Consider the following 229,747-nt stretch of genomic DNA (forward strand, 5'->3'; position numbering starts at 1 on the left):
GAACGAGATGATGATGCGCCGTCGCGCCCCCTGGCGGCCAAGCGCGGCGCCAATGCCATGGCTGTCACCTTCAATGGTGATGGCTGCAAGCCGATTGGAAATATTAATGGACATGCTGCAGGAACTCACGAAGGCGGGGGTTTTCGGGATTGTCGAGAAGCGTCGCCGGATCGCCGTCAACAGTGATCTTGCCGCCCTCCATGAAGATCAGCCGTGTGCCGACCTGCCGGGCAAAGGCAATTTCGTGGGTCACGACGATCATCGTCATACCCTCTTCGGCAAGTGACTGCATGACTTTCAGCACTTCCTGCCGCAATTCCGGGTCCAGCGCCGAGGTCGGCTCATCGAACAGCATGAGTTTCGGTTTGACGGCAAGTGCACGGGCAATCGCGACACGCTGCTGCTGTCCGCCGGACAGTTCGGATGGATAATGATCGCCACGCTCCGCCAGTCCCACCTTGGCGAGCAGGGACTCTGCCTGTTGCTGCGCTTCCAGCTTGCTGACGCCACGCACGCGGCGCGGGCCGAACGCCACGTTTTCAAGCGCCGTCATCTGCGGGAATAGGTTGAACTGCTGGAAGACCATGCCCGCTTCCTGCCGGATCAGCCGCACGCGCGAGCGTCCTTCTTTCACGCTGATGCCGTCCACGACGACGTCGCCGCTGTCTATCTCCTCAAGTGCGTTAATGCAGCGCAGCAGCGTCGATTTGCCGGAGCCGGAAGGGCCGATCAGCACGACGACCTGGCCTGCATCGATGCCAAGGTCTACATCTCTGAGGACCGTGATCGGGCCGAATGTTTTGGTTACATTCCTGAATTCGACAATGCTCATAGGATCCGCATCCTTTTTTCCGTGTAGCGAAGAACCATGGTCAGGACGCCGGTCATAAGGAGATAAAGGATAGCCACGGCGGTCCATATCTCCACGGCGCGAAAGTTAGAGGCCATGATCTCCTGCCCCTGACGGGTAAGTTCGCCGACGCCAATGACAATGAACAGCGAGGTGTCCTTGAGGCTGACGATGAACTGGTTGCCGAGCGGGGGGATCATTCGCCGAAAGGCGATCGGGCCGATGACATAAGCGAGCACCTTCCACATCGGAAGGCCAAGCGCCATTCCCGCCTCTTTCAGCCCCTTGTTGACGGACAGCAACGTGCCGCGAACGATTTCGGCGATATAGGCGCCGGCGTTGAAGATGATCGATGCAATCGCCGCTGTCATTGGGTTGACGCGTACATCCGCCAGCATGGGAAGCGCGAAATATATGAACATCACCTGCACGACGATAGGCGTGCCACGGACGATTTCAACGTAAATGAATGCAATGACGTTGAGCAGCCAGTTGCCGTAGGCGCGCATGAACCCGGCAAGCGTGCCGACGAGGATGCCGCCGGCAAGGCCCGCCAGGGCAATAAGAAGGGTTAGGCGCGCGCCGCCCAGCAGGGCGGGCAGGGCCTCGACGACCACCGACCAGTCAAATTCCATCTTCTTTGTCCTTGAAAGCGCGCCGGCAAGACCAGCGCGCGTGAGCCGGGGGATGGATCAGAGCTTCGGTTCTGCGCCGAACCACTTCTTGTAGATGGCCGTGTAGGTGCCATCCTTTTTCAGCTTGGTCAGCGAAGCATTCACCTTGGAGACCAGATCGCTGCCCTTGGGGAACGCCATGCCGTATTGCTGCGCCATCATCTGCTCGCCGACGGCCTTCACCTTTCCGCCGCCGGCGGTGTTGATGTAATAGAGCACGTTCGGCGTATCGTGCATTGCAGCGTCAACGCGGCCAGTCTGAAGCTCCATGTAGGCGTTGTCGACGTTCGGGAACTGACGTAGTTCCGTATCCTTGAAGTTCGACTTGGCATAATCGGCGGCCGAAGTGCCGGTCTTGATCGCCAGCGTCTTGCCCTTAAGGTCGGCCGGGCCGGCTATCTTGCTGTCTGCAGGCACCATCAGGAGAAACCCGCTGTCGTAGTAACCGTCGGAGAAGTCGATGACTTTCTTGCGTTCGTCCTTGATGGTGATGCCGGCAAGTCCAACATCAACCTGCTTGGTCTGGAGTGCGGGAATGATACCGTTAAAGTCCATCGGCTGGAGCGTGTAGGTCACGCCTATGTCCTTGGCGACCGCGTCCCACAGGTCGATATCGAAGCCGACATATTTGTCGCCTTGTTTAAATTCAAACGGGACGAACGCGGTGTCGGTGGCGACAACGAGGTCTTTCGCCTGAACAGCACCGAAGGACATGGTGACTGCAACGGCGCCGATCAGCAGATGACGAATGCGCATTTTCATGAAGACGTTCCCCTTTGTTGATGCGTCCAAAGTTTGCTCTTCGACGCTGAGTGCAAATGTAGAATGCTTTTTTGATCTTGTCGCATTGAAAATTTGCACGGCGGATTCTTCGAGAAATGGGCTAGTGCCTGAAATTTATTCGCTCAGCGTATTTTTCAGGTGCGAAAATGATGAGGGACGCATGGGCAAAAAAGCAATCGGCGCGGGGACTTGGAAAAACAACAACCGATCGATGTCAGGTTGTTTGCAGAAATACGGGGCGGTTTGCCCGAATATGATGCAAGTGAATCTCCAGATGTATTATTGCAACATTCGTTTCAATAATAATGCAATTTTTTACTGTTCACGGCGCAATCTCTGGTCCCGCAAGGGGCTGCTGCTTTTTCAGTTCTGCCGCAAACTCGGCTTCGAGCCCAAAAGGATTGACTGATCCTCTTCCAGTCGATTTGGCTATTTAGGAGCGGGATTTCGATCCACTATCCTCAAACGCAGTGGTGAACGGTGCAACGTTGGAGCCTGTCGATCGGGCGGGCGGAATTACCTGAGAATTGCTGATCGCGAAAACGCGCATCCTACACGAGTTTGCGCTTTCGACTGGTGTCGGTGTCGAGGGTTCTGCGTAACTTCCACGTAATTTTCGGTGGCCATACGTCGCCGCCTTGGCGCGTCTCAATGGTCGACGGGCGACCGTAGCGGCGATGGATCGAAAGGACAGACATGAAAAAGATCATTTCAGGCATATTCGTTTGTTTGACGCTGACGGCTTGCAGCCAGACGGAAAAGGGCGCCGGTATTGGTGCGGCCAGTGGCGCCATCATTGGCGGGCTGGCAAGCGGCACGTGGCAAGGTGCTGCAGTGGGAGCCGCCGCGGGAGGTGCTGGAGGGGCTGTCATTGGGAACATCAGTGAACGAAACGACAGGAACCGCCGCGATCGCTGGGAAAATCGGGACCGACGCGATTACGGTTGCAGATATCGGGATAACTACGGCCGCTGCCGATAAGGGGCTGGTATTGGCGACCGGGGGCTGAAAGCCGGCTGGATACTCAGCAGGTTTCGGTTCCCCGGTGCCGGACATCTGGACCGCCGATTGACTTGGCGGCCAGTCGGTCATGGCAGTCGAGTTTATCCGAAACATACATATAAATTTGCTGTTAGAATTCTTGAGAACAGCTGTCCGGGACTTGCACGATCAGGCCACTATGAAACTTCTGCTTATCGAAGACGATCCGGAAATGACGGATGCCTTGAGGACGGCCCTCTCGCAGCATGGCATCGTGCTGGATGCTGTTGGAGATCTGGCGATGGCGCGGGAAGCAATCGCCATGGCGGATTACGATATTGTCCTTATCGACCGGCAACTGCCGGATGGCGATGGCAGTACCTTCCTCGCCGATTTGCACCGCACGGGTTCAAATACGCGATCGATCATTATCTCCGCTCTGAGGTCGACCGACGAGCGAATTTCCGGCCTCAATGACGGCGCCGATGACTATTTGCCGAAGCCGTTCGAAATTCCCGAGTTGATTGCCAGAATGAGCGCTGTGCTGAGGCGGGTGCCGACAGCTGGCCCATTCGTCCTGTCGGCAGGAAACGTCACCTATGACCGGGTTTCATGCGATGTGCATGTCAACGGCGTCCGACTTGCGCTCACCCGCAGGGAACTGCTCATCATCGAAACTCTTCTGAGGAACCGTGGTCGTACCGTGTTGCGCTCGTCCCTTGAGGGGCAGGTCTATTCCTTTGACGATGAGATCCAGTCGAACTCACTGGAGTCCAACATGTCTCGCCTGCGCCGAAAGCTTGGCGAAGCGGAGGCCGACATTGTTATCAAGAACATTCGTGGCATAGGCTACTACCTTCATGAGCAGAAATAGGATGACCAGCACATCCCTTCGCTGGCGATTTACTTTTGGTTTTATTGTCCTGCAGCTCTGCGCGGTCATAGCCTCGCTCAGCCTGGTTTTCTATCTCCTTTCTGGCCTCAAGCCCGATGTGGCGATCACGTCCATCTGGCTGTCTCAGGAAATCGCAGACTCGGTTCGTCTCGAGCCGAATGGCCGACCTCATCTGGTTCCGACGGCCGAGCTTAAAGAGATTATGGAGGACGCGCCTGACCTGTGGTTCGTGGCAGACCTTGGAAAAGATACTGTCCTTGCACACGGCGCGCCTCCCGGGAAAATTGCCGACAACATGCCATTCCTGCGGACGTTCAGAAGTGTCGAGCTCCATGGTGACCTGAATGATCCGTTGAGTGTCGCCCGCATGGAGCGTTTCGATACAGAGGCCGGTGAGGCCACGATTTTTGCCGGCGGCGTTTCGATGTCCCAATATGGTGTGACCGTGCTGCTGGGGAACCTTGCCATCGGCGTGCCGGCGCTGATCCTCGTCGCCATTTCCCTGATTGGCGTCCCGTTTGTCACACGCTTGGCTTTGCGGTCCTTCAGCGATCTGACCAGGCGTCTCGACAGGATCGATCTCGACACACGTGGCGCCCTGGTGGAAGAGCGGGGCTTGCCCACTGAGGTGCTTCGTCTGGTGCGCGACATCAACAGGGCACTGCGTCGTCTCGACAGCGGCTTCGAGGCGACGGAGCGCTTCTTTGTCAACGCGGCCCATGAACTTCGAACGCCGATTGCTGTCCTGCAGGTAAGAATCGATACGCTTTCACCAGGTGCGGACAAGACACACCTGCAGACGGCCATCAAGCGACTTACAGCGATCGCGAACCAGCTTCTCGACACCGAGAAGTACCGGCAGAAGCCCCAGCAGAATGCACCCGTCGATCTCAACAGCGTTGTGTCGAAGGTGGTTGCCGACCTTGCTCCCCTGGCGATCGCCGAAGGTTACGATATTTCGTTCGATAGCGATGCGGAAAACCTGTTCGTTCCCGGCGATGCCGAAGCTCTGGAGCGTGCATTCGTCAATCTGGTGCGTAATGCAGTCCAGTACGGAGGCGGCAAAGGACAGATATCGGTCAGTATTGAGGCTGACGGCAGCGTGGCTGTCGCCGATCAGGGCTGCGGAATTGCCGGCGATAAGCAATCGCGCATATTCGAGCCGTTCTACCGGATCAGCCCTCACGGCTCAGGTGCGGGCCTGGGGCTCAGCATGGTCAACGAGATCGTCACCCGTCACGGCGGCTACGTTGAGCTTTCGTCCGCTCCAGGCAAGGGCAGCACATTTGCCGTACGCTGGCGCGAGAAGCGCGTTTTCCAGCAGCGGTAGGGCCCGTCGTCTGCGCCAACTGGTCAAGGCATCTTCGTTCGTCGACGTTGGCTGAGCACGGCCGCGATCGCTTGATGTCTGGCGCACAATCTTTGGCACGCCATCCACATTGCAAGCACTCTTTGCTGATCGGTTGATCTTCCAGCGCGTGCCAAACGGATAGGCGCGACGACGGCTCTCCGTAATTTTCAGGTAACTCTCGTGACAGAGAAAGCCCGCAAATTTCAATAGCATGGGCCACGACTAAATGACACGACACATTACCCGCAAGCGTTTGATCCTGGGGGCGGCAACCCTTGTCGGTCTGCTGGGCGTCTGGCTGCTGTTTCTGCGTCCGCCGGCAAAGCTTGAACTGGTGACAGCGCAGGCGCGAACGGGTGACATTGAAGAGGTGGTGCTGGCGACCGGGGTTCTCGAACCGCTCGAGCTGGTGCGTGTCGGCGCTCAGGCCTCGGGTCGCATTGAGCATCTGGCTGTCAAGATCGGTGACATCGTCGAGGCTGGCCAATTGGTGGCCGAGATCGATTCCCAGACCCGGCGCAACACCTTGCGGGACCGCGAGGCCGCTTTGGCCAACATCCGCGCCGTTCACGCCGCGCGCAGCGCCGGTCTGGTGAAAGCCGAGAAGGATTTCGAGCGCGAGCGTGACCTGCTGGCAGGTGGTTCCACGCCGCGCGCCCAGTATGACGCTGCGGTTGCGATGCGAGACACCGCGCGGGCTGAGGTTCAGTCGCTGGACGCTCAGGTCGCCCAAGCGCAGGTCGCGCTGGAGTCTGCGGGTATAGAACTGGACTATACCCGCATCACTGCCCCAATCGCCGGCACGGTGGTCGCGATCGTCACCGACGAGGGCCAAACCGTGAATGCCCTGCAGACCGCGCCGACCATCGTCATGATCGCACGATTGGACACAATGACGGTGCGCGCGGATATCTCCGAGGCTGACGTCGTGCGTGTGCGGCGGGGCCTGCCGGTCTGGTTCAGCATTCTTGGCGATCCGAAGCGTCGTTTCGATGGGGAGTTGCGACAGGTGGAACCGGCCCCGGCCTCCATCGCCAACGAGAGCAACGCCGCGGCGAGCCGGATTGGCTCAACCAACGGTGCGGTCTATTACACCGGGCTGATCGACGTGGCGAATGCGGACGGGGTCCTGCGGCCCTCCATGACGGCGCAGGTGTCCATCGTCTTGAGCCGCGTCAGCGGCGCCGTGCTGGTTCCGCTCAGTGCGGTGGAAGGGGCGCCCCGGGCCGGCGATACGGCGCGTGTGCGCATACTGGACGCGATGGGCGAGGTCCAGATCCGGCAGGTCCAGGTCGGCATCGATAACGGCGCGGACATCCAGATCCTTAGCGGTCTTCAGGCAGGCGAGACCATCGTTCTGGGTGCATCCACGGACGAACGCACGGATGGCCAGGCTCAACTGGCCGCGGCGAAACGGTAGGGCGCGCTATGACGGAACCACTGATCCGCGTACGTGGGGTATCCCGCGCTTTCCCCGCAGGCGACGAGATGGTGCGAGTGCTGAAAGACGTCGACCTCGACATCGAGGCCGGCGAGATGATGGCCATCATCGGTGCTTCTGGCTCCGGCAAGTCGACGCTGATGAACATCCTTGGCTGCCTCGATCGTCCGACGGACGGCAGCTACTGGATCGAAGGACGCGAGACCTCGAAGATGTCCGTTGACGAACTGGCGGCGCTACGCCGTGAGCGTTTTGGTTTCATCTTCCAGCGCTATCATCTGCTTGGCGATCTCAGCGCGGCCAGCAACGTCGAGGTGCCGGCCATTTATGCCGGACGCAGCCGATCCGACCGGCACAAGCGAGCGATCTCCTTGTTGACCCGGCTGGGCCTCGCCGAGCGGACGGGCAATATCCCAGGCAAGCTTTCGGGCGGCCAGCAGCAGCGGGTGTCGATTGCCCGCGCCCTGATGAATGGCGGCGAGATAATTCTGGCCGATGAACCGACCGGAGCGCTGGATACGCACAGCGGCGCCGAAGTCATGAAGATCCTGCGCGAGCTTCACGCCGAAGGGCACACCATCATCCTCGTCACTCACGACAAGAAGATCGCGGAACACGCGGATCGGGTTGTCGAGATCAGCGACGGCGTTATCATTTCCGACGAGCGCAATATATCCAAATCCGCCGCGACGGCCCGCCCCATCCGCGAGCACGCGCCGGGCGCTGGCTGGCGTGGCGCAATTGACCGGATGACCGAAGCCTTTCGCATGGCAGGCGCGGCAATATGGGCGCACAAGATGCGCTCGCTTCTGACCATGCTCGGCATCATCATCGGTATCGCCTCGGTGGCGGCTATCTCGGCACTGGGAGCCGGCTCGCAGCAACAAATCCTGAGCAGTATCAGTTCGCTCGGCACCAACACGATCGAGGTGCGGGCCGGGAAAGGCTTCGGCGATCTGGAAGCGGGCAAGATACGGACGCTGGTTCCCGCCGATGCAGAAGCGCTGGTGAACCAGCCCTATGTCGACAGCGTGACACCAACCGTCACGACGAGCGTAACTGTCAAGCGCGCCGCCGTGGCCGTAAATGCGTCAGTCACCGGAGTTGGCGCCGACTTCTTTCGTGTACGGGGTCTTGAGCTGGCGCATGGACAACTGTTCGACGCCCAGGACGTTACCGCCTACAGCCAGAATGTGGTGATCGACGCAAACGCCGCGCGAGACCTGTTTCCAGACCGGGTTAACCCGGTGGGGCAGGTCGTCCTTCTGGGCACAATGCCGGCGAGGGTTGTGGGTGTGACGAAACGGGAAAACTCCTTCGGCCCGGCGGTTGATACGTTGACGGTTTATGCGCCCTACACAACCGTCATGGGCCGCATGCTGGGTCGTCCGAACGTCGACGGCATAACGGTCCGTATCAGAGACGATGTCGATCCGGGCAATGTCGAGGCCGCAGTTTCGCGCCTTCTCGAGCGTCGGCATGGCGCGAAAGACTTCTTCCTCACCAACTCGGCGACCATTCGCGAGACTATCGAGACCACCACGCAGACCCTGACGCTGCTGATTTCGTCAGTCGCCGTGATCTCGCTGATTGTCGGTGGCATCGGCGTGATGAATATCATGCTGGTATCCGTGACCGAACGCACCAAGGAGATCGGCGTTCGTGTGGCCGTCGGCGCGCGCCGCAGCGACATCCTTTCCCAGTTCCTGATCGAGGCCGTCATGGTCTGCCTTGTCGGCGGCTTCATGGGAGTGATGCTCGCCCTCGGGATCAGCGCTCTTTTCAATTTGCTGAGCCCCGACTTCAAAATGATCTTCTCTTCGGGCTCCATCATGGTGGCCTTCGCCTGCTCAACCCTGATCGGAATCGTCTTCGGCTTCCTTCCGGCCCGCAATGCGGCAAAGTTGGACCCGATCGAGGCCCTGGCGCGCGACTGATGAACTGCAAGCGTCTGCTAGGTTGCATTGTGGTTCGCTTGTCATTATTGAGGCTGGCGTATGTCCCTAGACCGACGGTTGCAAGGCTGCATCGAGCAGCTTACGCCCATTGCCAGCGAGCCAGGACCTGAAAGTGAGAAGGTCGGGGTTAATTTCGCGCATGACTTTCAGATCGACAAGCTCGGCGAGCGGCCCGTCTACCAGGCTCTCTGCCATATGCGCGAGATCAGCGTTTGCAGCCAAAACATCGTCCGGAAACCGTTCATAGGCTATCGAGCGACCGGCTGCTGCGCTGAAGGCAGCCGCAAGCTCGGGGCCGGTCAGTCGATCACTGGCGATTTTAAGTGTTGCGCCGCCGAAGCGTGATTTGTCGGCAAGCACGGCAGCGACAAACCTGCCGATGTCTTCCACGGCGGTGAGCTGAATGGAATGGTCGGGTCGGATCAGGGACACCAGCCGGCCCTCCTCCAGACCGAAGCCAGGTCGCACCAGCATTTCCATGAAAATCATCGGCCGGATGATGGTCGTCGTCATGTCGAGCTGTCGAATATGGGCTTCGATACGAGGCTTGGCGTCGAAACGCGGAACGCCTGTCAGTTCATTCCCCACGCTGGCGCCTGACGAATAAACAAAATGGTTGATGCCGGTTTCGGCAGCGATATCCGCAATCGATATACCATGACGGACTTCGTCTTCGGCAGCCAGGCTGGCTGGAAGTACGCTAAAGACGCCATAGGCGTCTTTCATCGCTGTGCGGATTACTTTGGTCTCTTCAAATGAACCCTGGATAAGCTCCACGCCTGCATCCCGTAACTGTAGCGATGCAGCTTTGGTGGAATCCCGAACGAGTGCGCGAACAGGCCATCCTGCCTTCAGCAAGGCTTTGGCGACAGATCCTCCCTGCCTTCCGGTAGCGCCGAAAACCAGAATGGGATGCTTGCTATTGGTCACTTGAAGCCCTCGCGTTAAACCAGGACCGTCTATATATACGAATGTTGTGCTGCCGGAAGACGGCACATTTTTCAGCATCAGGCACAAGGATGATACCCTTGGAAGAGCAGATCGATGCCGACCCATCGCGCGGATCAGAAAACGACAGACACTTCAGACCCATCCCGTCAAACGGGATCTGCAGCCTGCTGAGTGACAAATGGACTGTGCCGGTTCTTTGGCGTCTTTCTCTCGCGGAAGATCATCGGCTCCGCTTTTCGACATTGAAAAAAGAGGTCGGTGAGATCACCCAGCGCATGCTGACGCTCACGCTGCGTAATCTCGAGCGCGAAGGATTTGTTGTGCGTCACTACTTTCCCGAAGTGCCGCCGCGTGTCGAATATGAGTTGACAGAGATCGGCCACGGAGCTTTGCGTGCCCTTGAGGGATTTAACTTCTGGGTCCACGACAATCTGGATACCATCACAGCGCGCCGGCGCGCTTACGACCAGGCGAAGTTGTAACCCAGTGACCGAAATTGGCTGAGAAGGCGGAAGTGGTCGCGGAGGTTACCCGCTTTCCTCAGTTGACGAAGCGACTTCGGCTGTCGATCCGGAAAACGAGGAGGCGATCAAGCAAGCAATTTCGGCTCTGGCCGTCGGCCGCACTCTTTTCGTCATCGCTCACAACCTGTCCTTGATCATCGCTGCCGATCTAATCATTCTTCTTGATGCTGGCGAGCGACACCCACGAAACCCTTCTGCAAATGTCTTACCGTTGGCTTTGGAACCGCTCGGCCGCCACGCAGAACTGGACAATGGCGGTACCGCGGTAGTCGTTTCAAACAACTGGCGAAGCTTGGTCTGCCCGGCGCAGAAGATCTACGACCCTGTTCTTGCCTTAATATCGATCTCTGCGCCCGAAAATGTGGCGCCGATACGAGTTTAGCGCGGCCCCTCAACTTCCACCGCCCATCTTAACAGATCGAAGCCGTTCTCAGTTCTTTTTGCGCCCATCATGAAAAAACAAATCACTGACGGTTACTTTACTATGGGTTGAATTTGGCGGAAAGTACTCGCTTAAGATATGGAGGCGAACTCATGCATCGACGCAGTTTTGTAGCAGGAGCGACCACGGCGGCGATCCTGATGGGCATCAATCGCTTCGACATTGCCCGTGCAGCGGGATCAGGCGCGAGGGAGGATATCGAGACGTTTTCCAAAGACCCTCAGAAGGTAGCGTCGCTGCGACTTGCTTTTCAGAAGCTTTACGACCGTCCAAAAGATCAGAAAGTTGGATGGTTTAATTATGCAGCCATTCATGGGATCCCGTCTAACGATCCCGATGCCGGAAAATTGCCTGCAACGATTAAGGCCTACTGGTCTCAGTGCCATAACGACGAAAGTCTCTTTTTCATCTGGCACCGCGCTTACCTGGCGGCGATAGAGAGGAATTTGCAAAAACTTTCCGGCGTCCCGACACTCCGGCTTCCCTATTGGGACTGGTATAAAAATCCGTCCCTTCCCGCGATCTTCCGGGAAGAATTTTTAGACGCAGGGAAGAAGGAAAAGAATTCCCTCTACAACAGGAATAGGGATTCAGCTGTCCAAGCCGGGGATGATGTCTGGTTTTCGTCATCGTCAGGAGCGCTCGATGACACCTCTTTTTTCGGCTTTCAGACAGGCTTAGAAGGAAGTGAGCACGGTGACATACATATCGGCGTGGCGGGCGGCGCCATATCGGATATGGGGCGCGTGCCGACCGCAGCCCGGGATCCGATATTCTGGCTACATCACTGCAATATCGATCGACTCTTCACGGCCTGGATTTCTCTCAAACGCAAAGCGCCGGATCAGGCTACATCGTTTGCCGCTGGCAAGTTCGCGTTCCCGATCGATCAGGACGCGGATTACAAGCCAGTCGCGAGCACCCTGGACATGAATTCCACCTCGCCACTCGGCCAAGTCTATGAAAGCTTGGAGGCTCCGTTTTCCCAGAAAGTTGCGCAGGTGACAAAGCGCCCACCGGTTTCCCGCACAATCTCAGCGAATGCCCGCCCGTTTGGCAGAAGCATTCTTGCCCTGAATGCAGCAACCTCGGTGACCGTACCGACGTCGGGAGTAAGCCTTGCGTTTGCATTGCCTAGCGACAGTGATCCGCGTTTGAACAGCGTGTTCAACTCTGTACCGCTGCGCGAAGCCACATCGGTCATTATCGTTCTCGAAGGCGTCCGTCTGGATTCGCCAGCGAATGGCCTTACCGGGTTCGACGTTTTTGTGAACCTGCCGGAAGGCCAACAGGCTGGCGCCGGCGACTACAAGGTCGGTTCCATTGCCCTCTTCAACCTGACTGTTGATCATGGCGATCATCATGGCGGGGCAGGCTCGACGTTCAGGTTCGCTGCAACGAACCAAGCACGGTTGCGCGGGAAATTGACCAGCAACGTCGTTGTAAGCCTTGTTCCCAGATTCACCCCAAGAGCAGATCAAACTTCTGTTGATCCAAGTCTTCAGATTAAGGACTTTCGAGTGGAGGTTTCAAGCGCTCCCTTGCAATAGGTGTAATCACCTTTTGCATGGATAAAAATAGGGGGGATCCAGATTTCGCCGGATTGGCCTGACGTCGTTTCAAGCGGGGTAGATGACCTTGGCGCACTTCATCGCAATACCAAACACATATGTGTCGTCGGTTATATCGACTATGACGACATTTTTTGGAAACGCCACCCTCTGAAAATACAGACGGTGCTAATGAGTACCGGCAAGAGGTTTCGAAACAAGCTCGACATCGCCCGGCAACAAATGGATTCGCTGACATAACAGTATCAGCTGACACTTTCGCAGGAGGTGTTGACGAAGCGGAGACAGCCCATTGGATCAAAGGGCGTCGCATTTTACCAAAAAACCAAACAACTTCGACGTCACTGCTTGCAGCAAAAATGGAACGATTGGCCGCGTGCCGATGAAACGCGCGATTTCATCGGCCGCTTCGCGCAAACTGCGGGGAAATGTGCCTCCGCCATGTCCTACTCCGCCTTGTTCAGGGGCGCGTTCTTTTGTTCCCAATGGCGAATCTGCTGCTGGATAAACCATTGAATTATCTGGCTGAACAGTGGTACGACGAAATTCGGGTCCAGTTTGTTTTCCTCCGCCCAGCGGCACCTTTCCGGTAGCATGGCAGCGACTCGCTCGGGCGCGGGTATGCTTGCGACGTCTGGCTTGAAACGGGCCGCCTCCAGGACATAGCCCATGCGCAGGCCTAGCAGGTCGATAAGCGCACGGTCGATCGTGTCGATCGCCTGGCGGATGTCGCCGAGGTTTTGGCAATCGGTGGGCGTTTCGGCCCGGATGCCGAGGTCTTTCGCTGAAGGCATGAGTTGGTCTCCGTTGTCGAGGTCAGCGTGAAGGTGAGATTGCTTCACCCGTTCGCGCAGGTCTTTCTTGCTCACCCTGCCGATCCCGGTTTCTGGAAACTGCGCGATGAAGATGAACGCCGCAAGCCCCCGCGCTTTCAAATGCAGGATGACGGTGGCGACGAATTCGGCGGCCGAGTTGCCGAAGACGAGATCGGGCGCAAGATGCCAGCTCCGCAGCATCTCAGCAAGGGCATATTGCCAGCGCAGGAGCGCTGGCTGTGTATAGAGCGTCTGGTCGAGGTTGCTTGCCCGTTCGGGATCGAAGGGCATGCAGGCCAGATGGGAAATGCCGTTCCGGCTGAAGCCTCCAAAACAGGTTTCAATAGCATTGCGGAACACTGCGCTCTCGCGATGGAAAGTGAGCCCTATGCCCGCATGCTGGCCGGTGAAAATCCAGGCTGAGGTTTGCAATCGACCTTCGGTCAATGGGCAGACTGCAAGATATAGGTCATGTCTTGGCAGATAGCCCAGAAACAGAGAATGGTAAGCATGGTTTCAACCATCGATCCTAGCCCAGCAAGCGGTATGCTCAGTCTTCTCGGGCCGACCGCTTTCCGCAGACGGAGCGTCTCACTCCCCAGTAACCATTCCCTCGCGTCGTGGGTCGGCGCTGCCAGCCAAACCTTGGGTGGTTATCTCGATAGCGTGCAAACCGGAATTCATCTCACCCGGTTTAACCTCGTAGCCCAGCGCTTTCAGCCCCTCTACCAGATTTTCAGCGCTGGTGTTGGCCTCAACGTCGTAGGTGCCGAACCGGTTGATGAGATGCGGCTGGGCGACGATTGCCTCCACGGGCATTCCCCAATCGATATAAGCGATCAGCGCCTGCGCCACATAGCCAATGATCTGGCTGCCACCAGGCGAACCAATGGCGAGCAGCGGCTTGCCGTCCTTCATCACGATCGTCGGCGCCATGGAGGAGCGCGGCCGTTTGCCGGGCTCGACGCGGTTGGCTATCGGCAGGCCGCCGTCATGGGTCTTGAAGGAAAAGTCCGTCAACTCGTTATTGAGCAGAAAGCCGTTCGTCATGAGACGCGAGCCAAAGCCATTTTCGATCGTCGTCGTCATCGAGACCACGCTGCCTTCCGTGTCAACGATGACAAAATGACTTGTAGAAGGCAACTCCAGTGCGGCATCCCGGCCGAAAAGTAGCGCGTGGTCCCATTCCGGCTCGCCGGCCTTGACGGTGTCGTTTGCCAACGCCTTGTCGCCGTCGAGCAGTTTTGCCCTCTCGCCCAGATAGGACTTGTCCACCAGACCCTTGATCGGTAGCGGCATGAAATCGGGGTCGGCGACGTAACGCTCGCGGTCGGCGAAGGCGAGACGCTGTGCATCGCCGATAATGCGCCAACTGGCAACATTTTCTGGCCCCGGAGTTTTGAGATCAAAATTCTCCGCGATGCCGAGAATCTGGCCAACGGCGATGCCACCCGACGATGGCGCTCCCATGCCGCAAACGTCAAGACCACGATAGATAAAGCAGAGTGGCTCACGTTCGATGACGCGATAATTGGAAAGATCGGCCAGCGACAGCACGCCGGGATTGTCGGCCGCCTCGCGCACAGTCTTGACGATCGCCTCGGCAATTGGCCCCTTGTAAAAGGCATCGGCGCCGCCTTTTGCAAGCGCAGAAAGCGTCTCAGCGTAAGCGGGGTTCTTCAACAAGGCACCGTTCCGGAGGGCGACCCCGGACGTGTCAAAGAAATAGGAGCGGGGTTCCGCATATTTCTTCAACCGATCTCCCTCCGACGCTATCAGGGAGGCAAGACGCGGCGACACTTTGAAGCCCTCGCTCGCCAGCGTTTCCGCCGGCTTCAGCAGGCTTGCCCATTCCGCCTTTCCATAGCGTTTGTGGGCCTCTTCCAGAAGTCGCACAGTTCCTGGCGTGCCAACAGAGCGACCGCCGACCACTGCGTCCATGAATTTTAGCGGCTGACCTCTGTTATCCAGGAAGAGCTTTGGCGTCGCTTCCATCGGCGCTGTCTCCCGGCCGTCCAACGTCGTCAGCTTGCCGGTTTTTGCGTCGTAATAGACGAGGAAGGCGCCGCCTCCGAGACCAGAACTCTGTGGTTCAACGAGGCCGAGCACGGTCTGCACCGCCACCATCGCATCTATGGCGTTGCCGCCCTTAGAAATCACGTCGCGTCCTGCCACAGCCGCCAGCGGATTGGCTGCCGCGACCATAAATCTCCTTGACTCGACACGTTTGGCAGTTGCGACCACCGTGGCTTTCTCGGGTGCCACCGTGTCTGACGCCTGCTGGGCGGAGACGATTGCGGCGGAAAGGATGAAGGCGAGAAAAGCCTCACTGAGAAATCTCAATTCCATTAGCCTTATCCTCCATAACCGCACAATCCGTTGATGTGAGAAGGGCATCCAACCGAGCCAGCAGGCAGATCGAACCCGTAATGGCTCAAGCGCGAATGATTTTGCGAACTCTTGCTTCGCCCGTAGGCCCGTCCACAAGTGACGATAGGACGTTTGACAATCTCTTCTGTTATCTCGCCACTTTTTGTTTCAGGCTGTTCATCTGCCCGCAGATCGTACTGCGCGACTTACCCTCCCACGCGGTTCAGATCGGCGCAGATGCTTCGCCGGGTTTTGCCGATAATGCCGTTTAGCAGACCAGTTCGGAGCGCCGCTCTTTTTTGACACTATGATGGCTGTGTCGCCGCATGTCCATCAAGCGGTCGACCTCGCGTTGGAAAATGGAAATCTGGCGAGAGTGAATCGGCTTTCGTTAAACATTCAGAGCCTCCGCGACTACTGGCGGGTCGCAGGTTCGATTTGCATCAAGAACAAAGCCAATATGCGATAAGGTGGCGGGCTATTAGAGGCCAGTTTGCCTCCTAAAATTTGTTGCACGAAAGCGTTAAGCGGCCTCAGGACTCCAACTGTGAAAATAAGGCCGTTCTAGCTTTAAGAGGGAATCTGGAGGATCCCGACGCGCCTTAAATGGTTCATCTAACTAGCCGCTTGCCCATCAGGATCGATGGTGTTCGATCCAATTCCACGAAGCCGAATTTAGCGTAAAAGCCGACGACCTTTTCGTTGTGCTGGTTCACGCCCAGATGGACGCCTTCCACGCCTGACCTATGCAACGCATCCAGTTGATGTCGCAGTAGCGTCGATCCATGACCGCCATTTTGAACTTCGGGCAGAAGGTTGATATGCAGATGAGCGGGATAGAGGTCCTTCACCTGAGAAGGTGTCCGTGGCGCGCTTTGAATGTAGGAAAGAACATTTTCATCCTCTGGCGTTCGCGCTGAGAAATCGAGAAGCTCTTCCTGCACGTGCGGCCACCATTCGGCCTCAAGCCAGTCTTCATAGGTAGTCGTATCGGCTGCCGCGACACAGTAGCCCATGACGGCTCCGTCCTTCGTCAGCACGAAGGCATTTTTTGCACAGAAGCGAACATAGGGCAGGGCCCATACCAAACCTGGAAGTCTCGGGTCGCTATAGCAATGCGATCCGTCCTGACCCCGATGGGCAGTGCGCAGGCAGATGTCGAGGATCGCCGCCTCATCGGACGGTTGGGCGTTGCGGATGATGACGGACGATGAAAGGGCTGGCATGGTCATAATCGCGCCCCTCAAGCAGCAGCATGTGAGGTATGGAGCGCGTCGTCGAAGCGCTGCCAGGTTTCGGCAAGCTCGATGGTACGTCGTGCACGGCGTGCCTCATCGATCTTGATTGCCACGAGCCCTGCCTCCAAAGCCGCGACGATATTGACGGGCAGCGATGCAGCCTCTGTCAGATGCCTGTAGATATCCGAGGCCATCTGGTCATCGGCGCCATAGTGATCGCTTTCATGCCCTTCGTAACGTCGCTCAACAAGCTTTTCCCCCGTTACGGCGGAATGAACCTCGAAGCGATTGCGGATGAAATCACCCTCGGCCATTCCCTTGCTGCCGATAACGCAGAAGCGGCGAAACTGATCGGGAACGTTGAGGTTGGTATGAAACGACATCGTCGCCCCGCTCTGATATTCGACGATCGCCGTCTGATAGTCGATAATATCACCATCGCTCTCGAAGACGGCGGCGCTCTCGAGCCAACCGCTAGGCTTTTTATAGAACTCCTGCTGCTGAAACGCCGAGAGCCGATCCGGACTGTTTTCCGCAATGAAGGACTTTCGGCCTCCAAAGCTGGCGACGGCCATCGCCCGCTCCCCTACAACGCTGCCATATAGATCGATGTCGTGGCAGCATTTTTCCAGGATGAAGGGGCCTGCGTAGCGCGTATGCCGCCGCCAATCGCGCATGAAAAAGGCGCCGTGGTAAGGTGCGATATGCTCGGATGCCTCAATCGACGTGATCGATCCGATGTGACCTTCAGCCTGTGCCGCACGCAGATCCCGGTATAGGTCGGAATAACGCAGTACGAGGCCCACCATAACGCTGTCACTGCCATATTCAGCGAGCAGCCGTGCCATCCTCATTGTCTGGTCTTCATCTATAACCACTGGCTTTTCCGTGAAAACCCGTACGCCGGCGCGCAATCCGGCGGTGATATGATCCAGATGGAAAAGATTGGGCGAGCCGACCATGAGGAGATCCGGCCGCGTCTGCGTCAACATCGCCTCCATGGTCTCGAAACGTCGCGGCTCCTGCAGACCGGAAGACAGAATGGCCGGCAGTCCTGCAGGCTGGGGATCCATCAGGCCGACGATTTCCAATTCGGGGCAGGCCTTGCGGAAGGAGGCAATGACATTTGCAAGCCGAAAGCCAAGCCCGGCGACTGCGATTTTCATGTTTTAGTCCTGTCGGCGAGAGTTATACAAATCAGGAAGACGTGTCGTCATCCGTTGGCGCGCCTGCGACCCGATCAAAGCGTCTTTCGAAATCGATAGTCTGGCTGCGTCCGCGCATGGATGAGAGACGCCTGAAGTCCGGGCTGCCATGGGCAATAACGGGCAGCATGGCCGCGCCGATGGCGGCGGCCTCCAGTCCCAGGGCGCCGGCACGCAGCCGGGGAATATCCCGGTGGCTGCGGGCGCTGACGGACGGCAAAAGCGGGTAGGCCCGGTCGATCAGGGAATTGGTGAGGACTGCCGGAAAATGCCCTCCGACCACGATGGTCTGCGGGTCCATGATGTTTTCAAGCAGCGAAACCAGCAACCGCAGACGCTTTGAATTAAGATCGAGCCACCGCATGAGAACACTGTCGCGTTGAGTGTAAAGTTTCTCTAATGCGCCAGGCCGCGCAATCTCCCTGCTTTCGCACGACAGCATCGCTGCAAGCTCGTCGATGGAAAAAGGGGTCTGCCCCGCCGCATCTGGATTGGCGAGTTCCGCAGGCCAAGTCAGGAGACCGATTTCTCCAGCATTATTCCAAAATCCCTGAAGCGGCATGCTGTCATTGATGATGCCGGCGCCAAGTCCATGCCCGACAAAGATATGGACGTAATGGGTCAGCCCTGCCGCACTGCCAGCCCTCAGTTCGGCAACCGCTGCGGCGGTCGCGTCATTCTCGATGATGGTGGGGAGATTGCATGCATCTTCGATGGCTTCCGCCACCGGTATGCGGCTCCACGCATTCCAGCCCGGCGGACCGACAGGATGTTCAAATTCCGCCTCCTGCAGTGTCGGCATCGCAATGCCGATGCCCCAGGCGGCACGATCCACCGCAACAGAGCGCAGACGCTGCGTCATGTCGGCGATGGCGCGGATCGTATCGGATGGATCTTCGAGCGATGCCGATGCGGTTTCGCGCCCCAGTTCCTGTCCCGCCAGATCGCAGACGATACCCAAAAGCCCATCGCGATCCACATGAATGCCCAGGCAGCAACCCGCTTCGGCGCGAACCCGCAACTTCTTTTGCGGTGCGCCGCGCGCACCCTCCTGTTGGATTGTTTCCATCACCAGCGAGCGGTCGATCAGGTCCTTGCAGATATTGGACATTGTCTGCGGTTTCAAACCCGTCACATCAACAAGGTCCCGCCGGCTGATGCCGTCGCCAGACCGGATAAGGTCGAAAACGAGGCGACGATTGTAACGGCCCGAATATGTGTGGTTGCTGCCCATCAGGCTCATGGGGGTCTGGTTCCTATTTAATCTATTAAATGGAATTTATCAGGGTGATTTGTACGCGTCAAGCAGTTCAGGATATGTGAAGACTAAGTTATGGTCATAATACTGTTACGAAAGCTCCCTAAATCAGCGAAAAAGGCAGCTTGATTTTTAATCCGGTTAATGGAATTAATTGAGGTGCCTTCTTCTCAGTGACTTCAAAAAGGGAACATAGTCATGCTGAAATGGACCTTGCGGCGGATCATAGCGGGCGCGTTGGCGTCGGCATCAATCATTAGTATTGCGAATGCCGGGGAACTGGTCGTCTACACCGCTCATGGGGAGGCAACATCGGCTCCCATCCTCGATGCTTTCGCCAAGGCGAATCCGGATGTGAGGGTGACCGTCGTGCGCGGCGGAACGGGCGAACTCATCGAGCGCCTTCGCGCCGAAGGCGGCAATTCCTCGGCAGACGTCATGTGGGGCGGACCGACGCAGACCTTCGAAGAAAATGCCACGCTCTTCCAGGCTTACGAGAGCAAGTCCGACGCCGACATGGTGACGACCGATCCCAATCACATCTGGCATCCGTTCACGGTGCTGCTGCAGCCGTTGATCGTCAGCACCAAGCGTGTAGAGGCAGGCTCGATACCCAAGACGCAGAAGGATCTCGTCTCGCATGACTTCGCAAAGGACGGTGGCCTGATTATTCCAGACCCGGCGAAATCCGGTACAGGCTACGTCATCCTTTCTGCCCTTGCCGGCAATTTCGGTTGGGATTTCGTCGGTCAAATGGTCAAGGGTACGCGCATCGCACCCGGCTCCGATGACGCTTTTAACGCGGTGCGCGACGGTGAAGCGGCCGTTGGCTGGATCAACGAGGATCTCGGCGCCAAGTGGAAGGCCCAGGGTCTGTCGATCGATATCGTCTATCCGACCGATGCCGTTACCGGTCAGATCGATGCCCAGGCCATCGTCAAGGGTGCGCAGCACATCGACGATGCAAAGAGCTTCATCGATTTTCTCGGCAGCAAGACTGCGCATGAAATCGTTCGCGACGCCACCGTTCGTCGTTCGGCACGCAAGGATGTAACACCACCAGCCATCCTGCCCGACATGTCCTCTCTGACCATTGTCTCCGCGGTTGATCCGCGCCCCGTCGTCGTCGCTCGCTTCCAGGAGCTTCGCGGGAAATGAAGGTGCTGCGCGACAATTGGCTTATCTTTTCCATCGTCGCGCTCGTGGTCTGCGGCCTGACGATTATCGTCCCGCAAATTCGTCTGATGGCCGCCTCCCTCCTCGAGGAGGGCGGTCGTTTCACCCTGCTGCACAATAGATATGGACTACAATCCGTCCCGGAAATGACCAGCCGCTACGACGTGGCGAAGCACTTTGACGGCCTCGCCATATCGCTGAATTCGACGGAGAGTCTGACTGTCGACGTCCTGGATGACCTAACGCTGCGCCTCTCTTCGCAAGAGCCGATTTCGGTTGGCAAGGACGAGGTCGGGCTGCTTGAACTCGATCTGGGCTCCGCTCGGTTCACGCTCTCGCAGCAAGCGCCCCGCGGGCTCTTCGCCACCACCGCTCCCGCACCTTTAGACATCAAGGCGCAGTCTGCCAACTCCGTCTTGCTGTCTCACGCCGCCAATGCCTACATCACCTTCGAAAACAAGGCGTTGTCGCTCTCTCCAATCCACTACATTGATTTCTTCACGCGCTCGGAAACCCTCTCCGCCACAATAAACAGCCTGCTGATTGCGCTGACGTCCACCGGGCTTGCCGCCTTAATCGGCGTTTCGCTCGCTTATCTTATTGCGCGTTACAGGGTCGCGGGAAGCACGGCTATCGTCTTCCTCGTCACCATGGCCTCTGTGTCGCCGCCATTTCTCGGCGCGTATGCCTGGCGGCTGCTTCTTGGACGCAATGGCGTTGTGACCAACTATCTCGGCCTCGATGTCTCGATTGTCGGCCTACATGGCGTCATCTGGGTTATCACGTGGCTGGTCTTCCCGATCATCTTTCTGCTCAGCCACAGCTCGTTTCAAAGTCTGGATGCCGGCCATATCGAGGCGGCGGAAAGCCTTGGCGCCAAGCCGCCTCGCGTTCGAATGTCGGTGGAAATTCCGCTTGCACTTCCCGGCATCATCACCGGTCTCTATCTTGCAACGATGGCGGCTCTGTCGGATTTCGGTACGCCACGTATCATCGGTCTCGATGTCAACGCCCTGCCGGTTCTGATCTACACCTCTTTCCTCAGCGAGGCGGGCCGCAATCCGGCGCTTGCGGCAACAGGATCGATGGTCCTCATCACTATTTCCAGCCTGTTCCTGATGGCGCAGCAGATTTATCTGGCGCGCCGCGGTTTCGCCGTGGTCTCATCGCGCGTATTGGAACGCAAGCCGCTCTCGCCTCTTGGCCATGCATTGGTGCTTGGCGCCGTTACGATTGCTCTCCTCATGGCATTCACTCCCCACCTGACGGTGCTGGTCTCCAGCTTCATGGAATGGCGTGTCGGCCTGCCCAGAGCAAACTTCACGCTCGCAAACTACACGACCATGTTGCGTACCGGCATGGGACCGGCATGGGTGACCCTGTCGCTCGGCATCGCCGGAACGCTGGCCGCAAGCGCGATTGGTCTGGGGATCGCCTATGTGATTATCCGCAAGCGCTACCGGGTCATCGCCCCTGTTCTCAGCCTGACCGTCATGATGCCTTACGTCATTCCCGGCACGGTGCTCGGTATCGGCCTGATCATGATGTTCAACAAGGCGCCGCTGCAGCTGACCGGCACATGGTTCATCCTCGTCCTTGCTTATCTCATCCGCAACCTGCCCTTCACGGTGAAGGCATCAGAGGCCGCGCTGCGGCGGGTTCATCCCGCACTCGAAGAGGCGGCGATCAGCCTTGGAGCGCGGCCACTCAGGGTGTTCGTCACCATTACCGCACCTCTAGTGCTTGCGGGCGCCGTGACAGGAGCGACGCTGACCTTTCTTCACATCGTCACGGAGCTGTCTTCCACCATCGTTCTCTATCGCCCGCCATGGAAGCCAATGACGGCCGTGATCTTCGAGAACACGTTGGTGGATGCCGATTTCGGTGTCTCTGCGGCGCAGACCATCCTGCTGATGCTGATCATTTATATCCCGCTCTATTTCATTGTGCGCTACGGCCAAATTCGAGGAAAATCCGGTGGTTGAAACCTCATCTTCCAAGACTCCAACCCAGGGCTGCGAGGTCGTCATCGACGCTGTCTCCAAGACCTTCGGCAATCACGCGGTTCTGAAAGACATCAGCTTCACGATCAGGCCCGGTGAATTCTTCACGCTGCTCGGACCATCCGGCTGCGGCAAGACCACGCTGTTGCGCGCCATTGCAGGCTTTCACCCGATCAATGGCGGGAAGATCCTGTTTAACGGACAGAACGTGACCACGCTTCCCGCCTGGGACAGGAATATCGGATTCGTCTTCCAGAACTATGCGCTTTGGCGGAACCAGACCGTGTTCGATAATGTCGCTTACGGGCTGAAGTTGCGCAAATTTTCCAAAGGCGAAATTGCCCAAAGAGTCCAGGCCGCATTGGCACAAGTCGAGCTTCATGGCGTTGAAAAGCGCTTTCCTGCAGAAATGAGCGGTGGCATGCAGCAGCGCATCGCGCTTGCGCGCGCGCTCGTCATAAACCCGCCGCTGCTTCTCATGGATGAGCCCATGTCCAATCTCGATGCGCGCCTCCGCGTGACCCTTCGCCATGAATTGCGCAATCTGCAGAAGCGCCTCGGCCTGACCGCGATCTACGTCACGCATGATCAGGAGGAGGCCTTGGAGATGTCGGACCGGATCGCCGTCATGCAGAATGGCATCGTGCAACAACTCGCAGATCCGGAGACCATCTATTCGAGACCGGCAAACAGCTTCGTCGCGGAATTTGTTGGCAGCGCCAACTTTCTCGAAGGCAGTTTTGACGAGACCGGCTTCGTGATGGCGGACGGGTCCAGGTTTGCCATGACTGGAAAGAGCCACAGCGGCAAAGGCACGCTCGTGGTGCGTCCCGAACAGGTAGTGATCCGCGAATGCGGCAACGCTCTTACCGATGCGACGGTGGAAGACCGCCGCTTCATGGGCAAAGCCTGGACCCAAAACCTTCGGCTTGAGAATGGTTCGACTATTTCGGTGGAAACACGAAGAGCGCTCGATCTCGGGTCACGCGTGGGCGTGGATTTCGAGAGCGTAACCTTTCTACCCGCGGGAGCATGACTTATGGCGGATCTGTCGCTTGACGAACTGATGCAGTTTGCATCTTCCGCCGCCCTTGCTGGCGGCGCTGAATTGAAGACACATTTTGGCGCTCTGTCGCAGACGAGTATTCAGCGAAAGGCGTTGGGAGACTATGCATCCAGAGCTGATCTCGCCGCTGAGGAAGCGATTGCCGCCGTCCTGGCAAAGGCAGGAGATAGCTATGGCTTCGTTGGTGAGGAGACCGGTGTCCGTAAGGGCGATGCGCAGCGCCGCTGGGTCGTGGATCCGCTCGACGGAACGAGCAACTTTATCTGGGGCATCCCCTATTTTGCCGTGAGCATCGCTCTGTGCGACGATGCAGGTGAACTGCTGGGCGTGGTCCTTGACCCATTGCGCGACGAAATGTTCACCGCGGTTCGAGGTGAGGGCGCCCGCCTGAACGGTAAAGAATTGGCTACGTTGGAGGACAAACGGCCGGAAGAGGCTATCGTCTCCCTATCGATGCCGATCCGCGGACAGTTGAAGGCAATCGAGCGCAGCACCTTCTTCCTTGCTCTGGACGACATCACAAACGAGACAGCAGGCGTGCGACGGCTCGGGTCGGCGGCGCTTGATCTCGCCTATGTCGCGGCGGGCAGGCTCGATGGATATTTCGAGGATGGCCTCAGCCATTACGATTACGCCGCCGGCAAGCTTCTCGCAGAGGAAGCGGGAGCTCTCGTCACTTCGCTCACTGGGGGTGTCCCAGTAGAGGGCGGTTCTCTGCTGGCCGGAGCCTCATCCATGCACCAATGGCTGAAGAGCAAGTTTCGACATGGCTGAGACCGCAAATTGAAGAGCTCGCTCGACCCCGGTATCAGAGACAAGACGAGCGTGGCTAACAGTAGGTCAATCTGATAAATCCGGCGACGCCGATGCCGATCTGGCGAGTATTCTTCGCGTCCAGATGAATGCCGTCGAACGAACAGGTCTGCGCGGTAACAGCCGTATCGAAGAAGCCACAGCCGTTTTCATCTGCAACGGCACGATAATGACCAGCAAGCTTTTTGGATTCCTCGATGAGCCGACCGCCCCTCAATGCGCCATTGTCCGGAATGCGGAAATGCGGTGGGCTGACGAGCAGGATTTGCGGGGCGGTGTAGCCATAGTCATAGGGGAAGGTCCTGACGATCTCCACAAGACGCGCCATGCCTCCAGCCGTACCAGCAGCATGGCCGCAAATATCCTGCTTCAGATCGTTCGCTCCGAGCAGGATCACGACAAGATCGAGCGGATAGTGGCTGCCGAGTAGAACAGGCAGGATGCGCGCACCGTTGCGGTCCGCGGCACCGTTTGCATCGTCAAAAGCCGTTGTGCGGCCCGGCAAGCCCTCCGGGATAACCCGCGTATCAGGCAACAGCCTTTCCAGCACGGTCGGCCAACGGTCCTCGTGGGCATGCCGCCCACGACCGGGATCGACGCCCCATGTCAGACTGTCGCCGAAGGCCAGAATGGTCCGCGTCAACCTGCAAGGCTCCAGGATTCGGGTTGTGCAGGGATTGGCGGCATCACGTCATCGGGGATCGGATTGATGAAGGGCGTTTCGGCAAGGCGGGCACGATGGTCAGCCTTGGCGTCGGCGACAAGCGCAGGGTTGGCGATCAGCTCTATCGCCGTCGACGCCATGATCTTCGCCGCATGGGCCATGCCCTTGTGGGCGGCGGGCAGCTTGCCCTGCGCGACGAGTTGCCACGAGTGGCCGGGTGTGCCGATAGCATAGGTCGTGCCGCGCAACTGCACGGTCGGAACGACCCAGCTGACACTGCCGACATCGGTGGATCCGACCAATGTGCCATCACCGGCATAAAGCGGCACGATCTCGTCAGAGAGCGGTTCGTCAAACTTCGGCGGCAGGTGGAAGCGGGCATAGGAGGTCAGGATATCCTCCCGCGTAAACGTCGCCTGAAATGCGCGGGCGGTGTCGCGGTCCTGCGCATCGAAATGCGCAGGTCCAAGCCGTTCGAGCTGCGCATGCATGCACTGTTCCAGCGGTGCATTACCGACGAGATTGGCATCGCCGGTCAGGATTTCCTGGCGCATCGACGTTTCCGTCATCAGCGCCGCACCTTCGGCCACCTTGCGAACGCGCGCTACCAGCGCCAGAAGATCGGGCAGCGTGCGCGACCGAACGAGATAACGCACCGCCGCTTTCGCCTGCACCACGTTCGGCGCATGGCCGCCGGTATCGGTGATCGCATAGTGAATACGGGCCGTCGAGGGCATATGCTCGCGCAGATAGTTGACGCCGACATTCATCAGTTCCACCGCATCGAGCGCGCTGCGGCCGAGGTGCGGCACGGCGGCGGCATGGGCGGCGCGGCCGGTGAAATGGAAGACCATTTCGCTGCACGCAAGCGAGATCGGATTGTTGACGCCGGTAAATGCGGCAGGATGCCAGGAGATTGCGATATCGACGTCATCGAACACGCCCGCACGCACCATGAAGCCCTTGGAAGAGCCGCCTTCTTCGGCCGGGCAGCCATAATAGCGAACACGTCCCTCAATTCCCTCGGCTGCAAGGTAGTCCTTCACGGCCGCAGCCGCCAGCATGGCACCGGAACCGAGAAGATTGTGACCGCAGCCATGGCCATTGCCGCCGGAAACGAGCGGTTTCTCCTCGGCGACACCCGCCTGCTGGCTCAGCCCCGGCAATGCGTCATATTCACCGAGAATGGCGATGACCGGCCCGCCGTTGCCGGCTTCGCCCATGATCGCCGTCGGAATGCCCGCAATGCCGTGGCTTACCCGGAAACCCTCCTGCCTCAGGAGTTGCAGGTGCTCGGCAGAGGAGCGGTACTCCTCGTAATTGGTTTCCGGCATATCCCAGATACGGTCGCTAAGGTCGAAGAAGGCCGGGGATTTTTCATCAACGATGTTCCAGACGGATTGGGAGTTCTGCATCTTGTCGGTCCTGCCAGAGCATTTCCAGCAAAAGCGTGAAACTGCTTTGCCGGAGACGCGTAAAACAACGAATTAGAATTTGCGCTTCAGCGAAAGCGCAAATGCTTTAGTGGGAATTTTCGGCCTGGGGCCGTGGCACAGCCCCTTCGTCCGCCGCAATCCGCGTCAGGATGGAGGGAAGAATGCCGCCTGCCCGCAATGTTGCGATTTCCAGTTCCGTTTCGATCGCCAGCCGGCAATCGAGGCTGAAAGTCGTACCGTCGCCGGCTTCAACCGTGACGAAAAGTGTGCCGCGCGGCCGCAGGGTTTCGGGAGCCGCATCGATACCGATGTGCCGTGGCGCCTCATCCGCAAGGTTGCGCGAGGTGAGGTTCGGCGGCAGGAGGATAGGCAGAATCCCCATGCCGATGAGGTTCGAACGGTGGATACGCTCGAAGCTCGAGGCAAGCACAGCCCGTACGCCCAGCAATGCCACGCCTTTCGCCGCCCAGTCGCGGGAGGAGCCTGTGCCGTACCGTTCACCGGCGAGGATCACCGTTGAAACGCCATCGCGTTCGTATCGGGCTGCCGCTTCCATCAGCGGAACAATATCGCCGGAAGGTGCATGCCGGGTCGTGCCTGCAGGCAGGGCTTCATCGATAAGGTTGCGGAGCGTCGGGTTCGTGAAAAGGCCGCGTAGCATCGCTTCCCAGTTTCCGCGCCGGGAGGCGAAGACATTGAGATCCTGAGGGTCTTCACCACGCTCGGTCAGGTAATGGCCTGCGGCGCCGGAAAGTGGAATCTGACCGGCAGGCGAAATGTGATCCGTCGTGATGTCGTCGCCGAGGATCAGCAGCGGCGTTGCCGCATAATTGCCGAGCCTGCTTTTTTGCGAGAAGGAGACAAATGGTGGACGGCGGACATAGGTCGAAGCCTCATCCCAGGGAAACAGCACTCCGTCCGGGGCCTGTAGCCCGGCCCAGGCCTTGTTGGCCGTAGCTTCCGTAAAGGCGGCGCTGAAATCGCCAGGCTCGGCGGTCTGAACCAGCATGGCATCGATCTCGGCGCTGGATGGCCAGAGATCATGCAGGAAGACGGCGGCGCCATCCGGCCCGTGGCCGATAGGTTCTGCCGTTATGTCCTGCTTCACGCTGCCAGCCAGCGCATAGGCCACCACGAGCGGCGGCGAGGCAAGATAGCCCGCCTCGATCTGCGGATGAATGCGGCCGGGGAAATTGCGATTGCCGGAGAGCACAGCCGCCAGCATCGTGCCCTTCTCGGCGGCAGCTGCCGCGTCCGGTGTCAGAGCGCCCGAATTGCCAATGCAGGTGGTGCAACCAAAGCCGACAATATCGAATCCGGTGGCGGACAGATCGTCCAGCAGGCCGGTGCGCCGGAGGTACCGACCGGCGGCAGGGGAGCCGGGTGCGAGTGATGTTTTCACCCATTGAGGCGGCTTCAGCCCGAAACGGCGGGCCTTGCGGGCAACGAGCCCGGCTGCAACAAGCAGGCGCGGGTCTGTCGTGTTCGTGCAGCTGGTGATCGCCGCGATTGCGATGGCGCCATCCGGCACCTCGCCGTCACGGGCTTCGCCAAGCGCGCGGCCATAGGCCTTTTCGAGTGTGGGTCGCATCTCGGCAGGTGCGATGCGATCCTGCGGGCGGCGCGGACCGGCAAGCGAGGTCTTGATCTGTGACAGGTTGATATCGAGCGTCGATGTATAGCGCGGCGAAACCTCCGGCTCGAACCAGAGGCCTTGGCCGACGGCAAGCGCCTCGACGAGATGCAGGTTTTTACGCATCCGCCCCGTGGCGGCGAGATAATCGATCGTATGGGTATCGATCGGGAAATAACCACTCGAAGCGCCGTATTCCGGCGCCATGTTGGCAACCACGGCGCGGTCGCCAACGGAAAGCGTGGAGACGCCGGGACCGAAGAATTCGACAAACTCGCCGGAAATGCCGTGGCGGCGCAGGGCCTGCGTTACTGCCAGTGCAAGATCGGTGGCGGTTGCGCCTTCCTGAAGCTTGCCGAGGAGTCGCACGCCGACGATATCGGGAATACGCAGCATCACAGGCATGCCGAACATGACGCTTTCGGCCTCTATGCCACCCACGCCCCAACCCAGCACGCCCATACCGTTGACCATCGGCGTGTGGCTGTCGGTGCCGATCAGCGTATCAGGAACGGCCCAGTCAGCAGCACCGATCCGGCAGATCGTGGCCACGGTCGCGAGCTGTTCCATGTTGATGGTGTGCATGATGCCCGTTCCGGGCGGGTGGACACGCAGATTGTCGAAAGCGCCGGTCGCCCATTTCATCAGGCGATAACGTTCGGCATTGCGCTCGATTTCCTTTGCGACATTGATGCGCAGCGCATCCGCCGAGCCATAGGCATCGACGGCAATGGAGTGATCAGTCGAAACGTCGATCTTCAGCCCTGGGTTCAGCCGCGCCGGGTCAATCCCGGCTTCGGCGAGTTCCGAACGCAGTGCTGCCATGTCCACCAGTGCAGGCACGCAGGTCGTGTCGTGCATCAAGAGGCGCGATGGATAAAAGGCGATCTCCGCCGTGCTGGTGCCGGTTTCGAGCCAGCCTCGAAACGCGGCGATCAGTGTCTCTGCCTCTTCCGGCGCATTGCGCAGGGCGTTTTCGATGATGATGCGCATCGCCATCGGAAAGGCTTTCAGCTGATCGCCGAAGATGCGCGGCAGATCGATGAAGCGCAGGTTCTGGCCAGCGACGTCGAGTTTGCCGGAAAGGGTATCGAGCGTGGTCATGCGGCAATGCCCAGCGTTGGCGTCGCAGCCAGAAGCGCCTTGGTATAGGGATGCTGCGGATGGTCCAGAACGGCATCCACACCGCCCTCTTCCACGATCAGACCCTGCTCCATCACGACAATGCGGTCGGCGACGCGCGAAACGGCGCCAAGATCGTGCGAAATGAACATGCAGGCGAAGCCGTGGTTTTCCTGCAGGCTGCGGAAGAGGTCGAGCACCTGTTTTTGAATGGTCATGTCAAGCGCCGACACTGGCTCGTCGGCAACGACGAAGGCCGGATTGCGGATGACGGCGCGGGCAATGGCCACGCGCTGGCGCTGCCCCCCGGAAAGGGCATGGGCGTATCGTCCGCCGAAACCTGACAGGCCTACTTCGTTGAGTATCTCTGCCACACGCTCAGCCTTTTCGGCGCGGCTCATCTTCGGTCCATGCTGGAGCGGCTCGCCGACAATCTCGGCAATCGTCTGGCGCGGATCGAGCGAAGAGTACGGATCCTGGAATACCAGCTGACAGGACAGACGGAAATCGCGGGCGGTAGCCCGGTCTGCGCCGGCCATGGAGCGTCCGCGAAAATGCACGTCACCGCCCGAAAGCGGCAGAAGCCCGATCATGGCGCGACCAAGCGTCGTCTTGCCGGAGCCGGAACCACCGACGACGGCAACGACTTCACCGGGCTTGATGGCAAGCGATACGCCCTTGACCGCGAGTTTCTTTTCGGCGCTCGAGAAGATGTTCCCCGCACCCGCATAGGTCACGGCGACATTCTTCGCCTCGATCAGCGGAGCAGTGTCGGCAACCGGCTTGCGGCCATGGTCACGCTTGGGCAGCGCGTCGATCAGCGTGCGGGTATAGGTTTCCTTCGGCTTATAGAGGACCTCTTCCACCGGGCCGGATTCGATCAGCTTGCCGCGCTGGAGAACAACAACCTTCTTCGCATATTGTGCGACGAGCCCGAGATTGTGGGTAATGAGGAGGACGGCCGTTCCGTAGGTCCGGGTCAGATCGACCATCACCTCCAGCACCTCGCGCTGGGTCAACGTGTCGAGCGCGGTCGTCGGCTCGTCGGCAATCAGCAGACGGGGGCGCAGCAGCATGACCGAGGCGAGCATGATGCGCTGGCGCATACCGCCGGAAAACTGGTGCGGGAAGGCCGCAAGACAGGATTCCGGATCGGGAATTTTCACACGGGCCAGCATTTCGGCGGCGCGTTTGCGCGCCTCCTCGACGCTCAAGGCCTCATGCAGGCGCAGTCCCTCGACAAGCTGCGCGCCGATGGTCATTGCCGGGTTCAGCGAAACCATCGGCTCCTGGAACACCATACCGATCCTGGCGCCGCGCACCTCACGGATTTCGGCATTGTTCATGGCGAGAAGATTGCGGCCTTCGAACAGGATCTCGCCCGAAACGGGACGGATCGCCTTCGGCAGCAACTGCATTGCCGCACGCGCCGCGACCGTCTTGCCGCTGCCGCTTTCCCCGACCAGGGCGACGATCTCGCCCTTGCCGACATCGAAGGAGATATTATCGAGGATGGAGAGGTCGCCGGAGCTGCGGACACAGAGGTCGCGCACGCTGAGCAGCGGACTTGTCGTGGCGTCAGACATCATTTCTGCTCCATTCTAGGATCGAAGCGGTCGCGCAGCGCGTCGCCCAAAAGGTTGATTCCAAGTAGCGTCATCGAGATGCAGACGCCGGGGGCAAGACCGAGCCAGGGTGCTTTCTCGATATAGGGGCGGGCAGAGGCCAGCATATTGCCCCAGGTTGGCGCCGGTGGCGGCACGCCAAGTCCGAGGAAGCTGAGGCCGCTTTCCGCCAGCACCACCCAGCCGAACATGGAGGTTGCCAGCACGACAATGGGCGCCACGCAGTTTGGCAGAACATGCCGGAACATGGTGGCGAATTCGGAATTGCCGATGACCCGCGATGCTTCGACATATTCCCGCTCGCGCGCCGAAAGCACGCTTCCACGTACAATTCTGAGCACGGAGGGCGAATAGGCGATACCGAGCGCCAGGATGATGCCGTATTTGTTCGGCCCGGCGATCACTATCAGGCCGAGCGCCAGAAGCGTGCCGGGGAAGGCGAGCACCGCATCGCTGAAAACCATCAGCACGCGGTCCACGAGGCCGCGGACATAGCCCGCCACGAGGCCGATCACCGTTCCGACGGTCACGGCGAAAACGACGGTCAGCGCCGCGACAATCATGCTCTGGGAAGCACCGGCCATCAGTCGCGAGATCACGTCGCGGCCAAACTCGTCGGTGCCCAGCCAATGCTGGCCCGAAGGCGCCTGAAGACGGGCGGCCAGCTTGATCGCGGCCGGGTCGTGCGGCGTCCAGACCAGCGCAAGCGCGGCCATGACGCCGATGAAGAGGAGCAGCAGCGTACCGATCGCCTGGTTCAGAGGTTGCCGTATCATGAGGCGGCGACCCGCGGATCGAAGAAGGGATAGCAGAGATCTACGATCAGATTGACGAGCACGTAGATCAGGGCTGTAAAGAGCAGACATCCTTGCACCACCGGATAGTCGCGAGCGAAGATCGCTTCGACGAGTAGACGCCCGAGGCCGGGCAGAGTGAAAACTGTTTCGAGAACGGCGATACCGCCGAGCAGACCGCCGAGAACCAGGCCGATCATTGTCCAGGTCGGCGCAAACGCGTTGGGCAGCACATGCCGCAGCAACACCTTGCGTTCCGAAAGACCCTTGGCGCGGGCGTGCATCACGTATTCAAGGCGCAGCACCTCGATTGCACTGGCCCGCATCATACGGGTCAGCACGCCGACTTCGATCAGCATCAGTGTCGTGACAGGCAGCACGATATAGGTAAGCGCCGTCCACGGGTTCTCGGTGAAGGGCACGAAGCCCACCACCGGCAGCCAGCCGAGCTTCAGTCCGAAGACAAGCAGCAGCACCAGACCCAGCCAGAAGCTCGGGACGGACATCAGCAGCGTGGACGCGGCGACGATCGTCACGTCCAGAGTGCTGTTCTGCCGCCATGCGGCAACAAGCCCGGCTGGAAGTGCGATCAGCGTCGCAAGTCCGACGGCAACGAGAACGATCGTCGCGCTTACCTGGAAACGGTCGAGCATCAGGCTCAACACTGGCACACCATTGGAGATCGAGTGCCCGAGATCGCCTTCCAGCACATGACCAAGCCAATATCCGAACTGCACCGGCACCGGCTGGTCCAGCCCGAGTGCGGCGCGAAGGTGCGCAAGCTCGTCAGGCGTCGCCCCGTCGCCGAGGATAAGCTGGGCGGGATCACCGGGGATCATCCGCACCATGAAGAATACGATGACGGCGACCAGCAGCAGGGTGGGAAGCGTCCATAACAGACGCTTCGCGATGTATTTCAGGAGAGCCTGCATCGATCAGTTTCCTGCCGTGAAGGAGACGCCCCACATGCGGGGATAACCGACAGGCCAGGTCTTGTAGCCTTCAACGTTCTTGCGCACGGCACTGACGCGGCTTCCGGCATAGATGACGGTCATGGGCACATCCGCACGGATCATGCCTTCCAGCTTGTCGAAGATCTTCTGCCGTTCCGCAGGATCGCTGATCCGGCTTGACTGGGCGATCAGTTCCCGGCCTTCGGCATTGTCCCAGACCTTGTTCGGCTGCTTGTCCTTGTTGCCGCTCACCATGTCGAAGGAGAGCGAAGGATCAAGCCGGGCGGAATAGGTAAATGACATGGCGCTGTAGTTGCCCTTGCTGTAGCGGTCGAGCAGGGTCGCCCAATCGAGCGTTTCGATGTCGATTGTGATACCTGCTTCCTGCGCCATGGCCTGAACGAGCACGGCTGCGTCGAAGAGCTGCGGATAGAACTTGGTTGTCAGCCACTTGATCGGCTGGCCTTTATAGCCTGCTTCCGCCAGCAGCGCCTTCGCCTTCGCGATATCGCGTGCCGGAACGTCGGCCTGGGTTGCACCGAAATAGGGGCTCGGCTGCGGAATGACGGAGGAGCTCGCCTTCGACTCGCCGCTGGAAAGGGCCTCGGCAAGTTGCGGCAGGTCGAGCGAGAGCCGCAGGGCTTCGCGGATGCGGACATCCTGTAGAAGCGGATCGCGCGTCTGGAAGAGCAGCGCCGTGAGGCCCATGCCAGGAGCCTTGTCGACGACAACCTGATCGGTAGCGGATAGTTCGGCGATATCGGACGTCAGCACGTCGCTCAGCACATCGATGTCGCCGGAATAAAGGGCAGCCTTGGCGGAGGAATCGTCCGGAATGACCATGAAGCGCACGCCGGAGACCTTCGGGGTCTTGTCGCCGACATAACCGACCCGTTCACCTTCACCCGGTGTGTAGTTGGGGTTTGCCGCGAGATCGACATACTGGCCAGTGCGCCACTCACCGAAAGTGAAAGGGCCGGTGCCGATCGGCTTGACCCATTTTCCGTCGGCAGCGAAAGAGGACTTGTGGTAGATGCCGGTGCCGCCGCAATCCGTGCGGGCAAGGGTGGGCAGGAAGAGCGCCGTCGGCTTTTCGAGGGTGAAGACGACCGTCTCGGCATCCGGTGCGCTCACGCCGCTGACGGCGGCCACACCGCCGGCAGAGGTATCCGTCAGACAGCGCCAGGAGGTCTTGGGATCGGTGTAGCGCTGCCAGGAAGCCAGCACGTCAGCCGAAGTCAGCGGTTCGCCGTTGCTGAACTTCACGCCGCTGCGCAGCTTGAAGGTATAGGTCTTGCCATCCGGCGAAACGTCGATCGAGCTGGCGAGCAGCGGTGCCACGGAAGCGTCATCGCGATAGCCGACAAGACCTTCCAGCACATGCAGCAGCACCGCATCGCTGTTGGCGTCGCGGTTGACACCCGGATCGGTAGAGCGCACGTCCGAATTGATGCGAACGCGCAGCACGTCGTCCTTTGTATGCGCGGACGTCATCGTCATTGCCGCCATCACCGCCGTCAGGGCCGCGCTGTATATAAAGTTGCGGTACTCCATCGAATTCTCCCGTTTTGGGTTCCCTTGTTTAATGTTCTGATCAGGCCGCGTCGGTCTGTTGCAGGTCGTTGCGCACGACGGGAGCGATGCTCATGTCGAGGCTGAAATTCGCGAAGTTCGGGTTGAGCGCTGGCAGCAGCGCCACTTCCATCCGTCCAAGCGCCGGAACCATGACGATGGTTGCGACCGTCGCCGACTGGTTGTTGGAGAGCGACTTGCGCGGTGGGCGGCACACCGACCACGGCGTCTCGAATGTATCGAGCAGCGCCGTCTTCACATCCGCCGTCGTCACCCTGCCGAGCGCAGGCTCGATCAGGCCACGCACACGCACGTCGCGGTAAAGCGAATCCGGCATGTTGACGACGCCCTTGTCCTGTAGCTTGGAAAGCGCAACCGGGCTCTGGAAATGGTTGGCATGCACCAGCAGCCCGCCCTGCGGATGAACAAGGAAGGTTTCGTCCGGAGCGCATTCGAAATCGATCGCGACGCCATGCGCATGGCCCACCATCATGTTGTTGGAGGCGGACTTGCGCGTGCCGTAGACGGCCTGCATGGACATGGCGAGGTGATCCTGCTCCAGCACCTTGCGGCGAATGATGGCGAGCGGCACGCCGAGCGAGCGGTAATCCCGATCGGTTTCGAGGTAGTTGCCGCTGATCGAGATGCCGGCGGCGTTGAAGCCGGTGCGTGCCAGCCCGCCCGCTTCGGTGAATGTCAGGATATCAGGCCCATCACTGCGCTTGACCTTCAGCACGACTGCGGTTTCGGCGCATTCGGCCTTCCAGTCCCAGTTCTGCGCATGGATGAACTGTCCGTCGCGCGTAACCTCCGGCATCACGAAGACGCCTGTGCAGCCATCCGACATGAAATCGTCCAGCCCCTTTTCACGCCGGCGGGCAAGCTTCAGGATTTCGGTGCGCGCGTTGATGAGCAGGATGGCCGACAGCTCCGTGCCGACCGCCTTGGCGATACCGCGCATTTCCTCGATATATTGCGGACCGTATTCTTCGATCGCACCGGCGAAGCGGTCGATAATCGTTTCGAGGTCGCTGGCCTTGAGGCCAGAGGCCCGGATCTGGTGCTGGTAATGCTCTATACCCTTGCGGATGCGGTCGCCCGCCTGTTCTCCATATTGTTGACCGCGCTCGAATGGCGTACCCGTAACTTCGATGAGAGGGCAGGTGAGAGAAAGAGTCATGACAGCAGGTCGTCCCCGATAGAGTGAATGTCGGATGCAGGGGCTTGAATGCCCGCACCAAAATTGTATTTTATATAACAAAAACCAAAATTGATGAGAAGGCAAGAGAAAAATGTCCGACGCGAACACGCCTTTGCAGCAGGATCTCCTGCGCCGCATCATCGAGGTGATCCACGAGGATGGCCTTGAGCCCGGCGCGCGGCTACGCCAAAGCCAGCTCGCAGAGCGGCTGAGCGTGTCGCGAACGCCAGTCATCGTCGCGCTCAATCGGCTGCATGAACTGGGTTATGCCGAGCATTTGCCAAACAAGGGCACGGTGCTGACCGGCATTCCGCCGCAGTCGGAGATGGCCGAACATCAGCGCTCCGACGAAGCGCTGATCGTCGCCGTCGCCAAGCTGCGTCGTGAGGGTGGGATTTCGAACCAGTTTACAGAGCTGGAACTGATGCGACTGACCGAGAGCGAACGTGCGCCAGTGCGCCAGGCCCTCATCAAGCTTGAAGAGCTTGGCGTCGTTATGCGCCGCAAGGGATACGGCTGGGAATTCATGGATAGCGCCCGCGATGCGCGCGCCCGCGAGGAGAGCTATAATTTCCGTGTGTTGATCGAGTGCGCCGCAATCATGTCACCGCAGTTTGCCTTGCTGCCTGCCTGGATCGACGCCATGCGCAAGCGCCATGAGGATGTCATGCGAGCAAAATGGACGGAAACCTCCAGTGTGATGCTGTTCGAGATGAATGCAGAGTTTCACCTGGGCATCAGCGCCGCCTCCGGCAATCGCTATCTCAAGGAGGCCATGCACCGGCAGAATCAGCTCCGTCGTCTGTCGAACTACAACTGGAACTACGGTCCCGAGCGCGTCGTGACCACCTGCAGGGAACACCTGGAGATTCTGGGCCGCCTTCAGGAGGGAGAAAACGAGATCGCATCCGCCCTTATGAAGCGGCATCTAAGCGGTGCAAGCAGGGCTATACGAAAGGACTGAATGATTTTTGTACCGCAAAAGTCATTTTCTTATTGTCGAATCTTTGCGCGGCCATGCGCGCGGTGGATGCCGCCGATACGCTGCAACTTCCATCGGCAGAGCCCGGCGGCCTGATACCCGGTTAGGCACATTGCACGGCGGGCTATCGCGAAGGTTCGCCCACCGTAGCCAAGGCATCGGCTGCAGGACACTCGGCTGCCCACGTCAACAGGGCGTCGAGCGCGGGACACAAAGCCTGCCCCCAATCCGTCAGCGCATATTCGACCTTCGGGGGCACCTGATGGTGAACAATGCGGACAACGATGCCGTCTTGCTCCATTTGCCTAAGCTGCTGGATCAGCATCTTCTGCGAGATCGCCGGGATTGCGCGTTCGAGGTCGGAGAAGCGCATGATGCGGCCGCCGAAGAGATGGAACAGGATCACCAGCTTCCACCGCCCCTCTAACAATTTCAGCGCCCGCTCGACGCCTTCTGCCGCCGTCTCGCGGGTATAAGAGTGGGCCTTACTTTTAGGTGAGTACCTTACTTTTTCGTGCGTTCTTGTCATTTGGTGATCGTACGGCCATTTTCCGCCCCATGCAATCCTGGTCCCGGATTTGGACCGGACACGAAAAAGGAACCCGAACAATGGTCGATCTACCGTCACCGATCTCCCTCTATTTCGCGGCAGACACAGGAGACGGCGATGCCGTCGCAAAGTGCTTTACCGAAACCGCCATCGTCAAGGATGAAGGCAATACCTATGCCGGACGGGAGGCGATCCGGCGCTGGAAGGCCGACAGCTCTACCAAGTACACTTACACTGTCGAGCCCTTCGCAATCGCGACCGAAGAAGGCAGGACAGTCGTCACGAGCCACCTGACGGGTAACTTCCCCGGCAGCCCGGTGGATCTCCGCTACTTCTTTTTTCTTGAAGGCGACAAGATCGCAGAACTGGAAATCACGCTATGAGCTTCGATCTTGCGATTGCCGGTCGTCGTGCGCTCGTCACCGCCGGCACGAAAGGCGTCGGCGCTGCCGTGGTCAAGACACTGACAGAAGCCGGGGCGAAGGTGGTGGCCACTGCGCGGACGGTCCCGGACAAATCTCCGGAAGGCCTTCAGTACGTCGCGGCGGACATCACAACCGCTGACGGCTGCGCCGCGGTCGCCAGGGGCGTGCTCGACCGCCTGGGCGGGGTCGACATTATCGTCAACGTTCTCGGCGGCTCGTCCGCACCTCCCGGCGGTTTTGCTGCTCTAGGCGATGACGAATGGCTCAGGGAGCTTAACCTCAACCTCATGCCGGCGGTGCGGCTTGACCGCGCCCTCCTGCCATCGATGATCGAGCAGGGTTGCGGCGTCATCATTCACGTCACGTCGATCCAGCACCAGCTGCCGCTGCCTGAATCTACGACGGCCTATGCCGCCGCGAAGGCTGCGCTTTCGACCTACAGCAAAAGCCTCTCCAAGGAGGTCACGCCCAAAGGTGTCCGCGTCGTTCGTGTCTCGCCAGGCTGGATCGAGACCGAGGCGGCGGTCGCTTTTGCGGAACGCTTGGCGACCGACGCCGGAACCGATTACGAAGGCGGCAAGCAGATCATCATGAAGGCCCTCGGCGGCATTCCGCTCGGGCGGCCCGCCAAGCCTCAGGAGGTCGCCGATCTTATCGCGTTCCTCGTGTCGCCACGCGCTGGTGCGATCACGGGAACCGAATTCACCATCGATGGCGGCACGGTTCCGACCGCTTGAGACGGTTAGGCCGCAGGTGGGTACGCTCGCGCAGCTCGTTAATATTGGCAAATCGCCCAAGGTATCGCCAGCCAGCGGTCAACCCGCGCACAAGCCGCAAATCTTTTTTCCTTGGCTGTGACCAAGTAGGTTCCAAACGACCTATCGGCCCGAAGCCTACCGCTCGGCGAAGTGTTAGATACTTGGAGCCGAGTTGCAGGAGCCGAGCCTGCCCGGCCACCATTAGTTCGTCATATCAAGCAGCTGAAGAACCCGCTGCGCCATATCTGTGCCTCTGTCATCGGCGCGCCAGGCCAATAGCAATGGAACGGAAAATGTCATCGGTAGTGGGATTTTCGTTACTTTGGGGGAGGTTATTCCCACGCCGGACGGCAATATCGAACAATATCCGTGGCCGACAATCAGTTGCACTGCCACCGGTATGCTGTCGATCTCAATCAACTGCACCTTTGACAGCCACGTTGGTCCAAGCAGGTGCTCGAGAAAGCTTTCGGCCGTCTGGCGCAGTCCGGAGGCGCGGGAAGGCAGTACCAGGGGGTGCTTGAGGATCGCCTCGCGCATCTGTGACGGCGAATCTGCATCCGTCATTTCAGGTGCTTCATGCTGCAGGAAACATGAAAGGTGGCTGCGCAAAACCTCACGGCTGCGCAGGCGAGAATTGTTGACTGGCATGTCGACAAGGACAGCATCGTATCGCTGTTGTTCAAGTCCTTCCAGCAGGCTGTCTGCAAGTCCGGGCTGCATCAGCAGCGGTGTGTCGAAACGCCGTGCCCAGTTGGCGGCAATGCGCGCCAGAATAATTGCCGACGGGCTGTCCGTCGTTGCGGGAGGAATGCCGCCGAATGACCAATGCCGCAAATGCCGCTTGAAACGCAGGGCGGATGTGGAGTCCAGCGCAGCCCAAATATCGCGTAATTTGTGGACGTGGGGCGATATGCGAAGCCCCTCGGGCGATGCGCGCGAGCCGCTGCGGGTCCTTTCAAAAAGCCGGACGCCCAGATTGTCCTCCAGCATCGCCATCATTCGCGTCAGCTGTGGTTGTCCGATTTGAAGCCTCAATGCGGATTTACGGATCGAGCCCGATTCGAGAATGTCCACGAAGCGGAAGAGTGCAATCAGCGACACGCTTCTCTGATAAATATCTTTCGTATGGTCATCGCAGCACGCGCCATGGATCGCGAAGATTTCATGGGCGGCCTGCGCTAGATATGGGCCAAGTCTCCCGCCTTCCGCCGTCAGGATGAGGCCTTTTGCGCCCTGCACGAAAAGCTTGACGGAGAGGGCGGTTTCCAGGCGGTTGACGGCATCAGATACAGTTGAAACCGGAATTCCTGTTGTATTGGACGCAAGGTGGATGCCGCCGAGCCGAACCACCTGGTCACATAAAAGAATCGTCGAAACCTTCACCGCCCACGCCTCGTCTTGGCCTTCCCATTTCGGCATCGTCTGTCCGGATTTTGGGATATACCACTAATTTAATTGTGCCTCATAGTCGAAATATGACAGGAGGACGACATGGCGGATTTCGATACGGTTTTGGCGGGGCGAGTCATTCTGACCGACCGCGAGATTTCTCGAGGTTTCGTGGCCATTCGCGACGGGAAAACGGCACTCATCGGAGAAGGCCCCGCGCCGGCTGGAAGAGAAAATCATGATTTCGGCACCGGCATCCTATTGCCTGGCGCCATAGACGCACAGGTACATTCGCTGTCGCAGAAGGGGGCCGAGGGTTTTGCGGCCTCGACCCGTGCGGCGGCGGCGGGCGGCGTCACGACAATCGTGGACATGCCCTATGATGAGGGCAATCTTGTGTGTTCTGCCGAGGCTGTCAGGCGCAAGGTCGCGATGATCGACGCGGAGGCGCGCATCGACGTTGCGCTTTATGGCACTGTCGATCCGCAGGAGGGTTCTGCCCGCATTGCCGAACAGGCGACGGCGGGAGTTTGCGCCTACAAGTTCTCGACCTTCGGCACGGATCCCCAACGCTTTCCGCGTATCCCACCTGCGCTGCTTCGCGCCTGTTTCGCCGAGATTGCAAAGACCGGGCTTGCCGCAGGCGTGCACAATGAGGACGACGCCTATGTCCGCGCCGCGATTTCCGAGGTGGAGGCATCCGGTATAACCGACTGGCGTGCGCACGGCCTGTCGCGTCCCGAACTGGCCGAGACGCTGGCGATGCTGCAGATTTACGAAACCGGCGCCGAGACAGATTGTCCGGCGCATGTCGTCCATTGCTCCGTCAGCCGCGGTTACGAAATCGCCGAGATGTATCGCAGGAACGGCGGGTATTCCTCCATCGAATGCTGCATTCACTACCTTGTTCTGGATGAGGAGAATGATGTCGCGCGGCTTGGCGGCAAGGCCAAGATCAACCCGCCGATACGCGCCCGCAAAGAAGTGGAGGCGATCTGGCGCCATCTGGCGGAAGGGCGGGTGTCGATGGTGTCTACCGATCATGTGAGCTGGAGTGAGGACCGCAAGACCAATCCCGATATGCTGAAAAATGCTTCCGGCGTCCCGGGGCTGGAGGTGATGGTGCCGCTTTTCGTCAAGGGCGCGATCGCACGCGGTGTGCCGCTGGTGTGGGCGGCCCGGCTGATGGCCGAAAATCCGGCCCGGCATTTTCGTCTGGATCACCAGAAAGGCGGGTTGCAGGTCGGGCGCGACGCTGACGTCATGGTGCTCGTCGATCGGCCCATGGTGTATGACGCAGCCACCAGTCCTCACTCCATTGCGGGGTGGTCGCCTTATCACGGCATGGAACTGCCCTGGACGGTCGCAGCCACCTGGCGGCGGGGCGAGATGGTCTTCGACGGTGAAAACGTGCTGGCTGCGCCGGGAACAGGCGTTTTCGTGCGGCCGCCCGAAACACTTGGTCTGCGCGAGGTGCTGTTGTGATGCGCCGCAATCTCGACGCGTCAATAAAGGACATAGAAACGGATCTCGACGCGCTGGCGCAGATTACCGATCCGGAACGTCCCTGGACCCGCCGCGCCTTCTCGCCCCGTTTCGATGAAGGGCGCGACTATCTTCGGCGGCGTTTCCTGAGTGAAGGATTGAATGTCTCGACGGATGCGGGCGGGAACCTGATCGGCCGCCGCGAAGGCACCGAGCCGCAGGCCGGAACGATCATGCTGGGTTCGCATTCCGACACCGTGCCGGACGGCGGGCGTTTTGACGGTGTTGCCGGTGTCGTCGTTGCATTGGAGGTCGCACGCATTCTCTCACGGCGTGGTGTTGCCTTGCGGCACAATCTGGCTGTTGTCGATTTTCTTGCTGAAGAAGTCTCCATTTTCGGGGTTTCCTGCATCGGTTCGCGAGCGATGGCGGGCGTTCTGCCGCAGGACTGGCTGAGGCGTATAAGCGACGGGCGTGATCTGGCGACGGCCATACGCGATGTGGGCGGCAAGCCGGAAAGTCTTGAAGCTCCCTTGGCTGATGACCTGAAGGCCTTTCTGGAACTGCACATCGAACAGGGGCCGGTTCTCGAACGGGAAAAGATTGCGCTTGGGGTGGTGACGACCATTGTCGGCATCAACCGCGTCGAGATCGAGGTGACGGGCCGTCCCGATCATGCCGGCACGACCCCGATGGGGTTGCGCGCGGATGCCCTCGTCGCTGCGGCGCGGATCGTGAGTGAGATCGAGCGGTTCGCGACGGAGCTTTCCGGTGGTCCCGGCCATTTCACCGCAACTGTGGGCGAGTTCGAAATCTCTCCCAACGCCGCCAATGTGGTGCCGGGCCGGGTCCGCATGCTGGTTGATATCCGCGCCGAGCGGGCCGAGGACAAGGAAGCATTCGTATCCTGGCTGACCGGACTTGACGGGGACGGTGAAAACACGATCGAGGCGCGGCTGATTTCCGCCAATCCCGGCGTGCAGATGGATGATGGATTGCAGGAGACGCTGGCAAAGGCCGCCGACGGGCTGGACACGCCCTATCGAAAGATGGTGTCGGGTGCAGGCCATGACGCGGCATTCATGACACGGCTGTGTCCTTCGGCGATGCTCTTCGTCCCTTGCCGCGACGGTCGGTCCCATTGCCCGGAAGAATGGGCCGATGCGGCCGATCTCGCTTTGGCGGCTGAAGTTCTGGCGAACACGATTATAGAATTGGAAAGAAAAAGGGAGGGCTGAAAGTGGCCAGAATTCTGACGGAGAAGGATGTGGAACCCGCGGTGCGGGGAGGCGCGGTCTATGCGGCCGGCGGTGGCGGCTGGGTCCATCATGGACGGATGCTGGGCTATGCCGCGGTGAACGCCGGTGCGCCGGAACTCGTCTCCATTGATGAATTGAATGAAGATGACTGGGTGGCGACTGCTGCCGCCATCGGTGCGCCGGCCTCCACGACGCCCTGGGAAATGCGGGGCGTGGATTATGTCAAGGCCGTGCAGCTTTTGCAGGATGAGCTTGGTGCGAAGGTCGCGGCCCTGATGATCGGGCAGAACGGCAAGTCCTCGACCCTCAACGCATGGCTGCCTTCGGCCATTCTCGGCTGCAAGGTGCTGGACGCGGTGGGTGACATGCGCGCCCATCCGACCGGCGACATGGGCGCGATCGGCATGGCCGGCAAACCGGACCAGTCGATCCAGACGGCCGTTGGCGGAAATCGCGATCAGAACCGCTATATCGAACTCGTAACGCGCGGCGCAACTGGCCGCATTTCTCCCATCCTGCGCACGGCCTCCGACATGTCGGGTGGTTTCATCGCCTCGGCCCGCAATCCGGTTCGCGCCGGCTATGTTGCGAAGAATGCGGCGCTCGGCGGAATTTCCAAGGCGCTGGAGCTTGGTCACGCAATCCTCGCCGCCGAGCCTCGAGGGCATGCCGCAGTCCTCGATGCGATCCTTGCGACCACGGGCGGCAGGATCATGATTGAAGGAGAGATCACGGCCAAGGAGGTCGTTTATACGAATGAGGCTTTCGACGTCGGTACGGTCACCATCGGCAGGGGCGATGCGGCTCTGACCCTGCATGTGATGAACGAATACATGGCGGTCGATGCGGTCGATGGCCGTCGTCTCGCAACTTTTCCGGACGTCATCACCACATTGTCGCAGGAGATCGAACCGCTGTCTGTAGGCGAGCTGAAAGTCGGCATGAAGATCCACCTGCTGCATGTCCCGAAGACCCTCATACCGATCGGCGCGGGCCTGATGGACCCGGCGATCTATGTCCACCCTGAAAAGGTCATGGGTATCAACCTGACCAACTACGCATTGGAGGCCTGAAGATGCCGAGAGAGAATCCCCGCAATCCCGGCTTCCCGATCCCTTCGGGCCCGGACCTTCGCGCGAAGGGCTGGCGGCAGGAAGCCCTGCTGCGCCTTATGGAAAACGTGCTGGCTGTCGGTGAAGACCCGGAAAATCTCGTCGTCTACGCAGCACTCGGGAAGGCGGCGCGCAACAAGGCCGCATATGATGCCATCGTACGCGCATTGACGACCATGGATGAGGATCAGACACTCGTCATCCAGTCGGGAAAGCCGGTCGGCTTGATGAAGACTTCGACCGAGGCCCCGATGGTCATCATGGCCAATTGCAACATGGTCGGCCAATGGGCCAAGGCCGAGAATTTTTATGCTCTCGAACGCAAGGGCCTCATATGCTGGGGCGGCCTGACTGCGGGGGCATGGCAATATATCGGCTCGCAGGGCGTCATTCAGGGCACCTATGAAATCTTCATGCGCATTGCCGAACGCCGCTTCGGCGGCACGCTGAACGGGCGTTTCGTATTGACCGCGGGCCTTGGCGGCATGGGAGGCGCACAGCCGCTTGCCGGCCGTATGGCGGGCGCGGCGATCCTGTGCGTGGAGATCAATCCGGAACGGGCTCGCACCCGCAAGGATATCGGCTATCTGGACGAGATCGCCGATGATCTCGATAGCGCACTGGCACGGATTGAAGAGGCCCGTTCGAAGGGGCAGGCGCTGTCCGTCGGACTTGTCGGCAATGCAGCGGAAATCTATCCCGAAATAGCTGCGCGGGGGATCATCCCGGATATCGTGACCGACCAGACCTCCGCCCATGATCTTGTTTATGGCTATATTCCAATCGGTTACGATCTGGAACGGGTACGCCGCCTGCGCAGCCAGAACCCGGATGAGCTGATCGAGGCCGGCAGGGCGTCGATTGCCAAACAAGTAACAGCCATGCTGGAATTCCAGCGGGCCGGCTCGGAGGTTTTCGACAATGGCAACCTGATCCGCACGCAGGCGCAGGCCGGTGGCGTTGCTGACGCCTTCGACATTCCGGTCTTCACCGAAGCTTATCTGCGCCCGCTGTTCTGCCGGGCGATTGGTCCCTTCCGCTGGATGGCCCTGTCGGGCGAGGCCTCGGACATTGGGCGGATAGACGAGCTGGTGCTGGAGATGTTTCCGGACAACAAGATCGTTACCAACTGGATTTCGCTGGCGCGCAAGTACGTTCCGTTCGAGGGGCTGCCGGCGCGCATCGCCTGGCTCGGCCATGGCGAACGAAGCGCACTCGCACGGCGGGTCAACGCTCTGGTCGCTTCGGGCGAATTGAAGGGGCCGGTTGCCTTCTCTCGCGATCACCTCGATTCAGCGGGCATGGCGCATCCGAACATCATGACGGAGAACATGCTTGACGGTTCGGACGCCATCGCCGACTGGCCGCTTCTCGACGCGATGTTGCTCTGCGCTTCGCGCGCCGACCTCGTCGCGCTTCATTCCGGCGGTGGGGGATATGCGGGTTTCATGACTTCGGCAGGGGTCACGATCGTCGCTGACGGCACCAATGCGGCGGACGACCGGCTTTCGCAATCACTCGACAATGATACCGGGCTCGGCGTCATCCGTTACGCGGATGCGGGCTATGCCGAGGCACAGGATGAAATTGCCAGCAAGGGCATAAATCACGTGCAGATCTGACAGGTCAAAGCGAGGAGACGCCATCAATCGCCATGAAGGGCGGAAAATTACGATCACCAATCAACATCGCCTGCCGGCACCGGCAGGCCAAGAGGGGACAATAATGGAAAAAACATATCAAAATTTGTCAGTGACACCGGCCAGACGGTCATCACCGGAGCGCGCCGTTGCAGCAGCATCGATAGGCAACGCCCTGGAATGGTATGACTTCACCGTCTATGCGCTGTTTGCAATCTACATCGCCCATAATTTCTTTCCCGGCGGCGATCATACCGTCGAACTCGTGAAAGCCTTTCTCGCCTTCGGGCTAGGCTTCGTGATCCGCCCCCTGGGAGCCATCGTGATCGGGGTCTATGGCGACAAGGCTGGTCGAAAGGCCGCACTGTTCCTGACCATCATGATCATGGCGGCGGGCACCCTGCTGATCGCGGTGGCGCCGACCTATGCCGCGATTGGTGTGGGAGCGCCGCTCATGATCCTTGCCGGACGAGTCCTTCAGGGCTTCTCTGCGGGCGGAGAAATCGGCGGAGCAGCCGCCTTTCTTGTCGAACATGCGCCCGCCGACAAAAAAGGCAAATATGCTTCCTGGCTCCAGGCAAGCATGGCGATTTCCAACATCATGGGTGCACTCGTCGCCTTTGCGGTTACCTCGCTTCTGACGGAGCAGGAGATCGGAGACTGGGGCTGGCGGATTCCGTTCTTCATTGGCGTATTGATCGCGCCGGTGGGTCTTTGGTTGCGCAAGACGCTGGACGAAACGCCGGCTTTTCAGGCCGAACAGGCAAGTCTGGAGAACCAGTCCGCCAAAACACCCCTGAAGCTCGTCTTCTCGGACTATTTCGGCCATCTCATCAAAGGCTTCGCTTTCTCGATCCTGTGGGCGGTGTGCGTTTATGTGCTGATCATCTACATGCCGATCTTCGTTCAGCGTGCTTTCGGTTTCAGCCCTTCGGAGGCCTTTACGGCATCGCTGATTGGTAACGTCTTCCTTGCCGTCGGTTGCGTCAGCGCCGGCAGCATTTCGGACAGGATCGGTCGGCGCTTGATGCTCGCCATTGCCGCCGGCGCGATGCTGGTCGCGGTCTATCCCCTGATCTGGTGGCTGCAATCTTCGCCGACGCTGACGACGCTCATCATCGTGCAAAGCCTCTTCTGCATCATGGTCTCGGGATATGTCGGGGTCGCACCCGCAACCCTGTCCGAGGTTTTCCCGACGAATATCCGCACCACGGGCATGTCATTGGCCTATAATGCCGCCGTGACGATCTTCGGAGGATTTGCCCCGGCGACGCTGACCTGGCTTGGCAGCACGGGCATCGGTTATCACGCGCCCGGATTTTACGTCATGGCTGCCGCGTTTATATCGCTGATAGCGGTCCTGATCCTGCCGAAGCCGTATTCCACGAACTAAAGGAGATGGGCCGCTCAAGGCCCAGCTCCCCCAATTGCTCCACCCGTCATGTCTGGAAGTTTCCAGTCGAAGCGAAGCCGTTTCGACGCCGGACAGTGCTGCAAACATGACGGCATAATAATAACCAACTCAAGGGAACATCATGTCTGTTAAAAACGGGACTATTCATCGCCTCTCCATTGTCACAGCTTTTGCGATCGCTGGGCTTGCTGCTTCAAACGTACGGGCGGAACATTGGTCCATCGACGGTCAAAACCTGACCGTGGAACAGGTCGTCGGCCTGGCGCGGGATGACAGCGCCAAGATTACTCTCACCGAAAGCGCGGGCAAACGGATCGCCGAAGGCTTCGATCTGGTGATGGAGGCCGCCCTGCAAGGCAAGGCGGTCTATGGCCTGACGGTTGGCGTTGGCTGGAACAAGGATCGCCCAGTTTTCGCGATGAGGGACGGCAAGCGCGTGCTGGACGACGATCTGCTGAAACTGTCACGCGCTTTCAATTCTACATCCCTGCGCGCGCATGGCGCAGGCGTGGGCGAGCCGATGGCGGTCGAGGCCGTGAGGGCGGGCATGGCGATCCGTCTAAACCAGATTGCAACCGGCCGAACCGGCGTTCAGAGCGCCGTTGCAGAAATGTATCGACAGTTTCTGGAGCAGGGGATCACCCCGGTCGTTCCTTCACGCGGTTCTGTGGGCGAGGCGGATATCACCCTTGCCTCCCATATCGGTCTGGCGATGGTCGGCGAGGGGGAGGTCTTCATGAAAGGCAATCGCATTCCCGCAGCGCGTGCCCTGGCAGAGGCCGGCATCGCTCCGCTCGAACCGGTTGGCAAGGATTTCCTTTCGATCCTCAGCACGAATGCGCTGACCGCTGGACAGGCTGCCCTGCTGGCGCACGATACGGCGGGTTATCTCGAGAAGGAAGCCGTTGTCTTTGGTCTTGCACTTGAAGGTTTTAACGGCAATGTCGCCCCTTTCCTCGCGGCGACGAACGAGCTGCGCCCCTTTGCCGAAAACACATCCGGGGCACTGATGGTTCGCTCTGCCCTTGACGGCAGCTATCTCTGGTCGCCCGCGAAGGATCGGGCACTGCAGGACCCGCTGTCTTATCGCACCATGGCCTATGTGCTTGGTGGAGCCGAAATTGCAACGCAGGATTTGACCAAGGCGCTGGAAATCCAGATCAATCACAGTGATGACAATCCGGGCGTGGTTGCGGGAGCCTCGGACGACAAGGCTTCCGGACAGGTCTCCCAGTATTTTATCGAGGGCGAAGTATCGGGAGCGATCTATCCGAGTGCGGGTTTTGAAATGTTGCCGGTGGCCTCGAGGGTTGAAACACTGAACACGGCGCTGGTGCGTCTGTCACAGGCCATTACGATGCAGACGATCCGCTTCGAGAACCCGGATTTGACGCATCTTTCGCGGTTCCTTGCTGCTGAAACCAATCAAGGACATGCGTTTGGCGCGATCCAGAAACCGCTCGTCGCGCTTCTGGCCGAAAACCAGCAGATCGGCGCGCAGGCTCCCGTCGGCTCGATTGCGATGGCAGGAAATATCGAGGATCTGGACAGCCACGCACCGCTTTCGGTCGCCAATCTCAGCCGAATTCTGGATAATCTGTACTGGATGTCCTCGATCCAGTTGCTGCATGCGGCGCAAGCCGTTGATCTGCGCAAGCCCGGGCAGTTGGGGGCGGGAACAAAGGCGCTGTTTGAAGATTATCGCCGCAATGTGCCCTTTGTGGCGGTGGACCGTATATATAGCAATGATTTCAGTACGGGTTATCGCTTTCTCAAGGCCCGTTGAGCGGTTGTTATATTGGTGTTGACCAGATGAGAGGGCCGATGTCTTCGGTTCCGTTTCGCAAAGCAAAGACTTTATGCTTGCGGCAAGGACCGAAGACCTCGGCACCCTATTCGTCAGGAACGCGGTATGGGATGCGTGCTTCCGGTTTGTCTCGTCGGTATCGGACTATAATCTATCGTGCCACCTCTGCCGAAAACGCGGATTTGATCAGTGTTTTGGTATATTCAGCCGTCGGCCTGTCGAATATCGCGTCCGTTTCTCCCTCCTCGACGATCTTCCCGTTTTTCATGACGATGACGTAATCCGAAATGGCCTTGATCACGGAAAGGTCGTGGCTGATAAAGATGTAGGAAAGGCCATGTGTCTTCTGCAAACCACGCAGCAGGTCGATGACTTGTCCTTGAACGGATCGGTCCAGCGCAGATGTGGGTTCGTCGAGAATGACGACATCCGGCTTGAGGATGATCGCGCGGGCAATTGCGATACGCTGACGTTGTCCGCCTGAAAACTCGTGCGGGTAGCGGTTGCGGGCGGCGGGGTCGAGACCGACTTCTTTCAGTGCTGCGATTGCCCGCTCGTCTCGCTCTGCGCGGCTGAGCTGCGGCTCGTGCACAAAAAGGCCCTCGGTGATGATCTCTCCAACAGTCTGTCTTGGCGAAAGAGATCCATAGGGATCCTGAAATACAAGCTGCAGCTGCCGCCGCAAGGGCCTCATTGCCTTACGATCAAGTCCGGTGATTTCCGTCTTGCCGAAGAAAATCTGGCCTTTTGACGGTGCCAGGCGAAGAAGTGCACGACCGAGCGTCGACTTGCCTGATCCGGATTCACCGACGATGCCGATGGTCTGCCCTTGATGAAGGCTGACATTGACGCCATCCACGGCGCGAAACTCCCGCGACTTCGACAGGAATCCGCCCGGAATCACATAATCAATCGTCACGTTCTGGCCAGCGAGAACGACCGGGGCCCCTTCACCGACAGGCGGCTTGTGTCCGCTGGGCTCGGCATCGAGAAGCATCTTCGTATAGTCCGCCTGCGGGCGCTCGAAGATGTCTTCCGTTGTACCGGCTTCAACGATCTCACCCCGGCGCATGACCGCAACACGATCGGCAAAATGCCTGACCACACCCAGATCGTGCGTGATCAGCACCACGGCCATGCCGAAGCGCCGCTGCAACGACTTCAGAAGATCGAGAATCTGCGCCTGGATTGTCACGTCGAGCGCGGTGGTTGGTTCATCCGCGATCAGAATATCGGGCTCGTTTGCCAGTGCCATGGCGATCATGACGCGCTGGCGCTGCCCGCCGGAAAGCTCATGCGGATAGCTGTCGATGCGCCGCTCCGGCTCCGGAATCCCCACGAGCTTCAGGAGTTCGAGAACGCGTGCCCGCGCTTCCTTCTTGCTGCCGCCCCGGTGGTGGACGATGGGTTCGGCGATCTGCGCGCCGATCCTGTAAAGCGGATCGAGCGAGGTCATGGGCTCCTGAAAAATCATGGTGATTTTCGCGCCACGGATATTGTTCAGCTCGTTGACCGGCAGGTTTATCAGCTCACGTCCACGATATTTGGCTGAACCCTGGATAACGCCGTTGGAGGAGAGCAGTCCCATGATGCCCATCATGGTCTGGCTTTTGCCGGAGCCGGATTCTCCGACAACGGCAAGCGTTTCTCCCTGTCTGACATCGAGATCGATGCCTTTGACGGCGTTCACCGTGCCGTCCGGCGTCGTGAAATCGACCTTGAGATTGCGGACGGTGAGAATGGTTTCAGATGTCGTATTCATGTCAACGATCCTTGGGATCGAGTGCATCACGCAACCCGTCGCCCACAAAATTGAGCGAGAACAGGGTCAGTACGAAGAAGATTGCCGGAAATATCAATAGCCAGGGGGCAGATTGGATATTGTTCGCGCCTTCGGAAATCAGCGCTCCCCAGCTCGTCAGTGGCGCCTGCACGCCAAGCCCGAGGAAAGAGAGGAAGCTTTCCAGAAGAATGACTTTGGGTACGACAACCGTGACGAACACGACGACGGGGCCGATCGTATTCGGAATGATGTGGCGGCGGATGATCTGCCAGTCGGTCAGGCCCAAAGCCTGGGCCGCACCCACGAATTCGCGCCGTTTCAGGGCAAGCGTCTGGCCACGCACGATACGGGCCATATCCAGCCACTCCACCGCACCGATCACCAGGAAGATCAGGATGAAGCTGCGCCCGAAAAAGACCACGAGAACGACGACCAGGAAGACGAAGGGGAGCGAATAGAGGATCTCGACGAAACGCATCATGACATTGTCGACGCGCCCACCGATGTAGCCCGCCGTTGCGCCGTAAAGAACGCCGATGCCGAGCGAAACGAGACTGGCGAGAACGCCGACGGCGATGGAGATCTGACCGCCCAGCATGACGCGAGCCAGCATATCGCGACCGTTGGAATCCGTGCCGAAGAAGAAGTATTCGCGATTGACATCGCCTTCCAGCTTCAGCGTTCGACCATCATCTTCCGTTGCAACGACCTTCGTGTTTTCGAATTCGTTGGCGCGGTCGAAATACCGTGTCGTGCGCGGGTCGATCGGGCCGCTGGAGGTGACGGTTGCCGTGAAGGTCTGGCCTTCGACGGAAAACTCCTTCAGCTCCACGCGGGCGCGGCCCGCCACACCTTCCATGACGCTCTGAAGGTTGTTGACATCCGGCCGCGGCTCAAGGCTTGGCGCGACGGAGACGTAGGATGAAAACACCTGATCATAGGTGTGTGAAAGGAAATGCGGGCCAATAAATGAGAAAAGCGTGATCAGCACGAGCATGATGGAGCCAGCCATGGCGGCTTTGTTTCGTCTGAAACGCATGGCGGCAAGCTGGAACAGGCTTCGGCTTTTCACCGATGGTTGAGGAGCGATATTGCCGGAGATATCAGTCATGTCTGACCCTCGGATCGAGCAGGCCGTAGAGAATATCGACCACGAGATTGAACAGGATGACAAAAATGGCGATGAGAACGACCGTTCCCATGACCAGCGTGTAGTCACGATTGATGGCGCCAAGAACGAAGTAGCGACCGACACCCGGGATAGTGAAGATCGTCTCGATGACCGCCGAACCCGTCAACAGAGCTGCGGCACAAGGCGCGAGATAGGAAACAACCGGCAGCATTGCCGCGCGCATGGCGTGAAACACCACCACGCTGCGGGCTGGAAGGCCATAAGCCCTGGCGGTGCGAATATGGTCCATCCGCAGGGCCTCGATCATTGCGCCGCGTGTCAGGCGCGCAATGACGGCGAGCTGTGGCAAAGCGAGCGCGATCATCGGAAGAATGAGATATCGCAGCGATCCATCACCCCAGCTGCCGGCGGGCAGAAGCCCGAGCAACACGGCGAAGATCAGCGTGAGAACAGGCGCGACAACGAAGTTCGGCACGGTGATGCCGACGGTCGAGATGGACATGATCGAGAAATCGAAGGCGCTATTCTGCCTGAGCGCGGCAAAGGTGCCGGCAAGAACGCCGCCGACCAGCGCCAGCAGAAGAGCATAACAACCAAGCTCTAGCGAATAAGGCAGACCCTTGCCGATCAATTGCGCGACGGTGTTGTCCTTATAGATGTAGCTCGGACCGAAATCGCCGGTGACGGCATTGCCGAGATAGATGAGGTACTGGCGCCACAATGGCTCATCCAGATGATAGGTCCTCATCAGGTTTTCCATGGTCTGCGGCGGCAGGGGGCGTTCGAGGTTGAACGGACCGCCCGGTGCAAAACGCATCAGGAAAAACGAAATCGTGACGACGATAAACAACGTCGGCACGGCGCTCGCCAAACGGCGCAGGATAAACGAGATCATGATTTTTCAGGCTCCCCGCATGGCACGGTGGTGTCAGCCACCGTGCCAGCACTGCTTATTCGGAAACGCTCAGGAAGCGGCTGAGGTGTTCGTTAGCAGCATTGTCTTCCCAACCCTTCACGCGGTTGGAAACTAGCCACAGGTCTGCCTGCGTCAGAAGCGGAGCGACCGGCTGTTCTTTCATGAGGATGGTTTCTGCCTCATGCAGCAGCTTGGAGCGAGCTGCCGCATCCTTTTCGTCATATGACTTCTGCATCAGCGCGTCATATTCGGCATTGTTGAACTTCGAATAGTTGAAGGTCTTGTTGGAGGATATGGAAAGGGCGAGGAAGTTTTCCGCATCCGCATAGTCGGCAACCCACCCGGCACGCGCCACGTTGAATTTGCCGCCTTCCTGGAGATAGCCATAGTGCGAGGCGACGTCGAGGTTCACCAGCGATACCTTCGCGCCAAAGGTGTTCTTCCACATATCCGCGATAGCCGTTGCGACGCGTTCGTGGTTCGGGTTGGTGTTGTAGCGGATTTCGATGGAAAGCGGCTTGCCGCCCTCACCGTAACCGGCTTCCTTCATCAGCTTGAGGGCTTCGTCTTCACGATCAAGCTGCGACAGCGTGGCAAAATCGGCTTTTGCGGGCTCACCGTAGGAGTCCATGCCCGGGGGAACCATGGAATAGGCGGGAACCTGCGAGCCGCTGTAGATTTCCTTGGCAAGGAAATCGCGGTCGACTGCCATGGACAGGGCCTGGCGGACACGGACATCGTCATACGGCGCTTCGCGTGTGTCGAAGGTATAATAATAGGTCGCAAGCGTCGGCGAAACGTGAACCTGTTCGCCATAGGACTTGCGCAGACGGTCGATCTGGTCCGCGGAAAAATTATACGCGAGGTCCATTTCCTTGGCTTCGAAACGACGGACGGATGCGGCCTGATCATCGATCGGGTAGAAAATCACCTTGTCGATCTTGGTGTTCGATGCGTCCCAGAAGCTGGTGTTCTTGACGACCGTCAAGCTGTCATTGGGAACATGCGCTTCGAGCTTGTAAGCACCGTTCGAGACCATGACGCCCGGCTTTACGAAGTCGGTGCCGTTCTTTTCGTAGCTCGCCTTCGAAATTGGCAGAGCCGCCTGGTGAGCGAGAAGCTCAACGAAGAAAGGTGTCGGGCGCTCAAGCGTGATCTCAAGGGTCTTGTCATCCACCGCCTTGACGCCAAGCTGGTCAACCGGCGTTTCGCCCTTGTTGATCTTTTCGGCGTTCTTGATCGGGTAGAGAATATTCGCATATTTTGCCGCGGTCTTTGGGTCTTCCACGCGCTGGTAGGAGAAAACAAAATCTCCAGCCGTTACCGGTGTGCCATCCGACCACTTTGCATCCGCACGCAGTTTGAACGTGTAAACGGTGCCATCCTCAGACAGCGTCCAGCTTTCCGCCGTACCGGGAATGATCTTGCCGGCAGCATCGTAAATGGTGAGACCTTCATAAAGGTCTTTCAGGATAAAAGCTTCGATGTTGATGGAGGTCTGCGCCTGATCGAGCGTCTGCGGTTCTCCGGCATTGCCACGATGCAGAACTGTTTCTGCAAGTGCGGAACTGGCGCCAATCAGAAGCGATGCGGCCAGCAGAGTGGCGCGCGTTGTTGCTATTATAGACATTGTTTTCTCTCCCCGTGAGTATTTTGCGTCCACAAACAAGGCCAAATTGCTTCGAAGTGCAACCACAACAAATTGTGAGTTGATGCAGAAACCACAACTTTCAGTTCGGCTGCGCATCTGCAGCATGCCGCGTTTGGGCCGGCAGTTTCTTGCGGGTCACTTCGGTTGGCGGCCATACGGCGATGAGCCGTCCCTCAGTACCCGTGACGGGCAAGAGTGAGAATTAGCCGTTTTGCGCGGTTAGAAAAGCAGAACAGGCAGCAGTTCGGGCCCTTCCGTGTCAGACGACGAATAGGGAACCGTGGATCCTGATCCCATCGAGGCGACTCAACTGATCCGTTTAAAAATTTTGCCCGCTGCGACGGCTTTACGCCTTCTTTTCGGTCGTTCAGATAGATGGAGCGCCATTTTCAAAGCCGCCAAGCAACGGTTTTCACTGGGGCAGATAGGCATCGGCCCCTTTTGCGATGATGTCTTCTTCACTGAGGGACCGGTGCCAGTGCGAATAGAGCACGACGCGGTCACGGGAAAGCCCGACCTCCTTCCTCAGATGCCGATGAATTGCGCTGAATGCTTTGTGTTCGCATCCACCCCAGAAGAAGATGCCCGCGGGACATTCCGGCCAACGAAGGGAGCGAATGGCGTCCTGAAGCAGCGTCGTTGTCCCTGCGGCCTTGCCGTTGCGATACAACCATTGGATCGAAACGCCACTGGAAGAGGAAAGCGGCAATTTATCGGCGGCGGTGTCGACTTCGATGAAGGCGTGGCCGGTTGCCATCGGCGGCAGATATTCGAGAATTCTGGCAATGCCGGGCAATGCGGTCTCGTCGCCGGCGAGAACGTAGAAGTCTGCCGGTGCCGGGCCATTCGCCGCAGGGCCCAGAATGCCGACGACATCGCCCGCTCGTGCATTCATCGCCCACAGGGTCGCGGGACCGGGATGGGCGTGGAGCGCGAAGTCGATTGTGATCGTCTGTCTGGCCGTGTCGATGAAGCGGATCGTATAGACGCGCGTCGGAACCGCAATATTGTCCTGCCAGACGACATGCCCGCGATGGTCAAGTAGCGGCCAGCGTGGCGCGGCGATGCCGCGTGGCTGGAAAATGAGACGACAGTGGAGCTGGTCTTTCCGGTCGTAACGTTCGAGGTTCTCTCCCTTGAAGACGATCCTGCGAAAGCGGGGCGACAGGTCCTCAATGGTCTGCACCCGCAAAATGCGCAGATCGTCGGGTAAGGCGGGGTCCGCATGATCACCTTCCCATTGAATATCGAGATTTTCACGGGCGGCGATAAAACCGATGGGCCCGACCAGAGCATGTTTCAGCCGGTTCAGCCCGCCGGGATCGGTGGCTTCCGCCGTCAACCGAAAACCGTTTCGGGTCGCCTCGAATGTAGCGTTGCCGTATGGCGAATGGATATGATGAATGCCACCTGCCTTTTCGACGGTCATGTCGTGCGTTGCAATCGATTCAACAATCGGTTCGATATAGTCGTCGATCTTTTCAAACTGGACCGCGGCATGGGCGCGGTATCGGTTGTTGCTGGTCGATGGCATCGGGCGTGGGCTCCGTGTCTCAAATCGCCGCCCACAGCGGTCCCCTTATGGGAAATGCTGCGAAGTCGCGATTGATGGTGTCGAGAATGGCGGTTGGATCGATATCGGCACATCGATCCGGATGCAGCCATCTGGCTGCCTGGGCGATAAACAGCACGTTGAGGGGCAAGTTGGTAATCAACCCGGTCCATATCCCGTAAACACGCTTTGAGCGAACGCTCGGCAGATGTTCGAAACTCGGGCGGCCCTCGATCAGGTGCTGCAATCCCTGTCGACCCTGTTCGGGGTCGATTCCAGGGCCGATGGGCGGACGGCCACCCGAGGCCCAGCCGCCACCGGAGGCGATGTAGACCTCATGCGGTGTTGCAAGAAGATATTCGAGCGACAGCTTCTCAAACCACGGCGCGACCACGCCCGGAAGCGGCTGACCACCGGCCAGCGCCAGCAATTCGCCCCAGTTCTTTCTGCCCGCCGCCCAGCAGCAGTCGTCGAGCGTCGACTGGACCTCCAGATAGGTCGTGACGGGCTTCGCACCTGAAACGCACGTTGCAACGCCCGCCAGTTCCCGCTCGACAAAGGTGATGTAGGCCTCGGCTTTGTTTGAAGCACCCAGAAGTGTTCCCCACATGCGCAGGGACGCTTTCATGGCATCAACCGGGCCGCTTGCCCGCGCCTCATCGGCCGCGTTTGAGGAAGCGTCGCTGAACACCACGGGAATGCCGATCTCCTTCAGCCTCTGCAGCAGGGAATTCTCATCACCCTGCGGCGTCATGAAGGCCGTGGTCACGATCAGGTCGGGAGACAGGGCGATCAGCCCTTCAAGGGAAAGCGTGTCCGGGCTCAGCGTCCCGACCGTGCTGACGGAATGGCCGTTTAGCAGGATCGTCTGCAATTCACCGCTGTCGAGCCGATCGACGGCGGCCCAGCCCACGACCAGCGACGCAGGATCGCCATGCAGGAGCGACATCGTCAGCAGGTCATGCGCCTCCAGCAAAACGATCCTTTTCGGCATGGCGGGAAGATGTACCTCGCGCCCCGCCATATCCCTCACGGTAACGGGCTGCTCGGCTCCAGCGGGCTGAATGCCGGAAAGAATACCGGCTGCCGCAACGGAGATGCAAAAGCCTCGTCTCGTTATGATCACGGCGACATCACCATTTGTATCTGAGGCCGGCGAGCACCGTGCGGCCATTGCCGTACTGGCAATAATATTCGGAACTGCAGGAGGAGTAATAGTCCTTGTCGAGCAGGTTGGTGACGTTCAGTGTCGCCTGCAGCCCCTTGAGTTTCGGGTTCGTTGCTCCAAAATCATAACGAAGTGCGGCGTCAAGCAGGGTATAGCCATCGGCTTTCACCGTATTGGTATCGTTACTATAGCTGGAGCCGACGAAACGCACGCCGCCGCCGATGCTTAAGCCCTCCAGCGCACCGGAATCGACGGTGTAGTTCGCCCAGAGCGAACCGTAGTAGCGTGGTACGGCCTGCGGGCGGTTGCCTATGATCGATGTGATGCCGGATTCGGAAACTTCCGTGTCGAGCAGGGAAACCGCAGCGATCAGTTCGAGATTGCTGGTGAGGTTTCCTCTCGCCTCGAACTCCAGCCCGCGGGAGTGGATTTCTCCTTGTTGTTCATTGAAGCCTGATGAGGCGTTGTAATAGACCACATTCTGTTGGCGAATATCGAAAGCGGAGAGCGTGAAGATGGCGTCCAGCCCTGTAGGCTGGTATTTGACGCCCACCTCATATTGCTGCGCTTCCGTCGGCTTGAATGGACTGCCATTGGCGCCGACGCTGGTGGAGGGTTCAAACGAGGTGGAATAGCTGACATAGGGCGCGATGCCGTTATCGAAAAGATAAAGCAGGCCGGCGCGATAGCTTGTTGCGCTGTCGGATCGCTTTACGGATGTTCCGGCAAGGAGATTGTCAGTGTCCTGACGGGCCCAATCGTGCCGCACCCCGAAAACACCGCGCAGCCCGCCGATCTCGATTTGATCCTGAAGATAGATGCCCGTCTGGCGAAGCGACTGATCATTGTCGATTGCCGTCATGAACGGGCCGACCGGTCGGCCATAGACGGGGTTGGCCACATCAAGCGGCGTCGCGCCGCCCAGCAAATATTCCCAATTGCTGCTTGAGTGCTGAATGTCGAGGCCGGCAAGAAACGTATGGCCGATGGCACCGGTTTCGAACTTGAATTCAGCCTGATTGTCGAAGGAAAAGCCTTCGACGTCCTCGATGGAATGGACAGCCCAGCGGGGAATAATACCCGTCGCGGACATTGGCCCGTTCATCTGGAGCGAACGCATATCGGTATCCACGCCGGAATACCGGAAATTCGAACGGATGGTCACCTGATCATCGAACCTGTGCTCGAACTCGTAACCGGCGCCATACTGGGTGCGCCTGAACGCATCGTAGTTCGGATCCCCGACATTGAGGTCCCGACTGAGGAAACCGGCATAGCCTGCGGGCGCCAGAAACTTCGGATAAAGCGAGTTGAAATAGCCGCCTTCCGGATCGCGCTGATAATAGCCGGAAATAACGAGCGAGGTATCCTCGTCCGGCTGCCACTTGAGGGATGGCGCAATGCCGAGACGCTTTTCATCGACATCGTCATAACGCGTGCCGGCGGAGCGGCCAACAATGCCGATGCCATATTGCCATGTTCCATCCGTGGCGATGGGGCCGGTGGAATAAAGACCGCTTTGCACCCTTCCGTCGGTCCCGACCTCAAGTCTTGCCTCGTTCGACTGCACGCTCGATGGCTTGCGGCTGACCTGATTGACAAGGCCGCCGGGGCTCACCTGGCCATAAAGAAGTGCTGCCGGTCCCTTCAGGACGTCGATGCGCTCAAGGAGAAACGGATCAATGGAGGGTGTTGCAAAGGCCTGACCACGCTGAAGTTTCAAGCCATCCAGATAATTCACATAATTGGTCGCCGTGCCAAATGCGCCGAAGCCGCGCAGAAATACGGAATCGTAACGAGAATTCGAGTCCCGGTCGGATAATACGCCGGCCGTGTAACGCAGCGCCTCACTGACCGTTTGCGGGTTCTGGTCGTCGATCTGCTTGCGCGTTATCACCGTAACGGATTGCGGCGTTTCGGCTAAAGGTGTCCCGGTCTTGGTTGCCGACCGGGTGGACTTGGCAGTAATCCCAGCGGATGTCCCAGCCGCTGCGGCATTGCCCTGCACAACGATTGTTTCCAACTGTGTGCCCTGCTCCTGCGCCAGGGCATGGGTCGCCACCAGAAAGGTTGTGGCTGTCAGAATGTTTTTAAAGGAAAGACCTTGCTTCACGAATTCGCCCCCATGGTCGAAGCTTGGGAAATCTGCTAGAGTGAATAAATCAAACGGGACCGTCCTGTCCAGTTAATATGAAGATGTTGGTCAACTTTTATGTTGGCAATTCTGCTTGACGTCTTCAAACAGGCCGGGCACGGGCAAGTGCGGAGGAAATCTGGTGTCGGAGAGAATAAACGCGACAGCGCGGGTCGGTCGCCCCTTGAAGGCGGAACAGAACGCCGCGGCCGAAAGGATAATCGACGCTGCGACTACGCTTTTTGCGACGCGCGGCTTTGCCGGCACGTCCATGGAGCAGGTCGCTTCGCAGTGCGGGGCAGGCAAGGATACTGTCTATCGCCGCTTTCCCTCGAAAGTCGCCCTGTTCGAGGCCGTGGTGGAACACGCTCACGCCCGAGCGGTGGCGCGGCTGAGAGACTTGCCGATGGCGCATGGCAACGCTCTTCAGCGCCTGCGGGCCCTGATGCGCGAATTGCTGCATATCAACATGGAGCCGGACCTCATCGCGCTGAAGCGCATTACCTTCAGTGAAGCTGTCGTGTTCGAAAAGAAAGCACCTATCCCGCCGCAGCCCGACCCGATCATGAACCGGCTCGTCGATGCCGTGGGGGCAGCGCAGGATGCCGGCGTGATTGCGGCCGGGGATGTGAGCCTGATCGCCAGCCATCTCATCCACTGTCTTGTCGCAATGCCCACCTCGTCCGCGATGATGGGCGGGGCCGAATTTGATACAAGGCAGTCTGTCGATCTATATTTCGACAGGACCTGGAACTGGCTTTACAGAGGAATATCGGCAGATAGCTAACAGCAGGGCCCATTATCTTGTGGAGGGGCTGGAGCCTGGAATCGAGCGGGCTATTGCAAATACTCCAAAGCCTGCGCCCCGTTTCATGAGGGAAGTAAATCTATCTGCAGCTTGTAGGTGCGGCTTTCCCCTGCGCCTAGCTGACCGCCTTCGGGTGGTCGGAGATCGGATCGAGGCTCGATCCCAAGTGCGAATACGCCGGACTGATAGGCGCGCCAGGTCGCAAATTTGGGGAGCGCCACCTGATCATAGGTCAGGGAGAGGGAGAAACCACATCGCTTGTTTTCGAGAACAATTGGCGTGTCGTGCGGAGTGACGCGGCAGTCGATATGATCCACTTTTTCCCCAAAGCTGTCGTGAGGGATTGGCGGAGTCGAATTGATTTCGCAAAGCGCAGGTTCAGGCAAGCCCTTCACGATCAAGGTCTCGTCCAGGAAAGGATATCCGACATTGAGGTGATAGAGGATAGCGTGTTCGGATGGTCGAAAGCTTCGGTTCGTTACCGTGTCTTCAATGAGCAATGTGGATTCGAAAATCGGGACGGTTATTTTGCGGTGCAGTTCTAGAACTTCTCCGAAAACACTTGATTGCCGCACCGTCCCCTCGCAGATGATGGTGCGTGTCCCAACCTCGACGCCAAATCTCTTCAGCCGCGACTTCTCGGACGATATCCGGCCGTGCTGCGGTAACCGCCTGGATTTGAGATTTGGATATCCATAATGCGTCACATCGGAGTCATGAGGCCTGCTGTATTGGTCCAGACCGCATGTCACCATGAAGCCATCGAAATTGCGGAAAAAGCCCAACCCCTCTTCTGAATCCGGGTCATGTGGCGAGAATGGCATCTGGTTGGAAGAGTGCCAGCCTACATTCACCCCCTTGAACGACAGCGATGAGACGTCGAAACCACGATCGACCGCGATCTCGAATCCGATACCGGCGGCATTTCTGGCAATGATAAGACGTTGTCCTCTGCCCGGGCCATCTTCCATTGTTAAAAGCCGTGCGTCGGCAACCGAACGGAGATCTGCGGTTCGGCGGAGCAAATCCATGTCCATCAATTGATCCTCATTTTACGGCTCGGAGCGCTGATACGTGGCCGGCAATGCCAGGGTTTCAAGTTTTGAGATCAAGCAACGAAGCTCCGGTTCCCTTACGGAAGAGGCTGCGTCCGCCGGCGTGAACCAGCTCAGTCTGCGTTCGTCCTTTTCGGGATAATCGCTCTCGAGCCCTTGCACATCGAGCAAGTGAACCTGGACCATCGCAGGGACAAGATTTCCGTCATCCAGCCTCTTAAGATAGGTGTAGTGACCCCATGCCTTTTTCTGGACACGGCCTCTCACTCCGGCCTCCTCCCAGGCCTCGGTGCAGGCAACTTGGTGGGGCTTCTTCTTCCCCATAGGCCATCCCTTTGGGACGACCCAACGGCCGCTGTCTCTGCTCGTTATCAGCAGGACTTCGATCGCTCCGTCTTGCTCAGGCACGCGTCGAAAGCAAATTGCAGCATATTGCGTCCTGACATCGCTCTTGGGCAGCTTCTCGTCTACTGGTGCTGAAACTTCGGTAGTTTTGTGTGCCAAGTCGATAGCCTTTCACACTCTTGTCATGCACGTCCGCTATAGGTTTGGTGGATCAAGAGTGCTGAATATCTCGATTATTCAGCGGCCTGACTGACGAGATGCTTGAAGGTTTTGTCTGATTGTGAGGAGCGTCGCACCGGCTTGCGCGGCGCCCGTTAGTAAAAGGCGATTGAGGGTCAGGCAGCCGCCGAAAGGTTGTTCAGCACCGGCTTTACTCGATTGAGAAACTCCTTGGAGCCGCACACGAAACGAAGTTTCTGCGGTAGTTCCGTATTATCCCAATCGATCGTGTGAGTGACGCCCAGTCCCGCGAGGATTGGCAGTGCCGCCATGACGTCCCATGTGGAGTCGCCGACAGAAACGTAACCATCTGTCTCACCCATCATCACTTCGATCAACGAGAGCGTTGCGGACCCCGTGAAGCGGAAGCTTATGCGCAGGTCATCCGAGATGAACCGGATGACCTCCAGCCTGTCAGCCGTCGAGACCGATGGATGAATGCTGAAGCCTGTCGATGCGCGAGACATGTCGAGCGCGGGCAGGGGACCGAGAGGCTTTCCATTGAGCTGCGGTACGATGGCGTGACCACCGATCAACAGAAGGTCGCGCGCGGGAGCGAAAATAACGCCGAAGGCGGGACGCCGGTTCTCGAAAAGCCCGATTGAGACAGCCCAGTTCTGGGCGCCGCGGACATAGTTGAATGTCCCGTCAATCGGATCGATGACCCAGATGCGACCCGAAGTGCCGGTGATCTCGCCGCCCTCTTCTCCGAAGACTCCATCGTCTGGAAAAGCTTGACGAAGCCTCTCGATAATCAGGGCTTCGACCTGCTTGTCGGCTTCGGTGACCAGGTCAAGGTGTCCCTTCTTCTCGACCGGCAGGGTGGCCAGTTTTTTGAAGTGGTATAGAGCCAGGTTTCCAGCTTCCCGCGCAATGCCCTCGACAATGCGCGCCTGATCCGAAGAGACTGTTGTGTTTACCTTATCCACGCGCCTGATCCCGCAACCGTGCGATCTGTGCGACATCGTCACCGAGAAGCTGATCGAGCTGACCTTCACGGACCCACTGGACAAGTTGAGATTCGACGTCCACGCCATACGTCATCAATTTTTCATGGTGGCCGGCTGGCAGATAGCAGAAGGCCGCGAAGCCCTCTTCATGCAGCTGGCGCGCCTCGCCGCTGGCAAAATGATAGACTTCGATATTCATGGCATCGAGATTGGCCTGACGAGCAAGCGACGCAGGATCGATAAGGCGGGAGTGCATCAGGCCGACGGTCGGAACCTCCGGGATGGCTTTCTTGACGTCCCTCAGCTGCACATAGTCGAAGGAAGAGAACTGCAACAGGTCGGCGGCACCAAGCTCATCGATCAATGCGCGCAGCTTCGGGAAAAACACGTCGTTCTGGTCGTAGATCTTGAGTTCCAGCTGATAGATGATGCCAAGCTCTCGTGCGAGTATCAGCGCATCACGCAGCCGCGGCACCTGCTCACCTGAATACTTGTCACTGAACCAGCTGCCGGCATCAAGCTTCGCCAGCTCAGCATAGGTCATTTTCTGGACGATGCCGTGGCCATTCGTCGTGCGATCAACCGTCTTGTCGTGCATCAGAACGAGCTCGCCATCGCTGGTGATGGAGAGGTCGGTCTCGCAGGTCGTAAGCGGGCCGCCATACTCGAAAGCCTTGCGAAACGCGACCAGCGTATTTTCCGGGGCGCCGGCGCTGTGGCCGCGGTGGCCACCGATGCGCATGTTTTCAATCGTCATTCGAAGCGGATTCATAGTCTTTTCCTTCTGAGTTAACGGAGGCGCGCGTCGATGCGATCGCGCAGATAGTCGCCAAGCAGGCTGATGGAGAGCGTCGTCAGGACAATCACGGCGCCGGGGAATGCGGCGATCCACCATGCGATCGCGAGATAGTTGCGGCCGTCAGCGACCATCAGTCCAAGGCTCGTTTCCGGAGCTTGAATGCCAAGACCGAGAAAACTCAGGCCACTTTCCAGAAGGATGATTTCTGGAAAGTTCACGGTGAACTGAACGATCAGGGGCCCAGCGATATTGGGGAGCATGTGGCGCAGATAGATGCGCATCGGTGGCACGCCGACAATACGAGCGGCTTCTGCATAGCCTTCCTCCTTGGCGCTCAGGACCAGACCGCGCGTCAGTCGCGCATAACGTTCCCAGCTGGCGAAACCGACAAGGAACACGAAGAGAATTGGGCTGGAACCAAGCAGCGCCAGAACGCCGAGAGCAATGACGATGAAAGGAACTGACGCCATGGCGTCGGCGAAGCCCATGATGGTGTTATCCACCCAGCCACCGAAATGGGCCGCCAGCAGGCCGAGCGTGGTCCCCATGATGGCGCAGATGACGGAACCGACGAGCGCGATCATCAGCGTCATCTGTGTCGCGACGAGCAGATTGCTGACCACGTCGCGACCGAGATAGTCGGTTCCAAGAAAGTGCTCGGCCGACAGGAATGGCCTGGCAAACCGCGCGATCGGATCCTGGCTCAGGTAGTCAAAGGGCGAAATCCAGCGTGCCGTTACGCCGACGATGATGACGATCGCAATCCAGAGGCAGCATAGAGTTATGCTTGCCGGCATTTTGCGGAACGGGGCCAGCACGGAGATTGGCGCGGGATTGGAGGAGGTGACCGATGCCATGTCAGTGCTTCCTGATTTTCGGATTGAGAACCGCATAGAGAACATCGACGGTGAGGTTGATGGCCACCATGAACGCGGTGAAGAGGATGATCATGGCCTGTACGACGGGTAGATCGCCGGTGCTCGTTGCATTGACGAACCCACTTCCGAGACCTGGCCACGAGAATACCGGCTCTATGAGTGCGGATCCGCCAAGCAGACCGCCTGCGACGAAGCCGAGTGTCGTCACCATCGGGATTGCTGCATTCGGAAGGGCGTGACGCAAGATGACGTCCCAATTCGGTATGTCATCCGCACGAGCTGCCGCGATATACGGCTGACCGAGCACGTCGATCAGCGTGGAGCGCATGAACCGCGCCACGGCCGCAGCGTTGAACAGCGCGAAGGTCGCTATGGGCAGGATGGCATGGTTCCAGGTTGAGCTGCCGGAACTCGGCAGTACCCGAAGCCACACTGCAAACACGAAAACGAAGACCAGACCGAGCAGGAAGTTTGGAATGCTGTAGCCGAGAACAGCGCCTGCCATCACGCCCTTGTCGACAGCAGATTCACGACGCACAGCCGCAATAATTCCGACGGGAATTCCGATCAGGAGGCTCAGGAAAAAGGCCGAAACCGTCAACAGCAGGGTTTTAGGGATTCGCTCGCTGATAACGTCGAACACCTCTCGGCCATCTGCGAATGATGTCCCGAAGTCGCCATGGAATGCATTGGCGACATAGTAGAGATATTGTTCTGGGATAGAGCGGTCGAGACCCCACTTCTCGTTGAATGCGGCAAGTGCCTCCGGCCCGGCATTATCCGACAACATCGACTGCGCGGGATCACCGCTCAAGCGCAGAATGACGAAAACGATGGTAACCGTGAACACGAGAACGACGATGGCACGTATGACGCGGGCAAAAATGAAGCTGGTCATATGGCCAACTCCTTTTTCACGACGACATCAGCCGCCGGGACGGCTTGACGGTCAATCTCCTCTGCACGATGGCAGGCAGCTTGCTGGTTCCCGACCAGCCGCAAGGCCGGCGTTTCACTGACGCATCGGTCGATCGCGAACGGACAGCGTGCCCGAAACGCGCAACCCTTTGACGCATTGCTGGCATCGAGTTCGCCTTTGATCGGCGGTTCGATATTTCGAACCCTGGGATCCATGGTCGGTACGGAAGCCAGGAGCGCCCGCGTGTAGGGATGCCGCGGATTTTGGTAGACCGTCTTGATGTCGCCTGTCTCGACAATGCGGCCGAGATACATGACGGCGATACGATCGACGAGATGGCGAACGATCCTCAAATCATGGGTGATGAAGACGTAAGCGAGATCCATCTCCTGCCAGAGCTCACGCAGAAGTGCCACCACCTGAGCCTGCACCGAGACATCGAGCGCCGAAACAGCCTCGTCAAAAACGACCAGCTTTGGATCAAGGATCAGCGCGCGTGCGATGACGACGCGCTGGCGCTGGCCGCCTGACATCTGGTGTGGGTAGCGGTTCATCATCGCTCCGGAGAGGCCGACACGTTCCAGCATCGCGGCTGCCCGCCGATAGGCCTCTTCCCGACCACAGACATGATGAACGATCAGGCCTTCGGCGACCTGCTGGCCGATCGTCATTTGCGGATTAAGCGCCGCGAGCGGGTTCTGCTGCACGAGGGAGGTGCGAACACGGAAATTCTTCCAGTCCGCCTTTGTCCGGTCTTTGTGGTTTACGCCGTCAAACCATACATCACCGCTGGTCGGGGGTGTCAGACCGAGGAGCAGTCGGCCAAGTGTCGACTTGCCGCTACCGGATTCGCCAACAACACCGATGCGTTCCCGAGCCGACAGCTCGAAACTGATGTGGTTCGCGGCGAGCTGCTGCGTCGGCCTGGTGAAGAAACCAGTCTTGTGCCTGTAAGCCTTCGTCAGATCGCTTGTTTGAAGCAGGGGCGTCATCATGCGACCACCGGATGATAGCAGGAAGCTTCGTGTGACAGGCCGATGCTGGAGGGAGCGGGGAAACGAGCCACACATTCCTCGGCCACGCGCGGACAGCGCGGATGGAAGTAACAGCCATCAGGCAGGCTCTCGAGAAGAGGAACCGAACCCGGGATTGGGATCGGTGGCTCAAGATCGGCGGGATCGATGCTCGGCATACAGTCGATCAGAGCGCGGGCATATGGATGAGCGGGCCGCGCAAGCAGCTCCGCAATTGGAGCCGTCTCGATGATCTTGCCGCAATACATGACTGCTGCCTTGTCAGCGAGACGCGCGATCACCCCGAGATCGTGGGAAACGATCATCAGGGCCATGCCAGTCTCGGCCTTCAACTCTTCGAGGAGGTGGAGGATCTGCGCCTGCATCGTGACATCGAGCGCAGTCGTCGGTTCGTCAGCGATCAGCAATTGAGGCTTTGCCGCGAGTGCATGTGCGATCATGACACGCTGGTTCATGCCGCCGGAGAATTGATGGGGGTACGCGCGCAGACGGCTTGCGGCGCGATCGATACCGACGCGTTCGAGAAGCCGCATGGCTTCCAGCCGGGCATCGTTGCCTTTCAGCCCCTGATGGCGATAGAGCGCCGATTCAAGGTAGCGGCCTATTGTATGAACCGGGTTCAGGCTGCTGGTTGGGTCCTGGAATATCATTGCGATCGTCGGATCAGCGACCTTGCCGGATTTCGTCGCATCACGTTCGAACTCGATGGAGCCACCGGTGCGGGCGATTCCGCGCGGCAACATGCCCGCGACGGCGTAACAGGTCATGCTCTTTCCGCAACCGGACTCCCCAACAAGACCGAGGGTCTCACCGGCATCCACACTGAAGCTGATCCCATCAATGATTTTGGTATTGCGTGCCGGGACTTCGACGACCAGGTCGCGAACGGTCAAGAGCTTTGGCATTCTTTGATCTCCTTGGGGCGATGCGCACGGATGCGCATCGCCGAGGCAGCGTGTTGTGATCAGCTGAAGCTGAGGTTGTTGCGAAACTCCATCATCTCAAAGCTGATGGGCTTCCACTGGACATTCTTGCGCGCCGCGTAGACGTCGAACGGCTGGTAAAGAATGACGGCCGGGGCTTCTTCCTCGAAAATGTCGCGCATGCGGCTCCAGGCGTCGAAGCGTTCCTTGCCATTCGGCATCTGGGAAACCTTGGTGCAGAGTTCGTTGAACTCGGCCGGAGCCTTCCAGCCCCAACGCTTCTGTACCTGGCCTTTCGGACCAAATTCGCAAACCATCGTTGCCCAGGCGTCCGTCATCCACTGGCCATTCGACCAGTTGCGGATGTAGCTGTCCTGGTCTTTCGGTGCGGCGCCGGGAGCGAATACTTTCGGAACCACCGTGACGCCGATCTGCTTCCACATTTCGATCATCATCATGAGCGCGGGAACGGCGTTGGCGTAGTAATTGCCCATCGTGTGGTAAGTGATGGGGGTGCCGTCGTAGCCACTTTCCTTGACCAGGCGCCGGGCTTCCTCGACGTTGTATTCCATCGCCTTGCGGTTTGGATCGAAAGACTCACCGTAGTTCGGGAAGTTGAAGCCATGGGGGATCGAGGCTTTGCTCTTCCAGAGCGATTCGACCATGATCGGGCGGTTGACCGCTAGCGCGAGGGCGCGGCGGAGCGTCTTCGACTGGAACACCTTCTGGTTCATGTTGAAGGTGAACATGTGGAAATTCTCAACGACCTTTCCGCGTGTTTCCAGGTCGGAATAACCGTTGATGAGTTCCATATCGTCGGGCGTGAGGGTGGTGACGATATCATATTCACCGCTGATCAGACCGGCAACACGGGCGGCTGGTTCGGCGACAAGCTGGTAGGTGATCTTTGAGGCAGTGGGTTTGATACCCCAGTAGTCGTCGTTCGGTTCAAGAACCACGCGGTCGCCCGCGATCATCTCGACGAATTTATACGGGCCTGTTCCGATTGGCTTGCTGCCGAAACCGACAGTGCCAAGGCTCTTATAATAGTCCTTCGGGACGATGCGGCCCATCCAGGAGGTAACATACGTCTCCGTCAGATAGCTCGGCGTTTTCGTGCGCAGAACGACAGTGTATTTGTCCTCGATAACGGGCTCGTCGAAGTCCAGCGAATAGGAGCCACCAAGCGGAATGGTCTTGATTGCTTCAGGACCCCACAGGCGCTCGGACGAGAATGTGTAGGCGACGTCATCAGCGGTCATTTCGACGCCGTTGTGGAACATGACCTTCTGGCGCAGCTTGAAGCGCACGGACCTGTCGTCGATGCGTTCCCAGCTTTCAGCCAGTGACGGCATCAGACCGAGGCCCGTTCCCGGCGCATCGTTTCCGAAAAAATCGCGGGCGATGAGCGTGTCATAGATCTGGTTGACGATGCGCGGTCCGACGTTGCTGATCGCATTGACCGGCTCCAGCGTGGCTGGCAGCCCGTTGACACCGATCCGGAGCTCACGACGCTCCTGGGCAAATGCAAACTTCATGCTGGTGGTCGATGCCAGCGCCGCAACGCTTGCACCGATGATGAATTTTCTGCGGCTGGTCGAAAGCATCTAAGGTCCCCTGCTTGGCAAGATCTACGTGGAAAGGAAGGTTCAGGTCGCGATGACGAACTTTTTGCGCAGCTTCTCTGGCGCCGCGTCGATGATGGTTTTCGAGCCGCTGTCGGTGACAACGATGCCGATATCTTCGATCTTGCCGACAACGGATAGGCTGCTCTTTGTGAGTTTCGAATGATCGGCAACGACAATCGTCCGGCGTGAGACCTCGATCATGACCTTCGCGATGCTTGCGTTGACGGGTTCAACGGTACAGACGAGACCGCGGTCGACGTCGATTGACGCCGCATTCAAGATGAGCTTGTCGACGTTGAACTGCCGGATGAACTGCTCTGCCAGCGGTCCGCGGAAGGAATGGTTCGTGTCGGTGTATTCACCGCCAACAGAGTAAATCTTGTGATCACCCTGGCGCGTCAGCTCGGCAACGATGTCGAGGCCGTTCGAGATGATCGTGAGGTTCTTTCGACCCGCGAGCATTTTCGCGACTTCCAGCGCGGTGGTGCCCGCATCGAGCAGGATCGTGTCTCCATCCGAAATCATTCCGACAACGGTGGCAGCAATTGCAGCCTTTTCAGCTTGCTTCCACACCAGACGCGCGGAGTTCGTCGCATCTTGGGCTACCTGGTTAAGCCCGACCGCGCCGCCGTGAGTTCTGCGAAGAAATCCCGACTCCTCAAGCTCGACCAGATCGCGACGAGCGGTCGCCACAGATATGTCAAAACGCTCAGTCAGGGTTTTGAGGTCAACGAAGTTCTGCTCACGCAGAAGCTCGACGATCTTGGCCTGCCTGCCTTCTGCTTGTGTCGGTATTGGCTGGATCTCGTTCATGTCGTGATGCTTCTCGTTCATTTGTGAGCGTTATCTATCGGCCTTGGATGACACCAATATGACAAAATAGGCCTGAAAAGTAGGTATAATGTATTTTGCAGGGCACCAATTCGATGCTGCAATGCGCTTTGCCAGTGGAATATGAGCGATATCGTTCACGCTTGGGTGGCAAACCAATAGAAGCGGGTGAGCGCTCAAACCAGTTTTATAGGCGCTGTCTCGGTTAGCAGAGCGCAGCCTTCGGCTGCGCGGTGATCGCGACCGTCTGTGTTTCTTCGAAGGAAGCTGCCATAAAGTGCAAGCGAGAGATTTCCGCTCTTAGCGGTAATCACGCTGATCGGCTGTGGTCATATGGTCGAGAGTTTTTCAGCACCGGTTTCCCGGCGCCGGCCAATCGAGCAAGTCCTGCTGTGTGAGCCACCGTTGTTGAGCGCGTGACGGCGCACGGTTTCTCGTGCACTAGAGCGCTGGGCGTGCACTATGACGCAAGATCACCATTTCGACGTTCTGTGCCTTCATCTGTTCCTCAACCACGAGGATCGCAGCGCCCATGATGCCCGCGTCGGGATCCGGGGGCGAGATCACCAGTTCCAGCTCCCTGGTCGCCAGCGGAAGCGAGCGCTTGTAGACGAGTTCGCGTATGCCGGCGAGAAGGTGGTCGTTGGCGATGGCCAGTGTCCCGCCGATTACGATCATCTGTGGGTTCAGGATGCTGACGAGGCTCGTCATGACCTCGCCGAGAATACGGCCGGATTCCCTGACGAGGTGAATGGCAAGCGGTTGGCCAAATTCGACCAGCCGGGTCACATCGCGGGCGGTATGCGCCTCGATGCCCTCTTTCCGCAACTCGCGTGCAATCGCCCAGCCGGCGGCGCGCGCTTCGACGCAGCCGATCTTGCCGCAGCGGCAGAGCGGTGCGGGTTCGCGCGCGAACTGGATATGGCCGATATCGCCCGCCGCGCCCTGGGCGCCGCGATAAAGGCGGCCCTCGGTGATGATGCCGCTGCCGATGCCCGTCCCGACCTTGACGAACACCATCTCGCTCACATTCGTCCGTCGTTGCCGATGGTCGCTCAAGGCCAGAAGGTTTACGTCGTTTTCGGCGTAGACGGGAACACCGAATCTTTCTTCAAGATGTTGCCTGATTTCAAAATTGTCCCAGCCGACCATCACGGAGGGACCGACGACCCGGCCGTTGGCGTAATCGACAGGGGCAGGCAGGCCAATGCCGATGCCCAGCACGTCGCCGGTTGTTTTGCCAATCTTCGATAAAAGCACCTCGAACTGCTCTTCGATCCAGTTGAGAACCACAGCGGGGCCGCGCAGAATATCGAATGTTTCCGAGATTTCCGTCAGGATTCGCGGCTGCAGGTCGGTGACGGCGACGCGGATATGTTGCTCGCCGATATCGGCGGAGAGGACGACGGCGAAGTCGCGGTTCAGATCAAGGGCGCGTGTCGGGCGTCCGCCGCTCGGAAGCGTTTCCTCTGTCTCGCGGATCAACCCCGCATCGATCAGGCTCGCGAGTTTCTGGTGTACAGTCGCCCGCGAAAGGCCGGAAAGTTCGGTCAGGGCGCTGCGCGAACGGGCGCGACCCGAGCCGACAAGCGACAAGAGCGCCGCGCTTGCCTTGATCGCGTTGAGATCGCCTTGCCATTCGCGAGCTGTAGACCCTTGTCCGGAGGTTGTGCTTGCCATTGCCAGTTCCCGTTCCTCAGAGCGTCTCCGAGTGTCTGGCACGCGGCCGAGCGATTTGCGAGGCTGCCTGCCAGGATTTCGCATAAAATCCAGACATATTCCGGAATTTGCAATCTTGCTCATGATATATGTATAAAAAAATACAAAACAATAAACAGATAATGTTGACAGTATGCATAATCACGGTCAGTAATAATCGCGCCAAGACCGATTATGTCCTCCGAACGGGAGGGAGCGCTTGGCAATCTGGGAGGATTTCACATGAAGTTTTTTGTAAAACCCGCTTCTGCGGGCAATTTTGCCATGTCCAGACGTCTCGGTCCTGCAGCGCTCGCTTTTGGTGTGAGCCTGGCCTTTGTTCCCGTGAGCGCACAGGCCGAGGACATCCTCATCGGCGTCATCACCAAAACCGAAGCCAATCCGTTTTTCGCCAAGATCCGCGAAGGCGCGACGTCGAAGGCCAAGGAACTCGGCGGCGTGAAGATCCAGAGTTTTGCCGGCAAGTTCGACGGTGACAATGAAAGTCAGGTTGCCGCCGTGGAAAACCTGATCTCCGCCGGCGCAAAGGGTATTCTGATGGTGGCGAGCGACACCAAGGCTGTGGTGCCGGTGGTCGAGCAGGCCCGCAAGGCCGGTATCCTCGTCATCGCGCTCGATACGCCACTCGAACCCGCCGATGCTGCAGACGCGACCTTTGCCACAGACAACTTCAAGGCTGGGGAACTGATCGGCTCCTGGGCTGCCAAGACGGTCGCCGATGCTTCCAAGGCGAAGGTCGCCTTTATCGATGCGCTTGAAAACCAGCCGACGGTGGATGTTGCCCGCGACCAGGGCTTCATGAAAGGCTTCGGTATCGATCCCAAGGATGTGACGCGTTACCTCGATGAAGACGACGCGCGCATCGTTGGTCACCAGTGGGGGCAGGGATCGGAAGAGGGCGGCCGCACGGGCATGGAAACCCTTCTTCAGAAGGACAGCGATCTGTCTGTGGTCTATACAATCAACGAGCCGACCGCCGCTGGCGCTTATGAAGCGTTGAAGGCAACGGGCAAGCAGGACTCGGTCATAATCACCTCCGTGGACGGCGGCTGCCCCGGCGTCAAAAACGTCAAGGCGGGCGTCATCGGCGCGACCTCGATGCAATATCCATTGAAGATGGCGTCTCTCGGTGTTGAGGCGATCGTCGAATATGTGAAATCCGGCAAGAAGCCTCAGGTAAGCCCCGGCCTGCCGTTCTTCAACACCGGCGTCACGCTCGTCACCGACAAGCCTGTCGCCGGCGTTGAATCGATCACCTCCGACGAGGCTCTGAAGGCCTGCTGGGGTTGAGTGGCTTTGACGCCCCGTCCTCTCTCTGCCTGCGGGGCGTCATTCCCGGCAAGATTTGTGTCCTTCCGGACAACTCCCGGGAGCAAGGCATGGCTTTTCGGCCCGGAAACCAAATGGCCATGTCTTGCAAGCTTTACCGTAACAGAACGCCCGTGTGTCCCCGTGGATGTGAAAAAAGGCGCTAAACCGTGTTGAATCTGTATATCGCGTTTTCCGGCAGGCGATCCGGTATCAGGGCCGGTGCCGCAGACCTGCGAAGGGTGTATCTCCATGAATGAACCCAGCAAACATGCTTCGGCGGGTCCGACAGGCTTTGAGACCGGTCTGACAGGAAGCGAGACATCGCACGCCGTGTTCGAGGATCAGGACACGAACCCGCTTCGCAGGCTGCAACGCTTCCTGCACGGCAATCCGACAGTGGTGCCGTTCATCGTGCTGGCAGCCAGCATCGCGGTCTTTTCCATGGTGGTTGGCTCCCGGTTCTTTCAGCCTTTCAATCTTTCGCTCATCCTCCAGCAGGTCACCATCATAGGCATTATCGGCATCGCCCAGACGCTGGTGATCCTGACGGCGGGCATCGACCTGTCCGTCGGTGCCATCATGGTATTGACTTCGACGCTCATGGGCCGCCTTGCCGTTACGGCCGGGTTGCCACCGGAACTCGCTTTCCTTATCGGCCTTGGCGGCGGGCTGGGTTGCGGCCTCATCAACGGGTTTCTCATCACCTATGTGCGTCTGCCGCCTTTCATCGTCACCCTCGGGAGTTGGAGCGTTTTTGGTGCGCTGAACCTCTGGTATTCCGGCAGCCAGACCATCCGCAGCCAGGAAGTGGCTGAGGTTGCGCCAATCCTGCAATGGATGGGAGCCGCGATGCAGTTCGGCGGCGCGCGTATCACGCTCGGCACCGTGCTGATGCTGGCTCTTGCCGCTCTCGCCTGGTATGTGCTCAACCGCACGGCCTTCGGCCGCCATGTCTATGCAACGGGTGACGACCCGGATGCGGCGGCGCTTGCGGGCATCGATACGCGCCGCGTGCTGCTGGCCGTTTATGCCTGTGCGGGTCTCATCTCCGCCATCGGCGCCTGGGCGTTGATCGGCCGTGTCGGTGCAATCAGCCCGACCTCCGGATCGACCGCCAATCTGGATTCGATCACCGCGGCGGTGATCGGCGGAACGTCGCTGTTCGGTGGGCGTGGCACCATCGTCGGAACCTTGATCGGTGCCCTGATCGTCGGGGTCTTTCGCAACGGCCTCGCGCTCGCCGGTCTCGATGCGCTGTGGCAGGAATTTTCGGTGGGCATTCTGATCGTGGCGGCCGTCGGCGTCGACCAATGGATCCGGAGGGTTTCGACATGACGCGCGAACTTGCGCTCGAAGGGCGCGGCCTGACCAAGCGATACGGCAATGTCGTTGCCCTCAACGGTGCGGATTTCGAATTGCGCCGCGGCGAAATTCTCGCTGTGATAGGTGACAACGGCGCCGGAAAATCCACCCTCATCAAGGCGCTTGCGGGTGCGGTGATACCCGACAGCGGTGAAATCCGGCTGGAAGGCAAGCGCGTTGATTTCAGAACGCCGATGGATGCGCGCTCCGCGGGCATCGAAACGGTGTTTCAGAACCTTGCGCTCTCACCGGCGCTTTCCATCGCCGATAACCTGTTTCTCGGGCGTGAGTTGCGTGTGTCCGGCGTCAACGGATCGGTGTTTCGGCTGCTCGACCTCGCCCGCATGGCGAGCGAAGCGCGGCGACATCTGTCGAACCTCGGTCTGATGACGGTGCAGGACATTCACCAGAGCGTCGAAACGCTGTCCGGCGGGCAGCGGCAGGGTATTGCCGTGGCGCGCGCCTGTGCGTTCGGTGGGCGCGTCGTCATTCTCGATGAGCCGACCGCAGCTCTCGGGGTCAAGGAATCCCGCAAGGTTCTCGACATGATCCTTAGCATTCGCGACAAGGGCCTGTCGATCGTACTTATCAGCCACAACATGCCGCATGTGTTTGAAATCGCCGACCGTATTCACATCCACAGGCTCGGCAGGCGGGCGGCCGTCGTCAGTCCGGGAGACGTCACCATGTCGGATGCCGTTGCGATCATGACCGGCGCCATGGCTGCTGCCGATCTCGATCCACCGGGCCGGCACGCCCAAGCCGCTGCCAGCCCGACAATGTGAAGAATGGCAGTGTTCCACTTCCCCCCAATTGCGAGATCCCATGCCCCTGAATGATGCCCACACCATATTTGCCAGCAGTCGCGAGGGGGCGTGAGAGCATGATCGATACCTATATGATCGGCATGGATTTCGGTTCGGAATCGGCGCGCGGCATTCTCGTCAATGCCCGCACCGGCGCGCAGGAAGGCCACCATGTCCATCCGTATCGCAACGGCATTCTGACGCATTCGCTGCGCGGTCGAAGCCTGCCCGCCAATTTCGTGCTCCAGGTCGCAGACGATTACACGGAAGCCGCCGAGATCATTCTGTCGGCGCTCGGCAAGGGCCGCAATGTTGCGGGAATAGGTATCGATTTCACCGCGTCTTCCCCCATGCCCGCACGCGCCGATGGCACGGCGCTTTCGGTGCTTTATCCGGATGAGCCGCATGCCTATGTGAAGCTCTGGAAACATTCGGCGCAGGCTCATGCGGATGCGATCAATGCCTTGGGCGGTGATTATCTTGGAAACTTCGGCGGAAAGCTCTCCGGTGAATGGATGCTTGCCAAGGCGGCGCAAATGCGCGCTGAAGCACCCGCATTGTGGGCCGAAACCGGGCGTTTCATCGAGGCGGGAGACTGGCTGGTCTGGCAGTTGACCGGCAACGAGGCGCGAAGCCTCGACTTCGCCTCCTACAAGGCGCAATTCTTCCGGGAAACCGGCTATCCGCAAGACGTGGTACCGGGGCTTGCGGACCGTCTTTCAAAACCGCTTCAGGTCGGCAGTCCCGCGGGTTCCCTGACGCCGGAGTGGCGTCGCCGCACCGGAATTACAGGCGATGCCGTCGTTGCGGTTTCGGCTATCGACAGCCATGTCGTGCTGCCTGCGGTCGGTGCCGTCGGTCCCGGTGTTTTTGTCGGCGCGCTCGGGACCTCTGCCGGTTTTCTCATTCTGGACGGCGAGGGACGCGGTCTGCCACAAGGGCTCGAAGGGGCTGCTTTCGGTGCCGCCCTGCCGGATCTGTGGTGTTACGAGGCGGGGCAGGCGGCGTTCGGCGACATGTTGGCCTGGTATGTGAAGACTTTTCCGCGCGATGAAGACCTTTCCCGCAACTTCACCCTGCACAATGAGGCGGCGCAGGCGGTCAGTCCGGGCGAGGGCGGTGTGCTGGCGCTCGACTGGTTTGCGGGAAACCGCATTCCGCTGGCCGACTCCATGCTGTCGGGATTGCTGGTTGGCCTCAGCCTGAAATCGACCTCGGCCGGAATCTACCGGGCGCTGATCGAGGCGCTGTGTTTCGGCACGCGATCCATTCTGGACATGGCTATAGCGGGCGGCGTGCCGATCAGCCGCATCGTGATGACGAGCGGTCTGGCCCGGAGCAATCCGTTTCTGGTGCAGACCATGGCGGATGTGTTCGGACGTACGATCGAGGTTCCTGACGTGGAGAACCCGACGGCGCTCGGCGCGGCAATCCATGCGGCGGTGGCGGCCGGGATCGTCGGCTCTTTTGCCGAAGGCGCTGAAAGGCTCGGTGCGCGCAGCCTTCGCGAATTTGTGCCGAACATGCACCATTTCAAAAAATACGAGACGCTTTATGCCGAATATCGCCGGCTTGCGGCGGACGAGGAGCTCCGGCGGGCCATGCGCTCGCTTCACCTGTTTGCCGCACGTCAAAATGCACATTCGCAACCGCAGTCGACGAACGCCGAGGCAGCACAGTGAATTTGGCGATGGAAATGGCGGTTCGTCAGGTCAATGGCGCAGGGGCAGCGGGCGAAACCAGCGTCACCTTGCACTCCGTAGCTTTGAGCGAGGTCATCGCATCCTGCGAAATGCCATTATCGGTGATGACCTCATCTATCTGCGAAATATCCGAAAGCGTGCAGAAACCGGGCGCTGCGAATTTCGAGCTGTCGACCAGAAGCACGGTCTTGCGGGCCGCGGCGATCATGGCGCGCTTGAGCGAGGCCACTTCCAGCGAGGTTTCCGTCAGCAGCGTGCCGGTAACGGCCGAAGCCCCCGTCATACAGATATCGGCATGCAGCGTTTTGATGAAGCTTTCCCCCGGCTCGCCAGCAAGATGGCGGTGCCCCGGCCGCACCGTGCCGCCCGGCAGGATGGTGCGCCAGGATTTGATGTCGGCGGCGAAGTCGGCGATCTGCAGGCTGTTGGTCACCACCGTCAACGGAAGGTCGCGTTCGGCAGCGGCCCGCACCGCCTCCATAACCGTCGAGGAGCTGTCGAAGATGACGCTGTCGCCGGCACTCAGCCGCTCCGCCGCCTCGCGGCCTATCGCAACCTTTTCCGCGTGCTGAAGCGCGGCGTTGACCGTCATCTCCCGTTCGAAGGTCGCACGCATCGGCTGCAGCAGATGCGCGCCGCCGTGGGTGCGCTCGAGATAGCCCTTTTCCACCAGATGCTCGAGATCACGCCGCACGGTCGATTGCGATCCGCCGATCGTATCCGCGAGCTCCTGAATACCCGCCGCGCCATTAATGCGCAGGTGCTCCAGAATGAGCGCCCGTCTTTTGGCGGGAACCATATCAACACGCTTGCTCGAAGACTCCATGCAATCACCCAGTTTTCGGCCCGCAAAAACGCGCCGATTCTCTCCAATGTCCGTCAAGCTCTACCAAATCGTGTATCCGCAATCCACCGCAACGATTGTGCCCGTCATGGCGCTGGCGGCGTCCGAAGCCAGAAACAGGATGGGCGCGGCGATCTCATCGGGCCTTGCGACGCGCTTCATCGGCGTCATCTCCATCCAGACCGGCATCAGGGTTTCGTCTGAAAAGCCGCCGCGCGACATGACGGTGTCAACATAGGTGGGCGCAACGCAATTGACCCGAACGCCGCGCTCAGCCCATTCGCCAGCGAGGCACCGCGTCATGTGGTGAACGGCGGCCTTGGCCGTGTTGTAATGCACTTGCCGCTGTGGCTTGTTGGAGATCAATCCGGACATCGAACCGAGGGTGACGATGGAGCCGTATCCGCGCGCCAGCATCGGCCGGGCAAATTCACGGCATGACCAGTAAGCGCCGTTGAGATCGACATCCACCACCTTCAGCCAAACCTCGTCGCTCATCTCTTCGCCCGGCGTGTCCGGCCAGGCGATACCTGCATTGGCAATCAGGATGTCGACGGCGCCGAAGCGGTCGTTGGCGGCCCGCGCCGCCTCGGCGACGGCTTTCGCATCCGTTACATCCAGCTGCATGGCATCCGCCGCATGGCCTTTTGCCTTCAGTTCCGAGAGGCCCGCCTCCAGCACCTCGGCATTCATATCGGAAATGATGACATGCGCGCCTGCTTCCGCCAGCGCTTGCGCCGTCGCAAGGCCGATGCCGCGCCCGCCGCCGGTGATGAAGGCAGTTTTTCCATCCAGACGAAATCGTTCGAGAAACATCGTTTTTCCTTCAGGCATGTTTGAGGGCGGCGGGTGCGGTCGCGACGCCGGGATTTCCGAGAACGAGAAGGCACCCGGCCGTGAAACTGTCGCCGAGGCCAAGCGTGGTGGCGGGCTTTTCAACATAGGGCGAGGCGCAGGCAACAAAGGTCCAGCGGCCTTTCCGCACGCGATTGTCGAAGGGCAACGCGTGGAACTGCGCCAGCGCATCGGTACGGATCGCGTTTGCCGGCTCCCCATTGGCGGCCCGGGCGCTGGCAATGGCGCATCCGGCCATCAGCGCCAGTTCCTCCTCGTCGGGGTCGTTGCGTGTCACAGCGGCCGCCCACGTGTCGGCATGCACGCAGACGCGGTCTATATCCAGCCGGTCTCCAAGAGCGATCAGCGCCTCCATCGGATGCTGGGCGGTGCCATCCATCGCCAGCAGTTCCGAATGGCTCATGCCGAGCGAACTGATTGCACCCCTGGCCTGATCGAGCAACTCGCTTACGGCGTCCTGCGAAGCATAGCCGGCAAGCTCGAAATGCACCGTCTTCAAGCCCGCATCCATCCAGTCGCGGCTGAGCGCAAAGACATGGCGGGCGGCGTCGCCGACATTTTCCGCGGCCTCGTCATTGAGGCCGGATAGAAGACCGGCAGCGGCGGTGGAGGCGCGCTTTCGTGATACCGCCTCAAATGCCGTATCATGCTGGATACCACGATCACAGAAACGCACGATGATGCGTGTCGAACGATTGGGGGTGAGCGCACCGATTGGCTTGCCCGCGGTGAATTCGAAAATGAATATTTCGGGAATATGCCGTTCTGTCGGCGTCACTTCCGCTGCCGTTTTGAGTGCATTGCCCTCGGCCAATAAAACGCCCGGGGGGATCTGTCGAAGCTGCTGCTCGTGGCGATCCTCCAGCGCCACCAGGGAGGCGACGCCGAGCCGCGAAAGCACCCAGGCGGCCTGCGGGCCGGTGCCGCCCAGCGCGTAGCGAACATCCAGATGATCGCGCAGCCATTGCGGGCCGTCCACCCAGTCGGCGCGTACTTCGCCGCCGATACCCTTTGCGGCGCGCGCCAGCAACATGGCGGCGAATTGACCGGCCGGCGTTTCGGCTGGGGCATCGAGAAGCGGCTGCATATTGTGCATGTCGACCCGTGCATCGACACAGGTGGACATGCCGCACAAGAACAGCCCCGCCCGCGAAAGCGCCGATGTTCCAATCGGGCCGGAGCGCGGATCGGCGAGCGCGACATAACGCTCCCCCCAGTCGCCTGTAAAAACGTCACCCATAGCCGAGTATCTCCTCCTCACGCGGCAATGATGTCAATTGCTACCATTATCTCTCAAATCGTCAACGGGATTTTGCGCTGAAAATGCTATTTTGCCAGAATTTGCGCAATGCAGCGCATTTTTAAAGCGGCGCAGCACATGTTTTGCGCGTGCGAACGTCTTGAGTGGCGTATTGACCGCAAATTTGCCAAAAATAAAGACATTTCAAGCGTGTGGGCGGGCGCCCATTGTGATGCTGATGTTTTGTTGATGTGGCACGAAAAGACGCTGGAAGACGTTTGGACGAGCAATTTAAAATATTGATTTCTTTTTATAAAAATCGAATTCCAGAAACTTTTAATCCCGTCCTTCGGTCAAGAATATGGGGTGAGCTGTCTTCGTTTAGAGAGAAAAAGATAGCTATTGACAGAATATGAGAAGTGGCCGTTTATAAATGCAAGTCTGCGGTCGCAATCGAAGCACTGGCAGCCGAACTCCAACATTCATTGAGGGCTACGATGGTCACGAGACTCGACAGAAAACTGGCGAATATTCGCGCAGGGCGTTACAAACCGACTGATTTTATCATTGCCGATGCGAAGGATAGCGATGTCGGCGCGGGTGTCTCCGCCACCGGTTTCGATTATTCCGTCAAGCCGCCACGCCGTCGCACCCGGCAGGAATTCATCACCCAGATCGAGGAGATCATCGATCAGGATGTGGTCGACATCATGCTGGTGTCGCAGTCCAATCTCGATCTGCTGGACGAGCGCGGCGCGTTTTCCGGCAGCGAGGTGAAACCGGCCATTCGCGGCAATCTCGAAAGCATGTGCTGGGGTGGCGTGCGGCATGGCACCTATACACAGTCGCCATCCGTCCCCTTCCGCGATACCGGCCTTGCCCGCGCCATCGCCAACTATCCGACCTCGGGCACCGATCTCTGCCTTTATTCGGTGTGCTTCACCAACGATCTCGACCGCGACATATGCACGCTGAAAGCTTTCGCCGAGTTCCGCGCCGAAGCGTCGAAGCACAATTTCAAATATTTCTACGAGGTCTTCAACCCGAACGTCGATATCGGCCTGACGCGCGAGCAGACCGGCGAGTTTGTCAATGACCACATCATCAAGTCACTGGCGAGCGTGCCGCGTGCCGAACGGCCGCTGTTTCTCAAGATGCCCTATAACGGGCCGAAGGCGCTGGAGGAACTCGCCTCGTTCGATTCCGAACTGATCGTCGGCGTGCTTGGCGGCGGAGCGGGCACCACCCGCGATACGTTCGAGCTGGTGGCGCAGTCGGAGCGTTACGGTGCGCGGCTCGCGCTGTTCGGGCGCAAGATCAATCTGGCTGAAGCACCGCTCAATCTGATCGTGCTGATGCGCGCGGTTGCCGACGGCGCCCTGAAGCCGGAAGAGGCGGTTCGCGCCTATCATGGCGAGCTGCAGACACTGGGGCTTTCCCCGGTGCGCCCGCTTGCCGACGACCGCGTCATTACCGAGGACGTGCTGAAAGCGGCAGCGGCCAAGGCGGCCTGATAGCTGCCGGGATTTCGAGCGAACGCGGCTCTGGGGAGGGCCGCGACAAAATCGGGCGGCAGGTCCGCCGGCATCTTTAAACAATGCGTCTTTGAACAATAAAGGGAGGAATATGATGAGGAAGACGTTGTTTCTTGCAACGACAGTTCTGACTGCCGTTCTGTCCGCTGCTGTTGCGAGTGCCGCGCAGAAAGAAGTGACCGTATGGTCATGGTTCGTGCAAAGCACCATGAAGAAGTCGATTGCGGCCTTCGAGAAGGCCCATCCAGACGTGAAGGTGAACTATACCTATTACAATTATTCGCCGGAATATATTACCGCGCTGAAGGCGGCGGCGGCATCCGGGAGCCTGCCTGACATCATCGGCCTGCAGCCGGGGTCCCTCACACAGCAATATCGCGATAATCTCGAGCCCGTAAACGAACGCGCCGCCAAACAATGGGGTGCAACATGGGAGGAGAAGATTTTCCCCGTCAACCGCAAACAGATGTTGATGGGCAATCCCGCCGGCGACAAGAATTTCTACATCATTCCCCAGGAATCGCAGGTTCTCTGCATCTGGTATAACCGCAAGCTCTTCGAAAAACACAATATCGCTGTGCCGAAGACCTATGCGGAACTGAAGGCTGCCGCCAAGACGCTGAGCGATAACGGCCTCATCCCGATGTTTCAGGGCGCTGCGGACGGCTGGCAGAACGAAAACGTCTTCCTGATGCTCGCCAACCAGTTTTCCCCCGGCATCGTCGACAAGGCGCAGGCGGGTGAAACGCCGTGGACCGCGCCGGAGCTGGTGGCTGCCATGAAGGCGTGGAAGGGCCTCTTCGATGACGGCATCTTCCAGCAGGGTGCGCTTGGCGCGCATGCCTATCCGACCGGCGCGCAGCTCTTCGCACAGGGCAAGGTGGGCATGATGGCGCTTGGCTCCTGGTGGATGCAGGAAAGCAAGTTCCCGCCGCCGCTCTCCGAATATGTACAGAACATGGACGGGTTCGACTTCTTCTACATGCCTCCCGTCAAGGAGGGTAACAAGGCAAGCCCACCTGTCGGCGGCATCGACATCGGTTACGGCCTGACGAAGAATGGCGGCAAGAATGACGCCGCATGGACCTTCCTTGCCGAACTGACCAATGGTGTCGGTCTGCAGGAGGCGCTGAACGACCTGAACGATCTGCCGGCCTTCGAAGGCCATACGCCGAAGGGCGATATTACCGACCACGTCAAGCAATTGTCGGCGCGGTTCATGGCAGATCTGCCCAAGGCTGAAAACCAGCGCTTTTCTTCGCCGGCCGTGGCCGAGGCGCTGGACAACGCCCTGGCGGGCGTATCCGCTGGCAGCATCGAAGCCGAGGCCGCGCTGGCCAAGGTGGACGAGGCGACCAAAAAAGCGCTCGCGTCAAAGTGACAGGCGGCCTCAAGATGCCGGGCGCTGCCAAATGCGCCCGGCGGGTTGAAGCGCATCGACCACGACAAGACCTCCCAGGTGCGCTTCAACACCTTTCGATGCCGTTTCGTTTGATGGCGGCGTGATTATCAATCGGTGAGAACCCATGCGTGCAGAAGTTTTAAGGGCCGGCGCTACGCCTGTTATCATTGAACGCAGCAGAGTTTCGAGGACGTCCATGCTTTATGTCTTCGCCCTTCCTGCCGTTCTGCTGTTTGTCGTTTTCATTGCCTATCCAATCCTTTGGGTGACGGGACAGAGCTTCTATGCGGCTTCCGGCGAGGCACGCAGCTTTGCGGGATTTTCGAATTACGCCACGGTTCTTGGTGACCCCACTTTCTGGATCGTCGTGCGCAACATGGTGCTCTGGGGTGTCATCACCATTCCGGTTCAGATGCTGGTGGGCGGGGTGCTCGCCTGGTTCATCGAACGGCACACGGACCGGCTGCGCGGTTTCTTCCGCACCATGTTCTTCCTGCCCGTCGTCACCTCCGTTTCGGTGGTCAGCCTTGTCTGGGTGCAGATTTACGCGCCCTATTACGGCATCGCGCAGGAATATCTGAAATATGCCGGCATCGTCATGTCGACCTCGCCGATCGGCGATCCCAAAACGGCGATCTATGCCCTCATCGTCGTCAATATCTGGCAATGGACCGGGTTTTCCATGCTGATGTATATCGCCGGCATCGCCAACATGCCGTCTGAGGTGCTGGATGCGGCGCGCATCGATGGCGCGAAGGGTTTGAAACTCGCCGCCCATGTCGTGGTTCCCATGCTGGCGCCCGCCACGAAATCATTGCTGCTTCTCGGCGTCATCGGCACGCTTCAGACCTTTCCCATCGTGCATCTGATGACCGGCGGCGGCCCGAACCGGGCAAGCGAGGTTTTCGGCACCTTCATCTTCAAGCAAAGCTTTGTGCTGGGCGATACCGGCAGCGGTGCGGCGCTTTCCGTGATCGTTCTTGTCGTGGCGCTTGGCCTCTCGCTGCTGCAGATCGCAGCACTCGGCGCGCGGCTGACGCCTGCCGGAAAGGATCGGTCATGACGGCTTTTGCCCGCAACCGCGCACGCGGCATTCTCATTCATGCGGTGCTGTTCATCGTGCTCGGCATCTGGATGGTCCCGCAGGTCTACATGCTGTCCGTGGGGCTGAGAACGCCGGCGCAGGCTTTTGACGCCGCACTCTTCACATGGCCGGTGACCTTCGACAATTTCATCACCGTCATCCGCGACAATCCGCTCGGCGGCATCTTTTTGAATAGCCTGGTCGTCACTGTCGCGACGGTGGCGATCGTGGTCGCCGTATCCTCGCTTTTTGCCTTCTCCATCGCCATCCTTCGGCTGAAGGGCACGCTGTTTCTCTACACCACGCTTCTGACGACGCTGATGGTGCCGCTCGCTTCGATGGTGTTGCCGCTTGCCATTCTCCTGAAGAATTTCGGCTGGGTGAACACCTATATCGGGCTCATATTGCCCTATGCCGCACTCGGTGTGCCCTTCGCCATGGTCATTCTGAAATCCTTCATGGAAGACGCGCCGCGTGAACTGTTCGAGGCTGCGAAGGTGGATGGCTGCAACGCCTGGCAGACCTACTGGCATGTGGCGTTGCCGCTGGTGCGCCCGGCGCTGGTTTTCGTCACCATCTGGCAGTTCATCGTCACCTGGAACGAATTTTTCCTGGCGCTGATCGTCCTGACGAAAAGCGAGATGAAGACGCTCACCATCGTGCCGATGCAATATTCCGGCCTCTATATGGCCAATCCCGGCGCGCTGTTTGCGGTGCTGACGCTGATCGCGCTTCCCCTCATTCTTCTTTATGTGCTGGTGCAGCGCGCCTTCGTGCGTGGCCTGACTGCCGGTGCGGTGAAAGGCTAGACCCATGGCGACGCTTTCGATCGACAAAATCACCAAGGCCTTCGGCAGCCTGACGGTCATTCCCGAATTGTCGCTGACCATAGAGGATGGCGAATTCTGCGTGCTGGTCGGCCCCTCCGGTTGCGGAAAATCCACGCTGCTGCGCATCATCGCCGGACTGGAGCCAATCAGTTCGGGCCGCGTGCTGGTGGATGGCGCGGATATGAGCGATGCCGAGCCGCCCGAACGCGGCGTAGCCATGGTCTTCCAGTCCTATGCGCTTTATCCGCATATGGATGTTGCCCGCAATATCGGCTTCGGGCTGGAAATCGCCCGGACGCCCACGGCCGAAATCGGCGAGCGGGTGGGCCGCGCGGCCGGCAAACTCAAGCTTTCGAACTATCTGAAACGCAAGCCGCGCGAATTGTCCGGCGGTCAGCGCCAGCGTGTCGCCATCGGCCGGGCGATGACGCGCAAGCCGAAGCTTTTCCTGCTCGATGAACCGCTTTCCAACCTCGATGCGGCCCTGCGTGTCGGCATGCGGGTGGAAATCGCACGGCTGAAGGCGGAACTCGGCTGCACGATGATCTATGTCACGCACGACCAGGTGGAAGCGATGACGCTTGCCGACAAGATCGTCGTCATGAATGGCGGCCGTATCGAGCAGATCGGCTCGCCGCTTGCGCTCTACCAGCGTCCCGCCAATCTTTTCGTCGCGGGTTTCATCGGTTCGCCCGCCATGAACCTTCTGAAAGCGCGCGTCGTCTCAGCCGCAGAAGGCATCGCCACCGTGTCTCTCGCCGCTGGTCCCTCCCTCGATATTGCTGTTTCAAGGCCGCTTGAGCCCGGTGACACCGTAACTCTCGGCATTCGCCCCGAACATATTGCTATCGGCGACGGGCAGGGCGGACAGTCCTATTCGATGAAAGCGACGATGGTCGAACTGCTCGGCAGCGATACTTTCATCCATGTCCGCGAGGGCGAGGAAACGATCACCATAAGAGACAGCCTTGGCCGCATGGCGCGCGCGGGCGACCGCATAGCCGTGTCGTTCCCGGCCGCCGCCTGCCATCTGTTCGACGCGAACGGGCAGAGAGTGTCGCGGGATATGAAGAACCCGCAGGAAACTGAAGCGGGGCGGATCAATTGAAACGTTGTGAAGGGTGCGGAATGTTCGGCGCCATGAGGAAGGAAGACGGGAAATGACGGATTTTCAGGGCAGAACGATCCTTGTGACGGGCGGCAGCGGCGGTATTGGCGGCGAAACGGTGCGCCATCTCGTGCGCGCCAATGCCGATGTCATCGCGGCAGGGCGTTCGCAGGAGGCGCTCGAGGCTATCGCGAAGGAAACCGGTTGCCGTACATTAACGTTCGATCTCGCCCGCGACGAGGAAATCCGCGCCGCGCTGGAGGGGCTCGATCTGTGGGGCGTCGTCAATTGCGGCGGTTTCGGCGGCGAGATCGCCACGCCGATGGACACGGATATCGCCATTTTCGATAAGGTCATCACCATCAATGCACGTGGTGCGCTGCTGGTGACGAAATATGCCAGCCAGTCCATGGTGAGGCTCGGCAAGGGCGGCGCCATCGTCAACGTGTCCAGCCAGGCCGCTCTTGTGGCGCTGCCGGGCCATATCTCCTATGGGTCTTCCAAGGCCGCTCTCGATAATATCACCCGCTGCTCTGCGCTGGAGCTCGGCCGCTACAATATCCGCGTCAACAGCGTCAATCCAACCGTTGTCATGACACCGATTTCGTCCGGCCACTGGAGCCAGCCGCATGTGGCCGAGCCTTTCCTGAAGCAGATGCCGCTCGGCCGGTGGGCCAGCGAAGCGGAAATCGCCGCCCCCATCGTCTTCCTGCTCAGCGACGCAGCCTCGATGATTACGGGTGTTTCGCTGCCAATTGATGGCGGTTTCACCTGCTGCTGATTGGCAAGTTTATTCGGCGATCATCCGAATTGTGTGGCGCATCCATCAGGTGCTCCTCCTGTCCCCCCGCATCTATCGCAAGATTGCCGAAGTCAGATTCCTTTGGATGCTTCACCATGAGCACCGCTTAAAGTTGATCCGAGCTGCCCCCGTTTTTAAGAAACTGGGCGACCGCAGACTTCAGCGCCACACCGCTGATGCGGGTTTTCACCATGTCCCTTACCAATTTGGAGATGATCTCGGCGGCTTCGCGGACCGGCAAACCACCATCGCGGATGTTGGAAACGCAGTTCCGTCTGGAATCCGGGTTCCCCGATTTTGGACCGTAGGTGATATAGGCCCCTAGACTGTCGGCAGCGGATAGGCCCGGACGTTCTCCGACCAGCACGATCGTCAGTTTTGCACCGAGCGCCTCGCCGACCGGATCACCAAGCGCAACCCGAGCCTGGTTCGCAAGTACAACCGATGCAATTGAAAGGTTCAGGATAGCCAGTTTTGGCACAAGCGCCTCGATCAGTGGCGCTGAATTGAGATCGACCGCACTGGATGACAAGCCATCTGCCGCGATAATCGCCACGTCATAACCCTTGCCCGCGCCCGCCTGCTTCAGCCGCTCTGTCGATTCCGCGGCGAGCAGTCGTCCGAGATCCGGTCGTCTTACATAGATGTTACGATCACTCGCCATGCTGTCGACCCGGACCACGGAAAGGCCGAGGCGGTTGAGCCGTTCCGTGAGCGCTGTCCTGTCAACGCTGGTCCAGACCGCTTCGCGCGCCCGCGCGTGATCGAGCAGGAAGGACAGCTGTGCTCCTGTTGGCAGACCTGCACCATGGCGCCCGAGCGAGACGCGCGCGTCGGTCATTTCCTTGAGGTTCAACCCCTGTTCGGTGACGGAGGGTTCGATCACCATTGTCATATATCAGGCTCCGATCAGATTGCTGCTGCGGACATAGTCGGAGAGCACGGCCGGCTCGCCAATCAGCGCACCGTCGCAATCCGTCAGGCCGATTTCGGAAAGCCATCTTTCGAATTCCGGCGCCGGCGGCCGTTTCAGGGTCTCGCGGCAATAGACAGCATCGTGATGCGACAGCGACTGGTAGTTCAGCATGATATCGTCGGCACCCGGCACGGTAATCACAAAATTGACATTGGCGGCGCAGAGCAGCGTCAGCAGCGTATCCATGTCCTCCTGGTCGGCATCGGCATGGTTGGTGTAACAGACGTCGACGCCCATCGGCAGGCCCAGGAGTTTGCCGCAGAAATGATCCTCGATGCCGGCACGGATGATCTGCTTGCCGTTGAACAGATATTCCGGCCCGATAAAGCCGACGACCGTATTCACGAGCAGCGGATCGAACTCGCGTGCCACCGCATAGGCGCGGGTCTCCATCGTCTGCTGGTCGACGCCAAAATGTGCATCGGCGGAAAGGGCGGCACCTTGTCCCGTTTCGAAATACATCACGTTTGCACCCGCCATGCCGCGCCCCAGCGACCGTCCCGCCTCATGCGCCTCCTTCAGCAGAGCCAGATCGACACCAAAGCCGCGATTTGCCTTTTCCGATCCCGCAACCGACTGGAAGACGAGGTCGACCGGAGCGCCGCGCTGGATCGCCTGGATCGCCGTTGTCACATGGCCGAGGCAACAGGTCTGGGTCGGGATCGCAAGTTTTTCCCGCAATTCGTCGAGCAACGAGACGATGCGGACATAGTCATCTGTCGCATCGGTTGCGGGATTGACGCCGATCACAGCATCTCCCGACCCCATCAGCAGTCCGTCGATGGCGGACGCCATGATGCCTCGGCTGTCATCGGTCGGGTGGTTGGGCTGGTTGCGGGTGGAAAGCCGTCCCGCAAGCCCAATCGTGTTGCGAAATCTTGTCACGACGCGGCGCTTGGCGGAAACAGCGATCATGTCCTGCAACCGCATGATCTTCGATACCGCCGCAACCATTTCCGGCGTCAGCCCCCAGGTAACGGCCTCAAGCCGGTCATGCGTCGTCTCGGGCTTGAGCAGCCATTCACGGAATTCGCCGACGGTAAGTGAGGAGACTGCGGAAAAGGCTGCCGGGTCGTGCCGCTCCGCGATCAGACGGGAAACTTCGTCTTCTTCAGACGAAATGATTTCTTCACTGAGAAATGCCTTCAAGGGCAGATCGGCCAGCGCCATCTGGGCCGCAAGTCGCTCGACCGGGCCTGCCGCGGCAATGCCAGCCAGCTGGTCGCCGGAGCGTTCCGGCGTTGCTTTAGCCAGCAGCATTTTCAGGTCATCGAAGCGGAAGACAGTCCGCTCGAGCGTCGTGGTATAGGGCATTTTTTAATTTACCAGTTGAGTAGTGAGAGGGCTTCGTCGTGAAGCCTTGGAGTGGCCGACGCCAGAACTCGTCCGTCGGAATGTATCGAAAGCGCATTGCCCTTCCAGTCGGTAATGCACCCGCCAGCTCCCGCGACAACGGGCACGAGAGCCATGTAGTCGTAGGGTTGAAGTCCCGTCTCGAGAGCGATGTCGCAATGGCCGGAAGCGATCAGACCATAGATGTAGCAGTCTCCACCGAAACGCCGCAGCCTGGCTTTGCGAGAGAGACGCTCGAAGCTTTCGGCTTCGCTGTCCACAAACATATCCGGTGAGGTGGTATAGAAACGTGCCTCAGGCAGGCTCTCGCAGCCGCTGGTGCGGGCCGGCTTGCCGGCAAAGAGTGCCTGTCCCGGCATTCCCTGCCACCGTTCACCGGTGGCTGGAATATCGATCAGGCCGCAGAACGGCTTTTCCTCGAAAGTCAGTGAGATAAGAGTGCCGAATAGCGGAAAGCCGGTGATGAAGCTCTTGGTGCCGTCAATCGGGTCGAGCACCCAGGTGAAGGCATTGCCTTTTTTGACGCCGAACTCCTCACCATAGATGCCATGGTCGGGAAAACGCGCCCCGATCATCTCGCGAAGATGTTTTTCGATTTCGCGGTCGGCGATTGTCACCGGGCTTTCGTCGAGTTTTGAGATCACGTCCAGCTGCGTTCTGAAATAAGAGAGCGCCAGCGGACGCGTGGTGTCGGCAAGTTCAGCGGCGAAGGCGTTATATGTCGCGGCCTCTTGCGGGCTGATATCGGTGATGGGCATCAGAGTGCTTTCAGGAACAGGGGCCAACGGGGATCGTGGATGATCGATCGGGCACGCATGTGCTTCCAGATTCCGTATTTGTAAAAGTCGAAATCGAGGGTCGAGATCCGGTTCTGCACCATCGCCCAAGTGCTCCATTTGATGTCGGCAAGTGCTTTGTGGACGATGAAGCGAGCGTGGTGCGACTTGTCGTAACGTCCGAAATATTCCTCGATTATCTCGCAGTCGGTCGCTTCCGAATAGAACATCTCGCCGCTCCAGATAGCGAGGTCGTAGAGCCTTTCATTGTTTGATGCATATTCGAAATCGATCAGCTTGATGGACTTGTCGTCGCCGATCAGGAAATTGCCGGGCATCGGGTCATTGAAGCAGGGAACGAGGTCGAGCCCCGATGCCTCAAGCGCGGCGCGTGCCTGCCGGTAGTTCCGCAAGAGCCAGTCGTAGTCGAGCGGCCAGTGGCCGCCAAGCTGGCGCACCTGATCGAAATGTTCCTCAATCATGTCGAAGACGGTTTTCGTGAGAGGCAGGGCAGGGGCGTCGTGAAACTGACGGTAGACGCGCACCGCTTCGTTGCGGATTGCTGTATCGGCAAAATCCCTGTGGGTCGAGGCGCGGCGACCATCAATGAATTCGGCAATTTCGATATCGAGGTGGTCGAGATAATCGAATGTCTTCGGCCCGATGCCGATCGCTTCCGCTTGCTTGCTGGCTGCTGCTGCGGCTTTGCGGTCGATGAACATTTCGGTGCCACGGCCCGGGATTTTCAGAAAATACCCTCGCTCTTCGCCTTCAACCTCGATGCGAAAATTGGTGTTACTGATGCCACCGGAGACAGGACGGTAGCGCAGCCTTCGTCCTTTCCATGGGGCCACCTGGACAATTGCGGCTTCAACCGCCTTTTCTGCGTCGGACCGTGCCGTTCCCAGTTCGTTCATAGGCTTGTTCCCGTTATCGTTTTAGCCTGTCGTGACGTATGGTCGTGCTCTAGAGCGATCGTAGCTTGGCCTCGAAATCCGGATGGCCAAGCAGCATCCGGCAGCGCAGGAAACGCCAGCCGGCATATTTCAGGAATTCAACGCCTCTTGGCGGCGATCGAAGCTCAAGCACGAGGCTGCGCAATGCCCAGTAGAGATCGTCTGCTGCGGCATAGACTCGGCAGCGATTGAATGCCTTTTCGCTGACGCTGCCATCATGCATTTCAAGCAGCGGCTTCATCTGGCTTTCGAACTGGTTGAGTTCGTTCATCTGCGCGCCGAGCTGATAATAGGGGTCGATATCGGCCGCCATGTCGAAATCGACAAGTTGCAACGCACCATCGGGTCCGAGCATCACATTCGAGGAATGCGGATCGCCATGGGCGGGTTTCAGGTCCATGCCGGCGGACGAAACCGCCTCGCGGATCGGGGTCATCCAGGACAGCATCCATTCGGCATCACCGGGTAGGCTGGTATCGCCAGCCGCAACGATCGACCAGAGATGGTCGATACCTTCGAATACCGACCATGTGCGGCCGGTAGAAACGCCGGTTGCGATCTTCTTCTGCATCTCGATCAATCGGGCGACACTTTCCGGTCGCATCAGATCGTCAATCTTCGCCGCTCGCCAGCCGTCGCCAAGCCGGGCAAACAGCGCGCTGCGGGTACCGCTATCGTAACCAACAGGCTCCGGTGAAAAACCAAGCTGATGAGAGCGGGTGGCGGCAGCATAGGCAGCCTTGCTTTCCACAAGATCGGCTACCTCGTCGGCACCAAGACGCAGGAAATAACACGCCACGCCGTCTGCCGGTGCGACCGCAAAATTACAGGATTCGACGGCATGATAGGATGGCGATGCGACAGCCGCCGTCGTTGACTCATAGGAAGGGGTATCGCCAATCACGGCCGAAAAGGCTGACAACGCCTTCTCAGCGCGGGCTTCCATCGCTGATTGAGGAGAACCCGTTTTCTTCATTCGGCAGCCTCGCTTAATTCCGCGGCCTTCACACCTTCGCAGGCGATCTTGTAAAGCATGTCTGCCAGTATCTGCGTGCCGAGGGCCTGGTCTTCGGGGGAGGTGTATTCGGTCGGGTGGTGGATTACGCCGTCACGGCTGTGGACCGCCAGAACCACCGCCGGGCAGACATCGGAGACGGCAACGGCATCGTGACCGCCGATCGTATCAAGGTGGCGGGCGGTTTGGCCGAGATGCGCCGCAGCGCTCTCCGCGAGCGTCACCAGACCCGGCGCGAATGTTCCTGCCTTGCGGCGGTCGATCGAGCGGACCTCTGAGGTTACGCCCGCTTTCAGCGCCGCCTCCTCGATCTTGACCTTCATCTTTCCTTCCGCCGCCGTCAGGATCTCCGGCGATCCCGAACGCAGCTCGATGAAAAGAACGGCTTCGGCCGGCACCACGTTGGGAGAATTGGGGAAGACTTCCAGGCGGCCGACGGATGTATGCAGGTCGAGGCCGTATTCCGTCGATAGCTGCTTGAGGTCGGCGATCAGATATGCCGCCGCGAGTACCGCGTCTTTGCGGTCGGCCATCGGGGTCGCGCCGGTATGGGCCTGGCGTCCTTGGAAGGCGAGGCGATATTTCGTGGCACCCCAGAACCGCGTGAAGATACCGAAGCGTTCACCGGCGCGGCTGAGCGTCGTGTCACCCTCGATGTGCAACTCGATCAATGCGTGGGGAATATCCACCTTATCCTTGCCGGCATAGCCGATCTCGTCCAGTGACTGGCGCACCGTAATGCCGTCGCCATCGGTCCGTTCGAGCGCCCATTCGAGTTCGAGGGCACCGGTAAACACGCTGCTACCGAGCAGGCTCGGCTGGAAACGGGCACCCTCCTCATTTGTCCAGTTGACGACCTGGAAGTTGCAGGCAGACAGCCTGCCTTCCGCCTTGAGACGTTCGCTCACGGAGAGAACCGCCTCACAGGCGGCTATGACACCGAGCGCGCCATCGAAACGACCGCCGTTCGGCTGGCTGTCGATATGGGAGCCGACCATGATCACCGGCGCGTTGGCGCCGGCCAGGGTCATCTTGCCGAACTGGTTGCCAATTGCGTCGACGGCCTGTTCAAAACCGTTTTCCGCAAACCAGCGGCCGAGCCAGTCGCGCGCCATTCCATCTTCCCTGGAAAGCGTCAGGCGGGTCATCGATCCGTCTTGGCCGCCGCCAAAGGTGGAGACTGCTTCCATCAGCGACTGGAGCCTCTCGGCATTGATCGGTGCAGGGGAGGAGGAGGAGACGTCAGGCATGTATGATTTCCACTTTGGATTGACTGAATTGATCTGAAAATTCCCGCGCCATGACGCCGCTGGTCACTACCGCATCGATATCGCTGAGGCCGAATGTGTGGATGGAGCCTAGGCGGCCGAATTTGGAGCTGTCGGCGACGACGATCGCACGTTTGGCCTGGGCCTTGGCGACCCGGCGCAGGATCGCCTCGTCTTCACCAAAGTCCATGAACCCGCGTTCCGGATGAATGGCGCTGATGGCGATGATCGCAAGATCGAAGAAATGTTCCTTCAGCGCGGCCACCGTCTCATGGCCGTAGGTTGCCTGGTAGTCGGGGCGCATGCGGCCGCCCAGAACCCGTACGCTTGCCTGCGGCAAATGGAAGAAATGAGCCGCGACCGCCAGCGAATTGCTGACAACGGTCAAGTCCTTGCGGGTCTCGATATGTTTCAGGCAGGCAAGCGTCGTTGTTCCCGTATCGATGAAGACCTTCATACCGTCTTCGACGAGAGACGCTGCGGCCTCGCCGATCTTGGCTTTTTCGCGGGAACTGACGCGCAATCGATCCGTAAAAGGCTGATCGCTTTCCTGCTGGTCGAAAACCGCACCACCATAGATGCGGCGCGCATAACCGCGCATCTCGAGTTCCTTCAGGTCGCGCCGTATCGACTCCTGGCTGACCTGCAGATGATCGGCAAGTTCCCTTACATTGACGCGCTGGGTCTGCTTCAACATGTCGAGGATGAGCTTGAGGCGATGTTCAGTGAAACTCATGAATGCACCCTGGATTATAGTGATCATCGCGGCCCCTTCGATGGTGCCGCAACCATGTTCAGGCCGTAGCCATTAGACGGGTTTCGTCATCGAGAGCCAATGGCTGGATGAGATGACAGGCGGCGAAATCCTGGCGGCCACGTGCGGTAAGGGCGGGCTGCAGGCTGCCGCATCGTTGCATCGCACGCGGACAGCGCGACTTGAAGCTGCAACCCGGAGGAATATCGATCGGGCTTGGCGGTTCACCTTCCAGCAGGCAGTCTTCCGGCTGGTAGCGGCGTGCTTCAAGTGTCGGCATCGCACTGAGCAGCGCCATTGTGTAGGGATGCCCAGGATCGAAGAACAGCCGTTCGTTATCGGCCAGTTCGAAGACCTCGCCGAGATACATCACCGCCACCCGGTTGCAAACCTTGCGGACCATCGCAAGGTCGTGGGAGATGAAGATGTAAGTGAGGTCGTATTCCTTCTGCAGCTTCTGGAAAAGATCGAGAAGCTTGAACTGTTCCGTCTGGTCGAGGGCGGACAGCGTTTCGTCCATGATCAGGATTTCAGGCTCGAGAACCAGCGCACGGGCGACGTTGATGCGCTGGCGCTGGCCCGCACTCAGTCCGAGTGGCAGTTCCTCGTAGAGGTCGGCGGAAAGACCGACCTCGCCCATGACCTTGAGTACTCGCTCACGGATATTCGCACTATCCTTCCATCCGTGGGTGCGAAGCGGCCCTTCGAGCATCTTTCCAACCGATGTGCGTGGCGGCAGCGAGCCAAAAGGGTCCTGCAATACCATCTGCAGCTTCTTGCGGAAGGTAAGAAGCTCCTTGCCGCCGAGCGTTGCGATGTCGTCCTTGCCACACAAGACCTGTCCGGAACTCGGCAGTTCCAGCCGGCTTAGAAGCCGCATGAGCGTCGACTTGCCACAACCCGATTCACCGACGATTGCGAAACTGTCGCCGCGGCGAACGTCGAAGGTGACGTTGCGAACCGCACGGACATTGTTGAAGCCGCCAAATCCGGTCTTCTTCTTCACCTTGTAGACCTGCGAGGCGTCGCGCAGGCTCAGGACAATATCGCGCTTGTCTGCGAGGCGCGGCATCTCGGTCTCTTCGATCCAGATCTTAGGCGTCTGTTCGACAAGCTCCTTCGTATAGGCATAGGCTGGGGCAGCGATCAGCTTTTCGGTTGCCTGCTCTTCGACGATGCGGCCTTTCTCCATGACCAAGATCCGGCTGCAGGCTTCGCGGGCAACGGGAAGCGAGGAAGAGATGAACAGCACGGCGGTATCGAAACTGTCAGTCAGTTCCTTCATCAGGCGGATGACCTGGGCTGCGACGGTGACGTCGAGCGGTTGGGTGACATTGTCGGCAATCAGCAGCGCCGGATTTGTTACCAGCGCATCAACGATCAGTGCCCGCTGCATCATGCCGCCGGAAAACTGCGAAGGATAATCACCAAAGCGACTGCGTGCCGAAGGAATACGGACGGCTTCCAGAAGCTCTATCGTGCGCTTTTCCGCCTCCTGCCGGGAGGTGCCTGGAACGACAGCGCGCAGTTTTTCGACGATCTGTGAGCCGACCGGCAGCGTCGGATCGAGTGCGCCCATCGGATTGGCGCCGACATAGGCGACCCTGCGGCGCAGGATCCGCATCTCGTTCTCGGAGATGCCGTAAATATCCTTGCCTTCGAAGAGGACGTTGCCGGAACGGACGGAAAGGGGCGGTTCCAGCCAGTTGACGACGGCCTTCGACAGCACCGTCTTGCCGGCGCCGCTCGCCCCGACGACACCGACGATTTCTCGCGGCGCAAGGCTGAAGGAGATATCGTCAAGAATGATCTTCGCCTTATCCGAGCGACCGGCGTTAACGGTGAGGTTTTTCAGCTGAAGAAGTGGCGTGATCATCACTCTGACCCTCCGTGGATGGTGTTGCGGGCCCGCTCCAGCGAAGCGCCTATGAGATTGATGCTGGTTAGTGTGAGGCCGAGGAAGATGCCGGGCATGGTGGCGATCCACCATGCATTCAGAAGATATTTGCGGCCATCGGCAATGATGTTGCCGAAGGTCGGCGTCGGCGGCTGGACGCCCAGGCCGAGGAAGCCGAGCGTCGATTCGAAGATCATCATGCGCGCCACATCAAGCACCGAGGTGAAGATCACGGGTGGCAGGAGCAGCGGCAGAAGCAGGCTGACGATGATGCGGAAATCGGTCGAGCCTCCCAGTTTCGCAGCGCGCACATATTCCCGCTGCCTTTCCGTCATCACGATGCTGCGCATGATGCGCGCATAAACCGGCCAGCTTGACAGACCGAGCACCAGGACGATGGCCGGAATTGTCGGGCGCGATACGCCGAGAACGGCGATTGCCAGAATGATCATCGGGATAGACAGCTGCGCATCGGTCAGGCGCATGATCAACATGTCGATGCGACCGCCGAAATAACCGGCAATCGTGCCGAGAGCGCAGCCGATGATGAGTGTCACCGCAACCGATGCAATGCCGATCAGGAAGGAGTAACGCAGGCCGACAAGCGACCTCACCAGCATGTCGCGACCGATCTGATCGGTGCCGAGCGGGTGGCCCCAGCTCCAGTTGTCACCGAGGAAAAGCGGCGGCAGAAGCCGGGCCTTCACATCCATCTTGGTGGGATCGATGCCACTGATTTCCGGATAGAGCGCGGCGGCGATCGCAAGCAGCAGGAAGATTGCAAGGCCGATGCGGAAACCCGGCGTCGATGCGGCGCGATCGAATATGCGGCGCGCAATCGAGCGGCTTGCCATTTTCGATGTCATCGGGGTGTTGAGTGCGGATGTGATGGACATCAGTATTCAAGCCTCGGATCGATGGTGGTTGCGATGAGATCGACAACAATGTTGATCAATACAAAGATGGCGCTCGTGACGATCGCTATACCCTGGATCAACGGAAAGTCGCGCTGCAGCACGGCATTGATGGTCAGAAGGCCGAGCCCGGGATAATCGAAGATATATTCAACGATGATGACGCCGCCGAGCAGGCTGGAAAATTGCACACCGAGCAGGTTGAGAAGCGGCACCGAAGCGTTGCGCAGCGCATGGTTGGAGATGATCCGCGAACGGCTCAGGCCACGTACGCGGCCAACCGACACATAGGGCTCCATCATCTGGCCGGATACGGAACTCACCAATGTGCGGATCAGCACGGGAGACAGTTCCACCGCCAGCACTATTGCTGGCAGAATAGTGTAGGCGAAGCCCTGATATCCAATTGCAGGCAGCCATCCGAGCTTGACCGAGAAGAGCAACGCCAGAACGATGCCGAGCCAGAAATTCGGTAGCGAGATAAATATCGATGATATGTAGAAGGCGAGTTTGTCCGGCCACCTGCCGATCGAAAGCCCGCCCGCGATGCCGATGATTGCCGAGAAGATCAGTGCGATCACAAGCGTCACGGCCGCCAGTTGAAGCGTCATTGGAAGTGCATCGAAAATCAGGTCGAAGACTTTTGCTCTTTCGCCGCGAGTTGTGTCGTTGAATGTCGCGCCACCGGTCGAAGCGCCGTTTGCCGGGCGCACGAAGGACTGGCCGAGATCGCCGCGAACCACGCCGCCCATGTAGCGACCGAATTGCACCAATATCGGATCGCGAAGACCCATGTCGGTCGCGATCTTTTCGATCAGTGCTTCGGGCGCCATGCCACCCGCCATGAGGCGCACCGGGTCGCCTGGCACTACCCGCAACAGGGTAAAGATCAGTAAGGACACAAGGAATATTATGATGGCGCCCTGAACGAGGCGGCGCATAAGGAAGTTCACGGCAAACATTCAGTCACTCCGCTCGAAAAGCCACGGGCAAGTCCACACGCCGCCGGATGGTGCGCGGCGTGTGGCTGATAACGGTCAGGCAGCAGGCTTGGCGGCGTCTATCGATCCGTCGGGATAGATGTACATGCCCTCAAAGTCCTTCTGCATTGCGTGGATCATCACGGATGTGAAAAGCGAGAGGGCCGGCATCTTGGAAGCGATGAGCGGCATTGTTTCTTCCTGGAGGATTTTCTGGCGTTCTTCCAGCGTCGGTGCAGAACGCTCCTTGTCAAGGCTGGCATCGATCTCCTTGTCCTCAATGCCGCAAATGCGGTGCGAGGTGGAATGGAAATGGGTGCGGAGAACGAGATCCGGTTCCGGAGAAGCTGTCGACCAGCCGCAATCGACCATGTGACCCGGGCCGCCGCCGGGGCGATGGTAGAGCTGCTCGTTCCAGGCTGCTGGCTCAAGCACCGTCAGGCTGACGTTGAAGCCCTGCTCCTGTAACATGGCAGTCAGCATCTCACCGTACTCCTTGGTTTTCGGGTAGAAGCCAACGGAGGTGATGTATTCAAGCGGGGGCAGTCCCTTACCGTTCGGGAACCCGGCCTCGGCAAGCAAAGCCTGTGCTTTCTCCGGGTCGAATTTTGGATAATTCGGCAGGTCGACATACCCAAATTTGACCGGCGAGACAAAATTTGACGAGGCATGTCCGGCCGAGCCCATCAGCTCCATGATCATGTCACGATCAATCGAATGGCAGGCGGCAAGGCGGATGCGCGGATCGTCGAAAGGAGGTTTGGAGCAGCGAAACCACAGATATTTGTTTTCGACCGAAACGACCTTGTTGATGTAGATCGCGGGATTGTCCTTGATGGAATCCACCTGTTCGGGCTCCAGGCGCTCAACGATTGAGGCCTGGCCATTCATCAGCGACAGCATGCGGGTGGTGGAATCGCCGGTGAAGGTGAAGTTAATGCCGGGGATGGCCGGCTTGCCCTTGAAGTAGCCGTCAAAGGCCTGCATCACAGTGTCGTTGCCGCGCTGTTCGACGAATTTGAACGGACCGGTGCCATTGAGCCGCTGGGAGAGTGGGCCGCCGGGGCCACCAGCGACATCCTTGGCCGACATGATCGGCAGGAAGGATGCAAGAAATACGAAGAGATGGGCAGGATAGCCACCCTTCGATGTGTCGACGATGACGGTGTAATCGTCAGGCGTTTCGATCGTCAGCGTCTCGGTCGGGCCGGGATACCACTGCGCGGGACGATCTGCCCGGGAACCATATTCGAACGTTGCCTTGACGTCCTCTGCCTTGAAGGGCTTGCCATCATGGAAGACGATGCCTTCGCGCAGCTTGATCTGCAGTCGATGAGGGTCAAGTAGTTTGATGTCTGTCGCCAGTTCGTAAACGACCGCGCCCGGATCATCGAGTTTCATCGGCGTGCGGGTAAGAAAGCCCATGACGAAACCTTCGATATTCTTCTGCGAAAGAGTCGTATGAGCGGTCGGATCCCAGTTGCCGGTGATGTTTTCGGCCGACAGGAAGGTCATGGTCTTTGCGGTCTGCGCGAAGGCTGACGAGATGAAGAAGTCAGGATTAATCTGCATATAGCCGGCGACGGCGGCTGCGCCCACGGATCCTTGCAGGAAGCGACGACGATTGATTTCCGAACACATCGAGTTCCCCTTTTTTTCTCTTGAAAACCGTCATATCAGTCAAAACGGTCAAATCAGTCATAAGCAAAAGGCGTGCCAACTCGAAAAAATGGCAGAAATCCACGATTCAGAGCGAAGTTTTTGTGGGATTTGACCATTTATTGGTCGAATGAGAAGGAATTAATCGGCGGGTGTTGTCATTGTTGACGCTGCTTTCCGCTACGAACTATTCAAAGCCGCCTATTTTAACGACAACGTCGATACACTCGGGCGAGCGATGCTCACCTGTTTCTGGCCCGGTTTCGAGAATGGAGCTGGCGATTGAACCGCTCATACAGCCGAAGCGCTAGACTAATATCAGTCACTGCGCGGGCGATGCCTTCATATGAGCATCAACAGCGGTCGCTGAAAGTTCATGCTAGGCATACCGAGCTTGTTTCAGCAAACCGGCTTAAAACGGCGATGCCGCTCATGACTGGCGGCAATGGTGCAAGCTTTATCATTTCCAGCGTTCAAATTGCCGGCCCGTCTCAATGAGGCGGGCCGATGCTTGGGCCGGATCAGGACAGATGGTGCGGCTTCTGCTGCCCATAAACCGGTGTCTTCAGGCCAACCTGCCTGGCTTTGAGCTGGAGCGATAGATATTGCGAGTAATGGCGGGACTGATGCAGGTTGCCGCCGTGGAACCATAGGGCATGCTGTTGGGTCGGCTTCCACATATTGCGCTGTTCACCTTCCCATGGTCCAGGGTCCTTGGTTGTGTCGGAGCCGAGCCCCCAGCATTTGCCCACCTTGTCCGCCACCTCACGTGAAATGAGATCGGCCGCCCAGCCGTTCATTGAACCATAACCGGTCGCATAGACCACCAGATCGGCGGGCAGTTCCGTGCCGTCCTTTAGCACAACAGCATTTTCCGTCAGGTGCGAGATATCCACCCCCGATTTCAGCTTGATCGAGCCGTCGATTACGAGGTCACAGGCCCCGACATCAATGTAATAACCCGACCCACGGCGCAGATATTTCATGAAGAGGCCGGACTCGTCATCGCCGAAATCGAGCATGAAGCCAGCCTTCTCCAGTGCGGCATAAAAATCGGCATCCTGTTCACGGATTCGGTTGTAAACCGGAACCTGGAATTCATGCATGATCCTGTAGGGCAGGGATGCGAAGATAAGGTCCGCCTTACGCGTCGTCATGCCGCTTGCCACCGCCCGCTCGGAATAGAGGTCGCCGAGACCGATATCCATCAGCGAGTCCGATTTGACGATATGGGTGGAGGAACGCTGCAGCATGGTAACATCAGCCCCGGCCTCCCAAAGTGCTGCGCAGATGTCATGGGCGGAGTTGTTGGAACCGATGACCACGACCTTCCTGCCGGCATAGGCGTCCGGACCCGGATGCTGCGAGGAATGCTGCTGTTCGCCCTTGAAGATATCCTGGCCGGGTAGTTTAGGAATATTCGCCTTACCGGACATGCCAGTCGCCAGCACCAGCTGTTTCGGCCGCAGCACGACCTCCTTGCCGGCTCGGTCGACAACCACGGTCCATTCGCCCGTCGCCTCGTCATATTGGGCCGACTTGCAGGTGGTGGAGCCCCAATAATTCAGCTCCATGACCTTTGTATACATTTCCAGCCAGTCACCCACCTTGTCCTTGGGCGTGAAGACCGGCCAGTTTTCCGGGAAGGGAATGTAGGGCAGGTGATCGTACCAGACGGGGTCATGCAGGCAGAGCGACTTGTAGCGCTTGCGCCAGCTGTCGCCCGGCCGTTCATTCTTTTCGATGATGATCGTTGGCACGCCGAGCTGGCGCAGGCGGGCGCCGAGTGCGATGCCACCCTGTCCGCCACCGATGATGACGATATAGGGCTGTTCCGAATAGCCGAGGTCGGCGGCCTCAGTCTCACGTTTTTCTTTCCAGGTTCGGCGGTTGCGGTCGTGGCCGTGCTCTGCGCCCATGGGCCGGCGGATGCCCTTGGGTTCTTCATGGCCCTTCAGTTCGCTCATTGTGGTGAGCAGGGTCCAGATGAGCCCGTCCTTCAGGCGGATGTGGCCATAACCACGGGCAACCCCGGTTTCGAACTCGAACCAGCCCTCGGTGACACCGCCACCTTCCGAAGCCTGCTCCTTCACATCCTGCACGAAGCCCGAGGGTTTGATGGCGGAAAGCTGGCTCGTCAGCATGTCGCGGATCTGCTCACGGCCTTCCAGCGTCTTCAGGTTCCAGGTGAAGGTTACGAGGTCGCGCCAGTAACAATCGGCCTGAAACAGGTTGACGGCCGCGTCTATGTCTCCATTTTCCAGCGCATTGCCGAGTTTCGAAAGAACCGTGTCGATTTTGGTGGCGGGACTGACATCAAGCATATTCATCTCCTCCAAGGTGCTTGGTCTGATGGTGGAGCGGCGAAATCGCCGCCCCCGAAAGCTAGTGGCCTCTGCATGCCGGGCTCCTCTTCCCGGCAAACAGAGGCAAAAGCCTATTTCGAAAGATCGATCAGGATCTTCAGATGGGTGCCGGCAGGGTCGAGCAGGGCGTCAAATCCCTCCGACACGGCCGTATCGAGCGTGATGCGTTTGGTAACGATCTTCGTCGCCGGCAGCAGCCCGGAGGCGATGAGCCGGATGACCCGCGGCCAGTAATGGGTCGGATAGGCCCATGAGCCCTTGATCTCCAGGTCGCGGAATGTCACCTGGAACCAGTCGATCGGGTTTTCATGCGGATGAAGCCCGGTCTGGACGACGACGCCCTGTTTGCGCACCGCATCGACACAGGCTTTGAGCGCATGTTCATTGCCCACGCATTCAATGGCGACATCGCAGCCTACATTGCCTTCCGTTGCCGAGCGCACGACATCGCCGACATTCTCCCGCTTCGGGTTGATGGTGATGACGTCGGGGATGACGCTGCGGGCAAGGTCAAGACGGGCATCATTGAGATCGGATACAAAGAGCTGCGCGGCGCCGGCCGCACGCGCTGCCAGAAGTGTCAGCATGCCGATCGGGCCGGCGCCTGTGACCAGAACGCTGTTGCCGGCGGTGACACCGCCGCGGTCGCAGGCATAAACGGCGACGGCCGAAGGTTCGACAAGTGCCGCCTCTTCATCCGTCATCCCGTCGGGAATCTTCTGGACGTTATATTCGTTGACGAGTGCGGCTTCCGCCATGCCGCCGCCATCCCAGCTGAGACCGACCAGCGCCAGCTGCGTGCTGAGATGAAATAGGCCACGGTCGGCGAAATAATCGCCGGATCGCGGCATGACGAGCGGCTGTATCGAAACGCGGTCTCCCACCTTCACCGAAGTCACGCCTTCGCCGATGGCCTCCACGACACCGCCGAATTCGTGCCCCAGGATTTGCGGGCCATGGGCCCCGGTAAAGGGGTGCAGTTCGGTGGGTATGAAGATCGGGCCGTAACTATATTCATGCAGATCGGTGCCGCAGATACCAACGAACCGGTTACGGACGACAACCTGTCCCGGCCCCGGCCGTTTCGGCTCGGGAATGTCTTCAACCCGCAGGTCCTTTGCTGCATGAAATCTGAGCGCGCGCATGTTTTCTCCTCGATGGCTCTTGATGCCGGAGAAGGTGCAATGCCCGTGCCAGCACGGTTTGCCGTGCCGGAAGCCCAAAATTGCGGGGTTTTACCAGAATGCCGGTTTTGTATGGCGCCACAGCTGTGGCGCAACAGTCGTGGCGTATGCCTCACCTGTTCTAGTGAGGTTTTCCGATGCCTAGGCGTCGCATTCGACGGTGCATCGTCGTGCGATCAATGCCGAGCCGGCGTGCGGCCTCCGACACATTGCCGTTGCAGGCGGCGAGAAGCGCGCCGAGATCCGCGCCGTGACTGTCAATCAAGGGTGCTGACGTTGCGGAGGCGAGATGATCGGGAAGGTCTTCCGCCGTAATCAGCCCGTCGTCGCAAAGGGCAGCGGCAAAGGCTATCGCGTTGTCCAGCTCGCGGATATTGCCGGGCCAGCGATGGCCAATGATCGACATCCGGGCGGCGTTGGACAGCGTGAGGGGACGATCCGGCAGCCCATGTTTTTCGAGAATTTTATCGAGTAGCCAGAGGAAGTCATCGCGCTCGCACAGTGCCGGCAAGGTCAACACGGCCGCATTCAGACGGTAATAGAGATCTTCGCGGAATGCACCGGTGCGAACCATGTCGCTCAAGGGGCGGTGCGATGCCGAAATTACCCTGAAATCCACCTTCTGCGGTGTGGAGCCACCAACGGGCAGGATTTCGCCTTCGGCCAGCACCCGCAACAGCCGACTTTGTGCCGCAAACGGCATGTCGCCGATCTCGTCGAGGAAAAGCGTCCCGCCCTGCGCCTCCTCCACCAGCCCCTTGCGTCCTTTCGCCAACGCGCCCGTGAAGGCCCCCGGCAGATAACCGAACAATTCGCTCTCGATGAGCTGTTCGGGAATGGCGGCGCAATTGACAGCGACGAAGCGCCCGGAAACGCCGCTGGCGTCATGAATGATACGGGCGAGATGCTCCTTGCCGGTTCCGGTCTGGCCCTGCAGCAGGATCGGCAGTTTTGCCGGCGCCAGTTTTTCCACCTTGCGCCTGAGATTTCGAACCGCTGGCCCGTCGCCGCCGATCTCTGTCGTGACTGGTTGGGATTTTGGACGGGCAAGCGGCACGGCCGACCGGCGTTTTTGCGGTTCGATCGCGTGCGCATAAAGAACCGTGCCGTCCTTCACGACGATGCGCCTTTCCTGAGGCAGGCTTGACCGGGTGAGGGAGGCAAGCTCGTCAAAGCCGGCCTCGAAAAACTCCTCCACCCGCTCCCCGAGGAGACGTTCCGGCATGCGCCAGTCAAGCCCGCGCGATGCGGCGAGAAGGCGGGCGGCGGCATGCGTCATGCCCGTAATCCGGCCGGAACCATCCACCGACAGGGCCGCTTCGGGATCGACATCCAGAAATTCGGGCGCGCCCGCAAAGCGCAGCACGAGATCATGACGGCTGCTGGCCATCAGATTTGCCAGTTCGATCCTTCGCACGGTCGATGAAACCAGATGGCGCGCCATGTTCTGGCTCGTCTTGAGGATCGGTGAACTCAGGAGCGAAATATCCAGCACCGCTGTCAATGCACCCTGCGTATCGTAGATCGGCGCAGCCGTGCAGGAGAGTGGCGTATGCGTCACGTCGAAATGGTCGGTCTGATGGATCGTCAGCGCCTCGCCGGTGGCGATGCAGGCGCCGACGGCGCAGGTGCCGGCACGCGGTTCCGACCATTCCGAGCCGAGGTAAAGCCCGGCCTTGCGGAGATTGTTATTGAATGACGGGTCGCCCAGAAACTCGACCGTCACCCCTTGTCGATCCGAAAGAAGAAGAACGTAATTTTGCTCCGCCACCTGCCGATACAGTCGTTCAAGGCCGGAACGGGCGATATGGACGAGGTCTTCCGCCCGCTGGCGGTGCTCACGCAGACACGTCTCCGAGACGATGACCGCTTCTCGCGCCTTTGCTGGATCCAGCTGATAGGTATCAAGACAACGCCGCCAGGATTCGAGCACCACCGCATCCCGGCCGGTATTCCTGCCTTGCCCGACGTGCTCGATTTCCTTGATGTGATCAGAAAAACCCATAAACCACCGGCTCTGGACAGCCGCCTCCCGTGATTTTTCAGGCGATCATAGCCAGTTTTATGAAATCTGGCTAACCTTCCGGCGATTTTTTAGCGCATGGGCTCGATTGCTGCGGCAGCGAATCGACCGGGTTCGCGTCTCGTCAACTGACACCCTTCATGCTGCGTGACCGCAAACGTCGCAGCCGGACCTCCATCTGCCTCTTCGCCTGAACGTCGCCTCGCCTGATGGCCACCGAGATGCCTTCCACCCACGCCGCAATGGCGCCGTCGTCATCTCCCAGCCGTGCGCGACATTCGCCGAGTTCGGCCCAGACCGCCGAATAGTCGGGATCCTGCCGGATAGCCGCCTGGAGATGATGGGCGGCATCTTCGAACTGCCCAGCCGCCTTGAGCGTCTTCGCGATTGAAAAGCGCAGGAGCGGACTGTCCCTTCCATCTTCCAGCATTCTCATGAGTTTTTCTATCATCACTATCCCGTTGCAATGGTGAAGCACCCTGCAATCGGTACGACCTCAAGCGCTGTTGAGGTCAAGCGGCATTTCGCATTTTCATCGCGCCATGCGGCGTAATGCAAGGGGGTCCCATATGTCGTCGAGCGGGCCTTCGAGAGCGGTTCGCGGCGGAATGAGCGTCGGTTCGATAATGGTGACTTCGGGCTCGGTCCGGTTCTCTGCCAGAAGTTCGAAGCCCTTGTTGAGCATCTGCGCTATATCCGGCTTGATCATGTAGACCGGGAAAGGAAGGAACGATGCGAACGGGTCGTAGTCAAAACAGCCGACAACGATATCGCCAAACGCCTCGCCGTCATGACGCCCCATGAAACGAAGCAGGCCTTCGAAATTGATCGATGAATTGACGAAAAAGCAGCGGGGCAGGCGGCCTTTGCGTTCAAAGAAACGTTCGAAAGCCAGTTCCGTCATGCGTGGCGAATAGCCGGTGATCTCGATATCGTCCCCGTTATCGACCCCGAAATAGGCGGCCTTGGTGGCGTGGAAGCCATCTATACGGGCGCGGCTGGCGTGGTCGTCGTGACCGCCGAACAGGATGACGTCGTCAGGGCCGAGAGGTCCGCCTTTTTCCGCATGGGCAAGGATTGCTGATGTCAGTATTTCCGCGCCGTGCCTGTTGTCGGAAATGACGGAGGGTACAAATTTTCCGGGAAGGTCGATATTGACATGCGGCAGTGCGGCGCGGGCGCAGACCTGGTGCACGCCATCGGGATCGGTCGCGCCCGCAATGAAGAGGGCATCAATCGAATAGGCAATCAGGGTCTCCACGGTGCGGCGTTCTTCCTCGGGATCGCGCCGCCCGGAGACGACCATGGGCGACAGGCCGCGTTTGCGGGCCTGCCCTTCGAATGTCTGCGCCATCGATGAAAAGAACCGGTTGTCATAAATGGGTACCAGAAGCCCGACGAGACCGGATTTTGAACTCCTCAAACCGCGGGCCTGCAGGTTGGTGGTGTAGCGATGCGCTTTGGCGAGCGAGAGAATCTTATCGGCAGTCTCCTCCGAAATCCGCCGTTTGCGCCACGATCCGTTCAACACCGCGCTCACTGTCGAGGCTGATGCGCCCGACAATATCGACAAGTCATAAATGGTGGCTTTCTTGGAAGTTATACCCGTCACTGTGATCTCCCCAACTGATTCCAATTATTAGAGCACACATCCCCTTGACGGAAGGGCGCTTCATGATATGGTTATTGCACCATCGATTGTGCAACTTGGCAATATCGATTGTGCAAGATGGTTGCTGTGGGAGTGGCAAGGGAGAGTCTCGAATAAGCGAGATGAGAAATTTTGAACGCGCCAGATGAAAAATGGCTGCGGCGGGTTTCGTTTGCCTAGTTTTTTGAGGAGGAACATCATGAAGAAAATTATTGCTGCAGCGGTCGGCCTGTCGCTCGCGCTGCTCTCGTCCGTAGCCTTCGCCGAAGGGCCGAAGGTGGGCGTCGTCGTCAAGATCGGTGGCATTCCGTGGTTCAACGCCATGGAGGCTGGTATCAAGGAGCAGAGCAAGAAGCTCGGCGTTGACGGTTTCATGGTCGGCCCGACCAGCGCCGATCCCGCCCTGCAGGTCCGCGCCATCGAAGACCTGATCGCCCAGAAGGTCGATTTCATTGGTGTGGTGCCCAATGATGCAAAGGTGCTGGAGCCGGTGCTGAAAAAGGCCCAGGCCGCCGGCATCAAGGTCATCACCCATGAATCGCCCAAGCAGCTCGGCGCCGACTGGGATTTCGAACTGGCTTCCGCCAAGGGCTTCGGCGAGGCGCATGGCAAGCTGCTGGCTGAAAAGATGGGCGGCAAGGGCTCCTATGCCGTCTTCGTCGGTTCGCTTACGGTTCCGCTTCATAATGCCTGGGCCGATGCGGCCATCGCTTACATCAAGGCGAATTATCCGGACATGAAGCTCGTTGGCGATCGCTATGGCGTGGCGGAGGACCTCGACAAGAGCCGTTCGACGGCGCTTGACCTGATGTCCGCCAATGCCGATCTGAGCGGTTTCCTCGCCTTCGGTTCGCAGGGACCGATCGGTGCCGGGCGCGCCGTCGAAGAGCGACGCAAGGATGGCAAGGTCTTCGTCATCGGCCCGTTTTCGCCGGGGCAGGGCGCCAAGCTGATCAAGTCGGGGGCGCTGACGGGTGGATTTATGTGGAACCCGAAACAGGCCGGTGAGGTCTTCATCACCCTCGCGGATCGTATCGCCAAGGGCGAGACACCCAAGGCCGGTGACAATATCGAAGGTCTCGGCACCATCAATCCCGAGGGTAACACCATCGTCGTCGACCAGCTTTTGAAGATCGACAAGGAAAGCATCGACAAGCTCGTTTCCATGGGCCTCTGATCCTCCCCAAGGCCAAGGGCGTCGCGCGGGGTGTAATACTCGCGCGACGCCTCATCTGGAAAAACATGCCGAGCGCCACGTCTGCAATGCTGCCGCGGCGAAGGAGATTTACATTATCATGAGCGCAGAACCGCTCCTGTCCCTTAAAAATGTCAAAGTCACCTTCGGCGGCGTCCGCGCGCTGAAGGGTGTTTCTTTCGAGGTCAATCCGGGTGAAGTGCATTGCCTTGCCGGCGAAAACGGCTGCGGCAAAAGCACACTGATCAAGGTCATCACAGGCGTTTATACGCCCGAGAGCGACGCCGAGCTCTATTTCGACGGCAAGCCGATAGCCACAATGACCCCAACGCTTGCGCAGTCGCTTGGCATTCAGGTGATCTGGCAGGATCTGGCGCTGTTCGATGAAATGACGGTGGCTGAAAATATCGGCTTTCAGTATGCGGTGAATGGAAAATACGGGCTGGTCGACAAGCGCGCCATCGAACAGGCTGCCGAAAAGGCGCTGGCCCGGCTCGGCGTCGAGATCGATCTCGACAGGCCGCTCAAGGAACTGCCCATCGCCCAGCGTCAGATCGTGGCGATTGCCCGCGCGCTGGTCGGGGAAGCGCGGCTCGTTTTCATGGATGAACCGACCGCGTCGCTTACGCAGTCGGAAACGGATTACCTGATCGACATCGTCCGCAACCTGTCGGCCTCGGGTGTCGCGGTTGTCTTCGTCTCGCACCGCCTAGCGGAAGTGCTCGAGATTTCAGACCGCATCACCGTGCTGCGAGACGGCTCGCTCGTCGGTGTCTTTCCCGTTGAAGGCATGACCCAGTCACGGGTGACCGAGCTGATGACCGGCCGCAATTTCGACAGCGCCGTCATTGCCGCTGATCACGATGACAAGCCCGTCGTTCTCTCGGTGCGCGGGCTGAGCCGCGCCGGCGAGTTCGCGGATGTTTCGTTCGATCTGCGGCGGGGCGAAACGCTCGGCATTACCGGCCTGCTCGGAGCCGGCCGCACGGAACTGGCTCTGACGCTGTTCGGCATGCATCGGCCGCAATCGGGTGAAATCCTCATCGATGGAAAGAAGGTGGATTTCCATTCCAACCGCGATGCGATCCGGGCGGGTGTCGCCTATCTTTCCGAAGACCGGCTATCGCTTGGCCTAAACCAGCCGCAATCCATTGCCGACAATCTCGTCATGGCCTCGCTGGACCGGCTGCTGAGCGGCGGCCTCATCTCACCCTCTAAAAAGGCGGATGTCGTTTCCCGCTGGATTTCGGCGCTCGGCGTCAAGATCGGCCTGCCCGAAGATCCGATCCGCACGCTTTCGGGCGGCAACCAGCAGCGTGTGGCGATTGCCAAGTGGTTGGCGATCGGGCCGAAAATCCTCATCCTCGATGCGCCGACTGTGGGGGTCGATGTCGGCGCTCGCGCCGGCATCTTCGAAATCGTCCGCAAGCTCGCCGCAGAAGGTCTCTCTATCATCGTGATCTCCGACGAAGCCCCGGAAGTTTATTTCAATACAGACAGGGTCATCCACATGGTCGAAGGCCGGTTCCACGCCACCTATGATCCGCGACGCCTGTCGCTGACCGAACTGGAGTCCGCCATCTATGCGTAGGCTCATCCTCGGACATACGACCGAATTCACGCTACTTGTGGTCATGGTGCTGCTCTGCACGGGACTGTCTTTCGCCACCGACCGCTTTCTCACCATCTCCAACGCCTTCGATGTGCTGAATGTCTCGGCGGTCAACATCATCTTCGCGGTTGGCCTGCTCGTGGTGCTGATCTCGGGCGGTATCGACATTTCCTTCGCGGTCGCAGCCTCCGTTGTCCAATATGTCACGGTGCTGGCGCTCAATGCGCTCGGCGGCGGCAACTGGGCGGAAGGTTTCATCATCGCCGGCGCGGTTGGCCTTGGTCTCGGTTTCGTCAACGCCTTCCTTGTCTGGCGGCTCAACATCATTTCCATTGTTGCGACCATTTCCACCTTCAACATCTTCTTCGGGCTGTTGATGTTCTTCACCAAGGGCGTGTCGATCTACGACCTGCCGGAATGGCTGTCGACGCGCGTGGTGTTTTACGAGCGCGAGATGTCCGATGGTTCCTGGGTTGAGCTGACGCTGCCGGTCGTGGTCATGATCCTCTGCTGCTTTGCCACCTGGTTCATGATTTCGCGCACCACCGTCGGCCGCAAACTTTATGCATTCGGTGACAATCCCGAAGGCGCACGCCGCTTCGGCATCAATATCGGCGCCATGCATTACATTTCCTTCGGCTGGCTCGGCCTGATGGCGGGCATTGCCGGGCTCATGCAGGCGCATTACGCGCAGGAGGTGGTGCCGAACGCGCTTTATGGCCGCGAGCTGGATGTTCTTGCCGCAACCGTCCTCGGCGGTGCACGGCTTGGCGGCGGCAAGGGCTCCGTCATCGGCTGTGTGCTCGGGGTGCTGATGGTGTCCATCACCCAGAACGGCCTCAACCTGATGGGCGTTTCTCCCTTTGCCTTCAAGATGATTGTCGGTGCCATCATCCTCATCGCCATCACGCTCTCTTCCACCCGCTTCGACAAGCTCCTGCCGAGCGCCTTACGGACATCCGCAAAGAAGGGGAGCGCCCAGCGATGAGCAGCCTTGTCAGGAAATTCAACGCGGTTTTCGGTGCCGACATGGCCGGGCCGGTGATTGCCTTCATCGCGGTCATGCTCATCTTCGGAACCTTTGCCGATAACTTTCTCTCGCTCGCGACATTCGGTTCGGTCGCCTTCCAGTTGCCGGAACTCGGCCTGCTGACACTGGCGATGCTGCTGCCGTTGCTGACAGGCGGCATCAATTTGTCCGTCACCTTCGCCGCCAATCTGTCAGGTCTCGCCGCAGCCTGGGTGTTGCAGGCCCATGGCGGGGTGGATGCGCCGCCGAGTGCATTCCTGTTCGCCTGCCTCGCCGCACTTGTCACCGGCGGCGCTGCCGGCGCGATGACAGGAGCGGCGATTGCCTACACCCGCGCGCACCCCATTCTGGTGACGCTGTCGATGATGATCTTCCTGCGCGGCCTTGGCGAGTTTCTCACCCGTGGCGGAGACGTTTCCGGTTTCCCCGCCTATATGGCGCCGCTCGGTCATGGCACGCTTCTCGGTCTGCCGATCCCGCTTCTGATCTTTATCGTCTGCGTCGGCCTCTGGCATGTGCTGCTGACGCGAACCAAGCTCGGCTTCGGCCTGTTGATGATCGGCTCGAACATCGAGTCCGCGCGTTATTCCGGCCTCAATACGCGCAAGATTCAGGTTCTCGTCTACACGCTCTCGGGTCTGATGTGTGCGGTTGCCGGCATCATCATGCTTGCCCGTTTCAACTCCGTCCGTGTCGGCCACGGGGAATCCTACCTGTTGATCACGGTGCTGGCGGCCTTTCTTGGCGGCATCAATCCGTTCGGCGGTTTCGGTCGTGTCCTGCCCGTCTTCGTCGCGCTTATCGTTCTGCAGCTTCTGTCATCCGGCCTCAATCTTCTCGGCGCCAACCAGCATCTGGCAACGGCGCTCTGGGGCGTGCTGATGATTGTCGTCATGGCGGCGCGCGGCCTGTTTTCAAGCTACTTCGCATCTCTCAGAAAGAAGGTATGACGTGAAAGGCTTCGGTGTTCACGCAATGATGTGGTCTCTCAAATGGGACCACGAAAACGCCAGACGGTCCATCGCCGCTGCTGTGGATTACGGTCAGGATTTCATCGAGATTCCGCTTATCGATATCCCCTCCGTCGATGCAAAACACACGCGCGCCCTGCTGGAGAAATACGGCTTGCGCGCCGTCTGCTCGCTGGTGCTGCCGGAGCCGGCCTGGGCGTCCGTACGTCCCGATGCGGCAATCGACCATCTGAATGCCGCACTCGACAAGGCCGCCGATATGGGCGCGGAAGCGCTGACGGGTGTTACCTATGGCGGCACCAATGAGCGAACCGGATTTCCGCCGACACAGGCTGAATATGACAATCTGACAAGGGCGCTCTCCAGGGCTGCCGGCCACGCAAAAACACTCGGCCTGCAATTCGGCATCGAGACCGTCAACCGCTACGAGAACCATCTGCTCAACTCCGCCGAACAGGCGGTGGCGCTGGTGGAGCGGATCGGTGCGGACAACGTCTTCATCCATCTCGATACCTTCCACATGAACATGGAGGAAAAGGGCATCGCCAATGGCATCATCGCTGCCCGCGACCATCTTAAATACATGCATATGTCGGAAAGCGACCGCGGCACGCCGGGTTGCGGCAATGTTGCCTGGGACGAGGTGTTTTCGGCGCTCGCGGCCATCGGCTTCAAGGGTGTGCTGACGCTCGAAAGCTTCGCTGCGATGCCCAAGGAGATGGCGGGCGCGATTTCGACCTGGCGGCCTGTTGCGCCCAGCGCCGATGAGGTTCTCGACAAGGGACTGTCATTCCTGCGCGACAAGGCAAACCAGTACCGCATTTTCTGAAAGCACTCATTATCGGGGCGAGAACCTTGAGCACTATTGACGATAATGCCCGCGAGATTGCGGGCCTTGCCCTCCAGCGACTGGAAAGGTCAAAAGGCCGGCGTGTGATGATTGCGATTGCCGGTGCCCCCGGATCGGGAAAATCAACCATCGCCGAATGCGTGGTCGATGCGTTGAACGCAGGCGAAGGCGTGTCCGCCGCACTGTTCCCGATGGATGGCTTTCATTATGACGATGCCGTTCTGGACGAAATGAAACGCCGTCCCTTCAAGGGCGCCATCGATACGTTCGATGCGCACGGCCTGCGCCACATGGTTGAGCGCCTGAAGGCCAATGAAGACGATGTCGTCGCCGTCCCCGTCTTTGACCGCGCCATCGAGATCGCGCGCGCCGGCGGCCGTCTGATCCCGCAATCCGTCGATATCATCGTCTGCGAAGGCAATTATCTCCTCGCCGGCCAGTCGCCATGGGATCGCCTCAAGCCGATCTTCGATCTCACGATTTTCGTTGATGTCGACGAGGAGGATCTGCGTGCGCGGCTGCGGGACCGCTGGCGAAGCTTCGGTCTCGGCGAGGACGAGATCAACCGGAAGGTGGAGGAAAACGATCTCCCCAACGGCCGCTTCATCATATCGACAAGCACGGAGCCGGACCTTCGCATCGGAAATCCGGGCAGCAGTCCCGCGTCCTGAACCTGCCTGAAGGGCTGCGCCTCCCCATCCAAAGTCAAGCGAAACAGAAAAGCGAAAGAGACCCCCATGAAACACGGCATCTATTACTCCTACTGGGAACATGAGTGGAGCGCTAAGTTCGGCCCCTATATCGAGAAGGTCGCCAAGCTCGGTTTCGATATCATCGAAGTCGCCGCCCACCACATCAATGAATACAGCGACGCCGAACTCGCAGTCATCAGGCAGAGTGCGAAGGATAACGGCATCATCCTCACCGCCGGTATCGGCCCGTCGAAAACCAAGAACCTGTCGTCGGAAGATGCTGCGGTTCGCGCAGCCGGCAAGGCGTTTTTTGAACGTACCCTGTCCAATGTCGCCAAGCTCGACATCCACACCATCGGCGGCGCGCTGCATTCCTATTGGCCGATCGACTATTCGCAGCCGGTCGACAAGGCGGGCGATTATGCGCGCGGCGTCGAAGGCATTCACGGCATTGCAGATTTCGCCAATGATCTCGGCATCAACCTGTGCATCGAAGTCCTCAACCGCTTCGAAAATCACGTGCTCAACACGGCGGCCGAAGGCGTTGCTTTCGTCAAGGATGTCGGCAAGAACAACGTGAAAGTCATGCTGGATACTTTCCATATGAATATCGAAGAAGACAGCTTTGGCGAGGCCATCCGTACGGCGGGCCCGTTGCTGGGACATTTCCATACCGGCGAGAGCAATCGCCGCGTACCGGGCAAGGGCAGGATGCCCTGGCACGAAATCGGCCTCGCCCTTCGCGATATCAATTACACCGGCGCGGTCGTCATGGAGCCTTTCGTCAAGACCGGCGGTACGATCGGGTCCGACATCAAGGTGTGGCGCGATCTCAGCGGCGGCGCCGACCTTGCGAAAATGGACGAGGATGCCCGCAATGCCCTGGCATTCTCCCGTTTCGTCCTTGGCGGCTGATGACCCATAAGCGCATCGACCGGGCGGCGGCCATCTGTCGCCCGGGCAGCCACTGCTATGTTTGCCCGCCATCGCCGAGTTGAAAAGATAACCGCTTGTGGGCTAAAGCACTGATGTCTCTTCGGGATCAAAACGATCCGCCCAAGACCATTGGTTTGCATGATCCCTGTCGCACTCCCCTCCGTCGAAGCGCTGCTTCTCCTTGCTTTCTTGCTCATCACGACCCTCATATGGATCGTCTGGACGCTCTCGCTGTTCGTGCGATATGTGGCAGGCCGCTGGAAGCGCCCGATGATCCTGCCCTATGGGCTCGTAACCGCCGTCGCGCTTTTCACCCTCTTTCGGTTCGGTGATTTTTATCTGCAGATGCGCGCCTATGACAAAGAGAGGGCGGCAAGCCATCGGCCGGAACTGCTCGAGCCGTCGCGCCTTGGCCAGATCGATATGCCTAAAGGCACGAAACTCGAACTGGCCATTGCCAACGACAGGGAAGCCTTCGATCGGGCCGTGTTTCCGCATTCGGTGCGGGTGGCGGATATCGATGCCGTCGAGATTGCCCGTTATATCGCGATAAAAACCAACGAGAATTACGAAGCGGTGGGCTTTACCCCGCAGACCATGCGGATTACCGGCAACGGCGTGACCACCCAGAGCGGCTGGCGCTGCGACGCGACGCAACCGGTGGAGTTCGATCTTTCGCCCGATGGCGGTATCTCCGCTTTCAGCAACTGCACTCTTGCCGATGGCAATGTTGTTGATGGCATCAGCCTGCCGAAAGGCACGTCCCTGCGCGCCTCCACCGGCAATGTCTATATCGATGGCTTCGTCGATTCCGATCGATGGGTTCTTGACACGGCTCAGGACCAGACCGTTCACATCGACAGTTTCGATCTTTCCGAGGCGATGCTTGCCCTTGATGGCGAACGAAAACTGCACGAGATCAGAAGAGGTGTCCTGTCGAAAGACGCAACGCTCGGGACGCTTCACCATGCCGCCGGAACCAATATTCGCTACAATCCCCGGCATCTTCGCAAGGACTATCCCGGCGCGTGGTTGATAATTCCGCCTCTGCCCGCTGCCGATGCTCCACCGGTGCCGTCGCATGATATCGTGCAGGGCAGGGACGGAAAGGTTCTGTCCAGCCCTGCCGACTGATTGCGCGAGGGTCACCGTAAGACGGAAGCGAGAAATTCGCGTGTGCGGTCTTCTTTCGGCTGGCCGAAAATCTCGTCCGGTTTTCCCTGTTCGCAGATGCGGCCCTTGTCGAAGAAGCAAACGCGGTCCGAGACTTCCCGGGCAAAACGCATTTCATGGGTGACGAGAAGCATCGTCAGGTCATGCTCATGGGCCAGGTCGCGGATGACGGACAGCACTTCGCCGACCAGTTGCGGGTCGAGCGCCGAGGTCGGCTCATCGAAAAGCAGGACACGCGGACGCATGGCAAGCGAGCGCGCAATGGCGACACGCTGCTGCTGCCCGCCGGAAAGCTGCACCGGATAGTGATCCTTCTTGTCTGCCAGCCCGACCATCTTCAGCAATTCGACTGCGCGCGCCTCCGCCTCTGCACGGCTGATGCCCAGAACCCGCACCGGCGCTTCCACGATATTGCGAAGGACGGTCATATGGGGGAAGAGATTGAAGCTCTGGAACACCATGCCGACATGGTTGCGGATCTGGCGAAGGTGTTTTTCCGAGGCCTTGAAAGGTCCCTTGCCGCCTGGCTCATGGTAGGACATGTCCGCAAGGGTGAGCTTTCCCTCCTGGAACGGTTCCAGCGTCATGAGAATGCGCAGGACGGTTGATTTGCCGGAGCCGGAAGGACCGATAAGGGTGACTTTTTCGCCCTTCGCCACGTTGAAATTGAACTGGTCGAGCACCGTCAGAATGCCGAAGCGTTTCGTGACATCGGAAAATTCGATCAGTGGCTGGTTGGTGTTGTTGGTCATCGCAAGGGTATTCCTGCTTTTGGAAGCGCCCTTTGCAGGCGGCTGAGGCCTGCCGAGCAGATTATGGTCAGAAGGAGGAAGATCAGGCCCACAAGCGTCAGCGGCACCAGATATTCGAAGGTGCGCTCGCCGATCATGTTGGCAAGGCCCATCATTTCCAGAACCGTGACGACGGACAGCACCGGCGTTTCCTTGATCATGGCAACGAGGTAGTTGCCCATGGCTGGAACGATGCGCGGAATGGCCTGCGGGATGATGATATCCCGATAGGTCTGCATGCGTGTGAGATTAAGCGCCGTCGCCGCTTCCCACTGGCCGTGATGCACCGCCTCGATACCGCCGCGATAGACCTCGGAGGTATAGGCGGCATATTGCAGGCCGAGCGCGAGAGCGCCGGTCAGAAACGCCGGCAGGACAATGCCGAAATCCGGAAGCACGTAATAGAGAAAGAACAGCTGCACCAGAAGCGGCGTATCACGCAGGAATTCGACAACCAGCGCCGTTGGCCAGGAGATCATCCTGACGCGGCTGCGGCGCAGCAGCGCGAAGACGAGCCCCAGAACCAGCGCGATGGCGAAGCCGGCGGCGGCCGCCTTCAGCGTCACCGTCAGGCCGATAAGGATGATCGGCAGGATGGAGGTCGTGTAGGTGAGCCAGGTGGTCGTGTCCCATTCGTAACCATACATCATGAGCCGATATCCTTACGAATGGCGGGTGCGCGGGAAGACGTTGCCGCGCCGCACGAAGCGTTCGATCACCCGGATGACGACCATCAGGATCAGCGACATCGCGAAATAACAAAGCAGCGTGATCGAATAGATGCTGGCGCTATCCAGCGTCAGGTTGCGGATCGACTGCGCCGCAAAGGTGAGGTCGGCAATCGAGATCAGCGACACGAGCGATGAAAGCTTCAGCGTTTCGATGGCGAGATTACCGAAGGCCGGCATCATCTCGACAACGGCCTGCGGCAGCGAGATGCGAAACAGCGTCTGCATCCGTGTGAAGTTCAGCGCGCGTGCGGCTTCCAGCTGCTGTACTGAGACCGAAGACAGCGCGCCGCGCACGATCTCGGCGCCGTAACCGCCGGCATGGGCGGCAAGCACCAGCACCCCAGTGGTGATCGGATCGAAGCTCAGCCCGACCAGCGGCAGCGCGTAATAGAACCAGAAAAGCTGAACCAGCAGCGAGGTGCCGCGGAACACTTCTGTGTAACAAAGCGCGATGGTCGACAGAATTGGTCCACCCTCGACGCGCAGAATGCCGAAGAAAAAGGCGAGCACCGTGCCGACGACAAGGGCTGCGAGCGTAATCGTCATGGTGACGACGGCGCCTTGCCATAACATCGGCAAATAGGCGGTCATGTCCATCTGGTGTTTTCCCGAGTTCTCGAGGAACGACGCCCGGTTATGGCCGGGCGCCGGCTGGCATTATTTGCCGGCGCAGAGATCGGCGACCTTCTTTTCGGCCGCCGCCGCGATACTCTGTTCGGACAGACCGTATTTTGCGAGGATTTTCTTGTAATCGTCGGTCTTGCGGAATTCGACGAGAGCGGCGTTGAAGGCGTCACGCAGCTCCTTGTCTTCCGGCCGGAAAGCGAAACCGCCATAATTGCGCACTGGCGCATCCTTCACGACGGGGTCGGTGAAAGGCTCGACCTGCTCAACATTGGCTTGGCCCTTGGCAAGCTCCGAAACCGTCAGCTCCGTCGCGGCGTAGGCGTCGGCGCGGCTCTGGACGGTTGGGATGGCGTCGGCATTGGCGGGGATGAAGACGATCTGCTCTTCCTTGACGCCGACCGCCCGCAGGAAGTCAACATTGTTGGCGCCCGACACGACCGCCACCTTCAGTGAGGGGTCCTTGGCGATATCGGCATAGGTGGTGAGCTTTTTCGGATTGCCCTTCTTCACCAGCAGGCCTTCGCCATAGGACGAGTTCGGTTCGGTGAAGGCGACCTGCTTGCAGCGCTCGGGCGAGATGTTCTGCTCGGCGGCCGCAAAATCGAAGCGACGGGCTTTGAGGCCGGGGATCAGCGTACCGAACGGCGTCACCGTCCAGTTGACCTCCTCGATACCCATCGATTTCAGAACCGCATTGGCCACATCGGGGCCGATACCGGCGGAGGTGCCGTCTGGCTGCATGTAGGAATAGGGCACTTCATTGGCCGTGGCGGCGCGGATGTAGCCCTGGCTTTTGACTTCCTCGACGGTCAGGGCGCTGGCTGACGTCACGCCGATGGTAAGCGCGAGGGCGGAAAGCCCGGAAAGTCTGATCATACGCATGTTCTTACTCCTCTGGTTGGGTTACGTGGTCCGTTTTCGGATCTCACGATGTTTCTTCTGGCTAAGTGTTCTCCGTGACCGTGGCGATAACGGAAAGGCAGTCGCCGGCCTTGATCAGGCCGGGAACATGGCGCGCGGCAAGCACGCCATTGATGGAGGCGCGGTAATCGACCGGCGCAAGGCCGGTTTTGCCGACGGGATAAACCCGGGCGATTGTTTCACCCGCCGTGACCGCGTCTCCCAGATCGCGGACAAAAGCGACGAGCCCGTCGTCTTCGGCAAAGGTGAAGCAATCGCTGGATGGCATGTCCAGCCAGCGGCTTGGGGCGGGCACCGGCGCACCGGACAGTACGCCGGCATGGCGCAGCAGATTGACGATGCCTTTCCGGGCAATGTCGATCGATTTTGCGCTCGCCGTGCCTGCTCCGCCGAGTTCGGTCGTGACAAAGACCTTGCCCATCTCCTCGACCGTTGTGTCGAGCATGCCGACGGCATCGATTTCCAGCATCTTCATCGAATAGGGGGCAGCAAAAGCCGCCACCGCGTCAAAACACCGGGCTTCCTGCGTCTTGTCGGGCAGTTCGTGGGCTGCGGCATAGGGCAGGAAATCAAGCGTCCTGCCGCCGGAATGAAAATCGAGAACGATATCCGCAAGCGGTATCAGATGGCGGGTCACGTAGTCGGCGATCTTTTCCGTCACCGTGCCGTCAGGGCGGCCGGGAAAGCTGCGGTTCAGGTTTCCCCGGTCGATGGGCGAGGTGCGTGTTCCCGCGCGAAAGGCCGGATAGTTGAGCGCCGGCACGATGATGACGCGCCCGTTCACGTCTGCCGGATCGAGCGTGTGGGCGAGTTCGAAAAGTGCTGCCGGTCCCTCATATTCGTCACCATGATTGGCGCCGGTCAAAAGGGCTGTCGGCCCTTCGCCATTGGCGATGACGCAGATCGGGATCATCACCGAACCCCAGGCGCTGTCATCGCGGCTGTATGGCAGCCGCAGATGACCGTGCTGCACGCCCTTCGCGTCAAAATCGACGGAGGGCGTGATCGGCGAGGGGCGAAGCGCGGTCTTCAACATCGTCTCAGCCTTTCACGAAGAGTTGCCGCGGCACATTGGAAAGGCATTCGACACCGGTTTCAGTGATCGCGATGCTTTCGGTGATTTCGAGGCCCATGTCTTCCAGCCAGAGACCGGTCATGAAATGGAATGTCATACCGGGTTTCAGCTCCGTGCGGTCGCCCGGTCGCAGGCTCATCGTGCGCTCGCCCCAGTCAGGCGGATAGGATAGGCCGATCGGATAGCCGGTGCGGTTGTCCTTGATGATCCCGTATTTTTTCAGCACGGCGAAAAAGGCATTGGCGATGTCCTCGCAGGTGTTGCCCGGCTTCGCTGCGGAAAGACCGGCTTCCATGCCCTCAAGTGTTGCTTTTTCTGCGTCGAGGAACGCCTGTGTCGGCTTGCCGAGAAAGACGGTGCGTGACAGCGGGCAATGATAACGGCGGTAGGCGCCGGCGATTTCGAAGAAGGTGCCTTCGCCTGAGCGCATCGGCTTGTCGTCCCATGTCAGATGCGGGGCGGACGCGTCGGCACCCGAAGGGAGGAGCGGCACGATGGCGGGATAGTCGCCGCCGAATTCGGCGGTACCACGAATGCCGGCATCGTATATTTCGGCCACGAGATCGCATTTGCGCATACCCGGCTCAACGACATCGACGATACGCTTGTGCATCAGCTCGACGATCTTGCCTGCCTTGCGCATATAGTCGAGTTCGGTCGGGCTCTTCACCGCGCGCTGCCAGTTTACGAGACCGGCGGCATCCTTGAAACGGGCGTTCGGCAGATATTTCTGCAGCGACGCAAAGGCGGCGGCCGAGAAATAATAATTATCCATCTCGACGCCGACCGTCAGGCCGGACCAGTCGCGCTCCTCTATGATTTGAGACAGCAGGTCCATCGGGTGCCGTTCGGTCGATTGAACGTAATGGTCAGGGTAGCCGACGATATTGTCGTGGGCGAGGTAGGCCGTGCGCTTGGCGCCGTTGGCATCCTGCTTGCGGCCGTACCAGATCGGCTCGCCCTCCGGCGGCACCAGCACGCATTGATGCACATAGAAGGACCAGCCGTCATAACCGGTCAGCCAATGCATGTTGGACGGGTCGGTGACGACCAGAAGATCGATCCCGGCCTTTTCCATGGCTTTGCGGGTTTTGGACAGGCGCGCGGCATATTCCTCGCGCGTAAAGTTCAGCGTTACGCTCACGCTGCGTCTCCCATTTTTATGCTGTTTTCGATGGTTTGACCGCTCTTGGCTTCCTTTGCGCGGGCAAAGGCGAGATTGGCGATGGCGGTGTCCTGCACGCCGGTGCCGGTCAGATCGGCAAAGGTGATGTCCTTGTTCGAAACACGGCCCTGCACCTTGCCGGCAATGACGCCGCCAAGTTCGGCGAAGTGCTGATCCGACGCGGCGTGGCCGGCGGCGATGGCGTGATGTAATTCACCGAGAATGCGGGTCTGTGACAGCCGGTCCGCGACATAGCGCGCTCTGGCGAATACGGCTGGATCGATCTCGTTCTTGTGTTCGGCATCCGATCCCATGGCTGTCAGATGCTGGCCTTCTTCCAGCCAGTCGGCAAACAGGATCGGCTTTTCGGCGGGTGTCGTTGTCACGATGATATCGGCACCCCGCGCGGCGGCCTGCGGATCGGCCATGGCGGTGACTTCGATGCCGTGTTCGCTGGCGAAATCGCTCGCAAGTCTCTTGGCCTTGTCATGGTCGCGTGCCCATATCCGCGCCGATCTGATCGGGCGCACCAGCATCAGGGCTTCAAGCTGCAAACGCGCCTGCATGCCCGCCCCGAAGATCGCGGCGACGGAGGCGTCTTTGCGGGCCAGGTGCCGCGCCGCGACAGCACCGGCCGCGGCGGTCCTCACATCGGTAAGATAGCCGTTATCGAGGAGAAGGGCCTCCACCAGTCCGGTCTTTGCGCTGAAGAGGATCATCAGGCCATTGAGGCTGGGCAGACCGAGTTTCGGATTGTCGAAGAAACCGGGGCTGACCTTGATGGCGAAACCGTCAAAGCCCGGTACATAGGCCGTCTTCACATCCACTTCGCCGCGAAACTCGGGAATATCGAGCCGGAGGATCGGCGGCATGGCAACGGCTTGCGTTGCGAGTGCAGCAAAGGCCCGCTCCACACAATCGACTGCGGAAAGGTCGAGCTTGATGACACCGCGCAGGTCTTTTTCGGTCAGGATGGTGATGAGGCTCATGCGACTCCCCCGTCGATGATCGTTCTGTGGGCCGCCGGATCGATATTTCCGCCCGACACGATGATGGCGGTCGGGCCGCTGATGTCGATCTTGCGCGACAGAATGGCAGCGAAACCAACGGCGCCCGCACCCTCCACTGTCAAACCTTCTTCGCGCGCCGCATGGCGGATGCCGGCTGCAATCTCGTCTTCGGAAACCAGCACGATCTCATCGAGACGCGCCTGGCAAAGCGCGAATGTCACGCGGTTCTCCAGTCCAATCCCGCCGCCCAGCGAATCCGCCAGCGTTTCTTCCTCCCGGACGGCGACGGGCCGGCCGGCTGCGACCGACGCCTGCATGGCCGCACCCCGCTCCATGGAAATGCCGATGACCCGTGCCCGTGGCTTCAACGCCTTGACCGCAACGGCGATACCGCCCGCAAGGCCACCGCCGGAAAGAGGAACGAGCACCGTCTTCAGTCCCGGCATGTCTTCGACAAGCTCTAGACCGATCGTGCCTTGGCCGGCCACGACGTCAGCATCATCGAATGGTGGGATTGCGGTCAGGCCGAGACTCTTGGTCAGGCGCTCCGCTTCCTCCTGCGCGTCATCCTGTGACCTGCCGACGATCCGGATCTCCGCACCGAGCGCGCGGATCGCCTCAACCTTGTTCGTCGGCACGAGTGCCGACATGCAGATCGTGGCTGGAATTCCGAGCTTGCGGGCCGCATAGGCTACGGCGCGGCCATGATTGCCGGTCGAGGCGGTGACGAGGCCACGCCTGCGTGCCTCATCGTCAAGCGAGAGTATCGCGTTCATCGCGCCGCGCAGCTTGAAGGTGCCGATGGGCTGAAGGGTTTCAAGTTTGAGATGAACGGGATAACCACAGCGTTCGGACAGAGTGTCCGAGAGAACCAACGGTGTTCGCTCCACCTGTCCGGCAAGCCGCACAGCCGCCTGCTCTATCGCGGCCAGCGAGACCGGAAGCAGGGTTTTATCGGCGGATATGGACAGGTTTTCGCTCTTCATGATTGTCATGTTGAGAGCGAAGTAAAATCATGTCAATTATTATATTGTAATGATTCAATGATTTTCGGGTGGCTGCCTCAGCCGATTGAACCGATATCGTAGACCGGCGGCAGCTGCTCGAAGGTCTGCCGCACGGTGGTCAAGGCTTTGACGAGGCTTGGCTGATTGAGGCGACCGCCGAGGCAGATGCGGATGCCGCCGCCATGGCCGGGACCGGCAATGAATGGTTCCGACGGCGTGACCGCGACGTTCTGGTTTGTGAGCGCACGCACCAGGCCGTCCTCCGTCCAGCGCGGTGGAACCTTCAGCCAGGCGCAGAAGGAGAGGGGGTGGCTCGAGGCGATATGGTCGCCCAATATGTCTGTGGCAATCTTTTGCCGCGCACGCACTTCGGCGCGCTGGACATCCAGCAGCCGCCGTGCAGTGCCGTTTTCGACCCAGCGCGTGGCGATTTCGGCCGTAAGATAGGTTCCGCTCCAGCTCGATACACGCAGGATAGAGGCGGCGCGGATGGAGTAGGCGGGCGGCACGACGAGATAACCGACGCGCAGGCCGGTCAGGACTGTCTTGGTAAAGCTGGTGACGAAAAAGCCCAGATCAGGCAGCATTTCGGTGATGGATGGCAGGTCATCCTCGATGATCGGGCGATAGACTTCGTCCTCAATGACAAAGACGCCGTACCGTTCGGCGATCGCGGCAATCGCCCGTCTGCGCTCCGCACCCGAAACATGCCCGGTGGGATTGTTGAGGGTGGGAATGAGCACGATTGCCCTCACGCCACCAGTTGCACAGGCGGCCTCCAGCGCGTCCGGCAAAATGCCCTCTTCGTCGGTCGGCAGGCCCTTGAGGCTGAAGCCCAGAATGTTCGACAGGCCGATAATGCCGTGGTCGGTGAGGTTTTCGCAGAGAACCACGTCGTTCGAGCGGATAATGCAGCTCAGGGCGAGAAAAATGCCGTGCGCAGCACCATTGGTGACGAGAATACGCTCCGCGCCGGCGGTCACGCCCATCATGCCAAGCCAGATCCGGGCGGTTTCGCGATGGCTGTCGAGGCCCGCGACCGGCCGGCAAGGGCGCATGAAGCCCGAATTGTCGCCATCGGCCAATTCGCGAAGGATGGCGCGCGAGGCGTTCTCATGGTCGTCGAGATAAACGCCACGGATAATCGATAGATCGAGCACCTCGGTCGGGCTGTGATCGAGCATCATGCGGCCCGCCCGGTCCGTCACCCGCGTCTTCACGAAAGTGCCGCGGCCGATTTCTCCACTGAGATAACCCAGCCGCTCGGCCTCCTTGTAGGAGAGGCTGACGGTCTGGACCGAAAGGCCGAGTTCGCGGGCGAGATCGCGGTGGGTCGGCATGCGGTCCATCGGCTTCAGGACGCCGGCGTCGATATCGGCAATGATGCGTTCCGTCAGGGCGGAATGTTTCGTTTCGCCTTTCTGCTTGGCCAGGGTCGGCCGCCATGCCACCGGTTTGGTTGCGGAAACCGGATCTGAGCTGAGCGGATTGGCTTGACGACGCATGAAATTGTCTCGTTTTTGACGACGGTAATTTCATGACATTATGCATGCTTCTGCGAAAAGATGAAGCCTTATGCAGCGCAGATGACAACTGCGCCGCAAATAGGCGCAGTTGTCATGTCGTTGCTTTCGAAATGGGCAGCAGCTGTGACCGTTAAACGCCAAGGCTGGCGTCAGATTTTTTCGCCGGCCCGCACCAGATCGTCCATGACGCTGCGCACGGCGGCTTCGGCGATAGCGATGATCTCATCCACCTCCGCCTTCGTTGTGACGAGCGGCGGCGCAAAGCCCAGAATATCGCCATGCGGCATGGCGCGCGCAATAAGGCCGCCATTGCGCGCCGCCTTCGAAACGCGCGCACCCACCGTAAGACCGGGGGCAAAACGTGTCTTCTTTTCACGATCCGCCACGAATTCGATGGCGCCCATCAGGCCCACACCGCGCACCTCTCCGACGATTGGAAGCTGCGCGAACTTCGCCTTCAACTGCTCCTGAAAATAGCTGCCGACGGCACGTGCATTGCCGGGCAGGTCTTCCTTTTCGACGATGTCGAGCACGGCATTTGCCGCAGCCGCACCGATGGGGTGGCCGGAATAGGTGTAGCCGTGGGAGAAAGCCCCGACGCGATCGGCGCCTTCCTCCATCACCCTGTAGACTTTCTCCCCCACGATGGCGCCGGAGAGCGGGAAATAGGCCGAAGTCAGACCCTTGGCGACGGTGATCAGGTCCGGCTCGATGCCGTAGTGTTGCGAGCCGAACATGGAGCCTGTACGGCCGAAACCGGTAATCACCTCATCGGCAATCAGCAGGACATCGTATTTTTTGAGAACGTCCTGTATCGCCGGCCAGTAGCCTTCCGGCGGCGGCGTGATGCCGCCCGTGCCAAGCACCGGTTCGGCAATGAAGGCGCCTATCGTGTCGGGGCCCTCGCGCAGAATGAGCGCTTCCAGTTCGTCGGCGCGCCGTTTTGAGAATTCCAGCTCGGTTTCACCGGCTTCCGCGCCCCAGTAATGGTGCGGAACGCCGGTGTGCAGCACGCCGGCGCGCGGCAGGTCCATGTGGTCGTGATAAAAACTCATGCCGGTCATGGAGCCGGAAACCACGCTGCAGCCGTGATATCCCCTTTCGCGGGAGATGATTTTTTTCTTCTGCGGCTTGCCGCGCAGGTTGTTGTAATACCAGACGAGCTTCGCCTGTGTCTCATTGGCGTCCGAGCCCGACATGCCGTAAAAGACCTTGCTCATCTTGCCGGGCGCCATCTTCACCAGCCGGTCGGAAAGGATCGCCAGTTCGTCCGTCGTGTGGGCGGCGTAAGAATGGTAATAGGCAAGCCGATAGGCCTGACGGGAGATGGCTTCCGCCACCTCGGTACGGCCATAACCGACATTGACGCAATAAAGACCGGCGAAGCCATCGATCAGCTGCTTGCCATGCGCGTCCTGAATACGGATGCCCTTGCCGGTCTCGACGATGGTCGGTTCACCGAGCTTGCCGCTGGCGAAATCCTTCAGCTGCGTGAAGGGATGCAGAACCGCATTTCGATCCATTTCCGCGATGTTTTTGATGTCGATGGTCATAGGCAGTTCCTTTCAGGCAGCCAGGTTGCCGAAGCAGACATATTTGGGTTCGAGATATTCCATGAGGCCATGACGCGAGCCCTCGCGGCCAAGGCCGGATTGTTTCCAGCCGCCGAATGGAATGGGCGCGCCGGTGAATTTCGGCGTGTTGACGGCAACCATGCCGTATTCCAGCTGGTCGGTCAGGCGCATCGCCCGGCCGAGGTCGTTGGTGTAGACATAGGCCGCAAGCCCCATCTCCGTGGCATTGGCGCGGCGGACCACCTCCCGCTCGTCATCGAAGGGCAGGATGGCGGCGACCGGGCCGAAGGTTTCTTCGCGCGCGATCAGCATGTCGTCAGTCACATCGGCGAGCACGGTGGGGGTGACGAAATTGCCGCCGAGCGGGCTGTCCTGCCCACCGCAGACGAGGCGCGCGCCGGAAGAGAGCGCCTGCGCAATCTGCTGACGGCACTTTTCGGCGACGGACGGTCGTGTCATCGGCCCGATATCGATACCGGGTTCAAGGCCATGGCCGACGGTCAGTCTGGAGGTCGCATCGGCAAAGCGCTCAATGAAACGGTCATACAGCCCGCGTTGAACATAGATGCGGTTTGCCGCAAGGCAGTCCTGTCCCGATGTGGCGAATTTGGCGGCGAGGCAGCCCTTCACGGTCTGAGAAAGGTCCGCATCGGCGAAGACGATGAAGGGTGCGTGGCCGCCAAGTTCCAGCGAAGCTTTTTTGATGGTCGCCGCCGATTGCGTGAGGAGGAGCCGTCCCACCTCGGTCGAGCCGGTAAAGGAAAATGCCCGTACCTCGGTATGCTCCAGCAGGCGGCGCGCAAGCGGTGCGGCTTCACCCGGCAGAACCTGCAACACGCCGGCCGGCATGCCCGCCTCCTGCGCCAGTTTCGCCAGTGCCAGTGCCGAAAGCGGTGTTTCCGGCGCCGGTTTGACGATCATCGTGCAGCCGGCAGCAAGGGCCGCGCCGGCCTTGCGGGCGATCATGGCTGAGGGAAAATTCCAGGGCGTGATGGCCACCGTGACGCCGATCGGCTGCATCCGCACGGATAGATTGCCGCCTTGGAGATGGCTTGGAATCGTCTCGCCATAGGATCTCTCGCCCTCGCTCGCAAACCAGTCGAGAAAGGCGGCAGCATAGGAAATTTCGCCGAGCGATTCCGAAAGCGGCTTTCCCTGTTCGGCGCTGATGATAACAGCGAGGTCGCGGGCATTGTCACGCATCAGCCGGCCCCATGCCCGCAGGATATCGCCGCGTTCGACGGGCAGCATGTCCCGCCACCGGAGAAATGCTCTGCCGGCGGCCTCGACTGCGGCGTCCACGTCGTTCACGGAGCAGGAAGAGACATCGAGCAGATGATCTCCACTTGCCGGGTCGACAACGCCCAGCGTCTCCTTGCGCGCCACCCATTGCCCGTCCAGAAAGGCACGATGCTCGATCAGCTCCGGTCGGTGAAGGTTTTTAAGCGCTGCGCTGGCGATAGCTTCCATCGGCAAGGTCCCTTTTCATTTGCCAGAAGCTTAACTGCGCTGCATGATTGATCGGCGGCGTTTAAGCGTGCTTTGACGCAGGAATAATGCTTAGTTTGATATCTAGATGCAGGAATCCCGCATGACCCAGATTGACCGAGCCGACCGGGCGCTGCTTGACGCCGTGCAGAAGAATAATCGCCTGACATCGGAAGAGCTGGCCAAAATCGTCAACCTATCGCCAACCGCGTGCCAGCGTCGGTTGAAGCGCCTGCGTGATGAGGGGGTGATCGAAGCCGATGTGGCAGTCGTTTCGCCCAAGGCTGTCGGACGTGGCATCACCATGATCGTTCTCGTCTCGCTGGAGCGAGAAAGGGCCGATATTGTCGATCGCTTCAAAGCCGCCATTCGCGCCACGCGGGAGGTGATGATCGGTTATTACGTGACGGGCGACGCCGATTTCATCCTGGTTATCACGGCCAAGGACATGGAGGACTACGAGGCCTTCACCCGCCGGTTCTTTTACGAGAACCACGATATCAAGGGGTTCAAGACGATGGTCGTCATGGACCGCGTCAAGGCCGGCTTCGCCTTCCCGATAGACCCTTGACTGCGTGGCAAGGCAAGGCAAAGACGGGCCTGTGATAAAATAGACCGCCTTCCTCACCAGCCATAGCTGAAGGTCAGGCCGCTGCCATTGTCGCCATCCTGCACCACATTGGTTTGCGTGTTGCGGCCATACTGGAAAATGCCATAGGCATTGTTGTTGCCATTCTGCTGCAATGTCGCGGCATGGCTGTTGCCCCGTTGCCGGATGAAGCCGAGATTACCGCCGCCGTTTTGGGCGATGCCGGCGGCGTTGCCACGGCCAAGCTGCCGGATATCGGCATCCTTCAGGCCACGGTAAAGCGAATAGGCGCGCAGCCCGGTCGAGAGAAGATCACCATCCGTTGTATTGCCTGGCGCAAGGTCGAATGAAATCCGTCCGCCGGCATGAGCGGGTGTTGAAAGCCCGATTGGCGCGAGGCTACCGACAAGCAAAGGAATGGTAACAAGTTTCAATATGTTGCGGGTCATTTTTGTCTCCCATCTGTCAGCGTCTTGCCGATGATCCACTGTCGCATCTGGCAACTGAACCAGATCGGAATTGCCCATTCACATGTCGTTCAGCGGTTCGGCACGATCAAAAGAAAAGGGCGCCGAAACCGGCGCCCTTGTCTCTTGAAATATACGACACGACGGCAGCATAATCGCCGCCAATCTGCTTCGTACAACTGAAGCTCCTGCCTTCGATCACGAGATCGAGCACCGCCTTGTAGCGGGCTCCCTTCACATCGAGCGTCACAGAACTCAGCAATTGCGAACGTCCGGCAGCGGCGTCGAAATCGCCGCCCTGATTGACGACGGAACGCCCGCTGCCGCCTGATTTTTCGACGTGAAAGGAGTAGGTCCCGCCGCCACCGGCGTCACCCTTCGTGACGGCTTCTAGCCTTACCATGCCGGCCTGCGGCGTTGCCCTGATCTCGCAACGCTGCCCTTCGGCCGGTTCCTTTGCAGTCGATATGGCCGCAACGGCGCCGAAAGGAAGCAGGGCCATTGCAAGGATCGCCGCCAGACGGCGCGGATGTCTGAGGGTATGGGGCATGGCTCGTCTCCCTGATGATCTGATATTTCGATCTCGACCCGTTTCACCTCATCGCCGACTGCTTAAGGGCAGGCCTGCACGAAGGCCGCGACATTGTCGTTGCCGCCCTGGCTCACATTGGCGCTGCAGCCACGGCCCACCTGAACACCGGCGGCGATATTGCCGTTGCCGTCCTGGGTGAGGATGGTGGTGTGGTTGGAGCCGAATTGCCCTATGCCGGCCACGTTGCGGCTGCCGTTCTGATAGGTGGAGCCGTAATTGTCGTGCCCCTCCTGACCGACGGCCGAAAGGTTTTGCCGACCATACTGATGGCCGACAATCCGGTTGTAACCGCCATTCTGGTAGGTGCGGATCCGGTTGCCATAACCTTCCTGCGCGCCACCGGCAGAGTTGGACCAGCCATATTGTTCGATGCGCACATCATTGGCCATGGCGGGTGCCGCGGCAGCGATGCCAACGAGAGCAACAAGTGCACTTGCAATGAAAGACTTCCGGATCATGACTGTCTCCTCAGGCGGATAGGACCGCGGTTGAACGTCTTTGTTTTAGACGGTCCCGCCGGAACGGAAGCTGAAGAGATTATTCAGTCGGGGTTCATGGCCCGCTCTCATGCGTTTCGAACATAACCGGGTTCCGGATCAAATCCGCGCTGGTGTCCTCTGCAATCTGACAAGCGGCGCAGTGTTCTGCCTGCGCTGCTTTATCTTTTTAGTTCCCGAGAATTCCAGGCAGACGCAGGCCCTGTTGTTTCGCGCAATCGAGGGCGATCTCGTAACCGGCATCGGCATGCCGCATGACGCCGGTTGCCGGGTCGTTGAACAGCACGCGTTCAAGCCGCCTGGCCGCATCATCCGATCCATCGGCGCAGATGACGACGCCCGAATGCTGGGAAAAGCCCATGCCGACGCCGCCGCCGTGATGCAGCGATACCCAGGTCGCACCCGATGCCGTATTGAGCAATGCGTTGAGCAGCGGCCAGTCGGACACGGCATCCGAGCCGTCCTGCATCGCCTCGGTCTCCCGGTTCGGCGAGGCGACCGAGCCGCTGTCGAGATGATCTCGGCCAATGACGATCGGAGCCTTCAGCTCGCCGTTCCTGACCATTTCATTAAAGGCAAGCCCGAGGCGGTGACGGTCGCCAAGCCCGACCCAGCAGATGCGGGCCGGAACACCCTGGAAAGCGATGCGCTCGCGCGCCATGTCCAGCCAGTTATGCAGGTGTTTGTTATCCGGCAGCAACTCCTTCACCTTGGCGTCGGTCTTGTAGATGTCTTCCGGATCGCCCGAAAGAGCCGCCCAGCGGAACGGGCCGATGCCCTTGCAGAATAGCGGGCGGATATAGGCCGGCACGAAGCCGGGGAAAGCGAAGGCGTTTTCAAGACCCTCATCCTTGGCGACCTGACGGATGTTGTTGCCGTAGTCGAAGGTCGGGATGCCCATGTCCTGGAAGGCGATCATCGCTTCGACGTGGTCGCGCATGGAGGCGCGGGCGGCCTTTTCCACCGACTTTGGATCGCTGACCCGCTTTTCTTTCCACTGGCCCATGGTCCAGCCTTTTGGAAGATAGCCGTTGATCGGGTCGTGGGCCGAGGTCTGGTCCGTGACCATGTCAGGGCGGATGCCGCGGCGGACCATTTCCGGCAGGATTTCGGCGCAGTTGCCGAGCAGGCCGACGGACTTGGCTTCACCCTTCTTCGTCCAGCCGGCGATCATGTCCATGGCTTCGTCCAGCGTTTCGGCCTTCTCGTCGAGATAGCGGGTGCGCAGGCGGAAATCGATCGAATCCGGGTTGCACTCGACGGCAAGGCAGGATGCGCCGGCCATCACGGCTGCGAGCGGCTGGGCGCCGCCCATGCCGCCGAGGCCGCCGGTCAGGACCCACTTGCCCTTGAGGTTGCCGTTGTAATGCTGATTGCCGGCTTCGACGAAGGTCTCATAGGTGCCCTGCACGATGCCCTGGGTGCCGATATAGATCCATGAGCCGGCGGTCATCTGGCCGTACATGGCGAGACCCTTCTTATCCAGCTCGTTGAAATGGTCCCAGGTCGCCCAGTGCGGCACCAGGTTGGAATTGGCGATCAGGACACGCGGCGCATCCTTGTGGGTGCGGAAAACACCGACCGGCTTGCCCGACTGCACGACGAGCGTTTCATCCTCGTTCAAATCCTTCAGCGTCGCGACGATGCGATCGAAATCGGCCCAGGTGCGGGCGGCGCGGCCGATGCCGCCATAGACGACCAGCTCATGCGGGTTTTCCGCCACGTCAGGATCGAGATTGTTCATCAGCATGCGCAGCGGCGCTTCGGTCATCCAGCTCTTGGTGTTGAGCTCAGTGCCCTTTGGCGCGCGGACGTCGCGGATGTTGTGGCGTGGATTGTTCATGTGATTTCCTCCGGTGTCAGGCCAAGCGCAGAAGCTTCGATGCGCTGGAGAATGGTTTTTAAGATTGGGCGAAGCCTTAGGCCCTGGCGGTGCCGTAAGCGAAGGGTTCGCCATGGTCAGCAAGCGGCATTGAAGAGAAGCTTGCTCATACGGCGCTTTGGAACAGGCCTGCTTCCGTCGTGCGCACCAGGGACGCGATGCGGGCGAAATCGATGTTCAGGGGACGATCGTCGGCATAATGGGGGACGGTATCGCGTATGCGATTGTATAGCCCCGTCAGAGGGTCCCCGCGATGAACGTCCGGTGAGAGGTCATAGGCCTGAGCAGCGCAAAGAAGCTCGATTGCGATGACGGTTTCGAGATTGTCGAGAACGCGCAAGGCTTTTTCAGCCGCCGGTGTGGAGTGCGGAAGGACGTCTTCCTGAAGGGCCGACGTAATTCCTCCATCAATGCTTGCGGGCGCAGAAAGTCTGCGGTTCTCTCCGCAAAGCGAGACTGCCGTATATTGAGCAATCATGAACCCGGAGCCAACGCCGCTTTCGCCGGAAAGGAAAGCGGGGAGGCCGCTGACGAGAGGGTTGACCAGCCGGTCCGTTCGACGCTCCGAAATAATCCCGAGCTGCGTTGTGACGATTGCAAGCTGATCCATAGCAAAGGCCAGCGTCGTTGAAAGCGCGTGCGCTTGGGAATAGACGACCGGTTCCTCGGGACTGCCCTTCACAAGCGGATTGTCTGTTACGCTTGCAAGCTCCCGTTCTGCCGTTTCCGCGATCGTGGCAAGGCTATCCCGGATTGCGCCATGAATCTGTGGAACCGCCCTGATGCTCATCGGGTCCTGCGTCCGTACATCCGCGCCGTTGCGCACCGTTCCTGATAGTCCTTCGCGGAGGTGCCGTGCGGTTTCCCACAAGCCGGGCGACTTGCGCAATCGCATCGGTTCGTCGGCAAACGTATTCTGCTGGCGGCCGAGAACCCCATAGGTGAAGGCCGCGGCGGCATCGGCCCAATCCAGCAGACGCATCGCCCTGTTAAGAGCGACGCATGTGAGCCCCGTCGTGCAGGGGCTGCCGTTTACGAGACTCAATCCTTCTTTCGCGCCAAGCGGCAAAGGGCTCAATCCCGCAATTTCGAGCGCCTCCGCTCCCGAAACCTGCCGTGATTGGAAGGTGGCTGCTCCATGCCCGATGACAACAAGCCCTATTGCCGCTGCATGGGTGATGTAGCCGAGAGACCCGCGCGACGGTATCACCGGAATGACGCCCGCATTGAGAAGCGCAACGAGCGTCTCGACGACCTCAAGCCGAATGCCGGAATAGCCGTGAGCGAAATTGTTGATCTGAGCGGCCATGACGGCGCGTGCCTGGTCTTCAGGCAAGGGCGTTCCCACGCCGCAGGCATGGCTGAACAGGATGTTGTGCGAAAGACGGCTTTGTTGTTCGCGGTCAATAATGACCTCGCAAAGCGCGCCGACACCGGTGTTGATGCCATAACCCCGAATGCCACGATCCACAATTGCATCAACGAGTTCCCGTGACCGGCTGATCCGTTCACGAGCACCGGCTGACAGGACGAGCTTTGCCCCGCCCGCAATGGCTGCGATATCGGCAGCCCTTAAGGGAAGATCCAGAACGATATCTTCAGCCATGTGCCCGGTTCCTGCCTTGTACAAAGCGGGCGACATACTCATTCGCCGGGTTTTCGAGAATCTCGTTGGGAGTTCCCTGTTGAACGAGTTCTCCATCTTTCAGAATGGCAATCTGCGACCCTATATAGAGGGCTTCGTCGAGGTCATGCGTGATGAACACGATTGTTTTTGAAAGGTCTTGCTGGAGCTGCAGCAATTGATCCTGCATGTCGGCCCGGATCAACGGGTCGAGGGCGCTGAAGGCCTCATCCATCAAAATGACATCGGTGTCGGCGGTCAGCGCGCGCGCCAGTCCGACACGCTGTTTCATGCCGCCCGAGAGTTCGTGAGGATATTTGTTTTCGTAGCCCGAAAGACCAACGGTTTCGATCCACTGCATTCCCAGCTCTTCGGCCTTCTTGCGGGGCGTGCCGCGGACACGCTGGCCGTAAATCACGTTCTGAAGCACCGTGCGATGGGGCGCCAGCGCAAAGCTTTGAAAAACCATGCTGACCTTATGGGTCCGGAACTTTCTGAGCTCCCGCGCCTTCAGTGACAGGATGTTGTTGCCTGCGAACACAATCTCTCCGGCGGTTGGTTCGATCAACCGGTTCAAGTGACGCACGAGCGTGGACTTGCCGGAACCCGACAATCCCATAATCACGAAAATGCCACCGGCCGGGATATCCATGCTGACGTTGTTCAGCCCAAGGCTGCAGCCGGATCGCGCGAGGATTTCCTGTTTGCTGACGCCTGATTTCGCCAACTCGAGAGCGGCGCGGCTATTGTGGCCGAAAATCTTGTAAACGTTGCGAATGCTGATGCTGGTGACCATCACTGCTCTCCCCGGCTCTTCCCGAAACCTTGTGTGATGCGATCCAGAACGATCGCAAGGATGACGATGCCCAATCCAGCTTCAAGGCCCATGCCGACATTCAGGGTCTGAATCCCGTTCAGAACGGTTTCGCCAAGGCCGCGGGCACCGATCATTGAAGCAACCACCACCATGGACAAAGCCATCATGATCGTCTGATTAAGGCCTGCCATTATTGTGGGCATGGCAAGCGGGAGCTCGGTTCCGAAAAGAATCTGGGTAGGGCTGCCGCCGAAAGCGACCGCAGCTTCGGTCACTTCCTTGTCGACTTGACGAATTCCAAGATCCGTCAATCTGATCAGCGGCGGTATGGCGTAAATGATCGTCGCCAGCACAGCTGGAACCTTGCCAAGGCCAAACAGCATCAAGGCCGGTATCAGATACACGAAACTCGGCATCGTCTGCATGACATCGAGAACCGGCAATGTAACACGCCTTGCCCAGACGGATTTTGCCGTCAGGATCCCTATCGGGATGCCTATGAAAATGGAGATCAGCGTCGCCATTAACATGAGCGCGAGGGTTTGCATGGTCTGATCCCAAAGTCCCAGCACGCCGACGAGAAACAACATGACGCCGACGAGGACCGTAACGACCAGATGTCTGGTGCCGAACCAGGCGAGAACCATGAAGCAGGCAATGATGATCCACCATGGCGTCCCGCGCAGGACATTTTCGATGGTCAGAAGAAAATGTAGTATGGCGTTGGAAAACGCGCGAAAACCTTGTCCGTAGTCTGTAACCAGCATGGTCACAAATGAATTGACTGGTTGACGGATCGAAAAACGAAATTGCTCGGGAAACAAGGCAACCTCCAGAATATAGTGGGGTGACGGAGTCCGGGAGGAACGTCTTGCGCTCCTCCCGAAAGGTTCACTTCAGGCTTGCTTCGATTTTGGTGCGCGCCTCGTCGCTCACCCAAGCATGCCAGATGTCGCCCTTTTCCTTCAGAAAGCGGTTGGCGACCGTCGCGCCGTCGGCGCCGTTGTCGACCATGTAAGCCAGCGTCTTGTTGACTTCATCGAGCGGGAACGTCGCCTTCTTGAGGACCTCGATGATTTCGGGAGCCTCCTTGGCGAAGTTGGCATTGACACCATAGGCAACTTCCATCGGAGAAAGAGCGCATGCCCCTTCGCGGTTGCTGCCGCCACCCTTGACCTGCTCCCGGCAAGCGTCGCTATATTCAGGGGCGTCCAGCCGTATGAGCTCGAATTTTCCCATGATTGCGGTCGGCGTCCAGTAATAGAACAGGACAGGCTGACCTTGCAGATATGATGAGGTGATTGCCGAATCGAGTGCAGAGCCACTGCCTGGGCGGAAGTTCACATACAGGTCCTGAATGCCATAGTCCGTCAGCTTGATGGTCGACTCGCCTTCGCAGGTCCAGCCGAACGGGCAATTCAGGAAGCGGCCCTTGGACGGCTCCTCGGGGTCGCTGAAAATCTTGACAACTTCCGGATCCTTGAGTTGTTCAACCGATTTCAGGTCTGGAACCAGGGGTTTGATGCCGCGCTTCTCGTCGCCTTTGACAACAAAGGCGGGAACGTACCATCCCTCGCTGGCACCGACGATCGGCGCGCCGATATTCAGACCCGTTCCCTCGGAAACCGCCTTCTTCCAGACTTCGCTGCGTCCGACCCATTCCTCAGCAAAGATCTGGACGTCATTTTGCGAAACCGCTTGTTCAAGCGTTACCGAGTTTCCGGGAATGGTGTCAGTCTTGCATTCATAACCCTTGGAAAGGATCGTCTCGATCACGCGTGTGATGAAATCACCGCTCTCCCAGGCAAGGCCTGCGAAGGTGACAGTTTTCCCGTCGCCACAATAGGATGCATGTGCCGTGCCCATTGAGCCGCCCATAAGGAGCGCGGAGGTAATAAGCGCAAGTCGCAATTTAGTATTCAACATTGGTATTCCCCTATTTGTTTGATTACTGCACTCACATTGCGAAAACTTACGTGAGCTTTCGCAAAACCTGTTGGAACGCGTGATCGATCTCCTCGTCGCGTTCATGCCTGCGATCGCGGATCACCCATTGACCGGCAACCATGACGTCGCGCACGGTTTCGGGTCCCAGGGCGAAAAGCCAGCGGTCAAGAATCTGGTCGCCAATAGCGGTCGAGATGAAGGGAGACGACCCGTCGAGAACGACAAGATCAGCCTGTGCGCCGACACGAATGCCAACTGTCTCGACACCAGAGGCGCGGGCACCGCCAGAAAGGCTGGCGTCGAAAATCGTTCGACCGACGGATGCACCTGCGCCAGACACGAGCCTGTTTCTTTGGCGATCGCGCAGACGCTGGCCGTATTCGAGCAGTCGCAGCTCTTCTGAAACGCTGGTGGCAACGTGGCTATCTGTGCCGATACCGACCATGCCGCCGGCTGCCAGAAAATCGGTGCCGGGAAAGATGCCGTCGCCGAGATTGGCTTCGGTCGCAGGGCAAAGGCCTGCTACAGCTCCCGTGCGGGCCAGGCGCACTGTTTCCTCTTGCGTCATCTGTGTGGCGTGTATCGCGCACCATTGGTTATTGACCGGCATCTCGTCCAGCAACCATTCGACAGGTCTGCGACCGCTCCAGGCGATGCAGTCATCGACTTCCTTTTGCTGTTCGGCGACATGGATGTGAAGCGGGCCTTCGCCCAGTCCGGCGTCCAGAAGGGTACGCATCTCTTCGGGTGTCGCGGCGCGCAGAGAATGTATGGCTGCCCCCAGAACGGCGCCGGCTTCATTAAACGGGCGCGTGAGCCGGTCGTGGAGGGCCAGGAACGCCTCTGTGGTGTGGATGAATGGACGCTGGCCCTCGGTGGGCTCGGCACCGCCAAATCCGCTATGGGCGTAGAAGACCGGCAGATGCGTGAGGCCGATTCCCGTGGTTTTCGCGGCCTGAAGAATGCGAAGCGAATTCTCACCTGGATCAGAGTAGGGGATCCCGTTTTCGCTGTGGTGAAGATAATGAAACTCCACCACGCGCCCGAAACCGCCCTTGAGAAGTTCACTATACAACTTGGTGGCAACAGTCTCGATGTCTTCGGGCGATAGCTTGGAAACGACACGGTACATCAAAGTCCGCCACGTCCAGAAACTATCGTTTGACGATCCGGCCACCTCCGCGAGGCCGGCCATGGCGCGCTGGAACGCATGGGAGTGAAGATTGGAAAGGGCGGGTAAAACCGGGCCAGAAGCCCTCTCTTCATTTGCAATTGGCGATGAATTGCATTCAACGGCCGTGATCTTGCCGTCGCTGTCAGTGGTTATGCGGACATTGTCGCTCCAGCCGTGCGGTAGAAGCGCGCGCTCGCAGAATATTGATTTCCACATCGCCATCGTCTCTCAAGTTGTATATGTAAGTTTGCATAATTGTAGGAGACAAGCAAGAGGAAAGGTGATAATTTTGGCCTCGAGATGATGTCGTCTATTTTTTGAGCAGGAGAACGTTTTTTGGTCGTTTCAACGTTGTCTGAGATTGATAGCAGCCTGGCCCTGCCCACAGGGCGCCTGTCAGAGATCCCTCTCTATGAACGGGTGAAGGGGCAGATAAAGGCGAAGGTTGCCAATGGCGAATGGCCGCCTCACCACAGGATTCCTTCTGAAAACGAAATCGTTGATTTGCTGGGTGTAAGCAGGATGACTGCCAACCGGGCATTGCGCGAACTCGCCACCGAAGGCGTGATCGTGCGGGTTCAGGGACGCGGTTCTTTTGTCGCTCCGCATAAAAGAAGCGCCGGAACGATGGGTGTTCGCAACATCGCCGATGAAATCAGGGAGCGTGGCGCCAACCATCATGCTGTGCTCATTCTGGCCCAACAGGAAGTGTGTGGTCCTGATCTCGCCGGAGCTCTTGATATCGAGGTCGGTTCGCCGATATTTCACTCGATTATAGTGCATCATGAAGATGAGCTGCCAATTCAGTTAGAGGATCGCTTCGTCAATCCAAACGTGGCGCCGGATTATCTGGCACTGGATTTCAATGTATTCACGCCGAACGCCTATCTGACCGCGCTGGCGCCGATTTCCCGGAGAGAGCAGTTTATTGAAGCTGTCTCTCCGCAGCCCTGGGAGTGCAAACTTCTTGCGGTCGGGCGTAGTGAACCGTGCCTTCTGGTGCGCCGGCGAACATGGTCGGCAACGCAGGCTGTAACAGCGGTGCGCCTGCTTTACCCAGGCACGCGCTACAGGCTGGAGACGCAAGAGTGATCCGGATGCCTGATTGCAGCGATGGTACTCCTGTGGCGGAAAGGCTGAATCCAGTGCCCGGGAGGTTTGATCTGCGCCAATGCAGGATCCCACGGTTACATTCGATCTTAGAGAAATAACGATAGTTACGCGGACAGATTGATGGCACGCCGACATTTGCCGCCTCTGATGACACTACGCGCATTCGAGGCTGCGGCACGACTGGAAAACTTCAAGCATGCGGCTGAAGAACTCAATGTGACCCAATCGGCCATCAGCCACCAGATCGCTTCGCTTGAACGCGATCTGGGCGGGCTGTTGTTTGACCGGATGCCTGGCAGGGTTGTCCTTAACGAAAAGGGGCGCCACTATTTCCTTGCGGTGAAGGACGCGATTGATCGAATTGCGAGCGCGACGGACGCGATTCGATGCATCGAGCCGCGAATGGAACTGACGATTCAGGTCTATGTTACCGTCGCGGTGCGCTGGCTTATTCCCCGCCTTCAGGCATTCAAGGCGCAGGCGCCTGCCACGCATGTCAGTCTTAACGCCGGTCTTCTCGATTGGGATTTCAATCCTGATCATGCCGATGTCGGCCTCGTTTATGTGCCCAAGGCCAAAAAATCAACGTCTTCTATCAACCTTGGCGTCAAGAAAGGCTTGTTTCCGTCTGCTGCCCGGCGATGGCGACGCGGATGAAAACGGCAGATGATATTCGCCATGCCACTTTTCTTTCGATCGACGGCACTCAGGACGATGTGTCTTCGTGGACGCACAATAATGGGTGGTTTGACGGGATGCAGGGCAAGATCTTGCATTTCGATAGTTACCTGTTGGCAATCGAGGCCGCGGTCAACGGCCAGGGAATTGCGATTGTCCCGGAATTTCTTGTTGAGAATGACATTCGGCAACAGCGCCTTGTCATGACGAATACCCATTCCAGCGTTCAGCCCGGGCAATGGTTCATAGCCTGCCTCAAGGCGCGTAAAGATGAGCCGGCAATCAAACAGTTCTCAACATGGCTTGTCGGTCTTGAGAAGTGAAGGAGCGGCCCCAGCAGCTGGCTGGGGCCATGGCCAGGCCGACCTCACCTTACCGAAATGCCTTCAGGAATTCGGTGCCGGCCGCAATGTCGGGCGTCATTGACCGATCAGCATTCAGGAATGGTATCGTTTCGCGAACTTTGTCGTGAAAACGTTTTGTCGTTTCGGAGAGCTTGCGTGCCGGTTGTTCCTGTAGCCGAAGGTCGGCGGCCTGCGCCGCATGCAGGAGTTCCATCGCCAGGATCGAAAAATTGTCGTCAATTTGCTGGCGGACCCTTTCAACCACAAAGGGGGCATTTGTTCCAACATCCTCGACCCCACCCGCAATTGGGCGGGAATCAAAGGATGTAGGCTGTGCGAGAGCACGCGCCTCTGTGGCCAGCGCCATCAACGGCGCTTCAACAACCAGGAACGCGTGGTGCGTGTTCTCGGTCCCCAGATATCTCGGCAGTTTGGTATGAACCGGATTGTTGAGTTTCAATACCCGTTCGGACGAGGCCGTGGCGTTATGGGCCAGCACGACGGCCATTTCTTCGAAGGATATAACCCATGTAAGAGGCTCGAAATTCGCCGTGGGCAAAACAGCGCCCCCTTTCACATATCCCCGCGTCGCTTGGTACAAATCGGACTTCGGCGTCACGTTGACGGCCACTCCCGGGTTGTCATCGGAAGAATTGATTTGGATATGCAATAGAGCTTTGGTTCTCTGAATGCTGTCGGTAAAGCTGCCAAGAAGATAGGGTGCCGTCCGGTAGCTTAGTGGATCCTGAAGAATTCGCTTCTCATCTTTCTCCCACAGATAGCTCCCTTTGAGAATGGATCGAAGGTCGCTGGCTGAGCGCACATAACTTGGGAAAGGCCTCAGTGCCGTGACGTCTTCAAGAAGGGGAGAGACGTTGCCATTCAGGCCTTCGAGGCTTAGCGCGTAAACGAGTTGCGAGACCCGCAACAGCTGCTCTGCGTCGTGTACTGCAAAAGCGCCAAGTGCCGCCGCGTAAGCATTCGAGCTCAGAATGGCCAGGCCATCTTTTCCAAATGGCTTCAGAGGTTCGATGCCTGCCTTGGAAAAGGCTTCGGACGCTGGTTGCCGCTGCCCCTGATAAATTACGTCCCCTTCACCCAGCATCGCAAGCCCGATATGGCTAAGCAATGTCATATCCGCCTGGCCAACGGAGCCTCTTGACGGCATGATGGGAGTGATCCCCTTGTTCAGAAAAGACACCAAAATTTCCGCAACATGGGGCTGTACACCCGGTCCGCCGGTAAGAATGTTGTTCAGTCGCACAGCCATCGCTGCACGAACGATCCTGGGCTCGGCATCAGGTCCGACGCCAACGGAATGCGCGCGCAAAAGACCTTCATTGAACTCGCGCGATGCTTCCATTAATTCGGGTGTCAGCTCCCCTGAAGCATCGACCATCTTGCGGTCTTTATTCCAGCCGACCCCTACTGTCAGGCCGTATATTTCTTGTCCTTCTTTCGCCGCCTGGAGTAAAACCGCATAGGACTGGGCAACGCGCTGGAGGTCATCTGGAGATACCTTCACCTCTTCACCGTCGGCGATCCGCACAATCATTTCAGGCGTCGTATCGTGCCCGGTAAGATTGATCTCCGCATGCGCCACGTTTGCGAGCAGAAATGAGATGCTGGCTACTTTCAATAAAATAGTGGATTTGAACATGAGGCTCTCCGTCACATAATATGCGGCGAGTATCGATGAACGCGCAGATATCGCAAATGATCGCTGCTCATGCCAGATGAATACTATTCACGCTTTTCTTCCCGAGCATGCGTGAGAAAATCCCGGACTTTTCCCGAGCATCACCATCCGTGAAAAGAGCTGCGCCAACCACCGCCAGATCGACGCCCAGCCGGTCGAGTCTCTCGAAGTGTTCGGGAACGATCTTTCCGTCAACGATGGTGTAAAGCCCGGTCGGGCGCTGTGCGAGACGTTCGAACGCCCTGTCGTCGAAGGAGCCGCCGCCGGCCGGTGCCGTCAAAAGAAGGCAGCCATCCGCGTGCTCCGCGACCTTTTCGAGCTCCGATAGGGGTGTTGTATGTCTCAGCGCCGCGAATGCGCCGGAACCGTTTGCTCTTGCTATACGGGAGAGTTCCACGAAGTCTTCTTCGGCTTCGAGATGTATCGCAATCGACCTGACACCCAGCTCGGAAAAGCGGATGACGGCATCTCTCGGGCGCGCCACCATAAGGTGAACATCCAGCGGTTTGGATGCGCATTCGCTGAGATTGCGGATGACCCTTGCGGTCAAACCATATTCCGGCGCGAAGACGCCATCCATCACGTCGAGATGCAGGGATTCGACGTTCGGCAGCACCGCTTCGATGTCTTCCGCCAAGCGGAATGGATCGGCGGCGTAGACGGAGGCTGATAGCGCGGTCATGCCGCGGGCGCCCATGCGGCTTCGCGAAGCTTGCCCAGCGACCATTCTTCCACCGGCTTCGGCGCGGTTGTGCAGAAGCCGTGCTGGAAGATCGCGATGCGGTCGCAGATTTCCACCAGCTCCTCTTCTTCCGAGGAGACGACGACGATGCAGCGGCCTTCATCGGCCAGACGCCGGATGATGTCGTAGATGTCCGATTTCGCGCCTATGTCGACGCCCTTGGTCGGTTCGTCGAGAAGGATGAGATCGGCGTTCTGTTCGATGATGCGGCCGAGCAGCACCTTTTGCTGATTGCCGCCCGAAAGCGATTTGGTTGGAGCGTCGAGCCGCCCGCGTGTGCCGATCGAGGAAAGCGTTTTCTGCGCCGAGGCCCTTGCGGCGTTGAGGTCAACGATCCCGTTGTTGCGGTAGCGCGTCAGCGTCGAGAGAACGACGTTCTGGAACGAGGACATGAGGGGGATGAAGCCATCCTGCTTTCGCTCTTCCGTCAGGAAGGCGATACCGTGCTGGATGGCGAGCTTGGGGCTTGATGGGGTATAGCGTTTTCCGGAGATTTCCACCGTACCGGATGATATGGGTTCCATGCCATAAAGTGTGCGCAGGAAACGGGTGCGGCCGGAACCGATAAGACCGTAAAGGCCGAGAACTTCCCCGCGCCGCGCCACGATATCGGCACCCTTCAGCCTCTTGCCAGCCAGTCCCTCAACCTTGAGGAATATTTCGCCTGCAGCCCGCGCCTCGCGCCGGCTGGCAACATGCTTGCCATGGGCGTCGCCGACGATGGCGTCGACGATCGCCTGCTTGCTGACGTCCTGACCGGCCGCATGGTAAACGACGCGCCCGCCCGACAGCACGGTCGCTTCGTCGCAGACCGCCAGAACCTCATCGAGCTTGTGGGAGACCAGCACGACGCCGATATTACGTTCCAGCGCGATGCGGCGGACATGGGCCAACAGTTCCGTGGACTGATTGCCGTCGAGTGCGGTGGTCGGTTCATCGAGGAAGAGATAACGGACCTTGCCTTCGAGGTTGGCGATCACTTCGAGGAGCTGTTTCTCCGGATGGGAAAGCCCTTTTACGGTCCGCGTCACGTCGACATGCAGGCCATAGCCCGCGAGCAGGGTCTTGCAATAGGCGTTCATTTCGGCGGTTTTCTTCAGGCCATGCAGCGTCACTTCCCTGCCGAGGAAGAGATTTTCCGCAACCGTGAGGTTCGGGATGAGACGCAGTTCCTGATAAACGCAGCCAATGCCCTTGCCGAGCGCCTCTCTGGGCGAGGTGAGGGTGACGGTTTCGCCGTCGACGCTGAGCGTGCCATTGTCCTGCGGCTGGGCGCCGGCGAGGATTTTCAGCAAGGTCGATTTGCCCGCGCCATTGTGGCCGAAGAGACCATGGATCGTTCCCGGCTTCACTTCGAAGCCGATGCCATGCAGGACCCCGACGCTGCCGAAGGACTTGGTGATGCCTGTCGCCTTATAGCTCGACATATCGCGTACCTCACATCTACTGACCGGAAGTCGGGCGCGCGAATTTCCGCGCGCCCGGACAGTCTTGGAGCCTTGTCGCATTTCCGGACGGAAAACGGCGCTCCACTTCTCCTGGCAATGCCCTTAGTAGGCCTTGTCGACGGTTTCGCCGGCATTGTCCTTGTTGACGAGCAGCGGCGGGCTGTCGATCACAGGGTCAAGCTTCCCGCCGTCGAGGAACTTCTTGATGTTCTCAACCTGGATCTGGGCAAGCTTGGCCGGCTCCTGGATCGCACCGGCCTTCAGGATGGTGTTGTCCTCGATGTGCTTCACGCCGAGCTTGTCGACAAAGGCGTAGAGCGTCACATCGCTGCGGCCGAGCTGTTCGATTGCGGCGATCGCGCCGAGCGCCGACGGTTCGGTGTCGGAATAGACGACGGTGATCTCAGGGTTGCCCTGAAGCATTTCCGTCGTGACCTTCAGCGAGGTGGTTTCCTCGACCTTGCCGTTGACGAGCGCGACGAATTTGACGTTGGGGTTGGAGGCCAGGGCTTCCTTGAAGCCTTCGTCACGGGCATTCGCCGCCACGGAGGTTGGTTCGCCGACGATGCCGATGACGGCCTTGCCGTCCGCGCCGATATCCTTTAGCAGCTGCTTGCCGATATAGACGCCGCCGGCCTTCTGGTCGGTCTGCACGGCCTGTTCGACCTTCAGATTCTCGGCCTTCAGACCTGCCGGATCGGGCAGGAGGTTGATGGTGAAGACCGGGATCTTTGCCTGATTGAGCTCGGAAACGGAGGCGACGCATGGACCGGACGAGACGCAGTTCAGCGCGACGGCGCTCACACCCTGCTGGGCAAGCGTCTGGACCTGCGAAAGCTGCTTGGCGTCGTCATTGTCGGCGATCAGCACGCGAACGTCGAAGCCCTGCTTGGCGCCGTTTTCCTCGAAGCTCTTCTTCATCGCCACGTAGTAGGGGTTTGTCAGGTTCGGCAGGGCAACGCCCAGCACCTTCTTGTCCTGTGCATGGACAGCTGCAGCGGACAGCGCAAGCGACATGCCAAACGCCGCCAATACGGAATTCTTCACGAGTTTCTTCATCGTTCTCCTCCTATTGGATGATGAATTCGATTGCCGGATCGGCCGGCGCCGTCTCTGGTCCGCGCGCTCAGGCGCTGGCCGAAAACTTCTTCTTCAGCAGGGCGACCCAGGGTAGGGAGAGCCGGCTGGATGAACGCATCGTGTCAAAGGTCACGCCGACGAGGATGATCACGCCGATCACCAGGGGCTGCCAGTAGGCGCTGACGTTCAGGACGTTCATGAGATTGGAGATGGTAGCGATCAGGGTGGCACCGATCATCGCGCCCCAGATCGATCCGATGCCGCCAAAGAGGCTGACGCCGCCGACCACTGCACCTGCAATCGAAAAGAACAGCTCATCGCCGCGACCGGCGGTCGGATAGCCCGTCATCAGGCGCGATCCGTAGATCAGGCCGCCGCAGGCGCCGCAGAAGCCGGAGATCGCATAGACGAGGATGGTGATGCGGGAGGTATTGACGCCCGCCAGACGGGCCGCCTCGACATTGCCGCCGACCGCGAAAATATGCGTGCCGGTCACGGTCCGCTTGATGAAGAGGGCGGCGAGCACGACGGCGACGGCAAGGGCGATGACCGGGAAGGGAATTCCGAACAGCTTGTATTGCCCGATGAAACGGTAACCGAAGTCCATGACGCGGATCGATTCCGCACCCGTGATGATCTGCGGCACGGAGGCCGCGACGCCCATCATGGCGAAAGTCACGATGAAGGGCGGGACGCCGGTCTTGTCGATGATAATGCCGTTCAATGCGCCGGCGAGAGCGCCTGACGCGAGCACAAGCACCGCTGCGACCGGCCAGGGCAGGCCGACATATTCGATGAAGACGGCGGCGAGAACGCAGGTCATCGCGACGATCGATCCGCAGGAAAGGTCGATACCGCCCGTGAACAGGACAAACGATTGCCCGAGGCAGAGGAAGCCGATGACCGCGCCGTTGAGAAGCAGCACGAAAATGTTCGACAGCGTGAGGAAATTCGGAGACGCGATGGCGCCGGCGATCATCACGACGAGAAGAACGAAGGCGATGCCTGCTTCGGCGGGGATGCGAATTCCCTTGCCGTCATAGGGTTGGGTCTGTGTCATGTCCGTCATTCCTTCCTCCACTTTGCGAGGGGCAGCGCGGCCCTGTAGGCTTCGCGCACATCCTCGCTCCGCGCGGCATCCTGCGCGCGCGGCTCCGCCACGATTTCGTATCGGGGCTCCCATTGTTCGGCGATTTTGGCTGTATGCTGTCCGGTGACCGCCGCGGCGGCCTGAACTGCCGCGCCCGCGGCTGCTGCCTCCGGAAGGTTGCAGGTCCAGACCTGCTGCCCGGTGAGGTCGGCAAGGATCTGTCGATAGGCTTTCGAGCGGGACGCGCCGCCCGTCACGATCAGCCGGCCGTTACGCTCCAGCCCGAGAGACGCAAGGTAATCGCCGCCCTCCAGCAGACCGCAGATGACGCCCTCCACGGCAGCGCGGGCGATCTGCCCCGGTTCGACGTCGCTGCGAATACCGGCGAGTATGCCCGTGGCGTCCGGCAGATCGGGGGTCCGTTCGCCATCGAGATAGGGGACGAGGACAAGTCCGCGTGCGCCCGGTTCGGTCGCAAGGGCAAGCGTATCGAACTCCTCGGTGCTTGCCCTGAGGATTCGGCGGAACGCGTCGGTTACTTTTGCCGAGTTCAGTGTGGTGATCATCGGCAGGAAGGCGTCGGCGGCATCCGCGTAGCCGTTGATGGAGCCGGTCTCATCCTTGATGCCGATCGGTGTGCGCCCGTAAAGGGTCCCGCTGGTGCCGAAAGAAATGATCACGTCACCCGCGCGGATGCCCATGCCGAGCGCCGCCGTCATATTGTCGCCGGAACCGGCGCCGACGATTGCGCCCTGAAGCGCCTCAAGCCCATCGATCCGCTGAACCACGCCTGCGGCCTCGCTGGAGCCGATGATGTCAGGCAGCACGCTTCCCCAGTCGATGCCGGGTGCGGCCAGTTCTGCCAGCGCGTAGTCCCATTGATTGGTGAAGGGGTTGAAATATCCCGTGCCCGAGGAGACGCCGCGCTCCGTGGCAGCCCGTCCGCTCAGCCGGTAGAGAAGATAATCGGACGGCAGCATGATCTTGCGCGCCCGGGCGATCATGCCGGGATGCATGCGTTCTGTCCATGCGAGCTTGCTCACGGTCAAGGCTGCGGCCGGCACCGATCCGGTTCGCCCGGCCCAGTCCTTAAGTGGCAGTTTCTGCCGAAGAATGTCCGCGTCGGGCGCGGATTCGGTGTCGTTCCAGAGCTTGGCGTCCCGCAGCGGCAGGCCGTCGTCACCGAGCATGACAAGGCCATGGCCTTGGCCGCCCACGGAAATGCCGGCGATGCGCGGGAGATAGGTCGTCAGTTCGCCGAAGGCGGAAACGAGCGCCTGCCACCATGCCTCGGGCGCCTGTTCGCTGCGCGGCGGCGTGGTTGGCGGGTGCGGCTTGCGGGCTTCGGCAATGACGGCGCCGTCTTCCAGACGCCGAAGCACGATCGTGCAGGATTGCGTGGAGGAATCGACGCCGGCGACGAGATCGCGTTGCATCTGATCAGCCCTCGGCGTTTTGCAGTCGCTTCAGGCTGTCTTCGGCATCACGGCCGACGGCGCCGGAAGGATGGGTGAAAAGGAGCTTGTCCCATCCGTAACCGCGCGCGACGCGGCAGACTTCGACGAGCGCGTCGGTAACGGCGGCGGTCGCAAGAGAACTACCGGTGGCAACGACGGCGCCGAGATCGCTGTCGGCGGGAAGCGTCAGCGTGATCACCTCATCCGACATCTGCGCCAGCGGCGACTTCGGATCGGCGGTGATCGAGATCAGGCCGGCGCAGAGCGTTCTGGCGCGTGCGCAAAAGTCGTTGAGCTCATCCGAGCTGCCACCCTTCGAAAGGGCAAGAACGAGGTCATCCTTCTGAAGGACGCCGAGGCCGCCATGCAGGCCATCGGCCGGCGGCAGGTAGAAGGCGGGCGTGCCGCCCACGGAAAGAAGATGCGCCGCGCGGCTGGCGATTGCGCCGGAGGTGCCGCTGCCGGTGACCAGGATCTTGCCCTTGCACGCGATAAATTTCCCGGCAACGGCCAGAAAGGTCTCGTCGACCCCGTCAAGCGTTCCAAGAATGGCCGCAGCATCCGCACGGATAACCTCTTTGGCGCGACCGACCCACTCATGTTCTGACTGCATAGAATGCCTCCCTGATGAGGCAGTCATATGACAGAGACGCAAATTCGTCAAGTGAGTATGTATGCGCTCATTTGAGCGTTATTAACTTTTAGGCCGCCATCAGCTTCCTTGCCACCCCGGCGTCGGTTATCAGCGTTGTCACCCAGTTCCCTTTCAGCGTGGCCCTGATGGCATCGGCTTTTTCGATGCCGCCGCCGATGCCGATGCGCTCGGGAATGCGCCGAAGCTGGTCCGTGCTGAGGCACAGTCCGGTCTGGTCGAGCGGGCTCGCGACGGCCTCTCCATCCTCGTCAATCAGTGTGGCGCACACGTCGGCGCATACGTTTTTCTTCAATGCATCACGCCGCCAGTCTTCCGGGAAACCGGAGCACAGGCACGATTCCGCCGGCCGCCAGGAGCCTATGCCGACCGCAAGCACGTCGATCTTGTCATAGCGCGACATGGCGCTTGCGATGGATGTCTCGTTGCGAAGCCTTGCAATCAGGTCGGGATCATCCACCCACATGGGGCCAAACAGTGGATAAGCCGCACCGCCGCTGGCGCGCGCGACGCGATGAACCAGTTCGGTCGGGTTCTGGGAAAGGTCGAGCCCCGCGGGACTTCCGCCGGCCTGCACGACATCCACCCGCGGCAGGCGGCCAAGCGCCTTGCCCGTGGCGGAAAGGGTGCGGCCCCAGGAAAGGCCGAGCAACTGGCCGTCAATCAGCGATTCCTCGAGATAGTCGGCTGCGAGCAGGCCAAGCGGCTCGAACAGCTCGTTCGAATGAAGGTCCGGGCCGTCCAGAACAAGGGCGGCCTTGAGGCCGTATTTCTGCCTGAGCTTCTCGGCCAGCTCCGTGTTCATGTCGCCTTGGTCGTTGATCTCGATCTTGACGATGCCATCGGCAAGGGCGGTGTCGAGAAGGCGGGCGACCTTGAATCTGGAAATGCCCAGTTCATCGGCGATCTGGGATTTCGTCTTCTGCTCGATATAGAAACGGCGAGCGACGAGGGAAGCCTGAAGTTTTTGAAGGGGGCGTCGAGGCATTTGAGAAGATTTTCGCTCATTTGTTGCAATTGATCTAACCTTTTGACAGATTACGCGCTGATGGGCAACGACGCCGAATTCTGCCGTGCCCTTTCGTCAGCCATTCAACAGCCAGAAGAACAAATCATGTTGCCGTCCAATCCGATCCAGTCCCGAGCCTTTGATGCATTCCTGTTCGACATGGACGGGACGATTCTCGACTCCAGCGCCGCGTCGGAGCGCGTCTGGGGAGGGTGGGCCAAGGAAAACGGAATTCCGACGCCACCCTATCATGGTCGTCGGGTGGAGGACACGATGGCAGACCTGAAAAGCGCAGGAATTGATCCCGCGAAGGCCGCGGCTGAAATCACCGAACGGGAGCTCTCGGATCTCGACGGCGTGGTTCCTATCCCGGGAGCGATCGAATTTCTGGGATCGCTTCCAGGCGAGAAATGGGCGGTGGTGACCTCTGCTCCGAAGGAACTCGCCCTGAGACGTATCGCGGCGGCCGGATTGCCCCGACCGATGGCGATCATTGCGGCAGAAGATGTAAAGCAGGGAAAACCGAAGCCCGATCCGTTTCTTGCGGGCGCGGGGCTTCTTTCCGTTGATCCCACCCGATGCCTTGTGTTCGAGGATGCGGATGCGGGGATTTATGCGGCAGAGGCTGCCGGCGCTTCCGTTGTTGTGATCACGCATACCAACAGTGCGACCATCAGGGATAGGCCGGCCGTGGCTGACTATCGGGATCTGCGTGCCCTGGTGGTTGGAGCGTCTCTTTCGGTTGAGCTGGTTCAACGCAGTTAGGAATTGCTGTGTGTGAAGGGTTTTTCTGGCAGGCGGCTGGAAAGGTCGCCGCCGGCATGTGAGTTGCCTTATCCGTGGATGTCATGCATGGAGGTGAGCGACCACGCCGCTTTTCGTCTGATTCATCCGAGATTGGGGAAAGCCCGCATGAAAGGTGGATGAGGACATGTCGCTAAGCCTTCTCCTGAGTAATGCTTCGCTCAGAGCTGCGAGCTTCATCGTCACGATTTACGGCGATGTCGTCGAGCCGAGGGGTGGCGCGATCTGGGTCGGCAATCTGATCGAAACCTGCGCGGAAGTTGGCATCAGCGAGACTTTGGTGCGCACCGCAGCATCCAGGCTGGTTTCCGCCGGCCAGTTGACGGGCGAGCGGCAGGGGCGTCGCAGCTATTACCGTCTCACCGAGGCAGCCCAGACTGATTTCGCGGCGGCCGCGCGTCTGCTTTTCGGCACTGCCGATGAGCCGGTCTGGCGTTTTGTTTACCTCGGCGGACCCGCCTTCGAGGCCGATGCGCGAGCCCTGGAGTTGGCTGGATACACCCGGCTTGGTTCTCGCCTGTCAATTGGCGTGCGGCCACTTCCACCCCTGTCTGCCGCAGCCGTCACCTTTAATGCCGAGGTTGCCGGTGGCGGCTCCGGCCTCAAGGAGCTGGCGGCCGAACAATGGGGCCTGCAGAGTTACGACGCGGCCTATCGGGAATTCCTTGAACGATACGGCAAATTTTCCGAGGCGCTGGAAGCGGGAGAAAAGCTCAGCCCGATAGAACATCTCGCCGCCCGTCTTCTTCTTGTCCATCAATACCGGATGATCGTCCTGCATGACCCGCGGCTTCCCGCCGCTGCGCTACCCGATGATTGGCCCCATGCCGAAGTACGGCGCCTTTTTGCCCGGCTCTATGTTCGTTTGTCAAAAAAGGCGGACGACTTCATTGCGCGGAAATTTCTGACGGAGGACGGGCCTCTTCCGGCCGAAACGGTTGCCACCAGGCATCGAATAGACGGACTCCTCGCCATCTTGTGAATTTATATTTCTGCGAACGCAAAAATGCGGATGAAAGCGCAGAATTTCAAATGTCACAAGAATCGTCAAAAATCGTGTTGAACTGTGACATAAGGAATGGTATTAACTAACCGATCGGTCGGCTAATTGCCTGCCGGGCTGAGGAGGACGAGGAGGAATTCGTGCCTGAAGCATTTATCTGCGACGCTGTTCGCACTCCGATTGGACGATATGCGGGTTTATTGGCATCTGTACGTGCCGATGATCTCGCCGCTGTTCCGCTCGCGGCACTGATGGCGCGTAATCCGCAGGTTGACTGGTCGAAGGTCGATGACCTGATTTATGGATGTGCCAATCAGGCCGGCGAAGACAATCGCAATGTTGCGCGCATGGCGGCCCTTCTATCGGGCATGCCGGTCTCCGTCCCCGGCACGACCGTAAACCGCCTCTGTGGTTCCGGCATGGATGCCGTTGGCATGGCCGCCCGGGCCATTCGCGCCGGTGACTGCGATTTCGTCATTGCCGGTGGCACCGAAAGCATGAGCCGCGCTCCATTTGTCATGCCCAAGGCCGAGAGCGCCTTTTCGCGTGCCAATGCCGTATATGACACGACAATCGGATGGCGCTTTATCAACCCGAAGATGAAAAAGGCTTTTGGCGTCGATTCCATGCCGGAAACGGCCGACAATGTCGCCGCCGATTATGGGGTTAGCCGTGAGGATCAGGATGCTTTTGCTGCGCGCAGCCAGGCGCGGTGGGCCGCAGCATACGAGGCCGGTGTCTTTGCCGATGAGATAGCCCCCGTTTCCGTGCCTCAGAAGAAGGGCGACCCGATTATCGTTGATCGTGACGAGCATCCGCGACCCGGAACGACGGCCGAGCAGCTGGCCAAACTCAAGGGTGTCAACGGACCGGATCTTTCGGTTACCGCCGGCAACGCTTCCGGCGTCAATGATGGCGCTGCCGCGCTGTTGGTCGCGAGCGAGATGACAGCCAGGACACAGGGCCTGACGCCGAAGGCCCGCATCGTGGCCATGGCCGCCGCCGGCGTCGAGCCCCGCATTATGGGCATTGGCCCTGCGCCTGCCGCGCGCCGCGTGCTGGAACGTGCTAAACTGTCCATCGGCCAGATGGATGTCATCGAACTGAACGAGGCCTTTGCCTCGCAGGCGCTCGCCACGTTGCGTGACCTCGGTCTGCCCGACGATGCGGCGCATGTGAACCCGAATGGTGGCGCGATCGCCATGGGCCATCCGCTCGGCATGAGCGGCGCCCGTCTCGTCACCACCGCCGCCTACCAGCTTCATCGTCAGGGCGGCCGCTATGCGCTGTGTACGATGTGTATCGGCGTCGGCCAGGGCATCGCACTCATTCTCGAACGTGCCTGACGCGATAAAACAGGAGGAATGGCCATGTATGCACAGATGGTGAAAACCGACGCCGCCCACGTCCGCAGCCTTGATGAAATGGACCCGGTCGAGCGCGCCTTCCAGGAGCGCATCGACGCCGGCCAGAAGATCGAACCGAAGGAATGGATGCCGGAAGGTTACCGCAAGACGCTGGTGCGCCAGATAAGCCAGCATGCCCATTCCGAGATCGTCGGCCAGCTGCCGGAAGGCAACTGGATCACCCGCGCACCGACACTGGAGCGCAAGGCGATCCTGCTGGCCAAGGTGCAAGACGAAGCCGGTCACGGTCTCTATCTCTATTGCGCCGCCGAAACCCTCGGTATCAGCCGCGACGAAATGTACGAGCAGCTGCATTCCGGCAAGGCCAAATATTCCTCTATCTTCAATTACCCGACGCTGAGCTGGGCCGATATCGGCGCAGTCGGCTGGCTGGTCGATGGCGCGGCGATCATGAATCAGGTGCCGCTGCAACGCTGTTCCTACGGGCCTTATGCCCGCGCGATGGTCCGCATCTGCAAGGAAGAAAGTTTCCATCAGCGCCAGGGTTTCGACATCCTGATGAAAATGGTGAAGGGCACCCCGGCACAGAAGGCGCTGGTTCAGGATGCGCTGAACCGCTGGTGGTGGCCGTCGCTGATGATGTTTGGTCCTTCCGACGACGCCTCCGTGCATTCGGCCCAGTCGATGGCGTGGAAGATCAAGCAGAATTCGAATGACGAGCTGCGCCAGAAATTTGTCGATCAGACCGTGCCGCAGGCAACCTATCTCGGCCTGACCGTTCCCGACCCGGACCTTAAGTGGAACGAGGAAAAGGGCGGCTACGATTTCGGCGAGCCGGACTGGAACGAATTCTTCGCGGTGATCGCCGGCAATGGCCCCTGCAATGCCGAGCGTCTCAATGCCCGCAAAAAGGCCTGGGACGATGGCGAGTGGTTCCGTGACGGTCTCGTCGCCCATGCCGAAAAGGTGCAGTCGCGCCGGCAGGCCGCCCGTATCGCCGCCGAATAGGTGTGTTCCGGATCGCGCTTGCGGTCCCTTGGTCCCAATCGCAGTCAATACGCTCTCACCGCGGCCCGCCGCTGACGAGCGCGAATAAGGGAGAAAAATCATGTCCAGCGAATGGCCCCTCTGGGAGGTCTTCATCCGCGGCCAGCACGGCCTCAATCATCGCCATGTCGGCAGCCTGCATGCGCCGGATGCGGAAATGGCCGTCAACAATGCCCGCGACGTCTATACCCGCCGCAATGAGGGTGTCAGCATCTGGGTGGTCCGCTCCAGCGACATCACCGCCAGTGCGCCGTCGGAAAAGGGACCGCTGTTCGAGCCGTCCAATTCCAAGGTCTACCGTCATCCGACCTTCTTCGACGTGCCTGAAGAAGTGGGGCATATGTGATGGGCGTGGCTCAAGAGACTGCCACCGTCGACAATGCCGCCCTTTTCGAGTTCCTGCTGCGGATGGGCGATAATACCCTCATTCTCGGTCATCGCGTCTCGGAATGGTGTGGTCACTCGCCGGCGCTCGAAGAGGATATCGCGCTTTCCAACACCGCGCTCGACCTGATCGGCCAGACGCAGCTCTGGCTTGGCCTTGCCGGCGACGTGGAGGGGAAGGGGCGTTCCGCTGACGATCTCGCCTATCTGCGTGACGGGCTGGATTTCCGCAACGTGCTGCTTGTCGAGCGCCCGAACGGCGATTTCGGCAAGACGCTGATGCGACAGTTCCTGTTCGATGCGTGGCACTACGTTCTGCTGAAGTGGCTCAAAAGCTCCAGCGACCAGCGCATCGCCGAAATTGCCGAAAAATCCCTGAAGGAAGTGTCCTATCATCTCGATCGCAGCCGCGATCTGGTGATCCGGCTTGGCGACGGCACGGTGGAGAGCCATCGCCGCATGCAGGCGGCACTCGACGATCTCTGGCCCTTTACCGGCGAGTTGTTCATCGGCGATGCCTCGGATACGGCCGTTGCCGCCGCCGGCGTGGCGCCGGAGCCCGCATCGCTGAAGGCATCCTGGGATGAACTCGTGGCCGAGACGCTGGAGGAGGCGACGCTGAACACGCCGGCCGATGGTTATATGCAGAAGGGTGGCAAGCGCGGCATCCACACCGAACATCTCGGCTTCATTCTCTCTGATCTGCAGTTTCTGCAACGCGCCTATCCCGGCGGAACCTGGTAGGAGGCGCAGATGATGGCGGCCGAGCATCACCCTTCTGCGCGGCAGGTCTGGACCTGGCTTGCAGACGTTCCGGACCCGGAAATACCTGTCATATCGCTGGTCGATCTCGGCATTATCCGCGATGTCGCCTGGGAAGAAGAGGGGCTGGTCGTGACCGTCACGCCGACCTATTCCGGCTGTCCGGCAACGACGATTATCAACCTCGATATCGAGCGTGCGCTGAACGAGCGGGGTATCGAAAAGGTCAGGCTGAAGCGCCAGCTTTCGCCCGCCTGGACGACCGACTGGATCAGCGCGGAAGGCCGCGAGAAGCTCAGGGCCTACGGTATCGCGCCGCCGATTGACGGAACCGCCGCCGACGGCGTGCTGCTGAAGCGCATCGACCGGCTTTCGGGCCGCTCCAACCTGACGATCGCCTGTCCGCGCTGCGGGTCGGCCAATACCGAAAAGATCAGCCAGTTCGGCTCGACGCCATGCAAGGCCAGCTATCGCTGTACCGACTGCCTGGAACCCTTCGATTATTTCAAGTGCATCTGACCTGACGCAAAGGATGAGGGCCACCCATGGCACGTTTCCATTCCCTGAATGTTACTGAAGTGCGCCGCGAAACCCGCGATGCTGTTGTCGTGACGCTGGTTCCCGCCGAGGAAGACCGCGCCGCCTTCGATTTCACCCAGGGCCAGTACCTGACCTTCCGCCGCAAGTTCGATGGTGAGGAACTGCGCCGCTCCTATTCGATCTGCGCGGGACGCGATGAAGGCGTGTTGCGCGTCGGCATCAAGCGGGTGGATGGCGGCTGCTTCTCCAGCTGGGCGAATGAGGGGCTGAAAGCCGGCGATACGCTGGAGGCCATGCCGCCGATGGGGGCCTTTTTCACCGATATCGAACCCGAAGCATCCAAGCATTATCTCGGCTTTGCCGGCGGCAGCGGGATTACCCCCGTCCTGTCGATCATCAAGACGACGCTCAAGCGCGAGCCGCGCTCCAGCTTCACGCTTGTCTATGCCAACCGCCAGATTTCCTCGATCATGTTCCGTGAGGAGCTGGAGGACCTGAAGAACAGCTATCTTGGCCGTTTTTCCGTCCTGCATGTGCTCGAAAGCGAGGCGCAGGACATCGACCTTTTCACCGGCCGCGTCAATGCGGAAAAATGTGCAGCGCTGTTCAAGAGCTGGATCGACCTGACCTCGGTGACGACAGCCTTCATCTGCGGTCCCGAGCCGATGATGCTGGCGATTGCAGGCGCGCTGCGCGAGCACGGACTGCGCGACGACCAGATCAAGTTCGAGCTTTTCGCTTCTTCGCAGCCAGGCCGCGCACGGGCGAGGGCACAGAACGCCCATGGCACGGATGCGAATGCCAGCTGTCAGGCAACGGTGACGCTCGATGGCGCCACCCGTATCTTCAACATGCCCAAACAGGGCCAGAGCCTGCTCGACGCTGCGCTCGAAAACAATATCGACGCGCCCTATGCCTGCAAGGCCGGCGTCTGCTCCACCTGTCGCGCCAAGGTCATCGAGGGCGAGACTGAGATGGAGGTCAATCACGCGCTTGAAGATTACGAGGTTCGGCAGGGTTACGTGTTGACCTGCCAGTGTTACCCGCTGAGCGACAAGGTCGTCGTCAGCTACGACCAGTGAGAGCGGAGGACGACCGCATGACCCACACCGAAACAATGCCGATCGAAGACTATCTCGCGCAGGGCGGTGTCCTAACCTCCCCGGACAATGTGCCGGCGCGCTATCGCGGCGAATTGCTGCGCCTGATGGCAAGCTTCGTCGATAGCGAACTGGCGGGTTCCGCCGGTTTTGCCGATATCATCAACGACGCGCCGGGTATCCAGGAGCGTATCTCTGCCGCCCGCATCGTGCTCGAAAAGACCGATCATGCCGGCCAGATCCTGAAGGTGATGGAAAGCTTCGGTGCCGATGGCGGACGTTACGCCGTCCACCACCCCTGGGCCGAGCGCCTTCCCCGCGATGCCGATATCGGGGCTGCCCGCCAGAAAGGCGATATGCGTCTTTCGGTCTTCCATTATCCGCTCGGCGGCTGGGTCGACGCCGTCGTCATGAATGTGCTGATGGGCAAGGCTGGCGTCATTCAGCTGCGCGAGCTTTCACATGTCTCCTACCAGCCGCTGGCCGAGGTTTTCCGCCGCATCCTGCCGCGCGAGGCGCGCCATCTCGAACTTGGCATCGCCGGTCTTGAGCGCATCGCGGCAAATCCGGCCGAACGTGATACGGCCATGGCCTCCATCACCTATTGGCGCCCGCGGGTTGCCGCGAGCTTCGGGCTTTCCGGCTCGGCGCGCTTTGGCACGCTGGCACGGTTCGGCCTTCGCCATACTCCCAATGAAACACTCCTTGCCGAATGGCAGGCGGACGTTGAGGCGCAATTGTCTGCGCTGAAACTGATCTGACAGGAAGGAAATGACTATGAACGTTCTGGCGTCCCGGCCTCGCCGGCTCGAAAGCTATGTCTGTGGCAGTTGGACCGCGGGGGCCAGGGAAGGGGTTCCGCTTCTTGACGCCTCGACCGGTGCGCCCGTCGCCTTCATCGATTCGAGCGGCATCGATTTTGCCAGCACCCTTGCCTATGGTCGGGAAAAGGCCGGTCCGGCCCTGCGCCGCATGTCCTTCCATGAACGGGCCGCGATGCTGAAGGCGCTTGGCCTGGCGCTGATGGACCGCAAGGAAGAGTTTTACGCGCTTTCCGCCGCCACCGGTGCCACCCGTGCCGACAGCTGGGTCGATATTGACGGCGGCATCGGCACGTTGCTTTCCTACGCCTCCAAAGGTCGACGCGAACTGCTCAATACGCGTGTGCTGCTCGATGGCAATGCCGAGGTTTTGTCGAAAGACGGCACTTTTTCCGCCCAGCATATTCTAAGCCCGCTTCAAGGTGTGGCGGTACACATCAACGCCTTCAATTTCCCCTGCTGGGGCATGCTGGAAAAGCTTGCTCCCACGCTGCTGGCAGGCATGCCGGCAATCGTCAAGCCGGCCAGCCAGACCGCCTATCTGACGGAACTGATGGTGCGCCGGATGATTGAGACAGGCCTTTTGCCGGAAGGCGCCGTGCAGCTTATTGCCGGCTCGGTCGGTGATCTGCTCGATCATGTCGAGGGTCAGGACGTCGTCACTTTCACCGGCTCGGCCTCCACCGGTCGTAAACTAAAGAGCCATCCTGCCGTCATCGGCAATTCCGTCCGCTTCACCATGGAAGCCGATAGCCTGAACGCGTCCGTGCTCGGCATTGATGCCGGGCCCGGAACCGAGGAATTCGATCTCTTCGTCAAGGAAGTTGCCCGTGAAATGACGTCGAAAGCCGGGCAGAAATGCACGGCCATCCGCCGTGTCATCGCGCCGCGCGCCCATTGTGATGCGCTGGTCGCGGCTTTGGGCGACCGGCTGGGCAAGACGGTGCTTGGCAATCCCACCGACGAAAACGTCCGCATGGGCCCGCTCGCCAGCCTCGACCAGCGCGACGAAGTGCGTGCCCGCATCCGCGATCTGCTCGGCGATGCGGAAATCGTTGCCGGTGATCCCCATATTCCGCGCATCGTTTCCGGTAATGCCGAGGCCGGCGCCTTTCTCAATCCGGTGCTGCTTTATTGCGACCGTCCCTTCGAGGCGAAGGCCGTGCATGACGTCGAGGCTTTCGGCCCGGTCAGCACCGTCATGCCCTATGACAGCGCCGAGGAGGCCGTTGATCTCGCGCGTCGTGGCAAGGGCAGTCTCGTCGCCTCGGTCTTCACCAATGATCCGGCCTTTGCGGAAGAGGTCGTGCTTGGCATGGCGCCGTTCCATGGCCGGGTGATGATCGGCAACCGCGTCAGCGCCAAGTCTTCCACTGGCCACGGTTCGCCCTTGCCCGGCCTCGTCCATGGCGGTCCCGGCCGCGCCGGTGGCGGTGAGGAGCTTGGCGGCATGCGCGGCGTCAAACATTACATGCAGCGCACTGCCATACAGGGCTCGCCGACACTTCTTTCAGCGGTCACCGGCCGCTGGGTTGCCGGTGCTCAGACCCAAACGGACGGCGAACATCCCTTCCGCAAGTCGCTGGCGGAGCTTCGCATCGGCGATCAGCTTGTCACCGCCACCCGTCAGGTGACGCTGGAGGATATCGAACATTTCGCCAATTTTACCGGCGACACATTCTACGCACATATGGACGAGGAAGCGGCCAGGGCCAATCCGTTCTTCGAAGGACGCGTTGCCCACGGTTATCTGATCGTCTCCTTCGCGGCAGGCCTGTTCGTCGATCCCGCACCGGGTCCGGTGCTTGCCAATTACGGTGTCGACAATCTGCGCTTCCTCACGCCGGTCAATCCGGGGGACACGTTGCAGGTGCAGCTGACCTGCAAGGAAATCAATCCGCGCGTCGATGCCGAGCACGGCGAGGTGCGCTGGGACTGCAGGGTCACCAACCAGAACGATGTTGCCGTCGCCCAGTATGACGTTCTGACCATGGTGGCGAAAACGAGAAGCTGAACCCTCGGGCACGCCGAGGACGCTCGATCTTGAGTGCGAGATCGGGCCTGTCGGATCACGGGAGATGTGGAGAAGGGCGTCTTGAGTCGTTCATTGTGGAAAAGAGCGATGGTGCGCGTCAGCGCACGGCCTTGACGCCTTCGAGGATGAGCGTGGTTGCTATATCCGCATATTCGTCGCGCGTGACAGGGCCGTTCGGCCTGAACCACATATAGACCCAGTTCATCATGCCGAAGAGCGACATGGTCACTGGCATCAGCAATGGCCGGTCCCGGTTAAGGTCGGGGTTGACCTGCTGTATCACGCCGGAGAAGCGTTTGACGATCCGTCTTTCGATCGCCTGCAGCTCTGCAAGCTGTTCCTGCGACAGCGCGCTGGTGCCGTTGAGCTGCACCTTGTGTTCGTTATCGCGGCCTTCATAGTTCTTCATGACGGCCTTCACGAGAAGGCGCAGGCGCTCCTGCGGCGCCACATCGCTACGATCCGCCGCTTCGATCGCGCCGTCGAGTTCCGTCAGGTGCGTGCGGACGATGTCGAAGATCAACGCGTCCTTGCCGGGATAATAGTGATAGAGCAGGGCCTTGGAGACATTGCTGTGCGAGGCGATCATCGACATGGAAGCCTTCTCCATGCCCACCTCGGCAAACACCGCCGCGGCACTCGTCAGAATGCCACGCTGTTTTTCCTCGAAATCAACTGCCCGCGTCCGTGCCATGGTCTTCCTGTTTCTGCTCATTCCCGGGTGATTGCCGTGGGAGGGGTGCCGCTCCTCCCTTTACACAGTCAACCCGATGCCGGACTATTCCGGCTTTTCCTTCATTCATTCTTTCGGGCGGTTGTCTACCACCCGCTTCGCCTTGCCTTCCGAGCGCGCCACGCCTCCGGGCTCATGCACCGAAATCTTCGTGGAAACGCCAACCACGCTCTTGATGTGGTGGGCAAGCTCTTTCGCAGATCCGGTGCGTGCGCCCTCATCGGTCGCGTCCAGCGTACATTCGACGTGAACCGTCATGTTGTCCATACGGCCCGAACGGCTGAGCTCGATCTGGAAATGAGGGGCAAGGCCGCGACATTTCAGGATCTGTTCCTCGATCTGCGTGGGGAAAACATTGACGCCGCGCAGGATCATCATGTCGTCGGAACGTCCGGTTATCTTCTCCATGCGGCGCATCGACCGCGCCGTGCCGGGGAGAAGCCGCGTCAGGTCCCGCGTGCGGTAGCGCACGATCGGCAGGCCTTCCTTGGTCAGTGTCGTGAAGACCAGCTCGCCAAGTTCGCCATCCGGCAGCACGTCACCTGTCACCGGATCGATGATTTCCGGGTAGAAATGATCCTCCCAGATGTGCAGGCCGTCCTTCGTCTCGACGCATTCGTTGGCGACACCGGGCCCCATCACTTCCGAAAGACCGTAGATATCGACGGCATGCATGTCGAAAGCCTGCTCAATCTCCTGCCGCATCGAATTGGTCCATGGTTCGGCGCCGAAAATGCCGACAGCAAGAGAGCTTTCGCGCGGGTCGATGCCATGACGGCGGAATTCGTCGAGGATGGAGAGCATATAGGAAGGCGTGACCATGATGATGCGCGGCTTGAAATCCTGCATCAAGGTCACCTGGCGTTCTGTCATGCCGCCGGAGATCGGCACGACCGTGCAGCCGAGTTTCTCTGCGCCGTAATGCGCGCCGAGGCCGCCGGTGAACAGGCCATAACCATAGGCAACATGGACGATATCGCCGGCGCGGCCGCCCGAGGCGCGGATCGAACGGGCGACGACGGTTGCCCAGGTATCGATGTCCTTTGCGGTGTAGCCAACGACGGTCGGCTTGCCGGTGGTGCCGGAGGAGGCGTGGATGCGGGCGAGCTTTTCGCGCGGCACGGCGAACATGCCGAACGGATAGGTGTCGCGCAGGTCCTTCTTGGTGGTGAAGGGGAATTTTGCGAGATCCGACAATGTCTTCAGGTCGGAGGGGTGAACGCCCACCTCGTCGAAGCGCTGGCGGTAAAAGGGGGAATTCTCGTAGGCGTGGGTCAGCGACCACTTCATGCGCTCAAGTTGCAGCGCGGAAATCTCGTCGCGCGACGCCGTCTCGATCGCATCGAGGTCGCCGGGGCGGGGGAAAGGTCTTCCATTAAAATCTCCTCCGAGAATGCGATGGTACCGGCGTCGGCTTTATTCCGGCAGATGGGTACCCTTGACTGTTCGCGAGTGGCCGCGGAATTCCGCGACGTGCTCGCCCTCCTGATTGGTAATGCGGATATCGTAGATCCCGGCCCGTCCGCGGCGTGACACCTCCCGTGCCGTCGCCTTCAGCCGGTCGCCCTTGAAGGCCGGCGCGATATAGGTCACCGAACAGTGCTGGGCGACGGTGCGCTGGTTATAGGTATTGCAGGCAAAGGCGAAGGCCGAGTCCGCCAGCGTGAAGATGTAACCGCCATGGCAGGTGCCATGGCCATTCGTCATGGTTTCGGCAATCGTCATCGTGATCGTCGCCTCGCCGGGCGCGATCGCAAGAAGCTCCATGCCAAGATGGCGGGTGGCGTTGTCATCGTCCCACATGGCTTTGGCGCAGGCTTCGGCCAGCGCCTGCGGGGAAAGGCTGGCGGCGCTCATTTGCCTTTGAACTCCGGTTTGCGCTTTTCGAGGAAGGCGGCAACGCCTTCGGCATAATCGGCGCTGCGCCCGGCCTCACGCTGCAGGTCGCGTTCGAGGTCGAGCTGCTGATCCAGCGAATTGGTCGCAGCCGCCTGTATGGCGCGTTTCGTCATGCCAAGCCCTTTCGTTGGGCCTGCGGCGAGGCGGGTGGCGAGCGCGGATGCCTCCTCCAGCAATCTGTCATCATCTACGGCGCGCCAGATCAGGCCCCAGTCGGCGGCGGTTTCGGCTGCAAGCGGTTCTGCGGTGAGCGTGAGCGCCTTGGCACGGGCCTCGCCGATCAGACGCGGCAGGCTCCAGGTGCCGCCGGAATCCGGCACGAGGCCGATCTTGGCGAAGGCCTGGATGAAGCGGGCGGAGCGGGCGGCAAGGGTGATATCGCAGGCAAAGGCGATATTGGCGCCAGCGCCGGCGGCGACGCCGTTCACGGCACAGATGACCGGCTTTTCCAGGCCGCGGATCAGGCGCAGCAATGGATTATAGAAGGTCTCGATGGTGTGGCCGAGGTCCGGCACGCCCTTCCTAGGGTCACGGTCGCCAAGGTCCTGGCCGGCGCAAAAACCGCGGCCGGCGCCGGTCAGCAGGACGGCGCGGACATCCGCATCCGCATGGGCGCGCTCGAAACCGGCGCGTAGTGCAAGATGCATTTCCTCGTTGAAGGCATTGAGCCTGTCCGGGCGGTTCAGCGTCAGGCTGAGAACGCCATCGGCAAACGCAGACAGAATAGTGTCTGAATCCGACATGTTTCCTCCCTGTCGCCCTTCCCAGCGGCGACCGTAAAAAAGTTCTTGCATAAACCGGCCGGTCAGTCAATTATAAAACAACAGACTGGGAGGAGTGGGACATGACCGGATTATTCGAGCGCCATCATCCGACGCTGCAAGCGGCGACAGATGCTGCGGTCAAGCGCGATTACTGGTCTGCTTATCCGGAAGTTCCAAGCGGCAAGATCTATGGCGAAACCGCCAAGGATGATGGTCTAGCCTCTTACAAGGCGCGCCTCGCGCAGCCCTTCGATCTGCCCGGACACCCGGCAGACAAAAGTCCTGTCGGTGTGGAAATCTCTCCTTTCGGCCCGGCGCTCGGCATTACCTATCCCGCCGCATCCCCCGATCTGCTGATTTCGGCGTCTCGCGCCGCCGCGTCGCAATGGGCATCCGCATCGCCGGAGGTGCGCACCGGCATCTGTCTCGAAATCCTGGCGCGACTGAATGCCAGAAGCTTCGAAATGGCGAATGCCGTCATGCACACGACGGGCCAAGCCTTTGCCATGGCCTTTCAGGCCGGTGGCCCGCATGCCCAGGATCGTGGTCTTGAGGCGGTCGCTTATGCCTATGCCGAGATGACCCGCACGCCTTTGCAGGCGATCTGGACGAAGCCGCAGGGCAGGGGCGAGCCTATCGTCATGGAAAAACACTGGCGCATTTTTCCGCGCGGTATTTCACTGGTCATCGGCTGCAACACGTTTCCCACCTGGAACAGCTATCCCGGCCTTTTCGCCAGCCTTGCCACCGGCAATACGGTCATCGTCAAGCCGCACCCGGCCGCGATCCTGCCTCTGGCCATCACCGTCGAGATAGCCCGTCAGGTGCTGGTGGAAGAGGGGTTTGCGGCCGACATCGTGCTGCTCGCCGCCGACGCGCCCGGCGCCGAGATTACGAAGGATCTCGTGCGGCATCCCGCCATCGCTATCGTCGACTATACCGGTTCAAACAGTTTCGGCAGCTGGGTGCGCGAAAACGCCGGCAGCGCCGATGTCTATACCGAGGAGGCGGGCGTCAATTCCATCGTCATCGGCGCCACCGACAATTTCGCCGGCATGTGCAGCAACATCGCCTTTTCGCTGTCGCTCTATTCCGGCCAGATGTGCACGGCGCCACAGGATATTTTCGTGCCGCGCGGCGGCATTGAAACGGATGAGGGTCACAAGAGCTTCGATGAGGTCGCGTCCGGTATTGCCGCTGCCGTAGATGCCCTGCTTGCTGACCCGGCGCGTGCTGCCGGTATCTGCGGAGCGATCGCCAATCCCGACACGCTTGCCCGCATTGCGGCAGCCCGGTCGGTCGGCCGCGTGTTGCGCGAGTCCATGCCGGTGGAGGGACTTGAGGAGGCGCGCACTGCGACACCTCTGATCCTTGCCGTCGATGCGGCCGATACGGACGCTTATGGTGAGGAGCGCTTCGGCCCGATTGCCTTCGTCGTTGCTGTCGATAACGTGACCGAGGGAGTCAACCGCGCTGCTGAACTTGCCGAGCGCAAGGGGGCGATTACGGCCGCACTCTACGAAACAGACGAGGCACGAATTCTCGGCGCAGCCGACCGTTTCGCTGCCGCAGGCGTCAATCTTTCGGTCAATCTGACCGGCGGCATTTATGTCAACCAGAGCGCCGCTTTCAGCGATTTCCACGTTACCGGTGCCAACCCTGCGGGCAATGCCAGCCTGACGGATGCGGCATTTGTTGCAAACCGGTTCCGCGTGGTGATGTGGCGCCGCCCTGTGGCGGCGTGAGAGGAATTTCGACTTAAACTTTTTTCTTTGGGAGGAGAAATCAACATGAAATTTTTGACGACGACTGCGCTCGCAGCTTCGCTGGCCTTTGCCCTCGGCTTTGCCGCGCCCGCTTTGGCCGACATCAAGATCGGCGCCACGGTTTCCGAAACCGGCCCCGCATCGTTTTTGGGCGACCCGGAAGCCAAGACGCTGAAGATGCTCGTGCAGGAGATCAATGCGGCAGGTGGCGTCAATGGCGAGAAGCTGCAGCTTGTCATCTATGATGATGGCGGCGACCCGAACAAGGCCCGCACCTTTGCGACCCGCCTCGTCGAGGATGATGAAGTCGTTGCGGTCATCGGTGGCACCACGACCGGCACATCCATGGCCGTCATCCCGGTCCTTTCTGATGCCGAAGTGCCGTTCATCTCGCTTGCCGGTGCAATCGAGATCATCGATCCGGTCAAGCCCTTCGTCTTCAAGACGCCGCATACGGATCGCATGGCCTGCGCCAAGATTTTCGAGGACATGAAGAAGGCCGGCATCGCCAAGATCGGCCTGATCTCCGGCTCGGACGGTTTCGGCGCTTCCATGCGCAAGCAGTGCCTGGCGATCATCGGCGAATATGGCATCGAGGTTCTGGCTGACGAGACCTATGGCCCGACCGATGCCGACATGACGCCGCAGCTGACCAACATCAAGGGCAAGGACGGCATTCAGGCGGTGCTCAACCCGGGCTTCGGCCAGGGCCCGGCGATCGTCACGCGCAACTATGCGCAGCTTGCCGTCGGCCTGCCGCTCTACCAGTCGCACGGCGTCGCCTCGGACGGCTTTATCGAGCTTGCCGGTGCGCAGGCTGCGGAAGGTGTGCGCCTGCCGGGCACGGCGCTGCTCGTCGCCGGGCTGCTTCCGGAAAGCGACCCGCAGCGCGCCGTGGTCGTCGCCTACAAGCAAGCCTATGAGAAGGCGACCGGAAAGCCGGTCTCGACCTTCGGTGGTTATGCTCATGACGCCCTGCGCATTCTCGTTGATGCGATCAAGCGGGCTGGTAGCGCCGAACCATCGGCAATCCGTGATGCCATTGAAGGCACATCGGGTCTTGTCGGAACGACCGGTACGGTGACGATGTCGGCAACGGATCACCTTGGCCTCGATCTCTCAGCCTTTCGCATGCTGAAGATCGAAAACGGCGGTTGGAAAATCGTCGAATAACCGGACCGTGCCGCCGGTCTGCGCCATCAAGGCGCTGACCGGCGGGAACCGTCGCGCCAAGCGGAGGCCCCCATGCCCGAATTGCTGCAATTCCTTCTGTCCGGGATAACGGTCGGCGCCGTTTATGCGCTGGTCGCCCTCGGTTTCACGATTATCTACAACGCCTCCGACGTTGTGAACTTCGCCCAGGGCGAGTTCGTCATGCTGGGCGGCATGATCACGTTCTTCGCGCATGCCGCAGGCGTGCCGCTGCCGCTGGCTGCGCTCATCGCCATCGTGACGACGGCGGCGATCGGCGTTGCGCTCAACAAGCTGGCAATCGAGCCCGCGCGCGGCGCGCCGGTCGTTTCGCTGATCATCATCACCATCGGCGCTTCGATTTTTATCAGAGGCGCCACGCAGCTCGTCTTCGACAAGCAGCTTCACCGTTTCCCGGCCTTTTCCGGCGACCAGCCGATTGCCATCGGCGGCGCGACCATCCTGCCGCAGAGCCTCTGGGTCATTGCCGGTGCGCTGGCCGTCTTCTTCTGTCTCTGGCTGTTCTTCACCCGCACGCTGATCGGCCGTGCGGTGCTGGCAACCGCCAATAACCGCGTCGCCGCGCAGCTTGTCGGCATCAACACCAATTATGTGATGACGCTCTCTTTCGCCATGTCCGCCGCCATCGGGGCACTGGCCGGCGTGCTGGTGACGCCGATTACGCTGACGGGCTATGATGTCGGCCTTGCGCTGGCGCTGAAAGGTTTTGCCGCAGCCATGCTGGGCGGCATGGGCAACCCGAAGGGCGCGCTGGTCGGTGGCCTGCTGCTCGGTATTCTGGAAGCAATGACGGCCGGTTACATCAGCTCGCAATATAAGGATGCGGCTGCGTTCATCATCATCCTCGCTGTGCTTTTCGCCATGCCACAGGGGCTGTTTGGCCACAAGTCGACGGATCGGGTGTGACAATGCGGTTATCGAACAAGGCAACCACGCTTCTCATCCTCGCAGCAGTCATCGCGATTGCGCCGGTCTTTTTTCCGTCCTCCTATTATTTCCGTGTCGGCTCGCTGATTTTCGTCAACGGCCTTGCGGTGACGGGCCTCGTTATCCTCATCGGTTATGCCGGTCAGATCAGCCTCGGCCATGCGGGCTTTGCCGGCATAGGTGCCTATGCCTGCGCGCTTGCGCCTGTCCATCTTGGCCTGCACCCGGTGCTTGCCGCCATCCTCGGCGCGCTTGTTTCTGCGGTCATCGCCTATCTTGTCGGGCGGCCGATCCTGCGCCTCAAGGGATATTATCTTGCCGTCGCCAGTCTCGGCTTTGGCATCCTTGTCTCGATGGTGCTTTCGAACGAGGCCAAATTGACCGGCGGGCCTGACGGCATGCCGGTGCCGGAACTGGGGCTGCGCGCCGTGCTGAAGGCGATCGGCATCGACCTGTCCAACACCGAGTTCTGGTATGCCTTTTCCGGCGTCGTGCTGGTGATCGGCGCCTGGCTGGCGCTCAATCTTTACCACAGCCCGACCGGCCGGGCGCTGCGGGCATTACATGGCTCGGAAGTCGCCGCCCGCACGGTTGGCGTCGATGTTGCGCATCATAAGCTGGTCGCCTTCGTCATCTCGGCGGTCTATGCCTCGGTTTCCGGCTCGCTGCTGGCGCTGCAGAACAAGTTCATCACGCCTGACGTCGCGGGTTTCATGCATTCCATCGAAATGGTGACCATGACGGTGCTCGGCGGTGCCGGTTCGGTGCCGGGCGCCATTCTGGGTGCTGCGATCCTTACCACGCTGCCGCAGGTGCTGACGATCTTTCAGGAATATGAACAGCTCATGCTCGGCCTCGTGATGATGCTGGTGATGATCTTCATGCGCGAGGGCCTGCTGCCGTCCATCGCGCGCCGTCTCAGAGGGAGGGGAGAATGAGCCTGCTTCAGATAGAGGGTCTCGGCATCGATTTCGGCGGATTGCGCGCCGTCCAGGATGTCGGCTTTTCCCTGAAACCCGGTGAGATCGTCTCCGTCATCGGCCCGAACGGTGCTGGCAAGACGACCCTCTTCAACATGATCTCCGGCGTCTATGCCCCGACGCGCGGCCGTGTCCTGCTGGATGGTGAGGACGTCACCCGCATGTCGCCGCACCTGCTCGCCCGCCGCGGCCTGTCGCGGACCTTTCAGAATTTGCAGATATTCCAGTCGATGAGCGTGCTCGAAAACGCCATTGTCGGCCATCATCTGCATGAGCGCGGTTCGGTCTTCGCCGATCTCTTCTCGCTGCCTGCCACGCGTCGCCGCAGCCGGGCGTCGGAGGAAAGTGCGCGGGCCCTGCTAGACCGGGTAGGTCTCGGCCGGGCCGCCGAACAGGAGGCTGGCTCGCTCTCCTATGGCGCGTTGAAGCGTTTGGAGATCGCCCGCGCGCTGGCGCTGAAACCCCGCGCGCTGCTGCTCGATGAACCGGCCGCAGGTTGTAACGCCGTCGAGACGGAGGAGATCGATCACCTTATCGCGCAGGTCGCGGCCGAGGGCGTGTCGATCCTGCTGGTGGAGCACGACATGAAGATGGTCATGCGCATTTCCAACCACATCGTCGTGCTCGACCATGGCGAAAAGATCGCCGAAGGCGAACCGGCGGCGATTTCGCGCGACCCGCGTGTCATCGAAGCCTATCTCGGCACCCAGGCAGCGGAGGTCCAGAATGCTGACGGTTGAGGGGCTGCGTTCCCGTTATGGTCGCATCGAGGTGTTACACGGTATCGATCTCGACGTTGCTTCCGGGGAGATCGTTACCGTGGTCGGCGCTAATGGCGCCGGCAAGACGACGCTTTTGAAGTGCCTCTCCGGCATCCAGCCGGTCTCGGCAGGCTCGATACTGTTTCGCGGTGAAGCACTGACAACCGTTCCGGCGCATACCCGTGTGAAACGCGGTCTCGCCCAATCGCCGGAAGGCCGCCAGATTTTCACCAACCTCACGGTGGAGGAAAATCTTCGGCTTGGCGCCTATCTCTTCGCCGACGACAAGGTGGAGCGCGACATGCAGGATGCCTTTGCGATGTTTCCGATCCTCAAGGAGAAGCGGAACCTTGCGGCGGGCGGCCTTTCCGGTGGCCAGCAGCAGATGCTGGCGATCGCCCGGGCGCTGATGGCACGCCCCTCCTGTCTGCTTCTGGACGAACCGAGCATGGGCCTTGCGCCCATCCTCGTCGCGCAGATCTTCGACGTGGTGAAGAGCATGAAGGCGCTCGGCGTCACCGTGCTTCTTGTCGAGCAGAACGCCTTTGGCGCGCTCTCCGTCGCCGATCGCGGTTATGTCATGGAGACCGGGCGTATAACCATGTCCGGCCCTGCCGCAGACCTGATTGCGGACGAACGCATCCGCGCTGCTTACCTGGGAATATGAGACAATGACCGTTACCATCGCCCGCGAAGACGCCATTGCAATCGTCACAGTCGACAATCCGCCCGTCAATGCGCTGTCGCAGGCGCTTCGCCAGGCGCTCGTCGACACGGTGGCGGAGCTGGACGCGGATGCGGGAGTGAAGGCCGTCGTGTTGCTCTGCGCCGGCCGCACTTTCATCGCCGGCGCCGATGTCAGCGAGTTCGGCAAACCGCCGTTGCCGCCGCATCTGCCGGATGTGGTGGCGAGTATCGAAAACGCGAAAAAGCCCTGGGTCGCGGGCATTCACGGCAGCGCGCTTGGCGGCGGTCTCGAAGTGGCGCTCGGCTGCGCCTATCGGGTGGCGCTTTCCACCGCCAGTCTCGGTCTGCCGGAGGTCAAGCTTGGCATCATCCCCGGCGCGGGCGGTACGGTGCGTCTGCCGCGCCTGATCGGTGCTGCTGCCGCTGTCGATCTGGTGACAAGCGGCAACCCGGTCGGGGCGAAGAAGGCAAAAGACCTGGGCCTCATCGATGCCGTGATCGACGGCGAGCTTCGTGCAGGTGCAATTGCGTTTGCGAAACGTGTCGCTGGAGACCCCCTTCCGCAGCCTATCTCCAGCCGTGCCGTGCCGGCCGTCGAAACCGGCTTTTGGGAAAACGCTGAAAAAGCCGTGGCCGCCAAAGCCAGACGCGAGGTTGCCCCACTGCGCGCACTCGCCTCCATCCGCAAGGCGAGCGAGGCCGAATTCGCCGACGCCATGGCCTTCGAGCGGGAGACTTTCCTGGAACTGCGCGGTTCTCCCCAGGCAGTCGCACTGCGCCACGTCTTTTTCGCCGAGCGGGCTGCGCCACGTCCGCCTGAACTATCCGGCATTACGCCGCATGATATTGGCACCGCAGCCGTCATCGGCGGTGGCACCATGGGCGCTGGTATTGCCGCAGCGTTGCTTGACGCGGGCCTGCCCGTCACCCTCATCGAGCGCGATACGGCGGCGGTCGAGCGCGGGCTTGCAAATATCCGTGCTATTTTTGAAGGCGCGGTGAAACGCGGCCGTATCACACAGGACGTTGCGGACCAGCGCATCGCCGGTGTCACCGGCAGCGATGATTATGGCCCGCTTGCCGATACCGACCTCGTTATCGAGGCCGTATTCGAGGACCTTGCCGTCAAGCGCGCTGTCTTTGAAAAACTCTCCGATGTCTGCCGGCCGGATGCGGTGCTGGCGACAAACACCTCCTATCTCGATCCCATCGCGATCAGCGAAGGCGTAAGCCACCCCGAACGTTTCCTCGGCCTGCATTTTTTCAGCCCGGCCCACGTCATGAAGCTGCTGGAGATCGTGCCGACGGCGGCAACCGCGCCGGAGGTTCTGGCCACCGGTTTCGCGCTCGCCCGCCTGCTCGGCAAGATCCCGGTTCGCGCCGGCATTTGCGATGGCTTCATCGGCAACCGCATTCTGAAGGTGACGCGTGCGCAGGCCGAACGGTTGCTGCTTTCCGGCGCAACGCCTTCGGCGGTCGATGCCGCCATGCGTGCCTTCGGCCTGCACATGGGGCCTTTCGAGGCGCAGGATCTCGGCGGTCTCGACATCGCCGCCTTCCAGCGCAAGGCCGCGCGCGAGCGGGGTGAAACGCCTTTCGCGCCCGTGGCGGACCGGCTCTGCGCCATTGAGCGCTTTGGCCAGAAATCCGGCGGTGGCTGGTACGATTACCAGCCGGGCGATCGCGCAGTAAAACCGTCGGAAATCGTGGCTGCGATCATTGCCGAGGAGGCAGCCGGTCAGGTGCAGCGGGTTTGGGACGACGCGTCGATTGCCGATGCGATCATTCTGCCGATGGTCAACGAGGCGATGCGTATTCTGGAGGAGCATATCGCCCTGCGCTCCGCCGACATCGATCTCGTCAAGATCCACGGCTATGGCTTTCCGCGATGGCGCGGCGGGCCGATGCACTATGCCGTGGAGCGCGGTCTTGGCGAGGTCGTGGCCGTCCTCGACCGCCTGTCAGCCGAGGGCCTTGCGGAGCCCCCAAGCAATGGCCTGCGCCGAGCCGCCGCCCAGTCAGCGATCTAGAGCCTGAACGTCTGCCACGGCAGGCAATGCGCCGGGCATTTGGACGCGCTTGCGTCTAGGGCTGCTCGGTGCCCGTGCGGGTAAGCCCGTCTCTCAGCGATTGAACCTTCTCGTTCAGATCGATCATCTGGGGTATGGTAAACCCGGAGCGGCGCAGCAGCGCATCCGTGAGGCAGCCGGTTTTCGGATGCAGTTCCGTTCCCTTCGGGGTCAGGAATACCTCGACCAGACGCTCGTCGGTCGTGCTACGCCGCCTTGAGAGGAAGCCGGCGGTCTCCAGCCGTTTCACCGCCGGCGTGATCGTGCTCGGCTCCAGGCCGAGCCTATCGGCTATGGCGGATATCGTCAGGCCATCGCGTTCCCATAGGGCGCTGAGGGCAAGATATTGGGTATAGGTGACGCCGAGTGCATCTAGCATGGGTTTGTAGGCCCGGTTGATCGCTAAGGCGGCGGAATAGATCGAGAAGCACAATTGGCTGTCCAGCGGCAGGGTCGGGGCGTCGGTCACGTCTCATCTCCAAAATTTCTGCGAGTGTTTTCATCACATTATCACAGAAATCGTTATCGCGATAATAAAAATATGGACAGATAAAATGCAATGCCGTACAAGATAATTATCGCGATAATGATTATTGCGAAACAAACAAAACAGGAGTTACGCACATGCTCAAGAATGTCCTGCTTGCCGCCGCCTCCATCGTTGTGGCCGCCACCGGCGCCTCCATCGCGTCGGCGCAGAATGACGCCGCCGTCAAAAACATCGTCCTTGTCCACGGTGGTTTCGCCGATGGTTCCGGCTGGAAGGGCGTCTATGATATCCTGAAGAAGGATGGTTACACCGTCAGTATCGTTCAGAACCCGACCACCTCTCTTGCCGATGACGTTGCCGTCACCAAGCGCGCCATCGACCAGCTGAATGGCCCTGTCGTGCTTGTCGGCCATTCCTATGGCGGTGTTGTCATCAGCGAAGCCGGCACCCATGAGAAGGTCCAGTCGGTCGTCTACATCGCCGCTTTTGCCCCGGATAAGGGGGAGTCGGTCTCATCGCTGATCGCCAATCCGCCGGAAGGTGCTCCCGTTCCGCCGATCCTGCCTCCGATGGATGGCTTCCTGTTCCTCGACAAGGCAAAATTCGCGGCTTCCTTTGCCGCCGACGTTGACCCGCAAACCGCTGCTTTCATGGCGGATTCCCAGGTGCCGTGGGGTGTTGAAGCCCTGGCTGGCGCCGTGACCGAGCCGGCTTGGAAGGCAAAGCCGAGCTTCTATCTGGTCGCTTCCGACGACCGCATGATACCGCCGCCAGCCCAGCGCCTGATGGCAAAGCGCGCCGGTGCCGCCGTCACTGAAGTTCCCGGCAGTCATGCCGTCTATGTCTCCAATCCGCAAGCTGTTGCCGACATCATCGAAAAGGCGGCAAAAGCCAGGAACTGAGACGCGCAAAAGTGAAATTGAAACGATAACCGGGGAGATGATCCCCGGTTTTCATGCTGACGCCCCAAAAGAACCAGTCGCCAGCGGTGACTTCAGGGTTAAGCCCCCAAACCTCCCCCCAGAGTAAAAAGCGAAGGCTTCGTGCACCCGCCCATTCCCTGTCAGCTATTCGATTTACTGCTGAGAGGCAGACACAGTGGCGTGCCATCGGCGGGATGCGGAATGACCATCGCCTCGACCCCGAAAATGGCGTTGATGAGGCGTGGGGTCAGCAGGCCGGAGGGGCTGCCTGTGGCGAGTATGCCGCCATCTGCAAGGGCAACCAGGTGGTCGGCATATTGTGCAGCGTGGTTGAGGTCATGCACAACCATGACGATCGTTCGGCCTTCGTCTGCGTTCAGCTTTCTCAGGAGGTCGAGAATTTCCAGCTGATGGGCGATGTCGAGATAGGTCGTCGGCTCATCGAGCAGGAGGAGCGGAGTCTCCTGCGCCAGTGCCATGGCAATCCAGGCGCGCTGCCTTTGGCCGCCCGACAGCCGATCGAGTTCGCGCTCGGCAAGCTCAAGAAGGCCGGTGGAGGCCAGAGCCTGTTCGACAATCTCTTCGTCGTGCCGGCTTGGGCGCGACAGGATGCCTTTGTGCGGATGGCGACCGAAACGGCAGAGCTGTCTGACGGTCAGCCCATCCGGAGATACCGGGCTCTGCGGTAACAGGGCAAGCGATTGTGCAACCGTTCTTGCGGCCATCGTTCTGATTGGTTTGCCATCAAGATAGACCGTGCCGGAGGAGGGGTGAATGACACGCGCCAGCGTGCGCAGCAGTGTCGACTTGCCGCTGCCGTTTGCGCCGATCAGGGCCGTGATTTTCCCGTCCGGTATGGCGAGATCGACATCGTTCAATACAGGGGCGGCGGCATAGCCGACGGTGATTTTTTCGCAGTGAAGGCGTGTCGGGTGGGCATCAGCCATGGCGACCTGTCTCCTTGATCAATAGAAAGACAAGATAGGGACCGCCGATCACAGCGGCGACGATGCCGGCGGGAATTTCATTCGGCAGGGCGATCACCCGGCCGATCAGATCTGCTGAAGAAAGGGCAAGGGCGCCGACAAGGGCGCTTGCCGGCACAAGATGGCGTGCGCGGCTGCCGACGAGAATGCGTGCGGCATGCGGTGCGATGAGCCCCAGAAACCCCATGCTTCCCACAGCCGCGACGCCGCCGGCGCACAGGAGAACGGATATGAAGATCAGGCCGCCACGCAGGGCAGGCGGTGAAATTCCGATGCTGGTCAGCGTATCGTCACCGAAGCCACCGGCATCCAGCCGCAGCGCAGAATAGATAACGGCCGGCAGGCAGGCGAGGAGCCAGAGCGAAAGGAAGAGCCCATCGCGTGCCGTGCTGCCATAGACGCTTCCCGCAAGCCAGACCATGGACTGGTCGGCACGGGAAGGGTGGAGCACCATGATGTATTGCATCAGCGCCTGGGCAAGCATTCCGAGGGCGACGCCCGTCAGCGCGAGCGAGGCAACGCCACCAAAGCGCCGACCGATGAAAAGGAGCGCGGCCGCACCGAACAGGGCGCCAGCGATCACGCCGAGCGGCACCGACCAGCTCACCCAGGCCGGTGGTGTCGCGAGCCCGGCGAGAAAAGCCCCTAGCCCCGCCCATTTGATGATGCCGACGACATCCGGGGAGGCGAGTGGGTTACGCAGCGCGCCCTGCAGGAAAACACCGGCGAGGCCGAAAGAGAGACCTGCAAGAAGGGAGACGGCGATCCGCGGCAGACGATATTGCATCACGATGAAGGCGTTTTTACCGCCGCCGAGCGCGTCGAGAACCTCGCGAAAACCGAGCGTGACGGCACCCGCCATGATGCCCAGAAGAGCGATGGCCGCAAGCAGCAGAAAAAGGATGCCGCAGACGCCGATGGCACGGGCGTCTGCCTGTCGCTCCAGCGCGCGGCTCATGCACCCCTCCGGCGGTTGAGCAGCAGAAGAAAGGCTGGAGCGCCGATCAGCGCCGTCACGATGCCAACGGGCAGTTCAGACGGAAAGGCGGCGATGCGGCCGAGAAGATCGGCGGTGTTGAGCAGGAGTGGGCCACAGAGCAGGGAGAGGGCAAGGACGGTTGCCTGGTCGCTGCCGACGAGACGCCGGACGATATGGGGCACCAGAAGCCCGATGAAACCTATGGGGCCGCTGACGGCAACAGCCGAGCCGGCCAGGACGACGATGAGAACCGCAGCCAGTCCGCCGACGCGCCGCGCATTCTGCCCGAGTGACACGCCGGTGCTTTCATCGAGCGACAGAACGCCGAAATGCCGCCCGGCGACAAGCGCCAATCCACCACCCACCAGCGAGAACGGCAGGATCGTCCAGACCTTGGGCCACTGCGCGCCGTTGACCGAGCCGGCGAGCCAGTAAACGATGTCCTGCGCCGCATTGTTGGCGATCAGTATTGCCTGGACGAGGGCGGACAGCACGAGCTGGATCGAGATGCCGGCAAGGGCGAGTTTCATATCGTTCATCGCCCCGGATACCGAGAGCGCCCACATCGCAAAGCCCACGATGGCAGCGCCCACGAAGGCCGGCCAGACTGTGCCTGCTCCCCGAAGCGCCGGAAAGGCGATCAGGCAGACGACGATGGCAAGCGACGCGCCGGCATTGATGCCGAAAGTCTGCGGCGATGCCAGCGGGTTGCGTGTCAGGGTCTGGATCAGGACACCGGCCACCGCCAGATTGGCGCCGACCAGAACGGCAAGAAGGACGCGCGGCAGGCGGATGTCCCAGACAAGCGCGTTTTCTGGCGACCCGTCGGGAGCCACCAGAAGCCGAAGGGCCGTCATTGGCGACAATTGCGATACGCCGAAGGCAATCCCGGCGATCACGCTTGCGGCCAGAAGCACGATGAGAAAGGCTGCGACGAGAAGTGGCCGCCGTGTTTTGTTGTCCGGGCCTTTGGAGGCCATCGCCGTCACGATCCCTATCCCGCCCTGTAGACCTTGGCCAGCAGCTCCCGGGCGATCATTTCGGCGGTTCGCAATCCACGGAACCGGGCGAACTGGTTGCGATCGACCTCGAAGACCATGTTGCTTCGGATCGCCGCGATGTTGGCCCAGGCGGCATTGCCCTTCCATTGGTCAAGCGCGGTGCCGCCCGGGTCGGTAGCGACAAGCAGGATGTCGGGATTGACCGCGATCAGCCGCTCAAGGCTGGCCCCGCTCTCCACCGGATCGGAGGAGCGGAGGGCGGGCACGAGGCCGAGAGCCTCAAAAACAGAGCCGGTGAAGGATGACGAAGTATGAAGGCTCATCGAATCCGGCGTCGCCACCGCAAGCAGAATGCGACGCTGTTCACCGGACGGGATGCGTGCGACCAGTGCGGCGATGGTCTCATCGTGCGCTGCAAGCACCTGCTGGCCCCTGTCGTGTTCGCCGAGGGCGTCGGCAATGGTGGCCACGCTCTCCTTGATGGTCCTGTAGTCACCTTCCCAGCTATTCAGGACGATGGTTGGCGCAATGGCACTCAACTGGCCATATATGGCGGCGTGCCGTACCTCATCCGCGATGATCAGGTCCGGCGCAAGGGTGCTGACGAGTTCGAGATTGGGTTCAAGCCGAGTGCCGACCGAGGCGTAGTCGATGCTCTTGCCCAGCAGCAGCTCGATGCGCTGGCGCTGGTTGTCGTCGGCTATGCCTGCGGGAACGACGCCGAGTGCATCGAGAGCCTGCACGAAGGAGAATTCCAGTGCCACGACGCGGCGTGGTCTGCCGACGATTTCCGTCGAGCCAAGCTGATGGGCGATGCTTCTTGGTGCCTCTTCGGCGATGCCGGTTCGGGAAAACATGGCCGACGCGATCGTCGAAAGAAGCAGGATGCCTGTTGTTCTGCGAGTAAAGGTAATCATCGATGGTTCCGGAGAGTGCGGCAGGCCGGTACTATACCGGCCCGCAAATTTTACGCGATCAGAAAGCAACCGAGGCACTGACAAAGAAAGTGCGTGGCTGGCCGACGAACTTGCCGCCGTTGTTGTCAGTTGAGCGTGTGAAATATTCGTTGTCGAAGAGGTTTTTCACGCCGAGTGCGAATTTGGGGGCGTTCTTGTTGTTTTCCGGCTGGTACGCCAAGCGCAGGTTGACGGTGCCATAGCCCGGTATGTCGCCAAGGCGTCCGGTAGAGTCTTCTTCCGTGACATAGGTCGTGCCGCTTCCGGGGGAGCGTTGCTTCGACTGCGCCGTGACATCCGCATTGATGACCCAGTCTTCATATCGGTAGCTTGCACCGACGGTGCCGAAGTGGCGAGAATAAAAGGGAAGATCTTTCCCCTTGAAATCTCCTGCCTCGTAAACGGCTTCCGTATAGGTGTAGTTCGCATAGACAGAGAGCCCGTCCAGCGATGGGGTGAGGCTGCCGAGATCGTAACGCCCTGCCGCCTCTATGCCCTGGTGGGTGGTTGCGCCGAGATTTGTCCACACGCCTTCACCGACGATGTTGCGGCTGAGCAGCAATTCCTTGTCGAAATCGATGTAGAAGGCCGTCAATTCCCCGCTCAAGGCATCGCCCTGGTAATGCGTGCCGATTTCATATGTTTTTGCTTTTTCAGGATTAAGGCCATCCGTGGTCGAGGCGAGATGGCTATATTGCTGAGGCCCGAAGGAAACGCCGGCATTTCCAAAGACACTCCAGGCATCGTTGATCTGGTAGGCGACGGAGAGCGTGGGCAGCAGTTCGTTCGCGTCGAATTGCGGCGAGCGCGATGCGGTCACGACACCACCGGTGAGGTCATTGACCGTGTTGTTGGTGCTGATCATCTCGTAGCGGACGCCGGGCGTGACGGTCCAGTTGCCGAACTGGATCTTGTCGTCGATATAGATGGCGTGTGCCTTGGTGCCGCCCTCGCTGGTCTGGTAGGTGACCATCGGACGCGTATGGGGATTGTAGCCGGGAACGCGGTCGTAATAATATGCGGTGCGCGCTGCCACCTCGGAGCTTTCCTCCCAGAGATAACGATAGCCGACAGTCACCTCATGCGTGGTGTCGCCGATGTCGAACAGGCGCGAGTAGCGTGGTTCGATACCGAAATATTCATAGTCGCGCGGTGCCGAAGTCAGACGGTAGCGGTTTGCGCTTGCCCCTGTTCCTTGCTGTTCGACGAAGCTGCCGCGGAATGAATTCACATAATAGCCGAGGATCTCGAAGTTGTTTTCGCCATCATTGTGCTGATAGCGCAGCGAGATATCATTACGGCGTCCATTGAACTCGTCGTATTGCCGTGTCGACTGGAATGGGTCTGCCGCATATTCACCCGTTGTCAGGCCCCCTGGCATTTGCCCTTCGCCGCTGTAGTGGTGATATTGCAGGCTCAGAGTGTCCGTATCCGAAAATTCATATTTACCCTTGAAGATCAGGTCGTCGATATCCGTGCGGTCGTTGCTGTCACGATAGCCGGTGCCATGAATGCCCGAATAGAGAAGCGCTGCCCCAAGCCCGTCATCATTGGTCCCGCCGATCAGGAAACTCGGTGTTGCCTTGGTGCCGCCGCCGAATTCAGCGGAGGAAGACATGCGAACGGTGACGTCATCCGGGATCGGGTGTGTCACGAAATTTATGATTCCACCGACATTCTGCGGCCCATAGCGTACGGAGCCTGCCCCGCGCACCACATCCACGGTATCGACATTGCCCAGCACAAGCGGGAAAAGAGACAATTGCGGCTGGCCATAGGGAGCGTAGGACAGCGGTATGCCGTCCATCAACACGGTGGAGCGTGGCGACAGGCGCGAGGTGAGGCCTCGAACACCGAGGTTGAGAGAGACATCGCTGCCGCCGGTGCCGGCACTTTCCTGCACTTGGACGCCGGGAATCTGGTTGAGGGCGTCACGAATGTCGACGGCGCCGCGCTCTTCCAGCTCCGTTTTGTCCATGATGGTGCGAGCGCCGGGGTGCTTCAGCACCTTTTCCTTGTTGGGCTGCTCCAGCCAGTTGCCGGTAATGGTGATGGCTTCAAGGACGGTTTCGCCGCCATTGGCGCCATCCTGCGCGAAAACGCTGGCGGGTGCGAAGGCGACCGAAGCGAGGAGAACGGAATTTGCTAATCTACGGTAGGAAATCATCAGGGCCCCAGACTGAAAACAGGACAACAAAATTCCTTCCGTGCCGGTACGGCGCGGTAAAGGGATCATCGGTTTGAAATGGTGTGTGGGAGCGGGTGCTTGCGCGCTTCCGCTAAAAAATGATTTTTCGACGATATTTCATGAGTGCCCCTCGACGGAAAATACGGGATCGGCCGCTGTCGCCCGCGGTTATGTCGTCGTCACTACATTATTGAAGTGCGGATATCAATAAAACATTACTGATATCCTCATCTTTTTGAATGGTGCCTTTCGGGATGCGCTATTGCGGTATCTGCTCGCGCAGCCGCGCTAGGCGCTTTCGGCTCTGGAGCGCTCGGTCCTGATTGCGCGTAGCAATGCCGTAGGCAAGAATATCGGAGGTGACGACGGCACCGAGCGTCCAGCTTGCAAGTCCCGCCGCGGATCCGACGCATGTCAGCACTGCGGAAGCCCTGTCGCGATAAAGCTCCGTCAGCTGGACGCCGCATACCAGAATGACACGACAGCCGATGTCGCTGACCTGATTGACGATGAGTCGTAATTCGGCCGTGTCGCGTGCGACGTGGAACAGAATGACGACGTCCTCCTGCCGCAGATCAACCAACTCGTTGGCGAGCGAAAAGCCGGACGATCCGGAATGACGGGTTCTCAGCCCGACGCGGCTGAGTGCTGTCGCGCAATGCCTTGCTTCTACCTCGGATCGTCCCATGCCCAGACACCACACGGTATCGGCGGCATCGAGCAACTGGATCGCATTCGCAAGCGAATCGATCTCCAGTTTTTCTTCACATGAAGTCATGATCTCATGGGCAGTGGAGAAGATGCGTTTTTTGATCCTGCCAAGATCGTCGCCGGTGGCGCGGAACCGCTGCGACAGCCGTTCCGTTGTTGGAACGCTTTTCGCCATGTTGCGGCTGGAGAGCCGCTTGAGTTCCGGCAGGCCGGTGAAGCCGAGCCGTCGCGCCGCACGAATGACCGTTGCGTCGCTCGTACCGCTCTTGGCCGCTATATCTTCCGCGCTTTCGAAGATCAGGACATCGATCGGCGTTGCCAGTAAATATTCGGCAACAGCCAGTTCCGAACGGCTGAGTTTCGATTTGTGCTGCTGAAAGCGGTCCCGCAACACCATATGATTGTCGTCGCTCATGCCATTCCCGTTTTGAAAATGAAGTACTCACGACAAACTAGATAGCTGACAAGCCTTTCCATCGAAACAGAAAATCCGTTCACCGATGAGAATGAGCGGCGAAGGGACGAGCGGGCGCCAGCTTCGATCGCGGCGCCCGGCGATTTTCATATTAGTAATCCGAGGCGAAGTTCAGGCGGAAACGCGCAGTCTGAACCGGGCGAGGATATTGCCTTCACACCACATCGGAAAATTGGTGCCCCACTTGTTATTGTGCAAATTGAAGCGGATGCCTTCGGCAAAGCTCGGTCGTTCCCGGCAGAACGTCATGAAATCCCAGCTTGCGGGCGCGACGAGTGGCGTGTCCAGGGGCTCGATCGTGTATTGCGGCCCGTCCGACAATGCTGCGCGAGCAGCGGTGACGGCCTGGAGCTGAGCGCCGCCGCTCTCGGCGGTGTTCTCCGCCTTGTGCCATAGGCCCATCTTCTTGAGGTTCCAGGTGATATCACCCTTCGGGGTGAACGACAGGAAACTTGCCTCGGGCATGCGGTTGGCAGGTTTTTCATGCAGGACGAATGTCAGCAGCAATGCATCCTGATCCTGTGCCAGCCGCAGCGAGACGGTCGGCGGCGCGCCATATTCGGCCGTTGCAAGCGTCGGCAGGGAGAGGAGCAGGCTATCGCCTTCCGCGGCCAGCAGCTTTGGCAGGAAGGTTTTTGACAGGCCGGTGCCGGAGGCGGCAAGGCCGGGCTTGTCATGGTCGAGAACCGCCCATTCCTGCCGGTGCGTAAGATAGGTATCCATATGACGGGCCACGTCTTTGGCGTCGTAGCTTTCATAACGATAGCTGATAAGCGACCCGTCGCCGCCTTCGATGCGATGGCCTGATGGCGCAATGATGGTGACGATATCCCCGGTCGCAGGATCGATCTCGGCCGACCACGCGCCGGCCTTCAGTTTCCCTTCGACGGCGCGTGGCGTGGGCATTGCAGGCGGCGCCACGGCAGTAATGGCCGCCTTCGCCTCGGCATGGTCTTTTTCATCCAGCGCCGATATTGCCTGATCGAGATAATTACGCTGCTCCTGCCATGAGGCTTCGGAATAGGTAAAGCGGTGGTCGCTGACGCGCGCAGCATCGAAATCCTTGCGCGACCAGGCCTTGTCGTCACGCAGATAGGACTTGATGTCGACGCCGCAGGTATGCTCGGCGACCATGGCAAGACCGCGGCCGAAGGCGAGGCGCGAAGTGGTGAGGCCATCGGCGGCGAAACGATCATAGACGCCTTGCAGGGCGAGGAATCGGGATATTTTCTGCGGATCGGTGGCGCTGCCATGAATCCAGCTGTCCGCCAGTTCGAGATCGATGACAGGGAAGCGTTCGCGCTCCTGCCACATCAGCGCGCCGTAATCCTCAAGCGTGGCTGCCTGGATAACCGCCTCGGGTTCGCGGTGGCGCATTTCACGATAAGTTTCAGCCGTCTGCGGCACGCTCTGCGGGCCGATATTGTCGCTGGTATGGGCAAAGCCGAGACCATCCGCCATGCCCTCGGGGAAACAGGTTTCGCCATAGGAGCGCTGGTACATGACGACGATTTCCTCGCCGCCCGGCGCGTGCCAGCGGAAAATGTCGGGAACTTCCGGCGGGGGTGAGGCTGTGTTGACGCCAAGATGCAGGAAACGAATGCCGGCTTCGGCCAGCAGCGGCACCATGCCGAGCGTGTGGCCGGGAACGTCGGTCATCTTCGCTGCGATTGTTTTGGTTGCGAAGCGGCGGTCAAGTTCCTGCGAATAGGAGAGGCCGGCGCGGAAGAGATGGGGCGACATCAGTTCCGTATGGGTGGTGAAGGGCAGGCCGTGCCAGCGGATCAGGCCGCGCTCGATCGCTTCTTCAAGCTTTGCGACATCCGAGGCGGGGCGGGTATTGAGATAGTCCCAGATCAGCCACGCGCCCGTCGTCCAGATGAACTTTGGCGCTTCAGGATTTTCCGCATAAAAATGCGCCCCGGTCTCGATGGCCTGCGGGATGAAACGTTCGTGATATTGCCTGCGGACCTTTTCCGCGTGGTCGGTGAAGCCAATGTCGAGATGGGTCTTGAAGACCAGATGCACGCGCTTTTTTGTCATATCTTTTCCGTTTAGCCCACGGTGCCGCGCACGACGAGACGCGTGCCGAGCGTTTCGACCATGGGGTCTGCGTCGGGGGTTTTGAGCCGCCTCAGGATGAGGCGGACGAGGGCCCGGACGCGATCTTCGAGATCGATCCGGACTGTGGTGAGGTTGTAGCTCTTCCAGTGGGCCTGTGGGATGTCGTCGAAGCCGACGACCTTCACGTCGCCCGGAACGGAAAGGCCGAGATCATGGCGCAGCGCATCGATCGCGCCAAAGGCGCCAACGTCATTGGCGGCAAAGATGGCATCCGCACCGTCACCGACGCGGAAGAGGTCGAGTGTCGCGCGGTAGGCGGTATCATAGGTATAGTCACCGGCAACGACGATCGGTGGCTCCATGCCCCGTTCGGCGAGAATTTCGGTGATCATGCGCTCGCGCTCGTTGTTTGCGAGCGATTGTTGTTTGCCACCCAGATAGGCAACACGGCGTGCGCCATAACCCTGCAACAATGCAACCGCCTGCTCGATGCCTTCTCTCTGGCGCACCAGAAGACGGTCGTAGATGCTGGAGGTAGGCTTGCCGGAAAACTCCGTAGCATCGTCATAGATAACGTAGATCGGCACCGCGCGGTCGAGAAAGCCGGTCAGCACGTCCGGCGCGATATTTTCCGTGAACGCGATTACCGAATCCGGGTTGAAGCCGCGCATATAGGTCAACAGGGTCTGGTCCATGCTGAAATCGGCCTTGGCCTTGAAAAGCAATGTGGCAAAACCCTCTGCCTGCAATGCCGTCGTCAACGCGTCAATTTCCTGGCTTTCCCAAGGGCTGCACACATCAGGCACGATCATGCCGACAAGGTGCGAGCGGCGCGTGACCAGCGACCGCGCGGCCATGTCGGGCGTGTAATTCAATTCGCGCGCCACCTGCAGGATGCGGTCGCGCTTCTCCGGCTTCAGCGAGGCATTCGGGTTGAATGCACGCGATACAGCGACCCGGGAAACATTGGCTTCGCGCGCCACGAGGTCGGCGGTCGCGCGGGCTGTTTTTTGCTGTTCAGTTCATCCATAGACCGCACTCGGCGCAAAAATGAAAACGTGTTCATTGATGAATTGCCTTTTTGACGATGTCCGTCAAGCTTGATGTGGTGAAATTACGATAAATCTGGTCAAATTCTTCGTTTTTATGGTTCGTATTCAGGTCTGTAATTTTTTCTGACGAACGCCCTGTTGACAAAAATGAAAGCGTGTTCATTCTTGATGTCGGGATGAGGCGGGGACCGGAGGAGTTCTAGCTTGCCGGATCCTCGAAAAGCGCGCGCCGTCGCGCCGAATTATTTTTTGGGAGGACTTTCAATGCGCAGGAGCATCAAAACTCTGTTGTTGGGTGCCACAGCAGCAATCGCGCTGTCGGGCCCGGTCTTGGCCGCGACGGAGCTCAACATTACCTGCCGCTGCGTGATCGGCGGTGTTAATTCCGGCATGGCGGAATGGATTCAGAAGGCCGTTATTCCCGCCTTCACGGAAAAAATGAAGGCCGATGGCAAGGATGTCACGGTCAAGCTGACCCAGTTTGGCGGCGAGGACGAGCAGCTGACGCAGCAGCTCGCGCTTGATTTCTCCACTGGTGCAGGCCCGGATATTTCCAATTTCGACGGTTTCATGATCCCGAGCTTTGTGCAGGGCGGCCTTTTGAAGTCGCTCGAGGAGATTGCCGGCCCCGCGGCGGCATCCTGGGAGGGCTGGAAGCATATCTCGGAAGGTTCTCAGGCCCTGATGAGCTACCAGGGCAAGCCCTATGGCATTGCGCTTGGCACCGATGCGCGCATGATTTTCGTGCGCAAGGACGTATTCAAGAAGGCTGGCATCGATGCCGACGGCTGGCAGCCGAAGTCCTGGGACGAACTGCTCGAAGCCGCCCGCAAGATCAAGGCTGCCGATCCTGAAAGCTTCCCGCTGCAGCTGAATGCCGGCGTTTCCATGGGCGAAGCCACGACAATGCAGGGCTACTGGATGGCGCTGCTCGGCACCGGTGAGCAAGTCACCGATGAAAACGGCAAATACATCGTTTCCAGCCAGGGCATCCTCGATACGCTGAAGCTCTACAAGACAATTTATCTGGACGAGAAGCTTGGAGACCAGCGGGCTCAGCTGCTGGCCGATGGCCGTAACCGCAGCTTTGCCAATTTCCGCAATGGCAAAACCGCCATGCTGGTCGAAGGCGACTGGTTCTATCGCTCCGTCACCAAGCCGGGCGCCGAATTCGAAGTCGCTGACCGTGACAATGTCATGACCTGGAAGAAGATGCCTTCCGAAAAGCCCGGCCGTGGCCTGCGTGGTCAGGATTTCGTCACCATGTCTGGCGGCACCGGTTTTGTCATCAATCCCAATACGGATACGCCGCAGGAAGCCTGGGAACTGCTCTCTTTCATGAACAGCAAGGAACAGCTTGATGCCTTTCAGGCGATCCAGCCTGCGATCCGCATCCGAAATGACGTACCGATCCCGAATTCACCCTTCCTGACGGAAACTGCCAAGACATTGCTGCCGATCACCACCGCTCGCCCGAATGACGCGAACTACAACAAGGTTTCCGCTGAAATTCAGCGCATGACCGAACGCGTGGTTTCCGGCGAGCTCTCGCCAGAGGATGCAATGGCTCAGTTCAAGACCGCCGTGATCGGTATCGTCGGTGCAGAAAATACGGTTAGCCGCCTCTGAGGCATAACGGACTGCGTCTGACCGATTACCGGTCAGACGCAATTTGCGACGGATCGGTGTGATCCGCCATGAGGTAAAAAAGCATGAAAAACTTCTCGCTGCTTTCCACGCGGGCAGGCGCTGTCTTTTTGGCTCCTGCCGCCGCGCTGGTCGGCATTTTTGTTATGGTCCCGTTTTTCTGGGTGATCTTCGTTTCCTTCACGAACCGAACGCTCATCGGGCGCACGGCAGTCGATCCGGATTTCGTCGGTCTGCAAAATTATTTCACGCTGTTTAATCCGGATACGTTCTTCACCCGCGGCCAGTTCGGTTTTTCCTTCATCCTGACGCTGCAATTCGTGCTGCTTTCCGCGCTTGCAGGCCAGGCGCTGATCGGCCTGTTGCTCGCCTGGCTCAGCCAGGCCGTATCGCCGGCATTGAAGTCCTTCCTGCAGACGGCGGTCATTGCCGCTTGGATATTGCCGGAAGTGGTCATCGGTTTCGCGTGGTTCGCCTTTCTCGACTATGACAATGGCACGCTGAACATGATCATGCGCGGCCTCGGCCTGCCACCCGGCGACTGGCTTCTGCAGCAGCCTTTCTGGGTGATCGTGTTCTTCAACACCTGGCGCGGCGCAGCCTTCTCGATGATGCTGTTCAATTCTGCCTTTCAGTCCATCCCGCCTAGCTATTTCCAGGCAGCGGACGTGGCCGGCGCAACCTCCTGGCAGAAACTTCGCGACATCGCGCTGCCGCTCATCCGCGGCCATGTCGTCACCGACCTCATCCTCATCACAATGTGGACTTTCAACGTGTTTACGCCATTCCTGCTCACCAATGGCGGGCCGTCCTACCGAACGGAACTGCTGTCAATCTATACCTATCGTATCGCATTCAAGGATTTCGAGTTCGGCAAGGGTGCGGCGGTCGGTGTCATCATCATGCTCGTCAACCTCGCCTTTGCGCTTGTCTATCTGCGTATCGCGCGCAAGAAAACGGCGGAGGCTGAGTGATGCAGATCTCCGGAAACGTCTTTAAACGCCGCATTCTCTTTTCCGTGGCAGCATCCCTGCTCGGCGTGGCCTTCGCCCTGCCGCTCGTCTGGTTCATCTTCGCACCGTTCAACGCCCGCGCCGAACTCGGACTTGCAATTCCCGATGCGTTCACTCTCTCGAACTTCATGACGGTATTCGAGAACACCTTTGCAATGCGGGCCCTTTTAAACAGTCTGATCCAGTCTTTCGGCGGGGTCATTCTGATCGGCGCGGCAGCGACGCTTGCTGCTTATGCCCTTTCTCGCTCGTCAATTCCCGGTAAAGGGGCGGTCACCTACACGCTTCTACTGTTTTCTTCCGTCGTGTCGGGCTCGGCGGCGATGGTGCCGATCTTCCTGATCATTTCTGCGGCCGGTCTCATCAATACCCATATCGCCGTCATTCTCGTTTTTGCGGGCGGGCTACTGCCGACGGCAATGTTCATCCTCCGCGATTTCATCGATGCCATCCCGCGTTCCTACGAGGAAAGCGCCATGGTGGCCGGTGCCTCACCGCTGCAGGCTTTCTTCGACGTGGCATTGCCGGTCATCCGGCCGGGCATCGTGGTCGTCGTGGTCTGGGCATTCGTCAATATCTGGGGTTCATTCCTCATCCCCTTCATCCTGCTGCGCAGCGATAGCCTGATGCCGGCCTCGGTCGCGATCTACTCCTTCTATTCGGAGGCGGGCACACCGATCGTCACGCTCCTTGCTGCCTATTCGCTCATCTATTCGCTCCCCGTCATCGTGCTTTACCTCTTCGTGAACTGGAAGTTTGGTTTCCGGTTCTTTGGTGGCATCAAGTCGTAATCGGAAATCAGTTTCATGGCCTCTGTCGAATTCCAGAATGTCTCCAAGAGCTTCGGTCACTTTCATGCGGTGCCCGACATCAGCTTTCAAATATCGGACGGCGAGTTCGTCTGCCTGCTCGGCCCCTCCGGCTGCGGCAAGACGACGAGCCTGCGCATGATCGCCGGCCTCGAAACGCCGACCTCGGGCAAAGTGCTGATCGGCGGCAAGGACGTCACCTATCTGCACCCCAAGGACCGGCAGATATCGATGGTCTTTCAGGACTATGCGCTTTATCCGCACATGAACCTTGCCGATAACATCGCCTATCCGCTCAAAGTGCGCGGCGAGAGCGAGGAAAAGCGCCATGCGCGCGCCAAGCAGGTGGCCGACGTGCTTAAGATCGGTGATCTGATGAAGCGCCTGCCGAGCCAGATTTCCGGCGGACAGCAGCAGCGTACATCGCTGGCACGTGCGCTTGTTTATCCCAGCCAAGTCTATCTGTTCGACGAGCCGCTTTCCAACCTCGATGCCAAGCTACGTCTTGAAGCGCGTGGCTTCCTCAACCACCTGCAGCGCGACATGGGCATGACGGCGGTCTATGTCACCCACGACCAGGCCGAGGCCATGGCGCTTGCGACCCGCATCGCAGTCATGGACAAGGGCCGCATCGTTCAGTTCGCACCGCCCATCGAGATTTACCGGCGTCCGGCCACCACCTTCGTTGCCAATTTCGTGGGCAACCCGCCGATGAACCTCGTGTCGGCCGATGCCATGGTTGCCGATGGCAAGCTGCAACTGCGCGCCGATGGCCTGACACTGCCGGGCCTGCCTGTCTCCGACGCCATTGCGGCGGCCGCGGGCAGCGGCCGGATGACGCTTGGCGTTCGGCCCGAACATTTGCGGATCGCCCAGGCCGGTGATGAAAACACCATCACGGGCAAGCTTTTCGCCAATGAGAACATGGGCCCGGAAAGCCTTGTCACGATGGAACGCGAGGATGCCGGCCGGGTGACCGCCCGCATTTTCACGGATGACGAGATTCGGGTGAACGACGTCGTGACGCTCGCCTTCGATATCCGCCACGTCACATTGTTCGATGGCGCCGGCATACGCATTCCGGATGTCGGTGAGTAAGACGGGAAGTGTGATGACCGAAATCAGGGTTCACGTCAGTCGCGCCGACCAGTCGGCCGATCCTTACTTCTATGTTCCTTTCGATGTTCAGAAGGGTGTAACGCGCATCGATGTGACGATGGCCTATCGGAAGGCCGAAGATTGCGTCATCGATCTCGGCGTGCTCGACGCTACGGCGACGGACTACCCGTCAGTCGCCGGTTTCCGTGGCTGGAGCGGCGGCGCACGCGATTGCTTCTTTGTTGCGACCGATGATGCAACGCCCGGCTATATCCACGGCGAGATGCCGGCCGGCACATGGAAAGTCATGCTCGGCCTGCATAAATTGCCGGAAAACGGAGCCGATGTCGTCGTGACTATCCGTTGCGACAGCGCGCCGCGCAGACTGGAGCCGCAGCCGGAGCGCCGCTTTCCTCGGCGGGAAGGGGCGGGCTGGTATAGGGGCGATCTGCATTGCCACACTTTCCATTCCGATGCATTGGGCTCTCCGGAGCTGCTGCATCAGGCCGCCTTGCAGGCCGGTCTCGATTTTCTTGCCATTGCCGATCACAACACCATCACGCAGCGCCGCTATTTCCATCCGCAATCCTCGCCGGCCCTTGTCTTCATCCGGGCGATGGAGATAACGACGGCGACTGGCCACGCCAATGTCTATGGTGTCGATGAGTGGATCGATTTCCGCATGACCAAGCCGGAACATGCCCATACGCTTTCCCGGCTGGTGCATGAGCGCGGCGGGCTTTTGTCCATCAATCACGACAAGCCCACCATTCAATGGGACTACGACCTGCCCGAGATCGACTGCATGGAGGTCTGGCAGTCACACTGGATGGCATGGAACTGGGTGTCGCTCGGCCGCTATCAGCAGCGACTGGCTTCGGGTCTGAAGATCTCCGCCATCGGAGGCAGCGATTTTCATCAGCCTGCGCAACTCATGCCCGAGGGTCCGCTGGTGCTTGCCCGCCCGACGACGGTGTTCTGGCTGGAGGAACTATCGGAAGATGCTGTCCTCGCTGCGATGAAGGCGGGTCGCGGTTATGTGACGGAAAGCCCGACGGGGCCGCATCTTGCGCTGACGGTGAACGGCCAGCCGATGGGTTCGACGGTTTCCGGACCGGTCGTCGCAGAAGCCGATGTGAGGGGTGCAGATGGCGATCTGCTCGTCTGGATCGATGCGAGCGGCATTCTCACCACGCAGACCATTGAAACAGATGCTTGGACGGGCAGTTTCTCCGGCGAGGCAAAGACCTTCCTTCGTGCCGAAATCATCGCTGCGAATAGCCGCGAAAGGCTGGTTGCCGATTTCATGGCGGCACAGGAGGGGCGCTCGCTTCCCTGGCAGCTTCAGGGCGTCCATATGCAGGATCAGCCGATCCGCCGGGCAGTGAGCAATCCGGTTTACATCCAGCCCTAGTTTCCCGGACAGATGACAAGTGGGGCGGGCGGACTTCTCCGCTCGCTCGTTCGTGCACTTGCAATATTACGGGCGCGGCAAAGTCCGCACGCCGTCGCGGCCGGCTCCGCCCCATCCTTGGTTAAAGACTATCAGGTGGTCCGGTCGTTTCTCCGTCGTGGCGCAGGTTTCGGTAACGATGTTATAATACGTCCGAGAGTGACGGTTATCTACAAATGGATGCCACTGAGCTCATTCGGCCTCCCAACGCGATCCAGATTTCAGGGCAGTTCCGGCGCGCAGATCGCCTGATTTACCGATGTGAGCCTCAGTCGATAAAAGTGCTTTAAGCGGTATTGCATTCGTATGCATTTATGCTACTTTGCATACGAATGCAAAAACTGACACGACGTCGTTATGAGAAATTTGGGAGGAGCCAAATTATGATTTCGAGGCGTAACTTCACGCAACTGGGTTTGGCGGCGTCGATGGCGGCCACCTTCGGTGTTTCGCCGCGCCGGGCCTCGGCTGCTCTTCTTGAGGGCAAGCCTTTCGCCGGCCAGGCTATCAATATCATGCTGCCGCAATCGAGCCAGTTTCGCGCCCATGAAAAGCGGCTTGCGCAATTTGAAGAACTGACGGGCATCAAGGCTGTTTATACCTATGTTCCCTATGGTCAGGTACGCGACAAGATCACGACCGAAGCGGTGGCAGGCAGCTCTGAATATGATGTCGTCTGTTATCAGGACAATTGGGGTCCGTCCCTGTCGATTTATCTGCACCCGCTCGACGAATTGCTCAAGCGCGATGGGCTCGACATCAACCGTTACCCGCAAGCCTACAAGCTCGGCGGCCAGATCGGCGGCGTGACCTACGGTCTTCCGGTGCGCGGCCATCCCCAGATGCTGTTTTATCGCAAGGACCTTTTCGATGCCGCGGGCCTCAAGCCGCCGACGACCTGGGACGAGGTTGCTGCTGCGGGTGCCGCCATACAAACGGCCAATCCCGATGTGTCGGGTGTGGCGATGTATTACGGCAAGGGCAATGGCCAGCAGAACCTCTTCCTCTGGCTCAATCATTTATGGGGCAAGGGCGGCGACATCTTTTCACCCGACTTCAAGGAAACCCGCTTCACCGATCCGGCTGCCATCGAAGCCACGCAGATGTATCTGGACCTTTTGCTGAAGCATAAGGTGGCTGCGCCCGGTTCCGTGCAGTTCGTCGAAGGGGACGCCGTCAACTCCGTGGCGCAGGGCAAGTCGGCCATGGTCATGGTCTGGTGGTGGGTCTATTCGGTTCTGACGGGCGAAAAATCCTCTCTGAAGCCGGAACAGGTCGGCTTTGCGCCCATGCCGCAGTTCGACAGCGGTGCCCCCGTATCCTATGCCCTGTCTTTGCCCTTCGCGGTCAGCGCGCTTTCGAAAAAGAAGGATGCGGCATGGGAATTCATGAAATGGGTTTCGACGCCGGAACTCGAGATCGAATGCGCGATCGACAAATCCGACCCCAAGACGTCTGATATCGTGGTCACCAACACGAAGAGCTTCCTCGACGAAAAGGTGAATGCGGCAAATCACGGCCTTCATAAGGTCGCTGCGAAGAGCCTTGAGGGTTCGCGGATCATGCCGCAGCTCAAGGAATGGCCGCAGATTGCCGTCACACTTGAAAACACCATCTCGGAACTTGCCACCGGTTCAAGGCCGGTAAAGGATGGGCTGGATCAGGCGGCTCAGGACATCGATCGTATCCTGCGGCGTGCAGGTTATCGCAAGGGCTGAGTGAACCGCCTTCACCGTGAATGAAGGCATATGCCGGGTGGAGCAGGCGCTTCCCCTGGCAGGCCTTCCCTGTCGTCAAGGGATTTTCCGTGAAAGACAAACATCTGAAATACTGGCTGATTACACCAGCCTTCGTCGTCATCGCAGCGACGCTTCTCTACCCATTGGGTGCCGCTCTCTGGTACTCGGTCCATGAGTGGAACCTGGCGCAGCAGCCGACGCTCGGGCCTTTCGTCGGCATGGAGAACTATACCCGCGTCATCACGGACGATCCGGATTTCTGGCACAGCATCCGGGTGACGTCGGTCTTCACAGTCTTCTCCGTCTTCTTCACGATGATCCTCGCCATGGGGCTGGCTTTGCTTCTGGCCGGTGCCGATATGATGCGGGTAAGTGTGCGTACGCTGCTCGTGATACCTTTCGCCATGTCGCCTGCATTACTCGGCATATCCTGGCGCTTCCTGTTCAATCCGGAGTTCGGCGCATTTGCCGCCGTGGTCGGCGCCGTCGTTCCGTCGTTGAAAGGCGTTCCGATCCTTGCTGATCCGACACTTGCGATGGCGACGTTGATAGCTTCGGACGTCTGGCACTGGTCGCCTTATTTCATGCTCCTCTTCATTGGCGCGCTTGCCGCTCTTCCGCAGGAAACTGTTGAGGCAGCCCAGGTCGATGGGGCTTCCAAGACACGGGTGTTCTTTGAAATCGTGTTGCCGCAGCTGCGGCCGGTGCTTGCCATCGCCCTTCTGCTCAAGGCGATCTTCTCGCTCAAGGTTCTCGATCAGGTCGTCACGCTCACCAATGGCGGTCCGGGGACGGCGACGGAAACGCTGGCGCATTTCGTGTTCCAGACCGCCTTCCGCTGGTACGACCTCGGTTATGCGGCGGCGGTTGCCTATCTGCTCGCGGCTGTCATGGCGGTGCTTGCAGCAATTTATTCACGGTTCGTCATGGAGCGCCAGTGACATGCAGATGAAAACCAGAAACCGGATTTCAAGCCTCGCGCGCGGACTTGCCATCGCGCTCATTCTCCTCGTTTTCATCGGTCCGATCGTGTGGATCGTGGCGACGGCATTCAAGGACCCCCGCGACGTCTACGCGCTGAGGTTCTTCTTCACACCCACGCTTGAAAATATCCGCACTGCGTTCGAAGCGCCGTTTCTCGTCGGCGAGCGCACCTGGAACAGCATCGTCGTGACGATGGGAACGCTGCTGCTGTCGTTGCCGATCGCCACTGCCGCGGCCTATGCGTTTTCGCGCTTCCGGTTCCCCGGTGGCAGCATCTGGCCGATCGGCGTGCTGGCGACCCAGTTCATCCCGCCCGTCATCGTCATCATTCCGCTCTTCATCGCCTTTCGCCAGGGTGGTCTGCTCGACACGCGCATCGCGCTCATCATCGCCAACATGTCTTTCGTGGTTCCCTATGCGATCTGGATGATCAAGGGGTTCATCGACTCCATACCGGTGGACATGGAGGAAGCAGCGCAGATCGACGGCGCGTCACGCCTGAGGGCAATCTGGGATGTCGTCGTTCCAATGGCGCTTCCGGGCATCGCCACCGCCGGCATCTTCTGTTTCGTCGTCGCATGGAACGAGTTCTTTTATGCGCTGGTGCTGACGCGGGAAAACGCAACGACCATACAGGTAGCGCTGATGAGCGCCAGGACGGAACGCGGCGACGCGTGGGAAATCATGGCCGCCATCGGCCTCGTGATCATCCTGCCGATGCTTGTTCTGTCCCGATACGTCCAGAAATATTTCGTTAAAGGCCTTGTTTCGGGCTCGGTAAGATAGGGAGAAGACAATGAACGATGTATCAACCGCAAAGCGTGACTTGCGCGCAGGCGTGACAACGGTGCGGCAGCGCTCCGTGGAGGAGCTGCTTGCACCCAAGGAACGCAATGGCTTTCCCCTGGCGGGCTTCGACGATGCATTCGGCGATATCGTCGACTATATCTTCAAGATAACGCACTGGATCTGGGCTGAAAAATCGGTCGGCAAGATCTACGATTATTACGATCATGCCTGCATGGTCTATACAGCCTTCGATATTACCCGCTCCGTCGAGGAGGTCGTCAACGGCACCGTTTCGATGATGCAGGCCTTTCCCGACCGGGAGAGCCGTTTCCTCAACGTGGCCTGGAGCGGCGATGACAAGGAGGGCTATTACACAAGCCATCTCGGCTTCAGCCAGATGACCAATATCGGTCCGAGCGCCTATGGCGAAGCGACCGGGCGGCGGGTGAACATCCATACCGTGGCCGACTGTGTCTCCAGGGATAACAAGATTTTCCGAGAATGGCTGGTGCGGGACAACGGTGCGATGGTGCGCCAGCTGGGTTTTGACATTCATGAGGTTGCGCGCAGCCTCGCGGATCGGGATGCCGCTGCCGGCCGTGAACCCTGGTTCATCGGCCAGCCCGAGCGCTCCGCAGGCCAGGCGCTGCCATTGCCCCTCGACCGGCCCAAAAAGACGATCGAAGACAGGCTTGCCCATATGCTGCACGAGGCATGGAACCGCCGACGGTTCGACGCGCTTCGGGAAGTTTACGACCCTGCCGTCAATGTCCATATGGCCGGCGGCCGCGAAATTACTGGTATCGAAGGCCTCGTCTATCATTTCATCCAGATTGTCGCGGCTTTCCCGAACGCGGTGTTTTCCTTCGATAATTATTGCCATGCAGACGAAGCGGACGGCACGATTGCGGCAGTACGCTGGTCCATCCGCGGACATCATCGCGGTAACGGTCTGTTCGGCGCGCCGAGCGGCAAACCGGTCTATATTCTCGGCATGTCGCATTTCCGCTTCAACGACGACAAGATCATCGAAGAGTGGACCCTGTATGACGAACTTGCCATCCTCCGGCAGATATATGCCCACGGGCCGGTTCGGCAGGAGGATTGAGACGTGGCGTCAGTAAACCTCACCGATATCGAAAAACGCTTCGGGTCCTTCGTTGCCTTGCCCAAGCTCAATCTGTCCATCGCCGACGGCGAGTTTCTGGTGCTGCTGGGACCATCTGGCTGCGGCAAGACGACGACGATGCGCATTGTGGCCGGACTGGAAGAGGCGAGCGCGGGCGAATTGCGGATCGGAGACAAGGTCGTCAACAACATGTTGCCCAAGGACCGCGACGTGGCGATGGTCTTTCAGAACTACGGTCTCTATCCGCATATGACGGTGGCAGGCAACATCGCCTATCCGCTCAAGGTGCGTGGCGTTCCCAAGACGGAGCGGGAACGTCAGGTTCAGGCTGCAGCCGAGAAGGTCGAGCTTGGGCCGCTTCTCGGGCGCAAGCCCCGTGAGCTGTCGGGCGGCCAGCGTCAGCGCGTGGCGCTGGCGCGCGCCATCGTGCGCACGCCCAAAGTGTTCCTGATGGACGAACCGCTCTCCAATCTCGATGCGAAACTGCGGGTCACCATGCGCGCGGAAATCAAGCATCTGCAGCATCAGCTTGGCGTGACAACCATCTACGTCACGCACGACCAGATCGAAGCCATGACATTGGCTGATCGGGTTGCCGTCATGAACAAGGGCGTCATTCAGCAACTTGCGCCACCGGAAGAAATATACGACCGGCCCGCAAACCTGTTCGTCGCCGGTTTTATCGGCTCGCCCCCGATGAATCTCATTTCCGGCGAGACCACCGATGGCGTCTTCTGTTCGGACGCCCTTTCTCTTGGCCGGCAGCAGCTGCCTGGAAAGGGCAAAATGGTTCTCGGTATCCGCCCCGAAGACATGTCGGTCGCCGAGGGCACGACCGGCGATCTCACCGGCAGCATCTATGCCATCGAGCTCACCGGCGAATCCAACTACATCACCGTCCAGCTGGGCAAGGACCGGATCATCGTAAGAGCGCCGCGGTCATGGCGCGGAAAACCGGGGGATACGGTCGCGATCGAGTTGAACGCATCCCGTCTGCACCTCTTTGACGCTGCCACGGGAGAACGCATTGACTTGCCCTCCATGGAGCACTCGCTTGGGGCAAATATCAGCCGTCCGCAATTGCAGGGGTAACGACCCTTTCAAATTGCGCTGGATGATAGCAGAACCTATTGAATACGTATGCATTTGCCGGTAACTACTTGTAGCGGTGCTACTGGAAGGGAAGGCGATTGAAGTTTCCGAGCAGCATTGCGTTTTCGCATGCTGAAACGCCAAGGAAAGAAACACATGACAGTCACCTATCTCAAGCGCGGAAAGCCAGAGGCGCAACGGTCTGAAGACGATGCGAAGGTTCGTACGATCGTGGAGTCGACGCTGAAGGACATCGAGACGCGTGGCGACGCTGCCGTGCGCGCGCTTTCGGAGAAATTCGACAAATTTTCACCGCCATCATTCAAGCTCAGCCCGTCCGAGATTGAGGCAGCAATGTCCAGGGTCTCGGCGCGCGATATGGCCGATATCGATTTTGCCCAGGCGCAGATCCGCCGTTTCGCACAGGCCCAACGCGCCTCGATGACCGATATCGAGGTGGAAACGCTGCCTGGTGTGATCCTTGGTCACCGCAACATTCCGGTTCAGTCGGTTGGCTGCTATGTGCCCGGCGGCAAGTTTCCGATGGTCGCCTCTGCCCATATGTCGGTGCTGACGGCGTCCGTTGCAGGCGTTCCGCGCATCGTCGCATCCGCTCCGCCGCAAAAGGGCGAGCCGCATCCGGCGATCGTTGCGGCCATGCACAAGGCCGGCGCCCACGAGATTTACGTGCTGGGCGGCATGCAGGCCGTTGGCGCAATGGCTCTGGGCACGGAGACGATTAAGCCTGTCGATATGCTGGTCGGTCCCGGCAACGCCTTCGTAGCCGAGGCCAAACGCCAGCTTTATGGCCGCGTCGGCATCGATCTCTTTGCGGGTCCAACCGAGACGATGGTGATTGCCGATGAGACGGTGGATGCCGAGATGTGCGCCACCGACCTGATCGGCCAGGCGGAACATGGCTATAATTCGCCATCCGTCCTCTTGACCAATTCCGAGAGGCTGGCAAGGCAGACGCTGGCCGAAGTCGAGCGCCTGCTGGCGATCATTCCAACCACGGAAACAGCAAGCGCCTCCTGGCGCGACTACGGCGAGGTCATCGTCTGCGACACCTATGAGGAGATGCTGGCAGTTGCCAACGATATCGCCTCCGAACACGTTCAGGTGATGACCGACCGTGACGATTGGTTCCTGGAGAACATGCACTCCTACGGTGCGCTGTTCCTCGGCCCGCGAACCAATGTTGCCAATGGCGACAAGGTGATCGGCACCAACCATACGCTGCCGACCAGGAAGGCCGGCCGGTATACCGGCGGTCTCTGGGTCGGCAAGTTTCTGAAGACGCACTCCTACCAGAGGGTGTTGACTGACGAGGCCGCGGCCGAAGTGGGTGCCTATTGCTCGCGTCTCTGCCTGCTGGAAGGCTTCGTCGGCCATGCCGAGCAGGCCAATGTCCGGGTTCGCCGTTATGGTGGCCGCAATATTCCTTACGGAGAGGCGGCCGCCTGATGCAGATCCCCCGCACGCCCTCCTTTCGCCTTGCCGGCAAACGCGCTCTCGTCGCCGGTGCATCGTCCGGCATCGGCTTCGGCTGCGCGGTCGCGTTGGCAGAGGCGGGCGCGCATGTGGTGCTTGCCGCCAGATCGGCGGAAAAACTCGATGAGGTGGTGGAGGCTATCCGGTCCGAAGGTTTATCGGCTGAAGCAATGGTGATGGATATTGCCGATGTCGAGGCGACGCAGGCTCAGGTTGATGACCAAGGACCGTTCCAGGTGCTCGTCAACAGCGCGGGTATCGCCCGACATGGGCCGGCGCTTGAAACGACCCCTGTTGACTTCGATGCCGTCTTCTCTTTGAACGTGCGCGGCGCCTATTTCCTGACCCGCGCGGTGGCCAGAGGGCTGATTGACGCCGGCCAGCCGGGTTCCCTGATCAATATTTCCTCTCAGATGGCCCATGTCGGCGGCATCGACCGGGCGGTTTACAGCGCCACGAAACATGCCGTCGAGGGGTTTACGAAGTCGATGGCGATCGAATGGGGCTCGAAAGGCATCCGGGTCAATACGATCTGCCCGACTTTCATCGAGACGCCGCTGACCGAGCAAACCTTTTCTCAACCGGAACGGGTTCAGTGGATAAAGGAGAAAATCAAGCTTGGCCGCATCGGTCGTGTTGAAGACATTATGGCCGCGGTCACCTATCTTGCCGGCGACGCGGCGGCGATGGTGACAGGAACCGCGCTGATGGTCGATGGGGGTTGGACGGCAGACTGATGGCAAACGATAAGATCACTTCGAACGATGTTGCGCGCCTGGCGGGCGTAAGCCAATCGGCAGTCTCACGGTACTTCACGCCGGGCACCTCGGTTTCCAAGAAGACATCCGAGAAGATCAGGGATGCAGCCGAACAGCTCGGTTACCGGCCGAACGTTCTCGCCCGCTCGCTGATTACCGGGCGCAGCCGCATCATCGGTCTCGTCGTCGCCTATCTGGAAAACTACTTCTACCCGGAGGTTGTCGAGCGGCTGTCGAAAGCGCTTCAGGATCAGGGTTACCATGTTCTGGTCTTCATCTCCTCGATCGCCTCCGAAAATGTCGACCAGATCACCCAGGAAATTCTGGACTATCAGGTGGATGGCATCGTTCTGGCATCGGCGAACATGTCGTCCGAACTTGCGGCGCGCTGCCATGCCTCTGGCGTGCCGATCGTACTGTTCAACCGGTCGCAGGATGATATGCGGCTCTCGGCCGTCACTTCGGACAACCGCGCCGGCGGGCGCCAACTGGCCGATCTGTTCGTGTCGCTTGGTCACACGCGTTGCGGCTATATCGCTGGCTTTGAAGGCGCCTCGACGCAGCGTGACCGCGAACAGGGTTTTCGGGAAGGGCTGGAAGCGGCGGGGCTCACGCTCTTTGCCCGTGAAGTCGGCAATTTCCGTTATGAAGAGGCGCAGGCGGCGGCGCGGCGGATGTTCGCCGGGCCGGATCGCCCCGATGCCGTCTTCGTCTGCAACGACCACATGGCATTTGCCGTGATGGACGTGCTGCGCTTTGAATTGAAGTTGAGCATTCCCGGCGACGTTTCGGTCGTCGGCTTCGACGATGTGCCGCCGGCGCGCTGGCCGGCATACAATCTCACGACCATCCGCCAGAATGTCGACGACATGGTCGGCGAGACGGTTGCGACGCTGATGCAGAGCATCAAGCAGGGCGATGGTGCCGCGCGCCGTGTCGTCCTTGATGGTGCCCTGGTCCTGCGTGGCTCGACCCTCCAAACAGCTCCTACAGAAGTGAGACGCTAAGCCTCCCCATCCCGGAAGGGATGGAGAAGCACTGACCGCAACCCATTTTGCATACGTATGAAAGGCTGAAAAATGCAGATCTCCCAGGAAGAAATGGAAAGACGGATCGTTCGTTATGGCGATTTGAAGCCATGCCGCACTGCCTTCATCGACGCCCATACACCGGGCTCGAACAGCAAGGAGAACTTCACGATCATCGGTGGTGGCGTCTCGGAAAGTGCTGATCAGCACGTTCACATCAAGGACACCCCCGGCTTCAATATCGGGGCCGCAGGGCAGCCGCCCAAATGCCGCAACTCGCTGCATTCGCACCGCACCGCAGAGGTGTTCTTCGTCCTCAAGGGGCGTTGGCGCTTCTTTTGGGGCCGCTGGGGCAATGCCGGTGAAGTGGTGCTTGAGGAAGGAGATATCTTCAATATCCCGACCGGCATCTTCCGCGGTTTCGAAAATATCGGAACCGACTATGGGATGATCATGGCGATCCTTGGTGGCGACGATGCGGGCGGTGGCGTGATCTGGGCACCGCAGGTTATCGAGGATGCCAGGGACCACGGGCTGGTTCTTGGCGAAAACGGTAAGCTCTATGACAGCAAAAAGGGCCACACGCTGCCCGATGGTATCAAGCCGATGCCGCTGCTGACGGACGAGGAACTGAAGGGCTTCCCCGAAACGCCAGTCACCGACGTGGTGCGTGACTATGTCGCCCGTTACTGGGACCTGATGGCGCTCGCCCAGAAGGCTCCGGCCAAGGTGATCGGTGAAAATGCATTGCTGCGGGACAAGCCGGGCTTTGAGGTCGAGCTTCTGACGCGCGGGTCCATTCCGGAAGCCGCCTATGTCAACGAGCGCCATGAGGTGCTGATGGTCATGCGTGGCCACTGGAAGCTTGTCTGGGACGGTGGCACCGCCGTGCTGGCGCCGGGCGATACCTGCGCCGTTCCCCCGGGCCTGAAACACAGCCTCGTGCCTTCGATGACCGGCGAGGCCAGTCTTTATCGCGTCGTTGCCACTGGCGAAAAAGCAGGCCTTACCTGGCGCGGCTGAAATTGGATGCAAAGCGGCGGCATACCTGCCGCCGCGGTTCCAGACAAAAGCAGGTATCGGACGAGACGTCTGATTTAACCTGATGCATCGGAGGATGACACTTGGACGACACTCTCCTGGCCCTGCTGCGCAAGGTCGATACACCAACCGTCTGCAATGCGATCGAGGTGGCGCAGGGCAAACGCGGGTTCAATGCATTCACCCGAGGTACGGTGATCTCTTCGGCCCCCGCGGCTGCGCCCGCCGTCGGTTATGCCCGCACGGCGAAGATCGCTGCGGCTGTTCCTTCAAGCGAAGATCCCGCCACTATCAAGGCCCGGCGCCGGGACTATTACCGGCACATGGCAGGTGGCGATGCGCCGTCCATAGCCGTCGTCGAGGACCTGGACTTCCCCCATTGCGTCGGCGCCTTCTGGGGCGAGATCAATGCAACGGTACACCGGGGACTGGGTCTATCCGGGGTGCTGACCAATGGCGTCATGCGTGATCTCGGCGATGTTCCGGACGACTTTCCGATGATTGCCGGTTCGGTCGGCCCAAGTCATGCTTTCGTCCGTGTCGAGGCAATCGGCACGCCCGTCACGGTCTTCGGAATGACAGTTGCGCCGGGCGATCTCGTCCATGCGGATCGTCATGGAGCCGTCGTCATCCCGCCCGACATCATCCCCGTCCTCGCTGCTGCGATTGATAAGCTGCAGGCGACGGAGCGGCTTATTCTGGAACCCGCTCGGCGGAAAGATTTCGATCTTGCGAAATTCGAAGAGGCCTGGGCCTCATTCGAGGCCGCGCGCACTTGACCGGACAAAACGGCGGGGGACTTGCGTTGGAGAAAGGTCCGAAACACGCAGCAGATGGGCAGCCTCCGCTCCTGCTTCTTCCCGGAACCGCCTGCGACCGGCGCATCTTCCAGCCCCTGATCGATCGGTTAGGAGATTATCCCGTTATTATCGGCGACATGACGGGTGGCCGGACGATGCCGGATATTGCCCGAAGTGTGCTTGCGGCGGCGCCACCCGTGTTCCTGCTCGCTGGATTTTCGCTCGGAGGCATCTGCGCGCTCGAGATGGTGGCGCAGATGCCTCATCGCGTGGCAAAACTGGCCCTGATCGATTCCACGGCGCGACCAGACTTACCCGCAAACGCGGAAATTCGGCGTCGGGCAGTCGAGCGGGCAAGAACAATGGGCATGGACACGTTCATACTCGACGGGTGGGAACGGCTCGTCGCTCCGGCTAACGTCGGCGATGTTGGTCTGCGTGAAGAAATTGTGGCGATGGCGCGTGACTGTGGGCCGGACAATCTTGAAACGCAGGCGGAAGCCGCCATTCACCGCGCAGACAGCAGGCCGAGGCTGGCTGCAATCGGCATGCCAACGCTGGTGCTGGCCGGCGAGCATGAGCAGATATGCCCGATCGAGGCGCAGTATGAAATAGCGAACGGTATTGCGGGCGCGAATCTGCAATTGATCGCCAATGCCGGTCATTTTGCTCCGCTTGAAAATGCCGAGGCGGTGGCGTTGCATATCGATCGTTGGCTGAACGGCGCATAGGGCCGCCAAGCCGAGAAGCCATGGTGCATCAACATTACGCTGCCGGTAGCCGGCGTCGCACGATTGCAACGTGGAAGCCTGCTCCGCCTGAAAGCGCGGCATCGTTGAAGTCATATGCCGGATTGTGCAACGGTGCGGAGCCCTCACCATTTCCGATAAAGGCAAAGCAACCTGGCACATGGCTGAGGAACTGCGCGAAATCCTCCGACGCCGTGATCGGCGCGCTGGCAATGGTTGCCGCCTCACCGAACACGCTACGCGCTGCGGCGAGGGCCTCCGCGGCAAGATTTGCATCATTGACCAACGATATGAATTCCCGCCTGTAATCGACCTCCACCGAAACATTGTGAGCGAGCGCCGTGCCTTCGGCAATGATGCGCATCTGCTGTTCGATCGCGGTGCTGATCTCCGGCCTGAAGCTGCGGGCATCGCCGAGAATCCGGGCAAGACCCGGCAATGCATTCCGTATCCCATCGGTAATCAATTCCGTAACGGAGACCACTGCCACTTCCGTTGGATCGAGGCGGCGGGATACGATGGTTTGCAGGTTTGTGACGAGGGCGCAGGCCGCAACCAGCGTTTCATTGCCAGCCTGTGGCTGCGAAGCGTGGCCGCCAATCCCCCTCAGCGTGATCTCGAAGACATCCTCGGCCGACATCATTGCCCCGCCACGTGTTCGGAAGTCGCCAACCGGCAGGCCGGGCATATTGTGAAGACCATAAATCTCGTCGAATGGAAACCGCTCGATCAAACCATCATTAAGCATGGCAAGTGCGCCTTTCCCCCATTCTTCGGCCGGCTGAAAAATGAAACGAACGGTCCCGTCGAAACCGCCATCCTCTGCCAGCAGTTTGGCTGCGCCCAGAAGCATTGAGGTATGTCCGTCATGGCCGCAGGCATGCATGACGCCAGCATTTGTTGATCTGTAGGTGAGGGAACCCTGTTCCTCAATCCGCAATGCGTCCATGTCGGCCCGCAAGGCGATGGAGCGGTCGCCAGTACCGCGTTTCAGCGTGCCGACAACACCCGTGCCACCCACGCCTTCGGCAACCTCGTCCAGTCCGAATTCGCGCAGCTTCGCCGCCACGAATGTCGCGGTACGTTGCTCTTCAAAACCAAATTCCGGGTGCCGGTGAAGATCATGCCTCCACGCCGTCATCTCTTGCTGCAGCGTCAGCCACTCGACCATCAGAACCTCTCCCCGGCATGTTCGCGCTTTTGTGCGGCAACATCGTCGGCAGAAGTGCCGACGAGCGCGTGATACAGCTTCGGATCAGTAGCCCCCTCCGTGTTGATGAGGAAAACCCGCGCATCGGAGCCAAGGCCAGTTTGTTCACGCAGTTCGGCGCTGGAAGCGACCTTGATCAGACCTGCCAGGCCCGCGCCACCGCTTTCGCCGGCTACAATCACGGGGTCCGCGCCAGGCGGTTCCGCCAGGCGCTTCATGACGGCAATCGCGTCGTCATCCTCAACCGTCATAAAGGCATCTGCGGTGCGGGAGAGAACCCGCCATGCAACGAGAGACGGCTCGTAACATTCGAGCATGGCCATGACGGTCGCCTTATCGTCGGGAACTCTGACAATCCGGCCGGCCTTTGCGCTTTCAAAGAGACAGGCCGCCCGGGATGGCTCGACAACCGTGAAAAACGGGCGGTCTTTTCCAAAGAGGATAGAAAGCTGGCCGGCGATGGCCGCCGCGATGCCACCAACGCCAGCCTGCACGAAGACATGTGTCGGCGGTTCCGGCAACTCGCGCAGGGCTTCCGCCAAAAGGGCTGTGTAGCCCTGCATGACAAGGCCGGGAATCCGCTCATAGCCTGGCCAGGACGTGTCGGAGACCGTGATCCAGCCCCGTTCTTCGGCTACCCGCGAAGCCTCTGCAACAGAATCGTCATAGTTTCCTTTGACCCGAATGATCTCCGCGCCAAAGCGAGCGATCGCTACGATACGTTCGTTGCTCACACCGGCATGGACGAAGATTGCACATTTTGCACCAACCAGTTCCGCACCCTGCGCGACAGAACGGCCGTGATTTCCATCCGTGGCACAGGCAACGGTAACCTTTCGGGCCACGGCCTTCACCTCGGATGCGTGCAATTCCGTCACGTCCACCTTCCTGCCGAACTGCCGTGATGCCTCTTCGAGTACGAGACGTATGACGGCATAGGAGCCACCGAGCGCCTTGAAGCTTCCAAGCCCGAGGCGATGGCCCTCATCCTTGATGTGGATGGCGGCGACACCGAGTTGATGTGCGAGCACCGGCAGGGCGACAATCGGTGTGGGCTTATGGCCGTAGCGATGCGCCAGAAACCGTTCCGCCTCCTGCGTGGCCTCAATGCTCAATATCGCAGTATCTGCGCCATCGAGCGCGGCCCCATGGTCGGCATGCAGATTTTTAATGAGCATATTGTCCCGTTCTCTTTGCTGGACTGACTGTTGCGGTTGAATAATATTGCAAGCGGGGCGGAAAATTCGCTCTACTTCATTGGTGTGCGTGCAGTTTTGCATCGAAAGTGACCAGTAAAATGAGCGAAAATTCACAGGCCTCTGTTGTCCCTCTCGACAAGCTGGATCGGGCTATCCTCGACATTCTGCAGCGCGACAACAAAACGCCGCAGAGAAGGATCGCCGAAATGGTGAATTTATCCGCGCCTGCGGTGCAAAGACGAATAAAGAGAATGGAGGATTCAGGCGTCATTCAGGCCAATATCGCCGTGCTCGACCCTGCAAGGATTGGTCAGTCCATCACATTGTTTGTTCAGGTTGAAATGGAGAGCGAACGTGTGGATCTCTATGAAGGGGCGCGGCGATCTTTTGCGAACGCTCCGGAGGTTCAGCAATGTTATTATGTCACGGGAGAGGCCGATTTCATCCTCATCGTGACCGTCAAGACCATGAGCGACTACGAGGCGCTGACTCGCCGCCTGTTTTTCGAAAACAACAATGTCAAGCATTTCCGAACCTTTGTTGCGATGGACAGGGTCAAGGTCGGCATGTCCATCGCGATTTGACCGCTGGAATGGGGCGGCTGGCGCAGGCGGTTCCCTTATGTTTGCGCGGCCGTTCGTGGCTCTGCCTCAGCCACCTTGGCCGTCGCACCACCCGGCAGGAGGACAGGGATCGCGATTGCACAGAGTGCCGTCACCGCGGCGAGCCACCAGCAAAGTGTGGAAAACGCGGCCTGGTAGGCATCTTGCAAGACGCCATCGCCTATGCGGGATGATATTGCCGCCGCGCCCGCCAGATCGCCGACTGTCAGACGTTGGCCTGCGTCGTTCAAAAGAGCCGCAGACAGCGGTACCAGCCCGCTGAGGGATGCCGAGATCAATGTCGATAATGCCGCGCTGACGATTGAAAGCGCAATGCCTTCGCCGGCAACCCGAACGGTGCTGAATATGCCTGTCGCCATTCCGGCACGCTCCACAGGAACGACGCTGATGGACAAGCCGTCCATCAGGCCCCAGGGCAGGCCTGCCCCTATGCCGATGACAAGCATGGGGAGTGCAATCATGCCGCCATCTTGTGCCGTGAAGCCGGCAAGCCAGACGAGGCCGGCGGCAGCGATCAGCAGGCCGGTGCCGCAGATGAGGCCCGGTGAAACATGGCGCGCCAGCATTGTTGCGATGATGGGAACCACAAGCATGGGAGCCGATAGTCCCAGCATGATGAATCCCGCTCCAATCGCTCCATGTTGTTCGATGCCGATCAGCCGTAGCGGGATGATAACCAGTAGAACGACAAAGCAGGCGCAGGTGGCTATCGGCAAAAGCTGTACACCCACGAAACGCGGATAGCGGAACAGTGACAGATCCAGCATCGGCCGCGCTGTCCGCATTTCAATCACGACGAAGGCTGCGAGCGACATCGCAAATCCCAGGCCGAAAGCGACCATGCCAACCGGCCCGAGAACAGGCAGCTTGATCATTGTGACGGTGAAAAGGGTCAGTGTGAGGGTAAAGCTCGCGGCACCCGGCCAGTCGAGTTTCGCCGCGCCGGGGTCTTTGGTCTCGCGCATCCGTGGCGGACCGAGGATCAAGGCGATAAGGCCGATCAGGCCGCCGGCGAGGAATATTACCCGCCATCCGACTGTCTCTATCATCAAGCCCGTCAGCAGCGGACCTGATGCAAGGCCGACACCGAAGGTCGTTCCAAGCAGTCCAAATGCGCGTGTTCTGGCATGGCCGTCGAATTCCTGCGCAAGCGCCGCCGTTCCGCCAGCAAGCGCGGCAGCGGCGCCCATGCCCTGACCGGCACGCAGCAGATCGATGATCCAGACCGAGGGCGCCAACCCAAGGGCGAAGGAAAACCCGACAAAAAGCGCAAGGCCAACCAAAAACACGCGCCTTCTGCCATAACGATCTGCCAGGGCGCCCGCCGCCATCAGGAGGCTTCCGAAAGCAAGCATGAAGGCATTGGTGATCCAGGTGAGGGATTCCGGTGAGCCGCCAAGATCCTGTCCGATCGCCGGCGTCGCAACCGCGCCGGCGGAGAAGTTCAAGGGAAGCGTCAGGGCGGCAAGACATACCGCCGCCAGTACCGAATTCCGGCTGGCGGATGGTCTGTGAGTGGCGTCGTTCATGAAAACTCCAATGGTGAGGACTACCGGCGCGACGATCAGGTCGCATGTCAGGCGGTATTTTCATCGAACGGCATGAATTCGATAATCGGCCTCGTAGACCTTTCATTATGGACAAAAATTCTCTAATCACGGGTTATGGATAAGCTGAGTGAGATCGATGCCTTTGTCCGCGTTGCCGAAAGGCTGAATTTTGCCAAGGCCGGGCAAAGCCTTGGACTGTCACCTTCTGCGGTCGGGAAAAGTGTAGCGCGCCTGGAATCATCGTTGGGCGTGCGGCTGTTCAACCGCACCACACGGCAGGTCTCGCTGACCAATGAAGGCGCGATGCTCTTCGAGCGGTACCGCGCGATACTGACTGATCTGCGCGACGCACATGAGGCTGTCACGGATAATTTGGCCCTGCCGCGGGGTAGCCTGCGCGTGACGCTTCCAACGATCGGCTACCGTTTTCTGCTTCCCATCGTGCCCGAATTTCGTCGACGTTATCCCGATGTCGATCTGGAGCTCGATTTCAACGACAGGCGTGTCGATCTGATCGAAGGCGGCTTCGATGTGGCAATCCGCAGCGGCGAGCTCGACGATTCAAGTCTCGTGGCCCGGCGTCTGGGACCGTTCCGGTTCATTCTCTGTGCATCTCCGGCCTATTTCCAGCGAATGGGTACACCCCGGCACCCCAGCCAATTACCAGGCCATGATGCATTGCGTTTCCGTTTCCCCACCTCGGGCAAGTTTCAGGAGTGGTTGCTGGAAAGCGGCGACAATCCCTTGTCGAACATGCGAATTGCTCTCACTTGCGGTAATATGGAGGCAATTCGGGCGGCGGCAATTGACGGGTTGGGGCTCGCCTATATGCCCGAATTCCTGGCGACGGATGCCATCCGGGACGGCTTGCTCAAGACCGTCCTGAACGAATACCTTGCCGCCCCGGGCCAGTTTTCGATCGTCTGGCCGTCGGCTCGTTTCATCGCGCCGCGGCTGCGCGCCTTCATTGATTTTGCAGTCGAAAAGCTGTTTGTCGAAGCCTGAGCGAAAAACGCCGCAGGGAAGAAGCCTCTAGGCCTGTACCAACGCTTCACGCATTTTGCGGTGCCGCAAATTGTCGCCGGTTACGTCTCCCAGGTAACACTTCATTTAGTGCTTTTGTGAAATCTAAAATACGCAGGTTCCAAGGTTTCATCGGTGGAGCCGGTAGAACAAGTGGACCCATCTCGGAAAGCCCAGCGGCGACCCGGACTGGACATCCGCTTGTCGCCCTATGAGGAGGGGCACAGCTACCCGCAATGTTTCTTTATATGTTTCTTTGGCTTCCCGCACCGGCCGGGCAGCTGGAGAGCGCTTGCCCCGAGGCCATTCATGTCTTTCCTGAAGAATACCAAAATTAAAACGAAGGTCGTTTTCGTCATTTCGCTAATGAGCTTGATGTCGATCTCAGGCATCAGCTACGTCAGCTTGCAATATAAAAAAACCGACGATGTCTACAGCGATTTCATTGCCAATGAGGCACTTGCCGCGGTGCTGAACGCCCGAACCAGCGGAAATCTCAATGCGCTCGGCATGCAGATGCTGCGCGCGTCTCTCAATGACCCTGCCAGCAGCGATTTCGAATCCGCAGTCAAGACCTTCAAAGCCGATCGCAAGCAGCTGGAAGAGCGGCAGAACAAGATCATCGAGCTGGTTCCAGCCCGCACGGAAGCCGCTCGCGATATCCTCAAGGGTGTTGTCGAAGTCGAGGAAATGGGTAACCAGGTCATTGCCCTGATGCAGGCAGGACAACGTGCGGAAGCACAGCAGATGGCGCTCAATCTGCTTCGGAAAATGACCGAGGTTTCGCCGAAGATCAGCGCGGGCAACGAGCAGCTGATCCAGGTGATGAATGATGGCAGAGAACGCCTCACGGCCAGCACCAACGCGACAATCTGGACGGCTCTGGTCAGCATAGCGCTTGTGTCGCTGGCATTGATCGCCCTCGGCCTGTTCATCTCTTCCCGTGGCATAACAACCCCGATCGCACGGCTTCGCGAGCGCATGGGATCGCTGGCGGCAGGTGATACCGTCACGGAAATTGCCGGTATGGACCGCAAGGATGAAGTGGGCCAGATGGCCGCCGCGGTTCAGGCGTTTCGTGAGAACGCCATCGAGCGCGTTCGGCTTGAGAATGAGACGGAGGCCAACCGCTCATCTTCGGAGAAGGACCGGATCGAACGGGAAAAACAAAAGGCGAATGAGGCTGCCGACGTGCAGTTTGCCGTCGATAACCTTGCGACTGCCCTTTCGAAAATCTCCCAGGGCGACGTTACCTACAGGATCGTTCAACCCTTCGTATCCAGCCTTGATGGTATTCGCGGTGACTTCAACAGGGCGGCGGAGCAGCTGCAATCGACGCTGAGCCAGGTGGCGCAGAATGCGCGCGGCATTGATGCGGGTGCGAATGAGATCCGCTCGGCTGCCGACGATCTGGCAAAGCGTACCGAGCAGCAGGCTGCGGCTGTCGAGGAGACAGCGGCTGCCCTGGAAGAGATCACCACGACGGTGAAGGACTCAACGAAACGGGCGCAGGAAGCGGGTCATCTCGTCGGTCGCGCGAAAATTGGTGCGGAGCAGTCGGGAGAAGTGGTCCAGAAAGCTGTCGCCGCGATGGAGCAGATAGCAGGATCAGCGAACGAGATTTCCAACATCATCGGCGTGATCGATGAGATCGCCTTCCAGACGAACCTTCTGGCATTGAATGCGGGCGTGGAAGCAGCCCGTGCCGGCGAGGCGGGCAAGGGGTTTGCCGTCGTCGCTCAGGAAGTTCGTGAGCTGGCACAGCGTTCCGCCGGTGCCGCCAAGGAGATCAAGAATCTCATCACGACATCGAACAGCCAGGTTCAGCAGGGTGTGCAGCTGGTCGGCCAGACCGGCAAGGCGCTCGAGTTGATCGTCACGGAAGTGCAGGAAATCAACCGGCACGTGGCGGCGATCGCAGAATCGGCGCAGGAGCAATCCTCTGGTCTGCAGCAGATCAATACCGCCGTGAACCAGATGGATCAGGACACGCAGAAAAACGCTGCCATGGTGGAGGAAAGCACGGCGGCAAGCCACGGGCTGGCCCGCGAGGCAGCGTCGCTTAACCAGCTTCTCGCCCAGTTCAAATTGTCGGAAGGCGGTTACAGCGCGGCGTCTGCGCCTGTTCGTGCGGCCTCGCCCGTCGACAGGCCTGCGGCTTCTCCCGCTCGCGCGCTTGGCGGAAAGATCAGGGCTGCATTCTCGGGCAATGCCGCACTGAGCACATCCGCTGATAACTGGGAGGAATTTTGATAGTCTCCGCTCTTTCACGCCTCGCGTGAAGATGAGAGGACTTTCATAAGAACTGCACCGGAGGTCGGAGATTGTCGCCTCCGATCTCCGGTGCCGGTGAGCCGTTCTTTAGATTCTAATCGCCAGGCTTGTTTGGTCCGGCATAGGCCACCCAGCCTCTGAAACTGAATGCCGTATAGAAATTGGTGATCCCGTCGAAACCGCTATCGCGGAGAAGTGCCTCTTCCTTCTCAGGGTGTAGAATGGAGAGCCTCTCGCGCATCGCGGCCCGTCCGTCCTGAAGTTTCGCAGGATCGGTTCCGTCAATCGCGCCATAGCTTATGTGCCGATCTATCCAGATCGAACGTTCCGGCTCGTTCTGGGGGAAACTGACATGGGCAAGCACGAATGGTGCGCCGGGCCTGAGGCGTTGCCGCACGCCATTCAGCGTTTTGATGCGTTCCTCCAAACGGAGATGATGAAACACGAGAAGGCACGCCGCGCCATCAAAGGGTTCGTCCGGTGCCGCTGATATATCCCCCTCGTGCAGGTTAATTCGCGCGGCGTAATCTGTGGTCGTTTCGCGAGCGAGGGCCAGCATGTCGGGCGAGGGGTCGACCCCGTCGAAAATCCACCCTTTATTGGCTTTGGCAAGAGCCTTGAGTTCGAGCCCGCCGCCAGCGCCAACGACCAGAATCCGGCCTTTGTCGGGAGCTTTCTCGCCAAGCAGCATCGACGTCATTCGATGCAAGCTTTCAAGGCCGGGGACCTGGCGCGTTGCTCCTTCGATATAGCCAACCTGTCGTCCCTTGAAATCAGTCATGGGATTTCCTTCTTTCTAGATGGAGGCGACTTGATTGAGAAACAACAGGATGAGGCCTGTCACCTCACTCGGCCGTTCCTGCTGGAGCCAGTGTCCCGCGCCGGGAATGATGTGGGATCCGAGCAGATGCGGCACCAGGTCGGGCATGGAGCCGATGATCTGATCCATGCCGGGAATGGCCAGGCCGGTGTCACGTTCGCCGATGATAAACAGCGCCGGGACATTGACGTGTTTACCGCTCACTGCCTTCTGTAGTTCCCAGTTGCGATCGAGGTTTCGATAATAATTCAGGCCGCCGGTAAACCCTGATGTCTTGAAATCATTGACGAGCCTGTCGAAGTCGCGGGGAGGCAGCCAGTCGGGCATGCGCGCGGGGAGGGGCAATTCTGCGAGAAGGCCCTTGTTGCGGCTGACCATGCCAAAAGGGTTTGGCGTGCCGTCGCCCGGCCGCCGTGCGCCCGCTTCTCCGCTTGCGGCGTAAATAATCTTGCTGAGCGTCTGGCTGACATCCCGGTTGAACTCCTCTTCTGCGACGCCCGCCTGCTGGAAATAAAGCGTGTAGAACAGCGATTGCCCGTCTTGCGGAAATATCCTTGAGGGCGGGAAGGGAGGCTGGTCCATCATTGGCACACTCAATGCGACGACGGCCCTGAACCTGTCGGGACGAAGGAGCGCGGCCTGCCAGGCGATGGTCGCGCCCCAGTCGTGGCCGACGATGACCGCTTCGCTTTCACCAAGGGCATCCATAAGGGCGACAAGATCGCCAATGCCGTGGAAGACCGTATATTGATCCACCTGTTCGGGAATATCTGTCCTGCCAAAGCCGCGCATGTCGGGCGCAACGGCGCGAAAACCCGCTGCAGCCAGCGACAGGATCTGGTGCCGCCAGGCATGTTTGGTTTCGGGAAATCCATGGCAGAGCAGAACCAGTGGGCCTGTTCCCTGATCAAGGATGCTAATGTCGATCGTGCGCGTCTTGACGATTGTTTCAATCATTTTTCTCACCCCGGATTTTCTCAATCAGTTGCCACCGCAAGCCAGGGATCGGAACATCCCGGGCCGAAGTGACCAGGAGAAGCCTGCGACGCAGCGCATTGCGCTTCCCTATTTGTGTAACTATAGATGTTGCGGAAAAGCGCTTGCGTCAAGATAGTGTAACAATTTTTGTTGCGGAAAGGGTCGTGATGAAAACCGACGGCAGGCTTGCCCGAATGCTGCATGTGCTTGTGCATATGGGGCTGCTTGGCGGCAGGGAAACATCAGAACGGATCGCACAGATGCTCAACACCAATCCGGTGGTCGTTCGCCGTACGCTTGGCGGGTTGCGCGACCACGGTATCGTCGCATCGGAAGGTGGCCGGGGTGGTGGCTGGAAACTGGTCAAGCCGCTGGAAGAGGTGACCGTTCTGGACGTTCAGCGCGCCTTGAATGCCGGTCTTATCCTACCTGCCCCCATATCGCATGACCATCCATCCTGCCCCGTGGAGAAGGCCTCCAACGCGATTATCGCAGCGGCCCATGCCGCGGCCGAAAATGAGCTTGTGGCGCGTTATTCCGAGACGACGCTGGCGCAGATAGCCGGGATGGCATTGCAGGCAAGCCGAAAATCGTCTCCGGCCGGGTGACTTCCATTTAAGCCGGGCATGTCGCCGTTGTAGCGACAGGTCGCCACCGGTGGAAATTAAGGCCGGGAGCGACGGGCGCGGATTTAGAATTCGATGACCTGCCGCACGGCGCTGCCATCGTGCAGCCGGTCGAAACCTTCATTGATGTCCTCGAGCCTGAGCCTTCCGCTGAGCAGGCGATTGACCGGCAATCTTCCGTCCCGGTAAAGGTCGATGAAACGCGGAATATCCCGGACGGGTACGCAAGTCCCGATGTAGCTGCCCTTCAGCGTTCTTTCTTCGCCAACGAGCTGGACGACATTGACCGGCAGGGCGGCGCCGGGCGGTGGCAGGCCTGCGGTCACGGTTGTGCCGCCGCGCTTGGTCATTCTGAAAGCGTTTTCCAGCGCCCGAACCGATCCGGCCATCTCGAAGGCATAATCCGCACCGCCCGAAGTCGCGTCGCGAACCTGTTCGACGGCGTCTTCATCGCGCCCGTTCACGACGGCGGTTGCGCCAAGCTCGCTGGCAAGGGCCAGTTTTTCCGCAGAAAGGTCGACCGCGACGATCTTGCTGGCGCCCGCAGCCCGCGCACCAAGGACGGCGGCAAGGCCAACACCACCAAGCCCGACGACGACGGCAGTCGAGCCGGCCTTGACCTCAGCCGTATTCACAACGGCGCCCACGCCGGTCAGGACCGCACAGCCGAAAAGCGCAGCCTCCACGAAGTGGAGATCCCGGTCGATCTTGACCAGCGAATTGCGGGACACGACGGCATATTCTGCAAATGCCGACACGCCGAGGTGGTGATGGACGGCCTTGCCGCGATAGTTCAGCCTAGTTGCACCGCCAAGCAGCGTTCCCGCAGCGTTTGCCGTTGCACCCGGCTCGCATAATGCGGGCCTGCCTTCCGCGCAGGGCAGGCAATGCCCGCAGCTTGGCATGAAGACCATCACGACATGGTCGCCGGGTTGAAGATCGCGAACACCGTCTCCCAACGCCTCGACAATGCCTGCCGCCTCATGGCCCAAAGCCATCGGCATCGGACGAGGCCTGTCGCCGTTGATGACCGAGAGGTCGGAATGGCACAGGCCGGCTGCACGAATGCGGACAAGGACTTCGCCGGCCCCGGGTGGCGCAAGCTCTATATTCTCGATAACGAGCGGCTTGTTGACAGCATAAGGATGAGAGGCACCCGTTCCCTGCAATATTGCGGCTTTGACCTGCATTAATTCCCTCCTTCGTGGACTTGCTTCAGCTGCGCGGCAATGGGCCGATCCGGCATGGCAATGCTATGTTTGCAGCACGGCGCCGCTCGATGATGGTTTTACGGGAGTGGCTCGGATTTTCCTCTTTCACTGAGGTGTTCCGCCAGGAAGTCGATAAACGCGCGAATGCGTGCCGCAAGATGCTCATGTCCAGCGAAGACGGCATGAATCTGTTCGAGGTCCTCGGGATTATATGCCTCGAGCAACGGAATGAGCCTGCCTGCGTCGATATCCGGCTGTACATGGAATTGCCCCACCCTGCCCAGTCCAATGCCGGCGAGGCAAAGCTGGCGCATGATCATGCCGCTATTTACCGCGGTGTTTCCCGTTACCGGAAGGCGATAAATGTCCGATGCTCCCGGGTTCCGGAACGGCCATTCGTTGAGAGTGCGGCGGAAGTTGAAGCTGAAACAATTGTGGTCGGCCAGATCCTGCGGCGTTTGCGGTGCGCCCTTTGCTTCGAGATAGACAGGGGACGCAACAATAACTCGCCGGCTTTCGAGAAGCTTGCGCGCCTTCAGGGACGAATCGTCCATGGTTCCAGATCGAATGGCTATGTCGGTTCGTTCCTCGATCAGGCCGATGATGCCGTCGGTTAGCGAGATGTCGAGCTGAACTTCGGGATAGAGCTCGAGGAAGGCCGGGATCAGTGGAAGCAGATGCCGTTCCCCAAAGCCCACGGACGCGTTGATGCGAAGCAGCCCGCGCGGGACCATTTTGCCTCCGCCAGCCACGATCTGCTCGGTCTCGGTAATATCAGACAGGATACGCCGGGCGCGGGAGAGATACACCTCGCCTTCCGGTGTCAGTATCATCGACCGGGTCGACCGTACCAGCAGGCGTGTTCCGAGACGATCCTCGATGCGCGTCACCAGCTTGCTGACGGCCGATGGAGACATTTTGAGCCGTCGTCCGGCGGCAGAAAAACTCTGCAATTCCGCCGCCAGGACGAAGACTTCCATTTCACCCGTCCGGTTGTCCATCGTTTCCGCCTATGAATGAAATTCACAGGTATTTATCCAATACTCCCGATTATCATTCAAGCCCTCTCCGCTCATATTCCGTCACAGCAATCGTTCAACCAGCAACTCTGCTGTCTCAGCACCCCTCACTCGCATTGTGGGGCGGAAAGGAATTTATCATGCCCTTGGCTATATTTGCTTTGACGATCGCGGCTTACGCGATCGGAACCACGGAGTTCGTCATTGTCGGCCTGTTGCCGACCGTCGCAAACGATCTTCACATCACCCTGCCGCTTGCCGGTCTTATCGTCAGTGTCTATGCGCTTGGCGTTACGTTCGGCGCGCCGATCCTGACCGCGCTTACCGGCAAAATAGAACGGAAGCCGCTGCTGCTCGGCCTCATGGCCCTGTTCATCGTCGGTAACACCGCCGCGGCGCTGTCACCGAGCTACGAGATTTTGCTCATTGCCCGCGTGATTGCCGCTTTCGCTCATGGCGTGTTCTTCTCCGTTGGCGCGACGATCGCTGCCGATCTCGTGCCCGAAAACCGCCGTGGCTCGGCGATTGCCATGATGTTCATGGGATTGACCGTCGCCATCGTCTCCGGCGTTCCTATCGGCACCTATATCGGTCAGGTCTTTGGCTGGCGTGCAACCTTCTGGGCCGTTGGCGCTCTCGGTGTCGTTGCCTTTGTCGCCATTGCCGCCCTTCTGCCGAATACGCTCAAGAAGGCGCCGCCGGCAAGCATTCTTGATCAGGTCCGCGTGCTCGGTTCCGGTCGCCTGCTCATCGTCTTCGCCATGACCGCGCTCGGTTACGGCGGCACCTTCGTCGCCTTCACCTTCCTTGCGCCGATCCTGCAGGACGTCACCGGCTTCTCCGAATCCAGCGTCAGCCTGATCCTCGTGCTCTACGGCATCGCCATCGCTGCCGGCAACATCGGTGGCGGCAAGATTGCCAACAGCAATCCCGTCAAGGCGTTGATCGGCCTCTTCCTGGCGCAGGCCATCGTATTGCTGGTGTTTTCGTTCACCGCCGTCTCGCCGGTCCTGACCCTGATCACGCTGGTGGCGCTTGGCTTCCTGTCCTTCGCCAATGTCCCGGGCCTGCAGCTCTATGTCGTGCAGCTGGCCAAGGAACACCGTCCCGGCGCCGTTGATGTTGCATCCGCACTCAACATCGCCGCCTTCAATCTCGGCATCGCCATTGGCGCCTGGCTGGGTGGTGTGGTGGTGGAATCGCCGATGGGTCTTGCTGCAACCCCGTGGGTCGGCGCCATCCTCGTTGCCGTCGCCCTGCTTCTCACGCTCTGGAGCAGCGCGCTCGACCGCCGCGCCGCCGTGTCCCTGAAGACTGCATAACCGCTGACAGGCCCGGTACTTGAAGCGCCGGGCCTGTCTGCTCAAACTCATTCCGGAGAATTTTCATGTCCTCGGCATTGAAATCCACGACATCCAAAGTCCAATCGGGTGCGCTCGATCTTATCCGCAAGCCCCATGGCGGCCTCACCCTTGGCATTGAGCTTCCGCTCGACAACGACTGGGCGCCAGCCCGCGAAGCTGAACGCGTCGCGCAAGGCCGTCCCTTCGGTGTACCGGATCTCACCCACTATCCCGATCTCGTCCGCCAGGTCGATCGTTCCGGTTTCGCCGCCGTCTGGACGCGCGACGTTCCGGTCTTCGATCCCAATAATTTTGGCGATGCGGGCTCGGTCTACGATCCCTTCGTCAATCTCGGTTTCCTTGCCGGCATCACAAAGAACGTGGCGCTCGGCACCGCGGCGATCGTGCTGCCGCTGCGTCATCCAATGATGGTGGCGAAGGCTGCCGCTTCTATTGATCAGCTGTCCGGCGGCCGTCTCATTCTCGGCGTCGCCTCCGGCGACCGTCCGGTCGAATATCCGCTGCTTGGCCTTGATTTCGAACAGCGCGGTGAAGCCTTCCGGGACGCTGTCGGTTATCTGCGCGATGCCTGGAAGACCGAAGGCCTGCCGCTTGGCGACGGGCGCATCGAAGCCAGCCTCGACCTGCTGCCAAAGCCAATGCGGGCGCAGGTGCCGATGGTCATTGCCGGGCAAGGCCGGCAGTCGCCAGACTGGATCGCCGCCAACATGGAAGGCCGCTTCGTTTATCCGAACGGGCTTGAGCGGCTCACCTCCCAGGCAAGAGGTTGGGCCGCCGCGCGCACCGCTCTCGGGCTGGATCGCGGTGCCTTCATAAGCGCCTTCCATCTCGATCTGGCCGACAATCCGGATGAACAGCCGACACCGCGCCGCTTTGGCGCTCGCGTCGGACGCTATGCCTTCATCGACCATCTGCATGCCCTCGAAAACGCAGGGGTCGATCATCTCGCGCTTCTGCTGCGGCCCTCGCGACGGCCCCTCAACGAGGTGATCGATGAATTGTCGCGCGATGTTCTGCCTGTAATCGGCAATATCTCTCCCGCCGTCAGAAATGCCGCGGAATAACCAAGGAGAAAGACCAATGCATACTGTAACCGCCAACGGTTCCACCATTCCCGCTCTCGGCTTCGGTACATTTCGCGTACCCGGTGCCGACGTGCTGCGGATCGTCCCGCACGCCCTGAAGCTCGGCTTTCGCCATGTGGATACCGCGCAGATCTATGGCAACGAGGCGGAAGTCGGCGAGGCGATCGCCGGTTCCGGCGTGGCCCGCGGTGACATATTCCTGACCACAAAAGTCTGGGTCGATAACTACAGGCATGATGCCTTCGTCGCTTCCGTTGAGGAAAGCCTGAAGAAGCTGAAGACCGACTATGTCGATCTGCTGCTGCTACACTGGCCGAATGAAGCGGTTTCGCTCGCCGAGCAGATCGATGCGCTGAACGAGGTCAAGCAGGCCGGCAAGGTTCGCCATATCGGTGTTTCGAACTTCAATACGGCGCTGATGGCCGAAGCGGTCAGTCTTTCCAAGGCGCCGATTGTTACCAACCAGATCGAGTACCATCCCTATATCGATCAGACGGTGGTGATCGAGGCTGCCAGGAAGGCGGGCATGGCCGTGACCGGCTATTACGGCATGGCCGATGGCAAGGTATTTACCGATCCGGTCCTGAAGGAGATTGCCGCAAGCCACGGCAAGTCGGTGGCGCAGGTGGTTCTGCGCTGGCTGGTGCATCAGGATGGTATCATCGCCCTGTCGAAGACCGTCGGTGAGGCACGTGCCGCCGAGAACCTGGCCATCTTCGACTTTGCCCTTTCAGCTGATGAAATGGCTGCCATCCATGGCCTTTCCAGCCCTGCTGGCCGGATCGTCTCGCCCGACGGCCTCGCTCCCCTGTGGGACAAGGCTGCCTGAGACGCAAAGGGGAGGGGTGCAAACCCGTCCCGAGGCCGCAAGGCAAAACCAGGAACGGGTTTCTTACGCCCGCCGGCTGTTCATGTGCTCCACTATGCCGGCGGGCGCGTCTTGCGAAAACATATCTGCAAAGCCCGAGGCGGCATCCTCGGCAATGCTGGCCGCGCGGTTCTGCATCATCGTTTCAAATTGCTCGACAGCCAGAGGCCAATCGGATGCCGAAACCAGAGCCTCGGCCAGATCGGCCGCATCGAGCATGGCGAGATTTACACCGACACCGACGGGCGGCATAACGTGTGCTGCGTCACCAACAAGCGTAAGACCTGGCCGGTGCGCCCAGCGCAAGCCAGCAGGAAGCGCGATGATCGGGCGGATCGCCGTTATCGCGTCGGCGTTTAAAATCATCTTCAGAAGCTTCTCAGACCAGCCGGAGAACCGCTTCAGGAGCTCGTTTCGGGTGATGCCGGCCAGCGCCATATCCGGTCGCTGGCCTTCTGCGGGGGTGACTGGGATAGCGGCATAGACCCGGACATGCCCATTGCCGTTTCGCTGGGCAATGAGGCCCATTTCTGCATGCAGGGCAAATATGCTGCCGCGGCCGATCATCTCTGCGATGGATGGATGGCGTTCATCGATTGCATCAATCCGCAGTTCAACGAAAGTGGTGCCGGTGTAAACGGGCTGCACATCGGTCAGGGCCGGACGTACACGGGACCATGCGCCATCTGCGCCGATGACGAGGTCGAAACATTCGGTTCTGCCGTTTTCAAAATGGAGAGAATGTTTGCCATCTGAGTGGCCTGTTACCGTTTTCAGCCGGTGATCCCATTGCACGGTTTCAGGTGCAATCGAGGAAAGGAGAAGTTCGCGCAGGGCGTGACGATCAATCTCCGGCCTTTGGCCTTCGCCCGGAGCCGGCAGATCTTCCGCAAGAATTGTCGCCGACCGATAATCGAGCACACGGGTCTCTTGATCTTCGTGGCGGGCGATGCGGTTAAAGCAGGGTAGGAGGCCCGCCTTTTCAAGCGCGAGCTGACCCGTATCGGCGTGCAAATCCAATGTGCCGCCCTGATCGCGTGCCTGTGCCGAGGTGTCTGCTTCAAAAACGACAGTTTTCCAATTGTGCCTTTGAAGGATCGATGCTGCCATGAGCCCTGCCGGACCTGCGCCGACAATGGCGACGATAGGATGTTGTAACATGGGAGACTTTCGCATAATAAAGATAGGTTCCTATATTATTTATATAGGCACCTGTTTAAATGCAAGCCCCGGGGATAGCTAAAGGAATGAATGAAGAAGCCGAATGGCGACCACAGGAAATGCCGGCGCTGATTATCGGGCGGATTGCACGGATGCTGGCGAGACTTGACGACGAGGGACTTCGGGAGATCGGCATCAGTGTCGCCCAGCTTCCCGTTCTGGTCGCCCTGAAGAACGGCGAAATGCGAACCCAGAAGGAACTGGCCGTCATTGCGGGGGTGGAGCAACCCAGCATGGCGCAGCTTCTGGCCAGAATGGAGCGGGATGGGTTGATCCGGCGTAGCCAGGATCCCAACGACAAACGCAGCAGCCTGATATGCCTGGAGCCGGAGGCGTATCGCAGGCTGGAGCCGGGACGCGATGTCCTGCGTGGCACCAATGAACGTGCGCTCGCCGGACTTGCTCCTGACGAGGTCCGAACGCTGACGGAGATGCTCCATCGAATTCACGCGAACTTGGCAGGTTGCTGAAGGTGGTTGTTCCGATCAAAGGACGCCGCGCAGCCTCGGGCTGATGCCAATAAAACGCGACTAGCTGGCCGCCTTGGCGCCCCTTACTTTCGGGAGATTGCTCAAGAGGGACTCACAGGCTTTTGTGATGTGGGTGACAAGCAGATCGGTGGCGAGATTAACGTCTCGCTGCCGGCACGCGGCCAGGATCTGGCGATGTTCCCGGTCATCGACGCCGGTGCCGCCTGATAGTGTCAGCTGAATGCGAAGATACCGTTCGATCCGGTCGTTCACCGACCGTATTAGATTGAGCAGGAATGGTTTGTTGGCATCCTCGTAAAGGCAGGAGTGAAACTGCCAATTAAGTTCCGCCCATCGCGCCACGTCGGTCTCGCGTGCGAATTCATTGCAATAATCTTCCGCGCGCTGGAAGGTGTGCTCGGTCATTCTCGGGATCGAGAGTTTCAGGGCGTTGGCTTCCAGCATGGCCCTCACTTCAAAAATTTCGGCGATCTCTGGTTCGGTAATGCTTGTTACCACCGCGCCGCGGTTGCGTTGGAATTCCACAAGACCTTCTGCTTCCAGACGCTTCAACGCTTCGCGAACCGGGATTTTGCTGACGCCAAAAAGCTTCGCGATATCATCCTGACGGATCGGTTCGTCTTCATCGAGGACGCCCGTTATGATCGCCTCTCGTATGTGTTTTGCGATAATATCCGACGTCGGCGGGGTGTTGCCAAGAGAGGGTAGGTTTTGAGCTTTTAGCGGCATTTTTACTCCATGGTCAGAACCCGACGCGCAACGGCAAGATCAAATAACGTAGCTTATATACGATCGGTACTTGCCTGTCTCGTCTCATTATCGTATACGATATCTTATGAAGAAGAGGCAAGACGGATTCCCGAGCCATGTGCGAGCAAAAAATCCCGAACTTGATCGGTTATGTTACGCCACTGAGCGCTGCGCCGGGCGGGGCTTTGGAATTCAAGATTTCTTCGCGTGGCAATCGAGAAGTCAGCGCACGGGCAATTCGCATAATTTGCTGCGATCCCAATCCGCAAGGACCAGGCGTTAAAGTGGCTGCGGCAGATTTCGGTCTCGCTGCAGAATATACCGCCGTTGAGCAGCCGGCCTATCTCGGTTCCTGCGCGTTCGGCCCCATTCCCGTTTTGGACAACCACTCCGCGATCAAGGTCGATCTGACGGTGATGCCCACCTTGTCATCCGAGGCTGCTCAGACGCTTTTCTCGCTGCAGAATATCGATGCGACCCAGGGATTGGCGATTGTCACCCGTGACGACAGATTGTTTCTCCAGCAACTTGATACGAATGCCTGCCATGACACAGGCATCGAGCTTCCGGGAAACTGCTGGTCGCAGATCGAGGTGATCCTTGGCTTGGAGGGTTTCTCGGTGACTGTCCGGCAGCATTTGCCGATGAAGCCAGAGAAGACGAAAAGTGCGAGCTTCCCGGATCTCACGCGCCGCGCACTTGTGGAAATCGATCATATTTGTTTCGCCGCCGTCTGGCGGGGGCATCCTGAACAGACCTTCAACGGCTCCATCGAAAATCCATCCCTGAGTTCAACGCGTTCGGAACCAGTCCCGGTAGCGGCGTGGGAGGTTATCGCGGAGTGGAATTTCGGCGGGGATGCGCGCGATATCTGGATAGAGGACGAAAAGGATCGTGCGAGACGGTTATGCTTGATCAACATGCCGATGCGCGCGGTCAGATCGTCTGCCTGGTCCGGCCGACATCAGGATTGGAAGCAGGTGCTACCGGAATATGCGGCGATCAGATTTCATTCCGACGATCTTGGTGATTGCGGCTGGGAAACGACTATCCGGATCGATGTGCCAGAGGATATGCGCTCCGGCGTATATGGGCTTGAGGTCGACAATGGCGTCGGAAAGGACACGATCCCGTTCTACGTCATTCCAGGAGAAAGAACGAAACGCCGGCGGATCGTGTTTCTGGCTCCGACATTCACCTATATGGCCTATGCCAATTTCGCCCGTGGCAACTTTGCGGGCGAACTTGCCGACAGGGTTGGCGCGTGGAACGCATATCCGCACAATCCAGACGAAGTCGGTGCTTACGGCTATTCCACCTACAGCCGCCATCCCGACGGCTCGGGCATAAACCTGTCGTCACGGCTGCGCCCGGTCCTGACGATGCGGCCGGAATACCTTATCTATTTCGATCCGATGGGATCAGGAATGCGGCATTTCCCGGCAGATTCACATCTCACCGACTGGCTCGAGACTAAGGGATTCGAGTTCGACGTCATCACGGACGAGGATCTTGACCGGGATGGCGTTACCGCCCTGTCGCCTTATGACGTGGTTCTGACGGGAACGCATCCCGAATACCACACCCGACGCACGATGGAGGCGCTGATCGCCTACCGGGAAGCCGGTGGAAACCTGATGTATCTCGGCGGTAACGGTTTTTATTGGAAGATCGGCCGTAACGACGACATGCCCCATATGATCGAGGTGCGCCGCGCCGAAGGGGGCATGCGGGTATGGGCGAGCCAGCCCGGCGAATATTACCATCAGCTCGATGGAGAATATGGCGGCCTCTGGCGTCGCAACGGAATTCCGCCTCAGACCGTCGCCGGCGTCGGCTTTACGGCCGAAGGGGCATTCGAGGGCTCGTATTATGTCCGCACAGATGCCTCCTATGAAGAGGAATTGGCATTTCTCTTTGAAGGCATAGCCGCCAATGAACGCATCGGCGATTTCGGATTGTCCGGAGGAGGTGCTGCCGGTTTCGAGATTGATCAGGCGGCCTTCGATCTCGGTACGCCGGAATATGCATCGGTCATTGCCTTCTCTGAAGGTCACGGTCCGTCTTTCCACACGACATTCGAAGAGCTTCTTCTGCCTGGCGTGTTTGATGGCAAGCCGCGTCCGCATGGCGGCATAAGCGCCAACATCGTCTATGGCAAATCCGAAACGGGCGGAGGTCTCTTTGCTGTCGGGTCAATCACCTTTTGCGGGAGCCTGTCGCACAATAATTACGACAACAATGTTTCGCGGCTCCTGGAAAATTGCCTGAGGAGGTTCCTGGGCGATGGTTGAAAAGAGCGATGCGCGGGACGAGCTTATCGGTTTTCGTGAACTGAAAACGCTTCTTGAGACGATTTTCGTCAACGCCGGCACTGCCGGCGACACAGCCGGGATTCTTGCGGAAAACTGTGCGGGATGCGAGCGGGACGGTGCCCTCAGTCACGGTATTTTCCGCATGCCCGGCTATGTCGGCTCCCTCAGGTCAGGTTGGGTGGATGGGCTGGCGGTGCCCGATGTCACGGATATTGGGCCGTCCTTCATTCGGGTCGACGCGCGTAACGGTTTTGCACAGCGGGCGCTTTCTGCCGCGCATCCACTTATCAAAGCTGCCGTCGAGAAAACGGGCGTCGCCATTGTCGCGATCCGCAACTCCCATCATTTCAGTGCATTGTGGCCGGACATCGAATCTTTCGCGCTTTCCGGCCATATGGCGATAACCGCGGTAAACGGGCTTGCGAACGTTGTTCCCCATGGCGGCCGGCAGGCGGTTTACGGGACCAATCCCATCGCCTTCGCCGTGCCGGTGGAGAATGCCGCACCATTGGTCGTCGACCAGGCCACCAGCGTGATGGCAAATGGCGAGGTGCGCCTGCACGCACTCGCTGGCAAACCAGTTCCTGATGGCACCGGCGTCGATCGCGACGGCAATCCCACGATGGATCCGCATATGATCCTGTCTGGCGGAGCGTTGAACACTTTCGGTGGCTACAAAGGCTCCTCAATTGCCCTGTTCGTCGAAATTCTCGCCGGCGCCATTACCGGTGGGCAATTCTCTTTTGAAAACGACTTCGCCGGTTTCGCTGGCGCGGAAACCCCGAAGGCGGGGCAGTTCCTTATGGTGATCGACCCGGATTGGGGCGGGTCTACCGGCTTCGCGTCTCGTCTGCAGCATCTATGTGGCCGGTTGACCGTTGCCGGACAGGATCGTCTGCCGGGCGCACGACGGTTTGCAAATCGCACGGCAGCAGAGAAATGGGGCATCCCCATCTCGCCGGGTGCGCTGCACCGGCTTCGAACGCTGGCGGGCGAAAAAACGTAAAACCCGACAAACAGACTTGAACAGGAGGCCTCGACATGGCGCCCGACAAAAACAGACTTGAATTTCGACGAGACCTCACCCCCGAGCAGGTCGATCAGCTGGTGGAACTGTTTCAGCAGGAGTGGTGGACCAAGGGGCGCGAAAAAGCCGATGTCGAAAGGCTGATGGCGAATGCGGGTCCCATCTTCGCCTTCATCGATCCCCTGAACGGCGAACTGGTCGCCTTCGCGCGCGCCATGACGGACGGCGTCTACAAGGCGATGATCTTTGACATCATCGTCAAGGAGACGTGGCGAAACACCGGGCTCGGTCGACTGCTGATGGATAAGGTCCTGACCGACCCCGTGCTCGTGCGGGTCAAGCATCGTGAACTCTATTGCCTGGAGGAGATGCTGCCCTTCTACGAGAAATGGGGCTTCACCGCCAATTTGCCCGGACTTTTCTTCATGCGCCAATCGTCCTGAGCGCCCATGACCAGTTCTCAAACCATTCTCGAGGTCGATTATGCCGTGATTGGTCTTGGCGTCATGGGTGCTTCAGCACTTTACGCCCTGTCTCAGACGGGTGGGAAAGTCGTTGGTATCGATGCCTATAGTCCCCCGCATCCCCATGGGGCCAGTCACGGCGGCTACAAGGTCACTAGAGAAGCTGTTGCCGAAGGCCCCGCCTATCTTCACTTCGTCCAGCGTTCGAATGCGCTCCTGCGTGCGTTCGAGCGTCGGTTTGACATTAGCCTTATGCAGAACACGGGGACGCTGATTATTGGATCGGGCGCGGCGGGCAGTTCCGGCAGTTTTCTGCACGATACCGTTAAGATCGCCGAGGAGAATGGCGTTGTCCATCAAGTCCTGTCTTCCGGGGATTTGATGTTGCGTTATCCTCAGCTCATCGGCCTGACGGACATGGACGTGGGTTACTTCGAACCAGCTGCCGGCTTCATTCGCCCAGAACCATTGTTGAAACTGCAGATCGCCCTTGCCAAACAAGCTGGCGCTGAGGTTTTGCCGAATACGGTCGTCAAACGGATCGTGCCAATCACGGGCGGTGTGGAAATAGAGGCCGAGGGCGTGGTGATCCGGGCCCGGCAGGCGGTTGTCGCCATGGGCCGCTGGATGGGCGGGGTTCTTGGCGGGCAGTTTGGCACTTTATTGTCCGTCAGCCAGCAAAGGACATTTATATTCAAAGCGCGTGATGCGGCTGCCTATCAGCCAGGCAGGTTTCCGACCCTGATGTGGTTTCGCGAATGTGTTGATAACGCCTGTGCGACGGTCTTTCCGCTCGAAGGGGCGGCTGATGGCGTCAAGTTTTTTGTAGCAGATACCGAGACCGCTCCGCCTGCCGGCATGTCTGGCGATCAATTCTTCCGGCACCACGTCGAGCCGTTCTTCGGAGGTATTTCCTCGGAACTAAAGGCTTCGGAAACATGCTTCTATACATCAACGCCGGATCACGGGTTCTTGCTCGATTGGCATCCGGATATTCCGGGGCTGTTCCTGGTGTCGGCATGTTCGGGGCATGGTTTCAAGCATGCTTTAGGCGTGGGTGAAGCTGTTGCCGCGCAGCTCACGGGTCATTCCTCGCCTGATCTCTCTGCCTTCAGCCTCGCGCGATTTTCCGCTTAACCTGCCGAGGAATCTATCTTGACAGCCAAAGTAGATCGTATACGATATCGTAAATACTAAAAATCTGATGGCGAGATGGTCGTCAACGAAAGGGAGAAACATGAAATACGATCGGTTCCTAACGACAGTCGAACTGCATACTTGCGGCGAAACCTTTCGTCTGGTCACGCAGGGTCTGCCGAAGATTCCCGGAAAGACGATTGTCGAGCGCATCACCTGGCTCCAGGAAAATGCGGATCACTATCGTCGTGCCGTGCTGCTGGAACCCCGCGGTCATAAGGATCTCTACGGTGGGTATCTGACGGAACCGGTAAGCCCGGAAGCGGACTTCGGCGTGATCTTCCTCAACAACATGGGTTATAGCCCCCATTGCGGCCACGGCGTTATTGCTCTTGCAACCGCAGCCGTGGAACTTGGCTGGATCGAGCGACAGGTGCCGGAAACGAAGGTGGGCATCGATGCTCCCTGCGGGTTTATCGAGGCCTATGTTCAGTGGGACGGCGAGCATACGGGTGCGGTGCGTTTCGTGAATGTGCCGTCCTTCATTTTCAGCCGCGACGTCACCGTTCATACGCCGACTTTCGGCGAGGTGACCGGCGACGTGGCTTATGGCGGCGCAACCTATTTTTATGTTGATGGCCGTAAGCACGGCGTTGAAATCCGCGAACACGATGCGCAGCGCGTCATGCAGCTCGGCTACGAGATCAAGGCCGCCGTCAATGCCAAGATGCCGTTCGTGCATCCGGAGATTCCGGAGTTCAACAACGTCTATGGCGTTATGGTCTATGGCGATCCCCGCCACGAAGGGTCTAGCCAGGCCAATTGCTGCGTCTATGCCGATCGCGCGGTTGATCGTTCGCCCACTGGCTCGGGAACGGCCGGTCGCGTTGCGCAGCTCTATCTTCGGGGCGAAATGACCGCCGAGGATACGCTGATCAATGAATCGATCATCGGTACGATCTTCAAGGGGCGGGTACTCTCCAAGGCAAAGGTCGGTAGTTTCGATGCGGTCATCCCGGAAGTGGAAGGCACCGCATCCATTTGCGGCTTCGCCAATTGGGTGATCGATGAAGCCGATCCGCTCAAGTACGGTTTTCTGGTGGCATGACGATGGTTAAGCACTTCAACGCAACATCGACCGAGGCCCTGCTGCCTTTCGCTCTGCTGGTAGCGGAACTGGAAAAAACGGTTGTGGAATATGCGGACGGAAAGATCGTCAGCCCGGAACGGCTGGTGGTTCCCCTGGCGGCCGGCGGCGTCATGCTTTCCATGCCTGCGAGCGCTCAGGACATTGCAAGCCACAAACTGGTCAATGTCTGCCCGTCGAATGCTTCGCGTGATCTCGCGACGATCAACGGGGAAGTCGTCGCCTATGATGCTCTCACAGGGGTTTCCCTGTTTGCGCTCGATGGGCCGACCGTCACTGGGCGGCGAACGGCGGCGGTGACCCTTCTGGCGATCAGCCGGCTGCGGAAAGAACCGCCGAAGGTTGTTGCGATCATCGGCACCGGCAAACAGGCGTCCACGCATGCACAGGCGCTTTCGTCTTTCTTTCCCGGGGTAGATCTGGTCGTCGCCGGCATTTCCCGGGAGGAAGAAGAGCAGTTTTGCGCACAGCATATCGACTGCGCCGTCAGGCCATTTGTGGATCGTGACTGGTCCCGCGTTGACGTGGTCGTGACATTAACCACCAGCAAGACGCCGGTTTACACGGAACCTGCGTCGCAGGAGCGGCTTGTCATAGGGGTAGGGGCCTTCACGCCGGATGCCGCGGAAATTGGGAGCGAGACCGTGTTGGCGAGCACCCTCATTGTCGATGATCCTGCTGGAGCGCGGCACGAGGCGGGCGATCTCATCCAGGCCAATGTCGACTGGTCCGCTGTGATTTCGCTCAGCAGCGTGCTGAAGGGAACGGCAGATGTCTCCTCAGGCCCGGTCTTCTTCAAAAGTGTGGGCTGCGCCGCCTGGGATCTGGCGGCTTGCCGCGTGGCCAGGGAGATGGTCGTACAAATGACCACAGGCTGACGGCAATATTGACTAAAATTGACTATCGTATACGATATTTTGCGTAAGCTCACGGGTCGCCTCGTCAGGTCAAATGAGCGCTTCAAATAGTATACGATAGTCGATATTCCAACGTTAACCTATAAAAAGAGAGGAACTGACATGAAAAAATTTATCCCCCTTATGGCGCTCGCTGCTGTCGCGATGTCTGGTGCGGCCGCGCAGGCAGACCAGCTCGACGATATCATCAGCGCCGGTAAACTTCGCTGCGCCGTGCAACTCGACTTCCCGCCGAACGGATCGCGTGATGCGAACAACAATCCGATCGGTTTCGACGTTGATTATTGCAAGGATCTTGGCGCGGCACTGGGCGTTGATGTTGAAATCGTCGATACGCCTGAAAACGACCGTATCCCGGCGATCCTGTCGGGTCGCGCGGATGTCGCCGTTGCCGTCGCTTCCGATACATTGGAGCGCGCCAAGACTGTAGGCTTCTCAATCCCCTATTTTGTGTTCGAGACGATCGTGCTGGCGCGCGAGGATTCGGGCATCAAGGCGCCGGACGACATCAAGGGGCATACGGTCGGAGGGCCCGCAGGTGCTTATGAAACGCTTGCTCTTGCCAAGGAGGTCGAGAAGAAGAGCGATACCGGCGCAAAGATGCTGACGTTCCAGACCCAGTCGGACACGTTCCTGGCACTCGGTCAGAAGCGGATCGATGCGACTTATACGACCTCCACGATTGCAGCGGCCATCATCGAATCCGGTAAATATCCCGGCCTCAAGGTCGTCGGTCCCGCACCCGTTGACGCCGACTATTGCGCGCTGATTGTCAAGCGCCAGGAACAGGGCTGGCTCAACTACGTGAACCTGTTCCTGAACCGTCAGGTGCGCTCCGGTCGCTACGCAGAGCTTTACAAGAAATGGATTGGTGAAGACGTCGGTGCGGCGCCTGACCTGACCGTACCCGGCGTCTATCGCTAAGCGGTTCTCCTGTCATCAATGGCGCTCGATCGGGATTGACGAGCGCCATTCAAGAGCCCGGTGCCGCCTCGGCAGATGCTGCTATCGCCAACGAATGGACGCGGTAGCCGCTGCCCCCGAGACTTTCCGTGCTCGTAGATTCCTTCTTGTACGCATGGCTGCGCCGCGTGCGTTGACAGAGAATGAGGTCACAAATGGACTATCAATTTCAATGGAGACCTGTGCTGCGGGCTCTTCCGGAGATGCTGTGGGGCGCTTTGGAAACGATTGAGATCGCGGGCCTGGCCATGATGCTTGGAACGATCCTTGCAATTTTCTTGGCTCTGGCCAAACGCTCCGGAAAAAAATACCTGTCCCTGCCTGCGGATATGTGGATCGAGACCGCCAGAAACACTCCAGCGCTCTTCCAGATCTACATGCTCTATTTTGGCCTGGGGTCACTCGGTCTTCAGGTCGGTTCCTATGCCGCGCTGCTGTTCGGCATCACCTTCAACAATGCCGGCTATCTTGCCGAGACGTTTCGCGGCGGCTTTGCAGCCGTTCCGGAAACGCAGACGCGGGCGGCGCGTTCGCTTGGCCTGGGCGCGGTGCAGACGCAGTGGTATATCGTGATCCCGCAGATGCTGCGCGCCGTCTTCCACGCCATGACAAACCAGATGGTGTGGTCCGTTCTGATGAGCTCTCTCGGGGTTATCGTCGGCCTGACCACGGATCTCACCGGCGTCACCCAGGAACTCAACGTCGTGACCTATAGAACCTTTGAGTATTTCTTCGTCGCGGCATGCCTCTACTACGTCATTTCCAAGGCCTTCACGCTGTCGTCGCGCATCGTGGCCTGGCGCCTGTTTCGATACTAGGAGGTCGCGATGTATTTCGGTGGATCATTTTCGTGGGGCGACCTTCAATTCCTGTTGTCGGGAGCCGTGACCACACTTTCAATCACCCTTGTTGCGGTTGTCATCGGCACCGTCCTCGGTGTCCTTTTCGGCCTTGTCCGGGCCGGCGCGCCATGGTGGATCGGCAACTCGCTAGGCGCCGTCCTCGACGTCTTCCGGTCGGTGCCGCTTCTTATCCAGCTCGTGTTGTTCAACTCGTTCAACAGCATGCTCAAGCTCAACTGGCCGACCTTTGTCGTCGGCTGTGTTTGCCTTGGGATTTACGCTTCCGCCTTCTGCACCGAGATCGTCAGAAGCGGTGTCGGCGCGGTCCCCCAGACGACGCGTCGCGCGGCGCGGTCTCTCGGCCTCAGCTGGCGGCAGGAATTGACGTCGATAACGCTGCCGATCGCCACCCGGATCGTCTTTCCGAGCTGGATCGGTCTCACGCTTGGCGTGATGAAGGACACCGCGCTCGTTCTCTGGATCGGCATAGTCGAACTTTTGCGAAGCTCGCAAATCGTAACATCGCGCGTTCAGGAGCCACTGCTGATCCTCGGCATCACCGGCCTGATCTACTTCGCGATGAGTTTTCCAATCGCCAGGCTCGGCAATCAACTTGAGAAGAAGTGGGGCACGCAATGATCGCCATCGAAAACGTACACAAACAATTCGGTACGCTGCATGTCCTGAAAGGCGTGGATCTGACGGTTCAGAAGGGCGAAGTCCTGTCGATGATCGGCGGTTCGGGGTCTGGAAAGTCGACGATGCTGATGTGCATCAACGGCCTTGAGGGGATTCAGCAGGGACGTATTACCGTCGATGGCGTGGAGGTTCACGCCAAGGCTACCGACCTCAACAAGCTGCGCAGGCGCATCGGTATCGTCTTCCAGCAGTGGAATGCCTTTCCGCATCTTACCGTCCTCGAAAACGTTACGCTGGCTCCGCGGAAGGTTCTTGGGAAATCACGGGAAGAGGCCGAGGCCATCGCAATCGAGCAATTGTCGCATGTGGGACTGAAGGAAAAGCTCGGCGTATTTCCGTCGCGCCTTTCCGGCGGCCAGCAGCAACGCATGGCAATCGCGAGGGCGCTTGCGATGTCTCCTGACTACATGCTGTTCGATGAGGTTACATCAGCGCTCGATCCGCAGCTTGTTGGCGAAGTGCTCGATACGATGCGCATGTTGTCGAAGGAAGGCATGACGATGATCGTCGTCACCCACGAAATGCGTTTCGCCCGGGAAGTGTCCGATCGCGTTGCCTTCTTCCGGGAGGGGCGCATTCACGAGATCGGCTCGCCGGAGCAGATTTTCGAGAATCCCCAGAAGCCGGAAACCGCGGCTTTCCTGAAGTCCATCTGAACCGCTCTGGTTGTAATCGAGGAAACTGAACAGTGCGCTCATCCAAGATCGTTCACGTCGTCAGCTGCCATGCTGAAGGTGAAGTCGGCGACGTCATCGTCGGTGGCGTCGCTCCTCCTCCGGGATCCACGATCTGGGACCAGGCGCGCTGGATTGCCGAAGACGAAACCCTCCGCAACTTCGTTCTCAACGAACCGCGCGGCGGCGTCTTTCGGCACGTCAACCTGCTGGTGCCGCCGAAGGACCCGAAGGCACAAATGGGCTGGATCATCATGGAACCGGCCGATACGCCGCCGATGTCGGGATCGAACTCGATGTGTGTCTCGACGGTTCTGTTAGACACGGGGATTATCCCGATGCAGGAACCGATCACACGTCTGGTCCTCGAGGCACCAGGAGGCCTGATCGATATCGAGGCTGAGTGCCGAAACGGCAAGGCTGAGCGTATCCGCGTTCGCAATGTGGCCTCTTTTGCCGACAAGCTCGACGTCAAGCTGGAGGTGGAAGGGGTGGGCACGGTAACCGTTGATACCGCCTATGGCGGCGACAGCTTCGTTATCGTCGATGCGGCTTCGCTTGGTCTCAGTCTCAGTCCCGATCAGGCACGTGACATTGCTCACATGGGCATGAGGATTACGGATGCAGCCAATGAACAACTCGGGTTCAAACATCCTGCGAATGACTGGAATCACATCTCATTCTGCCAGATGACCGACCCGGTGTTCATGAAAGACGGCGTTCTGCATGGCAGGAACGCCGTTGCAATCCGGCCGGGCAAGATTGACCGCTCGCCCTGTGGCACGGGTTGTTCCGCACGGATGGCGGTACTCCATGCCAAGGGATTGATGAAAGTTGGTGACAGGTTCGTGGGCACCTCACTGCTTGACAGCGAGTTCCATTGCAGCATCGATGAGGAGAGTGAGATCAACGGCGTGCCGGCAATCAGACCGATCTTGTCTGGTCGCGCCTGGATCATTGGCACCAAGCAGCTGATGGTGGATCCGGCCGATCCGTTCCAGAGCGGTTATCGCGTCTCCGATACCTGGCCAATGGATCATTGAGGTTGCCAGGATGCCAATTGTAAAAGTTGAACTCTTTCCGGGCCGTAGCCCCGAGAAGAAGGCGGAACTCGCCAAGGCTATCACCGACACGCTTGAAAGGGTGGGTGGGATCAGGCCGGAAGCAACAGTCGTGTTGTTCGTTGATATTGCGCCCGACAACTGGTTCGTTGCTGGTGCGCCGCTGGCGAGCAGTGGATTTGTTTCAAATAGCTGATGCTGGCAAATCCTGTCCGTCGCGACAGGATTTGCCATTCTTTGGTTTGTAGATTCAAGTCCGGTTGAACAAGGCCATTGCCTGCCGCTACACGCGCAACTGCGAACGGAAACAGGCTTCATTGCCTCGCGGAAAAGACCGTTTCAGCGAATGTCGCAATCACCTGCCTATTGTGAAACCATTCGCATCACCGCCGGATTTTATGCGGGTCACCCGCGTGGCGAATAACAATGGTACCAGATGTTGGCTTTTCCAAGCAGGACCATGATCGTCTCTGCCCACGACAGGGCAGGCTCTTTCGTTCCACTGAGTATAGTTGTCGGCATTTTTAATCCTCCCAATTAAAGTGCTGTTTCGATAACTCATGATGACCTTAAGCCATTTTTTCGGAATTATTCCTCGGTAATTCCGAACACAGAATTCATAATATCTGTGAGCCTCCACGAGCCGCCATTCCTCCTGCTGCCGGCGATGAATGCCCACAGCAGGAGTGTTTTCGAGTTCCTGTGCGACGCGTTTGATCAGCTCTTCGGATAATCTTCGATGAAGCTTCCAGCGACGGACTTGATGCCGGCGGCGTCGAGCTTGTAATGGGCATAAAGGTGTGTCGGTGGAGCGATCAGGCTGTATTCATCGTATATGCCGTGCCGCTTCAGATATACGGGCATTCCCTCATCCGAAAGAACCTCTGCGACCGCGCCGCCAAGGCCGCCGAGAACATTGTGCTCCTCAACGGTCAGAATGCGTCTGCACTGGGCGGCGGCGTTCAGGATCGCTTCCCTGTCGATCGGCTTGACGGTCGCCATGTCGATGAAGCCAACGCTGCGCCCTTCCGCCTGCAGGGCTTTCGCGGCCTCCAGACCCGGATGGACGGTGGAGCCGGTCGCGATGATCGTGAGGTCCGTTCCCTTGAAGTGCTCGATGGCCTTGCCGAACGTAAAGGGCAGGCGCTGCGGATAGACCACGGGATCGCGCCCGCGCTGGATTCTGATATAGATCGGGTCAGGATAGTCGTTAGACGCCTTGATGACCTCCATCAGCTGGTTCCCATCGGCGGGCGCCACGACGGTCAGATTGGCGATGGACCGTGCAATGGCAAGGTCTTCCGTGGCGTGGTGCGATGTCCCATAGAAGCCAAGCGAAATGCCTGCATGATGGCCGATGAGACGGACGGGCAGCCGCGAATAGGCCACGTCCATGCGGATCTGCTCGCAGCACAGCAGGGCAAGGAATGAGGCGAATGTCGCGACATAAGGTTTCATCCCGACCGCTGCCATGCCGGCGGCGGCCGACACCATGTTCTGCTCGGAAATCCCGAATTGCACGAAGCGCTCCGGATGCAGCCGGTGGAACTTCGAAAGACCGTTGGAATATTGCAAATCGGCGGTGCCGGCGACGATCGGTTCTCCGAGTGCCACCAGTTCAAGCAGCGCATCGGAGAGGGCATCGAGGCCCGGGGTGACGGCGTTCAACTGGCGATACTGCCAGGACTTGTCGGAAAGCGGCTTGTTCATCTCAGATCTCCATGGCCTCAATTTCGGCAATCGCCTTTGCGGCGTCAGATGGGTCAAGGTATCCCAGATGCCAGCCCGGCTCTGTTTCACGGTCTGGGCAATAACCATAACCGGCTTCGTCCGATTGACGTCTCGCTTCAATGTCCGCAGCAGGGTCGTGACCGCGGCCACGTCATGGCCGTCGACGACGTGCGTTTCCCAGCCGAAGGCGCGCCATTTTTCCTCGATGGGCTCCACGCCGATGACGTCATCGACGGAGCCATCCAGCTGGTAGCCGTTGCGGTCGATGATGCCGACAAGGCGTCCAAGCTCATTGTGAGCACCAAACAGTGCGGCCTCCCACACCTGTCCTTCCTGAAGTTCGCCGTCGCCGATCATGACGAATGTGAAGAAGTCCTTGCCGAGCATTCGCGCCGCCAGCGCCATGCCGCAGCCGGCGGAAAGAGCGTGGCCGATCGAGCCGGAGCTGAAGTCGATTCCCGGCACCTTGGTCATGTCGGGATGATCTCCGAGGGGGCTGCCGAGCCGCGTGTAATCGTCGAGAAGAGCCGGATCGATAAAGCCCAGATCCGCAAGGATCGGAAACAGGCCGACGGCCGCGTGCCCCTTGCCCATCATGAAGCGGTCCCGGTCTTCCCATTTCGGCTCGCCGTGCCGCAGATCCATCACACCGTAATACAGTGCAGAGAAGAGTTCGGCGGCCGAGAAGACCGATGTGTAATGGCCGACCTTGGCGATCTCGATCAGCCGAATGGTCTCGAGCCGGCAGAATTTTGCCCTGTCCTTGAGATAGGCGATTTCGTCTTCG

Annotated in this window: 205 protein-coding genes and 1 pseudogene (1 of these 206 cut by a window edge); 99 read left to right on the forward strand and 107 right to left on the reverse strand. The window is 59.5% G+C overall.

Annotation, left to right across the window (positions count from 1 at the left end; genetic code table 11):
* Positions 1 to 103 precede the first annotated feature (103 nt).
* Genes glnQ through glnH form a run of 3 tightly spaced genes read right to left on the reverse strand, consistent with a single transcriptional unit; the run spans position 104 to position 2,286 of the window.
* Positions 104 to 832, reverse strand: a complete 729-nt coding sequence (gene glnQ, locus AGR13A_RS20985) for a glutamine ABC transporter ATP-binding protein GlnQ (RefSeq protein WP_080839178.1) — start codon at positions 830 to 832, stop codon at positions 104 to 106.
* Positions 829 to 1,485, reverse strand: coding sequence for a glutamine ABC transporter permease GlnP (gene glnP / locus AGR13A_RS20990; RefSeq protein WP_080839180.1), 657 nt, complete (start codon positions 1,483 to 1,485; stop codon positions 829 to 831). The genes glnQ and glnP overlap by 4 nt, the downstream gene beginning before the upstream one ends.
* 57 nt (positions 1,486 to 1,542) lie before the next feature.
* Positions 1,543 to 2,286: a glutamine ABC transporter substrate-binding protein GlnH gene (gene glnH / locus AGR13A_RS20995; RefSeq protein ID WP_080839183.1), complete on the reverse strand. Its 744-nt coding sequence runs from the start codon at positions 2,284 to 2,286 to the stop codon at positions 1,543 to 1,545.
* Here glnH and AGR13A_RS24775 point away from each other — a divergent pair.
* The 6 genes from AGR13A_RS24775 (at position 2,273) to AGR13A_RS21020 (ending at position 8,912) form a co-directional block, all read left to right on the forward strand.
* Entirely contained in the window at positions 2,273 to 2,716 is a 444-nt protein-coding gene (locus AGR13A_RS24775) for a hypothetical protein (protein ID WP_139786106.1), read from the forward strand. The two genes, glnH and AGR13A_RS24775, sit on opposite strands and share 14 nt — an antisense overlap.
* 287 nt (positions 2,717 to 3,003) lie before the next feature.
* Entirely contained in the window at positions 3,004 to 3,288 is a 285-nt protein-coding gene (locus AGR13A_RS21000) for a YMGG-like glycine zipper-containing protein (RefSeq protein WP_080723233.1), read from the forward strand.
* A gap of 109 nt (positions 3,289 to 3,397) precedes the next feature.
* Complete coding sequence (locus tag AGR13A_RS21005; RefSeq protein WP_308400311.1) at positions 3,398 to 4,162, forward strand: response regulator transcription factor; 765 nt, start codon at positions 3,398 to 3,400, stop codon at positions 4,160 to 4,162.
* A gap of 1 nt (position 4,163) precedes the next feature.
* The gene (locus tag AGR13A_RS21010) at positions 4,164 to 5,513 is read left to right on the forward strand and encodes a sensor histidine kinase (protein ID WP_035225418.1); all 1,350 of its coding nucleotides are present in this window, start codon (positions 4,164 to 4,166) and stop codon (positions 5,511 to 5,513) included.
* Between the two features lie 247 nt (positions 5,514 to 5,760).
* Positions 5,761 to 6,954, forward strand: coding sequence for an efflux RND transporter periplasmic adaptor subunit (locus AGR13A_RS21015; protein ID WP_080839185.1), 1,194 nt, complete (start codon positions 5,761 to 5,763; stop codon positions 6,952 to 6,954).
* Between the two features lie 8 nt (positions 6,955 to 6,962).
* On the forward strand, positions 6,963 to 8,912 hold the full coding sequence (locus AGR13A_RS21020; protein ID WP_080839187.1) for a MacB family efflux pump subunit: 1,950 nt from the start codon (positions 6,963 to 6,965) through the stop codon (positions 8,910 to 8,912).
* Between the two features lie 66 nt (positions 8,913 to 8,978).
* On the opposite strand, the gene AGR13A_RS21025 is transcribed toward AGR13A_RS21020, so the two are convergent.
* Positions 8,979 to 9,863 (reverse strand): NmrA/HSCARG family protein, encoded by an 885-nt coding sequence (locus AGR13A_RS21025; RefSeq protein ID WP_080839188.1) that lies wholly within the window; start codon positions 9,861 to 9,863, stop codon positions 8,979 to 8,981.
* A gap of 89 nt (positions 9,864 to 9,952) precedes the next feature.
* On the opposite strand from AGR13A_RS21025, the gene AGR13A_RS21030 reads away from it, so the two are divergent.
* Positions 9,953 to 10,366 carry a winged helix-turn-helix transcriptional regulator gene (locus tag AGR13A_RS21030; RefSeq protein WP_080839190.1) on the forward strand — a complete coding sequence of 138 codons (414 nt, stop codon included), beginning with the start codon at positions 9,953 to 9,955 and terminating at the stop codon, positions 10,364 to 10,366.
* A 576-nt stretch (positions 10,367 to 10,942) separates the two neighbouring features.
* Entirely contained in the window at positions 10,943 to 12,400 is a 1,458-nt protein-coding gene (locus AGR13A_RS21035; protein WP_080839192.1) for a tyrosinase family protein, read from the forward strand.
* Positions 12,401 to 12,867: 467 nt separating this feature from the next.
* Here AGR13A_RS21035 and AGR13A_RS25175 read toward each other — a convergent pair whose 3' ends face one another.
* From AGR13A_RS25175 to AGR13A_RS21060, 5 genes are all read right to left on the reverse strand, one after another.
* A complete protein-coding gene (locus AGR13A_RS25175) occupies positions 12,868 to 13,683 on the reverse strand; it encodes an isochorismate lyase (RefSeq protein ID WP_139786107.1) in 816 nt (271 codons plus the stop codon).
* A gap of 144 nt (positions 13,684 to 13,827) precedes the next feature.
* Positions 13,828 to 15,585, reverse strand: coding sequence for a gamma-glutamyltransferase (gene ggt, locus AGR13A_RS21045; RefSeq protein WP_080839193.1), 1,758 nt, complete (start codon positions 15,583 to 15,585; stop codon positions 13,828 to 13,830).
* A 632-nt stretch (positions 15,586 to 16,217) separates the two neighbouring features.
* Positions 16,218 to 16,838, reverse strand: a complete 621-nt coding sequence (locus AGR13A_RS21050; RefSeq protein WP_080839195.1) for a GNAT family N-acetyltransferase — start codon at positions 16,836 to 16,838, stop codon at positions 16,218 to 16,220.
* 11 nt (positions 16,839 to 16,849) lie between these two features.
* Positions 16,850 to 18,010 (reverse strand): Gfo/Idh/MocA family protein, encoded by a 1,161-nt coding sequence (locus AGR13A_RS21055; RefSeq protein WP_080839196.1) that lies wholly within the window; start codon positions 18,008 to 18,010, stop codon positions 16,850 to 16,852.
* 31 nt (positions 18,011 to 18,041) lie between these two features.
* Entirely contained in the window at positions 18,042 to 19,292 is a 1,251-nt protein-coding gene (locus AGR13A_RS21060) for an ROK family protein (protein WP_080839198.1), read from the reverse strand.
* A 213-nt stretch (positions 19,293 to 19,505) separates the two neighbouring features.
* Here AGR13A_RS21060 and AGR13A_RS21065 point away from each other — a divergent pair, with 213 nt between their 5' ends.
* The 4 genes from AGR13A_RS21065 to AGR13A_RS21080 are packed head-to-tail and all read left to right on the forward strand — an operon-like array spanning position 19,506 to position 24,326.
* Positions 19,506 to 20,465 carry an extracellular solute-binding protein gene (locus tag AGR13A_RS21065; RefSeq protein WP_080839200.1) on the forward strand — a complete coding sequence of 320 codons (960 nt, stop codon included), beginning with the start codon at positions 19,506 to 19,508 and terminating at the stop codon, positions 20,463 to 20,465.
* Positions 20,462 to 22,468 carry an ABC transporter permease gene (locus tag AGR13A_RS21070; RefSeq protein WP_080839204.1) on the forward strand — a complete coding sequence of 669 codons (2,007 nt, stop codon included), beginning with the start codon at positions 20,462 to 20,464 and terminating at the stop codon, positions 22,466 to 22,468. The genes AGR13A_RS21065 and AGR13A_RS21070 overlap by 4 nt, the downstream gene beginning before the upstream one ends.
* On the forward strand, positions 22,461 to 23,522 hold the full coding sequence (locus AGR13A_RS21075; protein ID WP_080839207.1) for an ABC transporter ATP-binding protein: 1,062 nt from the start codon (positions 22,461 to 22,463) through the stop codon (positions 23,520 to 23,522). Before AGR13A_RS21070 ends, AGR13A_RS21075 begins: the two co-directional genes overlap by 8 nt.
* 3 nt (positions 23,523 to 23,525) lie before the next feature.
* Positions 23,526 to 24,326: an inositol monophosphatase family protein gene (locus AGR13A_RS21080; protein WP_080839211.1), complete on the forward strand. Its 801-nt coding sequence runs from the start codon at positions 23,526 to 23,528 to the stop codon at positions 24,324 to 24,326.
* Between the two features lie 55 nt (positions 24,327 to 24,381).
* Here AGR13A_RS21080 and AGR13A_RS21085 read toward each other — a convergent pair whose 3' ends face one another.
* The 8 genes from AGR13A_RS21085 to AGR13A_RS21120 form a co-directional block, all read right to left on the reverse strand.
* Complete coding sequence (locus AGR13A_RS21085; protein ID WP_080839214.1) at positions 24,382 to 25,008, reverse strand: SGNH/GDSL hydrolase family protein; 627 nt, start codon at positions 25,006 to 25,008, stop codon at positions 24,382 to 24,384.
* Positions 25,005 to 26,444, reverse strand: coding sequence for a M20 family metallopeptidase (locus tag AGR13A_RS21090; RefSeq protein ID WP_080839216.1), 1,440 nt, complete (start codon positions 26,442 to 26,444; stop codon positions 25,005 to 25,007). The genes AGR13A_RS21085 and AGR13A_RS21090 overlap by 4 nt, the downstream gene beginning before the upstream one ends.
* Before the next feature lie 106 nt (positions 26,445 to 26,550).
* Positions 26,551 to 29,202, reverse strand: coding sequence for an aconitate hydratase AcnA (gene acnA, locus AGR13A_RS21095; protein ID WP_080839218.1), 2,652 nt, complete (start codon positions 29,200 to 29,202; stop codon positions 26,551 to 26,553).
* Entirely contained in the window at positions 29,199 to 30,809 is a 1,611-nt protein-coding gene (locus tag AGR13A_RS21100) for an ABC transporter ATP-binding protein (protein ID WP_374701870.1), read from the reverse strand. Before AGR13A_RS21100 ends, acnA begins: the two co-directional genes overlap by 4 nt.
* Positions 30,806 to 31,621, reverse strand: coding sequence for an ABC transporter permease (locus AGR13A_RS21105; protein WP_080839222.1), 816 nt, complete (start codon positions 31,619 to 31,621; stop codon positions 30,806 to 30,808). Before AGR13A_RS21105 ends, AGR13A_RS21100 begins: the two co-directional genes overlap by 4 nt.
* Positions 31,618 to 32,571, reverse strand: coding sequence for an ABC transporter permease (locus tag AGR13A_RS21110; RefSeq protein ID WP_080839224.1), 954 nt, complete (start codon positions 32,569 to 32,571; stop codon positions 31,618 to 31,620). Before AGR13A_RS21110 ends, AGR13A_RS21105 begins: the two co-directional genes overlap by 4 nt.
* Positions 32,572 to 32,574: 3 nt before the next feature.
* On the reverse strand, positions 32,575 to 34,146 hold the full coding sequence (locus AGR13A_RS21115) for an ABC transporter substrate-binding protein (RefSeq protein ID WP_080839226.1): 1,572 nt from the start codon (positions 34,144 to 34,146) through the stop codon (positions 32,575 to 32,577).
* Between the two features lie 40 nt (positions 34,147 to 34,186).
* The gene (locus AGR13A_RS21120) at positions 34,187 to 35,344 is read right to left on the reverse strand and encodes a C45 family autoproteolytic acyltransferase/hydolase (protein ID WP_080839228.1); all 1,158 of its coding nucleotides are present in this window, start codon (positions 35,342 to 35,344) and stop codon (positions 34,187 to 34,189) included.
* A gap of 112 nt (positions 35,345 to 35,456) precedes the next feature.
* Here AGR13A_RS21120 and AGR13A_RS21125 point away from each other — a divergent pair, with 112 nt between their 5' ends.
* Complete coding sequence (locus AGR13A_RS21125; protein WP_035225383.1) at positions 35,457 to 36,329, forward strand: GntR family transcriptional regulator; 873 nt, start codon at positions 35,457 to 35,459, stop codon at positions 36,327 to 36,329.
* A gap of 142 nt (positions 36,330 to 36,471) precedes the next feature.
* Here the strand turns inward: AGR13A_RS21125 and AGR13A_RS21130 are convergent, their stop codons facing one another.
* Complete coding sequence (locus tag AGR13A_RS21130) at positions 36,472 to 36,876, reverse strand: winged helix-turn-helix transcriptional regulator (RefSeq protein WP_080839230.1); 405 nt, start codon at positions 36,874 to 36,876, stop codon at positions 36,472 to 36,474.
* Between the two features lie 80 nt (positions 36,877 to 36,956).
* On the opposite strand from AGR13A_RS21130, the gene AGR13A_RS21135 reads away from it, so the two are divergent.
* Both AGR13A_RS21135 and AGR13A_RS21140 read left to right on the forward strand, forming a co-directional pair.
* On the forward strand, positions 36,957 to 37,280 hold the full coding sequence (locus AGR13A_RS21135; RefSeq protein WP_080839232.1) for a nuclear transport factor 2 family protein: 324 nt from the start codon (positions 36,957 to 36,959) through the stop codon (positions 37,278 to 37,280).
* Positions 37,277 to 38,059 carry an SDR family oxidoreductase gene (locus AGR13A_RS21140; protein WP_080839234.1) on the forward strand — a complete coding sequence of 261 codons (783 nt, stop codon included), beginning with the start codon at positions 37,277 to 37,279 and terminating at the stop codon, positions 38,057 to 38,059. The genes AGR13A_RS21135 and AGR13A_RS21140 overlap by 4 nt, the downstream gene beginning before the upstream one ends.
* A gap of 222 nt (positions 38,060 to 38,281) precedes the next feature.
* Here AGR13A_RS21140 and AGR13A_RS21145 read toward each other — a convergent pair whose 3' ends face one another.
* Entirely contained in the window at positions 38,282 to 39,502 is a 1,221-nt protein-coding gene (locus AGR13A_RS21145; RefSeq protein WP_080839236.1) for a LysR family transcriptional regulator, read from the reverse strand.
* 72 nt (positions 39,503 to 39,574) lie between these two features.
* Here AGR13A_RS21145 and AGR13A_RS21150 point away from each other — a divergent pair, with 72 nt between their 5' ends.
* From AGR13A_RS21150 to AGR13A_RS21175, 6 genes are all read left to right on the forward strand, one after another.
* The gene (locus AGR13A_RS21150; RefSeq protein ID WP_080839238.1) at positions 39,575 to 40,957 is read left to right on the forward strand and encodes a dihydroorotase; all 1,383 of its coding nucleotides are present in this window, start codon (positions 39,575 to 39,577) and stop codon (positions 40,955 to 40,957) included.
* On the forward strand, positions 40,957 to 42,195 hold the full coding sequence (locus AGR13A_RS21155) for a Zn-dependent hydrolase (RefSeq protein WP_080839241.1): 1,239 nt from the start codon (positions 40,957 to 40,959) through the stop codon (positions 42,193 to 42,195). The genes AGR13A_RS21150 and AGR13A_RS21155 overlap by 1 nt, the downstream gene beginning before the upstream one ends.
* A gap of 2 nt (positions 42,196 to 42,197) precedes the next feature.
* Positions 42,198 to 43,289, forward strand: coding sequence for a DUF917 domain-containing protein (locus tag AGR13A_RS21160; RefSeq protein ID WP_080839243.1), 1,092 nt, complete (start codon positions 42,198 to 42,200; stop codon positions 43,287 to 43,289).
* Between the two features lie 2 nt (positions 43,290 to 43,291).
* Entirely contained in the window at positions 43,292 to 44,950 is a 1,659-nt protein-coding gene (locus AGR13A_RS21165; protein WP_080839244.1) for a urocanate hydratase, read from the forward strand.
* 103 nt (positions 44,951 to 45,053) lie between these two features.
* Positions 45,054 to 46,361 carry an MFS transporter gene (locus AGR13A_RS21170; protein WP_035225373.1) on the forward strand — a complete coding sequence of 436 codons (1,308 nt, stop codon included), beginning with the start codon at positions 45,054 to 45,056 and terminating at the stop codon, positions 46,359 to 46,361.
* A 142-nt stretch (positions 46,362 to 46,503) separates the two neighbouring features.
* Positions 46,504 to 48,168, forward strand: coding sequence for an HAL/PAL/TAL family ammonia-lyase (locus AGR13A_RS21175; RefSeq protein ID WP_080839246.1), 1,665 nt, complete (start codon positions 46,504 to 46,506; stop codon positions 48,166 to 48,168).
* Positions 48,169 to 48,340: 172 nt separating this feature from the next.
* On the opposite strand, the gene AGR13A_RS21180 is transcribed toward AGR13A_RS21175, so the two are convergent.
* From AGR13A_RS21180 to AGR13A_RS21210, 7 genes are all read right to left on the reverse strand, one after another.
* On the reverse strand, positions 48,341 to 49,951 hold the full coding sequence (locus tag AGR13A_RS21180; RefSeq protein WP_167377609.1) for an ABC transporter ATP-binding protein: 1,611 nt from the start codon (positions 49,949 to 49,951) through the stop codon (positions 48,341 to 48,343).
* A gap of 1 nt (position 49,952) precedes the next feature.
* Positions 49,953 to 51,083, reverse strand: a complete 1,131-nt coding sequence (locus tag AGR13A_RS21185; protein WP_003498066.1) for an ABC transporter permease — start codon at positions 51,081 to 51,083, stop codon at positions 49,953 to 49,955.
* Entirely contained in the window at positions 51,076 to 51,999 is a 924-nt protein-coding gene (gene oppB / locus AGR13A_RS21190) for an oligopeptide ABC transporter permease OppB (RefSeq protein ID WP_003498068.1), read from the reverse strand. Before oppB ends, AGR13A_RS21185 begins: the two co-directional genes overlap by 8 nt.
* 55 nt (positions 52,000 to 52,054) lie before the next feature.
* Positions 52,055 to 53,650: a peptide ABC transporter substrate-binding protein gene (locus AGR13A_RS21195; protein ID WP_080839250.1), complete on the reverse strand. Its 1,596-nt coding sequence runs from the start codon at positions 53,648 to 53,650 to the stop codon at positions 52,055 to 52,057.
* A 433-nt stretch (positions 53,651 to 54,083) separates the two neighbouring features.
* Positions 54,084 to 55,205 (reverse strand): siderophore-interacting protein, encoded by a 1,122-nt coding sequence (locus AGR13A_RS21200; protein WP_080839251.1) that lies wholly within the window; start codon positions 55,203 to 55,205, stop codon positions 54,084 to 54,086.
* Between the two features lie 19 nt (positions 55,206 to 55,224).
* On the reverse strand, positions 55,225 to 56,349 hold the full coding sequence (locus AGR13A_RS21205; RefSeq protein ID WP_308400312.1) for an ABC transporter substrate-binding protein: 1,125 nt from the start codon (positions 56,347 to 56,349) through the stop codon (positions 55,225 to 55,227).
* Positions 56,350 to 56,356: 7 nt separating this feature from the next.
* Positions 56,357 to 58,504, reverse strand: coding sequence for a TonB-dependent siderophore receptor (locus tag AGR13A_RS21210; protein WP_080839255.1), 2,148 nt, complete (start codon positions 58,502 to 58,504; stop codon positions 56,357 to 56,359).
* Between the two features lie 163 nt (positions 58,505 to 58,667).
* Here AGR13A_RS21210 and AGR13A_RS21215 point away from each other — a divergent pair, with 163 nt between their 5' ends.
* Complete coding sequence (locus AGR13A_RS21215; protein ID WP_308400313.1) at positions 58,668 to 59,312, forward strand: TetR/AcrR family transcriptional regulator; 645 nt, start codon at positions 58,668 to 58,670, stop codon at positions 59,310 to 59,312.
* A gap of 83 nt (positions 59,313 to 59,395) precedes the next feature.
* Here the strand turns inward: AGR13A_RS21215 and AGR13A_RS21220 are convergent, their stop codons facing one another.
* The 11 genes from AGR13A_RS21220 to AGR13A_RS21270 form a co-directional block, all read right to left on the reverse strand.
* The gene (locus AGR13A_RS21220; protein WP_080839257.1) at positions 59,396 to 60,370 is read right to left on the reverse strand and encodes a DUF4432 family protein; all 975 of its coding nucleotides are present in this window, start codon (positions 60,368 to 60,370) and stop codon (positions 59,396 to 59,398) included.
* A 15-nt stretch (positions 60,371 to 60,385) separates the two neighbouring features.
* Positions 60,386 to 60,892: an NUDIX hydrolase gene (locus tag AGR13A_RS21225; protein ID WP_208612412.1), complete on the reverse strand. Its 507-nt coding sequence runs from the start codon at positions 60,890 to 60,892 to the stop codon at positions 60,386 to 60,388.
* Positions 60,893 to 61,068: 176 nt separating this feature from the next.
* Positions 61,069 to 61,881: an inositol monophosphatase family protein gene (locus tag AGR13A_RS21230; RefSeq protein ID WP_035225353.1), complete on the reverse strand. Its 813-nt coding sequence runs from the start codon at positions 61,879 to 61,881 to the stop codon at positions 61,069 to 61,071.
* Complete coding sequence (locus AGR13A_RS21235; RefSeq protein ID WP_080839260.1) at positions 61,874 to 62,674, reverse strand: glycerophosphodiester phosphodiesterase; 801 nt, start codon at positions 62,672 to 62,674, stop codon at positions 61,874 to 61,876. The genes AGR13A_RS21230 and AGR13A_RS21235 overlap by 8 nt, the downstream gene beginning before the upstream one ends.
* A 17-nt stretch (positions 62,675 to 62,691) precedes the next feature.
* Positions 62,692 to 63,558, reverse strand: a complete 867-nt coding sequence (locus tag AGR13A_RS21240) for an ABC transporter permease (protein ID WP_080839262.1) — start codon at positions 63,556 to 63,558, stop codon at positions 62,692 to 62,694.
* Position 63,559: 1 nt separating this feature from the next.
* Positions 63,560 to 64,477, reverse strand: coding sequence for an ABC transporter permease (locus tag AGR13A_RS21245; protein ID WP_080839264.1), 918 nt, complete (start codon positions 64,475 to 64,477; stop codon positions 63,560 to 63,562).
* Complete coding sequence (locus AGR13A_RS21250) at positions 64,474 to 65,493, reverse strand: oligopeptide/dipeptide ABC transporter ATP-binding protein (RefSeq protein WP_051796371.1); 1,020 nt, start codon at positions 65,491 to 65,493, stop codon at positions 64,474 to 64,476. Before AGR13A_RS21250 ends, AGR13A_RS21245 begins: the two co-directional genes overlap by 4 nt.
* Positions 65,490 to 66,437, reverse strand: a complete 948-nt coding sequence (locus AGR13A_RS21255) for an ABC transporter ATP-binding protein (protein ID WP_035225347.1) — start codon at positions 66,435 to 66,437, stop codon at positions 65,490 to 65,492. Before AGR13A_RS21255 ends, AGR13A_RS21250 begins: the two co-directional genes overlap by 4 nt.
* A gap of 59 nt (positions 66,438 to 66,496) precedes the next feature.
* Positions 66,497 to 68,062, reverse strand: coding sequence for an ABC transporter substrate-binding protein (locus AGR13A_RS21260; RefSeq protein ID WP_080839266.1), 1,566 nt, complete (start codon positions 68,060 to 68,062; stop codon positions 66,497 to 66,499).
* Positions 68,063 to 68,104: 42 nt separating this feature from the next.
* Positions 68,105 to 68,896: a DeoR/GlpR family DNA-binding transcription regulator gene (locus AGR13A_RS21265; protein ID WP_139786108.1), complete on the reverse strand. Its 792-nt coding sequence runs from the start codon at positions 68,894 to 68,896 to the stop codon at positions 68,105 to 68,107.
* A gap of 459 nt (positions 68,897 to 69,355) precedes the next feature.
* A complete protein-coding gene (locus AGR13A_RS21270; protein ID WP_139786109.1) occupies positions 69,356 to 70,594 on the reverse strand; it encodes an ROK family transcriptional regulator in 1,239 nt (412 codons plus the stop codon).
* A gap of 303 nt (positions 70,595 to 70,897) precedes the next feature.
* On the opposite strand from AGR13A_RS21270, the gene AGR13A_RS21275 reads away from it, so the two are divergent.
* The 4 genes from AGR13A_RS21275 (at position 70,898) to AGR13A_RS21290 (ending at position 75,794) form a co-directional block, all read left to right on the forward strand.
* Complete coding sequence (locus tag AGR13A_RS21275) at positions 70,898 to 71,923, forward strand: substrate-binding domain-containing protein (protein ID WP_374701889.1); 1,026 nt, start codon at positions 70,898 to 70,900, stop codon at positions 71,921 to 71,923.
* A gap of 270 nt (positions 71,924 to 72,193) precedes the next feature.
* Positions 72,194 to 73,279 (forward strand): ABC transporter permease, encoded by a 1,086-nt coding sequence (locus tag AGR13A_RS21280; protein WP_035225341.1) that lies wholly within the window; start codon positions 72,194 to 72,196, stop codon positions 73,277 to 73,279.
* Complete coding sequence (locus AGR13A_RS21285) at positions 73,276 to 74,091, forward strand: ATP-binding cassette domain-containing protein (RefSeq protein ID WP_080840391.1); 816 nt, start codon at positions 73,276 to 73,278, stop codon at positions 74,089 to 74,091. The genes AGR13A_RS21280 and AGR13A_RS21285 overlap by 4 nt, the downstream gene beginning before the upstream one ends.
* Before the next feature lie 98 nt (positions 74,092 to 74,189).
* Positions 74,190 to 75,794, forward strand: coding sequence for an FGGY-family carbohydrate kinase (locus AGR13A_RS21290; RefSeq protein WP_080839272.1), 1,605 nt, complete (start codon positions 74,190 to 74,192; stop codon positions 75,792 to 75,794).
* Positions 75,795 to 75,819: 25 nt separating this feature from the next.
* Here the strand turns inward: AGR13A_RS21290 and AGR13A_RS21295 are convergent, their stop codons facing one another.
* From AGR13A_RS21295 to AGR13A_RS21305, 3 genes are read right to left on the reverse strand one after another with little or no spacing between them, the layout of a single operon-like run.
* Positions 75,820 to 76,641 (reverse strand): DeoR/GlpR family DNA-binding transcription regulator, encoded by an 822-nt coding sequence (locus AGR13A_RS21295; protein WP_020008978.1) that lies wholly within the window; start codon positions 76,639 to 76,641, stop codon positions 75,820 to 75,822.
* 60 nt (positions 76,642 to 76,701) lie between these two features.
* Positions 76,702 to 77,475: an SDR family NAD(P)-dependent oxidoreductase gene (locus AGR13A_RS21300; protein ID WP_080839274.1), complete on the reverse strand. Its 774-nt coding sequence runs from the start codon at positions 77,473 to 77,475 to the stop codon at positions 76,702 to 76,704.
* Positions 77,476 to 77,485: 10 nt separating this feature from the next.
* Positions 77,486 to 78,754: an ADP-dependent glucokinase/phosphofructokinase gene (locus AGR13A_RS21305; protein WP_080839276.1), complete on the reverse strand. Its 1,269-nt coding sequence runs from the start codon at positions 78,752 to 78,754 to the stop codon at positions 77,486 to 77,488.
* A 108-nt stretch (positions 78,755 to 78,862) separates the two neighbouring features.
* Here AGR13A_RS21305 and AGR13A_RS21310 point away from each other — a divergent pair, with 108 nt between their 5' ends.
* The 7 genes from AGR13A_RS21310 (at position 78,863) to AGR13A_RS21340 (ending at position 85,494) form a co-directional block, all read left to right on the forward strand.
* A complete protein-coding gene (locus AGR13A_RS21310) occupies positions 78,863 to 79,057 on the forward strand; it encodes a hypothetical protein (RefSeq protein ID WP_080839278.1) in 195 nt (64 codons plus the stop codon).
* Positions 79,058 to 79,251: 194 nt separating this feature from the next.
* Entirely contained in the window at positions 79,252 to 80,268 is a 1,017-nt protein-coding gene (locus tag AGR13A_RS21315; RefSeq protein ID WP_003504412.1) for a hypothetical protein, read from the forward strand.
* A 115-nt stretch (positions 80,269 to 80,383) separates the two neighbouring features.
* Positions 80,384 to 81,670: an ABC transporter substrate-binding protein gene (locus AGR13A_RS21320; protein WP_080839280.1), complete on the forward strand. Its 1,287-nt coding sequence runs from the start codon at positions 80,384 to 80,386 to the stop codon at positions 81,668 to 81,670.
* A gap of 217 nt (positions 81,671 to 81,887) precedes the next feature.
* Positions 81,888 to 82,754 (forward strand): carbohydrate ABC transporter permease, encoded by an 867-nt coding sequence (locus tag AGR13A_RS21325; RefSeq protein WP_080839283.1) that lies wholly within the window; start codon positions 81,888 to 81,890, stop codon positions 82,752 to 82,754.
* Positions 82,751 to 83,584 carry a carbohydrate ABC transporter permease gene (locus AGR13A_RS21330; protein ID WP_080839285.1) on the forward strand — a complete coding sequence of 278 codons (834 nt, stop codon included), beginning with the start codon at positions 82,751 to 82,753 and terminating at the stop codon, positions 83,582 to 83,584. The genes AGR13A_RS21325 and AGR13A_RS21330 overlap by 4 nt, the downstream gene beginning before the upstream one ends.
* Before the next feature lie 4 nt (positions 83,585 to 83,588).
* Entirely contained in the window at positions 83,589 to 84,713 is a 1,125-nt protein-coding gene (locus AGR13A_RS21335) for an ABC transporter ATP-binding protein (protein ID WP_080839287.1), read from the forward strand.
* A gap of 52 nt (positions 84,714 to 84,765) precedes the next feature.
* Complete coding sequence (locus AGR13A_RS21340) at positions 84,766 to 85,494, forward strand: SDR family oxidoreductase (RefSeq protein WP_080839289.1); 729 nt, start codon at positions 84,766 to 84,768, stop codon at positions 85,492 to 85,494.
* 127 nt (positions 85,495 to 85,621) lie between these two features.
* Here the strand turns inward: AGR13A_RS21340 and eutC (AGR13A_RS21345) are convergent, their stop codons facing one another.
* The 16 genes from eutC (AGR13A_RS21345) to AGR13A_RS21420 form a co-directional block, all read right to left on the reverse strand.
* Positions 85,622 to 86,410 carry an ethanolamine ammonia-lyase subunit EutC gene (gene eutC, locus AGR13A_RS21345; protein WP_080839291.1) on the reverse strand — a complete coding sequence of 263 codons (789 nt, stop codon included), beginning with the start codon at positions 86,408 to 86,410 and terminating at the stop codon, positions 85,622 to 85,624.
* A gap of 3 nt (positions 86,411 to 86,413) precedes the next feature.
* Positions 86,414 to 87,805, reverse strand: a complete 1,392-nt coding sequence (locus AGR13A_RS21350) for an ethanolamine ammonia-lyase subunit EutB (RefSeq protein ID WP_080839293.1) — start codon at positions 87,803 to 87,805, stop codon at positions 86,414 to 86,416.
* A gap of 8 nt (positions 87,806 to 87,813) precedes the next feature.
* Positions 87,814 to 88,602 (reverse strand): histidinol-phosphatase, encoded by a 789-nt coding sequence (gene hisN, locus AGR13A_RS21355; RefSeq protein ID WP_080839295.1) that lies wholly within the window; start codon positions 88,600 to 88,602, stop codon positions 87,814 to 87,816.
* Positions 88,602 to 89,537 carry a choline/ethanolamine kinase family protein gene (locus tag AGR13A_RS21360; protein WP_080839297.1) on the reverse strand — a complete coding sequence of 312 codons (936 nt, stop codon included), beginning with the start codon at positions 89,535 to 89,537 and terminating at the stop codon, positions 88,602 to 88,604. The genes hisN and AGR13A_RS21360 overlap by 1 nt, the downstream gene beginning before the upstream one ends.
* A gap of 49 nt (positions 89,538 to 89,586) precedes the next feature.
* Positions 89,587 to 90,522, reverse strand: a complete 936-nt coding sequence (locus tag AGR13A_RS21365) for a phosphotransferase (protein WP_080839299.1) — start codon at positions 90,520 to 90,522, stop codon at positions 89,587 to 89,589.
* A 26-nt stretch (positions 90,523 to 90,548) separates the two neighbouring features.
* Complete coding sequence (locus tag AGR13A_RS21370; RefSeq protein ID WP_080839302.1) at positions 90,549 to 91,841, reverse strand: Zn-dependent hydrolase; 1,293 nt, start codon at positions 91,839 to 91,841, stop codon at positions 90,549 to 90,551.
* Positions 91,834 to 92,595, reverse strand: a complete 762-nt coding sequence (locus tag AGR13A_RS21375; protein ID WP_035225320.1) for a DeoR/GlpR family DNA-binding transcription regulator — start codon at positions 92,593 to 92,595, stop codon at positions 91,834 to 91,836. Before AGR13A_RS21375 ends, AGR13A_RS21370 begins: the two co-directional genes overlap by 8 nt.
* A 58-nt stretch (positions 92,596 to 92,653) precedes the next feature.
* A complete protein-coding gene (locus AGR13A_RS21380; protein ID WP_080839304.1) occupies positions 92,654 to 94,489 on the reverse strand; it encodes an ABC transporter ATP-binding protein in 1,836 nt (611 codons plus the stop codon).
* Positions 94,489 to 95,406 (reverse strand): ABC transporter permease, encoded by a 918-nt coding sequence (locus AGR13A_RS21385; RefSeq protein ID WP_080839306.1) that lies wholly within the window; start codon positions 95,404 to 95,406, stop codon positions 94,489 to 94,491. Before AGR13A_RS21385 ends, AGR13A_RS21380 begins: the two co-directional genes overlap by 1 nt.
* On the reverse strand, positions 95,406 to 96,386 hold the full coding sequence (locus AGR13A_RS21390; RefSeq protein ID WP_035225317.1) for an ABC transporter permease: 981 nt from the start codon (positions 96,384 to 96,386) through the stop codon (positions 95,406 to 95,408). The genes AGR13A_RS21385 and AGR13A_RS21390 overlap by 1 nt, the downstream gene beginning before the upstream one ends.
* A gap of 75 nt (positions 96,387 to 96,461) precedes the next feature.
* On the reverse strand, positions 96,462 to 98,045 hold the full coding sequence (locus AGR13A_RS21395) for an ABC transporter substrate-binding protein (protein ID WP_080839308.1): 1,584 nt from the start codon (positions 98,043 to 98,045) through the stop codon (positions 96,462 to 96,464).
* 539 nt (positions 98,046 to 98,584) lie between these two features.
* Positions 98,585 to 100,387: an NAD(P)/FAD-dependent oxidoreductase gene (locus AGR13A_RS21400; protein WP_080840392.1), complete on the reverse strand. Its 1,803-nt coding sequence runs from the start codon at positions 100,385 to 100,387 to the stop codon at positions 98,585 to 98,587.
* Positions 100,388 to 100,500: 113 nt separating this feature from the next.
* Positions 100,501 to 101,574, reverse strand: a complete 1,074-nt coding sequence (locus AGR13A_RS21405; protein WP_080839310.1) for a 2,3-butanediol dehydrogenase — start codon at positions 101,572 to 101,574, stop codon at positions 100,501 to 100,503.
* A gap of 160 nt (positions 101,575 to 101,734) precedes the next feature.
* Positions 101,735 to 103,618: a sigma-54-dependent Fis family transcriptional regulator gene (locus AGR13A_RS21410; RefSeq protein ID WP_080839312.1), complete on the reverse strand. Its 1,884-nt coding sequence runs from the start codon at positions 103,616 to 103,618 to the stop codon at positions 101,735 to 101,737.
* 142 nt (positions 103,619 to 103,760) lie between these two features.
* Positions 103,761 to 104,072: a tetratricopeptide repeat protein gene (locus AGR13A_RS21415; protein WP_308400314.1), complete on the reverse strand. Its 312-nt coding sequence runs from the start codon at positions 104,070 to 104,072 to the stop codon at positions 103,761 to 103,763.
* Between the two features lie 96 nt (positions 104,073 to 104,168).
* Entirely contained in the window at positions 104,169 to 105,248 is a 1,080-nt protein-coding gene (locus AGR13A_RS21420) for a LacI family DNA-binding transcriptional regulator (RefSeq protein WP_080839316.1), read from the reverse strand.
* Between the two features lie 238 nt (positions 105,249 to 105,486).
* On the opposite strand from AGR13A_RS21420, the gene AGR13A_RS21425 reads away from it, so the two are divergent.
* From AGR13A_RS21425 to AGR13A_RS21460, 8 genes are all read left to right on the forward strand, one after another.
* The gene (locus tag AGR13A_RS21425; protein WP_080839318.1) at positions 105,487 to 106,464 is read left to right on the forward strand and encodes a substrate-binding domain-containing protein; all 978 of its coding nucleotides are present in this window, start codon (positions 105,487 to 105,489) and stop codon (positions 106,462 to 106,464) included.
* Between the two features lie 118 nt (positions 106,465 to 106,582).
* A complete protein-coding gene (locus AGR13A_RS21430) occupies positions 106,583 to 108,073 on the forward strand; it encodes a sugar ABC transporter ATP-binding protein (RefSeq protein WP_080839320.1) in 1,491 nt (496 codons plus the stop codon).
* The gene (locus AGR13A_RS21435) at positions 108,066 to 109,082 is read left to right on the forward strand and encodes an ABC transporter permease (RefSeq protein WP_003521642.1); all 1,017 of its coding nucleotides are present in this window, start codon (positions 108,066 to 108,068) and stop codon (positions 109,080 to 109,082) included. Before AGR13A_RS21430 ends, AGR13A_RS21435 begins: the two co-directional genes overlap by 8 nt.
* Entirely contained in the window at positions 109,079 to 110,074 is a 996-nt protein-coding gene (locus AGR13A_RS21440; protein ID WP_080839322.1) for an ABC transporter permease, read from the forward strand. Before AGR13A_RS21435 ends, AGR13A_RS21440 begins: the two co-directional genes overlap by 4 nt.
* Before the next feature lies 1 nt (position 110,075).
* Positions 110,076 to 110,924 (forward strand): sugar phosphate isomerase/epimerase family protein, encoded by an 849-nt coding sequence (locus AGR13A_RS21445; protein WP_080839325.1) that lies wholly within the window; start codon positions 110,076 to 110,078, stop codon positions 110,922 to 110,924.
* A 26-nt stretch (positions 110,925 to 110,950) separates the two neighbouring features.
* Positions 110,951 to 111,616 (forward strand): nucleoside triphosphate hydrolase, encoded by a 666-nt coding sequence (locus AGR13A_RS21450; RefSeq protein WP_080839327.1) that lies wholly within the window; start codon positions 110,951 to 110,953, stop codon positions 111,614 to 111,616.
* Between the two features lie 66 nt (positions 111,617 to 111,682).
* A complete protein-coding gene (locus AGR13A_RS21455) occupies positions 111,683 to 112,552 on the forward strand; it encodes a D-psicose 3-epimerase (protein WP_035225297.1) in 870 nt (289 codons plus the stop codon).
* Between the two features lie 159 nt (positions 112,553 to 112,711).
* A complete protein-coding gene (locus tag AGR13A_RS21460) occupies positions 112,712 to 113,707 on the forward strand; it encodes a hypothetical protein (protein WP_080839330.1) in 996 nt (331 codons plus the stop codon).
* Positions 113,708 to 113,718: 11 nt separating this feature from the next.
* Here AGR13A_RS21460 and ehuA read toward each other — a convergent pair whose 3' ends face one another.
* From ehuA to AGR13A_RS21515, 11 genes are all read right to left on the reverse strand, one after another.
* Positions 113,719 to 114,498 carry an ectoine/hydroxyectoine ABC transporter ATP-binding protein EhuA gene (ehuA, locus tag AGR13A_RS21465; protein WP_080839333.1) on the reverse strand — a complete coding sequence of 260 codons (780 nt, stop codon included), beginning with the start codon at positions 114,496 to 114,498 and terminating at the stop codon, positions 113,719 to 113,721.
* A complete protein-coding gene (gene ehuD, locus AGR13A_RS21470) occupies positions 114,495 to 115,187 on the reverse strand; it encodes an ectoine/hydroxyectoine ABC transporter permease subunit EhuD (RefSeq protein WP_080839336.1) in 693 nt (230 codons plus the stop codon). The genes ehuA and ehuD overlap by 4 nt, the downstream gene beginning before the upstream one ends.
* Positions 115,188 to 115,199: 12 nt before the next feature.
* Positions 115,200 to 115,865, reverse strand: coding sequence for an ectoine/hydroxyectoine ABC transporter permease subunit EhuC (ehuC, locus tag AGR13A_RS21475; protein WP_003521633.1), 666 nt, complete (start codon positions 115,863 to 115,865; stop codon positions 115,200 to 115,202).
* 60 nt (positions 115,866 to 115,925) lie between these two features.
* Positions 115,926 to 116,777, reverse strand: a complete 852-nt coding sequence (ehuB, locus tag AGR13A_RS21480) for an ectoine/hydroxyectoine ABC transporter substrate-binding protein EhuB (protein WP_080839339.1) — start codon at positions 116,775 to 116,777, stop codon at positions 115,926 to 115,928.
* Positions 116,778 to 116,838: 61 nt separating this feature from the next.
* Positions 116,839 to 117,852: a N(2)-acetyl-L-2,4-diaminobutanoate deacetylase DoeB gene (gene doeB, locus AGR13A_RS21485; protein WP_080839341.1), complete on the reverse strand. Its 1,014-nt coding sequence runs from the start codon at positions 117,850 to 117,852 to the stop codon at positions 116,839 to 116,841.
* Between the two features lie 4 nt (positions 117,853 to 117,856).
* The gene (doeA, locus tag AGR13A_RS21490) at positions 117,857 to 119,035 is read right to left on the reverse strand and encodes an ectoine hydrolase DoeA (protein WP_080839343.1); all 1,179 of its coding nucleotides are present in this window, start codon (positions 119,033 to 119,035) and stop codon (positions 117,857 to 117,859) included.
* On the reverse strand, positions 119,032 to 120,045 hold the full coding sequence (gene eutC, locus AGR13A_RS21495; RefSeq protein WP_080839345.1) for an ectoine utilization protein EutC: 1,014 nt from the start codon (positions 120,043 to 120,045) through the stop codon (positions 119,032 to 119,034). Before eutC (AGR13A_RS21495) ends, doeA begins: the two co-directional genes overlap by 4 nt.
* The gene (gene eutB, locus AGR13A_RS21500) at positions 120,042 to 121,061 is read right to left on the reverse strand and encodes a hydroxyectoine utilization dehydratase EutB (protein WP_167377610.1); all 1,020 of its coding nucleotides are present in this window, start codon (positions 121,059 to 121,061) and stop codon (positions 120,042 to 120,044) included. Before eutB ends, eutC (AGR13A_RS21495) begins: the two co-directional genes overlap by 4 nt.
* Before the next feature lie 68 nt (positions 121,062 to 121,129).
* Positions 121,130 to 122,578, reverse strand: a complete 1,449-nt coding sequence (ehuR, locus tag AGR13A_RS21505; RefSeq protein ID WP_080839347.1) for a MocR-like ectoine utilization transcription factor EhuR — start codon at positions 122,576 to 122,578, stop codon at positions 121,130 to 121,132.
* Between the two features lie 170 nt (positions 122,579 to 122,748).
* Positions 122,749 to 124,152, reverse strand: a complete 1,404-nt coding sequence (locus AGR13A_RS21510; RefSeq protein WP_080839349.1) for an aspartate aminotransferase family protein — start codon at positions 124,150 to 124,152, stop codon at positions 122,749 to 122,751.
* Between the two features lie 12 nt (positions 124,153 to 124,164).
* Positions 124,165 to 125,643: an NAD-dependent succinate-semialdehyde dehydrogenase gene (locus AGR13A_RS21515; protein WP_080839353.1), complete on the reverse strand. Its 1,479-nt coding sequence runs from the start codon at positions 125,641 to 125,643 to the stop codon at positions 124,165 to 124,167.
* 121 nt (positions 125,644 to 125,764) lie between these two features.
* Here AGR13A_RS21515 and AGR13A_RS21520 point away from each other — a divergent pair, with 121 nt between their 5' ends.
* The gene (locus AGR13A_RS21520; RefSeq protein ID WP_077983963.1) at positions 125,765 to 126,232 is read left to right on the forward strand and encodes an Lrp/AsnC family transcriptional regulator; all 468 of its coding nucleotides are present in this window, start codon (positions 125,765 to 125,767) and stop codon (positions 126,230 to 126,232) included.
* Positions 126,233 to 126,285: 53 nt separating this feature from the next.
* Here AGR13A_RS21520 and AGR13A_RS21525 read toward each other — a convergent pair whose 3' ends face one another.
* The 9 genes and pseudogenes from AGR13A_RS21525 to hutF all read right to left on the reverse strand — a co-directional run bounded on the left by AGR13A_RS21525 (position 126,286) and on the right by hutF (position 135,472).
* Entirely contained in the window at positions 126,286 to 126,699 is a 414-nt protein-coding gene (locus tag AGR13A_RS21525) for a curlin (RefSeq protein ID WP_080839355.1), read from the reverse strand.
* Between the two features lie 172 nt (positions 126,700 to 126,871).
* Positions 126,872 to 127,267: pseudogene (gene csgH / locus AGR13A_RS21530) on the reverse strand (curli-like amyloid fiber formation chaperone CsgH); the annotation flags it as partial.
* Positions 127,268 to 127,329: 62 nt separating this feature from the next.
* Positions 127,330 to 127,767 (reverse strand): curlin, encoded by a 438-nt coding sequence (locus AGR13A_RS21535; RefSeq protein WP_035225274.1) that lies wholly within the window; start codon positions 127,765 to 127,767, stop codon positions 127,330 to 127,332.
* 208 nt (positions 127,768 to 127,975) lie between these two features.
* The gene (gene hutU, locus AGR13A_RS21540; RefSeq protein WP_080839357.1) at positions 127,976 to 129,649 is read right to left on the reverse strand and encodes a urocanate hydratase; all 1,674 of its coding nucleotides are present in this window, start codon (positions 129,647 to 129,649) and stop codon (positions 127,976 to 127,978) included.
* Positions 129,650 to 129,794: 145 nt separating this feature from the next.
* Positions 129,795 to 131,294: an HAL/PAL/TAL family ammonia-lyase gene (locus tag AGR13A_RS21545; protein WP_080839360.1), complete on the reverse strand. Its 1,500-nt coding sequence runs from the start codon at positions 131,292 to 131,294 to the stop codon at positions 129,795 to 129,797.
* Positions 131,287 to 132,108 carry a quaternary amine ABC transporter ATP-binding protein gene (locus AGR13A_RS21550; protein ID WP_051796576.1) on the reverse strand — a complete coding sequence of 274 codons (822 nt, stop codon included), beginning with the start codon at positions 132,106 to 132,108 and terminating at the stop codon, positions 131,287 to 131,289. Before AGR13A_RS21550 ends, AGR13A_RS21545 begins: the two co-directional genes overlap by 8 nt.
* Complete coding sequence (locus AGR13A_RS21555; RefSeq protein ID WP_441296232.1) at positions 132,108 to 132,896, reverse strand: ABC transporter permease; 789 nt, start codon at positions 132,894 to 132,896, stop codon at positions 132,108 to 132,110. Before AGR13A_RS21555 ends, AGR13A_RS21550 begins: the two co-directional genes overlap by 1 nt.
* 124 nt (positions 132,897 to 133,020) lie before the next feature.
* A complete protein-coding gene (locus tag AGR13A_RS21560) occupies positions 133,021 to 134,055 on the reverse strand; it encodes an ABC transporter substrate-binding protein (protein ID WP_035227507.1) in 1,035 nt (344 codons plus the stop codon).
* Positions 134,056 to 134,101: 46 nt separating this feature from the next.
* Positions 134,102 to 135,472, reverse strand: coding sequence for a formimidoylglutamate deiminase (gene hutF / locus AGR13A_RS21565; protein ID WP_080839363.1), 1,371 nt, complete (start codon positions 135,470 to 135,472; stop codon positions 134,102 to 134,104).
* Between the two features lie 129 nt (positions 135,473 to 135,601).
* Between hutF and hutC the strand changes: the two genes are divergently transcribed.
* The 3 genes from hutC (at position 135,602) to AGR13A_RS25185 (ending at position 137,364) form a co-directional block, all read left to right on the forward strand.
* On the forward strand, positions 135,602 to 136,342 hold the full coding sequence (hutC, locus tag AGR13A_RS21570) for a histidine utilization repressor (RefSeq protein ID WP_080840395.1): 741 nt from the start codon (positions 135,602 to 135,604) through the stop codon (positions 136,340 to 136,342).
* Between the two features lie 141 nt (positions 136,343 to 136,483).
* Entirely contained in the window at positions 136,484 to 137,020 is a 537-nt protein-coding gene (locus tag AGR13A_RS25180) for a LysR family transcriptional regulator (RefSeq protein ID WP_308400315.1), read from the forward strand.
* Positions 137,005 to 137,364: a LysR substrate-binding domain-containing protein gene (locus tag AGR13A_RS25185; RefSeq protein ID WP_374701873.1), complete on the forward strand. Its 360-nt coding sequence runs from the start codon at positions 137,005 to 137,007 to the stop codon at positions 137,362 to 137,364. The genes AGR13A_RS25180 and AGR13A_RS25185 overlap by 16 nt, the downstream gene beginning before the upstream one ends.
* 49 nt (positions 137,365 to 137,413) lie before the next feature.
* On the opposite strand, the gene AGR13A_RS21580 is transcribed toward AGR13A_RS25185, so the two are convergent.
* The 8 genes from AGR13A_RS21580 to AGR13A_RS21615 form a co-directional block, all read right to left on the reverse strand.
* The gene (locus tag AGR13A_RS21580; protein ID WP_080839366.1) at positions 137,414 to 139,045 is read right to left on the reverse strand and encodes an HAL/PAL/TAL family ammonia-lyase; all 1,632 of its coding nucleotides are present in this window, start codon (positions 139,043 to 139,045) and stop codon (positions 137,414 to 137,416) included.
* Positions 139,046 to 139,112: 67 nt separating this feature from the next.
* A complete protein-coding gene (locus AGR13A_RS21585; RefSeq protein WP_162180525.1) occupies positions 139,113 to 139,766 on the reverse strand; it encodes a hypothetical protein in 654 nt (217 codons plus the stop codon).
* The gene (locus AGR13A_RS21590; RefSeq protein ID WP_080839369.1) at positions 139,763 to 141,253 is read right to left on the reverse strand and encodes a sugar ABC transporter ATP-binding protein; all 1,491 of its coding nucleotides are present in this window, start codon (positions 141,251 to 141,253) and stop codon (positions 139,763 to 139,765) included. Before AGR13A_RS21590 ends, AGR13A_RS21585 begins: the two co-directional genes overlap by 4 nt.
* A gap of 123 nt (positions 141,254 to 141,376) precedes the next feature.
* Entirely contained in the window at positions 141,377 to 142,333 is a 957-nt protein-coding gene (locus tag AGR13A_RS21595) for a substrate-binding domain-containing protein (RefSeq protein WP_139786110.1), read from the reverse strand.
* Between the two features lie 67 nt (positions 142,334 to 142,400).
* Entirely contained in the window at positions 142,401 to 143,423 is a 1,023-nt protein-coding gene (locus tag AGR13A_RS21600) for an ABC transporter permease (protein ID WP_051796571.1), read from the reverse strand.
* Positions 143,420 to 144,880 (reverse strand): xylulokinase, encoded by a 1,461-nt coding sequence (gene xylB, locus AGR13A_RS21605; RefSeq protein ID WP_080839372.1) that lies wholly within the window; start codon positions 144,878 to 144,880, stop codon positions 143,420 to 143,422. Before xylB ends, AGR13A_RS21600 begins: the two co-directional genes overlap by 4 nt.
* A 4-nt stretch (positions 144,881 to 144,884) precedes the next feature.
* Positions 144,885 to 145,514 carry an SIS domain-containing protein gene (locus tag AGR13A_RS21610; protein ID WP_080839374.1) on the reverse strand — a complete coding sequence of 210 codons (630 nt, stop codon included), beginning with the start codon at positions 145,512 to 145,514 and terminating at the stop codon, positions 144,885 to 144,887.
* 88 nt (positions 145,515 to 145,602) lie between these two features.
* A complete protein-coding gene (locus AGR13A_RS21615; RefSeq protein ID WP_080839376.1) occupies positions 145,603 to 146,541 on the reverse strand; it encodes a sugar-binding transcriptional regulator in 939 nt (312 codons plus the stop codon).
* A 126-nt stretch (positions 146,542 to 146,667) separates the two neighbouring features.
* Here AGR13A_RS21615 and AGR13A_RS21620 point away from each other — a divergent pair, with 126 nt between their 5' ends.
* The 10 genes from AGR13A_RS21620 (at position 146,668) to paaZ (ending at position 156,404) form a co-directional block, all read left to right on the forward strand.
* Complete coding sequence (locus AGR13A_RS21620) at positions 146,668 to 147,327, forward strand: HAD-IA family hydrolase (protein ID WP_080840398.1); 660 nt, start codon at positions 146,668 to 146,670, stop codon at positions 147,325 to 147,327.
* Positions 147,328 to 147,493: 166 nt separating this feature from the next.
* On the forward strand, positions 147,494 to 148,348 hold the full coding sequence (locus AGR13A_RS21625) for a PaaX family transcriptional regulator C-terminal domain-containing protein (protein ID WP_308400318.1): 855 nt from the start codon (positions 147,494 to 147,496) through the stop codon (positions 148,346 to 148,348).
* 161 nt (positions 148,349 to 148,509) lie between these two features.
* A complete protein-coding gene (gene pcaF, locus AGR13A_RS21630; RefSeq protein ID WP_080839381.1) occupies positions 148,510 to 149,715 on the forward strand; it encodes a 3-oxoadipyl-CoA thiolase in 1,206 nt (401 codons plus the stop codon).
* Positions 149,716 to 149,739: 24 nt separating this feature from the next.
* Complete coding sequence (paaA, locus tag AGR13A_RS21635) at positions 149,740 to 150,744, forward strand: 1,2-phenylacetyl-CoA epoxidase subunit PaaA (protein WP_080839383.1); 1,005 nt, start codon at positions 149,740 to 149,742, stop codon at positions 150,742 to 150,744.
* Positions 150,745 to 150,844: 100 nt separating this feature from the next.
* Positions 150,845 to 151,129, forward strand: coding sequence for a 1,2-phenylacetyl-CoA epoxidase subunit PaaB (gene paaB, locus AGR13A_RS21640; RefSeq protein ID WP_003498121.1), 285 nt, complete (start codon positions 150,845 to 150,847; stop codon positions 151,127 to 151,129).
* Positions 151,129 to 151,911, forward strand: a complete 783-nt coding sequence (gene paaC, locus AGR13A_RS21645; RefSeq protein WP_080839385.1) for a 1,2-phenylacetyl-CoA epoxidase subunit PaaC — start codon at positions 151,129 to 151,131, stop codon at positions 151,909 to 151,911. The genes paaB and paaC overlap by 1 nt, the downstream gene beginning before the upstream one ends.
* Positions 151,912 to 151,923: 12 nt before the next feature.
* On the forward strand, positions 151,924 to 152,448 hold the full coding sequence (gene paaD, locus AGR13A_RS21650) for a 1,2-phenylacetyl-CoA epoxidase subunit PaaD (RefSeq protein ID WP_080840400.1): 525 nt from the start codon (positions 151,924 to 151,926) through the stop codon (positions 152,446 to 152,448).
* A 26-nt stretch (positions 152,449 to 152,474) separates the two neighbouring features.
* Positions 152,475 to 153,551, forward strand: coding sequence for a 1,2-phenylacetyl-CoA epoxidase subunit PaaE (gene paaE, locus AGR13A_RS21655; protein WP_080839388.1), 1,077 nt, complete (start codon positions 152,475 to 152,477; stop codon positions 153,549 to 153,551).
* 17 nt (positions 153,552 to 153,568) lie between these two features.
* Positions 153,569 to 154,330, forward strand: coding sequence for a Phenylacetic acid catabolic protein (locus AGR13A_RS21660; RefSeq protein ID WP_080839391.1), 762 nt, complete (start codon positions 153,569 to 153,571; stop codon positions 154,328 to 154,330).
* 16 nt (positions 154,331 to 154,346) lie between these two features.
* On the forward strand, positions 154,347 to 156,404 hold the full coding sequence (gene paaZ, locus AGR13A_RS21665; protein ID WP_080839394.1) for a phenylacetic acid degradation bifunctional protein PaaZ: 2,058 nt from the start codon (positions 154,347 to 154,349) through the stop codon (positions 156,402 to 156,404).
* A gap of 118 nt (positions 156,405 to 156,522) precedes the next feature.
* Here paaZ and AGR13A_RS21670 read toward each other — a convergent pair whose 3' ends face one another.
* The 4 genes from AGR13A_RS21670 to paaG all read right to left on the reverse strand — a co-directional run bounded on the left by AGR13A_RS21670 (position 156,523) and on the right by paaG (position 159,800).
* Entirely contained in the window at positions 156,523 to 157,119 is a 597-nt protein-coding gene (locus AGR13A_RS21670) for a TetR/AcrR family transcriptional regulator (RefSeq protein WP_003498136.1), read from the reverse strand.
* A gap of 105 nt (positions 157,120 to 157,224) precedes the next feature.
* Positions 157,225 to 158,448 carry a phenylacetate--CoA ligase PaaK gene (gene paaK / locus AGR13A_RS21675; RefSeq protein WP_308400319.1) on the reverse strand — a complete coding sequence of 408 codons (1,224 nt, stop codon included), beginning with the start codon at positions 158,446 to 158,448 and terminating at the stop codon, positions 157,225 to 157,227.
* A 126-nt stretch (positions 158,449 to 158,574) separates the two neighbouring features.
* On the reverse strand, positions 158,575 to 159,015 hold the full coding sequence (gene paaI / locus AGR13A_RS21680; RefSeq protein ID WP_080839397.1) for a hydroxyphenylacetyl-CoA thioesterase PaaI: 441 nt from the start codon (positions 159,013 to 159,015) through the stop codon (positions 158,575 to 158,577).
* A complete protein-coding gene (paaG, locus tag AGR13A_RS21685) occupies positions 159,012 to 159,800 on the reverse strand; it encodes a 2-(1,2-epoxy-1,2-dihydrophenyl)acetyl-CoA isomerase PaaG (protein ID WP_080839399.1) in 789 nt (262 codons plus the stop codon). The genes paaI and paaG overlap by 4 nt, the downstream gene beginning before the upstream one ends.
* Before the next feature lie 101 nt (positions 159,801 to 159,901).
* On the opposite strand from paaG, the gene paaN reads away from it, so the two are divergent.
* The 7 genes from paaN to AGR13A_RS21720 all read left to right on the forward strand — a co-directional run bounded on the left by paaN (position 159,902) and on the right by AGR13A_RS21720 (position 168,184).
* A complete protein-coding gene (paaN, locus tag AGR13A_RS21690; RefSeq protein WP_080839401.1) occupies positions 159,902 to 161,566 on the forward strand; it encodes a phenylacetic acid degradation protein PaaN in 1,665 nt (554 codons plus the stop codon).
* 45 nt (positions 161,567 to 161,611) lie between these two features.
* Positions 161,612 to 162,760 (forward strand): ABC transporter substrate-binding protein, encoded by a 1,149-nt coding sequence (locus AGR13A_RS21695; RefSeq protein WP_080839404.1) that lies wholly within the window; start codon positions 161,612 to 161,614, stop codon positions 162,758 to 162,760.
* 72 nt (positions 162,761 to 162,832) lie between these two features.
* Complete coding sequence (locus tag AGR13A_RS21700) at positions 162,833 to 163,705, forward strand: branched-chain amino acid ABC transporter permease (RefSeq protein WP_003498144.1); 873 nt, start codon at positions 162,833 to 162,835, stop codon at positions 163,703 to 163,705.
* Positions 163,706 to 163,707: 2 nt separating this feature from the next.
* Positions 163,708 to 164,664 (forward strand): branched-chain amino acid ABC transporter permease, encoded by a 957-nt coding sequence (locus tag AGR13A_RS21705; protein WP_139786111.1) that lies wholly within the window; start codon positions 163,708 to 163,710, stop codon positions 164,662 to 164,664.
* Complete coding sequence (locus AGR13A_RS21710) at positions 164,661 to 165,446, forward strand: ABC transporter ATP-binding protein (RefSeq protein ID WP_035227464.1); 786 nt, start codon at positions 164,661 to 164,663, stop codon at positions 165,444 to 165,446. Before AGR13A_RS21705 ends, AGR13A_RS21710 begins: the two co-directional genes overlap by 4 nt.
* Positions 165,433 to 166,134: an ABC transporter ATP-binding protein gene (locus AGR13A_RS21715; protein WP_080839408.1), complete on the forward strand. Its 702-nt coding sequence runs from the start codon at positions 165,433 to 165,435 to the stop codon at positions 166,132 to 166,134. The genes AGR13A_RS21710 and AGR13A_RS21715 overlap by 14 nt, the downstream gene beginning before the upstream one ends.
* 4 nt (positions 166,135 to 166,138) lie before the next feature.
* On the forward strand, positions 166,139 to 168,184 hold the full coding sequence (locus AGR13A_RS21720; protein WP_080839410.1) for a 3-hydroxyacyl-CoA dehydrogenase NAD-binding domain-containing protein: 2,046 nt from the start codon (positions 166,139 to 166,141) through the stop codon (positions 168,182 to 168,184).
* A 55-nt stretch (positions 168,185 to 168,239) separates the two neighbouring features.
* Here AGR13A_RS21720 and AGR13A_RS21725 read toward each other — a convergent pair whose 3' ends face one another.
* Positions 168,240 to 168,692: a MarR family winged helix-turn-helix transcriptional regulator gene (locus tag AGR13A_RS21725; protein ID WP_080839412.1), complete on the reverse strand. Its 453-nt coding sequence runs from the start codon at positions 168,690 to 168,692 to the stop codon at positions 168,240 to 168,242.
* 155 nt (positions 168,693 to 168,847) lie between these two features.
* Between AGR13A_RS21725 and AGR13A_RS21730 the strand changes: the two genes are divergently transcribed.
* Complete coding sequence (locus AGR13A_RS21730; protein ID WP_080839415.1) at positions 168,848 to 169,615, forward strand: alpha/beta fold hydrolase; 768 nt, start codon at positions 168,848 to 168,850, stop codon at positions 169,613 to 169,615.
* A 161-nt stretch (positions 169,616 to 169,776) separates the two neighbouring features.
* On the opposite strand, the gene AGR13A_RS21735 is transcribed toward AGR13A_RS21730, so the two are convergent.
* From AGR13A_RS21735 to AGR13A_RS21770, 8 genes are all read right to left on the reverse strand, one after another.
* Positions 169,777 to 170,583 carry an ABC transporter ATP-binding protein gene (locus AGR13A_RS21735; protein ID WP_080839417.1) on the reverse strand — a complete coding sequence of 269 codons (807 nt, stop codon included), beginning with the start codon at positions 170,581 to 170,583 and terminating at the stop codon, positions 169,777 to 169,779.
* Positions 170,576 to 171,580: a FecCD family ABC transporter permease gene (locus AGR13A_RS21740; RefSeq protein ID WP_080839420.1), complete on the reverse strand. Its 1,005-nt coding sequence runs from the start codon at positions 171,578 to 171,580 to the stop codon at positions 170,576 to 170,578. Before AGR13A_RS21740 ends, AGR13A_RS21735 begins: the two co-directional genes overlap by 8 nt.
* Entirely contained in the window at positions 171,577 to 172,581 is a 1,005-nt protein-coding gene (locus AGR13A_RS21745; RefSeq protein ID WP_080839422.1) for a FecCD family ABC transporter permease, read from the reverse strand. Before AGR13A_RS21745 ends, AGR13A_RS21740 begins: the two co-directional genes overlap by 4 nt.
* 14 nt (positions 172,582 to 172,595) lie before the next feature.
* Positions 172,596 to 173,519: an ABC transporter substrate-binding protein gene (locus AGR13A_RS21750; RefSeq protein WP_080839424.1), complete on the reverse strand. Its 924-nt coding sequence runs from the start codon at positions 173,517 to 173,519 to the stop codon at positions 172,596 to 172,598.
* 58 nt (positions 173,520 to 173,577) lie between these two features.
* Positions 173,578 to 175,725, reverse strand: coding sequence for a TonB-dependent receptor family protein (locus AGR13A_RS21755; protein ID WP_080839426.1), 2,148 nt, complete (start codon positions 175,723 to 175,725; stop codon positions 173,578 to 173,580).
* A 280-nt stretch (positions 175,726 to 176,005) separates the two neighbouring features.
* Positions 176,006 to 176,872 (reverse strand): MurR/RpiR family transcriptional regulator, encoded by an 867-nt coding sequence (locus AGR13A_RS21760; protein ID WP_080839427.1) that lies wholly within the window; start codon positions 176,870 to 176,872, stop codon positions 176,006 to 176,008.
* Between the two features lie 171 nt (positions 176,873 to 177,043).
* On the reverse strand, positions 177,044 to 178,975 hold the full coding sequence (locus AGR13A_RS21765) for a DUF5054 domain-containing protein (RefSeq protein WP_080839429.1): 1,932 nt from the start codon (positions 178,973 to 178,975) through the stop codon (positions 177,044 to 177,046).
* Positions 178,976 to 178,986: 11 nt separating this feature from the next.
* Positions 178,987 to 179,979 carry a LacI family DNA-binding transcriptional regulator gene (locus AGR13A_RS21770; protein ID WP_080839431.1) on the reverse strand — a complete coding sequence of 331 codons (993 nt, stop codon included), beginning with the start codon at positions 179,977 to 179,979 and terminating at the stop codon, positions 178,987 to 178,989.
* 333 nt (positions 179,980 to 180,312) lie between these two features.
* On the opposite strand from AGR13A_RS21770, the gene AGR13A_RS21775 reads away from it, so the two are divergent.
* The 16 genes from AGR13A_RS21775 to AGR13A_RS21850 all read left to right on the forward strand — a co-directional run bounded on the left by AGR13A_RS21775 (position 180,313) and on the right by AGR13A_RS21850 (position 197,653).
* Positions 180,313 to 181,677, forward strand: coding sequence for an extracellular solute-binding protein (locus tag AGR13A_RS21775; RefSeq protein WP_080839433.1), 1,365 nt, complete (start codon positions 180,313 to 180,315; stop codon positions 181,675 to 181,677).
* An 83-nt stretch (positions 181,678 to 181,760) separates the two neighbouring features.
* Entirely contained in the window at positions 181,761 to 182,669 is a 909-nt protein-coding gene (locus AGR13A_RS21780) for a carbohydrate ABC transporter permease (RefSeq protein ID WP_080839436.1), read from the forward strand.
* Positions 182,669 to 183,499, forward strand: a complete 831-nt coding sequence (locus tag AGR13A_RS21785; protein ID WP_080839438.1) for a carbohydrate ABC transporter permease — start codon at positions 182,669 to 182,671, stop codon at positions 183,497 to 183,499. The genes AGR13A_RS21780 and AGR13A_RS21785 overlap by 1 nt, the downstream gene beginning before the upstream one ends.
* A gap of 15 nt (positions 183,500 to 183,514) precedes the next feature.
* Positions 183,515 to 184,615: an ABC transporter ATP-binding protein gene (locus tag AGR13A_RS21790; protein WP_080839439.1), complete on the forward strand. Its 1,101-nt coding sequence runs from the start codon at positions 183,515 to 183,517 to the stop codon at positions 184,613 to 184,615.
* A gap of 13 nt (positions 184,616 to 184,628) precedes the next feature.
* Positions 184,629 to 186,029: a CehA/McbA family metallohydrolase gene (locus AGR13A_RS21795; RefSeq protein ID WP_080839441.1), complete on the forward strand. Its 1,401-nt coding sequence runs from the start codon at positions 184,629 to 184,631 to the stop codon at positions 186,027 to 186,029.
* 422 nt (positions 186,030 to 186,451) lie between these two features.
* Positions 186,452 to 187,786, forward strand: coding sequence for an ABC transporter substrate-binding protein (locus AGR13A_RS21800; protein WP_208612413.1), 1,335 nt, complete (start codon positions 186,452 to 186,454; stop codon positions 187,784 to 187,786).
* Positions 187,787 to 187,875: 89 nt separating this feature from the next.
* Positions 187,876 to 188,748 (forward strand): carbohydrate ABC transporter permease, encoded by an 873-nt coding sequence (locus tag AGR13A_RS21805; RefSeq protein WP_080840403.1) that lies wholly within the window; start codon positions 187,876 to 187,878, stop codon positions 188,746 to 188,748.
* A 1-nt stretch (position 188,749) separates the two neighbouring features.
* Positions 188,750 to 189,577: a carbohydrate ABC transporter permease gene (locus AGR13A_RS21810; RefSeq protein ID WP_080839443.1), complete on the forward strand. Its 828-nt coding sequence runs from the start codon at positions 188,750 to 188,752 to the stop codon at positions 189,575 to 189,577.
* A 10-nt stretch (positions 189,578 to 189,587) separates the two neighbouring features.
* Positions 189,588 to 190,688 carry a nuclear transport factor 2 family protein gene (locus AGR13A_RS21815; RefSeq protein WP_080839444.1) on the forward strand — a complete coding sequence of 367 codons (1,101 nt, stop codon included), beginning with the start codon at positions 189,588 to 189,590 and terminating at the stop codon, positions 190,686 to 190,688.
* Positions 190,689 to 190,691: 3 nt separating this feature from the next.
* On the forward strand, positions 190,692 to 191,801 hold the full coding sequence (locus AGR13A_RS21820; RefSeq protein ID WP_080839447.1) for an ABC transporter ATP-binding protein: 1,110 nt from the start codon (positions 190,692 to 190,694) through the stop codon (positions 191,799 to 191,801).
* Positions 191,802 to 191,957: 156 nt separating this feature from the next.
* Positions 191,958 to 193,268 carry a histidinol dehydrogenase gene (gene hisD / locus AGR13A_RS21825; RefSeq protein ID WP_080839449.1) on the forward strand — a complete coding sequence of 437 codons (1,311 nt, stop codon included), beginning with the start codon at positions 191,958 to 191,960 and terminating at the stop codon, positions 193,266 to 193,268.
* On the forward strand, positions 193,268 to 194,032 hold the full coding sequence (locus AGR13A_RS21830) for an SDR family NAD(P)-dependent oxidoreductase (protein WP_080839451.1): 765 nt from the start codon (positions 193,268 to 193,270) through the stop codon (positions 194,030 to 194,032). Before hisD ends, AGR13A_RS21830 begins: the two co-directional genes overlap by 1 nt.
* The gene (locus tag AGR13A_RS21835) at positions 194,032 to 195,060 is read left to right on the forward strand and encodes a LacI family DNA-binding transcriptional regulator (protein WP_080839453.1); all 1,029 of its coding nucleotides are present in this window, start codon (positions 194,032 to 194,034) and stop codon (positions 195,058 to 195,060) included. Before AGR13A_RS21830 ends, AGR13A_RS21835 begins: the two co-directional genes overlap by 1 nt.
* A gap of 72 nt (positions 195,061 to 195,132) precedes the next feature.
* Positions 195,133 to 196,104, forward strand: a complete 972-nt coding sequence (locus tag AGR13A_RS21840) for a cupin domain-containing protein (protein ID WP_080839456.1) — start codon at positions 195,133 to 195,135, stop codon at positions 196,102 to 196,104.
* 101 nt (positions 196,105 to 196,205) lie between these two features.
* Positions 196,206 to 196,901 carry an RraA family protein gene (locus AGR13A_RS21845; protein ID WP_080839458.1) on the forward strand — a complete coding sequence of 232 codons (696 nt, stop codon included), beginning with the start codon at positions 196,206 to 196,208 and terminating at the stop codon, positions 196,899 to 196,901.
* A gap of 26 nt (positions 196,902 to 196,927) precedes the next feature.
* A complete protein-coding gene (locus AGR13A_RS21850; protein WP_080839460.1) occupies positions 196,928 to 197,653 on the forward strand; it encodes an alpha/beta fold hydrolase in 726 nt (241 codons plus the stop codon).
* 34 nt (positions 197,654 to 197,687) lie between these two features.
* Here the strand turns inward: AGR13A_RS21850 and AGR13A_RS21855 are convergent, their stop codons facing one another.
* A complete protein-coding gene (locus AGR13A_RS21855) occupies positions 197,688 to 198,842 on the reverse strand; it encodes a M20 aminoacylase family protein (protein WP_139786113.1) in 1,155 nt (384 codons plus the stop codon).
* A complete protein-coding gene (locus tag AGR13A_RS21860; protein ID WP_080839465.1) occupies positions 198,842 to 200,059 on the reverse strand; it encodes a diaminopropionate ammonia-lyase in 1,218 nt (405 codons plus the stop codon). Before AGR13A_RS21860 ends, AGR13A_RS21855 begins: the two co-directional genes overlap by 1 nt.
* 119 nt (positions 200,060 to 200,178) lie before the next feature.
* On the opposite strand from AGR13A_RS21860, the gene AGR13A_RS21865 reads away from it, so the two are divergent.
* The gene (locus AGR13A_RS21865) at positions 200,179 to 200,664 is read left to right on the forward strand and encodes an Lrp/AsnC family transcriptional regulator (RefSeq protein ID WP_080839467.1); all 486 of its coding nucleotides are present in this window, start codon (positions 200,179 to 200,181) and stop codon (positions 200,662 to 200,664) included.
* A 35-nt stretch (positions 200,665 to 200,699) separates the two neighbouring features.
* Here the strand turns inward: AGR13A_RS21865 and AGR13A_RS21870 are convergent, their stop codons facing one another.
* Positions 200,700 to 202,232, reverse strand: a complete 1,533-nt coding sequence (locus AGR13A_RS21870; RefSeq protein WP_308400321.1) for an MFS transporter — start codon at positions 202,230 to 202,232, stop codon at positions 200,700 to 200,702.
* 135 nt (positions 202,233 to 202,367) lie between these two features.
* Here AGR13A_RS21870 and AGR13A_RS21875 point away from each other — a divergent pair, with 135 nt between their 5' ends.
* Positions 202,368 to 203,258 carry a LysR substrate-binding domain-containing protein gene (locus AGR13A_RS21875; protein ID WP_080839469.1) on the forward strand — a complete coding sequence of 297 codons (891 nt, stop codon included), beginning with the start codon at positions 202,368 to 202,370 and terminating at the stop codon, positions 203,256 to 203,258.
* A 327-nt stretch (positions 203,259 to 203,585) separates the two neighbouring features.
* The gene (locus AGR13A_RS21880) at positions 203,586 to 205,529 is read left to right on the forward strand and encodes a methyl-accepting chemotaxis protein (RefSeq protein WP_080839471.1); all 1,944 of its coding nucleotides are present in this window, start codon (positions 203,586 to 203,588) and stop codon (positions 205,527 to 205,529) included.
* Positions 205,530 to 205,644: 115 nt separating this feature from the next.
* On the opposite strand, the gene AGR13A_RS21885 is transcribed toward AGR13A_RS21880, so the two are convergent.
* Together AGR13A_RS21885 and AGR13A_RS21890 are read right to left on the reverse strand one after the other, a co-directional pair.
* A complete protein-coding gene (locus AGR13A_RS21885) occupies positions 205,645 to 206,250 on the reverse strand; it encodes a class I SAM-dependent methyltransferase (protein ID WP_080840407.1) in 606 nt (201 codons plus the stop codon).
* Between the two features lie 96 nt (positions 206,251 to 206,346).
* Positions 206,347 to 207,327, reverse strand: coding sequence for an alpha/beta fold hydrolase (locus AGR13A_RS21890; RefSeq protein WP_080839473.1), 981 nt, complete (start codon positions 207,325 to 207,327; stop codon positions 206,347 to 206,349).
* 188 nt (positions 207,328 to 207,515) lie between these two features.
* Here AGR13A_RS21890 and AGR13A_RS21895 point away from each other — a divergent pair, with 188 nt between their 5' ends.
* A complete protein-coding gene (locus AGR13A_RS21895; RefSeq protein ID WP_208612421.1) occupies positions 207,516 to 207,956 on the forward strand; it encodes an RrF2 family transcriptional regulator in 441 nt (146 codons plus the stop codon).
* An 83-nt stretch (positions 207,957 to 208,039) separates the two neighbouring features.
* On the opposite strand, the gene AGR13A_RS21900 is transcribed toward AGR13A_RS21895, so the two are convergent.
* Both AGR13A_RS21900 and AGR13A_RS21905 read right to left on the reverse strand, forming a co-directional pair.
* Positions 208,040 to 209,164 (reverse strand): zinc-dependent alcohol dehydrogenase family protein, encoded by a 1,125-nt coding sequence (locus AGR13A_RS21900; protein ID WP_080839481.1) that lies wholly within the window; start codon positions 209,162 to 209,164, stop codon positions 208,040 to 208,042.
* 98 nt (positions 209,165 to 209,262) lie between these two features.
* Positions 209,263 to 210,186 carry a LysR substrate-binding domain-containing protein gene (locus tag AGR13A_RS21905; protein WP_080839483.1) on the reverse strand — a complete coding sequence of 308 codons (924 nt, stop codon included), beginning with the start codon at positions 210,184 to 210,186 and terminating at the stop codon, positions 209,263 to 209,265.
* A 158-nt stretch (positions 210,187 to 210,344) separates the two neighbouring features.
* Here AGR13A_RS21905 and AGR13A_RS21910 point away from each other — a divergent pair, with 158 nt between their 5' ends.
* The 3 genes from AGR13A_RS21910 (at position 210,345) to AGR13A_RS21920 (ending at position 213,482) form a co-directional block, all read left to right on the forward strand.
* Positions 210,345 to 211,526: an MFS transporter gene (locus AGR13A_RS21910; protein WP_080839485.1), complete on the forward strand. Its 1,182-nt coding sequence runs from the start codon at positions 210,345 to 210,347 to the stop codon at positions 211,524 to 211,526.
* Between the two features lie 65 nt (positions 211,527 to 211,591).
* Positions 211,592 to 212,632 carry an LLM class oxidoreductase gene (locus tag AGR13A_RS21915; RefSeq protein ID WP_080839487.1) on the forward strand — a complete coding sequence of 347 codons (1,041 nt, stop codon included), beginning with the start codon at positions 211,592 to 211,594 and terminating at the stop codon, positions 212,630 to 212,632.
* Positions 212,633 to 212,648: 16 nt separating this feature from the next.
* Positions 212,649 to 213,482 carry an aldo/keto reductase gene (locus AGR13A_RS21920; protein ID WP_080839489.1) on the forward strand — a complete coding sequence of 278 codons (834 nt, stop codon included), beginning with the start codon at positions 212,649 to 212,651 and terminating at the stop codon, positions 213,480 to 213,482.
* 63 nt (positions 213,483 to 213,545) lie between these two features.
* On the opposite strand, the gene AGR13A_RS21925 is transcribed toward AGR13A_RS21920, so the two are convergent.
* Positions 213,546 to 214,682 (reverse strand): FAD-dependent oxidoreductase, encoded by a 1,137-nt coding sequence (locus AGR13A_RS21925; RefSeq protein WP_080839491.1) that lies wholly within the window; start codon positions 214,680 to 214,682, stop codon positions 213,546 to 213,548.
* 86 nt (positions 214,683 to 214,768) lie between these two features.
* Here AGR13A_RS21925 and AGR13A_RS21930 point away from each other — a divergent pair, with 86 nt between their 5' ends.
* Positions 214,769 to 215,212 (forward strand): MarR family winged helix-turn-helix transcriptional regulator, encoded by a 444-nt coding sequence (locus AGR13A_RS21930; RefSeq protein WP_139786115.1) that lies wholly within the window; start codon positions 214,769 to 214,771, stop codon positions 215,210 to 215,212.
* Between the two features lie 60 nt (positions 215,213 to 215,272).
* Here the strand turns inward: AGR13A_RS21930 and AGR13A_RS21935 are convergent, their stop codons facing one another.
* Positions 215,273 to 215,962 (reverse strand): GntR family transcriptional regulator, encoded by a 690-nt coding sequence (locus tag AGR13A_RS21935; RefSeq protein ID WP_035226000.1) that lies wholly within the window; start codon positions 215,960 to 215,962, stop codon positions 215,273 to 215,275.
* A 305-nt stretch (positions 215,963 to 216,267) separates the two neighbouring features.
* On the opposite strand from AGR13A_RS21935, the gene AGR13A_RS21940 reads away from it, so the two are divergent.
* The 12 genes from AGR13A_RS21940 to AGR13A_RS21995 all read left to right on the forward strand — a co-directional run bounded on the left by AGR13A_RS21940 (position 216,268) and on the right by AGR13A_RS21995 (position 227,425).
* On the forward strand, positions 216,268 to 218,277 hold the full coding sequence (locus AGR13A_RS21940; RefSeq protein WP_208612414.1) for a N,N-dimethylformamidase beta subunit family domain-containing protein: 2,010 nt from the start codon (positions 216,268 to 216,270) through the stop codon (positions 218,275 to 218,277).
* Positions 218,270 to 219,304, forward strand: a complete 1,035-nt coding sequence (locus tag AGR13A_RS21945) for an Ldh family oxidoreductase (protein ID WP_080839497.1) — start codon at positions 218,270 to 218,272, stop codon at positions 219,302 to 219,304. The genes AGR13A_RS21940 and AGR13A_RS21945 overlap by 8 nt, the downstream gene beginning before the upstream one ends.
* 35 nt (positions 219,305 to 219,339) lie before the next feature.
* Entirely contained in the window at positions 219,340 to 219,768 is a 429-nt protein-coding gene (locus AGR13A_RS21950; protein ID WP_035225993.1) for a GNAT family N-acetyltransferase, read from the forward strand.
* 6 nt (positions 219,769 to 219,774) lie between these two features.
* Positions 219,775 to 220,926, forward strand: a complete 1,152-nt coding sequence (gene solA, locus AGR13A_RS21955; protein ID WP_080839500.1) for an N-methyl-L-tryptophan oxidase — start codon at positions 219,775 to 219,777, stop codon at positions 220,924 to 220,926.
* A 100-nt stretch (positions 220,927 to 221,026) separates the two neighbouring features.
* On the forward strand, positions 221,027 to 222,034 hold the full coding sequence (gene lhpH / locus AGR13A_RS21960) for a trans-3-hydroxy-L-proline dehydratase (RefSeq protein ID WP_080839502.1): 1,008 nt from the start codon (positions 221,027 to 221,029) through the stop codon (positions 222,032 to 222,034).
* 2 nt (positions 222,035 to 222,036) lie between these two features.
* Complete coding sequence (lhpI, locus tag AGR13A_RS21965) at positions 222,037 to 222,951, forward strand: bifunctional Delta(1)-pyrroline-2-carboxylate/Delta(1)-piperideine-2-carboxylate reductase (protein WP_208612415.1); 915 nt, start codon at positions 222,037 to 222,039, stop codon at positions 222,949 to 222,951.
* Between the two features lie 141 nt (positions 222,952 to 223,092).
* Positions 223,093 to 223,914 carry a transporter substrate-binding domain-containing protein gene (locus tag AGR13A_RS21970; RefSeq protein WP_080839505.1) on the forward strand — a complete coding sequence of 274 codons (822 nt, stop codon included), beginning with the start codon at positions 223,093 to 223,095 and terminating at the stop codon, positions 223,912 to 223,914.
* A 194-nt stretch (positions 223,915 to 224,108) separates the two neighbouring features.
* A complete protein-coding gene (locus tag AGR13A_RS21975; RefSeq protein ID WP_080839506.1) occupies positions 224,109 to 224,771 on the forward strand; it encodes an amino acid ABC transporter permease in 663 nt (220 codons plus the stop codon).
* 9 nt (positions 224,772 to 224,780) lie between these two features.
* Positions 224,781 to 225,434 (forward strand): amino acid ABC transporter permease, encoded by a 654-nt coding sequence (locus tag AGR13A_RS21980; protein WP_035225982.1) that lies wholly within the window; start codon positions 224,781 to 224,783, stop codon positions 225,432 to 225,434.
* On the forward strand, positions 225,431 to 226,150 hold the full coding sequence (locus AGR13A_RS21985; RefSeq protein ID WP_035225980.1) for an amino acid ABC transporter ATP-binding protein: 720 nt from the start codon (positions 225,431 to 225,433) through the stop codon (positions 226,148 to 226,150). Before AGR13A_RS21980 ends, AGR13A_RS21985 begins: the two co-directional genes overlap by 4 nt.
* Positions 226,151 to 226,182: 32 nt before the next feature.
* On the forward strand, positions 226,183 to 227,211 hold the full coding sequence (locus AGR13A_RS21990; RefSeq protein ID WP_080839508.1) for a trans-3-hydroxy-L-proline dehydratase: 1,029 nt from the start codon (positions 226,183 to 226,185) through the stop codon (positions 227,209 to 227,211).
* Positions 227,212 to 227,221: 10 nt separating this feature from the next.
* The gene (locus tag AGR13A_RS21995; RefSeq protein ID WP_080839509.1) at positions 227,222 to 227,425 is read left to right on the forward strand and encodes a tautomerase family protein; all 204 of its coding nucleotides are present in this window, start codon (positions 227,222 to 227,224) and stop codon (positions 227,423 to 227,425) included.
* Between the two features lie 521 nt (positions 227,426 to 227,946).
* Here AGR13A_RS21995 and AGR13A_RS25190 read toward each other — a convergent pair.
* Positions 227,947 to 229,747 carry the 3' portion of a transketolase family protein gene (locus AGR13A_RS25190; protein ID WP_308400322.1) on the reverse strand. Its footprint extends 62 nt past the window's final position, so only the last 1,801 of its 1,863 coding nucleotides appear in the window; the start codon falls outside the window, past its right edge; its stop codon occupies positions 227,947 to 227,949.

This window comes from Agrobacterium genomosp. 13 str. CFBP 6927 (assembly GCA_900012615.1).
In the GTDB taxonomy this organism is placed as follows: Bacteria; Pseudomonadota; Alphaproteobacteria; order Rhizobiales; family Rhizobiaceae; genus Agrobacterium.

What these genes read in the sequence shown, in the direction of transcription:
- glnQ (WP_080839178.1), bottom strand. Translation starts at nt 832, where the DNA reads ATGAGCATTGTCGAATTCAGGAATGTAACCAAAACATTCGGCCCGATC.
- glnP (WP_080839180.1), bottom strand. Translation starts at nt 1,485, where the DNA reads ATGGAATTTGACTGGTCGGTGGTCGTCGAGGCCCTGCCCGCCCTGCTG.
- AGR13A_RS24775 (WP_139786106.1), top strand. Translation starts at nt 2,273, where the DNA reads ATGCGCATTTTCATGAAGACGTTCCCCTTTGTTGATGCGTCCAAAGTT.
- glnH (WP_080839183.1), bottom strand. Translation starts at nt 2,286, where the DNA reads ATGAAAATGCGCATTCGTCATCTGCTGATCGGCGCCGTTGCAGTCACC.
- AGR13A_RS21000 (WP_080723233.1), top strand. Translation starts at nt 3,004, where the DNA reads ATGAAAAAGATCATTTCAGGCATATTCGTTTGTTTGACGCTGACGGCT.
- AGR13A_RS21005 (WP_308400311.1), top strand. Translation starts at nt 3,398, where the DNA reads ATGGCAGTCGAGTTTATCCGAAACATACATATAAATTTGCTGTTAGAA.
- AGR13A_RS21010 (WP_035225418.1), top strand. Translation starts at nt 4,164, where the DNA reads ATGACCAGCACATCCCTTCGCTGGCGATTTACTTTTGGTTTTATTGTC.
- AGR13A_RS21015 (WP_080839185.1), top strand. Translation starts at nt 5,761, where the DNA reads ATGACACGACACATTACCCGCAAGCGTTTGATCCTGGGGGCGGCAACC.
- AGR13A_RS21020 (WP_080839187.1), top strand. Translation starts at nt 6,963, where the DNA reads ATGACGGAACCACTGATCCGCGTACGTGGGGTATCCCGCGCTTTCCCC.
- AGR13A_RS21030 (WP_080839190.1), top strand. Translation starts at nt 9,953, where the DNA reads ATGATACCCTTGGAAGAGCAGATCGATGCCGACCCATCGCGCGGATCA.
- AGR13A_RS21035 (WP_080839192.1), top strand. Translation starts at nt 10,943, where the DNA reads ATGCATCGACGCAGTTTTGTAGCAGGAGCGACCACGGCGGCGATCCTG.
- ggt (WP_080839193.1), bottom strand. Translation starts at nt 15,585, where the DNA reads ATGGAATTGAGATTTCTCAGTGAGGCTTTTCTCGCCTTCATCCTTTCC.
- AGR13A_RS21050 (WP_080839195.1), bottom strand. Translation starts at nt 16,838, where the DNA reads ATGACCATGCCAGCCCTTTCATCGTCCGTCATCATCCGCAACGCCCAA.
- AGR13A_RS21055 (WP_080839196.1), bottom strand. Translation starts at nt 18,010, where the DNA reads ATGAAAATCGCAGTCGCCGGGCTTGGCTTTCGGCTTGCAAATGTCATT.
- AGR13A_RS21060 (WP_080839198.1), bottom strand. Translation starts at nt 19,292, where the DNA reads ATGAGCCTGATGGGCAGCAACCACACATATTCGGGCCGTTACAATCGT.
- AGR13A_RS21065 (WP_080839200.1), top strand. Translation starts at nt 19,506, where the DNA reads ATGCTGAAATGGACCTTGCGGCGGATCATAGCGGGCGCGTTGGCGTCG.
- AGR13A_RS21070 (WP_080839204.1), top strand. Translation starts at nt 20,462, where the DNA reads ATGAAGGTGCTGCGCGACAATTGGCTTATCTTTTCCATCGTCGCGCTC.
- AGR13A_RS21080 (WP_080839211.1), top strand. Translation starts at nt 23,526, where the DNA reads ATGGCGGATCTGTCGCTTGACGAACTGATGCAGTTTGCATCTTCCGCC.
- AGR13A_RS21090 (WP_080839216.1), bottom strand. Translation starts at nt 26,444, where the DNA reads ATGCAGAACTCCCAATCCGTCTGGAACATCGTTGATGAAAAATCCCCG.
- acnA (WP_080839218.1), bottom strand. Translation starts at nt 29,202, where the DNA reads ATGACCACGCTCGATACCCTTTCCGGCAAACTCGACGTCGCTGGCCAG.
- AGR13A_RS21100 (WP_374701870.1), bottom strand. Translation starts at nt 30,809, where the DNA reads ATGATGTCTGACGCCACGACAAGTCCGCTGCTCAGCGTGCGCGACCTC.
- AGR13A_RS21105 (WP_080839222.1), bottom strand. Translation starts at nt 31,621, where the DNA reads ATGATACGGCAACCTCTGAACCAGGCGATCGGTACGCTGCTGCTCCTC.
- AGR13A_RS21110 (WP_080839224.1), bottom strand. Translation starts at nt 32,571, where the DNA reads ATGCAGGCTCTCCTGAAATACATCGCGAAGCGTCTGTTATGGACGCTT.
- AGR13A_RS21115 (WP_080839226.1), bottom strand. Translation starts at nt 34,146, where the DNA reads ATGGAGTACCGCAACTTTATATACAGCGCGGCCCTGACGGCGGTGATG.
- AGR13A_RS21120 (WP_080839228.1), bottom strand. Translation starts at nt 35,344, where the DNA reads ATGACTCTTTCTCTCACCTGCCCTCTCATCGAAGTTACGGGTACGCCA.
- AGR13A_RS21125 (WP_035225383.1), top strand. Translation starts at nt 35,457, where the DNA reads ATGTCCGACGCGAACACGCCTTTGCAGCAGGATCTCCTGCGCCGCATC.
- AGR13A_RS21130 (WP_080839230.1), bottom strand. Translation starts at nt 36,876, where the DNA reads ATGACAAGAACGCACGAAAAAGTAAGGTACTCACCTAAAAGTAAGGCC.
- AGR13A_RS21135 (WP_080839232.1), top strand. Translation starts at nt 36,957, where the DNA reads ATGGTCGATCTACCGTCACCGATCTCCCTCTATTTCGCGGCAGACACA.
- AGR13A_RS21140 (WP_080839234.1), top strand. Translation starts at nt 37,277, where the DNA reads ATGAGCTTCGATCTTGCGATTGCCGGTCGTCGTGCGCTCGTCACCGCC.
- AGR13A_RS21145 (WP_080839236.1), bottom strand. Translation starts at nt 39,502, where the DNA reads ATGCCGAAATGGGAAGGCCAAGACGAGGCGTGGGCGGTGAAGGTTTCG.
- AGR13A_RS21150 (WP_080839238.1), top strand. Translation starts at nt 39,575, where the DNA reads ATGGCGGATTTCGATACGGTTTTGGCGGGGCGAGTCATTCTGACCGAC.
- AGR13A_RS21155 (WP_080839241.1), top strand. Translation starts at nt 40,957, where the DNA reads ATGCGCCGCAATCTCGACGCGTCAATAAAGGACATAGAAACGGATCTC.
- AGR13A_RS21165 (WP_080839244.1), top strand. Translation starts at nt 43,292, where the DNA reads ATGCCGAGAGAGAATCCCCGCAATCCCGGCTTCCCGATCCCTTCGGGC.
- AGR13A_RS21170 (WP_035225373.1), top strand. Translation starts at nt 45,054, where the DNA reads ATGGAAAAAACATATCAAAATTTGTCAGTGACACCGGCCAGACGGTCA.
- AGR13A_RS21175 (WP_080839246.1), top strand. Translation starts at nt 46,504, where the DNA reads ATGTCTGTTAAAAACGGGACTATTCATCGCCTCTCCATTGTCACAGCT.
- AGR13A_RS21180 (WP_167377609.1), bottom strand. Translation starts at nt 49,951, where the DNA reads ATGAATACGACATCTGAAACCATTCTCACCGTCCGCAATCTCAAGGTC.
- AGR13A_RS21185 (WP_003498066.1), bottom strand. Translation starts at nt 51,083, where the DNA reads ATGACTGATATCTCCGGCAATATCGCTCCTCAACCATCGGTGAAAAGC.
- oppB (WP_003498068.1), bottom strand. Translation starts at nt 51,999, where the DNA reads ATGATCTCGTTTATCCTGCGCCGTTTGGCGAGCGCCGTGCCGACGTTG.
- AGR13A_RS21195 (WP_080839250.1), bottom strand. Translation starts at nt 53,650, where the DNA reads ATGTCTATAATAGCAACAACGCGCGCCACTCTGCTGGCCGCATCGCTT.
- AGR13A_RS21200 (WP_080839251.1), bottom strand. Translation starts at nt 55,205, where the DNA reads ATGCCATCGACCAGCAACAACCGATACCGCGCCCATGCCGCGGTCCAG.
- AGR13A_RS21220 (WP_080839257.1), bottom strand. Translation starts at nt 60,370, where the DNA reads ATGGACATGGATTTGCTCCGCCGAACCGCAGATCTCCGTTCGGTTGCC.
- AGR13A_RS21235 (WP_080839260.1), bottom strand. Translation starts at nt 62,674, where the DNA reads ATGAATCCGCTTCGAATGACGATTGAAAACATGCGCATCGGTGGCCAC.
- AGR13A_RS21240 (WP_080839262.1), bottom strand. Translation starts at nt 63,558, where the DNA reads ATGGCATCGGTCACCTCCTCCAATCCCGCGCCAATCTCCGTGCTGGCC.
- AGR13A_RS21245 (WP_080839264.1), bottom strand. Translation starts at nt 64,477, where the DNA reads ATGACCAGCTTCATTTTTGCCCGCGTCATACGTGCCATCGTCGTTCTC.
- AGR13A_RS21250 (WP_051796371.1), bottom strand. Translation starts at nt 65,493, where the DNA reads ATGATGACGCCCCTGCTTCAAACAAGCGATCTGACGAAGGCTTACAGG.
- AGR13A_RS21255 (WP_035225347.1), bottom strand. Translation starts at nt 66,437, where the DNA reads ATGCCAAAGCTCTTGACCGTTCGCGACCTGGTCGTCGAAGTCCCGGCA.
- AGR13A_RS21260 (WP_080839266.1), bottom strand. Translation starts at nt 68,062, where the DNA reads ATGCTTTCGACCAGCCGCAGAAAATTCATCATCGGTGCAAGCGTTGCG.
- AGR13A_RS21265 (WP_139786108.1), bottom strand. Translation starts at nt 68,896, where the DNA reads ATGAACGAGATCCAGCCAATACCGACACAAGCAGAAGGCAGGCAGGCC.
- AGR13A_RS21270 (WP_139786109.1), bottom strand. Translation starts at nt 70,594, where the DNA reads ATGGCAAGCACAACCTCCGGACAAGGGTCTACAGCTCGCGAATGGCAA.
- AGR13A_RS21275 (WP_374701889.1), top strand. Translation starts at nt 70,898, where the DNA reads ATGTCCAGACGTCTCGGTCCTGCAGCGCTCGCTTTTGGTGTGAGCCTG.
- AGR13A_RS21280 (WP_035225341.1), top strand. Translation starts at nt 72,194, where the DNA reads ATGAATGAACCCAGCAAACATGCTTCGGCGGGTCCGACAGGCTTTGAG.
- AGR13A_RS21285 (WP_080840391.1), top strand. Translation starts at nt 73,276, where the DNA reads ATGACGCGCGAACTTGCGCTCGAAGGGCGCGGCCTGACCAAGCGATAC.
- AGR13A_RS21290 (WP_080839272.1), top strand. Translation starts at nt 74,190, where the DNA reads ATGATCGATACCTATATGATCGGCATGGATTTCGGTTCGGAATCGGCG.
- AGR13A_RS21295 (WP_020008978.1), bottom strand. Translation starts at nt 76,641, where the DNA reads ATGGAGTCTTCGAGCAAGCGTGTTGATATGGTTCCCGCCAAAAGACGG.
- AGR13A_RS21300 (WP_080839274.1), bottom strand. Translation starts at nt 77,475, where the DNA reads ATGTTTCTCGAACGATTTCGTCTGGATGGAAAAACTGCCTTCATCACC.
- AGR13A_RS21305 (WP_080839276.1), bottom strand. Translation starts at nt 78,754, where the DNA reads ATGGGTGACGTTTTTACAGGCGACTGGGGGGAGCGTTATGTCGCGCTC.
- AGR13A_RS21310 (WP_080839278.1), top strand. Translation starts at nt 78,863, where the DNA reads ATGCAGCGCATTTTTAAAGCGGCGCAGCACATGTTTTGCGCGTGCGAA.
- AGR13A_RS21315 (WP_003504412.1), top strand. Translation starts at nt 79,252, where the DNA reads ATGGTCACGAGACTCGACAGAAAACTGGCGAATATTCGCGCAGGGCGT.
- AGR13A_RS21320 (WP_080839280.1), top strand. Translation starts at nt 80,384, where the DNA reads ATGAGGAAGACGTTGTTTCTTGCAACGACAGTTCTGACTGCCGTTCTG.
- AGR13A_RS21325 (WP_080839283.1), top strand. Translation starts at nt 81,888, where the DNA reads ATGCTTTATGTCTTCGCCCTTCCTGCCGTTCTGCTGTTTGTCGTTTTC.
- AGR13A_RS21330 (WP_080839285.1), top strand. Translation starts at nt 82,751, where the DNA reads ATGACGGCTTTTGCCCGCAACCGCGCACGCGGCATTCTCATTCATGCG.
- AGR13A_RS21335 (WP_080839287.1), top strand. Translation starts at nt 83,589, where the DNA reads ATGGCGACGCTTTCGATCGACAAAATCACCAAGGCCTTCGGCAGCCTG.
- AGR13A_RS21340 (WP_080839289.1), top strand. Translation starts at nt 84,766, where the DNA reads ATGACGGATTTTCAGGGCAGAACGATCCTTGTGACGGGCGGCAGCGGC.
- eutC (WP_080839291.1), bottom strand. Translation starts at nt 86,410, where the DNA reads ATGACAATGGTGATCGAACCCTCCGTCACCGAACAGGGGTTGAACCTC.
- AGR13A_RS21350 (WP_080839293.1), bottom strand. Translation starts at nt 87,805, where the DNA reads ATGCCCTATACCACGACGCTCGAGCGGACTGTCTTCCGCTTCGATGAC.
- hisN (WP_080839295.1), bottom strand. Translation starts at nt 88,602, where the DNA reads ATGCCCATCACCGATATCAGCCCGCAAGAGGCCGCGACATATAACGCC.
- AGR13A_RS21360 (WP_080839297.1), bottom strand. Translation starts at nt 89,537, where the DNA reads ATGAACGAACTGGGAACGGCACGGTCCGACGCAGAAAAGGCGGTTGAA.
- AGR13A_RS21365 (WP_080839299.1), bottom strand. Translation starts at nt 90,522, where the DNA reads ATGGAAGCCCGCGCTGAGAAGGCGTTGTCAGCCTTTTCGGCCGTGATT.
- AGR13A_RS21370 (WP_080839302.1), bottom strand. Translation starts at nt 91,841, where the DNA reads ATGCCTGACGTCTCCTCCTCCTCCCCTGCACCGATCAATGCCGAGAGG.
- AGR13A_RS21375 (WP_035225320.1), bottom strand. Translation starts at nt 92,595, where the DNA reads ATGAGTTTCACTGAACATCGCCTCAAGCTCATCCTCGACATGTTGAAG.
- AGR13A_RS21380 (WP_080839304.1), bottom strand. Translation starts at nt 94,489, where the DNA reads ATGATCACGCCACTTCTTCAGCTGAAAAACCTCACCGTTAACGCCGGT.
- AGR13A_RS21385 (WP_080839306.1), bottom strand. Translation starts at nt 95,406, where the DNA reads ATGTCCATCACATCCGCACTCAACACCCCGATGACATCGAAAATGGCA.
- AGR13A_RS21390 (WP_035225317.1), bottom strand. Translation starts at nt 96,386, where the DNA reads ATGTTTGCCGTGAACTTCCTTATGCGCCGCCTCGTTCAGGGCGCCATC.
- AGR13A_RS21395 (WP_080839308.1), bottom strand. Translation starts at nt 98,045, where the DNA reads ATGTGTTCGGAAATCAATCGTCGTCGCTTCCTGCAAGGATCCGTGGGC.
- AGR13A_RS21400 (WP_080840392.1), bottom strand. Translation starts at nt 100,387, where the DNA reads ATGCTTGATGTCAGTCCCGCCACCAAAATCGACACGGTTCTTTCGAAA.
- AGR13A_RS21405 (WP_080839310.1), bottom strand. Translation starts at nt 101,574, where the DNA reads ATGCGCGCGCTCAGATTTCATGCAGCAAAGGACCTGCGGGTTGAAGAC.
- AGR13A_RS21410 (WP_080839312.1), bottom strand. Translation starts at nt 103,618, where the DNA reads ATGGGTTTTTCTGATCACATCAAGGAAATCGAGCACGTCGGGCAAGGC.
- AGR13A_RS21415 (WP_308400314.1), bottom strand. Translation starts at nt 104,072, where the DNA reads ATGAGAATGCTGGAAGATGGAAGGGACAGTCCGCTCCTGCGCTTTTCA.
- AGR13A_RS21425 (WP_080839318.1), top strand. Translation starts at nt 105,487, where the DNA reads ATGAAGAAAATTATTGCTGCAGCGGTCGGCCTGTCGCTCGCGCTGCTC.
- AGR13A_RS21430 (WP_080839320.1), top strand. Translation starts at nt 106,583, where the DNA reads ATGAGCGCAGAACCGCTCCTGTCCCTTAAAAATGTCAAAGTCACCTTC.
- AGR13A_RS21435 (WP_003521642.1), top strand. Translation starts at nt 108,066, where the DNA reads ATGCGTAGGCTCATCCTCGGACATACGACCGAATTCACGCTACTTGTG.
- AGR13A_RS21440 (WP_080839322.1), top strand. Translation starts at nt 109,079, where the DNA reads ATGAGCAGCCTTGTCAGGAAATTCAACGCGGTTTTCGGTGCCGACATG.
- AGR13A_RS21455 (WP_035225297.1), top strand. Translation starts at nt 111,683, where the DNA reads ATGAAACACGGCATCTATTACTCCTACTGGGAACATGAGTGGAGCGCT.
- AGR13A_RS21460 (WP_080839330.1), top strand. Translation starts at nt 112,712, where the DNA reads ATGATCCCTGTCGCACTCCCCTCCGTCGAAGCGCTGCTTCTCCTTGCT.
- ehuA (WP_080839333.1), bottom strand. Translation starts at nt 114,498, where the DNA reads ATGACCAACAACACCAACCAGCCACTGATCGAATTTTCCGATGTCACG.
- ehuD (WP_080839336.1), bottom strand. Translation starts at nt 115,187, where the DNA reads ATGATGTATGGTTACGAATGGGACACGACCACCTGGCTCACCTACACG.
- ehuC (WP_003521633.1), bottom strand. Translation starts at nt 115,865, where the DNA reads ATGGACATGACCGCCTATTTGCCGATGTTATGGCAAGGCGCCGTCGTC.
- ehuB (WP_080839339.1), bottom strand. Translation starts at nt 116,777, where the DNA reads ATGCGTATGATCAGACTTTCCGGGCTTTCCGCCCTCGCGCTTACCATC.
- doeB (WP_080839341.1), bottom strand. Translation starts at nt 117,852, where the DNA reads ATGTTGAAGACCGCGCTTCGCCCCTCGCCGATCACGCCCTCCGTCGAT.
- eutC (WP_080839345.1), bottom strand. Translation starts at nt 120,045, where the DNA reads ATGAGCCTCATCACCATCCTGACCGAAAAAGACCTGCGCGGTGTCATC.
- eutB (WP_167377610.1), bottom strand. Translation starts at nt 121,061, where the DNA reads ATGACAATCATGAAGAGCGAAAACCTGTCCATATCCGCCGATAAAACC.
- ehuR (WP_080839347.1), bottom strand. Translation starts at nt 122,578, where the DNA reads ATGCGTCGTCAAGCCAATCCGCTCAGCTCAGATCCGGTTTCCGCAACC.
- AGR13A_RS21510 (WP_080839349.1), bottom strand. Translation starts at nt 124,152, where the DNA reads ATGACCATCGACATCAAAAACATCGCGGAAATGGATCGAAATGCGGTT.
- AGR13A_RS21515 (WP_080839353.1), bottom strand. Translation starts at nt 125,643, where the DNA reads ATGGAAGCTATCGCCAGCGCAGCGCTTAAAAACCTTCACCGACCGGAG.
- AGR13A_RS21520 (WP_077983963.1), top strand. Translation starts at nt 125,765, where the DNA reads ATGACCCAGATTGACCGAGCCGACCGGGCGCTGCTTGACGCCGTGCAG.
- AGR13A_RS21525 (WP_080839355.1), bottom strand. Translation starts at nt 126,699, where the DNA reads ATGACCCGCAACATATTGAAACTTGTTACCATTCCTTTGCTTGTCGGT.
- AGR13A_RS21535 (WP_035225274.1), bottom strand. Translation starts at nt 127,767, where the DNA reads ATGATCCGGAAGTCTTTCATTGCAAGTGCACTTGTTGCTCTCGTTGGC.
- hutU (WP_080839357.1), bottom strand. Translation starts at nt 129,649, where the DNA reads ATGAACAATCCACGCCACAACATCCGCGACGTCCGCGCGCCAAAGGGC.
- AGR13A_RS21545 (WP_080839360.1), bottom strand. Translation starts at nt 131,294, where the DNA reads ATGGCTGAAGATATCGTTCTGGATCTTCCCTTAAGGGCTGCCGATATC.
- AGR13A_RS21550 (WP_051796576.1), bottom strand. Translation starts at nt 132,108, where the DNA reads ATGGTCACCAGCATCAGCATTCGCAACGTTTACAAGATTTTCGGCCAC.
- AGR13A_RS21555 (WP_441296232.1), bottom strand. Translation starts at nt 132,896, where the DNA reads ATGCTGGTTACAGACTACGGACAAGGTTTTCGCGCGTTTTCCAACGCC.
- AGR13A_RS21560 (WP_035227507.1), bottom strand. Translation starts at nt 134,055, where the DNA reads ATGTTGAATACTAAATTGCGACTTGCGCTTATTACCTCCGCGCTCCTT.
- hutF (WP_080839363.1), bottom strand. Translation starts at nt 135,472, where the DNA reads ATGGCGATGTGGAAATCAATATTCTGCGAGCGCGCGCTTCTACCGCAC.
- AGR13A_RS25180 (WP_308400315.1), top strand. Translation starts at nt 136,484, where the DNA reads ATGGCACGCCGACATTTGCCGCCTCTGATGACACTACGCGCATTCGAG.
- AGR13A_RS25185 (WP_374701873.1), top strand. Translation starts at nt 137,005, where the DNA reads ATGGCGACGCGGATGAAAACGGCAGATGATATTCGCCATGCCACTTTT.
- AGR13A_RS21580 (WP_080839366.1), bottom strand. Translation starts at nt 139,045, where the DNA reads ATGTTCAAATCCACTATTTTATTGAAAGTAGCCAGCATCTCATTTCTG.
- AGR13A_RS21585 (WP_162180525.1), bottom strand. Translation starts at nt 139,766, where the DNA reads ATGACCGCGCTATCAGCCTCCGTCTACGCCGCCGATCCATTCCGCTTG.
- AGR13A_RS21590 (WP_080839369.1), bottom strand. Translation starts at nt 141,253, where the DNA reads ATGTCGAGCTATAAGGCGACAGGCATCACCAAGTCCTTCGGCAGCGTC.
- AGR13A_RS21595 (WP_139786110.1), bottom strand. Translation starts at nt 142,333, where the DNA reads ATGAAGAAACTCGTGAAGAATTCCGTATTGGCGGCGTTTGGCATGTCG.
- AGR13A_RS21600 (WP_051796571.1), bottom strand. Translation starts at nt 143,423, where the DNA reads ATGACGGACATGACACAGACCCAACCCTATGACGGCAAGGGAATTCGC.
- xylB (WP_080839372.1), bottom strand. Translation starts at nt 144,880, where the DNA reads ATGCAACGCGATCTCGTCGCCGGCGTCGATTCCTCCACGCAATCCTGC.
- AGR13A_RS21610 (WP_080839374.1), bottom strand. Translation starts at nt 145,514, where the DNA reads ATGCAGTCAGAACATGAGTGGGTCGGTCGCGCCAAAGAGGTTATCCGT.
- AGR13A_RS21615 (WP_080839376.1), bottom strand. Translation starts at nt 146,541, where the DNA reads ATGCCTCGACGCCCCCTTCAAAAACTTCAGGCTTCCCTCGTCGCTCGC.
- AGR13A_RS21620 (WP_080840398.1), top strand. Translation starts at nt 146,668, where the DNA reads ATGTTGCCGTCCAATCCGATCCAGTCCCGAGCCTTTGATGCATTCCTG.
- AGR13A_RS21625 (WP_308400318.1), top strand. Translation starts at nt 147,494, where the DNA reads ATGTCGCTAAGCCTTCTCCTGAGTAATGCTTCGCTCAGAGCTGCGAGC.
- paaA (WP_080839383.1), top strand. Translation starts at nt 149,740, where the DNA reads ATGTATGCACAGATGGTGAAAACCGACGCCGCCCACGTCCGCAGCCTT.
- paaB (WP_003498121.1), top strand. Translation starts at nt 150,845, where the DNA reads ATGTCCAGCGAATGGCCCCTCTGGGAGGTCTTCATCCGCGGCCAGCAC.
- paaC (WP_080839385.1), top strand. Translation starts at nt 151,129, where the DNA reads ATGGGCGTGGCTCAAGAGACTGCCACCGTCGACAATGCCGCCCTTTTC.
- paaD (WP_080840400.1), top strand. Translation starts at nt 151,924, where the DNA reads ATGGCGGCCGAGCATCACCCTTCTGCGCGGCAGGTCTGGACCTGGCTT.
- paaE (WP_080839388.1), top strand. Translation starts at nt 152,475, where the DNA reads ATGGCACGTTTCCATTCCCTGAATGTTACTGAAGTGCGCCGCGAAACC.
- AGR13A_RS21660 (WP_080839391.1), top strand. Translation starts at nt 153,569, where the DNA reads ATGACCCACACCGAAACAATGCCGATCGAAGACTATCTCGCGCAGGGC.
- paaZ (WP_080839394.1), top strand. Translation starts at nt 154,347, where the DNA reads ATGAACGTTCTGGCGTCCCGGCCTCGCCGGCTCGAAAGCTATGTCTGT.
- AGR13A_RS21670 (WP_003498136.1), bottom strand. Translation starts at nt 157,119, where the DNA reads ATGGCACGGACGCGGGCAGTTGATTTCGAGGAAAAACAGCGTGGCATT.
- paaK (WP_308400319.1), bottom strand. Translation starts at nt 158,448, where the DNA reads ATGAAGTGGTCGCTGACCCACGCCTACGAGAATTCCCCCTTTTACCGC.
- paaI (WP_080839397.1), bottom strand. Translation starts at nt 159,015, where the DNA reads ATGAGCGCCGCCAGCCTTTCCCCGCAGGCGCTGGCCGAAGCCTGCGCC.
- paaG (WP_080839399.1), bottom strand. Translation starts at nt 159,800, where the DNA reads ATGTCGGATTCAGACACTATTCTGTCTGCGTTTGCCGATGGCGTTCTC.
- paaN (WP_080839401.1), top strand. Translation starts at nt 159,902, where the DNA reads ATGACCGGATTATTCGAGCGCCATCATCCGACGCTGCAAGCGGCGACA.
- AGR13A_RS21695 (WP_080839404.1), top strand. Translation starts at nt 161,612, where the DNA reads ATGAAATTTTTGACGACGACTGCGCTCGCAGCTTCGCTGGCCTTTGCC.
- AGR13A_RS21700 (WP_003498144.1), top strand. Translation starts at nt 162,833, where the DNA reads ATGCCCGAATTGCTGCAATTCCTTCTGTCCGGGATAACGGTCGGCGCC.
- AGR13A_RS21705 (WP_139786111.1), top strand. Translation starts at nt 163,708, where the DNA reads ATGCGGTTATCGAACAAGGCAACCACGCTTCTCATCCTCGCAGCAGTC.
- AGR13A_RS21710 (WP_035227464.1), top strand. Translation starts at nt 164,661, where the DNA reads ATGAGCCTGCTTCAGATAGAGGGTCTCGGCATCGATTTCGGCGGATTG.
- AGR13A_RS21715 (WP_080839408.1), top strand. Translation starts at nt 165,433, where the DNA reads ATGCTGACGGTTGAGGGGCTGCGTTCCCGTTATGGTCGCATCGAGGTG.
- AGR13A_RS21720 (WP_080839410.1), top strand. Translation starts at nt 166,139, where the DNA reads ATGACCGTTACCATCGCCCGCGAAGACGCCATTGCAATCGTCACAGTC.
- AGR13A_RS21730 (WP_080839415.1), top strand. Translation starts at nt 168,848, where the DNA reads ATGCTCAAGAATGTCCTGCTTGCCGCCGCCTCCATCGTTGTGGCCGCC.
- AGR13A_RS21735 (WP_080839417.1), bottom strand. Translation starts at nt 170,583, where the DNA reads ATGGCTGATGCCCACCCGACACGCCTTCACTGCGAAAAAATCACCGTC.
- AGR13A_RS21740 (WP_080839420.1), bottom strand. Translation starts at nt 171,580, where the DNA reads ATGAGCCGCGCGCTGGAGCGACAGGCAGACGCCCGTGCCATCGGCGTC.
- AGR13A_RS21745 (WP_080839422.1), bottom strand. Translation starts at nt 172,581, where the DNA reads ATGGCCTCCAAAGGCCCGGACAACAAAACACGGCGGCCACTTCTCGTC.
- AGR13A_RS21750 (WP_080839424.1), bottom strand. Translation starts at nt 173,519, where the DNA reads ATGATTACCTTTACTCGCAGAACAACAGGCATCCTGCTTCTTTCGACG.
- AGR13A_RS21755 (WP_080839426.1), bottom strand. Translation starts at nt 175,725, where the DNA reads ATGATTTCCTACCGTAGATTAGCAAATTCCGTTCTCCTCGCTTCGGTC.
- AGR13A_RS21760 (WP_080839427.1), bottom strand. Translation starts at nt 176,872, where the DNA reads ATGAGCGACGACAATCATATGGTGTTGCGGGACCGCTTTCAGCAGCAC.
- AGR13A_RS21765 (WP_080839429.1), bottom strand. Translation starts at nt 178,975, where the DNA reads ATGACAAAAAAGCGCGTGCATCTGGTCTTCAAGACCCATCTCGACATT.
- AGR13A_RS21775 (WP_080839433.1), top strand. Translation starts at nt 180,313, where the DNA reads ATGCGCAGGAGCATCAAAACTCTGTTGTTGGGTGCCACAGCAGCAATC.
- AGR13A_RS21780 (WP_080839436.1), top strand. Translation starts at nt 181,761, where the DNA reads ATGAAAAACTTCTCGCTGCTTTCCACGCGGGCAGGCGCTGTCTTTTTG.
- AGR13A_RS21785 (WP_080839438.1), top strand. Translation starts at nt 182,669, where the DNA reads ATGCAGATCTCCGGAAACGTCTTTAAACGCCGCATTCTCTTTTCCGTG.
- AGR13A_RS21790 (WP_080839439.1), top strand. Translation starts at nt 183,515, where the DNA reads ATGGCCTCTGTCGAATTCCAGAATGTCTCCAAGAGCTTCGGTCACTTT.
- AGR13A_RS21795 (WP_080839441.1), top strand. Translation starts at nt 184,629, where the DNA reads ATGACCGAAATCAGGGTTCACGTCAGTCGCGCCGACCAGTCGGCCGAT.
- AGR13A_RS21800 (WP_208612413.1), top strand. Translation starts at nt 186,452, where the DNA reads ATGATTTCGAGGCGTAACTTCACGCAACTGGGTTTGGCGGCGTCGATG.
- AGR13A_RS21810 (WP_080839443.1), top strand. Translation starts at nt 188,750, where the DNA reads ATGCAGATGAAAACCAGAAACCGGATTTCAAGCCTCGCGCGCGGACTT.
- AGR13A_RS21815 (WP_080839444.1), top strand. Translation starts at nt 189,588, where the DNA reads ATGAACGATGTATCAACCGCAAAGCGTGACTTGCGCGCAGGCGTGACA.
- hisD (WP_080839449.1), top strand. Translation starts at nt 191,958, where the DNA reads ATGACAGTCACCTATCTCAAGCGCGGAAAGCCAGAGGCGCAACGGTCT.
- AGR13A_RS21830 (WP_080839451.1), top strand. Translation starts at nt 193,268, where the DNA reads ATGCAGATCCCCCGCACGCCCTCCTTTCGCCTTGCCGGCAAACGCGCT.
- AGR13A_RS21835 (WP_080839453.1), top strand. Translation starts at nt 194,032, where the DNA reads ATGGCAAACGATAAGATCACTTCGAACGATGTTGCGCGCCTGGCGGGC.
- AGR13A_RS21840 (WP_080839456.1), top strand. Translation starts at nt 195,133, where the DNA reads ATGCAGATCTCCCAGGAAGAAATGGAAAGACGGATCGTTCGTTATGGC.
- AGR13A_RS21855 (WP_139786113.1), bottom strand. Translation starts at nt 198,842, where the DNA reads ATGGTCGAGTGGCTGACGCTGCAGCAAGAGATGACGGCGTGGAGGCAT.
- AGR13A_RS21860 (WP_080839465.1), bottom strand. Translation starts at nt 200,059, where the DNA reads ATGCTCATTAAAAATCTGCATGCCGACCATGGGGCCGCGCTCGATGGC.
- AGR13A_RS21865 (WP_080839467.1), top strand. Translation starts at nt 200,179, where the DNA reads ATGAGCGAAAATTCACAGGCCTCTGTTGTCCCTCTCGACAAGCTGGAT.
- AGR13A_RS21870 (WP_308400321.1), bottom strand. Translation starts at nt 202,232, where the DNA reads ATGAACGACGCCACTCACAGACCATCCGCCAGCCGGAATTCGGTACTG.
- AGR13A_RS21875 (WP_080839469.1), top strand. Translation starts at nt 202,368, where the DNA reads ATGGATAAGCTGAGTGAGATCGATGCCTTTGTCCGCGTTGCCGAAAGG.
- AGR13A_RS21880 (WP_080839471.1), top strand. Translation starts at nt 203,586, where the DNA reads ATGTCTTTCCTGAAGAATACCAAAATTAAAACGAAGGTCGTTTTCGTC.
- AGR13A_RS21885 (WP_080840407.1), bottom strand. Translation starts at nt 206,250, where the DNA reads ATGACGTCGATGCTGCTTGGCGAGAAAGCTCCCGACAAAGGCCGGATT.
- AGR13A_RS21890 (WP_080839473.1), bottom strand. Translation starts at nt 207,327, where the DNA reads ATGATTGAAACAATCGTCAAGACGCGCACGATCGACATTAGCATCCTT.
- AGR13A_RS21895 (WP_208612421.1), top strand. Translation starts at nt 207,516, where the DNA reads ATGAAAACCGACGGCAGGCTTGCCCGAATGCTGCATGTGCTTGTGCAT.
- AGR13A_RS21900 (WP_080839481.1), bottom strand. Translation starts at nt 209,164, where the DNA reads ATGCAGGTCAAAGCCGCAATATTGCAGGGAACGGGTGCCTCTCATCCT.
- AGR13A_RS21905 (WP_080839483.1), bottom strand. Translation starts at nt 210,186, where the DNA reads ATGGACAACCGGACGGGTGAAATGGAAGTCTTCGTCCTGGCGGCGGAA.
- AGR13A_RS21910 (WP_080839485.1), top strand. Translation starts at nt 210,345, where the DNA reads ATGCCCTTGGCTATATTTGCTTTGACGATCGCGGCTTACGCGATCGGA.
- AGR13A_RS21915 (WP_080839487.1), top strand. Translation starts at nt 211,592, where the DNA reads ATGTCCTCGGCATTGAAATCCACGACATCCAAAGTCCAATCGGGTGCG.
- AGR13A_RS21920 (WP_080839489.1), top strand. Translation starts at nt 212,649, where the DNA reads ATGCATACTGTAACCGCCAACGGTTCCACCATTCCCGCTCTCGGCTTC.
- AGR13A_RS21925 (WP_080839491.1), bottom strand. Translation starts at nt 214,682, where the DNA reads ATGTTACAACATCCTATCGTCGCCATTGTCGGCGCAGGTCCGGCAGGG.
- AGR13A_RS21930 (WP_139786115.1), top strand. Translation starts at nt 214,769, where the DNA reads ATGAATGAAGAAGCCGAATGGCGACCACAGGAAATGCCGGCGCTGATT.
- AGR13A_RS21935 (WP_035226000.1), bottom strand. Translation starts at nt 215,962, where the DNA reads ATGCCGCTAAAAGCTCAAAACCTACCCTCTCTTGGCAACACCCCGCCG.
- AGR13A_RS21945 (WP_080839497.1), top strand. Translation starts at nt 218,270, where the DNA reads ATGGTTGAAAAGAGCGATGCGCGGGACGAGCTTATCGGTTTTCGTGAA.
- AGR13A_RS21950 (WP_035225993.1), top strand. Translation starts at nt 219,340, where the DNA reads ATGGCGCCCGACAAAAACAGACTTGAATTTCGACGAGACCTCACCCCC.
- solA (WP_080839500.1), top strand. Translation starts at nt 219,775, where the DNA reads ATGACCAGTTCTCAAACCATTCTCGAGGTCGATTATGCCGTGATTGGT.
- lhpH (WP_080839502.1), top strand. Translation starts at nt 221,027, where the DNA reads ATGAAATACGATCGGTTCCTAACGACAGTCGAACTGCATACTTGCGGC.
- lhpI (WP_208612415.1), top strand. Translation starts at nt 222,037, where the DNA reads ATGGTTAAGCACTTCAACGCAACATCGACCGAGGCCCTGCTGCCTTTC.
- AGR13A_RS21970 (WP_080839505.1), top strand. Translation starts at nt 223,093, where the DNA reads ATGAAAAAATTTATCCCCCTTATGGCGCTCGCTGCTGTCGCGATGTCT.
- AGR13A_RS21975 (WP_080839506.1), top strand. Translation starts at nt 224,109, where the DNA reads ATGGACTATCAATTTCAATGGAGACCTGTGCTGCGGGCTCTTCCGGAG.
- AGR13A_RS21980 (WP_035225982.1), top strand. Translation starts at nt 224,781, where the DNA reads ATGTATTTCGGTGGATCATTTTCGTGGGGCGACCTTCAATTCCTGTTG.
- AGR13A_RS21985 (WP_035225980.1), top strand. Translation starts at nt 225,431, where the DNA reads ATGATCGCCATCGAAAACGTACACAAACAATTCGGTACGCTGCATGTC.
- AGR13A_RS21995 (WP_080839509.1), top strand. Translation starts at nt 227,222, where the DNA reads ATGCCAATTGTAAAAGTTGAACTCTTTCCGGGCCGTAGCCCCGAGAAG.